Source organism: Oceanobacillus arenosus (assembly GCF_003369575.1).
GTDB classification, from domain to species: domain Bacteria; phylum Bacillota; class Bacilli; order Bacillales; family Amphibacillaceae; genus Oceanobacillus; species Oceanobacillus arenosus.
Genome location: NZ_PIOC01000019.1, coordinates 6,082 through 184,042 on the forward strand (window position 1 = coordinate 6,082; position 177,961 = coordinate 184,042).

Genomic DNA, 177,961 nt, shown 5'->3' on the forward strand with positions numbered 1-177,961 from the left:
ACGTAACTCCTTCAATATAGAGTCCGCCATAATGTTTTCTAAAAAAATTGTACTTAAACTATACTGCCACATTACTTTAATTACATTTATTCACAAACTTCCATATTATCATTTCAAACATATCTATAAATTGACTTTACACTGAACTACTTAATTAGGTTAATAATTTCAAGATATACTTAATGCTTTTTATCCCGAATTAACTGGATGCAAGACCCCCATTTCAAAAAAATGAGGAAAATCAAGAATTTTAAGTGGGGGATCAACAGAAAGTCAAAATCCCGATTCTGTTCAACTTCATTCTTACCGGTATTTATATTTTATTAGTTTTCATTAAAGAAATTCCCTTGTTTTATCTTAGGTTAACTGACGATACCTAAAACTTTTCCAATTTACCTATTGAACCGCACGCAACGTGTTGTTTTATACTTGAGTAAATGAAGAGGTGAAGAAATGAAACATATTGGAAAAACGTTAACGAACACCGGGTTAACAGAAAGAACATTGGATTATTATGATGAAAGTGGTTTGATCCAGTTGTCATCAAAGATGAGCAAAGTCCACCGTTTATACACTACGAATGAAATGATGCGGTTAGAACGTGCCTTTATTGCCAAGTTTGAGGGGGAGCTGAAATGAATAGAAGAAATGTGTACTTATTTATTTTCATTATTATTGCACTTGGAAGCGGCTGGATTGGTGTATTGCTTGATTCTATTCTTAAAGAACAGTCAGAGGGAAATTCTTTAGGAATGGGCTTGTGGCTCGTGCTGCCATTTCTTACAGTGATCGTAATTCGATTGATTAGCCGTGATTGGAAGGACATGGGAATAAGGTTCAATTTTAAGGGTAATATCAAGTGGTATGCTTTATCAGTTGTTATTTATCCCTTCGTTACAGTACTAACTGTTGGGCTTGCATTAGTTATAGGTGAAGCAAGTCTATCCAGTGTTGATGTAGACGCCATGTTTTCTCTTGTAGCTGTATCGGTTGCTGGGAATTTTATTAAAAATATATTTGAAGAGTTTAGCTGGAGGGGATATCTAACACCAAAGCTAATCGAGATAAGAGTCAATGACTGGTTAATTTATTTTATTTCTGGCTTGGTTTGGGCATTGTGGCATGCCCCGTATTATATTGTGTTCCTTCCTGACGTAAATTTTGAAACAATTTCAAGACTAGACATGCTATTGTTAGGCTGCGTGCTGATGGTATGTTGGACTATAATGTATGTGGAACTTTACAGGCTTACAAAGTCTGTATGGCCAGCTGTGTTGATGCATGCTGTTGAGGATGGATTTCCTACAGTTTTGGTAATTATAAGTGGATTTGTTACATTTACAAATAAAGGGAACTTTTGGTTAAATCCTATTAGCGGGGCTGTTGCAACCATTCTATTTACTGCTATTGGTCTTTATTTAAGGACGATTAGAATTAAGAAAGAACGCCTTATAAATGGAATGATTGTCGATAAAGACCTTGGATTTGGATAGATAATAGAATTGTAGATTCTGTATCATTGCCACAGGAGGTCCCTTGATTGGAAACTTTGTTAAATAATTCTACTTCTACATCCTTTGAAATTTTCTATTGTGCTTATTACTTTTCCACCGTAAGATTATTGAAACTAAAGCGGTGTTAGATACGTATTGAAAGCAATATATATTCCAGGGGGTAGACTATGTTTGAGCAAATGAAAATTCGTTATTTTGTATTGTTTGGATTTATTGCTTCTATAGTAACCATAATTGTCTCTAGCCTAATATACGGTAGTGAATTCTTGGAAAACGACACTTTATTTACAAATATTCTTTCCTACACCATCTTGGGTGTATTTCCATTTATTTGGTTTGTGCTGCAATTTAAAAAGCAAAACAAAAGTATTTTCGATGTTATTCACTTTAAAAATATTTCACATATGCTCCCAATCGTTATTTTCCTTACAGCAACATTAATTGTATTTTCATTAGGAGCATTTTGGTTGAGTAGTTATTTATTATCCTTTGTTTTTCCTAGTTACGTTGAGTTTCTTTTACAGGATGATTCCTTATTTGCTGGGACTGGCATTTCATTTGTTCTTACCGCTATTTACGTTAGCTTTCTTGGACCAATTGCTGAAGAATACATATTCAGAGGACTATTGCTCAAACGTCTTGGGGCAAAGATTAATATAGTGGCAAGTATTATCATTACAAATATATTGTTTGGAATTCTTCACGCTGATATAATCGGTGCCTTTATGTTTGGATTCATTTTATCCTTAATTTATCTTAAAACGAATAATTTACTTTTACCTATTATCTTCCATATATTAAACAATTCAATTGCTACGTTATTGGCGATTTTTGACCCGCCAACGCCTGATTTCCTAAACTATGTCACCATTACACAAATATATGAGACAGCCATTCCTAATTTGATCATGTTTGTGATTACGATTCCTATTTTATACGTTTTTATTAAAAGGAATTTCCATGTTATATCCTAGTTTCAAGGGACGAACCTGTCCCCGTGGACTCAATAAGGAATGATTTAATGAAAAAAATCTATTTTATTCTCTTAACTGCAGCAATTATCATGATTTTCTTTGTTTCAAAGAATGTATATGATAAGCAAGATCAAACGATTTACGTAGCTATTGACGGAAATAATCAAAATGCTGGTACAAAATCAAAGCCGTTTCGCACACTAGGAAAAGCCGCGTCTGAAGCAAATGCTGGGACTACTGTCTTCATACGAAAAGGAAACTATAATGAAAAGCTTGTCGTTAAACATAGTGGCACCAAATCTAAACCAATTACTTTTAAAGCCTACAATAATGAAAAGGTTGTACTTAGTGGAAAGGAACTAAAGGACGTTGAAGGGGATACATCCTTAGTTACGATAAATAATAAAAACTATGTAACCATTAGCGGACTAATTATCCAGGATTTATCTACTGATTTAACAGATGAAACAGTAATCGGGATTTATGTAACAGGCGAAAGCAACCATATTACATTAGAAAATAACAATGTGCAGCGGATTGAAACCCATGCAGATGATGGAAATGGCCATGGAATCGCTATATACGGAACTGGCACAATGAAAGATATAAATATTTCGAATAATATATTGGAAGATTTAAAACTTGGTTCAAGTGAATCTCTTGTTCTAAATGGAAATATTGACGGTTTTAAAGTGGAAAATAATATTGTGCGCCGAAGTGATAATATTGGGATTGATTTGATTGGTTATGAAGGTATATCTAATGATAAAAAAGTGGATTATGTGAGAAATGGTATCGTAAAAAATAATCAAGTCTATGAAATATCCTCTTACGGCAATCCAGCCTATGGAGAAGATTATTCTGCTGGCGGAATTTATGTGGATGGTGGAAAGAATATAACTATTGAAAAGAATACTATTTACAAAAGTGATATTGGAATTGAAGCAACCTCTGAGCATGATTATAAATACGCTGATAACATTAAGATTATCAACAATAGTATTTATGACAACTATTACACGGGAATTTCGATTGGTGGGTATGATGAAGATCGGGGAGGTACGATTAATTCTACTATCTCTCAAAATATTCTTTATCGAAATGATACGAAGGGGCTGGGCGGGGGGCAACTTTTATTACAACATGATACAAAGAACAATCTAATAGAAAGAAATATGTTAACCGCTGGACCATCAAGGATATTTATCTCCAACTATTTTACAACCAATCAAGAAAATAAACTACAAAGGAATGTATTTCATAAAGAAAAAGGAGAGAAGGGTATTTGGATATGGAAAGCGGAAGAATATACATCTTTTGCTAAATTCAAAAATGCTTCACAAAGCGATGAGAAATCGGGTTATTTAGATCCAGGATATCAAAATGCAAGCAAATATGATTTTAGTTTGAAAAAGGATTCGCCTGCAAAAGAAATAGTGAACGGATAGTTTGAAATAGCATATAAAGTGTGAAAATAATGATGAAGATAAGTTTAATATTAAAATCTAAAAGCTGCAAATTTTGTTTGCAGCTTTTAGTATATCTTTTATTATAATCTCATAGCTCCGTCAATGATGTTCGCAGTACCAGAAATATAGTTTGAATCATCACTTGCTAAGAATAAAGCAAGTTTAGCAACATCAATAGGTTCTCCGACTCTACCAAGAGGGATCATACCAATAACACCCTGCATTGCTTCATCAGTTGTAATTGTATCAGTTAACATTTTGGTAGCAATCGCACCTGGATGAATAGAATTTACACGAATATTATCAGGTCCAAATTGTACAGCAGCTGAACGAGTTAGTGCTTCTACTGCACCTTTACTTGCAGTATATACATTGAAACCGCCAGAGTTATCTATACTAGCCATAGAGCCAATGTTTACAATTGATCCACCACCAGCTTCTTTGATATATGGTGCAACAGTTTTCGTACCAACAAATTGGCTCCAAGCATTAATATTCATACCAAAATTCCAAAAGTCAATATTTGTTTCTTGATAAGGTTTAGTCGCAAGAATACCAGCATTATTAACTAATATATCAATCTTCCCGAATTTTTTAACCGCTTCTTCTACTACTGTTTTCCATTGTTCTTCAGAAGATACATCATGTTTAAGAGCGATTGCACTACCAGGAATTTCTTCATTAATTTTGTTTACAACATTTTGTACATTTTCAAATGCCACATCAGTAGCAATAACTTTTGCTCCTTCTTGTGCAAATATAGTAGCTTCAGCAGCTCCTTGACCAGCACCAGCTCCAGTAACGATTGCAACTTTTCCTTCTAATCTTTTCATTTAATGACCTCCCCAATTGAATTGCTGAAAACATTTGCATTTTGATTCAGCGTTCGATTACAATTTCAGTATAGTAAAATTGTATAATAATAGCCATGTATAGAATATGATAAAATGTTCACTTTTGGACAAAACATCTCAAAATGTATAAAAAAATTGCGAGGGAAAATGATGGTTGAATTTCAGTTCTTAGATAAAAGAGTAAAACGAACAAAGCGGGATTTTTATAATTCATTATTTGAATTACTAAAAGAAAAAAAGTACGAACAAATTACTGTTAAGGATATTATAGACTTTGCAGGATATAGTAGAGGTACGTTCTATACGCATTATAAGCAGAAAGATGATTTATTAAATGAAATCATTCATTCTCTTTTTAAGGAAGCTAGTAAGGCACAGCGAAGTTCCTATATTAATGAGCGTTTGATCAATGTTCAAACATTAGGGAACGAGCCTATTTTTATTCTTAGACACTTTAAACAATATGGTGAATATTACAAAATCCTTTTGGGAGAAAATATTCAGATAGACTTTCACCATAAATTAACAAATATGTTTGTTAATTTATATTTAGAAGATTTTGATATGGAACACCCACCTGATAGTAATATAGATCAGAATTTATTAAATAAATATTATGCATATGGATTAATTGGACTTATCTTGGATTGGGTTAATGCTGATTTTCCTATAGAACCAGAAGAGTTCTCTAAAGAGTTGATAAAGATATTTAAATTTTCCCTTGGAACAATTCAAATTAATAGGAAAAATTACACTGATAACTAATTATTTTTCTATTAAAAGTATTATCTTTGATTTTTAACCATATACTCTTTCTTCAAGAATTTTAATTTAGGGGTCTGTTCCTTGACCCAATTCATTTTTGGGATACTGTCGGACGATGAACCTGTCCCCGTGGACCTTGCCTTTTTTATTTTTAACGAAAAAATAAAGAAATATAGCGATAGCAGCAGAAATAGAATAGAAAAGGGAGGGGAAAATATGGTCAAAAAAATTTATATTTATCTCGTATTGTTTGCAACATTGATGATGGTTATTGGCGGAAGCATCTCGACTTTTTCAGCAATCGCAAGCATCGTTGCACCAGCAGGATATTATATGAGTTATCCTGAGTATGTGCAGGTTTATCACACGAATTACGGAGAGACAAAAGAAGTAATAAAAACGAAAGAAGAACTTCAAGAGGAATATGACATGTACATTATCAAAGAAAAAGAAACTGAAAAGACACAAAACATTAACCGATTATTACAAAGTCTTGGATGGGTTTTAGTTCCGCTTCCGATTTTTATCTTCACTAGTCGTCATTTAAAGAAAAAAGAGTGAAATCAAAAATCCTTGTCACTGAGAAATATGCGTTGATACTATTGGGTAAAGTTACAATGAACGGAGAGATCCTGCGAAATATGTGCCATTATAATTCCGGATGAAACAATAAATAAGACGGGAGTAAGAGTAAGCACATGGATTTTCTAGGGTTACGTAAGCATGCGGAAGACCAGAAAAATGAATGGTCAGAAATTAAACCGAAATTAAAAGGATTAAAACAATTTTGGAAAGACGCATCAAATAAATCGCCAAGTTTACGTGAAGGCTGGAGACAAACAGCTGCCGAGATTAAAGAGAACTGGCAGAAGGGTCCTACGTTGGAAGAACATCTAACTAAGATAATAAATAGTAGAAATTAGGGTATCCATTATGGGCGCTTCTTTTTTTTGCCTAAAATCCGATGAATAGTGTTGCTAGAGCGACCTACAAGGGAATTACTTTTCGGTTGGGGATAACCTAAGGATAGAAACAGTTCGAGCACATGCCGTGACACTTTATAACATATGGACGAGAGTTAACATGGTCCTATTGTTCCATCCGTAGCCTGCAGCTGAAACAACAGCTAATAAAGTGGAACAAAGTTTACACCTCTTTGTCAATTTATCAAAAACTTCCATTTCCCCACGATTTGCTATTTGGTTTATAATATAAGGATGGCCCATGATTGCATAAAGATTAAGTAGGTGAGTACAATCGATTTGATAGAAACACGGGTGCGCGGCTTTATTGCAGATATTCAACACCCGAAACAAAGAAAGAAGATTAATGTAAATGATTTAGAGCTTCAATTACGGAAGCTATTGGATAATTATTTTGAAATGAATGGGTATCAATTGTTTTATGAAGTGATTGGAAAATTGCAGGAGGAAGGTGTACTTTCTCTGATTGAAAATAAACAATACAATGGCAAGTCACCGACTCTACCTCTGTATTACTGGGTGAATATCAAAGCGGGGGAAATGAAGTGGGATCGGCTGAAGATGATGAGGCTAAGTGACAAGTTTGATTTTTCCTATTATGAGCACCACCCTGAATTTCAAACAGAAGAAGAATGGGAAAGAATCGATAATTTATATACATTTTTGCAAACTGCTGAGGAACGGGAAGTTGTGTCCGTTGAAGAAAGAAGTCTGGAACTCTTCGGACATGAAAAATTCTTGCAAGATAGCGAACTTTATCCAGAAGGAAAAAGCTTTTTAAATCGAATCGGCATTCCAGAAGAGAAATTAAAAATGGTGAAACATGGCGAGCCGTTTGTATTTTGGATGAAACAAGGAAAAGAAATTAAAGATGTTCAGCGCGTTCTGATTGTGGAAAATCTAGCATTCTTCCATACTTCGATTAAGCTATTGGAAGCTGAGGTGCTTGATTATGAGCCAGAACTCATTATTTATGGAGAAGGAACGAAAATCGAACGAAGCTTTTCTTTTTTCTTTCAGATGTTTCCTCCGAAAAACTATCTAATTTATTACGCTGGAGATCTGGATGCGGAAGGTTATGGGATTCTCATTCGGTTAATGGAGAAGTTTCCGGATACAAGTATACAGCCAGCATTAAAAACTTATCGGAAAATGCTTAAGTTTATGGAACAAAGAAATGACCAAAAGCGCGGACAAACACAAAACACGGCATACCGCGATGCTTTCTTCCAGTGGTTTACGGAAGAGGAGCAGCAGTTATTACAACAATTATGGCAAGAAAATAAACGAATACCCCAAGAGGTATTAACAATTGAAACATGGAGGAGCTTAATGTGAACGAATCATGGGAAGGATTTGCAGGGCGGATGCAACGACTCAATCCGCTATTTGAGCTAGGGCGAGGAATGGAAGTGGGCGAGTTAAAACCCTATCTCCAAACCATCCTAATGCAAGTACTCCTGAACATCTTTTACCTGGAGTTAAATGATGATGACCATCGGCGTAAATCCGATATTAAATATATGGTAGAAGATACAATGAAGCAAATGAAGTTACTCGCAGATGAGAAGCAAATTGAACGGATTACGAGCGGGCTATTATATTCAGGAAAAGAAGAATACAGTCAACCATTTGAGGCTAACTATTATGATGAAGTAAGACAATCATGGGAGACGCAAGTGTTCCGTTATGTGACGATGGATGAGCTATATACGAATTTAGAAATTGGTAGTTCCATCGTTTATAAGCTGACGGATGTTGCACAGGAAATGATTTTTATGAGTCGGGAAATGGCAGAGGAGTTTTCTATTACAATTGAACAGCTCTATAGTATCCAGCTAATTAAAAACGGTAATTTTCGCAAAGCGACAAGAAACCTCGATCACCTCATTTCACGGGTAAACCGCTTAATGGCCAATGAATTCTCCTTTCAACAGGAAATGATTAATAATCCCAAAATCCTTTTAATAGAAGCAGAAAGGCAAAGAGCTGATAATCGGGTTGAAATTGAAAAGCAATTTGAAGAAGAAAAGAATCACTTCCGGACGATTACGAGTATGATTGAAAAAACAAAACGGCAAAATGCAGAGGATGATTTCATTCATCGGGAATTAGTTCTGCTACAGGAAAAGATCGGCCATTCTCGTCAATTGCATGATCGATTTGCAAAACTTGTTATTCAAAATATCTCGTACGAAATTAAATTAAAGGCGGAAAATCCCTCCTTGTTTTGGGAAAACAGTTTGGTCTCATTCAGGGAACATATTTATGAGAATTGGTTTTTGAAAGAAGGCGTACAGTCGTTTACTGCAGTAGAAACCATCCTTTCACCGTTATTTTCACCGAAAAATGAGTTTGTTTTGCCACTAGATTGGATTTGGGGCGAGCAGGAATTCAATGAAAAGGAAGAAATTGAAGCGGTTGTTGAAGATGAGGAGAAAGAACGTCTTGTCTATCAGCGCATTACGAACTGGGATTCGGTGGTTAAGGCATGGAGCTATGTATTCCAATATTTACAAACACATCAAGAGTTTTCCTTAAGCCATTTAAAGGAACTGCCACTTGAGGTACAGGATTTATGGTTTGAGGAATCAGAAACGATCGATTTATGGATGATGTTTGATAAAAAGCCGCTGAAGGTGCAAGTGCTTCATCGGAAGGAAGAGACCATTAATGATGAACGGGAGATCCTGCTGTATAAACTGATGCAGGAATATCCACAATTTGGGCAGTTTGAAGGCTTAAAGATTTATACAGAATTTGATCATCGTGCCGAGCCTTTCCTCTGGTATGATATGAAAATCACACCGTTCAAGATTTGTATAGAGGAGGAGATTCGATGAACGCAGAAATTATCAAAAAAGCTTCAGCAGTCTACTTTTCATTATTAAAAGAAAAAGTGATTGACGAAACGAGTGAACATTTTCAGGACTATTTTGAACCTGAAGTAAGACAGACTGTCCTGTTAATGGCGGATGAATCGGGGACCTATATCATTGAAGCCCCGAAACGGATACATATAGTGGTTCAGCCAACGGGTTCTGTATTTGCAACCAATTTTACACATATGCGGGACAAGCATAAGCAGGTTGAAACGAAAAAACACTTTCATTTGATGAGTGTGGTGTTAATGTCATTTTTGGCAAGTATCGATCAGAATCAGGCTGCTAAGGTTCGAGCGAAGCGGGAGGGGATTAGCTACTATTCTCTTGAACGACAAGTGAATGACCTAATGATGAATTGGAATAATATCCTAAAAACGGATCCGAACTTTGGTACCGAAGAACGAATTGATATGAAGGATGTTGTTACAACTTGGAAGTATATGGAGGTCGACAGAGAAGATTTCGGTTTAAAAAAAGCGAATAAACGGACACGAATCGGTCTGATTGCTAGTAGCATGCGACTACTCGAAACGGAAGGTCTTGTTGTCATACTCGACAAGGATGATATTCCTAAGGCGATTCCGAAACAAGAACTGTTTGAGCGGATTGAATACTTATATCACGATTACGATCGTTATGAATTTATGAAGAAACTAGTGACACAAAAGGAGGATGGGCATGCCGAAGATACACAAGATTAGAATTGTTGGCCTGAAATATGATGGCATGCAAAAACAATATAGGGATACGACGTTCAATTTTCACAATGAAGAGACGTCCGTTAACGCGCTGATCTCGATGATGAATGGAGGCGGAAAAGGGGTATTCCTGCAAGCCATCTTCCAAATCGTTAAACCAGGTACATCATGGGGGAAGCAAAACAATCGGTATTATCAGCAGTTCTTCTTTAATCAAAAGGAGCAGTTCATTCCGTATACCTTTCATGTCTTGATTCAATGGGAATTAGATGGTGCGGACCATCATCACCTTATCACAGGTGGAATGTTCTCAGCGGAACAGCGGATTTCAATGAATGAGGAAGCGGGAACTGAAAATAAAACCCTGGAACAAGAAGCCAAGATCATCCCCAATATTACTTTTTACACACGGGAGTTTGGGACAAAAGAAGAAGCAGCCCTCGAGCATATCCCTCTTTATGAAGATGGTGAGGTTGCAGAAAATGAGAGCTTGAAAGATTACTTGAGATGGAATGGTTTTGATGTGTATAAGGATACGAAGAAGCATTATCGTATTCTGGATACATACGCGATTAACCGGAAAGACTGGGATATTTTAAAAGACATTAATAAAGATGAGGGTGGCGTAGGGAAATACTTCGAGGGAGCCGAAGACGATCATTCCCTCTTTCAAAAGCGGATTATTCCTACGATTAGTCAGGTATTACATCGAACGGAACATCAAAAGAATGATTTAGTCGAAATTTTTAAAAGTCAAGCCAGTATCGCAAAAGATTTGCCGGTGTTGCTAAAACGAGAACAAGCCCATAAGGAATTCCTGGAAGATATTGTTCCGTTTGAAGAACATTTGGCTAAAGGAATCGAACATAAAGACATTGTTCAGGGCAGTATGAAGGAAGGCAGACAACTCCTCGGTGCTTTAGAACATTTGAAGGGCCAAGAGGAAGAAATGCTCCTTTCTATGGAGAAAGAGATGGGGGAATCACTCGGTAATTTAGAAGATTTACGTTATCAAAAAGACAATTTAGCTTTTGCATTGGCCCATCGTGAGGTATCAGACTGGGAAAAGAAATTGGCTGAAGAAAAGAAGAAACATTTATTCTTACAAGAGGCCGCGGGGAAAAAGCAGGAATCCAAAGACCAACTGGCGTTTCAACTTATATTAAAAGAGTGGAGTGAAGTTGATCAAACGATACGCTTGCTTTCGGGGGCCATTGCGAAGCTGGAAGAAAACAGTGGGTTAGAAGAAGTCAATCAAAAAATGGCTGAAATTAAGGAAGAAGCTGCGAAACAATGGGCTAAAGATTTTGAAGCTATCCAACAGACTGTTCAGCAGTATTTCGGCTATCAGAAGCATCTGAAAAAGAAAGCAACAGAACTTGCTAAACAGGATAAACAAAAGACTGGAGAAATTGCCAGAATTAGTACAGAAATGGATAACCTATATACCGAAATACATAAGCATGAATCGAAGGAAGCGGCTTTTACGGAAGAGTTCGGTGACAGACTGATGTATGATTTATCAGGATTGATCGATCACTTTTCAAATCAAATCGTAGAGAAACAGGCAAGGTTAGAAGAAATCAAAGAAAAAAATCTTGCCACGAGTGAACGACAAAACCAACTCGCTTCCGGGCAAGGGACATTGACCCAATCGATTCAGTTTTCTGAAGAAAAATGTGAAAAGTTGACCATTTCGAATGAAGTTCAAAGAGAAAAAGAAGTAAGACTTGCGTCTAAGCTTCATGGTTTACTAGATTCAGTGGTAGAGCCATTTACCAATGCGCATTTGTCCAAATATGCCCTCCAGATTGAAGACCTATTGAAGCATACCCTTGAACAAGCGGAAGGTATGAAAAAGAAATTATGGGAGGTTCAGCTGGATTATTCCTTAAATGATGAACCTTTCTGGATTGCCAATAAAGATGTGAAAGAACTTAAGGAATGGATTGATGAGAAGACGGGGATTGATGTCTTTTATGGCAGTCAATTTCTGCAGTCCCTAAGTTCAGAGGAACTGGCGAATCATTTGGTGACCTATCCACTTCTTCCATATGGTTTAGTTGTCAGCGGGCAACAATGGGAAAAGATTAACCAGCAAATGCTTAGGGGTCGTATGTTTAATAGTCCGGTGCCGATTTTCCTACGAGAGGAGATGATGGCGGGTTCCGGTCACGCATCGTTTGTCATTTTGAACGGAACCGAAAAAGAGCTGTTAACAGATAAACACCAATTTACCAAATGGAAAATCCAAATCGCGAAATCGATTGAAGAGAAGAAAAATACGCTAAGCGAATTGGAAAAAACGGAAAAAGCCTATCGTCGCATTTTAAAGGAAATCGATCGCTTTGTTTCGGGTGAGCTTTCGAGTGATATTGAAAAGACATTGAATGCGGAGCGGGATGCCCTGCTTTCAAAGCAAACCCAATTGCAAGAGATTATCACCAAGCAAGTAAATGAAAAGGAAATCCAACTGCAGCTTAAAGAAGATTTGGAAAAAAACCAACAGAAAATTGAAAAGTTGTCTTCTAATATTGATCGATTAGAAGCGTTTGCAGATGAGAAGGAGCTTTATCAAGAAAATAAACGGGTAAAACTAGAGAAAGAGAAACAAAAGGAAGCTAGCCTTAAAGATCAAGAAGAGCTTAGTCAAGCGCATGATGAATCCGTTGAGCTGCAAAGCAAGTGGAATCAAACATATGTAGAATGGAAGCTTTCGGCTGAGCAATCAATAAAGAAGATTGCCTTCTTTATTGAAGAAGCTGCTTTTCCAAATGATAAAACAGGTGAATTATCGGAAGAGGTAGCCTCATTATCGTCACATATTTTAGAAGAAATCATGGGTAGTATCGAGGCGTTAAGAAACTTGCAAAAATCAAAAGAAGAACAAGCACAAGAACTACTCATCAAGCAGACCGAAAAAGCAGGCGAACAGAAGCAACAAAAGAAACTCGAGAAGAAATTGAACTTGCTAAACGAGGAGTGGAAGGACGCTCTCGTTCCGGACGAGCCAATCTCTATTTTAGAGAATATGCTACAGACGGCAAACAAGGATTGGAAGGCAGCAGAAAAAGAAGAACGGGAGCAAGGAACGGCAGTCACTGTCGCAGAAACGTCGGTTCAACACGCGATTGTTCAGCGAGACAAGTCTGAGAAAAAGCTAGCGAAGTATGAAAAACAGCCTGAAGCCTGGGAAAACTTGGACTTGGAAGTGAAAGCTGTTGAAATTAATGACCAAACGAAGAAAACGAAGGCAGATATTAAGAATACGGAGAAACGCCAGAAGGAAGCAGAAGCGAATATAACCGGTTATGAGGGCGATATGTTGACGCTCTCGGTTATTTTGAAGGAAGAAGCGGCTGCCTTCACGGAAGAAGATGTCGAAAAAATTAATAGTCAAGGAAAGTCCTGTATTCTTAACTGGTGTGAGCAGCATCAAGCCTTAGAGGAAGAAGGCCTAGAGAAGCATGCGAAGATTGAACAATCACTAAGAAATGTAAAACTGACGATCGAGGGCAAGGATTGGGAAATTCGTTTTAAAAATGAAGTGTTGACCACATTGGATCATTTGGATACAAGACATTATGACCACATTCAAAGCGTCGTGAAAAATATGAAACGCTTCTCACAAAGTGGGTTGGAACAATTAGAACGGGACAAGGAAAGAGCGGAAAAGGCACAAAATTTCTGGGCTAGTCGTGCTAGCATGAAAGTGATGAGTATTTCCGAATCGGTTCGTTCAATGATTGCGAAAATGAAGTTGAAAAATGAACGAGGCACATTCCCACTTGTCCAGCTTAAAGAGGATATATTACCGAAGAAGGCCGAAGAGATCGAGCCATTGTTAAGACAGCATTTCGTCTCAAGCATCAATCAAATCACGAAGCAGTTTGATTTAATTGACGATAATAATCACGCCCTAGATCAAGAAATCAAACAACTCGTTAGCGATGAGAAAATCTTATTTGTGTCACTCAGAAATCGTTATCCAGAGCTTCTTGTCTATAACATGCGAACGGATAATGCGTTTATGTATGGAAAACCACAACGGGAGCATTATTCTACATGGCAAACAATTAATCAAGGTTCAAAGACGAAATCTGATGGAAGCGGGGGGCAAAAGCTATCTGCTCGCATGGTAATGATGATGATGTTACTATCAGTGAAAAATGAAACAGATCAAAGTTGGGTGCCATTAGTTGTGGACAATCCATTCGGTCAAGCAGCGTCTGCACATGTTCTTGATCCAATCTTCGCTGTTGCAGAAAAACTGAAGTTCCAATTCATCATCGTTACGCCGCCAGAATTGGTCAAAACAGAAATTAGCCAACGATTTGAAGCCTATTATAAACTCGATTTCATTCGAGAAAAAGGGAAAGAAATTATCTCAGACACGATTGTACCAGCATTTCGGATACACCAAGGTTAGAGAGACGGGCCGTGGGGACAGGTTCCTTGACCCAATTAGTTTTTAGGTTAACTGCGGGACGATGGACCTGTTTCCTTGGATCTTTCTGATGTGACCCCAAGTTTTTTGAATGTTTTAGGCATTGTTTTATTAATAACTATATCTATAGTATAATTGTTTAATATAAATATATATTAAATGAGGTTATTATAAGATGACCGCTGATGAGATAGTGAAAGCAATTGAAGAAATGGAAAATGGAGAACGCATAAAGTTACTTAATAGGTTATTTGATAATTATTTTGACAGTAGGCCTCCAAAAGAGCAAATTATTAGAGAAAAGGAAGAAATCTTTTGGGGTAAAGAAGATGATTAAAACAGGTAAGCGCGGAGAGGTATGGACTGTTGAATTAAATGGAAAAAGAAGACCAGTTGTTATTGTAAGCAATAATAATGTAGTTGTAGAATTAGATCACTTAATTGCAACAGAAAGAGACGAGACAGGATTAATAACGCCTGTCTCTTTTTTATGTCATATTTCAACTTCAATCTAAATCTAGGAATGAATGAGTTTATTAATAATATCTTAAATCCATCAAAAATTAATACATTTTTTCTATTGACTAAACGTTCATTCAATAATAAAATAATACTGAAAATTCATTTAAATCAATAAGGATTGCATTTGATTTCTATTTAGAAATCACTGGCAATGGGCATCCTGTTGTTCTTATCCATAGAGGAGGAGCTTATTGTTAACACCACTTTTATCTAAGAATTGTTTCCGTAAGGTTTCAAACATCCATTTTATCGAAATGCAAAATGCTGATCATATGTTTCTGCTTACACATTCTGAAGATTTATATCAAGAAATCATTTCATTTATGGAGGTGTAAAGTTAAATGCCGCGTACCCCCGAAGAGAATGACCGTATTCGCCAAGCATCCAAAGAGAAAATTCGTGCTGCAGCTATGGAGTTATTTATCAAACAAGGATATTATGCTACCTCTATAAGTGATATAGCCAAACAAGCGGGCATTTCGAAAGGGTTACTCTATAGCTATTATAAAGGGAAAGAAATGTTGCTTTCTGAAATGGTCGAGGCCAGAATCAGGGAAGTGGTTGAAGTAATGGCAGAAGCACTCGACTTGGAAACACCTAATGAGCAGCTTAAATATATTGTCAATGGTGCGATTGATAATATTCATAAAAACCCGGAAGTCCATCGATTCTATCTGCACTTGCAAACTCAGCCAGAGGCAGATGGAGAGCTGATAAAATACAGTCATCTCATTATCGAAGAAAACACTAGACAGTTTGAGCTACAATGTAAAATATTTGAGGAAATGGAGGAAAGAAATCCAAGAAAACGATCATTATATTTTTCAACTGTACTACAAGGTATTATGTTGATGATATCTACCTATCCAGGGAAGTTTCCGATAGAAGAACTAAAGCAGCAGATTATTAGGGAATTTTGTAACTAGTCTATCGTGTATGAGGGACATAGCTTGAATGAAGTTTAAACAAGGATCTTCACAATCGGGCGCATTTCAGGAATAAAAATACGCTATTTCTGCATTTAACGGCCATTAAATAAATCGGTCTCAAATAATGTAATCCAACAAAGGAGATGATTGAAGATGGAATCAAAGGTGAAACAAATTGAATTAAATGGACTGACTTTTCAATATCGCGAGAATGGGGAGCCTTCTTCACCACCGATTGTTGCACTTCACGCAATGGGATCAGGTGCAGAAACATGGGACCAAGTTGCTGCTGTATTAGGAGAAAAATACCGTGTTTTGGCTTTAGATCAACGGGGTCATGGTGGAAGCGCGAGAACTAGCACATACACTTTTGAACTGATGTGTGATGACTTACATCATTTTGCAAATGCTATGAAATTAGAAAGGTTTACCCTACTTGGTCATTCAATGGGAGGAACAGTATCCTACCTTTACTCGGAAACATTTCCGTCAAGGATAGAACGGTTGATTGTGGAAGATACTCCTCCGCCTTTTCAAGATAAGCCGATCGAAATTCCTTCCAATCCTTCTAATCCTCTACCGTTTGATTGGGAGGTTGTGCCTTCGATTCTGCGGCAACTTAATGAACCCAATTCCGAATGGTGGGCGCGTCTTACCGACATTACGATGCCAACTCTTATTATAGGTGGTGGGTCCAGTCATATTCCACAAAACAAATTGCAGGAAGTTTCTGAGCTTATTCCTAATTGTGAATTGGTGACGATAGAGACTGCTGGGCATTTTGTGCATAATGATAATTTACCAGCCTTTTTGGCTGCTGTAAAAAATTTTCTTAATTCATGAGTTTCCATTTGCAATTTCCACAATAGGGCGCTTTTCTGTAATAAGAAGGCGCTTTTTGTAATGGGTAAGATTGTAAACAGATTCTTCCTTAATCTTATTCATCAGTTACAAATTAAATAGTTATTCAACACTGGTGCGATTGTTCAATTAGAGCAGACGCATTTTCACTAACGGGCCAGGTTAGCGAGCATTTGTGAGATATAGCAGTTAAACAGAGGGAGCTATAGCAGCTTATAATGAAACAGAGAATAGTGTAGCTAGTTCAGTTGGTCTACAAGATGAAGAAGCGATAAATAAAATGATTGAAGAAGGTAATTTGGTTTTATTATTAAAGATTAGGATTGAGGGTAAATCCACAAATCATGATTAAAGGGCTATATTTTTCAAATTGTAAATAGATGTACTTATACGAATCCGGTGCAGGAGTTCAGTAAGGCGGTCATCAAAAACGATCGCCTTTTTTTATTTGAATATTATGGTAAATAAAAAAGCATTTCATTTTAGAAGAATCTTCCAAAATGAAACGCTCTGTCTTTAATTAAAGGGCAGCAATACGTTCACGATCGTTTGCTGTTAGTTCAAAGTCAAAGATATCTAAACTTTGTGCTTGACGATCTTTATTATGAGACTTAGGAATGACGATAACATCACGTTCAATTTGGTAACGTAATACAACTTGTGCGTATGTCTTTTCGTACGGCTTACCGATTTCTTCTAAAACTCGCTTAGCATTTTCATCGATACCGGCTAATGGAGACCATGCTACAGTTGCGATATCATTGCCTTTATTATAAGCAATTAATTCTTCATTCCATTTTCCAACGTGAGATTCAATCTGGTTAACAGCTGGTTTAATTTTGCCATTTTCAAGAATTAAATCAAGATGTTCTTTTTGAAAGTTCGAAACACCAATTGTTTTAAACACACCGCGGTTATAGTAGTCTTCTAAAATAGTCCAAGCCTCCAAAATTTCCCCATTATTATCCCATGGGGAATGGATTAGGAATAAATCAATATAGTCAGTTTGTAATTTCTCTAAACTTTTTTCAATTTCAGCATGCGCCCAATCTGCACCACCGAAACCTGCAAATGTATTTAGTTTAGTAGTGATAAAGAAATCTTCACGTGGTAGTGAGGATTTTTTTAACCCTTTTCCGAGAACTTCTTCATTGTTATAACCTTGAGCAGAGTCAAAATGACGGTAGCCATTTTCAATTGCCCAGTCGATCTCCCCCGTGTCTCCTCTTAAGGCACCTGAGTATTGGTTTCCCTCTTTACCGTAAGTATTTGTACCACTACCAACGATTGGAATTTCAACATCATTATTTAATTTAATATTTTTCATCCTAATTCCTCCTATGCTGTATTTCTTACCTTACCTTTATTAGAAAAAGGAATCAATCAATACGATTTGTTGTGTAATCCTTTAAAAAATATAATTTGAACTTGGGGACAGGCACCAAACGATGTAGGATAGTTTGATCAGACTAGTGAAGTGTTGGAATCTACTCCAACAAGTGTTATTGCACAATCTGTATTGTTAAACTTCCTTTTCCTCCATACAAAAAGACTCCCACCACATGAAAAAGGAGAATGAATTCATTATGAAATCATCCCCTCAAATTGTTTGAAAATGCTTATACTGATATTACTTATCAATGACTTGCTAAACGTTTTTCAAAATCCGCCTTAAACAACAGAATAGCATCCATATTTACAGCAAAATCGTGGTCACTGATATTAAAATTAGTTATAAACTCGTCAGATCTCTCACGAACCATAATTATCGGAGGGGTATTGTTTCCAATAGTTTCCTTAGTTACAGCACTTCCATAGAAATACCAGTTAGTTTCAGTAGGAGCATTCGCTGTGTTCTTAGATAAGTCATTTTTTATTATTTCGCATAAATTATTCATAAAATCTTCAGTAAGGTTAATGGTTTTTCCGTACTCACCATCAACTGATATATCCGCATCTCCATACCAAATATTCCTGCTTGCTCGTTTTCCGTCATTTGAAGTGTATGTTTCATCAAACAAAATCTTCATTCTCATCACCCTCCGTTAAAATAAAATTACTTCACATAATTATACACCAATTAGTGGTCCGGGGGGACAGGCTTGATGTGACCCAATTAGTTTTTAGGATGACTGTGGGACAACCTGTCCCTGTGGACTTCCGGGGTTTATTCAATCTGAATATCTAAAATATCATGAAAGTCTATCTTTGTCCGCTCAAAATCATTCATTTTTAAAAATTTATCATTGTAATTGACGCTATAAATTTTATCTTTAATGATGAGGTAATCGTGATCACCATAGTACTTAATTTCAACCTCAAGATTTTTGCTAATCACTTCATGAAGTTTAATACCAATTTCCTCTAGTTGTTGTTCGTCTAAAATCGGCTTTATCTTGTTATCCATGCTATCCCAGTAATCATTTATCATTTGAATATGCTCCGGCATCATCATTGCAGTCCACTTAATAGTTCCACGATCATTAACTTTGCTCATAATTATGCAGTCACTCTCTTTCTAATAGGTCCAGCTGAAAGTATGTTTTCATGGCTAAACGTTCGCACTTTCTTACGCAAAAAACAAAAAGCGATAATCGATTCATCGTTAATATCAATTACCTTGATAATCCTTTGAGTAACATTATTATTACTGTCAATGTAGAATATCATTATCTTTTCCTTGTTATCCATCGAACGCATAATCAATCCTTTCATACTGATCCCTCCCATTTTCAGAACAAACGTTCCGAACGTTAGTTTCTATTTTAACACAAATTAAATATTTTATACAAAGGTATTTTTTGTTATAAGTAAAAATGATTGATCAGGAGGTGAGAGTTTCTTGTTGGATATTCATCATTTTTTCTTATTACAATCTAACATCCAACTAAGCCACATATTGAGAAGAAGCGGTAACTTTAAACTAAAGGGGTCCATTTTGAGGTCATATTAATTAAATGACAGACCAACTGGCGTATGAATTGGCATACGTTAGTTTTGTTGCTATTTCAACGATTGATGGTTAAATTAGGTTTTTTGGGCATTCGAATATCTCATTTATTTTTTATAGGACAATAGATATTGTACATAGAAAAACTGGTGTCAATTTAGAGCAAGTAACGTTATATACTTAACACAAAAAGGACCTCTATTAAGAGATCAAAGTATCATGCCCCGGTAGCTCAAGAACTTAAAGTAATAATAACGTAATTTTCTATAAGTGTAGAAAAACAAAAAGATCGTACTGGACGATCTTCTTGTTTAACTATCGTACCAGTTTGTTGATTAAGATTTTTCAATCTTTTCACGCAACAAAAAATAGTATGCATCTTTATCATATCTTTAGTGAGCAAGTACTGAAATAACCATTACCAGTTTAATCCTTTCTTGACTTTGATTTTAACGAAGCATTTCGCATAATAGGATATGATAATAATAATGCTCCAACGCTACATAAGCCTAATAACGTAATCAATGTCATTCCCAAAGCATCTAAATCTAATCCTAAAAACCATTCCATACTATCGCTTAAATAACCACCATAATATAAAACCATGAAAATAGCTGACAACAACATGAGAATCATGATACTTTTTCGAAATCCCAAACGAAAGTTAATACTATATAGTAGAAATGGCACTCCGAATAAAAAGAGTCCAAACATAAGGTCAATCCATAAATAAGCGAAGAAATGATAACCATCTACTAAGAATACTCCAGGATGAAAAATATTGGCTTTAATTTCCCATTGTAGATATACAGTTTTTAAAATATATTGCAATACATTTAGAATTGTAATGCATATAACAACTGCTGAAATACCTACACCATAATAGACTTTGAGCAGTTGTACCCTTGTACTTCCCATGCCAATCGCTACTGGATACAGTGTTTTATATCCATTTATTGCAAATAATGCAATAAAGAAATACGTCGGACCTGATATCGAGGCAAAGACATCCTCTCCAAGTCCAAATATATATCCGATAATTACCCATAATAACGTCACTGGAATAGTAATGTAGAGCAACATTAATTTCCCTAAATAAAATAAGGCATCCTCTGATACTAAACGAAATGTTCCATATAAAGAATTCATCCTTACTCTACCTCCTCGGTCTTATTTAACAAATAATCCTGTAGTTTCACTTTTTCAATTGAAAGTCCATGAGAAGATGCAGTTTCTTTCCATTTTTCATTAAAAGGTACGTCAACCATTACTTTTAATCTAGATCCTAATTTACTTACTTCTAAAACATTTTGACCATCAGTCACTTCTTCAATCTTATCTTTGCCTCCTGCTAACCAGATTCCATACTCTCTCATTTCATCAATTGATCCATGTATGAATGCTCCTTTATCATGAATAACAACAATTGAATCACAAATCGGTTGGATTTCTTCAATATGATGCGTAGATATTAAAAACAATCTTGGATGTTCCTCCTGACTTTCTCGCAAAATTTGATACATTTTCTTACGCATACTAGCGTCTAATCCATTACTAGGTTCATCTAAAATTGTGATTTCTGCATTGCTAGAAATTCCAATGATGAACTGTAAAGCAGATTTCATCCCCTTTGATAACTTTGATATTTTCATCTTGTCATGGAGCTTAAAGATCTTTAAAAGTCGTTTAGCCATATCCATATCCCAATTGGAATAATAATACTGTCCAAACCTTAATGCATCCTTTACATTCCAGATGTTATTAAATGGATGCTCCTCTTGCATATAACATACATATTGAACAACTTCTGCACGATTATAGGGAGCCGTTCCCATGATCTCGACAATTCCTCTGTTTGGCTTTTCATGCCCAGCAAGAAGTTTCATTAGTGTCGTTTTCCCAGCCCCATTTCGTCCCCAAATAGCAGTAATCCCATGTTCCTCTTCATTGAAAGAAATATCCTCAAGTATTGGTTCCTCTCCATAGCTATAGGTAACATTCTCAACTCGAATCATCTCCCTTCCTCCTCTTTTATTAATGTCATCACAGTCTCAACACTCATTCCCAATCGCTTTGCTTCTTCTAGCAGCGGCAATATATATTCATTTCGATACTGTTTTTTCCTTTCGTCTAACAATTTTGTTTTAGCTCCTTCCATAACAAACATCCCAATTCCACGCTTTTTATAAATGATTTCTTCATCAACCAAAGTCTGCAGTCCTTTTCTCACAGTTGCCCTATTGATGTTATAAAAATTTGATAGTTCATTTTCAGATGGAACTTTTTCGCCTTCTTTAATCTGTCCTTCAACAATGTCATTTCTTACGATTTGTGCAATTTGCTGAAAGATGGGCAGTGACTCATCTAATACTGGCTTCAACAAGAACACTCCTTTCTTTTCCTCAGTTTTGCTCATGTTGATTGTATGGTTGTATACTTGTGTAACCAACTATACAATAACTATATAATTTTGTAAATGGGTTTTTGTTCAATACATGGTGGTTTCTTTAAGAATTTCTGCTGAAAAATTGGATCTGTCGATTACACAAAAAAACACTGATCCATCCAATAACTTGAACGAAGTCAGTGCTTTTCTTATTCTGGTGCCTTACTTGAACAGATAAAGAGTATTCCATTTATTTGCAATGGTTTAATAAAGTTAATTGGCCTTTTGTTTACCCATGTCATTATAATATTAAAAGCCGTCTAAATTAAAAAAATTAGACGACTTTTAATTGCCATTTTAACGGTCAATTTTAATGTCATTAGGGGTGTGCTTTTTTTGAAAATGCACCTCAAAGCGGAACCCTTTAACTTTAAACAATACCTGCTTTTATTCGTTTAATTACACTAGATTCGGGAATTAAATGAATAGAAGGAGAGGATATCCATTGAGTCATAAATTTGATGAATTAAAAAATAAGCTTAAGAATGTAGACAAAGAGCAGGCAGGACATTTGGTGGAAGAAGTAAGAGAAGCACGCGAAGATGGTAAAATAGATGAAAATGAAAAGAATAATTTAATAAATTCTACCAGAGATATGGTAAAAGACATGGATTTCAAAGGGATATTTAACAAATAAGTAAAATAAGGTGTACTAAGTAGAAAGTAATATAATAATAAAGACTGAACGGTGCGGTTGCACAGTCTAACCAGTTGTAATAGCCCTTCAATAGGCGACTAACAAATATTAGAGAATAACTACCCTAAAATGCTCGTCAGGGCTCATAGGGTGGTTATTTTTTTGTGAATTTTATTCAGATTACATGTATCCTTAGTAAGTAATTGCTTACTTATTACAATCATATAGCAATAGGTTTAAAATTTTATGACAATTAGCCGATATAACTAAAGGAGGAAATTAATGGATAAGGGGGCGGACTATGTTTTTGCAGCTATTTAAAAAGAAAAAATATAATAAACAAGCTAAAGAACTAAGAGATGAAACAATTCCTAAAACTAAGGTTTCAAATAAAGATATTAACGATCAGATTGCAGTTCGCAAGGGGGAAATTGGTGAATACAAAATTGATATTCAATTAGATCAATTTCCAAAAGAATATAAGCATCTGTCGGATATCATGGTGAGAAACCAGAAATCAAGTTCAGGATTTTCACAAATTGACCATATCCTTATATCTCCGTTTGGAATATTTGTTATTGAGACAAAGAACTATAAAGGAACTATTTATGGAGGAAAGAATCGTAAAGAATGGTCAGTAAACGGAAAGTTTAAAATGATGAATCCTTTTACTCAAAATTATGGTCATATAAAAGTGTTGAAGAGTATGATAGATAGCAAATATCATGATAATTTCATTTCTATTGTATCTTTTACGAAACGTTGTACATTTAAAGTTGATTTAGAAATGAGAAAAATCACATCCAATGAATTAATCGTCTACGATGTTGAACTATCAGAATTTATTAATAGGAAAATTAACGTTCTTAAATTACAAAATAAGAATTCAGTAATTAGTGATGAAGAGATTGAAAGTATTTATAATATGTTGTCTGATGCTAACATTACTGAGACCGAACTTATAGAGAAGCACAAAAGTATCATTGTAAAAAAGAAAGAAGAAAACGATGCAAAGAAGAACAATCAGGGAACACATAAATGTGTTATGTGTAATAAACCGGTATCGGAAAAGGTTGCTGCTTTTTGTCTCTCAAACAAAAAATTTGCAGGAAATATTTATTGTTATCAGCACCAGAAAAAAATATAAAGTTAAAAAATTTTGGGGAAAAGATGGGGAAATTCGAAAGCAATAATGAATACATACCCTTTGGAAGTAAACTTAACAAATTACATAAAGTTTTAAGTCATATAAAGAAGATAGTCTTAGGACTTTTTTCAAAAAAACAGCTAGAGTTTAATGTCATGAAATAAGCTGCTGGAATTCATGGAGAACGTTGCGACATGCATTTTAAAGATGAAAATCAAATGACAGAGCTACTTCACATTTCATTTGTGGACGATGAGCGTGAGGCTGTCCCTGATATAGACAAAGCGGAAATGGATGAAATAAATGGAGCTACTACTGGAACTAAGGGTTTGTCAGAACTCCATTTGCTAAGGAGGGATATTTGGACAAATTTTGTTCAGTAGTGTCGTAAAAACGGACGTGGTGAAGATATTGCTATCCGAAAGCGATCGTACGACGTTTGGTATGATGTAACAGTAAGTAGTCCAAACTATCATTTGTTTTTTCAAAGTTTGAATCGAAGAAAAACTGAGATTGAAAAGGCATGTGGGTTTTCCCTTGAGTGGTATACCAGTCGGAAAAGCAGTGCAGCAAAAAGAATCTTATATTCAGTTGAAGCAGATATATACAACCCAGAATTGTATATTTAGCATTTTGAATGGCTTATTGATCATTTTGATAGACGTAGAAGGCACTTGATAACGAGGAATAATTAGGTATAGGGAATGTTTATAGTATGGGACGATGAAGCCTGTCCCCGTGGACCTTTTAGTCTAGTCTGGATAAAAGTTAAGAGTGAAGCAACAATAAAGCTCCTAGCCAGTGAAGGCTAGGAGCTCTATTATTTCATTCTTATTTAAAAGTTACACTAACTTCAGCATCTTCTTCGTAATCCATATTATCCCAGCTAAACACATGAAGTAGCATTTCAAAATCTTCATCAAGTGAAGGGAGATCGCCGCCCTCATAATCTTGAATGGTCAGAACCGCATCTGCCATCTTTCCGCCTGCAACTTCAGTGCTCATACTAAGTAACGCTTCATCAACCATTTTTCCGTTAATAGATACTTGGCGAGCCTGGAATTCCACTGAGTCATCACGTTTATTTTCTACCTCAAATGTTACTTCGATTTTTTCTTCATCCCAGGCTTCATCATAGATTCTTTCGATATTGATTAAAGTTGCTTTAAAGTTTTCATTATCTGCCATCTCTTGGTTGAATTCATAAAGTTCCTCATTAGATGCTTCCTCATTGGCAGCTTCCTCTTTTTCTTCTCCTGAAGATTGTTCAGTGCTGTTTTCTTCAGCAGGTTGATCAGATGACGTACCTGAATCACTAGCACCACAAGCAGCAAGTAGTCCAACTAATAATATAATAATTCCTAAGAATGATACTTTTTTCATGGGTCTTTTCTCCTTTTTATGTATTATCATAAATATATCATAGATATTTGATGAAATGAAGAAGTTTAAAAATTGGGATGATTAAAATAAGAAAAGGTCAAAAATAGGGGACTGACACCGAAGTTCATAAGCCTGACATAACAGTTTGAGGAGAAAGCTTCTATGAAAGTCCCCCCCAAATAATCCCTTCAAAACCCGAAAAAACCACCCTATTAAAAAAACTTTCACCATTTACACCCCCTATTCCCAACTTCTTTCGATTGTAGAAGTGAAGGGAGGGAAATAGGATGGAAAAACGAACAATGTCAGTTGAAGATGTAGCAATCTATTTAGGACTACATAAAGACACGATTTATGATCTCGTAAAAGAAAAAAAGATTCCCCATATCAAAATTGGCGGAAGAATCTTTTTCTTGGAAGAAGTCCTGGAAAAATGGATGCTGGAAAACATGAGGTGAATAGCTGGATTCGGAAGGTTAACTTTCGAATTGCAATTTGCCTATTTGGATTTGCTTTTAAGACTTTGGTAAGGAAAAACGCGCGTGAAAAAAATAAAAATCTTAAGGAGATATAAACATGACAACATTCAATTTTCATAGGGACAAAAACTTTTTAATGGATTGGTTGATGCTAAATCATCTGACTACGGGAGAAATTGTGCTTTGGCACACGCTGATGAACATTGGAAATAGACTCGGGCAAAGGAGTGTTTTCAATGCGCCTAACTCTACATTGATGAAATTTACCGGTCTATCTAAACAGGGGATCATCAATGCGAGAAAGAAGTTGCTCGAACGAGGCTTTATTCGTTATGAAAAGGGGCACCAAAACAAGGCACCTGTTTATGAAATGATTCCATTACCTCAAGCAATCGGAAATTATTTTTCTACGACTAAAAACCAGGAGTTGACCCGGGACTTGACCCAAGATGTTACCCGAGACTTTACCCTGAAATTGACCTCGGACTTGGGCCAAGAGTTGCCTATACATAAAGATAAAAGTAAAAAAGAGAGAAGAGGAAGAGGAGGAGGAAGCGGGCGTGACATGAATCAACTTTTCAAAATCTATGAAGAAAATATAAACAAGCTAACCCCATTGATTCGAGAAGCGTTGATGGAATGGACCAGCGCAACAGGCATAGAAATCGTCAAAGAAGCAATTGCCATAACTGCGAAAAAAGGTGGCCGAACATATAGTTACACCGAAAAAATATTGAAAGAATGGCAGAATGCTGGATTACAGACAATCGAAGCCGTTCATTCCTATGAACTTGCAAAAGAATTAGAAAAGGATAATAAACTCATTCCATTTCGCAAGCCAGACAATAAAAAACAAGAAGAAGATATATTTGCCGAACTTTTAAAGGAGGAATTTTAAATGTTACAACAAGAAGCGATTGAAGTGTTAAAGACGATTAATGAAATGTATCCAAAGTTTAATCTGACAAAGCGCAAGGCTGCGATGTTACTTCCTAACTTGAAGGAAATGGATTATCCAGGGGTCATGAGAAATCTTTCTCTATTTATTATGCAAAGTCCTTATCCGCCGATGCTTAGTGAAATTGCAGCTTACCCTGAAGTGGCAGATTCGCATATAGAAGAAATGTTGAAATGGCATGAGGAAGCGGAAAAAGTTCCTCCAGAATTGAAGAAGCAACTTCTAGAAGCGTTTGAGAAATTAGTAGAGAAGAAGGCAGGGAAATAGGGATGGATACGTATTATGCGGAAACAAGTATACTAGGATCGATCTTAATCGAGGGCACGCTTTTTAAAGAATTAGAGATTAATGAGATGTACTTTACCCACAATAAACATCGGCAAATTCTCTTAGCGATGAAGCAGGGATATAAAGAACGAGAGGTTGTTGATATTGTCATTGTAACAACGGTTTTAGGAGATAAGATTGAGGAGGTTGGTGGGGTCACGTATCTCACCGAACTCGCTGAATCCGTACCAAGCACCACAACGTTTAAACATTATCAACAGATTCTTATTGACGCATACCAGCTACGAGAGGCCCAACATGCCATCCAGCAGTTCTTGAGTAATCCTTCCAACACTGGACTTGAACGTTTGCTGCAGGATTTACAGGCATGCAGGGATTCAACTCTAGCAAAAGAAGAAAAAAGTACCTATGACAACTTGGTTGAAATAGGGGAGGAACTGATGAAGCCTCGTCCTGAGAACCTAGGCTATCTCACGTCACTCGCATCATTTGACCAAATAACAGGAGGACTAAAGGGAGGGGATTTGATTATCCTTGCTGCAAGGCCATCCGTTGGCAAGACAGCATTCGCTCTTAATCTAGCATCAGGACATTGTAAGAATGGAGGTTCATCCCTCATCTATAGCTTAGAAATGGGGACGAAGCAGCTATTGAAACGAATGATTTCTGCAGAAGGTATGGTAAATGCGAGTAAATGGCATGATATCAGCAAACGTTTTACAACAAATGATTATAAAAACGCGATGCGCGCAATCGGAGAAATGACAACTTGGGAATTAGAAATCTTTGCCACAAAGCACACCATCTCCGAAATTCGTGCGGGAATTCGCAAACAAGTACATGAGAATCCCAAACAAAATCATCTGGTGTTCATCGATTACCTTCAATTGATAAAACCATCCATTTCCCACCGTGATCGCCGGGATTTAGAAATCGGTGAGATGACACGGGAACTTAAATTGCTAGCACTGGAGTTGAACATCCCAATTGTACTGCTTTCCCAGCTGTCACGCAGTGTGGATTCAAGACAGGATAAACGACCACTCATGTCTGACTTGCGTGAGTCGGGAAATATCGAACAGGATGCAGATGTCATTTCTTTCTTGTATCGTGACGATTATTACGATAAACGAAGTAAACAGAAGAATGAGATGGAGGTCATTATAGCGAAACAGCGGAATGGACCTACGGGGACGGTGAGGGTGGAGTTTTTGAGGGAGTTTGGGGTGGTGAGGGAGGAAGTGGGGGTTTTGTGTTGATAGGATGAAAGTAGGGAAAGGGCTGGTTTTCTATTATTCTAATGTATTAGCTTAATAGAGACTAGACCAAGGTTTGGGAGTCAGTCTCCCGCTTTACTTAAGCATTAATGCTTTATTAGACTAGAGATAGCCACTAAAAACCTTAAATTTATTTGTTGATTTATTTATTAGAAAATATTGACAAATACCTAGGGATATTGTACTATATATTTAACGATCTTGGGGAAGGTCGTTAAATCATATCCCATCAAGGTTCATAGGTAAGTTATTATGGTAAGGCATTAAGCCGTGGCGTTGGGGATCGCCTAACTCTGCAAGCTTTGCGGAGTTCCCCACAACAAAAATGATGACTAAATGCATTTAGTCATTTTTTTTATATCTAAAACGGGTTTAAAGAACTAAAAATACATAATTTAGGGTGATTCTAATGAGGTATAGCATTGGACTTGATATTGGAATTTCATCAGTAGGCTGGGCTGTGATAAATCTAGATAAAAATCGAATCGAGGATTTGAATTCTAGAATGTTTGATGCAGCAGAGAATCCTAAAAATGGTTCGTCATTAGCTACCCCAAGAAGAGAAGCAAGGTCAGCTAGACGAAGATTGAGAAGAAGGCGTTACAGGGTTGGACGTGTCCGCCAATTTCTTATTCAACAAGGTCTATTATCTGAAGTAGAGGCTAATCAGTTATATGATTGGAAAGACGGAGATTTGGATATTTGGCTGATTAGAGTAAATGGTATTGAGAGAAAGCTTACAGATCGTGAATTTGCTCGGATTTTAATTCACTATGCAAAAAATAGAGGATTTAAATCTAATCGCAAAAGTGAAACGAAAGAAGACGAGGGCGGCGTTCTATTAAAAGCAGTTAAAGAGAATGCTAGCTTAATGGAAGAAAAAGGATATCGTACTGTTGCAGAGATGTTAGTTCTTGATGATAAATTTAGTGGTAGGAAGCGGAATAAGGGTGGCGATTACTCGCATGTCCTAGCGCGCAGTGAAATTGAAAAGGAAATTCGCGAAGTATTTAGTAATCAACGTGAATTAGGACATAGTTTTGCTACAAAGGAAAACGAAGAGACGTACATAAATATTTGGGGTTGGCAACGCCCTTTTTCAACACAAGAGGATATTGTAAAACGAATTGGAAATTGCACCTTTGAGCCGAATGAAAAACGTGCACCGAAGTTTTCCTATACGTTTGAAAAGTTCCGAGCACTGGATAAAATTAACCGCTTACGGATTATTTCAGACAGTAAACCTCAGCGTCCTTTGACACGTGAAGAAAGGCTACTAACATTAGAAAGTATATTAAATAAAAAAGAGATCAAATATAAAGATCTTCGTAAAACATTGCAATTGCAGGAAGATGAGCGATTTAATGAATTGTTCTACGATCCAGGTGAAACAAACGAGAAAAATGAAAGTAAAAAATTTGTTTCGGTTGATGGATACTATCAACTGAAGAAGATTATTCATGATGTCGAAGGAAAAACACTTGCTGAATCGTATCGTCCAATTGATTATGATACGATTGCCTATGCTGTCACTGTATACAAAGATGATCATGATGCCCGTGATTATTTATTAAACGATTATGTGAATGAAAATGGAAAGCGAATTAATAACCTTGCAAATAGAGTGTATAGCGAAGAGTTAATTGAACAACTATTAAATCTATCTTTCTCGAAATTTGGTCATCTATCGTTAAAAGCTTTAAATAAACTTATACCTTATTTGGAAGAAGGCTTTCAATATCATGAAGCATGTGAAGAGGCAGGCTATCATTTTAATCAAAAAATAGGTACAGAAAAAGCGAAAATCCTTCCAGTCATACCAGCTGATAATATAGCTAACCCAGTGGTCATACGCTCTTTGTCACAGACACGTAAAGTGATTAATGCGATCATTAAAAGATACGGATCACCTACAGAAATTTATATTGAATTGGCTCGAGATATGGGAAGACATTATACCGAACGGAGAGAAATAGAAAAGCAATATAATAAAAACAGATTGGTAAATGAAAAAGCGAAAGATCGCATTCAGGAGCTACATCCTGAATTTAGTGATCCACGTGGACATGATATATTGAAATATAAGTTATGGGAAGAACAAGATGGTCGATGTGCATACTCGCTAAAACCTATCCCGATGGATGATTTATTCAATCCAGGCTATGCGGAAGTAGACCATATCATTCCGTATAGTCGTAGTTTTGATGATAGTAATGCGAATAAGGTATTAGTTTTATCGAAAGAAAATCAAAATAAGAAAAACAGAACGCCATATGAATGGTTTGGTAGAGATGTTGTCAGATGGGATAAATATACATCGTATGTGAACACATTAAAGGTTCGGAAAAAGAAAAAAGACTTGTTACTGAAACAGAACTTTGATGAAGAACAAGCAGAAACCTTTAAATCAAGGCACTTAAATGATACCCGCTATATTACCCGCTTTTTGAAAGGTTTTATTGAAGATAATTTACAGTTTAGGGAAGAAGATGGTCGAAAGCAGTATGTATATACGGTTAACGGTGCCTATACTTCTTTAATGAGAAAAAGATGGGGATTTAATAAAAACAGGGAAGAAAATGATCTGCATCATGCACTAGATGCTGCAATCGTGGCTGTTAGTCTACCATTCAGAAATCGCGTTAGTAATTATTTTAAACATAGTGAATTACATGCTTCCCAATTATTAAAAAGAGAAGGGGAACGATTCCCAGAACCATGGGAAGGATTTACAAGAGAATTAGGAGCAAGAATGCTTCAAAATCCTGAGAAATTAATCCTAGCATTAGAAAGTTTATCACTAGCTAGTTATGATGAAGAATTTATTGAGCAAGTTAAACCCATTTTTGTTTCTAGAATGCCGAAACGATCTGTTAAGGGGCAAATTCATGAGGAAACAATAAGAAGGCATCGAGGGTTTACAGAAAAAGGGTTAAATTTAATGGTAAAGAAATATGCTCTTGCAGATATTAGATTTGATAAAAATGGGGATTTTCCAATGTATGGAAGGGAATCTGATCCAAAAACATATCAAGCAATCAAAAGTAGATACCTAGAAAGTGGAAAAGATCCTGTGAAGGCATTTAGTACAATTTTATATAAACCGTCTAAAGATCCAGAAAATGCCCCAATCATAAGAAGTGTTAAAATAGAAACGACTGCAAATCAGGTATTTCATTTAGATGATAAGACAGTAGCTGACAATGCTAGTATAGCTAGGACAGAAGTATTCCGGCATAAGGAGAGCGGGAAGTTTTATTTGGCCCCTGTTTATGTGAGTGATGTTATGGCGAAGAGAGTGCCGGATAGGTTTATAACACCCCACAAGTCTTACGGAAATTGGATAAGAATAACATCAGATTATGAATTTCAATTTAATTTATTTCCAAATGATTTGATTAAGGTTAGAACGCCGCGACAAAAATTATCGAAAACTAATAGTGGTGAAATTGTTAAATGGAATGAAGGAGTTTTTTATTTTAAAGGAGTTCACTCGTCAACAGCTCAAATTAATTTAACTGACCATATGAATAGTTTCAAAGACACTCTTGGTTCGCAGGGATTAGAGGTATTTGAAAAGTACCAAATTGATCCATTGGGAAATTTAACAATGGTTCATAAGGAAAAACGTTATGGCTTTTAGACATCTTGTTATTCGTAATCCAGCAAAATTGTCAACTGCAAATGAACAACTCGTTATTAAACAAGTAGAATCTATTAATATACCATTAGAAGATATTGTAACGATAACGTTAGAGGATCCGGCAATTACGATTACAAATGCATTATTGAGTAAATGTACAGAGTATCATGTTGAACTTATTATATGTGATAGGAAAAGAATGCCCAGTGGAATAGTGCAACCATTCCACAGGCATTCTAGACAAAAGACAGTATTGGAAATGCAATTGTCTTTAAGTAAACCGTACAAGAAGAGAGTTTGGCAAAAAATAGTTATTCGAAAGTTAGAGAATCAGTCAAGATGTCTTGAATTGATTCATAAAGGCGAAGAAGCGCAAAAATTGTATGCTATTAGTAGAAGTGTGGAATCTGGTGATCGCACAAATCGTGAAGCATATGGTGCTAAAGTCTATTTTGAATCGCTCTTTGGCAAAGGATTTCAACGACGAGAAGATAACGTTTATAATATTTCCTTGAATTATGGATATAGTATTATTCGTTCGCTTGTTGCAAGAGCTTTAATTCGCTATGGATTTACACCAAGTTTTGGTGTGTTTCACGATAGCCAGACAAATGCATTTAACTTGGCGGATGATTTTATGGAAGTATTAAGACCTTTTGTCGATGTATTAATTGCAACTAATGTTTCGGATGAATCGGAATGGTCCCCCGAAATACGGAAAATGTTATTTCAAGTTTTAGACATTGAAGCAATATGGAAAGAAGAGAGATTAAGTGTTACCCATGGAGTCGATAATATGATAAAAAGTTTTGTATCTGCAAGCCGGCAGCAAGATGCAAATATGATAACACTTCCTGAACTTACAAATTTGGCTGTACATAGATATGAGTAGGTATATGCGAATAATTGTATTTTTTGATTTGCCGGTTTTACTTCCAAGAGAAAGGAAAGCATACTCAAGATTCCGCAAATTTCTTTTGCAAGATGGTTACACAATGCTTCAGTATTCTGTTTACTCAAGAATTTGTAATGGGGAAGATGGTGTGAGAAAGCATATGAAGCGATTACGTGAAAACCTTCCACCAGTTAACGGGGCAATACGAGCAATGAAAATTACCGAGAAGCAATTTGAAAATATGGAAATCTTATTAGGAACTACTACTCCAGAAGAGGAATTAGGCGCAAATAAAATAGATTTTTTTTAAAAAAATACTTGCAAAAATTTTTGCAGGTATTTTATTCTGTTTTATTTTATGAAAAAAGTAAAATAAATTATTAATATTAGCTGGTTTAACTTATGCTTTATAAAAATAAGAAACCCTTGAAATGGGGAAGAATCAAGGGTTTCAATGCCATGTATCATATCACATCAAGGTTCACAGGGGAATTATGGCTGTTGCATTTACGCCTTTACGTTTAGCCTGATCATATCACATCAAGGTTCACAGGGGAATTATGGCCTAAGAAACAGTGATGTGGATGCAATTAAATCATATCACATCAAGGTTCACAGGGGAATTATGGCTTATCTTCATTGATAGTTGCTGGTTTTTCTAATCATATCACATCAAGGTTCACAGGGGAATTATGGCTTACCCATTTAAGCAGCACTCCGATGATGGATCATATCACATCAAGGTTCACAGGGGAATTATGGCAAGGCAAAGTGAATAGTAAGAGTGTTTCAATCATATCACATCAAGGTTCACAGGGGAATTATGGCTTACACTATGATACACTAGATTATCTAAAAATCATATCACATCAAGGTTCACAGGGGAATTATGGCCCTTTCCGCCATTAGTTAAAATTTTCATGCATCATATCACATCAAGGTTCACAGGGGAATTATGGCGCCATGAACAACTTGAAACAAGAGAACGTAATCATATCACATCAAGGTTCACAGGGGAATTATGGCAGGACATTAAACATTGATGAAGCATTGGAATCATATCACATCAAGGTTCACAGGGGAATTATGGCCATAGATAAACATTTAGCGTTTTGGTTGAAATCATATCACATCAAGGTTCACAGGGGAATTATGGCTATGGCATTGTATTGTTCGCTGAACGGTTAATCATATCACATCAAGGTTCACAGGGGAATTATGGCTTCTGTATGCAATCTACTTTACTTAAATTGATCATATCACATCAAGGTTCACAGGGGAATTATGGCAGGTCATTAAACGTTGATGAAGCATTAGAAATCATATCACATCAAGGTTCACAGGGGAATTATGGCCTTCACGACAACCATTACCAGAAAAAGATAATCATATCACATCAAGGTTCACAGGGGAATTATGGCGAAGCAGACAGCAACGATGAGCAGATAGAAATCATATCACATCAAGGTTCACAGGGGAATTATGGCCCGAATATTAGTGTCTCCTGCATTTGGGTTATCATATCACATCAAGGTTCACAGGGGAATTATGGCTCAAGATTGGCACGTCTCTTCAATCCTTTTATCATATCACATCAAGGTTCACAGGGGAATTATGGCTGAATGCAAACAAACCAAAGAAAGTTGTTGATCATATCACATCAAGGTTCACAGGGGAATTATGGCATAAAATTGAATTGGAAAATTTGGATCTTTATCATATCACATCAAGGTTCACAGGGGAATTATGGCTCTAAGTTGTTTGGCATTGGTTTTGTAGTGATCATATCACATCAAGGTTCACAGGGGAATTATGGCGTATATGTGGAAGGGTTATGTGTATCATAATCATATCACATCAAGGTTCACAGGGGAATTATGGCCAACTACAATCCCCTCGCTTTCAAATCTTCATCATATCACATCAAGGTTCACAGGGGAATTATGGCTCTATCTTTAGTAATAATAGTCAATCAATAATCATATCACATCAAGGTTCACAGGGGAATTATGGCATGAAATAGGTGATAACGATTATGAAAATAATCATATCACATCAAGGTTCACAGGGGAATTATGGCAAACAGTACGACGCATTTCAATACTATGTTATCATTTTCTGTTCATTTTTTGTCAAAATGAACTAAAATATATAATGATTTTCATTTTATTTTGTCGTGAACCCTTAATATGGTGAAAGTAAACTATACACATTTTCATTCCCATCTATAACATGATAAAATAGTACAAGTATCAATAGAATTTCGGAACAAAGGAATGGTTAATTTGGAAAAAGAATTACAATACCGTTCAACAATAAAATCTAAGCCTTATTTTTATTTAGAGACGAAGCAGCTTTCGGGACTGATCGTACAAGGTCTAAATGAATTAGAGATAAACGAACATGTAATCAATCTAAATATATTTCAGGTCAAATCTGAATCAAGAAAAAAAGAAATTGCATCAACAATCCTCAAACGATTAACAGCACTCGATACATACCTCATCGATAAAATAATCACAAGTGACGTTGAAACAAGTAAATTAATCGTCCTTTATTCCATATTGAAGACGGACAGGCTGTTTTATGAGTTTATGCATGAAATATTTCGTGAAAAAATTGTTTATCGGGATTTGCAACTGACAGATCGTGATTTTCATACTTATTTTGAGGCAAAGCGCCAACAAAGTGAAACTGTTGCAGAATGGAAAGAGTATACCTTTTATAAATTACAGCAAGTATACGTCCGCATTTTATTTGAAGCAGGCTTATTGAAGAACCAAAAAGGGAATCGTGAAATAGAGATTCCAATTATAAATCCAGATGTTCTGGACCATATTAGAAATAGTGATGATGGGCGATATATTAATGTGATAGCAGGAGAAAAATAGAAGGGACAAGGCAGGAACCAAAACCTTTGTCCTCCTTAAAAGTAAGAGGAGAGAGAAAAAATGAAAACAATCCATGAACGGTTGGATGAGATTCTACCCAAAATTACAAATCCATCGTTTAGAGAAAATAAAGGACTCGGCAATGAGGTAGGATACCATATTTTTGATTATGAGCCGGAACATGAAATGATCGTTAGGAATCATGTGGAATTTCTGAAAGATCGTGTGAATAATGATGCTTCTGATCAAAGGATTAATGAGTTTGATCTTTATGAGCTGATGCTAGAGATTTTAGATGGAAAAGGATATTTGCGGAAGAATTTCGAGATGGAGAAGAAAAAAGGGAGTCAGTATGTCTTAAATGCGACGCGGAAGTCATTAAGGCTGACATTGAATAATGATTTAGTCATTCAATATATAGCGGAGCGTGTCGAACCAAATGATATTGTCTTTATTACAGGAATCGGCAAGGTTTTTCCGATTATCCGCTCCCATGTTATCTTAAATAATTTATATAAAGCAGTCGATCAGATTCCAGTTGTCATGTTTTTCCCAGGTCGCTATGATGGTCAGGAACTTAGGCTATTTGGGGAAATTAAGGACGATAATTATTATCGTGCCTTTCAATTGGTAGATTATTAGGGGGAAATTAGTATGCATATAAAAAAAATGTTTAATCGTCAGATCGATCGAGACATTAAAGGTGTCGTTAAAGTTGGACAAGATGAAGATGCAAATATTTATCAAGAATTAGAAGAGTATGTTGTTACAAATGAATTACATAAGCATATTGGTGATTTCTTCGCTGCCTATAGTAAAGGGATTGAAGGTTCAACAGATAAGATTGGCGTTTGGATCTCCGGTTTCTTCGGGTCTGGTAAGTCACATTTTTTGAAAATATTATCCTATTTGATTGAGAACAGACTGATTAATGGTAAACATGCGATTGATTTTTTTGACGATAAAATTCATGATCCAGTGATTTTAGCTAATTTGAAAAAAGCAGGAGACCTGACAACAGATGTTGTGTTATTTGATATTGATGCTAAAAGTGAATCTGATTCAATGGCAGACAAAGATTCGATTGTAAAAGTATTAAATAAAGTATTCAATGAAATGCAAGGCTTTTGCGGTGCGATTCCTTGGGTAGCGGAAATTGAACGTAACATGCAAAAAGATGGGGTATACGATAGATTTAAGTCAATGTTCCAAGACATATCTGGTAACAAATGGGAAGATGCAAGGGAAGACTTTTATTATGAAGAAGATGCGATTATTGAAGCGCTTTCTAAATCAACACAGATGAGTGAAGAAGCAGCAAGAAACTGGTTCGACCGAGCAGAGCAGGATTATTCAATAAGTATTGAACGATTTGTGAAGCGTGTGAAGGAGTACATCGATTCAAAAGGGGAGAATCACCATGTCGCGTTTCTCGTTGATGAAGTCGGGCAATATATTGGCGATAACTCAAATGCGATGCTCAATTTACAAACAATCGTCCATGAACTCGGTCGCCAATGTAAAGGAAAAGCATGGATTGCTGTAACCAGCCAGGAAGATATTGATTCGGTGTTAAGTGTAAAAGGAAATGATTTTTCAAAAATCCAAGGTCGGTTCGACACGAAATTAAGCCTGTCTAGTGCCTATGTTGACGAAGTGATTAAAAAGCGTATCTTAACGAAAAATGAAGCAGGTAGACAAACATTAGAAGAAGTGTATCGCAAAAAAAGCTCTATCTTGCAAAATCTATTAACGTTTACCACCGAAGCAGAAATGAAAAAATATACAAGTGAAGCTGATTTTGTTGATGTGTATCCGTTTGTTCCATATCAATTTAATTTACTGCAAAAAGTATTTACAGGCGTTCGTATTCACGGGGCATCGGGTCGTCATTTGGCGGAAGGGGAACGTTCTTTGCTTAGTGCATTCCAAGAATCCGCCATTCGTTTTGCTGGTCAAACGGAAGGGGCACTTGTACCGTTTTCTACATTTTATGAAACAATTGAAACATTCTTGGATCACAGTATCCGAAGCGTAATTATTCATGCAAGCAATAATACGAAATTAGAATCTTATGATATCGAAGTACTAAAAGTTCTCTTCTTAATAAAATATGTGAAAGAGTTACCAGCCAATTTAGAAAATATCGCAACGTTAATGGTTGATCATATTGATGTGGACAAAATTGAATTGAAGAAAAAAATTGAAAAGTCATTATCACATCTCATTGGTCAAACGCTGATCCAAAAAAATGGTGAGGAATATATTTTCTTGACGAATGATGAACAAGATGTGAATCGTGAAATTAAGAATATGCATGTTGAATCTTCCGAAGTAATTCAGAAAATTGGCGAAGAAATTTTCGATGGCATTTATAAAGATCGTAAATATCGCTATTCGGCAAAATACCATTTTGCTTTTAATGCATTTATTGATGATCGTCCTGTTCGTACCCAGTCAAATGATATTGGTATTCGCGTCATTACTCCATATGCCGATGCAGCGATGGACTATAATGCTTCTGAACTGAAGATGATGTCGATGAGGGAGAATAATGTCATAGTCAAACTTCCGCCGGATACAACTTATCTAGATGAGATGGAAGAAATTTTAAAGATACAGGCCTATTTAAAAGTAAAAAGTGGAACATCCGTGTCACAGGCTGTGGAAGATATCAAAGTCAGAAAAACACGAGAAGTGACAGAACGCAGGGAAAGAATTACGACCTACTTAACTGAGGCATTAAGATCTGCGGAGATTTACGTTAACTCGCAAGTTCTAGAGATTCAGAAGAAAAATCCAGTCGACCGTATCAATGATGCATTTCGCATGTTGATTAAAACGCTATTCAATAAATTAGACCATATAATTGAATTTGTTGATACAACAAAGGACTTACAAGACATCATCACAGCGTCCACACAATTAACCATGGATAATAAAAATGAACCGAATCATCTCGCCATCAATGAAGTGGATAATTATGTGGCCCGGTTAACGACCCGAAATCATCAAATGACAATCAAACATTTGTCGACCTATTTTGCCAAACAGCCGTATGGTTGGCTCGAGTTAGATACGACGGCATTATTATTAAAACTATTTAAAGCTCAAGAAATTAAGTTGCAGCTAAATAGTAGCCAGATTCAGTTAAACGATCCGAACATCATTCAATATGTTACGAAGCGCGATTATGTGGATCGAGTTGTTGTTAAAAAGCGCGAGCGAATTTCTGAGTTACTTCTTAAAAATGCAAGGGATCTATCGAAGGAAATATTCGGTATTTCTGCCTTACCAAAAGATGAAGATGGTTTGAAAGATAAATTTAATGAATTGCTCGGACGGGAAAAAGACAAGCTCAACGATTTATTAGCGAACTACCGAAACATGTACTATCCTGGTGAAGCTGTATTAAAGGATGGCTTGCAGTTAATTGAATCATTACTCGGTATAAGTGATACGGCGACATATTACCAGCAACTCCGAAAAGTTCGCCAAGAATTAAAAGCCTATGCCATGAATGCGAAAGAAGTAAAGGGATTTTTTGAAAACCAGCGGGATATTTTCGATGAAGCCATGAAGCGAATGAAGATTTTTGAAAATAACCGCACCTATATTACGGATAAAACGATGGTCGAAACAGTGGAAAAAATACAAGCAATTGTGACCCGTTCTGAACCATATGACAGGATCCAGGAATTACCAGGACTGTATCAATTGTTTGATGATTATTTTGTTGAAATATTAGAGCGTGAATGTGAGCCAGTGAAAGAGGCTATCGAAGAAGACTTACAGGCTGTTATGACTGAACTTGAGAAAGAGGATGCTTGGAAAGAACAATTCGCAGGTACTTTTCGTGCAAGATTCCAGACGCTTTTGGACCGACTTGATCATGTGAATAACTTATATGAAGCCATTGCTATGGAGGTCGAAAGCGATCGGTTGAAAGTCCGCTGTATCCAGGAAATGATGCAGTATAGGCCAGAAACTGTTACGCCACCAGTTGATCCGGGAACAAGTCCTGCTGTACAGGTAGACAAGCCGGTTATTAGGGAGCGAAAGACGAAAACACTTAGTAAAAATAGGATCATCAAAGGCACAAAAACATTTCAAACGAAACAAGATATCGATAAGTTTGTGGAAGAATTGAGAAGTGAGTTGTTAAGTGAATTGGAAGAGGATACGACGATTAATTTGGTTTAATAAAAGTCATAGGAATAAATTGGAGGTATACACATGAATAAAGGTGCCATCAAGAAGTTTGCCGTCACTGCCAGAAAAAAACTCATGGAAGCAGTGGCGCAAAAAGCGTTTGAATTAGGCATTACGAAAGATGTGATTAAGGAAGCTGAAATCTATCAAGACGGTTTCTTAATCAATCAAAAGTTTTATAAACGATATGAAATCAAGCAACGTGAAAAGCTCATTCGTGAAATCGAGATCAAAGGTTATGACCAGGTAATTGAAGAAGTAGCTTATACATGGTTTAACCGTTTTATTGCACTAAGGTTTATGGAAGTGAATGACTATTTACCAACTGGGGTTCGGATTTTCTCCTCGATTGAAGAAGGGAAAACAGAGCCAGATGCGTTGACAGAAGTGATGATGCTCGTTGATGAATTGGATCTCGATGAGCAAAAAGTGTATGAATTACAAGATGCCAATGATGATGAGGATTTGTTTAAATACATATTGATTAAGCAGTGTAATAAACTTGGTGAGATTATGCCGATGATGTTTGAAGAAATCGAGGATTACACTGAATTACTTCTTCCTAGCGGTTTATTAGCGGAATCATCTGTTATCGATGATATGGTGACGATGATTGAAGAAGCGGACTGGACAGAAGAGGTCGAAATTATCGGTTGGCTCTATCAATATTATATTTCTGAGAAGAAGGATCAGGTTTTTGCTGATTTGAAGAAAAATAAAAAGATTAGTAAGGAAAACATTCCAGCTGCAACCGAGCTATTTACACCAAAATGGATTGTGCAATACATGGTTGATAATTCTCTTGGTCGTTTATGGTTAGAGTCCCATCCCAATCCTACATTACAGGAAAAGCTTCCCTATTATTTGGAAGCTGCTGAACAGCCTGAAAGCGTTGTTGAACAGTTGAATACACTTAAGGATGCAAATTTGAAACCCGAATCGATCACGTTTTTAGATCCGTGCATGGGTTCTGGTCATATTCTTGTCTATGCATTTGAAGTATTCTATGACATGTATAAATCACAGGGGTACCGGGAACAAGATATTCCAAAGTTAATTATTGAAAAAAATCTGTACGGATTAGATATTGACCCACGTGCAGCGCAACTCGCTTATTTTTCGGTGATGATGAAAGCAAGAAGTTATCATTATGGCCTGTTTGATACACAAATAGCTACAAACTTATATTGGATAGAAGAAAGTAAACAAATTACCGAACAAGATGTGGATATATTTGTCGGAGATACGGAGTTAAGAAATGATTTAACCGTATTGCTAGATACATTTAGAGACGGTAAATTATTAGGTTCAATTATTGAAGTACCTGAGATTGATTTGCAGGCTTTAAAAGATCGAGTTTTTTCATTTAATGAAAATGAGATAGATGACATGTTTGCCATCGATTTTAAGGATAATACCTTGCCAATTATCGAACAGTTGATTGGGCAAGCGACTGTTCTTGCGAGAAAATATGATGTTGTTGTGACGAATCCCCCTTATATGGGTAATAGAGGGATGAATGCTGAACTCTCCTCATACGTGAAGAAAAACTATAAAAATTCTAGTGCGGATCTTTATGCTGTTTTCATGGAAGTTGCTAGTCAATCTGTAAAAAAACATGGATTCATTGGGTTAGTAAATCAACATTCATGGATGTTCATATCATCATATGAAAACTTAAGATATTCAATGCTAGAAAAAAATCAAATATTTTCAATGGCACACTTAGGTACTAGAGCATTTTCAGAAATCGGTGGCGAAGTTGTACAGACTACTTCATTTATAATGAGAGAGGGTAATATACCAAATTTTATAGCTACATTTGTACGTTTAACTGAAATTACTGATGCAGAGGAAAAAGCAAATAGATTTGGGGATAAAGAGATATATTATGAAAAATCTCAAGATGAATTTTCTGATATTCCGGGTTCACCAATAGCGTATTGGGCAAGTAATCAGGTGAGAAAGATATTTAAATCTAGTAATAAAATAGGGGAGGTAGCAGAACCAAGACAAGGTTTAGCTACAGCAAATAATGATCGTTTTATAAAATTATGGCATGAAATTGATATTAATAAAATTGGGTTTGGATTTAAAAGTAGAAAGGGGGCCGAAGATTCTAAGTTAAAGTGGTTTCCATATAATAAAGGTGGATCCTATAGAAAATGGTATGGGAATTTTGAATACATTGTGAATTGGGAAGATGATGGTTTTGAAATCAGAAATTTCGTTGATAATAAAGGAAAAGTTAGATCAAGACCCCAAAATACTGATTATTATTTTAAAGAGGGTCTCACTTGGTCATTTGTTAGCTCAACTAATTTAGGAGTTAGATATACTCCTGTTGGCTCTATTTTTGATGTGGGTGGATCAAGTTTATTTCCAAATAAAAATGACCTAGGTATATATTTAAGCTTTTTAGTAAGTAAAATTTCTGCTTATTTATTATCCTTTCTGAATCCTACTTTAAACTTTCAAGTAGGAAATATAGGTAGTTTACCTATACCAATACTAAATAATTGTAAAGGGAAAATTGACAAATTAGCACAAAATAACATTAATATTTCAAGATCCGATTGGGACTCATTCGAAACATCCTGGGATTTCCAAACACACCCATTCATTGAGTTCAAACAAGATTCAACCAAGTTATCCGAAGCCTATACAAACTGGCAAATCGAAGCAGACGGGCGCTTCCGAACATTAAAACTAAACGAAGAAGAATTGAACCGAATCTTTATTGACCTCTACGGCCTGCAAGATGAACTAACGCCAGAAGTGGAAGACAAAGATGTTACAGTTAGGCGCGCAGATCAAGTTCGAGACGTGAAATCTTTCCTCACCTATGCTGTCGGTCTCATGCTCGGTCGCTATTCATTAGATGAAGCCGGACTTGCATTTGCAGGTGGAGAATTCAATTTAAATAAATACAAAACCTTTACCCCTGATGCAGATAATGTGATTCCAATTGCCGATGATGTCTATTTTGAAGATGATATTGTCTATCGATTTATTGACATAATGAAAACAATCTGTGGACAGGATAGTTTAGAAGAAAATTTGGATTTCATTGCTGGTACACTCACCAGAAGAGCAAATGAAACATCGAGACAACGGATCCGCCGTTATTTCTTAAAGGAATTTTATAAAGATCATGTGCAAATGTATCAAAAACGGCCGATTTATTGGTTATTTGATAGCGGCAAACAGGATGGGTTTAAAGCGCTCATTTACTTGCATCGTTATGAACCTGGACTGGTGGCAAGGGTCCGAACGGAATATTTACATGCACAACAAAGAAAATATGAAGAAGAAATGGGACGTCTGGATATTTTATTGGAATCAGATGTCTCTAAGCAAGAGCAAACAAAAGCGAAAAAACAAAAAGAAACATTACAGAAACAATTATTGGAATGCCAAAGCTATGATCAAGTTATTGCCCATGTAGCTAATCAAAAGATTGACTTAGATTTAGATGATGGTGTAAAGGTGAACTATGCGAAATTTCAAAACGTTGAAATCCCATTAGGCGAAGGTAGAAAGCCACTAAAAGCAAACGTTTTGGCAAAAATATAAAAGACTTTAATGGAGGTAGAGAATTTTTTCTACCTCCATTATAAAGGGTGTGAGGGTATGAAATTAGGAGAAGTTCATCGTGTATTAAAAGATATTTTTAATAAAGAACTAACAAATGGTAGAAAGCGCCATATCGTCTTCTGGTATGACGAGGACGGGGAATTTACAGAGGATATTGATGACATACAGCTAGAAAATGTTCGGAAATGGCAAGTAACAGAAAACAATTTATTCGCAACAAAATATGAACTGGAAAAAAACGACCCGACGTCACATTTCCTTATCTATGCAAATAGGTCTAGACCACTTCCACGTGAAGATTGGCTATATGATCAGTTTAAATTAGGCTATGAATTTGCCACTGACAAAACAACCGTCACGATGAGAGAGTTAGGGATTACAGATGATGCGTTAAGGGAAACATTTAAAGGCTATAAAACATTCTTTAATAATAAAGCACGTTTCCAAGCATTTCGTAAGTTCGATATGATGTCTCATTCGGAGGAAGCGATTGATTTAACGGTGTTAGCTGTATTATGTAAAAGTCCTACTAATAATATGGATGACATCGTGAAAACATTATTTCAGAAATTTAAAGAAAATGGCAATACGGTGATGGAAAATATCAGCAAGTATGGAAATGAAGTAACGTTTTGGGAGCTCGTCGAAAAATACTATGGCTATACAGAAACGGATAAATCATTACAATCGCTGTTGACCTTCTTTATTCTTACATATCTCTTTGAACAAAATCAATCCATAACCTTTCCTGAAAACTGGAAGAATTGCGTTAGCAACAGACCTACTAATGTTGTTGTTTTTATGGATCAATGGATGAACCATAGAGAAGACCGGGAACTATACAATGACTTAGCGGATCAAGTTGCGGAAGGCTTACGAGTAAATGACTTTATCGATCATTGGGATGTGAACGATCTAGTGGAAATGGATGCGTTTCGAATCTTTGATAAGAAGATCATTCAATTTTTAGTCGAGCAATTGATGGGTGATTTAAGTCATTTTGATTATTATTCAGAACTTATATTAACTAGAAGAAGGCTGCACTGGTATCCAGAATTTAAACAGGAATATGAGGCAATTTATCAGGCAGTCCAACTGATACGTAAGTTACATGAGATGGATTATTTCATTCCAGAGCAATCAACGAATCAAATGTTTGAAAGCTATGCCAATGATTATTATGTAATAGATACAGCATATCGGAAATTTTACATTGCATATGACCAAATAGAAATAAACAATCGTCTCCATCCACTACGGGAAAAACTGGAGAAACTTTATACAAACCGTTTTGTTGAAGAATTAGCAATCAAATGGTCCCAGAGTTTGGAAAGGTCAAATGATTCTACTTGGCCGATTGCTGGTATTCCGCAGCAGAAAGATTTTTATTTGGATTGGATCAAGGCCTATCAAAATCAAGAGGAACGTGTATTTGTCATTATTTCTGATGCACTACGCTATGAAATTGCGAAAGAATTAATGGACGTTTTAAATAACGAAAGAAAGGCATCCACAACTATTACCGCTATCCAAGGGATCTTGCCCTCCTTTACAGCACTAGGAATGGCATCTCTTTTACCGTATAAACAGATGGAATATACGGATGATGCCAGTGTAGTCATAGATGGAACGAACACAGCGGGCAAAGAGAATCGTCAGCAAATTCTAGCTCAAACGGTTGGTGATTCATTAGCTATTCATTATCAGGATATTGTGGGAATGAACCGAGCAACATTACGGGAAACCGTTCATGGTAAAAGGATTGTCTACATCTATCATAATACGATTGATGCACGTGGCGATAATGCTGCAACTGAGATGGAAGTCTTTGATGCTGCTGAAGATGCAATAAATGATATTCGGCTGTTAGTCAATCGTTTTGTTACGGACATAAGTGCTTCGAACATCTTAATTACGGCAGATCACGGATTTTTGTACCAACGAAACCCATTAGATAACAGTCAAAAACTACCGAATAAAGCAGAGGAATCCGTCATCACGAAACGAAGGTTTTCACTATCAGAGAAACCGCGAAATATGGAAGGGACGTTAACCTACCCAATGGATTATCTTCTTACACAAGACAAGCAGTTATTTGTGACCGTTCCTAAAGGGGTAAATCGCTTTGCCGTTCAAGGAGCAGGTGCTAATTATGTACATGGCGGGGCAATGCTTCAAGAGATTGTTGTACCAGTCATTACATTTAAGAATGACCGGAGTAAATCATCAGCAAATCAGGTGAAAAGGGTGGATTTGAAGTTAACGACACCTACAAGGAAAATTACCAATACAATAACTTACTTGGAATTTTTCCAAACGGAGAAAGTAGAAGATAAGCGCCTTCCTAGACGCTTTACCTTATATTTTGTAGATGAAGATGGTGTTCATGTATCAAATGAGAACATCATCATTGCAGATAACAGATCATCACAGGCAGGAGAACGTACAACGCGTGAAAAATTTGTCTTTAAATCGATGATGTATGATAAGCGGAAAACGTATTATCTCGTTATGAAAGATAATGAGGACGGAGCAGTGTATGAGCGGTATGCGTTCACGATTGATATTGTTTATTTGGATGGATTTGGGGGGGAGAGGTAATTAGAACCTTGTTAGATATTTCTTTGAGGAATTGCCTTGCACTTTGTGAAATCGTATTAAGCTCAATTAGTACTTATGAAATTAAGTCAACTTTCAAATGACAGGTTAGAATGTACTTAATAGATTGCTTAACTTAATATTCGAGGTGATATTTTGTCTAATTACAATGTAAACAATAGTACAGTGAGTATACTACTAGGTTGGATTGAGGAAGATATAGTTGCAATTCCAGAAATTCAACGCCCTTTTGTTTGGAAATCTTCAAAAGTTAGAGATCTTTTGGATTCTCTCTATAAAGAAAGACCGTGGGGACAGGTTTGTGGTGCACCCCAAAAGTTGGAGTATAAATTTAACTTTTGGGGTGTTTATTATGTCTAAAAAATATAGTGATAGTTTAAAACTAAAGGTAGTTAAAGAGTATCAAGAAGGATATTTAGGAATTAGACCTTTAGCTAAGAAGTATGGTATAACATCAAAATCAGTGGTTGGAAGATGGGTAAGATTATATGAGGAGTTTGGTGAGAAAGGATTAATGAAAAAGAGCCATAAGGAAACTTATACTGTTCAATTCAAGCTGGATGTATTAAGCTTTATGGAGAGAACAGGTTCTTCAGAAATGGAAACAGCCCTTCAATTTGGGCTCACAAATCCTCCTATAATTTCTTCGTGGAAGAAAATTTTTCTGGATGGTGGAGCTGAAGCCCTGAGTAAACCGAAAGGACGGCCTCCTATGTCTGATAAAGCTAAGAACAACAGAAAAAAACATACAGATGTTACAGGAATGACGCACGAACAACTGGAAAGAGAAAACGAGCTTCTTCGTTTAGAGGTAGAATACCTAAAAAAGTTGCGAGCTTTTCAGATGGATCCGGAGGGTTATCTCGAAAAGCACAAGCAGCGTTATCATTCGAACTCAAAAAAGAATTCAAATTAAAAGATGTTTTACACATAGTCGGTATCCCTGAATCCTCTTTCTATTATCACATAAAAATGATGAAGAATGAGAATCAAGATCAGGAACTAGAAGAGCTTATCCAATCCATTTTCGATGAAAATAACGGAAATTATGGATACCGTCGTATTCATCTAGAATTGGGAAACCGTGGATATAAAGTGAATCATAAGAAAGTTCAACGTATCATGAAGAAATTAGGACTTAAATCCAATAGGTTCTGGAGAAAAACACGTAAGTATAGTTCGTACAAAGGTACTGTTGGAAAAGTAGCGAAAAACCGCATTAATCGCCGATTTCACACAAATGTACCGCATCAAAAGTTAACAACAGATATCACAGAATTTAAATGTACTGACGGACTAAAATTATATCTAAATCCAATAATGGATATGTTTAACGGTGAAATTCTTTCGTTCGGGATAAGTAAGCGTCCAAATTTAAAACTTGTGATGGAACCTTTAAATGAAGCTCTAGGAATCGTAAAAGGCTCTAAGTATCGAACAACAATTCACTCGGATCAAGGCTGGCATTATCAACACAAAAAATGGGTAAAGACCCTAAAGAAAAACAAAGTTTTCCAAAGTATGTCACGAAAAGGAAACTGTCTAGATAATTCGCCCATGGAGAACTTCTTTGGATTATTAAAGCAAGAGATGTATTATGGAAAAGCACGGTGTTCATATGAAGAATTGAAAGAGAAAATTGAAGCATATATCGATTATTATAATAACAAGCGTATCAAGCAAAAATTGGCAGGTATGAGTCCAGTTCAATACCGCATTCACACCAACCAATTAGCTGCATAATATAAAACTCTAACTTTTGATGTCCCCATTAGTTTTTAGATTAACTACGGGACGATGAACCTGTCCCAGTGGATCCCCGTGGATCTGTTAGTGCAATTCAGGCTTTTATTATTAAAGTGGGGAAAAAAGAAGCAGGAAGGGTTTTTACTAAAACTGTAACAAGTAAAATAAAAGCATGGGGGCACCGAAGTTAGCTTCATATATTGGAGTTGCAGTAGCATTTGCTCTTGAATATGCAGATGTGGGAGGGCAAATTGCAAAACAGATTGATAAACGCGATAAAAGGCCAAATGATGGATGGTTAGATCTTTATTAAATAAGGGTGGTAAAAATGAGAATATTACTTACAGCTATTTGGACCTTCATAGTTCTTTATGCAATGGAATTATTGGAAGTAACTAAGGATATTTATCACTTATCTATTGCTTTACTAATAGCATTTGGAGGAGCAATGTTGATTTTTTATTTGTTTAAGGTTAAAGAACAAAAAAAAGAAATAAAACGATAAAGAACAATTAGTGAAGAATTTACTTATGCGAACTAAGTGAACGTTTTATGTCACCATACGGTAATTCTTACATCATGTATGAAAAAAATATACAGCGAATATACTATGCTTATTTGTTAAATATACTATATATATACCTCTGAAAGCTATTTAAATAATCTGAGAGGTTTTTTTGTTTTATACATTAAATAATGCGTTTTACAAAACAAAAACTGTCACTTTCGCCGGTAAATTGCGTATATTTTAAGAGCTATTTTGCATCTTCAACTTTAAAACCCAGCTATCTTCATGAGAAGATAAGCTGGGTTTCTTAACTATAGTGCAAGTTATCGCGCTTAAAGTAAGTGTAAAATAACTCCTAAAGTTATACAGGTTCCCTGTCCCAATTAGTTTTTGGTTAACTAAGGAACGATAAACCTGTCCCTGTGGACCTGCTTAAACTTTGAGATTCTCAGCTTCCATTGCCAAATATACTTCTCCTCCAAACACTTCACTTGCCTCACGTTTCATTAAATCGAAATCTCCGTCCGATGGAAGATGTGTTAAAACGACTTTGCCTACATTTGCTTTTTTTGCAATGAGGGCAGCTTCTTTTGCGTCCATGTGTCCAGTTCCAACCGTATGGGTACTTCCTTCACAAATGGTAGCTTCACATATAAAAATATCTGCATCCTTTGCAAAATCCACTAATGACTCGATATATTCTGTATCAGCTGAATAAACGAATATTTTATCATTGTAAGTAAACTTCACTGCATAGCAAGGGATCGTATGATTTACATGATGAAATTCGATTTGTACTCCTGCGATTTCTAATGTTTTTTCTTGTTCTATTGGAATATTGATCGATTGTGCACTTTGAATTTGTTCCCACATATTGATCGGTTCAGCAGGGGAGTATATTTTTATCTTGTCAGCTGCTCGTCCTGTTCGTAATGCGCCATTCATCGCATATTGCAAGACACCAATATCCGCCATATGATCGTAATGTAAATGGGACAAAATAACGCCAGATAGTTCCTCGGCTTTTGAAATTAATGATAACTTGCTCATCACGCCACTGCCGCAGTCTAAGAGGATACGTCCTTCATCTGTCGTAATCAAGTAGCCCGCAGTAGCTCCACCCCTTGTTGGGTAGCCGCCCCAATATCCTAAAATATCTATTTCCATCTTTCATTCTCCTCTCAATCTTAGCTTTATAAAAACGGCAAGGCAAGAATACCCATTTCGCCTCTAGTTGTTCGACCAATAAATTCCTGTTCTCTTCGGTAATGAAGAACGTTTGCCAATTCAAGCCATTTTTCCATTGGATCTATGGATTCTATCTCGGCGCCTTGTAACCTGCACCTTTCAAGGCCAATAGCGCCAACAATCAAGCCCCATTTTAGATTAATGCTACGGTATATTGTTATAGCTTCCTGCCATTTTTCTGCTGCTTTTTCGTATTCTCCCTTTTGAAAATACATTTCTGCATAGGACCCATGGATATGGCCAATCCATCCTTTAATTCCAACCCGTTTAATCATTTCCATTCCTTTTTCTAACAGTTCCTCGCTTAGAGGATAATTATTTCCCATACGGTAAAGGTCTGCAAGTGTTACAACTAAAATCGCACCGTATCGCTCATAACCATTTTCTTTTGCAATACGAATTCCTTTTTCGCAAAATTCCTTTGCCCATTTTATATGCCCATTTATCTTTAGAATATCAACATATTTCCTTAGAGCGCGGCAATAATAGTTCATTTGATTGTTCTCTTCCGCATAACGAATTGCCTTTACTAGCCATCTCCTGCTGAAAGTCACTTTCCCAGATAAAACACCTAAGTTTCCGCCAAGCATAAAGATCAACTCATTGTACTCTTTTGGCCAGTTTTTTTTAGCAAGAATAGGCTCTATTTCCAATAGTTCTTGAATAAGCGGATCAACAGGATGTGAAAACATTTGATGATGGATTTTTCGAATGAATAGGTGACAAGCTTGTTGTGATTCTAAAATTTGTTCCGTATCCGATCCTTCAAACAGCTCATCAATCATCGCAATGGCTTGTTCATACTCTCCATTTAAATGCACCATATCAATTAAAATCTGCATAAGAGAGATTCCCAAACCTTTTGCACCTAGCTCTCTATATAATTCGGATAATGTTTCTCTTAGGAAACGTGATTCTCCGCGAAGTTGCAACTTCTTCAATGTTGGAAGCATCTCTCCTGATAACCAATCGATAAATTGCCTTTGCGTTAGATAGGATTTTTGATGATAGATTCGTTCACGTAACGTTTCGATTTCTTTTTCCTGATCCATTTCAAGTTCTTCATATGCAAATTTTCCCGCATAGTAGTCGGCCAATGTTTTATGTACACTTTTTATTAAATCTTTACTCGAGTAATCTAATATTCCTTGACGCATAAGTGCATGAATGAATCGTTTATCAGATTCACTTGTGATAAATGAAAACTTATTAAAATCATCATACTTTGTTACCGCATATCCTGTTGGATGTTCGGTAAGTAAATGTTGAAAAAGGTCTTTATTATAAAATCGAGCGATAGACATGATTTTTAATGTTTCAATCTCTTGATCCGATAAATATTGCAAGAATCGATCAAGAATCTCTCGGTGATTAGAGCCAAATCGGCTCGAGTCTAACTGCTCACCACGATTTTTCATCTCAAAATAAGTATCCACGGATAAATCAAGATGGTATGGATAACCGCCACTTGATGTAATCATTTTATGACGTATCGCTTCTTCTTCGATACCGCAATGTTCGAGAAACTGGGAAGCATGCTTGTCATCAAAATTGTTTATCATCTGATGTTTAATAATCTTCTTCCAGTCGGAATCATATTTTTCCCATTCTAAATACTCACGACCACAAATGACAAACAAAATATTGGGTGAAGATCCAATCAAATCCCGGACCCATTTATCTTTTGTGTGAACCACTGCTTTATTGCTTAATCCTGACCATAATGCTTCAAACGTATCTAAAAATATAACTGTATTAGGAATCTGATGCTTATTGATTGCCTTTTGTAGATCAAAAGCAAAAAATGCAACAAGCTGTTCTTCAATTTCTTGAACAGAAACATTTTCCAATTCCTTTAAATACACTTTTACTTCTTTATCCAAATTCCAGTTTTTCTTTGTTTCATACACCTTTCCAACAATCCCTGAAACGATTCCTGCCATTCCAAGACCATCAAGTTGTCCAATAATGTCTGCCACGATTCCTAATTCCTTTTCAAATGGAAGCTTCTTCTCATTAAAGGATATATCCGGATTTCGCTTGTAAAAATAAATAGAATAAGCAATTTCGAAATGAGGGAATTGGATACGATGCTTATAGCTGACTTCTCTTACAAGCTCGAGAAGTGCCCTAGGTGGTGAATGTAATGCTGTATCTTTAAAATCAACGGTAGAATATAGTGCGTTCGGCTCAAGTTCCAATAGATCCTTTTTTAATTGGTTCTGTAAGCTTGTTTTCCCTATTCCACCAACACCGTAATACATGATGGCATCAAAATCCTCATCAGTTATACCTCTCATTTTGATATCTTTAATTGTATCTGAAAATACTGTTCTTGGTCCTTCACGATTTGTAAATTTCTTTGAGGCAATATATTGCTGGGATTTACGTCCAATCTGGAATTTAGGTTGAATTGCCATATAGAACCTCTCCTTTAATATCATTGTATTAATTATATCGGAAGTTCCTGTGGTTTGGTGAACTCCAACTAATAAATCTACAATTACTTATCAATCCATTCAGTACCATTTGCGAAAGATTATCTTAAGAAAGTAGAATAGTATATAAAGCGGGACACAGGGTTAGGTTCACTTTCCTTATTATAAGCGACTAACTGCATGTCTTTAAGGGAACTAGCCTTTTAATACATAAGTCCAATAGGCTCGGACATAATTGTACACCGTTTGTTGGTACATCCCATCCTACCGGCGATTTCTGCGTATAAACCTTTAATTTAATTTTTATATATAGGGTACATTTTTAGATAGAAGGTAGACCATTTTTGGATTGGAAATTTGATAAAACCAGTAATAAAAAGAAATAGAAGAGATACCTTCTATTTCTTAAATGGAATATTCAACAATTCTGGAACTGTGACAAACTCGTAGCCTTGCTCTTGCAGTGCCGGGATAATTTGGCGAAGCGATTCGATTGTATTGGTTCGATCTCCACCCGATTCTGCCCCATCGTGCATGAGAATAATCGCTTCTTGATGAATATTGTCTAATACATTCGAAGCAATAACTTCCGGCGGGTCTTCCTGCCAATCCAACGAATCAACTGACCAGGCAATTACGTAATAATTCATTTCGCCAAGCTTTTCGACTAATTCATTGTATAAGAAGCCATATGGTGGTCTAAATAATTTTGTCCGGTAACCAATAATGTCGTTAAGGGCATCTTCCGTTCTGGTTACTTCCCGCTCTAAGGTTTTGAGGTCGGATTCTTCGACAAGGTTAGGATGGGAGTACGTATGGTTTCCGATTACATGCCCCTCGTTTTGAACTCGCTTGACAATTTTAGGATTAGCAACGGCTCTTGAACCTAACATGAAGAATGTTGCTTTTACATTGTACTGGTTTAATACATCTAATACATCATTTGTAAAACGTGGGTCAGGACCATCATCAAAAGTTAAAGCAACTCGTTTTTGATCAGTGGGACCTTGTAAGAAAAATATATCTGGATACCGTTGTTGTAAAACTCTCAGGTCAACAGGCTGCTGACGTTCCCGCTCGGGATTTTCAGATCCTCCTTTAAGGTCAGGAATATCTGCTTCTGGATCATCTCGTATGTCCTCTTTCGACAATTGCCGCGATACATTTACCAAGGTTTCTTCATTCGCATAAACAGTCATGACATCTGTTATATGAAAACAAAATAAAAACCCGGCAACCAATAACCACTTGAATATTCGATCTTTCATCCATTCATCTCCTTTTTTTATTAATACCCGTTTAACAGGGACTATTTATTATCAACATTGTTATTTTTGATGAAAGAGGATTATTTATTCAAAAAGAAGGAAAATAGTTTCCATTTTCCTGAATTATTATTGAGTATTGCAATCTAACTGAAATATGAGTAAATTTAAGTCATTTTCCAGTAAACCTAATTAAATCGTGATAGGTTACTTACTCGTTCGAGGCGGTACTCACATTATTGCCTATGCGAAAGTACTCGAAATAGCTACGGGGGTAGAGGTGTGTTAGAGGTTTTTACTTCGCTCCTTCCTTTTTTTCTCTTAAATTACCACGGTGAAGCGTATCAAAGCGTATCACAAGTAAGTTAAGGGGATTTTAGTTAGATAACCGAAATACAACAATGTATCTACTTAGGGGATAGAAATTGAGATACCTCCAAATAATAGGTCGTAATTTTTTGCTAACTTATTTTTGCATTTCATTGAATTTCAAATATTTCTAGCTGATCAAACAAATCTATCGCAATCGAAATAATCGAGAATACTGTATGGAAAAAGGAATCCGTCTTAGCGGACCTGTCCTTGGTCGACCATCAAAAAAAGCCAAATTCTAGGAAGGCAAACGCCGCTATGGGATGGGACTTATTTCGACGTGCCTTCAACAAACAAGTGAAACGGTAATTACCCTACAAAACATCGTAATGAACACGGAGCGCAAATTGCGCCTCCTTTTTTGGAACTTTTTTGACTTGCCATTTATATCACTCACTCATAAAACGAATTCGGGCTGTTTGGTGAATTGTTCAGTGGCCCCTAAATAGATTTAAAAAAAATTATATTGAAAAAGTAATAATTCAATTTCTGCGGTCTTTAATTAAGGATTATCCTATGCCGATATGAGAAAGTTAAATATTGGTTACCGTTTTGCTATACTTAAATATTTCATTTAAAAAAACGTATTTTGGCAAACGCTGATTATTTATACATCTCCAGAGAGGATTGGGAATAAAAGCTTTGAAAGAATTATTAACGTATGCAACTATCACTAATATAATGTTTGATTCATTAGAGAAAAAAGGTATTCCTGTGATACAAGAGATTGCAAAGAATTTTAATAACAGGGACTTATAGAATAAAAAGCATGTAGGGAAGCTTCTCTACATGCTTTTTTGTAATTATAAGCATCAACAAATCATGACACCATAACTAACCGTATTATTTATATGATCAGACCATTTTTTATCAACTTTGAATGCAAAGGATTTTTTATAAATATCATCAAAATATAAATATTCAGAAAATACCTATTGATTTTTCTGGTTGGATGATTTAGTATAATATACATGAAATACCTTTTAGCGATATTAAACACCGTTTAACGGTAGTGGAGGTAAATAAATGAATAAGTTAGAATTACCTATTTTCGATTTTACAGAAGAGCAAAAAGTTTTTCGAAATGAAGTTAGATCGTTTTTACAAGAAGAGAAAGAAAAGGGGACATTTGAGTCAAAGTGTGATTCTTGGTTGAGTGGTTATGATCCAGCTTTTTCTGAGAAATTAGGACAAAAAGGTTGGATTGGGATGACATGGCCGAAAGAATACGGTGGTACTGAAAGAAGTGCTATAGAACGGTATATTGTCATAGAAGAATTGCTAGCGATTGGAGCTCCGGTTGCAGCGCATTGGTTTGCTGATAGACAAACAGGTCCATTGTTTCTTCGTTTTGGAACGGAAAAACAAAAACAAGAATTCCTACCGAAGATTGTAAAAGGAAAATGCTATTTCTCTATTGGACTGAGTGAGCCGAATTCAGGTTCTGATTTAGCTTCTATCAGTACAAGGGCTGAAAAAGTAGAAGGTGGATGGATTTTAAATGGTGCAAAGACATGGACAAGTGGTGCGCATCAATCCCATTACTTGGTTGTGCTATGTAGGACAGAAAAAAAAGATCCGAAAAATCGACATAAAGGGATGAGTCAATTGCTAGTAGATATTTCTAGTCCTGGTGTAACCGTTCGACCAATTAAATTCCTAACAGGCGAAGAACATTTCAATGAAGTATTTTTTGAAAACGTTTACATAACAGAAGGGAATCTAATTGGTACAGAAGGAAATGGATGGGAACAAAGTATGGCTGAATTAGCTTATGAAAGAAGCGGCCCAGAACGAATCCTAAGTACATTTCCATTGCTAGAAGAATTGGTCCGTTTATTAAAAGAAAACAAGGACACGGATCGACTAAAAGAAGCGATGAAATTAGTTACGAGTTTAATTAGTTTACGACTTATGTCATTAGGTGTTGCCAAGTACTTAGAAGAAGGAAAGGACGTTGGAATTAGTGCTGCACTCGTAAAAGATTTAGGTACCAAGTTTGAGAGGAATGTTGCGGAAATTGCAAGATTACTTGTTTCAAGCGTCCCTTCCGTGGAATCAGACATAGAAATTGAAAGGTATTTAGCGCAGTCAATTTTACATGCGCCAGGTTTCACACTAAGAGGAGGAACAAACGAGATATTACGAGGAATCGTAGCGAAGGGAATGGTTGCCGGATGAGTGAAATGCACGAACTAATCATTGATTCTACAACAAAAATCTTAAAGGATAAATGTACAAAAGAACTTGTCGATACTGTTGAAAAAGGTGTTTGGCCAGAAGATTTATGGAATGTACTCGTTGAATCGGGGATTACTACCATTGCTGTACCAGACTCTATTGGTGGTACTGGCGGAGATTATATCGATGCCTTTCATATTTTAAGATTAGCTGGAAAGTTTTCCCTACCTCTCCCATTAGCTGAAACACTCATAACAAACTGGCTGTTAGCAGACCAAGGAGAAAGCCCGCTATTCGAACCTCTAACTTTCTCAATGAAAGACAATACATTGGAAATAGAACAGGTAGAAGAGGCTTATCTAGTAAATGGAACGATAGAAAATGTACCTTGGGGAAGATTTGCAAATAAAATTTTGGTTATTGGTCAAATGAATAACCAAAATACAATGGCTTTATTGCCTTTAGAAAAAGCAGAAATCCAACAAAGTTCTAATTTGGCTGGAGAGCCGATGGATACAGTTATTTTTGACCAGGTAAAGATGGATTTGGATAATACCTATCAAATCGATAAAGATCAGATTATGAAGAAAACAATGTTGCTAGGTGCATTAGCAAAAGCAGTAATGATGAGTGGCGCATTAGAAAAAGCTTTAGACCTAAGCATCCAGTACGCCAAAGAAAGAGAACAGTTTGGTAGACCACTATTTAAACTTCAAGTAATTCAACAGTATATCGCTACAATTGCTGGAGAAACGGTAGCTTCATTAACCATTAGTAATAAAGCAATCAGTGCATTTGAACAAGGATCCTATGAGGAGGAAGTTGCTAATGCAAAATTAAAAGTAAATGAGTCTGCTGGCATTGTCAGTGAGATTGCCCATCAAGTACATGGTGCGATTGGGGTAACACATGAACATCAACTTCACCAATTAACAAGACGACTTTGGTCATGGAGAGAGGACTTTGGAGATGAAAATCATTGGGCGGAGCAATTGGCAAATCGTGTACTAAATAATTGTTCTCAAAGTCTATGGGAATTCATTACGAGAAGTGAGCAAAAGGAACCTGTAAAATAAGGAGGATAAAGGATCAAATGTCTGATTTACTTTTTACTGTTGAAAATAAGGTAGCTAAAATTACTTTAAATCGTCCAGAAAGTTTAAATGCGTTTAGTGGAGAAATGGTTGAAAATTGGATAAAAGCACTGGAGACCATTCGAGATTCTGATGATATTCGGGCTGTGTTGGTTTCAGGGAATGGTAGAGCTTTTTGTTCTGGTGGCGATATAAAGGAAATGATTGCAGGGAATGGATTCTATAAAAGCAAAAACGATATTTCAAGTTCAGGGCTTTCTAGAAAGAATTCCTTGTGGAAGAAAATACAAAGAATTCCATTATTATTAGAGGAAATCGATCAACCGGTCATTGCAAAAGTACATGGGCTTGCATTTGGTGCGGGGCTAGATATGGCTTTAATGTGTGATATCCGTATCGTAGCAGAGGGTACAAAGTTATCCGAAAGTTATGTGAAGGTAGGGCTAGTTCCAGGAGATGGTGCTGCATACTACTTGCCGCGATTAGTCGGAGTAGATAAAGCATTGGATATGCTTTGGACAGGAAAAGTGGTTGAAGCAGAAGAGGCAAAAGGAATGGGATTAGTTACATTTGTTGTGCCGGAAGAAGAGCTTGATTCCTTTACTGATCAATATTTAGAAAAACTAGTTACGGGTCCACAGCAAGCCATTCGATTAACGAAAAGAGCCCTATATCAAAGTAGAAATATGAGTTTACGTTCTTCTTTAGATATGATTTCTTCCTCCATGGGCTTGGTGACAGAGTTAGAGGATTATCAAATTGGAGTACAGGCAGTGAAAGATAAAACAAAGGCAAATTTTCAGTGATTTTAATATGGAAGATGTTTTAGTAGATTGGAGTGATGGTTGTAATGAAACAACCTTTAGATGGTATTAGAGTACTCGATTTATCTCGTGTTTATGCTGCTCCAGCAGGAACAATGCTTTTAGGGGATCTCGGAGCAGATGTCATTCGAGTGGAGCCACCACAAGGATCCGATAGCATGAGGGAGTGGGGGCCTTTTGTAAATGGTGAGAGTACTTATTATTTTTCAGCAAATCGTAATAAGCGCTCTATTACTTTAAATTTAAAGAAAGAAAAGGGAAAAGATACATTTTTAGATTTAGTGAAGCAATCAGATATTATAGTAGAAAATTTTAAAACAGGCACATTGGAACGATTAGGTTTGAGCTATGATTATCTAGCGTCGATTAATAATCGAATCATCATGTGCTCTGTTACAGGGTTTGGACACACTGGTCCATATAAAAGTGACCCTGGATTTGATCCTGTTATTCAAGCTATGAGTGGATTGATGGATGTAACTGGTCCAAAGGATGGAGAGGCAACCAAAGTAGGTGTTCCAATCTCGGATATATTAACGTCAAACTATGTAACCATTTCTATTTTAGCCGCACTTCGAATGAGAGATTTAACAAATAAGGGTCAGCATATCGACCTATCGTTATTAGATATTCAAGTTAGTAGCCTAGCGAATGTTTCAAGTAGTTATTTGAATGCTGGCACGATATCAAAACGATTAGGCAATAGTCATAATAACGTTACGCCGTACCAGGTATTTGAAACGAGGGACTATCCGATTATGTTATGTGCGGGTAGTAATGGGCTTTTCCAAAAGTTATGTGATGTACTTGGTCATCCCGAATGGAAAGCCGATCCAAAATATTGTACAAATGACCGACGGAAAGAGAATGAGGAAGAGTTAGTTAACAAGTTGCAAGCCATCTTGATGATGAAAACCGTGGATGAATGGATAAGTTTATTGCAGAATGCCAAGATTCCAGCTGGTAAGGTGAATTCCGTAGAACAAGCATTTGATGACGCTCAAGTACAAGCAAGAGATGCTGTGGAAGTTCTTAAACATCCATTTGTAGGTGAAGTAAAAGTAACGAAAAATCCAATGAGATTTTCGGATTTGAATATTACAAGTAGATATGCCCCGCCATTACTAGGTGAACATACAGATGAGGTGCTATCAAGTGTACTTGGTTTAAGCGATGCGGAGATTGAAGAATTGAAGAAGACGGGTATCATTGCTTCTTTTAAAGGAGAAATTACTCCGTTCTAAAATAACAGAATTTTTATTTAAAAATAGAAAGGGGTTATGAAATTGACTGTAAAAACAGACTTGAAAACCTACTACAATTTAATTGATGGGAGTTGGATTCCATCAAGCGATGAAAAGGTGAAGGAAATTACAAATCCAGCAGATGCGGTCCAAGTAGTAGGTAGAGTACCGTCTTCTACTATTGAAAATGTAAATCAAGCAGTTCAAGCTGCAAAGAAGGCACTCGTAACTTGGAGAGAAATATCTCCAATGAAGCGTGGAGAATTCTTGAGAAAAGCGGCAGATATTTTAGAAAGTAGAGCAGATGATATTGCTCGTACACTAACACTAGAGATGGGGAAAACCTTAAAGGATGCAAAAGGTGAAACATTAAGAGCGGTAGATGTGCTTCGCTACTTTGCAGCGGAAGGCACGAGAGAGCTAGGGTCCGTTATTCCATCCAGTCAACAAGGGGTAATGCTATATACTAAACGAGTTCCAATCGGTGTAGTTGGGCTAATTACGCCATGGAATTTTCCAATCGCTATTCCAGCTTGGAAAACCGCACCTGCATTAGTATATGGGAATACCGTTGTTTTAAAAGCTGCATCTGAAACGTCGATTACAGCGATTAAATTTGTAGAATGCTTAAAAGATGCTGGAATACCTGCAGGTGTTATCAACATTGTTAATGGTAGTGGGTCTGTAATAGGAAATGCATTGTGTGACCATCCAGACGTGAACGCGATTAGTTTTACTGGTTCTAATGAAGTTGGTAATATAATTTCGGAAAAAACAAATAAACGCGGTGCAAAATGTCAGCTTGAAATGGGAGGAAAAAACCCAGTTATTGTAACAGAAAACGCTGACTTGGATCTAGCTGCGGAATTAACGGTAAATGGTAGCATGAATTCCACAGGGCAAAAATGTACTGCAACAAGTAGGGCAATTGTTGTAAGTTCTGTTTATGATGAATTTAAATACAAAGTACTAGAGAAGGTAAATGCTATTACAGTTGGTAACGGGTTAGAAGATAACTTTATGGGACCAATTGTTTCTGAAAAACAGTTAAATCATGTATTAACAATGATTGAGAAAGGAAAAGAAGAAGGAGCTAGTTTAATAGCTGGTGGTAAAAGAATAAATGATGCAAAACATGAAAATGGATATTTTATTGAGCCGACTGTATTTGAAAAAGTAAATAATCAAATGACAATCGCACAAGAAGAAATCTTTGGACCAGTACTTGCTCTAATTAAAACAGACTCACTAGAGGAAGCAGTGGCTATAGCGAATGATGTGAAATATGGATTGAGCTCTTCCCTATTTACTAAAGACTTAAAAGAGGCATTCCATTTTGTAGACAAAATTGAGGCTGGAATGGTTCGAGTGAATGGGGAAAGTACTGGGGTTGAATATCAGGCTCCATTTGGAGGAATGAAGGCCTCCAGTTCGCATTCGAGAGAACAGGGAAAAGCAGCAATGGAATTTTTCACATCCATTAAAACTATAACAATTAATCCATAAGTAAAGGGTGAAAGGAAATGAATCTAGAACTGGAAGGAAAAACAGCCATTATTACTGGTGGAAGTAAGGGGATTGGTTTTGCAACAGCAATGCGCCTTGCGAGAGAAGGGGCTAATGTGGCCATCTTTGCGAGAAATGAAGATGACCTAAGAAATGCAGCTAATCAAATAAAGGAGGCTACAGGAAAAGATGTTTTCTATCAATCTAGAGATGTTTCTAAGAAAGAAGAATGTACTCGTTTAGTTGAAGAAACTGCTAATCATTTTGGTGGAGTTGATATCTTGGTTAACAACGCTGGCACATCAAGGGCGCTTCCCTTTGAAGAAATTGAAGGAGATTCTTTTGAAGAAGATTTAAATTTGAAGCTATTTGCTGCTATAAATTGTTCTCAAGCAGCTCTACCTTATATGAAGGGAAATGATGGGTCCATCATTAATGTGACTGCTTCCATGGCGAAAACCCCGCCCGAGGCATCCATGCCAACATCTGTTTCGCGTGCAGCGGGGATAGCTTTCACGAAAGCATTAAGCAAAGATTTAGGAAAATATAATATTCGAGTTAACACCGTTTGTATTGGTTTAATACGGAGTGCACAAATTGAAAGAAAGTGGAAAAGGATGCATTCAGAACTTTCTTGGGATGAATTTTCATCTCTTAAAAAACACGGCATTCCTCTTGGAAGAATTGGAGAAGCGGAAGAAGCGGCAAATGTAATCGCATTTTTATCCTCCAATGCAGCTTCCTATATTTCTGGTACTGCTATCAATATTGATGGAGGAAAGGCTCAAGCGCTATAAAACAGAGATAAGTAAGTAGAATACTAATTTTAGTTGACGGAATATTAAAAATTCAAGGAGTGAAATATAATTATGACAAAGAAATTTAAGCGTTTTTTAAGTGTTCTTTTTATAGTAGGTATTGCTCTAGTTATTGCTGCTTGCGGTTCTAGTAGTACATCTTCAGAAGGAGAAAGTGGAAAGAGTAGTGGTGGAAATGGTGAACAAATCTTTGTTAGTATTGGTACTTCAAGTGCTTCAGGTACTTTCCATATAATTGGAGGAGCATTAGCGGATATATGGACTGAAGAACTTGAAAATGTTACAGCAACAGCACGTACCGCTCCTGGATCATCTGCTGAAAACGTACCGATGTTACAGGAACAACAAATTGAAGTAGCTACTTTAACTTCAGAGCAAGCGCACTTTGGTTATCGTGGTGGTGAACTCTATGATGAACGCTTTGAAGGGTTACGGGCAATAAGTGGTGGACATATTGGAGAATTGCAAATTATCGCGAATGCAGATAATGGAATTGAATCAATAGCAGATTTAGAAGGTAAAAGAATTGGTAAAGGGGCACCAGGGAGTACGTCAGAATCGATGGCATATTTAGTAATGGAAGCATATGGAATTGAGGATTGGACACCAGTAGATGGAAGCAATGCGGACGACTTTAATAACCTACGTGATGGAAACGTGGATGCAGTATTTTCACCACTAGGTGCACCAACACCAGGTATTATGGAATTGGATGCTGTAATGAATCTGAATTTCCTTCCAATTGATGATGATAAAGCGGAAGCAATTGTAAAAGATAGACCATACTTCTTTAAAGCGACAGTAGATGCTGGAGCTTATAATTCATTAGAAGAAGATTATAATACCATTGCATATGGTACAGTGATTGCAACAAGTGCAGACATGGATGAAGATTTAATCTATGATTTATCCAAACTTCTTTACGAATCAACTGATCGTCTGGCAGGGATCCATGCACAAGGAAGCTTTTATAGTTTAGAAAATGCAACGACAGGGGTTACGATCCCTTACCATAAGGGGGCAGCTAAATATTTGGAAGAACAAGGGATTGAAGTGGAATCCGAATGAATTCTATAAAACTAACTATGTATGTAAAATATGGATTGAAAGAATAAATAAATGTATAATTCCTTCACTTCGAAATACTCAATAAAATTTGCGGAGGTGGACAAATGAAAAAAATCATATTAATTGTTGCCGTGTTAATGAGTATGTTCCACATGTATACAGCCTTTTTTGGAGTGTTTCCAGGAATGCAACAGTCGGCCATTCACTTATTCTTTGCATTGACACTTTTATACACAATGACCTGGGAAAATAATGTAGGAAAAAAATGGTGGTACCATTCCTACAAAATTGTACTCTTAGTATTAGCGATTTCTTCTGGTTTGTATATCGTTATTGTTGATATGTTTAGAACTGGAAGCATAACCTCTGTTAGCCCAATGGATATGTTTTTTGGATTGATTATGATTCTGATTGTATTAGATGCGACCAGGGTAAAAATGGGCTGGGCACTTCCTATTATTGCTGGTGTGGGTATTATTTATACAATGGTAGGTCCATATCTTGGAGGTATCTTTGCTCATCGTGGATTTTCCCTTGAACAGATGGTCCAACAGTTTTATTTATATACAGAAGGAATATATGGTACTCCATTAATGATTGCAGGAAGCTATGTCATTATATTCCTCATTTTAGGGGCATTTTTAGAAGTCTCTGGTGGAGGGAAATTTTATATTGATCTAGCAAATTCGATCTTCGGAAGATTTAGAGGTGGACCAGCTAAAATTGCAGTTATAGCCAGTGCTTTATTTGGAAGTATTAATGGAACAGCAGTGGCAAACGTTGTGAGTACGGGTAACCTAACAATCCCTCTGATGAAAAAAGTGGGTTATCCTTCACATAAAGCGGGTGCAATTGAATCAGTTGCATCCTCTGGTGGGCAAATTATGCCACCTGTAATGGGCGCCTCTGTGTTTATCATGGCACAGATGATTGGGCGACCTTACGTGGAAATAATGCTTGCTGCAGCTATCCCAGCCATATTGTATTTCTTAGCAGTTTACTTGAATGTAGATATAGAGTCAGTAAAAGAACAAGTCAAGAAAATACCTAGGAGTGAAACACCTAGATTAATGGGGGTTCTAAAAGACGGGTGGATACACTTTATTCCTATCCTAGTACTTCTCTACTTCTTGATGATTCAGCAATCTTCCCCAATGAGATCTGCATTTTGGAGTATTGTTGCTGTTTTTGTAGTTACTGTAATTAGAAAGAAAACAAGAATGAGTCTAAAGCAAATTATAAAAGGTTTAGAGGATGGGGCAAAGAGTTCCGTTGTTGTAGCTTTGGCTACAGCTACTGCAGGTATAATTATTGGAGTGTTTAATTTAACAGGACTTGGTTCCAATCTATCTAGAATCATTGTTCAACTTTCTGATGGAAGCTTACTTGTATTATTATTATTAACTATGGTTTCCTCTATAATTTTAGGAATGGGACTCCCTACAGTTGCAGCTTATTTAATCCTTGCAATAACTGTTGCCCCAGCGCTGATTATGATGGGACTTGAACCAATAGTAGCTCATTTATTTGTATTCTATTTTGGAATTCTTTCTGCATTTACCCCACCAGTAGCAATTGCGGCATACGCGGCTAGTGGTATTGCGAAAGCAGATCCAATTAAAATAGCTATAACGGCTTGTAAATATGGTTTAGCAGGATTTGTCATCCCTTATCTATTTGTATATTCAAATGGATTACTACTTATTGGAAGTGCATGGGATATTATATTTAGTGTTTTTGTTGCTATTTTTGCAATTTTTGGTCTAGTTGTATTTACTCAAGGTTTTTTTGTCAAAAAAGTTGCATGGCTTTTTAGAATCGTTGCTGGTTTGTCGACCGTACTAATGGCTTGGCCACTGGTTCTACTTAAATTAATTGGTTTAGGTCTTCTTGTGGCAGTTTTTCTCATCGAATGGATTTCGAATAAAAAGATGCAACAGGTAGCTTTTGAGAAAGAGAGTATTAGTGGTTAATCTCGAAGTTTTAGTTGAAACGGAACTTCGACAGTATGAGGTTGCTGTTTAAAATACTAAAGGAGGACTTTTATACTGTGAAATTAGAAAATTATAGCATTCATCACGTATCTGTTCCATTCAAACGCCCATTAACTACAGGAATTCACGAATTCTTAGGAATTGAAAATGTACTTGTAGAAATTGAAGCGGAGGGGATTAAAGGGATTGGTTATGCATTTTGCTTTAATCCGAATCAGGCGAAGGCAACTAAGGCAATGGTGGTTGATTTACTAGAGAGTATTAAAGGAAAAGACATATCTAATGTACAAAAGATTTGGAATGACATGTGGTGGAGAATTAATTTTATTGGACAAACTGGACCACCAGTAATGGCAATGTCAGCGATTGATACAGCTTTGTGGGATATTATTGGTAAAAAAGCGAATATGCCACTTTACAAGCTTTGGGGCGGATTCCGAGATGAAGTACCTGTATATGCCACTGGTGGTTGGATTTCCTATAGCATGGGTGAATTAATTGAAGAGGCGACGACCTATAAAGAGCAAGGTCACACGCATTATAAGATCAAAGTAGGACAACAAGATTGGCAAAAAGATGTGGTAAGAGTGAAGCAATTAAGAGAAAATGTTGGGCAAGATTTCGAGATTATGGTAGATGCAAATCAAGCATGGACGGTGAATCAATCGATACTATTTGCGAATGCAATCGAGGAATACAATATTTATTGGTTTGAAGAACCGAATAATATTCATGATATTAGAGGAACTGCTGAAATTAGGAAAAATATCAATATTCCATTAGCAACCGGTGAAACCGTTTATACGAGAGAAGGTTTTAAACCACTTATCACGAACAATGTTGCCGATGTTCTCATGCCAGATTTAATGCGTTGTGGAGGGCCAACCGAGTTTCTTAAAATTGCACAATTAGCAGATACGTATCACCTTCCAGTTTCATCACACACATTTACCGAGATGAGTTTGCACTTAATGGCAGCGGTACCGAATGGAACGATAGCAGAATATATTCCAAATTGGTGGGATGACTTGTTTGAAGGTGGACCAAAAGTCAAGGATGGAAAATTGAAATTGAATAATAATCCGGGACATGGTTATCGTTTCGCAGAAGAGGTAATTAAAGGTTTTAATGTTGTCAATTAACCATAGAAAAAGAATAGGCTAAAGGAAGTGAAAGTATGGAGAAACTAACAGGTGGCCAACTTATCGTTAAGTGGATGGAAGAATCAGATATTAAACATTTTTTTAATGTACCAGGAGAAAGTTTTTTGCATATTTTTGATGCGTTATATGATAGTAATGAGGTCCAGACTCTGTCTTTTCGACATGAGTCTGGGGCATCGTTTGCAGCAGAAGCTCACGCGAAGATAACTGGTAAGCCTATTGTATGTATGGCTACAAGAGGCCCAGGTGCGAGTAATTTATCCATTGGAATACAGACTGCGTACTATGATGGAACGCCAATGATAGCAATGATTGGGCAGGTACCTAGGGATAGATATAAAACTGGTTCTTTTCAAGAGGTTGCTCATGAGGATTTCTTTAAACCGATTTCTAAGGAAGTATTTTATGTATCTTCCGCGGCTCAATTACCAGCCATTTTAAAACAAGCGGAATGGATTGCTATGGAAGGAAAACCAGGTCCTGTAGTTATTTCATTACCTACGGATGTACTAGGAGAACAAACAGATGTAACTGAGTTTCCACATTTACCAAGTCATGTAAGTACAGTATCCTATGCAAATATAACAGAACAAATTGTAGAAAAAATATCACAGTCGAAATCACCTATCATCATTTCAAATATGGAAGCAGTTCGCGGGGAAAAAGCAGAAATATTAGGGAAAGTTGCTAAAAAATTAGGTGTTCCAGTGATTACTGGTTGGAGAAGATTTTCTTCTTTTTCAAATGAACATCCGAATTATATTGGATCGTTAGGATTAGGTGGTCCAAAAGTAACCAGTGATACAGTCGGAGAAGCTGATTTCATTCTTGGCTTTGGAAATATGCTAGAAGATATAAACGTTAACGGAGGAAATAGACTTCCTGAAGAAGCAGACATTTTTCAAATCTGTAGTTACCTTGAAGCGGGAACAACTCGTTTTGTAGGGAATAATCTTTTAAACTATATTCCGTCTAACGAGCTCGAATTTTTACGTTCACTCCTTCATTATTTAGAAGAAAATAATTCGATATTTGATAAGGAAGCAAGGATGAAACGAACAACCAACTTACGTAATAGTTATCTTTCCACGATGGAAAGTACAGTAAAAATGGACGCAAACAGGTCTCGTAAAGATGTTCATTTCAAAGAACTGAATAAATGGATTCCAGATGATGCAATTGTAGCAAGTGATGCAGGAAACTTTGCGCACTGGTTACTACGGTATATTCCTTTCGATAGAAATAGAGTTTATCTAGGACCAGTAAATGGAGCGATGGGATACGCTATTCCAGCTGGATTAGGTGCAGCTACCGCGGGTACGGATAAGCCCGTTTGGTGTATTGCTGGAGATGGCGGTGCTATGATGACGATTGGGGAACTTGAAACTATTGGTCGAACGCAGAGTGATGTAGTTGTTGTTGTGATTAATAATAGTGGGTATGGAACCATTCAAGCTCATCAGGATAAGCTATTCCCTGGAAGAGCAATTGGTACAGCTCTTGGTAATGTTGACTTTTATCAAATCGCAAAGTCGATGAACTGGAATGCATGGAAAGTTGAAAATGAGATAGAAATAGAGAATACGTTAAAAGAGGTTGTAAATTCATCTGGACCAAGATTTATCGAAATTAAGGTCGAACATGATCCACTTTCACTTTAATAAAAGGGGGAATTGCTTTGGGTAGTTTAATACCTGCTAAGGAACTGATTTCATTTGCAGAAAGATCATTGCAAAAAGTCGGTGTGAGTGCTGATGATGCAAGTACGATTGCCAATTGTTTAGTAGAAGCAGATGTACGTGGAGTACATTCGCATGGGATTAATTTACTTCCAAGATATGTGAGAGGAATATTAAAAGGAGACATTAATGCACAGCCGAACGTTTCGATTGAACATGATAGAAATGTTATTGTTCGGGTAAATGCAGATAATGGATTAGGGGGGATTGCAGCTGCTTATGCAGCGGATTTAGCTGTGGAACGCGCGAAAGAATTTGGTTTAGCTTATATTACGGTAACAAATAGTAATCATTTTGGTGCAGCAGCTCCATACTCTATGAAAATTGCAAAAAATAAAATGATCGGAACAACAATTACCAATACACCATCTATCCTTCCAGCATTTGGAGGAATGACACCCGTATTAGGAAATAATCCATTAGCAATTGCTGTGCCAACGAAGGAGGACCCTATCGTTCTTGATATGGCTCTAAGCCCTATTGCGAGAGGGAAACTTAGAGGGATGGCGGAAAAGGGAGAATCTATTCCTCCTGGTTGGGCATTAACAAAGGAAGGGCATCCAACGGAGGATGCAGCAGAGGCGTTCGACGGAATAACCTTACCAATTTCAGGACCAAAGGGTTATGGATTATCTCTTATCAATGAATTGTTATCTGGAGCACTTAGTGGTTCACTTGTTTCTCGGGAAATTTCTAGATCTCTCATTCTAGATAATAAAGGGGAAACATTAGATAGGTTTGGAGTAGGACATTTAATTACTGCCCTTGATATCTCTGCATTTATTGATTATGACGTTTTCCAGGAAAGAACAGAGAGGATCATTACTGAAATTAAAAACAGTACGCCTGCACTAAATACTGAAGAAATCTATCTTCCTGGAGAAATAGAAAATAAATTACAGAAGGATAGATTGGAAAATGGAATACCACTACCTGAAATGATTAAAAGGAAATTAGATGAAATCGCTAATGAAATAGGAATAAATATAATGCACTAAATCGATGGGGGATAGATGGATGAAGAAGGTAGTTATTTTAAATGCAATGTTACACTCTGCTGGGGAAGAGTTTCTAGCAGAAAGAAATATCCAGATTGAGAAAGTACCAATGGATAGTCCTATTCCAAATGCAAATGTTATAGAAAAGGTGAAAGATGCAGACGGATTAATCGTCCGCTTACCGGCAGGTGTAAACAGAGAATTAATCGAAGCTGCTCCACAGCTAAAGGTAATTGCTACGAGCGGTACGGGCTCTGATCATATTGATATCAATGCCTCAAATGAACACAACATACCAGTCGTGAATAATGCTGGTGTTGGAGCCTTACCTGTTGCGGAACATGCTGTGGGATTAATGCTTGCACTTGGGAAACGGATTGTAACGAGTGAACAACAACTCCGGAAAAAAGGGTGGGTCTCACGTGAACAATTTTTAAATGAAAAAATTGGTACAGAACTTTCAGGAAAAACGATTGGTATTATTGGTTTTGGTTTTATTGGCCAAACACTTGCAAAAATATTGAAAAACGGATTTGGAGTAGAATTATTAGTTTATGATCCTGTCATTTCGAATGAAATGATAGAAAGTGCTGGTGCAACGCAATGTGATTCCGTGAAGGAGTTAAGTGAAAAATCGGATTATGTTTCTATCCATGTGCCTCATAATAAACATACGCATCATCTTATTAATAGAGAGATTCTTGATAGTATGAAGCCTTCTGCATTTTTAATTAATTGTGCTAGAGGTGGGGTTATTGATCAAGATGAATTAGTGAAGGCCATTAAAGAGAAAAGAATTGCTGGTGCAGGGATCGATGTGTTTCCTGAAGAACCGCCACAATTGTCGGATGAAATCTTTTCACTTAATGAAGTCATTGTAACCCCACATATTGCTGGGATAACAGAAGAAACAAATCGCAAACTGTCCTTATCTGCGGCAAAACAAGTATTACAGGTTTTGGAAGGGGAAAAGCCAGAATCACTAGTAAATGTGGCAGTTTGGGAAAACAGAAGAGTAGCGATTGAAAGATAAGGGGAGTTGAATAATGGGTGAAATAAGGACAAAAAAAAATACTGCAAATCAACTTGTTGAAGCTTTAGTCGATCAAGACATTAGTCATGTATTTGGAATACCAGGGGTACATAACATCCCACTTTATGAAGCAGCTTCAACACGAGCGGAGCTCACACAGGTTATTTGCCGCCATGAACAAGGTGCTGTGTTTATGGCGGATGGTTTCGCAAGGTCATCTGGAAACCTTGCAGCAGCATTTGTCACGACTGGTCCGGGGCTTACAAATGCTTTAACTGGAATTGCACAAGCATATTCCGATTCCGTACCGATGGCAGTCGTTGCGACTGAAATTGCAACACCATTTATTGGACAAAAGAAAGGGTTTATCCATGAAATGGCTGACCAAATTGGAATGGTGAAAGATATCACAAAAGAATCTAAACAAATTATCGATCCCGATAATTCTTATGCAGATGCTTATACTACTTTACAGAAATCATTGGAGGCACCACAAAAGCCTGTATATCTCGAGTATCCAATTGATGTTCTAGAAAAAGAGTCTACAACGGATAAAAACTTTTTTCAATCGATTAAGTCGGAATTCCCTGTTTCAGTGGAATTAATCAAAGTAGCAGCAGAATTATTAAACAAATCGAAGCGTCCACTTATTTACGTAGGTGGAGGGATTCGTGAAAAAGAGGATACAGAAGCACTTATTACCCTTGCAGAAATAGTGGGAGCACCGATTGTTAGCACAGTAAAAGGGAAAGGCGTGGTGCCGAATGAACATCCCTTATATGCTGGGGTAAGTTGGGCAAGGGAAATGATGGATTCAGATATTATGCAAGCAGCCGACGCAGCACTTGCTATTGGTACACGACTTTCGGCAAGATTAAAACATGGGAATTATGGTAACTTTACATTGCCTGAGAATTTAATTCATATTGACCCAGATTCGAATATCCTAGAAAATAATTTCCAAACAAAGGTTGCTATTCAGGGAGTGGCCTCCAATACGTTAAATAAAATAATCGAACTTCTCATCCCCTTTCCTGAAAGAATAGAGCAAGGTAAGAAGATAGTAAGTGTATTTAAAGAAAAACTAGATGAAGAAATAACATCGAAAGCTCCGGACGTGAAGGTAGCATTTGATAGTATAGCTAAAGGATTTGGAGATGAGGTCATTTATTCCGTTGATAACGCTACTTTTGGTATCTGGATGGCTCGCTATTTTCCAATAAATAGAACAAGATCATTCTTATTTCCAATGGCGTTTGGAACATTAGGTTATGCATTACCAGCAGGAATTGGAGCAAAAATGGCAAATCCTGATCGTCCGGTCGTCGTTGTAGTAGGTGATGGCGGCTTTATGTTTACTTCATCCGAATTAACTGTTGCAGTTCAAAAAAATTTAGAAATCACAGTCATTTTAGTCAATGATAATTGTTATGGATCGGTGAATTATAATCAAAGAAAAAAATATGGTAAAACATTTGCAACGGAACTGACAAATCCAGACTTTAAAAAATACGCTGAATCATTTGGCTGCCTTTACCGTTACGTTGATCATCCAAATGAACTAGAAAATGCGATACAAAAAATCAAAGACCATCAAGGTGTAAAATTTATCGAATTAAATGGGACTTTCATTGATTGGTATTAAAGAACTTGAAGGGGGATTTATATGATTATAAAAGAATCAAATCTAATAAGTCATCTTGAGGTAATAAAGAAGGGGGAAGTGATTGAACTAGGTCACCCTTTCCAACCGGGGATTCCGCATCATCCCTTTCACCCGCCTTTCTTATATTCAATGGGACGTATGCATAATGATTTAAGTTTTGAAGGCGGTGTATCCTCAGCGAATGATTTTATTGCAACTGGGACGCATACGGGAACACATATGGATGCACTTGGCCATATTTCATGTGATGGTCTTCTACATGAGAATATTAGTGTGGATGAAACTCAGGATAAAAATAAGGGCTTAAGTGAACTTAGCATCGATAAAGCTCCACCAGTGATTAAGAGAGCAATTGTATTGGATATCCCGCTTATAAAGAAAAGAGATGTTCTTGATCACGCCTATGGAATTACAAAAGAAGATTTAATTGAAGCTACAAGACGACAATATGTTACAATAAAAGACGGGGACGCTGTATTTATAAGAACGGGGTGGGCTAAATACTATAATGATCCTAAATTATATATTTCTCATGAAAAAGGTGTACCAGGAGTAACATTAGAAGGGGCAAAATGGTTAGTAGCACAAGGAGCTGTATTGACCGGTAGTGACACGGTTGCTTATGAGAAAACACCTTCACCAAAGATGGCAGTACATCGCTATTTACTGGTAGAAAGAGGAATCCATATCATAGAAGCATTGAATTTGGAGGAACTTTCTAAGAATAGTATATATGAATTTTTATTTATAGCATTACCACTGAAAATTAAAGGTGGTACTGGGTCGCCGATTAGTCCAATAGCTGTTATATGATTATATTTGTAGATTAAAACTAATATGTTGGTAAATGTATTGGTGGGTCTAAGTATCCATCGATATACATTTATCTAATAGGGTGATAGAAAAATGAAGGAAAAGAAAAATAATTATTCCATGCAGACAATTCATCGAAGTATTCTTGTATTAAAATGCTTTTCAATAGAAAGAAAAAAACTAACTTTAACTGATTTCCATCAAATGACAGGTATATCAAAATCAAGCTTACAAAGAATTTTAGCTACACTTGTATATGAGGGATTTTTACAAAGAAACGAGCAAAGCAAAGTCTACGAACTTGGAATAGAATTGTATTTTTTGGGTCACTTAGTTGAAAAGGATTCTAGTATATTAGCGGTTTCTTATCCAATAATGGAAAAAATTCAGAAGATAACAGGAGAAAGTGTAACTTTAAATATTCTTCATAATAATAGGAGAAAATGCATTGGCTATGTCGAAAGTTCCTATCAATTAACACATTTAACTTATGTAGGGCATGAATCTCCATTACATGCAGGTGCTTCTGCAAAAGCGCTATTAGCACACTTAGAACCTAATACATTAGAAACTGTCTTAAATTCGCTTGATCTAGAGTCTTATACTGATACTACAATTGTGTCAAAAACTGATCTCATAGAAGAGTTGGAGAAAATAAAACTTAAAGGATTTTCAGAAAGTGTTGGTGAAAGGGTTAAAGGCGCTTATTCCATTAGCGCTCCTGTCTTTAATCGGTTTTCAGAAGTAATTGCAAGTTTGTCTACTGTCATTCCTACTGCCAGAATGGAAGAATATGATAGGGAGGAGCTCATACATTTAATTGTAAGAGGGGCAAGAGAAATTTCGGATAGTTTATCTAATGATATAAAAGAGACAACTATAAAATAATGCTTAAAGATTATTTATAATAGAATTATTATGCTCTAGAAAGCTCTAGAAAGGTATAATAATTCTATCAGAATGAACTTCACTATAAATTACAAATGAAAGCATTTCTCAAGGGGTAAACTATTTTGAAATTCCCATCATTTCATTTAAAAATGTTTTGTTCTAATTTTAAAAAGGATCTTCTTCATCTGAAATTGGACTGATTTTTCTAATTCCAGCAGTCTCTTGCGCACTTTCTTCATCTAATGCAGGCACAAAAAGCATTGTTTTCTCTTATTTGTTTTCAATCACCAATGCCATGAAATCGTATGTGGGGGGCGGAAAGAAATTCAGTGAGATAAAAGACATTGGCAGGGTCCGTAATCATAGCGGTATCTATTTTTTTGTTTTTTAAATACGTTTGCAGTTTTTGTATTCGCTTCATATATTCATTATTCTTAGATTTTCCTCCTCTTTTTAATCCTATTTCAAGTTTAGCTTAAAATTTTCATTGGGCGCAAAATATATACATTCTAAAATAACTCTTCCATTATCTGCAAGAATTAAGGTGTTAAAAATAAATACATATTTCTAATAGGGAGTATCTCAAATGAGGGCATTCGCTAGTTGGGGATTAAGTCTATCCATTGCTACTTATGGTTTATTACACTTTATCACCTATTTTTATACACATTCATATTTACTTTCCATATTATCTATTTCTGGGATTGGAATTATGGCATTTAGCATCATTATTTTATCTGTAAAAAAATTAAAAATGCCATTAAGTCTTCTTATCGTTGGATTTGCAGTATTATATTATTCTGGAACGCCTATTATGGAGGGAATTCACAAAGGCTTTTTAGAAATGCGAAATATGGTAGGTTTATTGATTGTTGTACCATTAATCAGTTGGGTATTAAGAGAAGAACCTTATATAGAAGCAATTGTTGGTTATGGAAACAAACTGCTAATTACGAGTCGCAAATTTTACTTTGGAATCATTTCATTTACACAGGTGGTTGCGTACTTCCTTTTATTTGGCTCGATTCAAATTGTTTATCATTTTGTCGATGAAGTTTTAAAGAAAAAAAAGGGAGAGGCATGGGAAAATTTTAAGGGAACTGCATTGCTTCGGGGATTTGCCCTTTCCACGATGTGGGTAATTAGTATTCCAAGTTTCGTATTTGTTGTGGAAGTCATGGATGCTTCCCTTATCATTTCTATTTTACAAGGTTTTGGGATGTCAATCATAGGTATATTTATCGCACTGATTTTTTCTCATTTTGAGGAAAAGAAATATGGCGTGGATTTGACTGCAGGCTTGGAATCGGAATTTGCTGAAGTCATGCGTTCGAATAAGTATAACGATAAATATATGAAACAAGATTTCATTGAATTTGTTATCCTATTCTTCACGTTATTTGGCTCGATCTTTATTATCCAAGCCTTCGTAGATATTGAACTTTTAGTACTTATTCCTCTTGCTGTTATATCTTGGATTTTCATCTATTATATGTATAAAAAGAGAGTCTATAAATTATGGAAGCAAGTAAAAGAACATGTGAAGGATGATATTATTTATGAATCCTACCAGCTATGTGTCATGTTGGGTGCAGGGATGATGATTTTTTCTTTAATTCAAACAGATTTTGCTTCGATGGTTGTAGATGGAATTTATGGCCTACAAGCGACTATTCCATTTATAAATCTATTATATTTCTTGCCATTTATTGTGATTGTTTTAGGTTTCTTTGGATTAGGTCCACTTACTGTTATGGCGTTAGTCGGAGGGATACTTGGAAGCTTAAACCTTCCATATCCACCAGAGATTATTGTGTTAACAGTTACTTCTGGAAGTGCAATTTCCATTCTTTTATCCCCATTAATTATGTCAGTTATTACATTAAGTGGTGCGAATGGCCTGAATGGATTTAAAAATGGCATTGGATTTAATTGGAAATATGCGATTGCATTGTATGTAGTTGTACAGGTGTATGTACAATTGATGATTGCATAGGGGAATTGTTATTAATAGGCTGTTTACTAAAAAATATTGATCTTAAATTTCCATCTACTTTCAATTTCTAAAGTATTTATGGAGGGGTTAAGGGATAAATTTGGGGAATCAGTCTCATTGAATATTGTTCATCAAAATCAAAGAAAGTGTATAGGATATGTTTCTGGTGAACATGAATTGAGTATTTAAAGAAATATAAATTATTGCAATAATTTACCTGGACATAATCAAATTGAGCAAGTAGATAATTCTATATCGTCATTTATATTAGAAATTGAAAACATTTTAAAGAAATTAAAGATTTCATCAGCACATTTTATTGGAAATTCTATTAGTGGCTGGTATCGTTGGTTTGAACAATTGTATAACCATAAACATGAAGGAATTGGTTTATCCTATCCAATCCCTTTGAAAGACACGTTTCAATTGTATGAAATATGGTGCTATATGATGGTTGTTAAAGTGTTAAGAGAATTGGGTTATGTGAAGAAAACAAATGGTATATTTAAAATGCAAAGAAATAGTATCCTTCTAGATTTAGCTGAGAATAAGGAAAGTAGTATTTATTTAAAGAATAAGAGCACGCTCTATTTTCAGCGGATCTATCAAAAAAATACAAACAAATACTATACATACACACAACGAATGATTCCTGATATTGTGATAGAAGGGGAAGAGGGAATTATAATCTTTGATCCTAAGTATCTGTAGCCGATAATCTTGGTACGGTTTTAGGAGAAATGCATAAATATAGAGATGGGATTATTCATCGCGAGCGACGAGAACGAGCGTTACAACAAGTATTCATTTTAACACCGACTAAGGATGAACAGGCGGAATTGATGAGATACTTTGATGAGGATTTCTATAAGAAGTATCGAATGGGTGCGGTTCAGTTGGTGCCAGGTGAATACTTGGATGGGTTAAAGGAGAAGGTTAGAGAGTGTATCGAACTTCTTAATAATAAATGATGGTTAATGTAATAAATATTATTCTTAAGCATAAAAAAGTTAGTCCCACTACGCTAAACTATTAGCATAGTGGGATAAGCGCCAAGTTCAGCCATCAAACTCAAACAAAATATATAAACCTTTGCCCCACCAAATATAATCATGCTATATTATAGTCAGAACATTCACCCCTAAGAATATCTCTTCCAAAACCTCCAAGGACGTGATGAAATGGCAGCAATAAAGCTACTAATTAAAGAAGATTCCGCAAAATCTACCTACACTGGACATGACCAATTAAGCAAAGAAATCATTAACACATTCTTTAAAGAATTTCTTGAAGCATTTTTTCCGAATGTTCATGACAACATCGATTTTCACGCAATTAAGCCACTGTCTGAAGAAGTGTATACGAATGTGCTGAAAGGCAAGACGCGTCGACTCGATATTGTCATAGAAACAACACTGAAGAATACAGAAGTTGTAGTAATTGTTCATGTGGAGCCACAAAGTTATAAACAGGATGACTTTCATGAGCGCATGTATCATTATTTTAGTATGTTGTATAATAAATATCAAAAACCGATTGTACCGATTGCTGTTTTTACTTATAAAGAAAATTGGGAAAAGAGTCAATACACAATGGAATTGCCCTTTTTCCATGTTCTCACATTTAACTACATGACACTTCATCTGCGTAAAAAGAATTGGCGTGAATATATTCAATCAGATAATCCTGCAGCTGCGGCCTTAATGAGTCAAATGGGTTACACGGAAGAGGATAAGGTGCAGGTTAAGAAGGAATTTCTGCGTATGATTACCAGAATGCAACTGGACCCGGCAAAACAGCGCATTATATATGGCTATTTCGAAACTTACTTAAAACTAACAAAAGAAGAGGAGGAACAGTTAATGGCAGAAGTTGAAAAATTACCAGAGGCAGAGAAGATTATGGAAATCCCGATTTCTTATGAAGAGAAGGGGAAAGAGATTGGGAGAAAAGAAGGAGAAGAAATTGGTGTTAAGAAAGTGGTAATGGAAATGTTAAAAAAAGGTTTGAGTATGGACCTAATAGCAGAGGTTACACATATGGATGTCCAGGAAATCAAAGAATTAAAAACTCAATTATAGTTAATTATCAGAGGGTGCACTGTACTTTGTTGGTATAACATAATCAAAATTTCTCGAATAGCTCTTTGTTGCATGCCACTGGCCAATCAAATCAATATCCAGGTTAATTTCATTGAAATCAGTTTAAGGCAAACAGCTTTTGAAAAAGGACGGTATTGCCTTCATGACCGTGGACGAAGAGGCAGCGTTTGTGTGAGAAGTCATAATAAATATTTCTGAAAGTGTAAAAAAATCTAGAACATATATGGAAAAAGGCAAAAAAATGGCTGAACTCTTTACAAAGTTTCAGCCATTGCTTATTCCTCTTCTATTTTATGTCTTAAATAATCATAATTATCTGTTGGTACTCTTTTTACAACATTACCTTCGTCATCCTTAGTAATATTATATTGACGGTATGACTCCACTCTATATCCATCTAATATTTTGGTTCCCTCTTTTTCATATTCTAAGGATGAATAACTTTCGAATGGATTGCCTTCTTCCACTTCAGCACTTACTTCCTCTGACTCTTCATTCGTTTCATTTGTAAAGCTTGATCTAAATCCAAGATAGCTGTTTTCAGGCGATTCTAAATATGCCGTAAATCCCAATACGACAATAATTCCAATGAAACAAAGTATCTTCTTCATCGTCATCCTTCCTCTTTTACCGTAAAGTAGTAACTTTTGTATGTGCAGATCGCGGTAGACGCAATTTCATATAGCCGACAAATGACAGAACCAGCATTCCTATTAAAAAGGCAATAAAATATGGAGAAATCACCTCACGAATAAGCCCGGTTACAAATGAACCGAAAATCATTCCCAATGAATAGACAGCCGACATCACCCCGAATGCACGTCCATGTCCTTCCCTTGCTATAGCATCTGTTACTGCTGTGGCCATGGCGGGCATTATCACCCCAAAAAAGAACCCCATTAAAAATAACAAAACCGACAAGGCTGCTGTCGACTCATTTATGAGTGCAAACAGAGTCATACACATTCTTAGAAAACTTGGTTGTCACCAAGCCTTTGGGTGACAGCCTTAGTTGCACTTATGTAGTAAGAAATATTTTATACTTTCTTAACTACCAAATAAACCGAAAATCAGCCTCTTCACAGGAGAAAAGTGATTAATAAAAAACAGAGATAAGGAAAAAAATGTTCCAATAGCCATAAAACTGAACATTTTCCCTGTTGTGACGGTAGATAGACCCTTTTCCACCGACAAATAAGGAATTTCATAAATGATCACACCATGAATGTACATCACCGCAAAGCCTGTCAGAAAAACAACATGCAATCCCGGATTTGCCAAAACCTGAATAAGGCCCAATGACTGATTTCTTCTATTCACAGTGACTGCTTGCCTATCTTTTAGAAAAAACATCGTATAAACAGACGTTATAATCAGTGCTGCCCCAATAACAAAATAAGAATTGGCGTATCCAACCATAACACCAAGCTTCCCACCAATCAGTTGGGCAATAATGCTTGCGATTGTACCAAGAATCCCAATCACAGCCATGTTTTTACCTTGCTGCTGGCTATTCGCTGCATATCCTGAAAGTAGTGCCATTGCTGCTGGAATCAAAAAGGCTAATGAAAATCCATTTAATACCGGCAGTAGTAATAATTCTGCAGTGTTAGCCACTAAGCCATGGAAAATAAACAAACTACCCGATACAAGCAATGGAAGCGTAATAAATAATCGCTTCCCAAACCTGTCAACAAGTGGACCTGCAATTAAATTACCTATTAGATTAGCGAGTTGAGCGGCACTAAACATAATTCCAATTAATATACTGGACGCCCCAATCATTGCAGCATAAGGAGTGAAAATCGGTGCTTGAATACTCATGATCAGGCTGATTAATAACATAATGATAAAAATGTGTAATTTGTCTGCCGTTGCTTCTCTCAATTTTTCCACCTCGAAAACATTGTATGCTCTAAATGAAAAAATAGACGAGCATTTTAGGAAAGAACATTACACTTTTTATAAAATGTCTGCATTCCATGTTAATAGTCTACCGGTAAACACTATAATACAAAGAAATAACAAAGCCTTATAAACAAAAAAAGTAAGGACACATGCTTCATGACCTTACTTTTTTGCTTTTTTACTTTTCATTTTTTTAGATTCTTTTACATAATTAATATAGTTTCCTGTTCCTTCGATTGCTGACACAGCAACAATCGCCCATTCCAGCGGGGAAACCTCGTTTAATGATTCTTTACCATAAAACATTGTAAATACGGTGATCATTCCGTAGAGGAAGGCTTTAGCGAAGTATTCCCAAATCGGGGAATAATTATCTATATTCACTCTATCGTATATCTTATTCACAAGTGAAGCTACTCCAAGAAGTATAACCAAGATTATTATAAGTTCCATCGTCACAAAACCTCCAGAACAATTCTACCATAATGCATAGTAGTTCTAACAAATTCTAGGACCAATATTGGGTAACTATTGTACGCTTGCCACTTTATTTTTGTTGACGAAAGAGAGAAATACTTTTTACAAGGATCTTCAGAGGGAGTTCTTGCACAGTTCTAGCAGATTGTTGGGGAAGAGCGGATCCATTAGAAAGGGTGTCACGATTCTTTCTGACACCGGTTCCATTTCATATCTGGATTTCGCTCATTGTAACAAGTTTTGCCTTCACCACATACACTTGATTTAGGATGAGTGCTCCAATCCACTGGATAAACGTTCTTGCAATAACCTGCCCTAAAGTCGCTACCGGAACAGCTTCCCAAGGGATAAATCCTGCACCTAGTGGTCTTAAACCAACAACCCCATATAAAATACACATCATACGATTGTTAATTTTAATCTAGTAAAATTGTCTGTATCTGTCGTTTCAAATGATAAAGGAAAGTGCAGAAGCTGTGCTTTTTAAGAAAAAATACACTGTTTTAAATGGAGTTATGACTAAATTAATCCGATCAGCAAACATCCCATTTGTCTTTTTTGTTGAGGGATAATTTAGAAAATTACGTAAAAGGTGTTTACAAACAGTTGAAATACGGATATAATTGCCAAGTAAATTAAAAAATTCTTAAGGAGGTCGAATGAAATGATGGTATCCGCTAGATTGAATTCACAAGCAGCTACAACTTCAGAAAAATTGAAAATCATGCATTCGACCAGATCGGAATGGATCGCTTAAGTTTTTTTATGTAATTAAGCATACCCATACTGCAGGGAGAAGCGTGTCCCTGTGGTATTTTTGTGCCTTTTTTTTACCGCAGGGGAGGAGTCTCTCTGCGGTTTTTTCTGTTCTTGGGTATTTTAAGGAGGTGTTATGGAATGACGATAAACTTCATCTTTTTCACGATAACTATTTCCAAACGTGTGATATCTCTTAAGGAAGCAATTCATAATGAAAATGTTGAAAAAATCTATGAAAAACATCGAGAAATAGCAGCTAATCATATTCGTCCCTATTAACTTTATTACTTTAAAAAAACATGAAAGGTGGGAATGAAAATGATTTATATGTTACAAGGACGTCATGCAGTTCTATGGGTGGAGAAAGATACAACCTAACCGGCAGCTGAATAATATAGAGTGACAAGAAAGTTAATTTAATAGCCTCTGACTGGGTGTTACTTCAGGAGTCATTTTGCACGAGAAACTTTAAAAACCGAGTTACCTTTACATGAGTAAAGTAGCTTGGTTTTTTAATTATTTATAAAATAATTTGATGCCATATTATCGGCCAATTCAATGTTATTGGAGTGTTTTTAAAATCCCCAAAACAGACTCCTTTACTCTAGGAGAGGTGGCATACAAGCCTTGTAATTTTCATTGATTGCGGTAGGGATTATTTTTGGGGATACATGTAAAAACAAACAACAAATGAAGCACGCATGAAATCTACATGGTAACCGAGCAAATTAAATATAATATCCTATCCCGTTTGCTAGTATGTTTCTTTTACAATGATGTTTCCTTATCAGCTTCTAATGCCGCCGTTTTCTTGCCCCAAATTAGATACAACAACAAAATAATAATCATAAAAGCTGCAGAATAACTAAATGTCCTGCCGTATCCAACAATATTAGCTAAGAATCCAAGGCCTACTGATCCAACTGCAAGTCCAAAATCTATAAAAATAAGTAGCATAGAATTGGCTGTTGCTTTTTTCTCGGGTGGGACAAGCGTTATTGCCCAAGCTTGGATAATTGGATGGATTATGGCAAATGCGATTCCAAATAATACCCCTGAAATCCAAACCATCCACATAGTATTAGAGTAGCCTAATAAAACCAAACCGATAGTCCCTGAAATAGCTCCTGGAATAATAAGGATTCTATGGCCGAATTTATCGAAAATTTTACCGGAGAAAGATCGAACTGCCACCATTGCAATCCCTTGTGCGATAAAAAACTGCGAAATACTTCCGCCAACATTAATCTCTTTTCCAAACGCTCCGATGAAGTTGACAGTCCCTGCAATAGCCATATAATTAAATGCTACGAGAATACAGGGGAGAAGGACACGCTTATCGAACATGTATTTATAGAAAGGTTCATCGTTGTTCGTCTGTGGACTTTCCTTTTCTTTTTCAACTTTCGTATTCTTTGTGAAAAAACTGCACAATAAGGAAAAAGACATAAGCCCCAGTGTTAACACCATCATGGACTGAAATGAGAATTTTGCAAGATAAGAAATCGCGATTAGTGGCCCAAGTGTCGTTCCAACGCTTGTAGACATTGCGAAAAAAACAATGCCCTCACCTAATCGAGATTTAGGAACAATATTACTTGATAGTGTAAACACTAACATCGTAAGCATACTAAAACCAATCCCTTGCAGCGCTCGAATGAATATTAAAAATCCGATTGACTGGTTTACAAACGTAAGCGCGATTGTGCCCAGAAAATAAACGAGGGAAATGATGAGGAGCAATTTCATGTTAACTTTTTGGATAATGACACTTGCAAAGAAACGCGTAATTAGTGATGCCAACATCAAGGTCGTGGTCATGATGCCCGCAATTGCAGGATTGTCACTGATGGTTGATACAAAAAGTGGGAAACCTGCTGTAATCATATAAAATGAAGCGAACATTACTAAAGACAATAATATAATAATTACATATTGGTTTGTCCATAATTTAACTTTTATTCTTCCCAAGATATGTTACCGCCTTTCAGAGATATTTCTAAATATAATGATGATACATGTTAAAGATGCTTTATTATTTACGGCAAGTTTATTCTTTCCTTTTTTCTAAAAAATATTTAGCGTTGTTTCTTAATTGTTCAAGGATTGTTACTGATACAGCAACGAGTAACAATCAGCATTCCATGTGTTGATTAACAGAAGGTGTCCTTGTGTGCATTAAAGAGCGGTACTCACCAACTTATTGGCGATCTGGAAATGTTTAAAGAAGATGATCACAGGGAAAATCAATAAAGAGCACAGGGCGTGGTTAATGCAATCGCGCAAAGTGTTTTAATAGCGATTCGGACCCTTTTGTTTGCAAATAGGAAAGTCTATACTTTCCTCTCTGCCTTAGTTTTCCATTCTTTAAGATTTAAGAATTATACAAGATAGGAGATGATTTTTGATGGGAAGCTCACATCTGACGGACCCACGTAAGAAGTTTCACACGGACAAGTTCCCGGATCAAGAACAGAATACTCCAGCTTTACAGAATGAAATGAGACCTAAACCTGACAGCGGAGAAGAATCGTATAAGGGATACAATCGCCTGGAAGGACGCAATGCCTTGATTACCGGTGGCGATTCCGGAATTGGCCGTGCCGCCGCTATTGCTTATGCGCGCGAAGGTGCCAATGTCGCCATCCAATACTTCCCTGGAGAAGAAGAAGATGCCAACGAAGTCAAAGAATTAATTGAAAAAGCAGGCAGAAAAGCATTGCTGCTGCCGTATGACTTGCGGGAAGACGGTGCAGCGACGGAGATTGTTACAAAAACAGTGGAAGCTTTTGGCGGATTGGACACGCTTGTTTTGAATGCCGCGCAACAAATCGCAAATCCATCTTTAAGTGATTTAACGATGAAGCAAGTGCATGACACCTTTAAAGTAAACATCATCAGCATGTTTGAGACTGTAAAAGCGGCTGAAGAACATCTGGAACCAGGAAGCGCGATTATCACCACGACGTCGGTTCAGTCTTTCGATCCGTCCATACCTTTAATAGATTATGCCGCTACAAAGGGTGCAATCAGCAACTTCACGGTTACCCTGTCTTCGTACTTTGCTTCGAAGGGTGTGCGTGTCAACGGTGTCGCACCAGGACCAATTTGGACGCCGTTGCAGTTGGATAACGGAAAATTGGAAGGACAAATCCCTGAGTTTGGCCAAAACGCTCCTCTCGGCCGTGCAGGACAGCCGGTAGAGCTTGCGCCGGTGTATGTTCTTCTGGCTTCCGATGAAGGAAGTTATATCACCGGTCAGATCTATGGGGTGACAGGCGGAAAGCCGATAGACTTGTAATCTTAAAGGTGTGACAAACAAAAACAAATCCACCGAATTCAGTGATGTTCCACTGAATGCCACTCTTTTAGGGAATGGGCGAGATAGTTTGATTAACAGATTAAAAACGTTCCTTTCTTGAATTGCAGGCGTACTTGTTGGGATTGTGATTGTATGCATTATTCGAAATCGGGAAATATATTGGGATACAATGGGCGCTTTGCTTACTGTAACTTTCTTAATATTGCTTTTTAGATTGGGTCTTAATTTATATCAAAAAGAATAATCCTTATTGAACTAAATGGTGCAAAAGCAAAACCGACCTCCACCCCTTGGACAGGCATGGCGAAGGAATGAGGGGGCATTAGAGCCGTTGAGTCGTGGGAGGAAAAGCCTCCAGGGGGCGGTGTGGAGAATGCGTGCAGTATATTTTTAGAATGTTTGGTTTTTTTAACTCCTCTATTCCCGTATGCCTTCACGTAGTCTTAATTATCATGACTCAATCCATTCATTGCTTTATCTAAATTAAGCTCACTAGGTATACCGAAAGAATTACTAACCGCTATAAATGCAGAATTAAATGTCATCGAAAAAGATGAATCATTTGTGACGATGTAACTTAAATAGGCAGAGGAGAAGTTCACTTTTAAAAAGAGGGTTTCTTTTTTGTTCGTTTCTGTCTAGTGTCGTGCCCGATGATTCAATTAAATAGTGCATTACTTAAATTAGGGAATTCACTCTTGTTCAATTAACTTGGAAGGATAGTTGAATAAAGAAAATTAGTGGTGATTAAGATTAAAAAAATAAATATTGCCTGAATTATTTATACCTTCACTTGGAAGTATGAATAATTCAGGAGCAATGATTGATTTTTGGATTGATAATGATTTTAGTTTTTCATCGAAGTATATGGCCGAGCAGTTAATCTTAGTTGAAAATTATATCTCTAAGAGTAAAAATATTAAATGAACTCATTATACTAACGGGTAGCGTTAAATATAATCAATACAATTCCAGACTGGATTAAGATGGATCCAGTCTTTTTGACTATATAAAATATAGGAAGGGAAAAGATGAAATTGAATTGACGATAATTCTTAATATTTGCCCTTATTTGATGTCAATAAGTGTTTAGTCTTGTCGGAATTTAGGAAATATTGCATGATGCAATGGTTAATATATGTTAATATTAAGTAGTAAAACTATTTGGAGGCGATAGTATGAAAGGTTGGCTATTTTCAGGTACAAATAAACCACTAGAATTGATTGAAAAAGAAGATCCAAAAGCTATTCCCGGTCACGTTGTGATAGATGTGAAAGCTGCTGGCCTATGCCATTCGGACGTTGCAGCATTACAAGATCCGGGTTGGATGCCACTTTTCCCAAATGGTCCTGTTATTATGGGACATGAGTTTGCAGGGGTTGTTATTGAAGTGGGTGAAGGTGTAGAAGATATTAAAGTTGGAGATCGCGTTGGGGTTAACCCAATGGATAGAGCAACAAAAGTAACTGCTGGGTACAACTATGACGGAGGGTATGCAGAAAAAGTGCATGTTCCTGAACATCAATGCGTAATCATTCCTGAAGGCGTTTCCTTTGTAGAAGGGGCAGCCTCAACAGATGCAGGAATCACTGCTTATCGTGCTATTTTCAGTATTGGACAAGCAAAAGAAGGTACAAAACTAGGAATTATCGGTATTGGAGGACTTGGTCAATTTGCTTTGCAAATGGCGTTGATTAAAGGTTGCGAAGTGTACGCTACAGACGTTTCTCCAGAAGCTCGAAAACTTGCTGAAGAACTAGGGGCTAAAAAAGTTTACGACACTATTCTAGATATGAAAGAAGCAGAATGTGACGTCATTGTTGACTTCGCTGGTTTTGGACAAACAACTAGTGATGCATTGGAAGCTGTAAGACTACAAGGAACAGTTGTGATTGTTGGTATGGGTAAATTAGAATCTAATATCAATACTTATTCAATGATTACAAAAGAAATTAAGCTTTTAGGAAGTAATGGTGGGACAGTAGAAGACTTAAAAGGTGTATATGATTGCTTCGCTACCGGAAAAATGAATCCAAATCTTATCACAATCCCATTTGAAGAAGTCGACAAAGGCATAGAAAAACTCAAAAATCACGAAGTAAAAGGCCGCTTAGTAGCAGTATTTGAATAAATGTAAGTTTTCTTTGTAATAAAGGTAGAGGTGGAGACAAAACTCTCCATTGAAATGAAAAAGCCTGTAAAATAAAATTATGACATCTTGTTAGTTAGCGTACAAATAAAAGAATCTTAATGGCAAAAAAAGGGGGAAGTAAGTTTGAGTTCATCCAAATTCGCCGCTCCCTTTATATGAAGCTAGTTCTGTTCCAGCTTTTTTTATTATTAAATACATTTGTGATATTTTTCACTTAAACTAAATGGTGCAATAGTTAAACAAGTAAGATCATCAAATGATGGTCTTTTTCTTTTTGCTAATTTCAGAAATTTACAATTAAAGTGTTACGCATTATGTTATTATCTGTTTATGGATACTGAACTATTGGGTTAGTTGAAGAAGGACATTGATATTATTTATAGAATAAAAATATAAATAACTGTGATTAGGGAAGGGATGAGATTAATAAGACAGAAAATCAATTTATTTTTAGATAATAAAACTGAGAAAAGCATAATCAACAGACTACGGAGTGAGGGGGCTGTCTTCGCTGAAGAAGAAACACTTTTACTTATCTCTGAGGCTAGAAGCATAGAGGAATTAATGAATATGGTAGAAAAACGAGTAAGTGGTTTTCCGCTTGAATACGTGCTTGGGTTTACAAATTTTTGTGGTCTACGAATAGAAGTCGAACGGGGAGTTTTCATACCTCGTCCACGTACGGAGTTTCTGGTTCAGCAAGCAAAAGTCTTAACCCGCCCATATGATATTGTTTTGGATTTATGTTGCGGGTCTGGTGCTGTTGGTGCTGCAATAGCAACCGACATTAAAAAGATTTTATTACACTCCGTTGATATTGATCCCGTTGCTGTACGATGTGCTTCGCGTAACATAACTAAGATTGGTGGTCACGTTTATCAAGGTGACTTATATGATGTATTACCCCATTCATTGAGATGTCAAGTGAACATAATAGTGGCTAACGCACCTTACGTTCCTACTGACTCAGTAAAACTCCTTCCACGAGAAGCACGATTATATGAACCAAAAGTGGCACTTGACGGAGGAAAGGATGGGTTAGATTTCCATCGTATGATGGCGGAAAAGGCCCCCCACTGGCTTGTTTCTGGGGGACATCTATTGATAGAGACGAGCGAAATGCAGGGTACAAAAACTTTTGAAATCTTTATTAATTCTGGACTAATTACCCAAATAGTTAGAGATGAAGAATTGGATGCAACAGTTGTTATTGGAACAAAATCTGGCTAAGACTAACTACAAAATAAATATATTATTCAGCTAACGGGGCAGTATACTTTAATAAGCTTTAAGAAGGATTTATTCCATTAACCCTAGAATAGTAATAATCAGTTGAATCAAAAGGATAAGTAATGTAAATGAATGCGGAGGATAAAAACTAAGAAATTCCCCAGTTATTTGTTTTTAATATCTTGAATCTTTGTAAAAAGGGCGTGTGAGTATTGACTGATCAATATTTAAGTGCTGATTGCGAAAATTGTTTTGGTTTATGTTGTGTAGCTTTATCATTTGCTGCCTCTTCAGATTTTGCTTTTGATAAAGGAGAAGGGATTCCTTGTAGAAATTTACAGACAGATTATCGTTGTGGAATTCATAAAAACCTAAGAATAAATGGCTTTCGAGGATGTACGGTATATGATTGTTTTGGGGCAGGTCAAAAGGTTTCCAAAGTGACATACAATGGAAATGATTGGCGAAAAAGTCCAGAAACAGCGAAGGAAATGTTTTCTGTATATCCAATTATGCAACAGCTTCACGAAATGCTTTATTACTTAAATGAGGCTCTTAGTTTAGAAGATGCCAGATCTATCTATAAGGATTTAGTGCAGGCATTTCAAGAAACCGAACATCTCACTTATTTAAGCCCAGATTCTATCTTAGCCCTCGATGTACCAAGCCATCGAGACAAGGTTAATGGTTTACTTAAAAAAACCAGTGAACTAGTCCTAACAAAAGTAAAGAGTAAGAAAAATCATAGAAATATGGGAAAGAGAAAAATAAATAGGGGTCGAGACCTAATCGGTGCGAATTTAAGAGGTGCAAACCTTAGAGGAGTCAATTTGAGAGGAGCTCTACTTATTGCCTCTGACCTTCGAGATTCAGACTTAAGAGAAACAGACCTTATTGGTGCTGACTTGAGAGACGCTGATTTAAGAGGTGCTAATCTAAAAGGTAGTATCTTTCTTACTCAGGTACAAGTAAACTCGGCTAATGGCGATATTCATACTAAATTGCCGCCATCACTAAGCATACCTAGACATTGGCTGGTTTAACATTTTATAAAAGTAAAACTTAATTCTTTTCGATAAGACCCCATTTTGATCAATCTTTTTTCAAAATGGAGTCTTTATATTTATTGTAGATCCAGGTATGGGAGATGTTTATAATCAAATTTTATTCCAAAGCTGCAGTTGCGGGGATTGCCTCATTTACAAACCAACTATTCAAAAGATTACTGGAATAGTACGCCCAGAACGAATCATGACAGCTAGTGGACAATTTTTTCTACGCTTTAATTTACTTACTGTAATTAAATTGTGTGGTGCGTTAATTCTAGAAGGATTAACGCTATTTTATGTAGAAGTTATTGTACTCCCATGAAAATAAAAAAGCTCAAAATCCAGAAAAAGGCATAACAAAATTGACCCAGTAAAAACGCTTTTAAAAAAAGGCTGAGCCATCTGAGTGTTCGTTATGGAGTTGACAAGTAATCGATAACCTTCCTTCTAAAAATGTATAGTATTGGCTGACGCAACGACCAAAATAAGGATTAATCTCCCATGAGTGCTACCCATATTGGGCGCGACAGTCGGTGGTACACCGTGATCGTTGGAGTCAGACTAAAGGATGGGCTCTCTGGCACCATAGTACATAGACCTTCTTCGTCAGCCGTAGAAACAGTATAGACTGTTGTATCAATTTTCATTCTCTGTGGTGTAGCGTTGGTCCTACGCTACATGAATGACTAAAGGGGCAGCATTCCTGTTGAAGAGTCGTTGTAAATTTTATGAAGAATCAGTTGGTATAATAAAATCTAGAGGAGATTGTGCAGGTTTGTACTTAACTACTGGAGTAGATTAAATTATTTGTATTTTAGAAAATCAAGGTATATAGTTACATGGAAAATTGTTTTCAATAAATGGGTTTTTGAGATGAACTTTATTGAATTTTTTCAGGAAGTCTAGCCAAAACGGTATAAAAATACAACCCAACACAAAAATAATAAAATAGGAGCAAAAAGATGAATAAATCAAAACTATGGACAAAAGATTTTATCATCATGTCCGCATCAACTTTTTTTGTTGGTTTAACCTTTTATTTATTAATAACGACTTTAACCGTGTATGCGGTTGAAGAATTTAATGCTTCACAAAGCATGGCGGGTCTTGCGTCTAGTATATTTGTAGTGGGTGCACTAGTTTCACGTCTTTTTGCTGGGAAATATATTGAGATCATTGGACGTAAAAAGATGCTTTATGGCGGATTATTTTTATTTTTGATTGTGATGTTGTTATATTTTATAGTAGAAAACATGAACGTATTATTGTTTATTCGTTTTGTTCATGGAGCAGCGTTTGGGGTGTTTACCACAGCTATAACCACAGTTGTCATGGATATTATTCCGAATGCACGTCGAGGAGAAGGAATAAGCTATTTTTCATTAAGTATAGCCCTTGCAATGGCAGTTGGACCTTTCTTAGGTCTTTATATCAGCCAACAAGGAAGTTTTACGGTGATATTTGTAGTCTGTACACTTTTCTCTCTCATAAGTACTATTATCTTATTATTTGTGCATATCCCTGAAGGAGACATCACAAAAGAACAGCTTGATGCGATGAAGGGTTTTAAGTTGAAAGACTTTTTCGAAATAAAGGCTATTCCTATCTCCATCATTATTGGCATTATGGGTTTTGCTTACTCAGGTATCCTGTCATTTATTAATTCCTATGCAAAAGAAATTGATTTAATAGATACTGCAGGTTTCTTCTTTATTGTATATGCTGTCTTCATCTTGATTTCAAGACCATTTACAGGACGGTTATTAGATAAAAAAGGAGATAACATTGTTATGTATCCAGCATTGATATTATTTGCGATAGGATTAGTTTCTCTTAGTCAAGCCAACCAAGGGTTCACTCTCCTTTTAGCAGGAGCACTAATTGGCCTTGGATTTGGAACGATGAATTCTTGTTGTCAAGCAATTGCCATAAAGGAATCACCACGGCACCGAGTTGGACTTGCGACCTCAACTTTTTTCATATTTATGGATTCAGGGGTAGGGATTGGTCCTTTTCTATTAGGATTTATTATCCCTATAGTTGGTTTTCGTGGATTGTATCTAACTTTGGCAGTGGTCGTATTTGCGAGTATCTTTTTGTACTATGTACTTCATGGAAAAAAGAAACGTTCAGAAAACAATATCCTACAGGCAAGCTAGTATTTAAGGGAATTTGAGTGCAGTTACTTCTTTTCATAACCTGTTACTAAATGGATTACTTAGAAGCTAAACCAAAATGGTGATTACTTTTTTATTCGATCGTACAAAATATATTGCAACTAAAATATATGATCGTTTCAATTTTCCCGGATTACTTCAATCTATTTTGAAAGTGGTACCATCTAAAAATAAAATAAGCAGTGTAGAACCCAACCTTCATCAAGTAGATGAAGGTAATTTGCATTTGATTACAATTCTAAGGGATAGAAAAATTATTCTATTTAGGATGGGGTTATTGTTGGGATTATTTATAATTGTAAAATACTCTACTTAAACTAAATGGTGCTTTACTTCAAGAAGATAAAACTATAGTTATTGTACTACCGGGAGAGTTGAAGTTCAAAGTTAAAGACATTTCTTTGGAATATCTTCAGATTATACGTTATGGTTATTAAAATAATTTTCCGAAAGGCTATAGAAGAGCCACAAATTAAAAGGAGGTCCATAGGTGAAAGTAATCACTGTTAAACAACCAGGCGGAGCGAAACAATTACAATTTGTAGAACATGGAAAACCAACTCCTAAGGATGGGGAATTACTAATTAAAGTAGAGGCAGCAGCTGTTAATCGAACAGATATCATTAATAGGGAAAGCAGTTCTGGTTACTTGAACAATCCTATATTAGGTGTCGAAGTTGCCGGGGTTGTTGAAGAAGCTGGCCCGGGTGCAAAAACAGCAGTTGGCACACGCGTTATGGGACTTGTGAATGGCGGTGGTTATGCGGAATACGCTGTCATGCCGGATGAAAGAGGGATGGAGATTCCAGAAAATCTTTCATTTGAAGAAGCTGCTGCTATTCCAGAAGTATTTTTGACAGCTTATCAAACGTTATTTTGGATAGGTCAATTACGGCCAAATGAAAGCGTGTTGATTCATGCTGGCGGCAGTGGAGTCGGAACAGCAGCGATTCAGCTTGCCAAACAAATCGGAAAAGCGAATGTAATTACAACAGCAGGATCCAATGAAAAGTTAGATTTTTGTGAGTCTCTAGGTGCAGATGTTTGTATAAATTATAAAGAACAGAGTATTGACGAGGAAGTGCTGAATGCAACCAAAAATCAAGGGGTCGATTTGATTCTTGATTTCATTGGAGCTTCCTATTGGAATAAAAACCTTGCCAGTATAAAAGTAGACGGTCGTTGGGTGTTGATTGGAATTTTAGGTGGCGCGGAAATAGAAAAATTCAATTTAATGGATGTCATCGGAAAACGGGTTCAACTAACCGGAACCTTACTCACTCCAAGAAGTGATGAGTACAAAACAGCACTCACAACAGAATTTTACTCTAAAACTCTGGAACTTTTTGCTAATAACAAGCTTCGACCAATTGTTGATCGTATATTCTCTTTAAATGAAGCCCAACAAGCACACGAACATATGGAGAACAACAAAAATATCGGAAAGATTATTTTAAAGGTAAATTAACAGCTCTTCTGCTACATAAGGTAGGTCAAAGCATCGCTGGTGCGCCCCATTGAACGGCACAATTGTATAATAAGCGTATCTTTCTTACTCAACTAAGCACCATTTAGTTTAATAAGAAAATTGACCAGGGTCTCTTAATAGAGATCCTTTTTGTGTAAAATAAATAACGTTACTTTCTCTAAAATGACAGCGTAAGTGACGTATCAATTGATACCGGTTTTTCTATGTACAATATCTATTATCATCAAAAAAGAAGTGAGATATTCCGGTGCCAGAATCGCCTAATTTAACCATTAAGCATAGATATAATAGAAAAAATGACGTATGCAATTCATACGTCATTTAATATGCGCCACAAAATGGAACCCTTTACCGCTAAAGCTGATGCTTTGCTTTCCTAAAGAAACTAACTATCCAAAGGAACCACACATGGATAGAAGTTCAAATTATGATATCTTATCAATTTCCTTTTTATCAGGACTTTCATAACCATTTTCCCAGAAATCAGCATTCTTAATTCCGTGTTTCGATGAGTTGAATTCTGGATCTTTACCTTGCTTAAGCTGCTCTTCGTAATCCTTTAAGGCGATATTCGCTGGTTTAAATAACAATAGAATTGCAATTAAGTTCAGCCAAACCATAATTCCAAGTCCAATATCCCCTAGTGCCCATGCTGCTGTTGAAGTACTTACAGATCCAAGGAAAATAGAGAATAAAAGGAGTAGTTTTAGTAAAAAGAAAGCAAGATTCCTGAATCTGCCACGTACTAGATAGGCAAGGTTTGTCTCTGCGATATAGTAATAAGCATAAATGGTCGTAAAGGCAAAGAGGAATATAGCAATAGCAATAAATCCTGAACCGAACCCTGGAATGATTGTATCAACTGCTGCTTGAGTGTAACCAGGACCTGGTTGAACTCCGGGAAGGTTTTCGGTAATTGTTTGCTCAGTACTTTCATCAATTACATTGTATGAAGTTGTAAATAAAATCATAAATGCTGTTGCTGTTACAACTAAGAATACATCCAAATAAATAGAAAACGATTGCACAAGCCCTTGTTTAACGGGGTGGGATACTTCCGCCGCTGCTGCTGGGTGAGCACCTGTACCCTGACCGGCTTCATTGGCATATAGACCACGCTTTACCCCCCACATAATTGCTGAACCGATAATACCACCAAATAATTCTTCTGCTCCGAAAGCGCTTTTAAAAATTAACGCAAATACAGCTGGAATATCTACAAAATTACTTCCTACGATTACAAGTGCAAGCAACACATAAGCAGCTGCCATGAAAGGAACGACCAATTCTGCAACTTTAGCAATACGCTTAACACCACCAAAGATAGTAAAACCAACAAGTACGATAAGAATTAGACCAGTGATTGTTGTATCAAGACCAAAAGCGTTATGCACACTATCTCCTATTGCATTTGCCTGTATACCTGGCATTAAGAAAGACATAGCAAGCAGAGTTGCGCCTGCGAAAACGACGGCAAACCATTTCCAGCCAAGTCCTTTTTCAATGTAGAATGCAGGCCCCCCGCGATACTGACCATCTTGCTTTTCCTTATAGATCTGAGCAAGAGTCGACTCTACGAAAGCTGATGCTGCACCGATAAAGGTAATGACCCACATCCAAAATACGGCACCAGGTCCTCCAAAAGCAATGCCTGTTGCGGTTCCAGCGATATTACCTACACCAATTCGACCCGATAAAGATATCGCTAATGCCTGGAATGGAGAAACCCCTGCATCGGAACCCTTCCCGGTAGTTACTAGTTTAACCATTTGCTTAAAATGGCGAATCTGCAAGAATCTAGTGCGAAAACTAAAATACAAACCAGTTACTACAATGAAACCTACCAATACAGGACTCCAAAGCCAGCTGTTAATAGTATCTACAATTTGATTAAACAAAAAATCACCCCTTTTAATATTCAGAATATTATTTGTATTATAGGTTACAATAAATAATAAAACAATCCCTTTTATTAAAATAATAGAAAAATAATATACCGGCTTATCTTAATATTGCTATTCACAGCATGAATTCTATGTTTTACAAAATAATACACCCAAATATTTCCCTTAACGCTTGGTAATATTTTTGAATCTAATATGTCTGCTGCAGTTTTGGACGAAGAAGCTGGTTACACGTAAATTTCTAATTAAGAAGTACAGAATTTTTATAATTGATCTATTGACCCAACGACTAGCAGACTAACTAGGATTGTTACGTTACACATTTGGATTCGGAGGAAATTTTTAATTTACAAGAACAGTTATAAGAGGACTGCTTGGAACAGGTTCACTTTCCGAATTGTGGGGAGTAAACTACGGGACGATGAACCTTTCCCCCTGGACCTTGTACATTAATTATGAATAAGTCTGGTATAATAAATCTTAAGTGGAAGAATAAATCAAGTTAAATATCTTTTAGAAGGAAGCGTTAACCATGAAAGAAATACTACAGGATCAAAAGGAAACTTCTTCCAGAAAGTCACCATCAATTATCAAGCAAGCCCTGCAAGTGAACAGCAAACCTTTTCCATGGGTAAAGGCATTTTGTGCTGGACTCGCAGCAGCCTTGCCAGTAATGATTGGACTTTTGCTGGGAAACTTTCAGTACGGTCTGATTGCGACACTAGGGGGATTCTCCTATCTTTATGTATTTAATACTCCTTATGCACAAAGAGCAAAGAAAATCTTCTTGGTAGTCCTTGGGATGACGCTTGTAACGGTACTGGGGACATTGGCGGCACCATATCCGCTGGCCGTTGCCATTTTAATGGGCCTTATTGGAGCTGCGGCTATTTTCATATTTGGTGCTTTAAAGATAGCGGGTCCTTCTGCCATCTTTTTTGTACTCGTGTTTTTGATGACCTCAGGAATGCCGGTTAACCCTGATGAAGCCTTGCTGAGAGGGGGACTTGTCTTTTTAGGCGGTGCGCTGTCATGGGTGATTGCGATGCTCGGCTGGTTTGCTGATCCTCATGGGCCAGAGACAGGGGTCGTAAAACGGGTATATATGGAACTTGCTTCGCTAATTGATTCTGTTGGCACAGAAGGCTTTCGTGAACACAAACACAAAGTAATGTCTGTATTAAATGAATCAGAAGCAACGCTTACAGCAGGACATATACCTTGGCGGACGACGGATTTCTTTAACCGGTTATATGTCATGAATGATCATGCGAATATGATGTTTCATTTCATTGTTGAAAACTTCTCAGATCAAAAAGAAAAACTTCCGAGGGAGATTGGAAGTTCCGTACGGCTGCTGGCTCAATCTTTGGAGAAGAAGAAACAGCCGCCAAAGATGCCAGATAGAATTTTACAGCCGGAAGAACTGAGTTTGCCTTCTAAACAGCTGCTTGAAAAAATTTATAATGCCGATGCAGTCCTAAATGAACCGACAACGAAAATTAATAAAGTAATCCGTATTTCAAAACCATCACTAAAGATGGTATTTATGGGTGCATTCGATAAGAATTCCATTGTCTTTCTTACAGCGCTTCGTTTTGGGTTGGTAACAATGGCTGCAGCCATTTTTGCTTTTGAACTAGAGTTTGAAAGATCTTATTGGGTGCCATTGTCCTGTGTTGCTGTGATGGCAGGCTCAACCGTGATTGCAACCTATCATCGTTCCATTCAACGTTCCATTGGCACCATAGTAGGAATTCTTATTGCTAGTGTGATTCTTGCTTTTCATCCATCGGGGTTGATGGTTGCTGTGTTTATCTTGTTACTAACGTTTATTACGGAACTATTTATCGTGAAGAATTATGGATTGGCTGCGCTATTCTTTACACCGAATGCGCTGTTGATGGCGGAAAGTACGAGCCAGGAGATCTTCAATTTCACTTATTTTGCCCAAGCCAGACTGATTGATGTTATCATCGGTACCGCGATTGGATTAGTTGGTGTTCTTCTGATTGGAAGAACATCAGCTTCCAGCAGAATCCCACATATGATGGGGAAAACCATTCGAAGTCAAGCGCAGTTTCTCCACGTTTTATTTTCAAATCAAGGAGAGGACTTCGATGCAAGTAATAGCAGGGAACGGTCTAAAATGAAGACCAATTTAAGCAACTTGAAAACGTTGTATAATACAGCTTCGGGTGAGCTGCCAGTCAATCGAAAAGCACTCGAATACTATTGGCCCGTTGTGTTTTCGATGGGAGAGCTCGAATATTTGATGGACGAATGCGCTAAGGATTCTCAGAAGCGACCTGAGCTTTCGGACGACAAACTTGCTCAATTGCTGCTTGCTTTTGAAACCATGGCCAATGCAGCAAATCGAAAACGGGCACCCAAACGAATAGAAATACCGGAAATAAATGAGTATCCAACTATTCGAAATGAAATTATTCACTTGCAGGATGAACTGCATCGTTATGCATAGACAAACAGAGACCGGGGGTCCGAGGGGACAGGTTTCTTGACCCAAAAGCTTCCTGCCCCCCAAGTATAGTAAAGCATGAACCTTTTAGAGAAGTGGGGGACTGATATACTGTAGCCAGTTTTAATGGTGAACCATATCATAGACAGTAGTAATGCAGTTGGAACTGAAATTAGTAGCATAGTGTGACAGATGCCAAATTTAGTCATCCAACGCATACAAAATATTTAAAACCTTTGCCTCACCAAATATAATCATGCTATATTATTGTCAGAACATTCACCCCAAGAATAACTCCTCAAAAACCTCCAAGGATATGATGGAATGGCAGCAATAACCCTACTAATTAAAGAAGATTCCACAAAATCTACCTACACTGGACATGACCAATTAAGCAAAGAACTCATTAACACATTCTTTAAAGAATTTCTTGAAGCATTTTTTCCGAATGTTCATGACAACATCGATTTTCACGCAATTAAGCCACTATCTGAAGAAGTGTATACGAATGTACTGAAAGGTAAGACGCGTCGACTTGATATTGTTATAGAGACAACACTAAAGAATACAGAAGTTGTTGTAATTATTCATGTGGAGCCACAAAGTTATAAACAGGATGACTTTCATGAGCGCATGTATCATTATTTTAGTATGTTGTATAATAAATATCAAAAACCGATTGTACCGATAGCTGTTTTTACATACAGGGAAAATTGGGAAAAGAGTCAATACACAATGGAATTTCCCTTTTTCCATGTCCTTACATTCAACTACATGACACTTCATCTGCGTAAAAAGAATTGGCGCGAATATATTCACTCAGATAATCCCGCAGCAGCAGCTGCCTTTATGAGTCAAATGGGTTACACGGAAGACGAAAAGGTGCAGGTTAAGAAAGAGTTTCTGCGTATGATAACCAGAATGCAACTGGACCCGGCAAAACAGCGCATAATATATGGCTATTTCGAAACTTACTTAAAACTTACAAAAGAAGAGGAGGAACAACTAATGGCAGAAGTTGAAAAATTACCGGAGGCAGAGAAGATTATGGAAATCCCGATTTCGTATGAAGAGAAGGGGAAAGAGATTGGGAGAAAAGAAGTTGCAATAGAAATGTTAAAAAAAGGGTTGAGCATCGATCTTATAGTGGAAGTCACGCATATGGATGTTAAAAAAATCAAGAAATTAAAAGATCAATTGTAGTTGCTAGGAGGGACCGTCCTTCATCGAATAATATAGTCAAAATTTCAGAAATAGCTCTTTGTTGCATACGATGTGCAGCAGAGAGCATTTTTTAGATAAGGTACCAGGTTCCCTTGTATAGTAAAGCAATGTGTTAGACAGAATGTTCACATTAACCAGTTATATACTAATATTTTTAAGTGATACTAGTGACTATTTTTATATTTAATCAAATTCATTCTACCTACTCTTATAAAATTCATTCCAACTACCAAAAATTAAAGTCAAGCAAACACTCCATTCTTCCTTCCGATTATCCCAAACTCCAAACTCCAAACCACAATATCAAAAAATTGAATAAAAACCCAAAAAGTATATACTTACCATAGAAAGGGGAGAGAAGATGGTAAGAAAATGGAAAATTATTTGGTCTTTTATGCTTATTCTATTAATTGGATTAGGAATATATAGCAATGTTTCAGAAGACGAAACAAAAGCTTCAGAAAAACAAGTGATTACCATTGCCGATGGTGGATGGGATAGTATGCAAGTACATAATTATATCGCAGCATTCATTATTGAAAATGGCTATGATTATCCCGTTACCTTTATAAACGGTTCTTCTATTGCGACATTTACAGGACTCAGGACTGGTGAAATTGATGTTTATATGGAACTTTGGTACAACAACATGGAGAAACCGTATTTGGAGGCGGTAGCTGCTGGTGAAGTTGTCCAGCTTTCGACGAATCTTGTAACCGATGATCAAGGGTTTTATGTACCAACATATGTTATTGAGGGTGATCCTGAGAACGGAATCGAACCGATGGCACCTGATTTGGTAACTGTGGATGATTTGAAAAAGTACCCCGAATTATTTCAAGATCCTGAAGACCCATCCAAAGGTGTAATCATTGGCGCGCCAAGTGGAACGGTTATCCATGATGTTTTGGAGAGAAAAGTTAAAACATATGGTCTAAGTGAATCTTATAATTACTTCACACCTGGATCTGCAGGAGCAGTTACTGCATCGATTGCCAGAGCATTTATGAATTATGAGCCATGGGTAGGTTATCAGTGGTCACCAACATGGGCTATGGCCAAGTACGATATGACGCTTCTCGAAGAACCTCCTTTTGATGAAGCGATTTATAATGAAAACTTTGGTACGGAATTCCCTGAAAATCCTGCTTTAATTGCAGCAAATGTATCATTCCCAGAGCGGGCACCAGAAATTGCTGAATTTCTAAGTAACTATGAAACTTCGAGTGTAATAACCGGTGAAGCGCTGCTTTATATGGAGGAAAATGATGCAACTCCAAAGGAAGCTGCTTTATGGTTCCTAGAAAATTATGAAGAAATTTGGACAGAATGGCTTCCAGAAGACATTGCTGAAAAAGTAAAAGCAGCATTGGCTTTATAAGTAAGAAAGAGTGGGGGGAAGGTTTACGGATGTTTGAATTTCCGGAAAAATTAAATTTCCATATCGGAAATTATATTGATATGCTTGTTAACTGGCTAACGGTTCATTGGGCAGGATTTTTTGATGTGATTAAATCGGGGCTTTTATGGGTGTTTGTTAATTTGAATGACTTTCTCATATGGGTTCCTTGGTGGTATTTTATTTTGGTTGTTTTCTTACTCGCTTGCCAATATAAATCCGTTGGCTCGGGCATTATTTATAGTGCCTTTCTATTTTTAATCGGTATGTTTGGATTGTGGGAAGCGACAATGTATACATTAACAATTGTCATTGCAAGTGTGGTTATTACCATCATTATTGGGATTCCCCTTGGGATTATCATGGCTTCTAGTAATCGGTTTGAAACCTTTAGTAAACCGTTGCTTGATGCGATGCAAACAATGCCGTCTTTTGTTTATCTTATTCCAGGAATCTTTTTCTTCGGCTTAGGACTTGTTCCTGGTGTGCTTTCTACGATTATTTATGCGCTGCCACCAATTATGCGTCTGACAAATTTGGCGATTCGTGGGGTACCGAAAGAAGTGGTCGAGGCGGCTTTATCATTTGGTCCGTCGAAATGGCAGTTACTGAGAAAGGTACAGATTCCGCAAGCACTGCCAACAATCATGACTGGTGTGAACCAGACAACGATGATGGCACTCGCAATGGTTGTCGTTGCCTCTATGGTCGGTGTGGAAGGGCTTGGTTTGGAAGTGTTATCAGCTTTAAATCGAATTGATGTTGCGAAGGGATTTGAAGCAGGAATTAGTATCGTATTTATCGCAATTATCATTGACCGGTTAACACTAGCTATTTCTGAAAGTACGCAAAGTAGGACCGGAAAGGGGCATAAATAGGGTGACATCGAAATTAAAAATGAAAAACGTATCTAAAATATTTGGTTCTCATCCGACAAAAAATCTTCACCAACTGGAGACAGGTCTTTCAAAAGAGGAGTTTTTTAAAAAGACAGGCCACACAGTCGGTGTTCGTAATGTTTCCTTCGAGGTGGAAGAGGGCGAATTATTTGTGATTATGGGGCTTTCCGGGAGTGGAAAGTCGACGTTAATTCGCTGTATTAATTTGTTGAATGAGCCAACTGCTGGAAGCATCTTGGTAGATGGTGAGGATATTACGAAATATAATTCGCGTGAGCTACAGGAATTTAGACAAAATAAAATTGCGATGGTATTTCAGAATTTCGGCTTATTCAGTCATCGTACGGTGTCAGAAAATGTTGGCTATGGTTTAGAAATTCGAAAAGTTCCGTCAAAAGAGCAAGAGGAAATTATTCAAAGAAGTATCGAGGCAGTGGGATTAAAGGGCTGGGAGGATAAATATCCAGATGAGCTAAGTGGGGGCATGCAGCAGCGTGTTGGACTAGCAAGGGCGCTTGCGAATGATCCAGATATCTTATTAATGGATGAACCATTTAGTGCACTCGACCCGTTAAATCGCCGCGAAATGCAGCTGGAACTATTAGAATTACAGCGAAAGTTAAAGAAAACAATTATTTTTATCACACATGATGTGAACGAAGCCTTTAAGCTGGGTAATCGTGTTGCCGTAATGAAAGATGGGCAATTCGAGCAAATCAGCACACCCTTAGATATTCTTAAAAATCCCGCAAATACGTATATCCAAGCATTTATAAAAGACATTGATCGTTCAAAAATTATTCAAGCAGGTCATATCATGATGGAGCCCAATGCTAACGTTTATGTGGAAGATAGCATGCGTATCATAATCGATAAATTACAGATAAATGGACTTGCGACAAGCTATGTGATTAATCAAGAAAAAGAAGTACAAGGGATTATTTCACTTGATGATGCATTGGTCGCGCTCGAGACAGGTAAAGAAATGAAACATATCATGAAGGATGACTATGATTCGGTCGCGCCAAATGTGTATATCCAAGACTTGCTTGAACAAACGATCAATAGTCGGTATCCGCTTGCGATTGTATTGAATGATAAGCTTGTTGGTGTTTTGCCTAGGGAGAAGATTTTGGCTAGCTTGGTTTAAGTGAACTCCCCGTGGACCATTCCAATGATAAATGGTGTAACAGGCAAACACCCAATCTAATATAATAGTACAGTAGAAATAACGCTGCATTATTAAAGTAAATGGATATGGGAGTGTTATTATGGGAGCTATTAATGGGACGGATTTTATTAAACGCTTAAATCAGCTGGATACCGAAATTTGGCTGGATGGAAAAAAGATTGAGGGGAAAATCTCTGAGCACCATGCATTCAAAGGAATCCTTCAGACAAAGGCTTCCCTATATAATATGCAGCATGATCCTGAAATTAAAGATGAGATGACTTTCCATTCACCAGAAACGGGGGATCCTGTTGGGCTTTCCTTCTTGCAACCCAAAACGAAGGATGACTTAATAAAAAGACGAAAGGCAAGTGAGCACTGGGCTAGACAAACAGGTGGTTTGATCGGAAGGAGTCCCGATTACCTCAATACCGCTATAATGAGTTTCGCCTCTTCTTCTCCCTTATTAAGAGGAAGAGTTAATTGTTTTCCAGAAAATATCCAATCCTTATATGAATTGGCGATGGAAAAAGACCTTTCATTCACCCATACATTTGTCTCACCCCAAGTTAATCGTTCGGACTCATATTTAGAATCCTCTGAAGAAGAACCTATTGCTGCCCGGGTGATTGATCGAAATGAAGAAGGAATCGTAATTAAAGGCGCACGCCTCTTAGCTACTCAAGGCGGATTAACCGACGAAGTATTAGTTTTTAGTACTCCTAAATTTTTGCTGGATGAAGATGAAGCTTTTGCTTTTTCCATTCCATCAGATACGAAGGGTTTAAAATTTATTTGCAGAGAGTCATTTGTTGGTGGAGATTCTCGTTTTAATCACCCCTTAAGCTCTCGATTCGAGGAAATGGATACGATCCTTGTATTCGACAATGTATTAGTTCCGTGGAATCGAGTATTCTACTATGACAATGCTCTGGCAGCCGCAGATTTCTCATTACAAAGTTCTTTTCACATTTTTACGGCCCATCAAGCCGTGACTAGACAAATTGCCAAAACGGAATTCATTTTAGGTCTGGCTGAGCTTCTTGTACAGACTATTAACGTGAGCGAGTATCAACATATTCAAGAAAAGCTGTCAGAGATCATCATTGGACTTGAAACAATGAAAGCACTACTGGAAAAGTCTGAAAATGATGCAGCATTGGACCAGTGGGGAACAATGCTGCCGGATATAGTTCCGCTTCAGGTTGCCAATAGCCTCTTCCCTAAAATTTATCCTCGCTTTACCGAAATTATTCAATTAATTGGGGCTAGCGGACTGGTTGGTCTGCCTACTGAAAATTCATTTAATTCACCTATTCGAGCCGATCTCGATCAGTATCTTCAAGCAGCAACCAAGAACGCAGAGGATCGAGTGAAAATATTTAGGTTAGCCTGGGATCTGACAATGAGTTCATTTGGAACGAGACAAACCCAATATGAAAGGTACTTTTTTGGAGACCCCATCCGATTGTCTAGCCGTCTATACAAAGCATATCCACTTACTGATTATGTAAAAAAAGTTAGCAATTTTTTAGACTTAGACTTGGAAACGGAAGTATAATGAAAAATCATTTGTAATTTAGGGCAATATTAAAGGCTTTTAGCCAATTAGAAATCGATATTAGTGCTATTATCGAACAGCCTGTCCGAGTAGAAGGCAATTTTAACAATAGAGGCAGGCTTTATTGTTAACTTAGAGATTGAATCATATTAACACTTGGCTATTTTAATTAGGCTCTTTTCTCAAGTATTGTTGCTCTTTGCTTTCGGGCAGTTAGGCAAGCGGATGCTTGCCTTGTCACGCATTAGCGTGACATTTTCAGAAAGGAAAACGCGGATAGGTAAATGAATTTACCAAATTAGCGTTTTCCTTTCTGAAAAAACTGCCCAAAAGCAACAAAATTTACGAAAGCAGCCTTTAATTACTACCTCTTAGCCACATCTTCCAAGGCTCCAGGAACAGAACTGCTTGATTCTGCTTAAACATCAAAATCGCAAAGTATTTATTGAAAGATTTCCCTATGAAACTGGATGGAAAACATATTTGCTCGCATTGCCAAATCTTAAAAATCGGTACTATTTAACAAAAGGAAAAAATAAACCAACCCAAAACATCGCCTTTTACACTTTCATTTCGATTGTTGTTATGAAAGAACAAAAGAGAGGTGTTTTTTTATGAACTATATTAATCTTTTATACTTCATCATTATTTCGCTAAAAATAAGATTTACAAAACATTTACTCTAGATTAATATCCACTTAATATTTGTTTGATAAATTTATTAGTGTAATCAAACATAAAAACCACAAAAAACAAACACGAAACAAAAATAGATATGTTTGATTAAGATAAAACTGAAGTTAATAATTTTCTACCTCGGAGGTGCAAGAAAAATAGTTTGAAATAGTCTCTGTTTAATAAAGAAGAATGAATGTTGTTAGCTATAAAAACAAAAATAACTTTAAGGAGATTTAAAATGAAACTAAATAAAGTTAAAAAAGTGATAGGAATAGGTATTATCTCATTATCTGTAGTATTAGCTGGGTGCGGTAAGGATGCAGCAGAAACATCAACAGCAGATGTAAATGATTCACTAGATACTATTGTTGAAAAAGCAAAAGGAGAAGGTGAGATTGCTAGTGTCGGTATGCCAGACTCATGGGCGAACTGGGTAGGGACCTGGGATGAAATCGAAGCAGAGTATGGTATTACACAAACAGATACAGATATGTCCAGTGCAGAAGAGTTAGCAAAGTTTGAAACAGAGGGAGAAAACGGTACAGCTGATATTGGGGATGTTGGAATTAACTTTGGACCATTAGCAAAAGAAAAAGGGTTGACCTTACCATATAAAACTTCCTATTGGGATGAAATACCTGATTGGGCAAAAGATGATGAAGGTAATTGGTTAATAAGTTACACAGGAACGATTGCTTTTATTACGGACAAGCAAAATGTTGATAAAGCTCCAACTTCTTGGGATGAACTTGCAAATGGAGATTATTCTGTTTCCACAGGGGATGTAATGAAAGCAACGCAAGCACAATTTGGTGTATTAGCTGCTGCAATGGCAAATGGTGGTAATGAAACAAATATCCAACCTGGTATTGATTATTTTAAAGAGATTGCAAAAAATGGACGTTTGACTTCGGCTGATGCAAGCATTGCAAATCTAGAAAAAGGCGAAATTGATGTAGCTATTGTTTGGGATTTTAACGGATTGAATTATCGTGACCAGATAGACACCGAACGTTTTGAAGTTACCATTCCTGCTGATGGATCCGTAATGAGTGGATATACAACCGTTATTAATAAAAATGCTCCACATCCAAATGCTGCTAAGTTAGCAAGAGAATATATTTTATCTGATGAAGGTCAAATTAATTTAGCAGAAGGATATGCACGTCCAATTAGAGATGTAGAATTGCCAGAAGAAGTAAAAGCAAAATTGTTACCAGATGAAGCTTATCAAAATGTCAAACAAGTTGAAGACCATGCTGCATGGGATGAAACTGCAATCGAATTACCACAATTATGGCAACAAGAGGTGTTAGTAAATGCCCAATAAAAAAGTAATTATGATTACGTTGGATGGCTGTCGTTATGACATTGCCATCCAGCAATTAGGATTTTTAAATCATTTCGTTGAGAAGAAATTAGCAAGTAGATTTAAAGTTTTATCGGAAACACCAAGTAATTCACGACCTTTGTATGAGGTGCTGCTTACAGGTGTTCCAACATATGAGAATGGAATATTTACGAATTATTCCGTACAACGATCAAAAGAACAAAGCATTTTTTCTTTAGCAAAAGAAGCTGGAAAGACAACTGCTGCGGCAGCCTATCACTGGGTAAGTGAACTATATAACCGTGCACCATTTTCAATGCTTGAAGATCGAATCCAGCATGATGAAACAAAAAATATTCAACATGGTATTTTTTATTCGGATGATACCTATCCAGATTCTCACTTATTTCAAGATGCACATCATTTAATCGCAACGTATCAACCGGATTTTATGTATGTACATTCTATGAATATCGATGATCAAGGCCATAAATATACAGGAAATTCCATTGAATATCGTCGTGCTGTAAATCGGATTGATACAATTTTAGGTGTTTATATCCCAATGTGGTTACAGATGGGGTATCAAGTAGTTGTCACTTCTGATCATGGTATGGATGACTTTGGAAATCATGGTGGTACGCTTCCTGAACATCGAGAAGTTCCATTGTTTATCTTCTCAGATCAACTAGAACCTCATATTGGATCAAAAGAAGTGGCACAACTACAACTAGCACCACTTGTTTGCTATCTGCTTGGAATTGAGAAAGGTGAGAAAATGCAAGAAATAGATTGGCAATATTTGAAAAACGAAGGGGAATCGTATGAAACGCAAACAATGGAATAAAAGCATCCTTTTACTAATTCCCTTTTTCCTACTATCTGCTATGTTTCTAATAGTTCCGATGATCTTGATGATAACATCTAGTTTTACAAGTGAAACGACCGGTGCTTTTACTTTAGAAAACTATCAAGAAGTTTTAACGAATCCATTTTATTATCAAGCATTTTTAAATAGCGGAATGATATCAATTATTTCAAGTGTTGTCGGGCTAGTCTTGGCAATTATCGTATCCTATGCAATGACGAATTTACCTGAGAAAATTCAAGATAAATTAACGGTTTATATTAATGTTGCAGCAAACTTTGCAGGGGTTCCATTAGCATTTGCATTTATTATTTTGCTTGGAAATTCAGGAGTATTCCGTATTTTCTTTGAAAATTTAGACCTTCCACTGCTTAGCAATTTCAATCTATACTCTTGGCAAGGTTTAGCGATCACATACTTGTATTTTCAAATACCTCTTGGAATTCTCTTTATTTATCCTTCTCTGAAAAAAATAAGAAAAGAATGGAAAGAAGCTGCCTTCATGTTAGGTGCTTCGAACTGGAGATATTGGAGAAAAGTTGGGTTACCAAGCATTATGCCGAGTATTGCAGGAACGTTTGTCATTATGTTTGCAAATGGTATGGGTACTTATGAAACAGCATACGCATTAACTGGTAGTAATATTAATCTAGTGACTATTCGTATTGCGGCTTTAGTATCTGGTGATATTTACGCACGTCCGATAATTGGTAGTACGTTAGCGGTTATTTTTGCGATCATTATGATTTTGATTCTAATAGTATCACAAATGCTGCTTAAGCGTGTTAGGAGAGACCTAGTATGAAAACAAAAAAGAAAAATTATAGTTCCTACGCAATTCTCACCATCTTTTCCTTATATATGATTTTCCCGTTTGTATCAACAACGCTGTATGCAATGTCAACCGACTGGTCCAAAACTATTTTACCTACTGATTTTACCTTTCAATGGTTTGTTGAACTAATACAAGATCCAAATTTTAATTCGGCTGTACTGAGGTCGATTACACTGACACTAACTACATTGGCCGTAGTTTTAGTAGTAATGGTTCCAACGGTATTTCTAGTGTACATGTACTTTCCTAAGGTAGATTCTTTTATGAAAGGTCTTGTACTAATGCCATATGCCATTCCAGGAGTTATTTTAGCAACTGGATTGTTAAGAATGTATTCCGGCTCATCCATCCCAATGTATGCAGTGCTCGTTGGAGGATTATTTATCGGCTCCCTTCCTTTTATGTACCAAGGTGTTCGAAACAGCTTAGAAAGTATCCAAACCAAAAGTTTGATAGAAGCTGCAGAAATTCTCGGCGCTAATAAACTAACGGCATTTATTAGAATTATTTTGCCAAACATTAAATTGGGCTTATTAATCACTACTTTATTAATCTTCTCTAGCTTTTTCGGAGAGTTCGTTCTAACGAATTTATTAATTGGTGGAAGATATGAGACGATTCGAATTTATATGCTTCGAAGAATGAATGAGAATGGCCATTTAGCAAGTGCAGTTATGGTATCATACTTTATTCTACTAATCTTAATTAGTTTAATTATTACGTATTTAACCTCTTCCAAAAGAAAAGAAAAAATGAAACGTAAGGCCAAAAAAGTTACATTAAAAAACAAAGAAGATATGACAATAACTCCACAATAGAATCCGAGTACAACAATAATGTGGAAACTACTAATAAAGAGAGGCTGAGTAAATGAGCTATATTGCTATTGATAACTTATCCCTTAGTTTTGGTGACAATAAAGTATTAAAAGATATATCTTTAACAATTGAAAAAGGCGAACTAGTGACATTATTAGGGCCTAGTGGATGTGGCAAATCCACATTACTTCGTGTATTTGCTGGGTTAGAAGTATTTCAAGAAGGTCAAGTGTTTCTAGACGGTGAAGAAATTAGTAATGTTCCATCTAAAAATCGTAATGTTGGTATGGTTTTTCAATCTTATGCATTATTTCCGAATATGACTGTCTATGAGAATATCGCTTTTGGCTTAACGATTAAAAAGTTTTCGAAATCAGAGATCAAGCAAAAAGTAATCGCAGCATTACAATTAGTGAACTTAGAAGATAAGGCAGATTTTTATCCAGACCAGCTATCAGGTGGACAACAGCAGCGCGTCTCCTTAGCTCGGTCCCTTGTGACGGAGCCAAAGGTTTTATTATTAGATGAGCCATTAAGTGCATTGGATGCCAAAATTAGAAAACAACTGCAAATAGATATTCGAGATTTACAGAAAAAGTTAGGAATCACGATGATTTTTGTCACTCATGATCAGGAAGAAGCAATGATTTTATCTGATAGGGTGTTTGTAATGAGTGAAGGTAATATTGTGCAACAGGCTAGTCCAGCGGAACTCTATGCTCAACCCAAAAATAATTTTGTTGCAAGCTTTATTGGAAATTACAATATTATCTTAGCAGATGAGTTAAAACAATTAGATCGAACCTTCTCTCCAAAAAGTGGAAGCAATAAATATGCTATACGTTCGGAAACAATCCATTTAGAGCCAATCAAAGGGGAAAATGTCCTGCATTTTCAAGGAATACTGAAAGAATATACAGTTTTAGGAAGTACGATTCGTTGCTATTTTAATGCAGGTGCAATAAACCTGACAGTCGATCTGCTCAATAGCGAAATAAATATAGGGGAACTTGAAGGAACTTCTGAATTATATATTAACAAAGAAAATATTATTGCAATTGATGAGTAGGTGAAGTTAGGGGAATGTGTGCAATGAATAAAGAGGAACGGCATGTGTTTATATTAGACGAATTAGCAGTCTGTAGAAAAGTATTGGTAACAGATCTAGCGAAACAGCTAATCGTTACACCGGAAACAATTCGAAGAGATTTAGCTGAACTGGAAATGAGTGAGGACTTAACAAGGATCCATGGTGGCGCAGTTTCATTTATCCCAACACATCGGGAAATGGTATTTGAAAAGAAGATGTCGTTAAATCTGGAGGAGAAAAAAAGAATTGCAAGAAGAGCGGCAGCACTCATTCAGCATGGTGATACGATTGCAGTCGATATTGGCTCAACAACAGTACATCTGGCAGATATGATTGAAGATGTGCAGTCTTTAACGGTCGTAACAAATTCGTTAAGTGCGGCAAATCGCTTCAACCTGGCAATGGAGGAGCAGCGGATCACAGGTCAAATCATCATGCTTCCAGGTGTGACCAATCCTTACCAAGCATCCATTAAAGGAACATATACCATTGAATTTTTAAAGAGATTTCATTTTAACCGTGCATTTATTTCTTGTGGTGGTGTAACGGAGCAATCAGTGTATGACTTTGATATGGAGGAATCACTTGTATCGGAGACGATGATTGCCTGTTGTCAGGAAGCGATTTTACTGACGGATTCCGCTAAATTAAATAAAAAATCACTTTTTGAGGTTGCACCAATGTCTAAGATTTCAACGGTCATCTGTGATCAAGATAAACCAATTGATTGGCATGAATTTGGCTATCATTGGATAACAGCAAATGAATTTTAAGAATGAAAGGTCGGAAAAAATGAAAGTAGATTACCATATACATCTAGAAGAAGGACCATATTCACTTTCTTTTATAGAAAAAAGCTTGAAAGCGATGGAGCATTTTGATGCAATCGATAGTCCGAAACATACAAAAGAATGGTTGGAAAAATCGATTGACCGAATGAAGGAACGTTTGGATGAAACGGAATACTCTAAATGGTGGCTGGACTTATATCTACAAGAAGCAATAAATAAAGGGATTAAAGTAGTTGGAATCGTGGATCACTTATATCGGTTTAAGGAAACAAAAGCATATTTCACAAAATATATGGATGTTACTTCAGATGAAATTGGTGTGAAGCAAGCAAGCTGGCTTGATAAGGTAATGGTGAGAAGCTTAGACGAATTTGTTAGCTTTATTAATTCGCAAAAGGAAATATGGGCATCAAAGGGTGTACAGTTGCGGCTTGGGATTGAAGCAGATTACTTTGTCGGTGGGGAAGAAGAATTAGCGGCGCTACTAAGTAAATATGACTTTGACTATGTGATTGGCTCCGTTCATTTCAACCATGGCTGGGGATTTGATAACCCTGAACTACAACATAAATTTGCAGACTATGGTCTGGAAGAACTCTATCGCGATCATTTTGACACAGTAAAGAAAGCAGCGGAAAGTAAATTATTCGATTTTGTTGCCCATCTTGATAACTTGAAAGTATTTAACGATCGACCGGATGAGAATCTTTTGTTAGAAATGTACCGAGACGTTGCACAAACATTAGTGGCAAGCGATGTTGCTACAGAAATCAATCCGGGGCTCTATTATCGCTATCCTGTTAAGGAAATGTGCCCAAGTCCTGCATTCCTTAATGTTCTAGTAGCAGAGGGCGTGAAGTTTACGATGTCATCAGATTCACATTATCCAAATGATCTTGGAATTTTTTCTGATGATATACGGAGAATGCTATTAGACAGCGGTGTGAATGAGGTTGCTACGTTTCTAAAGAGACAGCGTATTATGGAGCCGTTGCAAGAAGAGTATAGCTATGATTTGGCAAAATGAGAAAAAGGCATTGATATCTTAGGTATTAATGCCTTTTTTGCTGTCCATTAATATTTAACAAAATTACTCGAAAATCTGCTATTATAATATTTAGTATATTAATGAAAGTAGGTTGATTAAACTGTTTAGTTCCCTTCGTTGGTCCGTTTTCTTTATCGGACTTCTTATTTTTAGCTTTGGTATAACGATGACAATTAATGTGCAGTATCTTGGGCTTTCTCCATGGGATGTGCTCAATGTTGCATTTTTTGAGAGGGTTGGTCTCTCCATTGGATCTTGGAATATTATTATCTCCATTATGCTTATCATCGTTTCCTGGGTTCTTGATAAAAGCTATATCAAGATAGGAACCTTCTTTAATGCCGTTCTAGTCGGAGCATTTGTCGATTTCTATATGTGGCTGGATTTCTTACCAGTACCAAGTAATACATGGGTCAATGTTGTTTTAATGATTATTGGGATTGTGATCATGGGCTTTGGTGGCGGTATGTATAATGCTGCTAAGGTTGGTTCTGGTCCGAGGGATGGATTTATGCTTTCGATATCGGATAAGCTAGGTGCACCAATCGGTAGAGTTAGAATCATCGCAGAGAGTTTAGTATTGGTAATCGGTTTATTTTTAGGTGGTCCTGTGTTTGTATTTACGTTTATTTTTACCTTTATTCAAAGTCCTATTTTCCAGTATTTCTATTTGAAAATAAGCAGACGAATTGATCTGGTGGAACAGCATCGCTTGAACAAGAAATTGCCTAGCAATAGTGCTTCCTAATCGTTATAAAATGATGATATCGGGGAAAGATATCATCAAGTAGGAGGCGTTATATGAGCATACTAGAAAAACTTAAAAAAGGAAATACATCGTCAGGGATTGCTGCAATAGGGAATATCTTTATTGCTGCAATTAAAGGGATAGCGGCAAGCTTAAGTGGAAATGGAACGATGTTTGCTTCGGCAATGCATTCTTTAGCGGATGCAATAAACCAGGGCTTTGTATATTTTGGTAGCGTACTAGCTGAATTTCCAGCATCCAAGCGTTTTCCAACTGGCTTTGGTAGGGTTATTAATATCTTTTGTATGGTCGCTGTATTAGTCGTAACGATTATGGCATATGAAACAATTAAGGAAGGTTGGCATCTATTTCGGCATCCAGTAGAAACTTCAGGATTCATACTTAATATCATTATTTTAATAGCATCGTTCTTAGTAGATGGTTTTATTCTGTTTAAGGCAATGAAGGAAATCGCTCATGAGACAGGTGGTGCCACTGGCGGGATATTTAGTACCGCATTTAATAATGTAGGCAAAGCATCGCCAGCAACCCGTCTCGTTTTTTATGAGGATATGGTTGCGACATCTGGTGCTGTTTTAGCGATTATTGGGATTGTTCTTGCACAATCATTTGGTATTCTGCAAGCGGATGGAATTGCCTCGATTATTATTGGATTGCTAATGTTATTCGTTGCCTTTAGGGTTGGCTATGATAATATGATTGGATTAATTGGAGTAGCTGCTCCGAAAGATGTCGAGGATAAGATTACAGGTTTATTGCTTGCAGATGAAATGGTCGTTGACATTTACGGAATTAGAATCCTTCAAGAGGGTCGTTTATATCATATTGAAGGGACCGTTAAATTGAAGAAGGGATTAACCCTTGCAGATGCGGATGATATTAAATTTAAACTGAAGGATATGCTATTAAGGGAACCTGAAGTAGCGGATGTCGTTCTTGGAATTATTGAAGATGATGATAACCAGAATTGGCAATCTTGAAAATAGACAATTGAACATTGTCTATTTTTTTGTCTAAAATATTAAATTGCCGCGATTAACCTTTATGATAATTCAATTTTTGCCTAGGAGAAAATTGAATTATGGTGACTTGAAGTCCTCCCAATATGCTATTTTAGCTTCTGCAAACCTTATTAATCCATGCTAAAATGATGGAAATTAGGGGGGGGAGAAAGGCATGAAAACAAAAGTGACGAACATTGTTTATTTTCCAGATAAGGTGCAGGAGGATCTGTTTGAGATTTTAGATGATGTTTTTTATTATTCGATAAGCTATTTTCGGGAAAAAATGAACACGATTATTGAAAAGGTTCTGACAGGTATGAAGATTTCTAATGAGCAAGAAGAAGAGATTTTCCCACAATTGGTTTATTGGGCGACATACTGCCTACCAATCGGGACGGAGGAGAAAACGATTTATCAGCATTATTTAGAGGAGAATCAGGAAGTCATTTGGGGCAGAAGTTTAAAAGTTCAAGAAGTATTGGCGAGCTGGCTTCAGCTCAGTCCTAGTTTTTATTATGTTGAAAAAGATGATAGTTTAAGTGGCAGGGTATTTGTTTTACGTGAGATATTCAGTGAGCAATCAGAAATCGTTTGTATTTATAATCGAATGTTTCAAGCACCTAAGCGTGGAGAATTAATATCCGGTATGTTGATGCCAATGGGAGATGATACGTATACAACGATTGGTGGACTTATTCATTTATCTGGAAACAATTTGGAACAAACCGTTAATGAAATCATTGCTTATGCGATAAAACATCGTGCAGGCACAAAGCTGGTGAATAGGAGATTGCTTTATCCGATATTACTGCTGATTGCGTTGAAGCGGATCGCAGGTGATAAATAAGATGGTCACGAAGTTAGTTGCGGAAGAAAAGAAAATGGCAGAATTAATTGATTTATTAACCGTACGAAAAATAAGAATTATTTTTGTGGAGGAGCTTGATAATGGTCGGCTGTTGTTACTAAAGAATTCATTTGAGCAAAGATAAATAGGAAAAATGATTAGCATGAGCATTTAAGAATAAAAGGCAGATCGTTGTGATAAAGTGCACAGCAATCTGCCTTTTTTTATTGTGGATTCGACACTATTAGACAAAACTCGGGGAGTGCCAGGCACCTGAACGAGCGACGCTAAGGCAGAATCGAGCGGGATCCGGGAAGAATCGAGCGGCGCCTGTGCCAGATCGAGCGAGTCCCGCGGCAAATCGAGCGAAGCCTGTGCCAGATCGAGCGAGCCCGGCACTAAATCGAGCGACGCCTGGCACCGAAAAAATAAGACTTAAGTATTAGTTCATGTTAGCCTGAGGTGCAATGTTTATTATAATCAGACAATTTATACTGATAAAGGATGGAGGGAGGCGTTTGGGAGCTTAAATAGGATGGTGCAAAATAGAATAGTAATTTCATGTGGATAGGGGTATGAGAAACAATGCTCATAAAAATGTTGAAGAAGGACTATAACAGGAAGAAAAGTATCACAATAACGTTATTTTTCTTTATTATGTTGTCAGCTTTACTCGTTGCAAGTGGTTCCAATATGATTGTTGAATTATCGAATTCCTTACAGACTCTTTTTACCAAATCAAATACACCGCACTTCGTCCAAATGCATGCTGGCGAAATCAATCAATCTGAAATTGATGCTTTCACATCAGAGAATCGTCATGTAAAAAGTCAGCAAACCGTAGAAATGATCAATGTTGGCGGTTCTAATCTATATTTAGGAGACAGTTCGACACCAGAGGTTAGCAGTGTTATGGATCATTATTTTGTAAGGAAAAATGATTCGTTTGACTTCCTCCTTGATTTAGAAAGCGAAGTAATCGAAGTCGATAGTGGAGAAATTGCTGTTCCAATCTATAATATGCAGCAAAATAATCTAGAAATTGGCGACAATGTAAGAGTTGCTGGCGAGGATTTCGAGATGAAATTCACGGTAGTCGATTTTGTACGGGATGCACAAATGAATCCATCGATCATTAACTCCAAACGATTCGTAGTAAATGAAGAAGATTTTGCAATGCTACAACGTAATTTCGGAGAATCGGAGTATTTGATTGAATTTTTACTGACGGATTTAGATCAGTTAACTGATTTTAGAAATGCTTATCAATCATCGAATCTGCCAATGGCCGGACCTAGTGTTGACTTTCCTTTATTTCAAACATTAAATGGGCTAACAGATGGTATTGTTGCGGTTGTTGTTATTTTAGTAAGTCTTTTACTTATTCTGCTCGCCATTCTATGTATACGATTTACGTTGCTTGCTGCGATGGAAGAAGATTATCGCGAAATCGGCATCATGAAAGCGATTGGAATTGAACAGAACGCAATTAAAAAATTATACCTATGGAAATATGTAATCATAGCGGCAATCGCCTCCATTACTGGCTATCTTCTATCGCTATTTATCAATCCATTATTCACAGGGAATATCATGTTGTATCTAGGTACGGCCGAGAAAAGTATGCTACTATCCGTCATTCCAATACTTGCCGTTTCCTTGGTATTTTTAATCGTTGTGTCCTACTGCATGCTCGTCCTTAGAAGATTTAACAAGATAACGGTTGTCAAAGCATTACGTTCGGGAAATATTGGCGATGTACAAACACGGGTTACCTTTTTAGCGCTTTCTAAGAATCGATTGGGTAACATTAATATTTTCCTTGGAGTAAAGGATGTCTTTCAGCGTTTTAAAATCTATCTCTTATTATTTTTTGTTTTTCTAGTTTGTGCGTTTATCATGATTGTTCCCATAAACTTGCTTCGTACGATTCAGTCACCCAGTTTTTCAACCTATATGGGAATAGAACAAAGTGATATCCGAATTGATTTACAACTTTCAGATGATATCAATCAAGATTTTAACAATATGCTTGATTACATTGAGAATGATAGGGATGTTGAACAATTTTCGCCAATGGTAACAAGTTTGTACGAGTTTATCAATAGCGATAGAAATCTGGAAAAGATGGCGATTGAAACAGGCGATTATTCGATATTTTCCTTGAAGTATTTAGAAGGGAGTCCTCCTTTAAATGAAAATGAAATTGCGCTTTCCTATTTAAATAGCAGCGAGCTTTCGAAAGGGATTGGCGATAATCTGATGCTAATTCTAGATGGAGATACAAGAGAAATGGTCGTTAGTGGTATTTTTCAAGATGTAACGAATGGTGGCCGTACAGCAAAAGCAATGTTACCGATTAATGAAGAAGCGGCACTCTGGTATGAAGTAAGTTTAAATCTAAAGCCTGGTGTTTCCATTAATGAAAAAATGGTGGAATATTCCAATGCCTTTTATCCCGCGAAAGTGACGGATTTAGAAGGGTATCTAACGGATACATTTGGCAACACAATCGATCAGTTAAGATTAGTGACCATATTGGCTATAATGATTGCACTATTCATCGCTGTTCTAATTACAGCGTTGTTCACGAGGATGTTAATTGCCAAAGACAGCCAACAAATCGCTGTTATGAAGAGTATTGGCTTTACGTTAAATGATATTCGCTTGCAATATGCAACACGAACAATGTCTGTACTTATTATTGGAATTATCCTAGGTACGATAATTGCGAATACTATCGGGGAACAACTCGTTAGCGTATTTATGTCCTTAATGGGGGCATCAAAAATTGAGTTTGTAATCGACCCCATGCTTGCGTATTTCCTTTTTCCACTTTTATTAATGATTACTGTAACTATTACAACATTACGAAGTACTGCTTCAATTAAAAATACGAGTATAGCAGAAATGAGGGCATAGGATGGAAACGATTTTAGAAGCAAAGGATGTAAGCAAGACATTTGTTATTGGCGATAACAATCAACAGACCATATTGAAAAGTATCAACATGCAGATGAAAAAAGGAGAAATGGTTGCAGTTATGGGGCCGTCTGGTTCTGGCAAATCGACGTTACTCTATAATATTAGCGGCATGGATCGGGTCACATCTGGAAGTGTTCGATTTAACAATCGGGAAATTTCATCCCTCTCCGAAAAGAATTTATCTAACATTCGCTTAAATAGAATGGGGTTTATTTTCCAAGATATTTACTTATTAAAAAACCTGTCAATCTTTGATAACATTGTCCTATCCGCATATTTGGCGAAGAATGAATCACGTGACAAGATTAATCAGAGGGCGCTGGAATTAATGAAGAAAATGGGAATTGCTGAACTTGCGAACCATGATATTACGCAAGCCTCAGGTGGGCAATTACAAAGGGTCGCCATTTGCAGGGCGCTAATTAATCAACCGGATATTGTCTTTGGCGATGAACCTACTGGAGCATTAAACTCTAAAGCTGCTGCCGATATTATGAAGATATTAGCAGAGATAAACGAAGCAGGAACGACAATAATGCTTGTCACACATGATGTCAAAATCGCTGCGAAAACAGAACGCGTTTTTTACATGCTGGATGGAAATATTGTCGGTGAAAATCAGCTTGGTAAATACAAAGAGAGTAATAATGATAGTCAAATCAGGGAGGAAATACTTTCTAATTGGTTAAGGAAAATGGATTTTTAACTAAATCTACTAGGAAATAAAACTGGTGATAAATATAGTAAATCGATGAAATGCTGATTAATCACTCAATGTGTTCGCTTTCCCGCTGTTTTGCCTAATCCATTCAAGTGTGATAAAATTCTCTAGATATTATCGATTCAAGCAGTAAGACTGTTTGAAAACACTATACAATTGAAGGAGAAAAAACACTTGAGAATAGAACGATTGAAGCAGGAATGGTTTGGAAATGTGAAGGGCGATGTTTTGGCTGGAATTGTAGTGGCCTTAGCTTTAATTCCGGAAGCAATCGCCTTTTCAATTATTGCTGGTGTAGATCCAATGATTGGACTCTATGCCTCATTTTGTATTGCAATTGTAATTGCCTTTGTTGGCGGACGTCCTGGTATGATTTCGGCAGCTACTGGTGCAATGGCGATGCTAATGGTCAATTTAGTAGCATTGCATGGACTGGAGTATTTACTCGCAGCAACCATTCTAACCGGATTGATTCAAATTATTATAGGTATTTTTAAATTAGCGGAATTAATGAAATTTGTTCCACGCTCTGTTATGATTGGCTTTGTAAATGCATTGGCGATCGTTATCTTTACAGCGCAATTGCAGCATTTCGTCGGAGAATCTTGGATAATGTATGCACTTGTAGGATTGACATTAGCAATTATTTATCTTTTTCCAAAAATTACAAAGGCTGTTCCAGCAACATTAGTTGCGATTATCGTGATAACAGCTATCGTGATGATAGGAGATATAGGCGTTCGCAATGTTGGTGACATGGGAAATCTGTCGAAGCAGCTACCAGTGTTTCTATTCCCGCAGGTACCATTTTCATTTGAAACCTTTATGATTATTTTCCCGTATTCCTTATCATTAGCGATTGTTGGTTTAATTGAGACTTTATTAACGTCTAATTTACTTGATGATATGACAAATACAGATAGTAATAAAAATAGGGAAGCCCGTGGTCAAGGAATCGCCAACATCGTTGCAGGTCTATTTGGCGGTATGGCGGGATGCGCCATGATTGGACAATCGGTAATCAATGTAAAATCTGGTGGCCGAGGCAGATTATCTACCTTCGTTGCAGGCGCATTTTTAATGTTCTTGATCGTCGTGTTAGGTGATTTCGTTGTCCAAATTCCTATGGCTGCACTTGTAGGTGTAATGATTATGGTTTCTATTAGTACGTTTGATTGGGCGGCGATGAAAAATATCCGAAACGTACCGCGAACAGATGCAGTTGTTATGATCATCACTGTTGGTATCGTTCTAGCCACTAATAATCTATCATTAGGAGTTCTAGCGGGAGTCTTATTGAGCGCTATTTTCTTCGCAGTGAAAATCTCGAAAGTAAGGGTGCAAGATACACTTGATGTACAGGCAGGAAAACGAGTCTATTATGTAAAAGGTCAGCTATTCTTCGCATCTGTCAGTGATTTTGTTGATAAATTCAATTTTATAGACGAGGTTAAACAGGTAGAGATAGATTTAACCCATGCACAATTATGGGATAGTTCTGCTACCGGTGCCCTTGATAAAATTGAACTGAAGTTTAGCCAAAACAATATCACGGTTCGATTCATTGGTCTGAATAAGGAAAGTCAGCAATTGAAAAATCGGATTAGTGGCGCTACAAGAAGTTCTAATTAATGGATGGAATAGCCTCGAATGCAGCATTCGAGGCTATTCCTTCTCAATCGACGCCCGAGTTGAATCGAGCGAGGCGCGTGCAGAATCGAGCGAGGCGCGTGCAGAATCGAGCGACGCCCGTGCAGATTCGAGCGACCCCCGCCCAAAATCGAGCGACAGCCCAGCCCTCTAATCAGGCGCAAACACCAAATAGGTATTACCCGGACTCAAGAACCCCCGGGTAATACCTATTCTATTTGATTGCCCCAGCAACAATATAATCAGCTAAATCAATTTCTAATTCATTGCCAAGTGCAAGGTTTGCCAATTGCTTGCCAATAAATGGTCCCATCGTTAATCCAGATGATCCGAGTCCATTGGCAAGATATAATCCATCATAACCTGGCAGTGCACCGATGACGGGAAGAAAACCTGGTGTAAATGGGCGAAATCCGACTCTTGTCTCTAGAATAGTAGCATTGCTCAACCCCGGAGCAATTTCCATGGCATGGCCGATAATTTCATGTGCAGCCCCAACGGTTACACGGGTATCGAAGCCAGTGTCATTCTCGTGTGTCGTGCCAATGACAATTCTATCGTCAAACGCGAGCATGTACTGGCTGGATGGCGGCATGACAACAGGCCAATTGGATGTATCTACATTAGGAAGCTGTACATGCATTATTTGTGCTTTTTGTGGCGTAACGTCAAATGATATATCTAGTGGCTCAAAAAGTTCGTTCATCCAAGCGCCAGCAGCTGCGATAACAGTATCCGCCACTATTGTTGTATCATTAACGGAAACACCAATAATCTTGTTGCCAACACCCACCAAACTGGCATCACCAATAATTGTACTTGCACCATGCTTTGCTGCAGCACGAAGTAATGAATCTCTTAATTTCCTGCCATCGACACGTGCAGCCCCACTAATATGTACAGAACGATATGCATCTGAAAGAATAGGGAACAGGCTTCTAGTTTGTTCCACATCAAGAAGCGTCACTTCTCCAATTTCAGGGGCATCTTCCAGGCGTTTCAATGCACGATCCCTTATGGCGATTAATTTATTCTCATCCGTATGTAAACTAATGGCGCCAACCCGCGAGTAACCAGTATCCGCTTCGCCATCTTTTGCCAACTGATCAATTAAATCAGGGTATAGTCCTGCCCCATTCTTGGCTAAACGATACCATGCTTTATTGCGACGTTGTGAAATCCATGGGCATACAATGCCAGCAGCAGCGTCCGTTGCTTGCCCTTTTTGCTTTCTATCAATGATAACGACCTCGGCCCCTTGCTTTGCTAAAAAATATGCAGTACTCGCACCAAGAATCCCACTACCAATGATAATTATCTTCTTACGCATCTTATTTTGCTTCCACCACTTGTCTCATCGCTTTTATTTTTCCAAGATGTTCCGCTTCATGATGACCGATCATGATTAACAGATCTTCATAGGATTCAATATGACCGAATGGGACTTTAAACGGTACATTAGTTTTCCAAAATAATTCATCAAACTGATTGACACGCTCTTGCTGGTCCACTAAATATGTCGTTAGTTCTTCTAATGTCGGAGCTGTCATAGTCCAATCAGCTGGTTTTGTTCCTGAACTAAATAATTCCGCGTACTCCTTAGGAAAATGCTCAGATTTCTTAGGATATATAAAAAGAAATTTCTCAGTAAAAACGAGCACATGGCCAAGATGCCAGCGAATTGTATTATTAAAATATTTTGCCTGAATATCAGCTGTATTTTCATCCAAATCCTGGATAAACGTAAGTAATGACGTTCTAGTTAAATTAAATTGTTTTTTTGACATAATAATTCCTCCTTGGTATATCAATGTAAAGTATAGATTATTTTGTAAGACATTGAAAGTAATTGCATTATTATGGAGGAAAATGGTGTATCCATACAGAATTAATATAGGACAGGAGGAAGGACCAGATGAAACAGAAAAACATAATCGGCAGGATATTGTTTTATTTAGGAATAGTAGTAATTATTATTGGCATTATTCATTCGATCGTTAATTCATTTCAAATTAACTATATGGATCCGTACGGGCAAGAGGATTATAAATTTTATTGGAGCTCGTTTTTATATTTATTTCCCACAGCACTTCTTTATGGATCGATATCGATTGGAATATCAGAGGTCATTCGTCTACTAGATTCAATCAATCGGAAGGAACTTCCATCGATTTTGACGGTAGGAGAAAAAGTAAGAAGTAATGAAAGCATTCCGATGATTAGCGCTGAAAAACAAGAGTTTTGGGAAATAAGTGATATCGAGGAAGAAAAGATTTACGAGTTGTTTGCGGATAAGGCAATATTAGAAATCACTCCATATATCGTAAAAGGTTATTGTGTCGTGAAATTACAAGATTATAATGGACCACTAAAACCTTTCGTTAGAGTACTTGATCTGAACGGCGGAAATCCAATAGAAGTACAAAATACTGACAGAAGAAAACAAATAATCGAATGGTATAATAAATAGTGCATATACACTAAAAAAGTTATGTGTAATAGTACTCTTTTTTGTCAAAAGTATGATAATCTTATATAGTGAAACGCTATACATAGAAGGAGATATGGATATGTCAAAAACATTAATCTTCGGGCATAAGAGCCCTGATACAGATACAATCTGTTCTGCACTTGCATATGCTGATTTGAAAAATAAACTTGGTGAAACGGCAGAGCCTGCAAGACTTGGTGCTGTGAATAAAGAAACACAATTTGCACTAGATTATTTTGGTGTGGAAGCACCAAAATTCATTGAAAAAGTGGGTTCGGAAGTGGATGCCGTAATTCTAGTCGATCATAATGAATTTCAACAAAGCGTTGATAATATCAAAGATGTTCGAATTGCTGAGGTAATCGATCATCATCGCATTGCTAATTTCGAAACAAAAGACCCAATCTATTTTCGCGCAGAACCTGTTGGCTGTACAGCGACAATTTTAAATAAAATGTATAAAGAAAATGGCATTGTAGTTACGAAAGAAGTTGCTGGACTTTTAGTTTCTGCAATCATTTCTGATTCATTATTACTAAAATCACCAACATGCACAAAAGAGGATGTCGATGCAGCTCATGAATTAGCGGCAATCGCAGGAATTGAGCTTGGGACTTATGGGTTAGACATGCTACAAGCTGGTGCTGATTTAAGTGACAAGACAGCTGCAGATATTATCTCATTGGATTCCAAAGTGTTCGTAATGGGTGATGCAAAAGTTGAAATTGCGCAAGTAAATGCTGTAGATATTGCGAAGGTTTATGAAAATCAGGCAGATTTAGAAGCAGAAATCGCAAAAGTAATCGAGGAAAAAGATCTTGATTTATTCTTGTTAGCAGTAACAGATATTATCAATAATGATTCTGAAGCATTAGCATTAGGAAAAGGTCAAGAAAAAGTGGAGCAGGCATTCCATGTAACGCTTGATAATAATCGCGCACTGCTTAAAGGCGTTGTATCACGTAAAAAACAAATTGTAACAGTATTGACGACTGAATTTACGAAATAAGTGAGGAAGGCCGAGGAGAGATTAATTCTTTCCTCGGCCTTTTTTGTTCTAGTTGAAAATATAAATACTATTTTACGAATAAGTGCAACCAAGCTTTTCTAATATAGGCATAGGAAACTATTTCATGCAAAATAAAAAGGACTTCCCATTAGAGAAGTCCTTTTCTATTAAAGAGCTTACGCTTTGTTAACGTTAGCTGCTTGTGGTCCACGGTTACCTTCTTCGATATCGAAAGTTACTTCTTGACCTTCGTCTAAAGATTTGAAACCTTCACCTTGGATTGCAGAGAAATGTACGAATACGTCATCTCCACCTTCAACTTCGATGAAACCGAAACCTTTATCTGCGTTAAACCATTTTACTGTACCTTTGCTCATTAAAAAAACCTCCATGTGCTGTTTGCACGTTTATTACTATTTTTGTTCTAGATAATAATCAAGAATAATCACTTAAAAGTCAAAACTTATATCTTGTATCGTTCACGAACAACAATAATTATTCTTAGTATAGCACCAAAGTTTAAAAATGTATACCTTTTTGATAAAAAATATTTTTTTGGTAGAATCTCTGATGATACGTCAGCATTTGAATGCTTCTTTTCGATTTGGCGAGAGCAAATTTGCATAATTAATGGCTAGCGATGAAAACTAAACCAATAAAGGAAGGGAGGAATGGAATATGGCAGGGAAACCAAAAGGTCCGAAACAGCAAAATCGAGTCAATTTACCACAAAGTCCGGAGCAACCATATGGCGAACCATTAAGCGGATCGAAAAAGGTGAAAAATGCAAATCACTCTAGACAAAATACGAATAAAAGTCATGGGCTGTAAATAAATTCGCTATAAATCGTTCTAATCAGGAGCATAATCGAAACGATATTGCTCCTTTTATATTTTGTTTATTTAAATCCCCTCATCTTTGCTAGGTTTATCGTATAATTAAATTATTCGGGTAGTATATTTAGAAAGAGGGATGATAGAGCGTGTGGCAAGAGTTTAAAGAATTTGCGTTTAAAGGAAATGTAATCGACCTTGCAGTTGGGGTAGTAATTGGTGCTGCCTTCGGTGGAATCGTCACATCATTTGTTGAAAACATTATCACACCACTGATTGGAATGCTGATGGGTGGCATCGATTTTACAGGACTTAAAGTTACAATTGGTGATGCAGAGGTATTATATGGTAATTTCATCCAGTCGTTTGTAGATTTCCTTATCATTGCATTTGCAATTTTCCTAGCTATTCGGTTTATAAGCAAATTTAAACATAAAGAAGTGGAAGTTGAAGAGGAAGAGGAAATCAACGCACAGGAACTACTCCTCACTGAAATTAGAGACCTATTAAAGGAACAAAATAAAAACAATGTATGACCACATAAAAAAACACTTCCAGTAATAAGATTGGAAGTGTTTTTTATTGAATGACGAAGTGCAAATCTTACATCATCGAGCAAAGCCCCATATTATTTTGCTTGATTCGGTGCATACATTTTTTGTGCAATTAGTGTTTGGACAATCATGAAGATTCCACCAACAGCCCAGTATAATGGCAATGCGGCAGGCGCATTAAGTGAGATGAAGCCGATCATGATCGGTGAAAGTAATCCCATAATCGCCATTTGCTTGCGCATTTGTGGCTCCATGGTCTTTTGCGAAACCTTAAATTGTAGATAATAGACGACCACAGCAATGATGGTTATGATAATATCCGTTTGTCCTAAATCGAACCATAAGAAAGAATGGGTTGCGATTTCAGGAGTTCTGCGAATCGCGTAATAAAATGCGATTAGAATTGGAAACTGAATGAGCATTGGTAAACACCCACTAAGTGACGCCAGTGGATTCATATCATGCTTTTGATAGATTTGCATCATTTCTTGCTGTTTCTTCGTTTGTGATGCAGTATCTTTTTTATTCTCATATTTCTTTTGCAGTGCATCCAATTCTGGTTTGATGACACTCATTTTGTCACGCATTTGCATGCTGCTCTTTGTTTGTTTTAATAAAAATGGCATTAATACGAGACGAATAATTAATGTAATAATGATGATCGATAAACCATAATTATCGCTAAATAACCCGGCGATGCCTTTAATTAATCGTGAAAATGAATAGACAAAGTAATGATCGAACCAACCAGTTGTGTTTGCATCGATTGGTTCATTTACTGCACCTTGACATCCTGCCAGTAATGTAACTAAAAGAAGCAAGAAGATAAGCTTATATTTTTTAAAGAACGTGAATACAGATGTTTTTTCCATTGTTGACCTCCTCGATTTTTATCCAGTGTAGAAGTCGAGTTGGAATGTGGATCATTATCGTCGTCAGGAATTTCGATTCGTTTCGTTTTATTCGTAAGCCAATTGTGGATTTTAATCACTCCCGTAATCGGTTGCTGTTTTGGTAGTGATTGTATCTTTAGTGCATGGCTTTTTCGAATAAAAGCATGGTTCTTATACACGGTACAGCGCAAATCTAGCTGAATATAATCGAAATAAACGACCGATAGTAAAAAGCTTAAATAAAGATAGATTGGCGAGAAATCACTCAGTAATTCATTTAGCAATTCTAATAACATCTATATTCACCTCCTTTAAAATCACAAGTAAGTCCCGTTCTGTTCATACGTTTTCCGGTTCGAAAGGTTTCATGATTATTACTAGAACATTATAACGCGAATGATTCATACTTCCAACCGAGAATGCTGATATAAGAATAATCTGTTTATTTTCCGGAATTTTCGCTATAATCTAAATGGAAGGTGGAGATAAAATATGGCAATCATTCAAGATTCTTGGTTTACTGTTACAAAAATAGATAAATCAACATTCGCAATTAGTGAGTATGGGCATTGGGAAAAGGTACATTCTTTTCTACTGATAGGAACAAATAAAGCTGCTTTGATTGATACTGGACTTGGAATCGATAATATAAAGCGAATAACCGATCAATTAACGGATTTGCCAATCATTGTAATCACTACTCATGTCCATACAGATCATATTGGTAGCCACAAGCAATTCTCTGAGTTTTATGTGCACGAGGCGGAATCGGATTGGCTAATCAATGGAATCGAAGGATTATCGCTGGAGCAAATTAGAATAAATATTGGGCGGGATATTACCAAAGCAACACCAACATCATTTAGCCCTGTTACTTATACACCTTTTCAAGGAGAGCCAACAGGTCTATTAGTTGATGGAGACAAGATTGATATTGGTAATCGACTGTTAGAAATTATACATACACCAGGTCATTCCCCAGGACACTGCTGCATATATGAAGAAGCGAGAGGCTACTTGTTCACCGGAGATTTGCTTTATATGGAGACACCGATTTATGCCTTTTACCCTACGACAGATCCTGAACAATTAGTAAATTCATTAGAGAGAATTGCAAAAATAGAGAATGTAAAAGTGGTTTATGGTTCACATAATCAGCTTGGAATTGATGTTGTGATTTTGGATGAAGTATTGGAAGCGGTGAGAGAACTTCGATATAGGGATGTGGTTAGGCATGGAACAGGAATCCATAAATTTAAGGGATTCAGTGTTCAATTTTAGTGAAGCTTCGGTCAGCCTCTAGACTGAGATGTTTTCGTTCTGTGGATTGTAGTAGGGAATTCTGTTCCAATGTAAGATTGGAAGTAGATTAGGACAGAAAGGAATGGGATGGATGGAAACAATTATTGAAGTTCAGAATCTTAAGAAGTCTTATCGGAAACGGAAATCGAAGGAATATATTCATGCGGTTACAGATGTATCTTTCAAAGTGAATCGAGGAGAAATCGTCGGTCTTCTTGGACCAAACGGCGCAGGGAAAACAACGACAATCAAGATGATATGTGGACTGCTGATTCCTGATTCTGGGACGATTACGATTAATGGAATTAATAATCAGGAGAAGCGTTTGAAGGCACTACGCCATATTAGTGCAGTACTTGAAGGAAATCGAAATTTATATTGGCGTCTTACCGTTAGAGAGAATCTTGAATATTTTGCTGGAAATCGTGGAGCTTCAAAGAAGGAGGTCACACGTCAGGTAGATGAATTATTGGAAAAGTTTCGTTTGCAGGAGAAAGCCTCAGAACTTGTTAATCGGCTTTCACGAGGAATGCAACAAAAACTCGCAATCGCAGTCGCAATGCTAGCAGATAGTGATGTGATTTTACTTGATGAACCGACACTGGGGCTCGATGTAGAAACCAGTTATGAGGTTCGGGATTTACTCCGGAGTATTGCAACTGACTATAACCGAACGATTATTATTAGCTCCCATGATATGGATGTAATCCAAGATATTTGTGAACGAACTGTGATTATTAATGGGGGAAAGATTGTCACAGATGATAGGGTGGAAAATTTGTTGCGATTATTTGAAGTTCGAGCTTATACGATCACACTTGGAGAACAATTAAGTGATAAACAGCAGAAATTGCTGAATCTTATGTTTCCAGAGGCTGAATATAAGGCAGATACCATTCAGTCCACAGTCGAAGTGGATCTTGAAAAAAGTGAAGCAATCTATGATTTATTTGATATTTTTAAACAAGAGGAGACACCAGTCGAATCGATTGATCGTAAGTCGATAAACTTTGAACAAATCTTTATGAAAATTGTAAAGGGGGAAATGGATGATGCAAGGGTTCAATCTTCTTAAAGCAAACATTCGCAAAGAATATATTGAATATAAGCGGTATTTACCGAATACGATTGCGATGTTACTTACTTTTTATATTATTTTTATTGGCATGTTCGCTGGAATCCAATTAATTGGCGACCCGACGATGCAGGAAACGAATATTCAATTTGTGATTGTAAACTATATTTTCTGGTACTTAGCGATGATTGTCGTAAATAATATTGGCTGGCAAATCACGAATGAAGCGACCCAAGGAACACTTGAACAACTGAGCATGTCACCGATGGGGATTTGGCGAATCATGCTTGCTCGCTTGATATCCTCCACAATTGTGAGCTTCTTGATTATTGTTGTTTTGCTATATTTATCGATGCTGACAACAGGGCAGTGGCTAAATATCGACATCCTCACGATTTTACCAATTTTAATTTTGACCTTGATTAGTATGTTTGGTCTCGGATTTATTATTGCCGGGTTGTCGATCGTCTTGAAACAAATTCAAGCATTCCTACAAATATTACAGTTTATCCTAGCAGGATTAACCTTTGTCCCACTGACAGCTGCACCGTTTCTAGCATACTTTCCTTTTGTAAAAGGGGTGGATTTGGTACGGGCTGTAATGATCGATGGTGTCACCTGGAGCCAAATTCGAATGGAAGATTTTATGATATTAGGATTTAATGCCGTTTTCTATTTTGTTATCGGTCTCGGATTCTTCTTTCTTTGTGAACGGGTGGCGATGAAGAAAGGGTTGTTGGCGCATTATTAAAAATGGTGGCTTGGGCAATGTGGAAGCCTTCATTCTTCTTAATAAAAGTGTGCTGTTATTTGTAATATAAATCTGGAATTTATGGAGGAGTTTTATTTGGGCTTCTTGTCAGGGAAACTAGATTTTGTCATCGATGAAAACGGATTAAGCAATGTAGACAGAGTAATGATTGGCGACATTAATCAAACGATTCTTATTCAAGCAGAGGATGTTACGAAGCCTATCCTCTTGTTTCTTCATGGTGGACCTTCCATGCCGATACCAGGTGTATCAAGCAAGGGAAGAGATTATACGATTGCGACAAACACAAAGGAGCTTGTGAAAAATTTCATGCTCGTATTTTGGGATCAACGAGGTACTGGTAAATCATACAATAATCATATCGCAGAAGAAACAATGAATGTGTCACAATTTGTCGCTGACACAATTGAACTAACAGATTATTTAAGAAAAAGATTCGTGAAAAAGAAGATTTTTCTTGTTGGTCATTCTTGGGGAACGGTGATTGGTTTAAAAGCAGCAAGTGCGTTCCCAGAGAAATACTATTCTTATGTAGGAATTTCGCAAATTGTGAATTGGGTAGAAAATGATCGGTTAGGACTTATTTGGACAAAGGAAGAAGCAACTAGACGTAAAAATATGAAGGCGTTAAAGGAATTAATCGCGGTGGGTGAACCTCCTTGGACAGAAAGTGTGGAGCAATGGGGGGTTTTAAGAAAGTGGCAGCGTAATTTCAATACTTTCACATATAAAACGGAAGATAATCGGTATCCAAAGCTATTAATGTTTTTCTGGCAGATGATGCAATCTAAGGAATATAACTTAAAAGATATGGCTGATACATTTGCAAAAGGATTTAAATTGGTTTATAGCGATAATTTTATTCATGAATTATCACAGATTGATTTTGCAAAATCAACGCCAAAAATTGCTATTCCAGCTACATTTTTCCATGGACGAAAAGATGTGCATGTCTATGGTAAGCCCGTCGAAGATTACGTTGAAGCGCTGGTGGCTGATAGCGGTAAACAGTTTGTTTGGTTTGAAAAATCAGCACATGCATTCCATCCCGATGACACGAAAGAGATTGAAATGCGTTTGATTGATGAACTGAAATATGCGGAGAGAATTTAATTGAATATAGGTAACTGCACATGCATCCCCATGGTAACTGTCATAGGTTAGTAGTGAACGTATAACAAGAAAGGGGATAATCAAATGAGTTTTCGTCATGGAAGACATTGTAGATGTCATACTTGTTGTCAAAAGACAATTGTCCATCCTACAAAGTTTAATTGTGTCAATCAATTCTCTGAAAGTGTAGTCAATCAAGTGCATCCTTCTCATACTACAGTTATGAATCACCACTTAGTAAAGAATATCCACACATTTCCGCATTCTACATCTGTGCAAAATACTGCAAACAGTGTGGATCAATATGGAGGATCATTCCAAGTACCTGCACCGAATCAAGTAGCAGGAGCAATGTCACCAGGCTTCGGTCCAGGATATGGCCCAGGAGGTCAAGTGGCAGGTGCGATGATGCCAGGCTATGGTCCGGGAAGTCAAGTAGCAGGAGCAATGATGCCTGGATATGGCCCAGGAGGTCAAGTGGCAGGAGCAATGATGCCTGGATATGGTCAAGGACCACATAAAGGATGCAAGTGTGGCTGTGGTGGTAATCCATCTCATCATAGATGGTAAAATAGATCGATTTTATTCGTAATATTATCGAGAAAGCTGACAAGTGAATTGTCGGCTTTTTTCTATAAATAGGAATGTATAAAAGTTTCCTCTTTCAACTCCAGTGACAATTGAGGCCACGTCCAGATCCAGCACCGTGCTCCTAGCGAGACTTCCCTCACCTCCGTACACAGCTCAAATGGGCGCTTGCGCTTTTGTTCATTTGATACAATAACGAAAGGGTATATACTAGTATTGAATGAATTATTTTTGAAACGGTGATGACAAATGAAAATTTTAACGGTGACAGGATACAAAGCAACGGAATTAGGTATTTTTAAAGAAGATGATCCGAAAGTAGCGATTATCAAGAGAGCAATTGAAAAACGGCTAATCGGATTTATTGAGGAAGGGCTTGAGTGGGTTCTCGTTTCCGGACAAATGGGCATCGAGCTATGGACGGCAGAGGTCGTTCTTGATTTGAAGGAAACATATGATATCAATCTAGGCATCTTCCCTCCATTTGAGAATCAGGATAATCGCTGGCCAGAGCCATTGAAATATAAATATGAGGAGCTGACCATGACTGCCGACTTTTATCAACCGATTTATAATGGCGATTATAAAGCGCCCTATCAGTTTAGAGCGAAGAACATGTGGCTAGTAGATAAGAGTGATGGTTGTGTGATCCTAATGGATGACGAGTTTCCAGGAAGTACGAAATATTTTTATGACATTGCGAAGCAGGCAAAAGAAAACTATCCAATTTTCTTAATCACGCCGATGGATTTGGAAGATATTGCGGAGGAAATACGAATGGCGGACCCTGATTATTGGAGCTGATTTGTTTTGCATCCGAGCCTGTATGGACATGTAGCTTCCGAGCAAGCGGAAGAGTGCGGAAATACAGGAGAGCGCAGAGATACCGATATATTTGAAAATACGCTGATATTATCAAGAAACACACAGATATATATAGCAAAGGCGCTGATATCTGCTCCCGTCACGCTGATATTCGACAAAATAAGCGCCGATAATTGCGATCACCTCATGCTACCGCCATATTGCCGCTTGATTTGCATTAATTATTTCACCGTACAGCGCATATCTTTAAAAGAACGTAACTGCGCAATTTTGAAAGGTGGAATCATGATGTCTTATCCTTATCAATATGTACCAAATTCGAATCACAGGCAAGACCAACCTAATCAAACGAATCACCGCCGAATAATCGTTACCGGAAATGGACAGATTTTAGTGGAACCGAATATCGTGACGATACAGTTAGAGGTTGTGACGGAAGATAGTTCACTCAGGCAGGCGCAACAAGAAAATGCGAATACGATGAATCAAGTAATTCAGACTCTTCTCAATCTGGGCATACCGAGGGAGAATATTCATACAGCTGCGTTCAACATTTTTCCTAGATATGATTTTGTTGATGGAAAGCAGGTTTTTCGAGGGTATGAGGTTACCAATGAAATTACGCTCCAGATAAACGCGATTGATCAAACGGGTGCTATCATTGATGAAGCAGTAAAAAATGGGGTGAATCGCGTTTCGAATATCCAGTTTACGGTTCGTGATAAGGATATGTATTATCAGCAGGCGTTAAGTGCCGCACTTGGAAATGCGAACCAGAAAGCGGAAACCATTGCGAGGACGTTGCAGTTAAATCTTAATCAACCACCAATAAAGATTGTCGAGCAATCAACTGGGACACCAGCGACAGCATTTAAGGTGATGGCAGCAACATCGGAAAGCTTTACAACCCCAATTGAGCCAGGACAAATCGTAGTAAGTGCCGTTGTAGAGATACAATACCAATATTAGTAGAAAGCAAGTGATAGCAATTCATCACTTGTTTTTTTTCGATGGTAGTAAAGAAAATATTTCTTTCTACATGGCTGTTTGATTAAACTTTGTTGCTTTTGGGCAGTTTTTTCAGAAAGGAAAACGCCAATTTGGTAAATTCATTTACCCATCAGCGTTTTCCTTTCTGAAAATGTCACGCGTATGCGTGACAAGGCAAGCATTCGCTTGCCTAACTGCCCAAAAGCAAAGAGCAACAATCTTTGAGAGAAGAGCCTTCTACATAGATGCAACCACTTTATATAAGATAATTAGTAGAAGATAGAAGGGGATATTGGCTAAAGTGGTTACGCTAATGTAATTAAATGTTATAATGTTAGAAATATTGTATTTAAGTACAATTTGAGGTGATTATTTGATTCGGAAGATGAAGAAAAAGGATATCCCGCAAGTTCAGCATATTGCTAAAACAAGCTGGAATGCAACATATGAAGGAATTATTCCATATAACATTCAAGAGAACTTTTTAAATTCAGCATATAGCGATAAAAATATGAAAAGTAGATTAAAACATTCGTTTATCTTCGTTGCTGAAGTTGATAAGAGAATTGTTGGTTTTGCTAACTATTCACCCATTACAAAGGATGGAAAAACGGAACTGGTTGCGATTTATTTGTATCCGGAATATCAAGGGAAAGGGATTGGCACCGCATTTTTACGACATGGGATCGAGCAATTAGGAGATGTGGAGGAAATCCATCTAAATGTAGAGAAGAATAATGAAATTGGCATGAATTTCTACACTGCAAAAGGATTTGAAGTTGTGTCAGAGTTCGAGGATGACTTCGGTGGACATATTTTACATACGGTCAGGATGGTATTAAGAGTTAGAGAATCTTTTCAAAAATAGGGATGTGTATATGAGTAAGCTAGATGATGTATCAGAAAAAACGAGTGTAAGAGAAAAGTTAGGAGTAATCACAGTAATAACCGTCATACTCACGATTGCGATCGGTTTCGTAATGGGCATCTATTTCTTTGGTTTTGCGGGATTATTTAATCTTTTTGGTGTGAAGTATGATTCGTTATTTACTCTTCTAACCTTTATATTATTTGTGTTAATCATTTGTATCTTTACGGACATCTTTGCGAAAATTCCACGCATAATATTTTCCCACTTTATATCGGGCAAATATTCTTCAATCATCGGTACGATTATGATTGAGACATGCTTTGCTTGGATTGCTATATTTACTGCGGATGAACTTCTTACGGATATTAATGTGCCACTTTCTGTCGAGTTATTTGCAGCATTGGTAATTTGTATTGCTGAATATTTGCTGGAGAAAGACAATGAAAAACAAAAACAATCGAATGATAGTGAATAAAATTCATATAATTACAGGGGAAATCAATATTATGATCATCGAAAAACTAACATCATTAGAAGAGGCACCAATAGAATTGCTTCTTTTAGCTGATCCTTCACGGAAACTTGTGAAGAAATATGTAACTGCTGGAGAATGTTTCCTAGCAAAGAAGAACAACGAGATAATTGCCGTTTATGTTTTACTGCAAACAAAGCCAAACACGATTGAAATAATGAATATTGCTGTAGCTGAAAAAGAGCAGAGAAAAGGGATTGGCAAGGAAATAATTGGGCATGCCGTTGAATATGCTAGAAAGCAAGGGTATCTTGCTATCGAAGTAGGTACAGGAAATTCCAGTATCGGGCAGCTTGCACTTTATCAGAAATGCGGATTTCGTATCGTTGGAATTAACCATGATTTTTTCGTAAGAAATTACGAAGAAGAAATTATTGAGAATGGAATTATTTGTCGAGACATGATTCGATTGGAGCGGAAGTTAACGTGAATGAATTGAATTGGAGTTAATCAATGAATCGGAGGCGACATTAAATGGAAAACGAGGAAAAGTATTTAAGAGCGAAGAAACGTGTTGAAGACTTAAAAGGATTTTATCAGCATTTACTTTCCTATATTTTAGTGAATATCATGCTATTTATCATTAATATGGTTACGGATCCAAGTTATTGGTGGTTTATTTATCCGCTCATGGGTTGGGGAATTGGATTAATCGCACACGCCTTCTCTGTCTACTTTGATGGATTCATGGGTGCAGACTGGGAAGAAAAGAAAATAAAGGAATATATGGAGAAGGATAAGCGGGACGGTTAGGGTTAAAGGATAATCGTCCTCGTTTTTTGGAGGAAGTCAATTGAATTTTTATTGGTTTTCAACGTTCACTATCTAAAATCAATGAGGAGCTGGTGTAATGCCAAATAGTCATTCCTTATGTGGACAGTTTGCGGCCATATTAAATGGAAAAGGGACAATGAATAATGGGGTTTGCTCTGTATCTCTAACGCGTAATTTCCATGCAACTGTTCAAGGAAAAACAAGTACAACTGTTGTTCCAGCTGATGTTCTATTTGAATCTCTTGATAGCAAAGGTAATGCACTAAACCTTGCTGAAATCGCTATTCTCCAAGAAGAAATCCCGACATTTATGCATGCGGTAGTTCAACAAGGAATTATCGTAAGTGCACTACACAACCATTGGTTATTTATGGAGCCGTTGATTCTGTATATCCACCTCCAATCTGTTGAACCTCCATTAAATTTTGCGAAAAAGCTTGCATATGCTTTTACTTTTTTGAAAAGCCATCCTATTGTTGGAGATTGAAATAGAACAAAAGCGGAAGCGCCCGTTTAGCAACGTACGGAGGTGAGGGAAGTCTCGTTACAGCTTAAGCGCTGGAGCTGGACGTGGCTATTCTCAGTAATTAAGTTTTCCACAGCGTCCAATTTTATAGTTTCCTATGCAATAAATAAGGCGTTACCGAGTATCTTCACTTAAGTAACGCCTCTATTTTGATTCTTTAATTTAACGAATTCCCTACACCAACCAGCGCATCTTTAATTTTATCTTTGCCACCTAGTTCATTGACGAGATCATTTTTTACATCTGCTTCAATCATATAATAGTAGGTTCCATCGAATACGAATAGTCGTAAATTTGGCTCGTTGTAATGCGCTTCCAATGAATTCTCTAATTCTACTGGAATGGTTTCTTCATCCTCATAATAAGTAGGCTCGCTTTTAGCTGCTTCATAATTTATTTTTAACTCATCCTGCTCCCCACGGTAATCAACATCAAAAACATAATTGTCTGTACCATGTTTTGACACATGGATACTTGATATCTTTGCGTGTTTATTTGGCAGCTCACCTGCGAATTTCACATCATCAAGTGGGAGTTCGGCTGGGCGCTTACCTTGTGTTTCCATTGAATCAGCAATGTCGAACATTTCTTGCTGTGTAAAGCCTTCACCTTCTATTGAATAACACCAATCATCTTTAACGAATGCCAGCTCTACTTCTTCATTGCTAAAAAGATAGAAATAATAATCAATGCCATCGATTGTTTCGGTTAATTCGAGGTCATCATTGATACAATAGTTTTTTCTATCATCATCAGGATAACTGTTAGCTGAGAAATTAATTTCATTTCGCTTCGTTATTTCTGCTGCATTAAGTTGAATTGTTTGCCCGAAGCTATCCGAATGAATATGATCACTTATGCTCGCTACTTCTTCAGGAAAGCTGCTTGGAAAAGGAATTGTCGCGCTTTGATTCCATTTCTCCTCAAACATTTTTCGAACATCTTCTTCAATTGGATTAACTGCAATCCCGGCACCGTTCTTCTTGTCATTCGTATTTAATTCGCCTAATAGCTCCTTTGTATTTTCTTCTGTTGCATTAAACGCTATAGCTTCATACGAATCTAATTCGTTAATCGGTAAATGAAATAATTCATATGCAGGCGTTTCTTCTGAATCCCTAATTCTATCTGCATACAATAAATGTTTACCATCGCCTGATATGGTTAAGTATTCTGTATAGACGCCAACAGCTACATTTGGTATGTGATAGTTTGTTTTATTGTCAAAATTATATAAATAAACTTGCTCACTATCGGAAAGAATCATATTGCCGTTGTCGTCAATTGTACCGAAACGTTGATAATCATAATCTGTAAAACTAGTGATCTCACCTGTTTCCATATTAACGAAATTGATACTTTGATAAATCTCATCCTTTGATGTTGTATCGTCTAGACGGAAAAAGGCATAGTTACCGTTTGGAGAAACCTTCAATGAGTCAATAATTATTCCTTCTGTCTGATCTTTAAATCTTTCTTGATACGGCTCGACATTCATAATCTCTTCAAGCTTTCCTGTTTCTGTATCGAGTACAGAAAGACGGAGAAAGTTATGCATGAATACTTTTTTTCCGTTATCTGCTGGAATAAGGTCCGTATACGCGTCATCCTCAATACCAGATAGTTCAGGTATTACAAACTCCTTCATACCTTTTGTTTCCAAGTTATAAATCGCTATTATATTGCCATCATTATTTTCTAACAGAATTTCCATATCGTTTGTTATTCCAAAAATATCTAAGCTAATGTCATCTAATTCTTGTTCATGATGGACAATTTTCTGCTCCTCTGTGTCATAGATAACAAACCAACGTTCATCCATCGAACAACTAAACGTTAGATATTTTCCATCAGGGGAAACGAAAGTTCGTGAACAACTTCTATCCTCCAACTCCTCAGCGCTTGCTTCTGAAATTTCTTTTACATTCACTGCTTCCTTATTATCAAAAATGACATATTTTGACCTTTCTTCTTCTCGTTTTATTTCCTCTTTTGTTGAAAATAAAACCGTGCTTGCATCGATTGAACTGTCTATCCCAGTAAATTCAAACCGATCATCTTCACTGAATTCATATGTAAATAAACTTTCAGGCTGAGGTGCTTCCACACTTGTTATTTCGTTTGAGGTATCGGTACCCTCAGATGAATCGTCCGAAGAGCAAGCAGCCAATAACAATACGAATAATAATATAGATAATGCAATTTTTCTCATAGTAACCCTCCTTATATAATAAGAATACATAAAAATAACTATACTTACTATGAGGCTTACCTCTTAATCTAGTATTTGTGAAAGGGAAAATTGACTATAAAAATAATGGTAAATGGGTCTTAATGCACAAAATTCTGCTTTATATATAAAAACGATATATATTGGTAATCCCACCTATTAACATATGATAAAATGATGTAAAGGAGTAGGGATCGTTTATATTTATCAAAGCAAGTCCAGACAGGAGGAAGAACAATGTTGAAATATACCATTTGCTTCATAAAAAGAGGAAATGAAATTTTACTATTGAATCGAGAGAAATCGAGCTGGATGGGAAGATGGAATGGAGTTGGGGGCAAGCTTGAAGCAGAAGAGACACCGATGGAATGCATTTTACGCGAGATAAAGGAAGAAACAGGGATTGAAGTAGCAAAGGTTGCGTATAAAGGTACGGTTACATGGGGTGATGTGAATGCATCTTCTGGTGGAATGTACGCATTTGTTGCAGAAATACCTGAAAACTATTCGTATCATACACCGCTGAAAACAGATGAGGGGATATTAGATTGGAAGAAAATAGACTGGATTTTGCATCCTGAAAATGAGGGAATTGCAAATTTGAAATATTATCTAGATACAATGTTAGAGGATAGTCGTACATATGAACATCATTTTGTTTATGAAGGAGGAAGGGTTCTCGAGTTTACGAGAATTCCTCAAGCAGAAAAGGCAACAGTTGGCAATTAAGGAGGTGGGGGTTCATGATGTTAACAGATAAACAACTAATAGAAATTGGAGCGCTCCAAACTTTATGTGAGACAGGAAGTAATTTTGAACTAAAGCTGAATTGGGATATGCTAAAGAATAGGGAGGATTCTGAGTCAAATGATTTCTTCCATTATGATAATGGCGTACTTGTCGGATTTTTAGGTCTCTATGGTTTCGGTAACAAAGTAGAAATATGTGGAATGGTGCACCCACAATTCCGGAGAAAAGGAATCTTTACGAAGCTATTATCAAAGGCGATTGAAGTATGTATTGAACGACAATATGATGAAATATTATTGAATGCACCTGCGAATTCAGAAACGGCTAAGAAGCTTCTCCAATTAATAACATGCAATTATGCATTTACGGAATACCAAATGAAATGGCATGAAACCGAAATAATAGAAGATAAAGATGTTGGTATAAGGCCCTCGATATCTGCAGCTGATCTTCAGCTGGAAATTCAATTAGATGTGAGTTGTTTTGGGTTTTCAGAAGAAGAGGCAATCGATTATAACAATCGAATTAGAAGTGAAGGTGACCAACAATTTAATATCATTGAGTTTGCTGGGGAAGCTGTAGGAAAAATACGAATTTCCCACGAGGAGAATAATACATGGATTTACGGTTTTGCAATTCTACCAGAGTATCAAGGGAACGGAATTGGTAGAAAAGCATTGAAAAAAATTGTACTGGAAGAACATAAAAAGGGAAATAATATTTTCCTTGAAGTTGAGGCGACAAACGATCTTGCGTTAAGGCTCTATGAGTCATGTGGTTTTCAATCGTTTCATGCACAGGATTATTATCGATATACTAAAATTCAACAATAGTAGTGTTTTATAGAATGTTCGAAAGGAGACCCTTAATGCCAAATTGTCAAAAATGCGGTCGACGCTGGAGCTGGTCGCAAACATTGAAAGTGAATTTTAAATTTGATGGAATGGAATGTCCAAATTGCGGTAAAAAGCAATATGTCGCGGCTAAATCTAAGAAAAGTTTAAAGTGGATATCCTATTTGCCAGTTATTTTGATCTTATTATTATTATTTGATTTCACGCTACAAATCACTATTGGACTTATTATCGTTGCATCCATCTTAATGATCGGATTATATCCATTTCTAATAAAGCTAACTAGTGAAGACGAGGGAGTGTATTAATATCAAGTAAGGGGGGAGAAGATGAACGGAAAAGACATATTAAATCATTTTGGTTTTACAACAGATGTAGAGCCAATAAGTATCTATCCTTTTTCATCGGTCTATAAAGTTAAGGATGGAGATCACTATTTCATAGTTAAACGAACACAGAACCAGGTTCGTAAAGTGATGGAGTATATTACGATGCTCAAAGAAAATGGAGCAGAGGTGGTAACACCTGTACCACTAAAAACTGCCAATCCACAAATGATTGGCAATGAAACATATGTTACATATCCTTTCATCGAGGGGACTACATATACCGGGGAAAATAAAGAAATCGTCGAGGCTGGAAGGCTTCTAGGGAAAATCCATTCCCTTTCGCCGTCGCAAAATAGTTATAACCTTGCTGTGTATGATGTATTTGATTTCACTGTGGAAGAAGTAGTGGAAAGTGTTCAGAAAATCAAAAAAATATGGCAGGCTTTCATGTTAATATCGACATATTGCAACTAGAAGCAAAATTAATGCAGGCCGTTACGACACAGGAAGCATTGAAAAATAGCGGGTTGCCACTTGTAGCGACGCCACATGATTATAAAGCAAATAACTTAATCTATACGCCTGAACCATATTTAGTTGATCCAGACAATGCAACATGGATACCAAGAACATTTGACTTAGCGCTTGCTTTACTATTATTTCATAATGAGATATTTACTGGACCAGATAGAGTATTTACTACTAGGGAATGGCAGACATTTTTATCGGGATATAAGGAATATGTCACCATTTCAGATTTAGAACGTACGAACTGGCAGAGGGCAGTCGACCATGTATTTTTAGATGAAGTAATGTGGCTAATGGCTGAAGTGGAAGAAGACTGGTCTAATCCAACGCAGCGAAGCCTTTTTGCTAGCTTGGTTAAGTTAATATTAGATCCCTCTAGCTATGAGCTTGATTAATAGATCATTCTGAGTGTCCTCGTTAACCTCCCAGTGGCCTTTTATTGTGTTTCTTTGTCGAACAGAATTCGTGCAATTACATGGAAAGTAAGAAGGTTAATTTAAAAATTATATTTACTGTTTTTAAGGGAAATTTTGATGTATAAACAGAATAAACTGATATACTTATGATACGTGCTGTGCGAAATGCTTCACAATCAATAAGAAGCATAAGCCTACGAATGAATGATAGCGACATCCCTAAAAAAATGGGCGCTAATCGATAATATTAACTTTTTTGGAGGAAAAAAATGAGCTTAACAGATATAGAAATTGCGCAACAAACAATAATGAACCCAATCGGAGAAATTGCAGCAAAGGCTGGAATTGCTCAAGAGGATCTTGAACTTTATGGGAATTATAAAGCAAAAATTAATTATAATGTAATGGACAAGCTAAAAGATAAGAAGAATGGGAAATTAATTCTGGTTACTGCGATTTCCCCCACGCCTGCAGGGGAAGGAAAGACAACAACCGTTGTTGGATTAGGGGACGCATTGCGAAGGATTGGCAAGAAGGCATTTATTGCACTTAGAGAGCCATCACTTGGTCCGGTATTTGGTATAAAAGGTGGAGCAGCTGGTGGCGGGTATGCACAGGTTGTGCCGATGGAAGATATTAATTTACATTTTACTGGAGATTTCCATGCAATCGGCGCGGCAAATAATCTACTTGCAGCAATGATTGATAATCATATCCATCAAGGTAATGAATTACATATCGATACACGGAAAATAACATGGAAACGGGTTGTTGATATGAATGATCGACAATTACGTTATATTGTAGATGGATTAAACGGGAAGATTAATGGTGTTCCACGTGAGGATGGTTTTGATATTACCGTTGCATCGGAAATCATGGCGGTCCTCTGCTTATCGAATGATATCGTAGAAATGAAGGAAAAGCTCAAAAATATTATCATTGGTTACACAACGGAGGATAAGCCTGTTACTGCAGGACAATTACATGCACATGGCGCAATGGCAGCATTATTAAAGGATGCACTAAAGCCGAATCTCGTGCAAACACTTGAACACACTCCTGCTCTAATACATGGTGGACCTTTTGCGAATATTGCTCATGGTTGCAACAGTATAATGGCGACAAAATTAGCTTTAAAATTCGCAGATTATGTTGTAACGGAAGCTGGATTTGGTGCAGACCTTGGTGCGGAGAAATTTATGGATATTAAATGTCGTTTAGCAGATTTAGAGCCAGATGCAGTCGTTGTTGTTGCAACAGTTCGTGCATTAAAGATGCATGGTGGCGTAGCAAAAACAGAGTTAAATCATGAAAATTTATCCGCACTTGAAACAGGCCTTCCGAACTTACTGAAGCATTTAGAGAATGTGCAAGAAGTCTTTGGTATGCCAGCAGTTGTTGCTATAAATAAATTTCCAACAGATACGGATGCAGAATTAAACGTAGTGAAGGAAAAATGTGAGGCGCTAGGTGTAAAAGTGGTGCTTTCTGATGTGTGGGCAAATGGTGGAGCTGGTGGAGAAGACTTAGCAAGAGAGGTTGTCCGCTTAGCGAATACAGAAAATAATTTTAGATTTGCTTATGACTTAGAAGATTCAATCACAGAAAAAATGGAGAAAATCGTTCGAAAAGTTTATGGTGGAGATGGGATTGAATTAACGAAGGCAGCCCATAAGGAAATCAACCGACTGGAATCACTTGGATTCGGTCATTTGCCTATTTGTATGGCGAAAACGCAGTATTCTTTATCTGACGACCCGACATTATTAGGACGTCCAAAAGGGTTTAAGGTAACAATAAAGGATATTAAGGTTTCTGCTGGTGCTGGATTTATTGTCGCATTAACAGGCACAATCATGACGATGCCAGGTTTACCGAAGAAACCAGCGGCTGAAAATATTGATGTAGATGAAAATGGACAAATTCAAGGATTATTCTAAGAATATAAGTGCAATGAAGGAGCAATGCTTTTCATGAATTATGAGGAATCACTTGCCTTTATCCACGGCAGCCAGTACAAAGGAATGAAACTAGGCCTGGATAATATTACGAAGCTAATGGATCTACTAGGAAATCCGCAAGATAAATTGAAGATTATTCATATTGCTGGTACAAATGGAAAAGGATCAACAGCCTCGTTTATCGCCCAAATCTTAATCGAAGCTGGCTATAAGACGGGTTTATTTACATCACCATTCTTACAGCGATTTAATGAACGAATAAAAATTAATAATCAAGATATTGCAGACAAGCAATTAGGTGATATTACAACGATAGTAAAAGAAAAAATGGATGAAATGGAAGACAAGCCAACGGAATTTGAGATTGTAACTGCAATCGCGTTTCAATATTTTTACCAGCTGCAATGTGATGTGGTCGTGTTAGAGGTTGGACTAGGAGGAAGATTTGATTCCACGAATGTGATTAAAAATCCGCTTCTATCGGTGATTACATCCATCGGGCTCGACCATCAAGCGTATTTAGGAAATACTTTACCTGAAATAGCCTTTGAAAAGGCAGGGATCATTAAGGAGAACAGCCAGGTTATGCTATACCCACAATCGAGTGAAGTAGAAGCTGTGATTGAACGTGTTGCAAAAGAAAGAAATAGTATTGTAAATAAGGCTGATTTTTCCAAGCTAAGACGAATTGCAAATAGTATTGAGGGACAGCTCTTTAATTATAAAGAATACAAGGAGCTACGGATTTCTTTACTTGGTGAGCATCAATTGAAGAATGCTGCAATTGCAATTGAATCAATTAATAGCTTAAGAAATGCAGGCTTTAAGATTCGTGAGGAGCATTTACGCATTGGCTTAGCTGGAACGAGATGGCCAGGGCGGTTTGAAGTCATCAACAGAGAGCCGCTTGTTGTGATTGATGGCGCACATAACATAGACGGGATACGGGCGCTTGTAACAAATATTACACAGCTTTTTCCTGGTAGGAAGATCATCGCGATTTTGGGAATTCTGCGAGATAAGGATTATCAGCAGATGATTGATGAAGTAAGTCCGGTAATTGATCATTTTATTACGGTAACACCTGATAATCCAAGGGCGATACCTGCAGAGGAGCTTGCTGCATATTTAGTGAAAGAACAACTTCCTGCTATTGCTGCCGAAAGCTTTGAAGCAGCAGTTGAACTCGCATATCAAGAAATGGAAGAAAATGATGTCATTTGTGCGTTTGGTTCACTCTATTATATTGGAGAAATAAAACGAGTAGTTCAACAAATTAATCAATAAACAGTAGGAGAAGAGCAATAATGGATAAGCAAAAAATAGAAGAAGCAGTAAGGATGATATTAGAAGCAATCGGCGAAGATCCAGACCGACAAGGATTACTTGATACGCCAAAACGAGTGGCAAAAATGTATGAAGAAGTATTCTCAGGGTTAAAGAAGGATCCAGCGGAACATTGTAAAACGGTGTTTGAAGAGGAGCATGATGAAGTTGTGCTCGTCAAAGATATTCAATTCTCATCCATGTGTGAGCATCATTTAGTGCCATTTTTCGGTGTTGCACATATCGCATATATTCCCAAACATGGACGTGTGATTGGACTTAGCAAGTTAGCTCGAATTATCGATGACTTTAGCAAACGACCACAGCTGCAAGAAAGAATCACAACCTCCGTTGCAGAATTATTAATGGAGGAGCTAGACCCAATTGGTGTAATGGTTGTACTTGAAGCAGAGCATATGTGTATGACGATTCGTGGCGTGAAAAAGCAAGGGGCGAAAACAGTCACAAGTGCGGTGCGCGGAGAATTCAGAACGAATAGTAAATCTCGGAATGAAGTTTTATCATTGATTAAGTTTTAAAGAGGAGTCCATTTTCAAATCAAGAGAAATACAGTGGGGTGGATGCGTTGCAAAAATCAGAACTTCGTAAAGAGATGATTTCCAAGCTGAAAAATATGACTGCAGAGATGAAGCAAGAAATTGAAGGACAACTTGCAGCCAATCTCTATCAATCGGAAGTATGGCAGTGTGCAAAATCAATCGGCATCACGATTTCCCAAGGGATGGAATGGAATACCAAACCAATCATTGAAAAGGCGTGGGACGAGGGGAAAATCGTTTATGTCCCAAAATGCTTGCCAAAACAAAAGCAACTCATTTTTTACCGATTCGAGAGTTATGATCAGTTAGAAGTTGTCTATTATAATCTGCAGGAACCAAAAGCTGATGAAACATTGAGGGTAGAAAAGGATGTAATTGAGCTTTTGCTCGTTCCGGGACTTGTCTTTGACGAGCGCGGATATCGCATTGGTTTCGGTGGTGGATATTATGATCGCTTTCTAATAGATTTTCCGAATCAGACGATTTCTCTTGTTGCAACATTTCAACTTATTGATCAGGTCCCAACGGAGGCTTTTGATATTCCTGTTGAACAAATCATTACAGAAAAAACCTGTCAGTGAGGCATGCTTTACTGACAGGTTTTATTTTTAGCCGTTTTCGTACAGATTGGCTGTTTATATATCAACTTTGGACTAAGTTTGGGGCAAAGTTGATTTTCGCTGCGGACAGTCAACGGCCTTGAATGAGGATAATGCCATCTTATCTTATTTAGAGAAAAATAAAAAACAACATAACCTCAAAATCCCAGCGGAAGAAATACACGGAGACTCCTACGGGAAGGCTCACCAGCTCCCCGTGCAAAGCGTTGTGTATTTCTGGAGCGACTGGCCGAAGAGCCCTTAGCGCATTAAACTAGTTCGCACTTTATATCAACTGCTCATCACTAAGAAACAGCAATCTTTAAGAAAATAGCCTTATTTTTTTATGACTTTCCCATCTGTGCCAACCCTACGCACGAAGAAGGCTAGAATCAGCGCAAGTGCTGCAATCAATGTCGAAACAAAGAAGGAGAAGTTAATTCCATTTAACATTGCTTCGTTCAATAGCAGTGTTTGTGATGCTGCATCAGGACTAGCTGATGCTGAAATTTCCGCAAGACTTGATTCTGTGCGATTGTTCATTACTGTAATCAGTAAAGCAGCACCAATTGCACCCGATACTTGCTGTAACGTGTTATTCATCGCGGTACCATGCGGATTATCCTTCATTGGCAATTGGTTAAGACCATTTGTCATAATTGGCATCATTACCATCGACATTCCTAAGTTACGTATTGTGAACAGAATAATCATATTCAAATATGAAATTTCCATATCAAGGCGACTGAAGAAAAACGTAGTGACAACGACAATAATTAAACCAGAAATCGCTAATAATCTTGGTCCATATTTATCAAAAAGTTTTCCAGTGATTGGTGACATAATTCCCATAACGACTGCACCAGGAAGCATTAACAGTCCAGCATCCATTGGGGAATATCCACGAATTGTTTGGATGTAAATCGGCATTAGAATCATACCTGAGAATAATGCAATTGATAAAACGACAGAAATAAGTGATGATAGGGTAAACATTGGAAATTTGAAAATCCGGAATTCCAACATTGGGTCATCTGAACGTAATTGACGGACAGTAAACCAAATGAGTGCAATTACACCGACAATAATCGTTCCATATACAAGCGGCGCTCCCCAGCCTTTATCTCCAGCAGAGCTGAAACCATATAAAAGGCCACCAAAACCAATACTTGATAAAATAATTGAAAATACGTCCAGCTTGATTGCACGCTGTGGCGTAATATTTTTTAATTTAAAAATAGAATAGATCAATGTTATGATTGCAAATGGCAAGACAATATCGAACAGCATTCTCCAGCTGTAATGTTCAACAATCCAACCGGAAAGTGTTGGTCCAAGTGCTGGAGCAACGAACATAACCATTCCGAAAATCCCCATCGCAGTTCCGCGTTTTTCGATTGGGAAAGCGGTCAGCATAATATTCATTAATAATGGCATCATCATTGCAGAGCCAGCCGCTTGAATCATTCTTGCAGTTAGCAGGATGCCAAAGGTTGGTGATAAACTGGCGAGAAGTGTACCTGCAGTAAATAATCCCATTGCCGTAATAAATAGGCTTCTATTTGAAAACCGTTGTACAAAAAATGCACTGGCTGGTATTAAAATACCGTTGATTAGCATATAACCTGTTGATAACCACTGCACTGCAGTTGGTTTCACAGAAAACTCAGCCATAATAGCAGGTAATGCAATATTTAACAGCGTTTCATTTAATATCGATACAAATGCACCAATAAAAAGAATAGCAATCATGCCATAGGGTGGTTTTTCTTGAAGTGAAGCCGTATGATTCATATTTATAAAAATCCCTACTTTCGATTAGAAAATTTGGTTGTCACCAAGCTTTTCGGTGACAGCCTTAGTTGCACTTATACTTTCTTACCTACTAAAATATCGTGCGTTTTTTAGCATCTAAACATTCTATCCTGTTAGGGTTAATTATGCAATAGAAGGAAAACGCTTTCATTAAAAATATTTTGTAAAGATTTGTAAAAAAAAGAGTGGTTTATAACTGAAAGCTAAAGTAAAGAAAGCCCCAACCTGGATTCAGATGGGGCTTTCACTTATTTTACAACAGTATTTAGTTGTGCAGTTGCTCCCTTTTTTTGTGGGATTTTGGTTTCATTTTCATTTGGCTTCACTCGGCGGATAAACAGTGCTAAGGCAAGTGCAAGCAGTGCAATCAACGTTGAAACAAAGAAAGAGAAGTTAATCCCGTTTAAGGTTGCTTCATTCATAATTTGTGCTTGCATTGTTGCAATGGCTTGCACTGACACTACAGCATTTTCATCCATATTTGCTATCGCGGCAGATGTGAGTTCAGCTGCCTTTGACTCTGCTCTGGTGTTCATAACGGTAATTAATAAGGCAGAACCGATTGCACCGGAAACCTGTTGTAACGTATTATTCATCGCCGTACCATGCGGTGTATCCTTCATTGGCAATTGATTTAATCCGTTGGTCATAACTGGCATATTGACCATCGACATCCCAAAGCTGCGAATCGTAAATAAAATCATCAGGCTAGTATAGGAGATTTCCATATCTAATCGACTAAAGAAGAAGGTCGTGATCACGGTAATGGATAGCCCGATAATTGCTAATGTACGTGCACCATATTTATCGAATAGCCGCCCTGTAATTGGCGACATGATCCCCATTACGATTGCACCTGGAAGCATCAGCAACCCTGATTCCATTGGCGTATAGCCACGTAATGTTTGGATATAAATCGGTATTAAGATCATTGCCGAGAACATTGCGATGGATAAGACGATGGAAATGGCAGATGATAGGGCAAACATCGGGTACTTAAATATGCGAAACTCCAACATTGGATCGTCCATTCGGAGCTGTCTTAATATTAATGCAATGATGGAGATAACTCCAATAATTATTGTTCCATAGACAAATGGATCGTTCCAGCCTCTTGACCCAGCGGAACTGAATCCATACAATAAGCCACCGAAACCAAAGCTAGATAATATAATTGAAAATATGTCAAGTTTAATATTACGCTGTGGTGTAATATTTTTCAATTTGAATACTGCGAGTACGACAGTCAAGATGGCGACTGGTAGCACGATGTCAAATAGCATTCTCCAGCTATAATGCTCGACAATCCAGCCGGAAAGTGTTGGTCCAAGTGCTGGAGCAACAATCATTACGAGACCGAAAGTACCCATTGCGGTTCCTCTTTTTTCAATTGGAAAGGCGGTGAGCATGACATTCATTAAAAGTGGCATCATGATTGCGGAACCAGCCGCTTGAATCATTCTTGCGGATAGTAGGATTCCGAATGTAGGTGATATGCTTGCGAGAAGGGTTCCGACGGTAAATAAACTCATAGCGGTTAAAAATAGACGCCGATTTGTAAAGCGTTGAATAAAAAATGCGCTCGCAGGAATCAAAATCCCATTAATGAGCATATAACCCGTAGATAACCATTGAACCGTTGTTGCATCGACACTGAATTCCGTCATAATAGATGGAAGGGCGACGTTCAACAAGGTTTCATTTAAAATAGATACAAAAGCCCCAACAAAAAGAATAGCAATCATCATATATGGGGGCTTATTTTGCTTGATATTCATTTCTGACATTTACTTTTATCCCCACTTTCTTTATTAACAATCGTATACTGTATTATTTTATACTGGTAGTATAAAACTTTCAACGTTTAAGTTCGTGTTATTTAGTAACGTTGATAATAAAGGATTTAATCTGTTATATTAAAATAGACTATGAGTACAAAAGAGGGAAAACATGAACCGGAAAAAGGAAAAAATTATTGATGCAGCACATAAATTATTTATTGGAAAGGGCTTCTCAGCCACGTCAATCCAAGATATTTTAGACGAAGCGCAAATAGCAAAAGGAACCTTTTATAATTACTTTACATCGAAGAATGAATGTCTTATGGCGATTTTGGAATATGTCCAGGAGGAGTGGAGCCAAAGGAGAAAAGAGCTGGAACAAGGCAAGGAGAGTAATGATGAGGAGGTATTTATTGCCCAAGTTGCTGCAAGGATGAATGTAGACCGCAAGCATCATTTATTGGCATTATTTTCTTCCATAACGTTTTCCGAGGATGAAGAACTGCGATCCTTCCTTGAAAAGCAGCATCTGATTGAGCTTCAATGGATAAGAAAAAGGATGATTGAACTAAATGGTGAAAAAACGGAACATTATGCATGGGATCATGCCACGATATTTGAGGCAATCGTCCATCATTTTATTAATGTAGGGAAGTTCATGGGGCATAAAGACATGGCACCCGAGGATATTATTCGATATACATTAAATCGTATGAAGCCATTAATTAAGGAGCAGCAGCAGTCAAAGGAAGTGCTACTGCCACTTAGTCTGCATTCATTTATTTCGGAGGATGCTGAATTAAATATTCGCGATATTGAAAAGCAAACGATTCAACTATTAGAAGAATTGGTGGAGACATTAGATAATGAGGAAAATGGAAACGCAAATAAAGTGGATTATCCCCGATTTCTGTTAGAAGAATTGAAAGCAGAAGTGCCACGTCTTTTTCTATTGGAGAGCGTGCTAATTTCTATGGTAAGGGTGTTCGAAGGTTCGAATTATGAGCGGAAAGTGACCGAGATATCGCAAATGACTTGGGTATATATTGAACAAACAAAACGTGCAAATTAGGACGAGTATATGTAGATGGAAGTTTATTTTTTCCTAATAAAGGAATGCTATAGAAGACAAGTGATTCCTGGTTTTAGGAGGTTTAACATGGGACGATGGGTGAAAAGATTAATACGATATGGACCTTTAATCTATCCGATTGTGAAGAAGCTATTAGATAATCGGAAGCGGAAAAAGGATTTTTACTAAATTGTTAAATACCGGAGCAGCATGTAAAGCGTGCTTCGGTATTTTGATTATATGAACATAAGCATAAGCATAGTCCCATACAATTCCTATGAAGTGATAGGAACAGCTATTATGATAGTTACCGATTATTGCAGAAACGGAGTTTAGCACAGTAGGAGGAAAAGGTCTATAATAGAGTTAGAATAGTAATAGTTAAAATTTGAAACGGGGAATATCAATGAAGCTATCGATTCAAAAGATGACGGAAAAATATGCAGTAGAAATTCTTTGTTGGAAGTATGAAAAACCATACGACTTTTATAATCATGTACTAACAAGTGATGCAATCTTGGAATTAGTAACGAATAAATATTTTGTTGTACTTGATGAATATAATCAATTGGTGGGCTATTTTTGTATTGGCAAGTCTGCGCAAGTTCCTGCAGGCGTGCAATATGGGGCATACAAAGAAGATTTTATCGATGTTGGAATTGGCATGAAACCGGAATTTACTGGGAAGGGTATGGGATCTGAATTCTTCGCTCAAATACTGGAATTTATCGAAGCCCAAAATAAAAATGGCGCGATTCGGCTGACTGTTGCAACGTTTAATGAGCGTGCAATCAATCTGTATGAAAAACTAGGCTTTGTGAAGAAAATGACATTCGAACGAAGGAAGATGGATTTCATTACGATGGTAAGAGGGATTGAATCGTAGCTAATTAACTATTTATCGTTTATTATGGCGGAGAAGGTGGGATTCTATACATATATACTTTTAGTACCGCCACATCAACATTCTTGAGACTGTGGTAACATTTGTGGTAACACTTTTGAATTATTTCGCTTTAAATTCAATAATTTCTGCAGTCATAAAGTCGTTTTCCATATCTTTGACGGCTTCGCTTTCTGTCGACGGATATAAATGTGAATACGTGTTTAAAGTTGTAGCAACATTCGTATGCCCCAATCTTTTTGAAATAACAGATATGATTACACCTTTATTTATTAAATAGCTGGCATGTGAATGACGGAAATCGTGTATACGTATCGTTTTAACGCCAGATGCTTTTATATACTTCGCTAACCTTCTATCGATGGTGGAAGTTGGCAAAGGTTTATGGAATTCACCAAACACATTATATGTCAATTTTGGTTCTGTTTCACATTGTGCATTTAATTGCGAAAGTAGCCGCATTACGAATTTAGGCATTTCAATTTTACGCACTACTTCATTTTTCGTACTAGTAACTTTTAAATTGTAGTTTGTCTTGTCCACATTTATGTTATTGTTATCAAAATCAACATCACCCCAAGTTAAGGCTAACGCTTCGCCTTTCCGCATCCCGGAATAATACAAAGTCATGAAAAAAACATAGTAGATAAACTCATCCACCTCATTGATAAACTTTTTAAACTCATCCAAGATCCAGTAATCCATATGCTTTTTAGGCTTCCCTTCCACATTACCGACTATCCTGGCAGGGTTTTTAGTTGTGTATTCCTGTTTAATCGCATAGTTAAATATAGCAGACAGCACCACATGGATAATCTTCATACTGGCAACAGCTTTTTTGTCGTCAATTAACTTATCATGAAACTTTGTTATATCTCTGTTTTTAATATTGTTTAATTTCTTCTTACCAAAAAACGGAATTAAATGGTTATTAGTGATTCCACTTATCTTATTATAAGAAGATTCTTTGCGACGCTTTTTGTACCAATCTAAATATTCATTTGCCATAAACTCAAACGTTGGATCCTCCAGATCAAGTTCATCTGCATCTAATATTGCTTGTGCTTCCGCTCTTTTAGCTTCTCCACTTGATTTAAACCCTCTACGCTTTATTTGCTTCCCATTTACTCTTGTTATGAAGTAATAAGTTCCTCTTTCTTTGTCTTTGTATACAGGCATATTTTATGCACTCCTTAAATATTTAAAAATAATTATAGAACATTTGTTCTCTTTATGATATACTCTATTTATAGAATAATCAAGCAAGGGCGTACTTAACTTCCAAATTTTTACATTTTACTTTTCGGAAAACTTACGCAATAATTAAACTAAGCTATTTGGCTTTGTTTAGTCGGTGAGTAGATTATTTTCTACTCATTTTCGCCTACTATGACCCATTCATAAAGATCGTCGGTGTGACAGTTTAGAATGACCGCAATATTTTTTGCTACTTGTAAAGACATTCCTTGGCGATTGTTTACATATTTGTTGATTTGTTGCTCTGTTACACCAAGTTTGTTAGCTAATTGCAATTGTGTCATCCCGGCATCTTTAAGCTTTTGTCGAAGTAGGCATCTTCCGACTTTGTAAGCCAAATAGACACCTCATTTATTAAATTTTAATATTCTTAAAAGGCGGCGATGTTATGACAGATGAAGAATTGAAAAAATTTACAATACTTGTAAGAATGATTAAAAACGGTTATTTAGACAACTATGAAATGGATAGATCAATCCTTGTTTTTCTTGATGACGTCAGCTGCAATACTAATGGACTCAAGTAGTCTTTTTCTTTCATTGCCCTCCATAGTGAGGGCTTTGTTTAAAATTTGATTTAACAAATTAATATCGCTACTTGTTAAATCTTTTCCTCCGTCTAATTCTAAAGCTCTTTGTAATTCCGTCTTTTCTGTAGTTGGTGGGAAAAAATCATTTATTTTAATATCAAATAAACTAGCTAACTTATGTAAGTTTTCATAACTAACTTCCCATTCACCATTTTCATAACCAGAAATTGTATTTTGGTTAACCCCAAGTTTTTTTCCTAATTCAGTTTGATTCATTTTTATCTTCTTTCTATATTCCTTTATTTTACTACCCACATATTTGTTCATGTCCATTTTTTGCTTCCTCCATTACTTTTATTATAATTATATTCATTTCTGCGTTTTATATTTTATCTACAATATATGTCTAAAAATAGTATATATCAGTATTATGTACTTTTCAATAAAAATTATTCGTATTTCTGATTTTTTTGTTGACTTATCAGAATATCTGATATAAATTATACATATACTTAATAGATTGCGGAGGTGATATGGATAATTAAGTGCAGCAGGAGAGGGGGTGAAAACATGCATCGAGAATTAATTATATTACGCAAACAACACAAATTAACTAAAAAGGACATGGCTCATGTTTTAAAAATCAACCCAAAAACATATTCCATGAAAGAAGATGGTTTATCTGATTTTAAGTATAAAGAAATTTTCCTCATCGCTAAAATGTTTAATAGGAATATAGATGAAATTTTTTTACCTCCTAATATCAGAAAAACTGATAAAAATGTAAATTAAATCAGTTTTGCGGATATGAAATACGGTTAGGAGGATTGAAATACAGCCATGACTAAAAATATAAAACTTTATGTTGCCAGACGTGAAAAAGGATATTACCAAAAGGATGTAGCGAAAAAAATAGGTCTACATCCACAGACTTACCACGAAAAAGAAGCTGGTAAGAAAGAATTTACAATCCGTGAAGCAAAGATGCTTTGTAAAGTATTTAGCTGCACTTTAAATGATTTATTCCAAGAGGAGGTAAATTAATGATCCGCAAACGATGGAATGACGGCAAGTATGCAGTTAATGTTCGTAAGTTTGAAGATGGTCAAATTTCAGTTGGATTCTGGAAAGTAGACAAAAACGGTAAATTGCATGATATCCGTTATAAGGATTTACCGAAGTATGTTGTAGCTAAAATTGAAGAATTCGAGAAGGAGGTAGGGAAATAAATGAATCAATTACAAGTTATTTCAGTTGACGGCCAATTAGTTACAGAAAGTCGTGAAGTTGCAAAGATGGTGGATCGTGAACATAACGGATTAATGAAAAGCATTCGCGGTTATATCGGATATTTAGCCGAGGGCGAAATCGACCACAGCAAATTTTTCATAGAAAGTTCTTACAAGGACAACAACAATCAATCAAGACCTTGCTTCTTATTAACTAAAAAAGGCTGCAACATGGTAGCAAATAAAATGACTGGTGAAAAAGGTGTGCTTTTTACAGCCGAATATGTAACTAGATTTGAAGAAATGGAACAAGAGTTACAAAAGCCAAAAGCATTAACGGAAAAAGAACAACGCATTGAAATGCTTAAATTATCACTCGAACTAGAAGAAAAGACACAAGAACATGATGAACGAATTTCCAACTTAGAAGAAAACATGCGCATCGATGGCGTCCAAGAAAGAAAACTTCAAAACAAAGGTAATCGAGTTGTCATTGAATCGCTCGGCGGGAAACATTCCCCAGCTTATAAAAGTGTATCACGCAAAGCATTTTCGGAAATGTGGAGAGATTTCAAAAATTACTTTATGATTCCTAGATTTTCCGAATTACCTAAGGTTCAATTTGATGAAGGACTTCGCTTTATTGGTATGTGGCAACCTTCGACAAGTTTAAAAATTGAGATCGATAACGTAAATATGCAGCAAGTCGCATATGAGGTGGAATAGATGAACCGCCTTATAGAATCAGATTGGTTTTATAACGTAATCGCTATAGTGGTTGTAATGGGGTTGTGGGTGTTAGTGGTTAATTATTGAGGGGGAAATGTAAAAATGACAAATAAAATAAAGATGGAATTACATCACGATCATTTTCAGAATTTTAAAAGGTACAACATTCCAAGGGCACAGCTTGTTATAGCGGATATTCCTTACAATCTAGGAAACAATGCTTATGCTTCTAGCAACCAATGGTATGTAGATGGTGATAATAAAAACGGTGAGAGCAAACTAGCAAATAAATCATTCTTTAAAACAGATGAAAATTTCAACCTTGTTGAGTATATGCACTTTTGTAGCAAGCTATTAAAAAAAGAACCGAAAGAGAAAAACCAAGCGCCTGCTATGATCGTATTTTGTTCCTATCAACAAATGCCAATGATTGAACAATATGGGAAAAAATACGGGTTTAAAAACTCATACCCATTGTTTTTTATAAAGAATACTAGTTCGCAAGTTTTAAAGGCTAATATGAAAATAGTTGGCGCTACAGAACATGCTGTTGTGTTATATCGTGACAAGTTGCCCAAGTTTAGAAATGGCAAAACAGAAACAACTAAAGGCAGAATGATTAAAAATTGGTTTGAATGGAAGCGAGATAACAAAAAAGAGTACCCGAAAATTCATCCAACACAAAAACCTGTGAATACATTGAAAGAATTGATTAAAATTTTTACAGACGAGGGTGATGTGGTGGTTGATCCGTGTGCCGGAAGTGGTTCTACTTTAAGGGCTGCATATGAATTAAATCGTAACAGTTTTGGCTTTGAAATCGAAAAAGATTTTTACAACGAAGCGAAAGAAAAAATGTTGAATGTTGAAATCATAAACAAAGTTGAACAGTTGAGCATCGATAATGTGTAAAAAAACCGTGCTACCAACACGGCTCATTAAAAAAATATCAATTACGAGGATTATAACACAAAAAGGGAGAGTTGAATAATGAATTTAAATGATTTTATCCAAATCGGGATTAATGTACGCAGTGCAAGAGAAGAAGGAGCACTTGGTTTTTCAACTGATTTTCTAAGTAAAAAAATAGAAATACAGTTAGGTGAGGAAGCATTTAAAAATTTTGCTGAAGGGAGAAAAATTAACAAAGAGGAATTTAATGATGAATTTCCTATTCGTCTCTCATTCGAGTATAACAATTGCTTATTTGAAACAATTATGACTGATGAGACGTACAACGCTGAATTTAAAGAGTTGTATGAGTCTCAATTCATAGAAGAGGTTTCATCTGATCCTATTCGCCCACGTGGTGTCTCCTGGAATGAAATAGCAATGAAAGAAGCTGGACATAAGGAGAGTGACTTTAGATGAACGAATTACAAGTCAAAACAATCAAGCTAACGCCAGCAGTTGTTGAATTTAATTATAAAGAATTAGAAGCAATCCTGGACGAAAGTCTTAAAAAATATGATGGTCTTACCTTTACAGAAGATGATGCAGCCGAATGTAAATCGACAATTACCGAACTGAACAAAGGTAAGAAATCGCTTGATACCTACCGTAAGGAAACTAAGAAACAGCTTACTGCATCTGTTACGGAATTTGAGAATAAGTGTAAACAATTGGATAAGAAGTTTAATGCGGTACTTATTCCTTTGAAAGATCAGTATGAACAATTTGAAGAAAATCGCCGTGAGGAGAAACGTCAAAAGGTCCAGGAGATCATTGCACAATTAATTGAGGAATATGACTTGATAGAAAAATATGCGATTAAAATCACCGTGCTTGATAGTCATTTGACGAAAAGCAAAACATTGAAATCCATCAAAGAAGAATTAACAACCAATGTAAGCATGCTGAAGGTACAGCAGGATAAAGAAGAGTCGGACAAGCGAGTGATCGTTAATCAAGTAAAACTAGTGAATGCTGAAAATGAATTGAATATGTCTGACATCGGATATTTAAGATTACTAGAATTTAAAGATGTAAATGAAATATCAAATCAAATTAATAAAGATGTCCAACATGAAATTGATAAGAAATTACTAGCAGAACAACGAAAACGAGAAGAACTAGAACGTGAAGAAAAGCGGAAACAGGCTATTGCAGAACGTGAAAAACAAAAAGAGACAGCTAAGGAACAGGAAGAATCAAAACCTGTCGAACCGCCTGTAATCGAAGAAATTAAAGACCCGTTTTCTTCTGCGGATGATGCAATGGATGAAGGATTTATGGCTGATCCGTTTGCAAATATTGAATCTACCCATATAAAAAACTATCAAGTAATTGGAACGGAACAACAATTATCTGAACTGGTAGATTACATGAATAAAAATGGTATTTCATGGGCGGTGATTGAATGAAAACATCTGAATCAATAACAAAAATTTCTGCAGCTTTAGCGAAAGCGTGGGGAGATATAAATAATCCCAAGCACAATAAAAATGTAAAAGTAAAGACTAAGAATGGCGGACAATACACCTTTGATTACACTGATTTGGGGGGGATCTTTGATGAAGTTAAACCAGCTTTTAAAGAGAACGGAATAACCATCATACAGGGTGCTTATACAGAAGATGTGAACGGAAAAACCATCTTGTATGTAGATACAATGTTTCTCCATAGTTCGGGTGAATGGATTAAATCTAATCCTTTAAAAATGACTGCTAGTCAAAGCATCCAAGATATGGGTGGTCAGATAACATATCTAAAAAGATATTCCTTGTCAGCAATGTTAGGTGTAGCAACTGAAAAAGACGATGATGCAAATGGCTCATTGGGAAATGATTTTCAAGAAAACGGACCACCTCCAGAAGGAGCTATCACGCCGCAACAAGTTGGAATGATTAAGTCTAAATCACATCAATATGCAAAAGCAAGAAATCAAACGTTGGATAAGGTCTATGAAGTATTAAATATAACGGATATAACCCAATTAACAGAAGAACAAGCTCAAACAATAATAAAACAATTGGAAATGTGGCTAGATGGGATTAAAAAAGAGCAAGGGGCGGTCTAATGGCAGCTATTCCAAAACCTAATCACAAACGTCGAGTACCTAAGCGTGTAAATAGAGGCAAATTCAACAAAGAAACCAGGGAAAAAGTAAATGATCGGGATCGTGGATTGTGCCAACAATGTGGACAAGTAGGAACGGAAGTGCATCATGTCATGTTTAAAAGCAGAGGTGGAAGGGGCGTTTTTACCAACGCTCTTACCCTTTGCAACGGTTGCCATATACAAGTGCATAAGGACAATGAATTAGCAGATTACTGGATTGATGTTTATACGGATAGATATGGTCCTAACTTTTACAAGGATGAGTGGGATTTGAGGTGACAAAATGAATGATGTCAAGTGGATAAAGCTTAGTGTGGGTATGCCAGACAACAGAAAAATAAAGCGTATAAGAAGGCTACCAGATGGAAATAACATCATTCTAATATGGGTTTTCCTTTTACTAAAAGCAGCGGAATCGAATAACAAAGGCGGATTATTCTTTTTGGAAGATATGCCTTATACGGTTGAAGATTTGGCGGATGAGTTTGAATTTAGTATTGATTTAATACAGTTTGCACTTAAAACTCTCGAAAAGCTAAGCATGATAGAAATTTATGATGAAGTGATCTATATAAAAAACTGGGAGAAATATCAAAGTGTTGATAAATTAGAAAAAATTCGTGAACAAACAAGAAAAAGAGTTGCTAAACACAGGGAGAAAAACGCATTAGAACAACCGAATGAAGATGTAACGTTACATGTAACGCAAAGTAACGCAACAGAACTAGAACTAGAACTAGATATAGAACTAGATAAAGAGAAAGAAGTAATACCTTATGTCGAGATAATAAATTATCTCAACGACGTGGCTAATAAAAATTATAGATCATCAACTCCTAAAACCAAGAACTTAATCAAAGCACGCTGGAATGAAGGATTTAGGATGGACGATTTTAAATCAGTAATTGATACAAAATATCGTGAATGGAAAAACGACGATAAAATGAGCAAATTCCTTAGACCAGAAACATTATTTAGCCCTAAATTTGAAGGCTATCTAAACCAAGGGTCAAAACAAACGGATGATTACGACAATCTTTTCTAGGAAGGGAGGACAACCATGAAAAGCATAAAAGAAATGGATATATTGAAAAGCACTGGTATTGAACATATAGGCGATCGCATTTGTCCAGAATGCGAATCAGAGGTACCCATTTATAAAAGAAACGGCCAAGAGTACAGTCTTTGCCTAAAATGTGAAAATAAAAAGATATCGCAAAAAGAAACAGATGGTTATGAGCCGCCTAAGCGACGGGAGATAACAAATAAAGTAAAAACGATTCAATATATCCCTTCTGAATTAGAATATGTGACATTTGATGATTATATTCCAAAAACCGAATCTCAAAAACTAGCAATGAAACTAACATATGAATTTATCGAAGGGGAACATAATTCGATTTTATTCCAAGGTGATCCTGGTACTGGAAAATCCCATTTGTTCAGATGTGCTGCAAGGGAATTGGAAAAGCAAAAAATACCATGGAAAGAAACCAATTGGGAAGGTAAAGAAATAACTTACAAAGTTAATAAAACAGTGTTGTTCGCCAAAGTACCAGAATTGATGAAACTAATCCAAAGCACGTACAACCGCCACAGTGAATTAACAGAAGATGAAATCTTACAAACTATCAATGATGTAGATGTCCTGGTGCTTGATGAAATAGCGGGCGAACGTTCTAAATCAGATGGTGGTTTTGAAACATGGAGCGGTGATATTTTATATCAAATTTTGGACCACAGACAAGGTAAGGCGAATCTTTACAATCTGAATTATCCAAGTTCTGAAGTAAAACAAAAGTATGGAGAAACTCATGGAAAACGGATATTAAGCAGGATGTCATCAAAGGCAAAGATATTAAAAATTGATGGACCAGATCATCGAATGAAAGGACTGGATTAAATGAAGGTAATTGAGGGGGATGCGGTGTGAGGGAGATAAAATTCAGAGCATGGGATAACGTCGCAGATGAAATGCTTTATTGCGGTGAAGATATTGACGTTATATTTGCCTTGGGTAGTCCAGGAATCGAATGTACAGACATTAGAAACGTTTCGCCAGATGGTCACGATGTATATAAAGAACACCTTAAATACATGCAATACACAGGATTAACCGACAAGAACGGCAAGGAGATTTATGAAGGTGATGTATTACAATACGATTCTCCTTCCCTAAACCATCAGTACAAACATCAAGTAATTTTTGTAGATGGTCGATACAGGTTTTCGGGAATGAATGACTTTGTTTTTAACCAAATGAATTTGAATTATAAACGCGGATATAAGGTAATCGGCAACATATACGAAAATCCAGAACTGTTAGAAGGTGAATCCAATGTGTAAAACATGCAACGGAACAGGCGGAATAAACATAGAACACAGCTGGGGCATAAGCTTTCATCCTTGCCCCGATAGAGATTGTGATTTTGATAGGGATGCAGCAGTTTCGGAGTTATTTGCAACCATAGACAGGAAATTGGCTGAAATGAAGGTGAGTGCGTGAAAACAGACACATACACAATTCCATATTTACCAGAAACGGGTGGATATACGTATTGCCTGGAAGAATTGGAACTGGCATTTCCAAATGAACAATTGGAAGAAATAACAGAACGTTATAACAATGGCGCTCATGTAGCACAAATCGCTCACGAAATAAAACGAGATCCAGACGAAGTATTTCTTGCCCTTTTTCATCAAGGCCGACACGGAAAAATAAATAAAATGGCTAAATCAACTTTGATGGTTCCAGGGAAGAAACTTGGTGGTAAATCGTGACAAAAGAAGAACGTGAATCCATCATAGAACAACTTTGTTTGGTAACAGGATATAGCAGAAGGGTGTACGAGAAATTGACCGACAAGCAACTAGAAATGGAGCTGAAAACATTATATGAGTGAATTTACCATACCAGGCGAATTACCATCGATGAATGAAATTATTGCAGCATCTAAAAAGCATCATATGGTGTATGCAAATATGAAAAAGGATTACACAGCGCTAGTACAAATAAGCGCTGGTAATCTACCAAAGTTTAATAAAGCAGATTTTGAGGTTACCTGGTATTGCAAAGATAAAAGAAAAGATCCCGATAACATTGCGGGCGGTGGAACGAAATTTATCTTAGATGGTTTAGTAAAAGCAGGAAAGTTAAAAAATGATGGCTGGAATGAGATTGGCGAGATAAGAAACTATTTCGAAGTGGACAAGTCAAATCCTCGTGTTGTTGTAAAAATGAAGGAAGTTGGTTAAATGAACGAACAACAAATCGACGATCATTTGAATGACATTCTCCATTATCAAAAGTTAATTAATCAATTGGGCGACGACATGAAAATACAACGGATTGAATTACTGTCAAAGCAATTAGTCTTTATCGGTAAGTTAGCTGCAACATTTAGCGAGAATTATAAAAGAGTATATGCTACCAGAAAAAGAGTACATGCAGAAGCTTATATATCCGCAACGAAGAATAAAACAGCAGTCGCCGAACTAGCTATCGTGGATTTGCGGGAGGAAGAAGCCGAAGCGTACGGAAATATGAAACGTTGGAATAATGCTTTCGAAAGTACCAAGGAAGAAATCAATGCAATCAAGTATAAAGTGAAAATCGATGTAGCTGACGGAAGTTCACAACAAGGCGGGGTGACATCATGAATATAAAATTCACCCTTCACATACGCAGAAAACAAGCATTTGACAATAAATTCAATCCAAAACTATCGAAATATTGGGCGGATCAGTATTACGGAACATTTAAAAAATGGTAGGAGGGACAGGGATGAAGAAGGTAAAGGTTAGGGCATCGCAAGCACAAATGATTGAGAATCATAGGAATGCTTTTGAAACCCTTATGTTAAAGAGAATGGATGAGAATTGTGGAACTGTACTAGACGACGTTCGAGTTTATGACGTAGCAAGGGCTTTCTTTATCGGCTATGAAGTAGAACCAGAGTTTAAAGTTGGTGATTGGGTTGTTTATGAACAAGGTAATGTCGGTCAGTATGGTGACAAACCAATTGTGTTAAAAAATCCGGTTGTTCGCCACGCCACACCAGAAGAAATTGCACAAGAAAAAGAGCGTAGATGGTGGAAATTGCATGGCAGGGAAGTTTGGGAGTTGAAACAAGGAGATATCTTACGAAGACCAGAGGATGAACACACGATGGTGGTAACTAGCGTGGGTCGTGCTGAGGACATGACAGTCGTTAATTACGAAGGTGATGACTATGTTTACTTTTGTGACGTGAAAAAAGAATATAAGGTTTCTTCATTTGCAGAAAACCGATTGGATGTGAACCCAAATGAATAAAGAATGCCCAGCGTGTAAAGGAACGGGTTATGACCATTCGGGTTCAATTGTTGACCACATGACACCTTGCATTGAATGCAATGGCAGTGGAGAAAGGATGAGTGACGATGCCTAACCTACAAAGTTATAAACTATCCGCCATAGCACGAGGGGATAAAGAGCTGGTGGGGATTATTGAGCAAGCTGAACGTGTAGATGAATTGGAAGAAAGAAATGCATTTCTAGAAAAAGCGCACAGAATAAATGTAAATATAGCAGAGAATGTCCTGGAAGAAAGAAATCGCTTCAAACAGGCAATTGAAAAAGCATCAGACGAATTAGGAAGTCCAGACTTAGAAAATGGAGTTTTAAGAGCAGATAGAGTCCTGGTTAAAGCCTTGAAAGGAGAATGGGGAAATGAAAAGTAAAAAAGTAATTATAGCACTATTGGGGTTAATCATAATGTTATCGGCTTGTACAGCTGCTGATACAGTGTCGTACAACATTAGTAAAGATTCAGATGAATTCAGAGTAATAAGAAGAGTTGTATTTTATAACTCACTAACAGACACATACATCATGGAAATGGTTGGCAACATTAGTGTGAATATTGACAGAGAAAACGTAATCGAAGTCATTGCTAAAATTGGCCCAGATGAGTATCAGAAACATTATCTTGGTTTAAGTGACAATGTAACTTATACGGTTGAACAACTAAGTACGTCAGATGTATCGGAATATGATTACAAGATGATTTTTAAACCAGAAAAAATTGTCCCGATTGAAATTGAGTATAAAAGCGGTGAGGAACCATTGAAAGTATTGGAGGAATCAGAATGAGCGAGCGGTTGGAAAGTGTAAGGAACAGTTTAAAAGCACTTGAATTAAATGAAATTCTGAAATTCGTTAATGAACAAGCAGAACGTGTGGAAGAATTGGAAAAGCACCTAGAGACTACTGAAAGGCATTTAAAAGACTTTAGAAATTTCGAGTTTGAAGAAAGAACTTTAAAAGAAAAGGCGCAAGAACAAAACATTCGATACAAACAGGCTTTGGAAGAAATAAAACAAATAGCTGTTTATTACAACAATAAAGGGTGGGCATTAAATCCCGATAAAATCGGTGAAATCGTAGTAAAAGCCCTGAAAGGAGAAGCCGAATGAAATTAGCCGATTCCCACGCAGATTTAATGAGAAATCACGTAATCAAGCAACTAGAATCTTTAGGCAGCTATGATAACGACAATTATTCATATAGGGAATAAAAACGGAAATTAGCAGTAGCAAGGGCGTTGGAAGTAAAAGCAGAGTCGCCTAATAATCAATGGTTCTAAGTTAAATCCAAGCCTATGAGAGCATTTTAATAGAATCGCAGACAAATACATACAACGGTTTAAAATGCTCTCTATCAATCTATTTTTAACGAATAGGAGGGAGTATAGAAATGGAAACAACAAGGGAGTATTGGCGAAAAATAGCTTTAGAGAATGGGATACACGCTTCCCAATTTGACGGCAGGTTTTACTCCAGAAAAATGTCAGCGCAGGAAGCTGCAACCAGACCTATACGTAAACGGAAAAACAGAAATCAAGTCGAATATGCAGTTTATCGCGGTGAGGAAATGGTGGCGATGGGGACGGCGATAGAATGTGCAGAAGAATTAGGAGTGACAGATAAGTATATAACCTGGATGAGTACTCCTAGTGGGCAAAAACGAGCAAAGAAATGGAAGAATCCTACCACGGTAGTCAAATTCGATGAAGAGGATGATGACGATGAGTAAACGATATGTAATTGAATCAGTTGAGAAGTCTGTGGATGGGGAGAAATTGCAGGTTGTACAGGTGCTGGATAGTAAACCGAGGAAAGTGGATTTTATTGTGTTGGTGAAATAATGGTAAACAGACATCGGACACATTGGAGCAATATGAGTGACGGAAAGTATGAACGCAATCCTAATCAATTAGACGAAGATTTAAAAGCAAATATGGAGCGACTAGAGCGTAAGAAAGACCATATCGAGCAATTAGTATTAGGTACGTTTAAAAGTGATCCAGTTCGGCAGGATGAAACGTTTAGTATCTTTGTTGAAGTGTTGAGGGATTGGAAATTGCGGAAGTGAGCCGCAATTGAGCCGTAACGTGAGCCGAAAGATAGTGGGGATTTGAAATAAAATGCTAATTAAAGGAAATATGCAATAGGAGGAATAAAAGATGAATGCTATGGATTTTTTAAAAATATCGCCATTTTTAAATGATTGCCCTAATTGTGGTTACGACAATGTAGGCACTAATGACAAGACTGGTGAATACCACGGTACTTTAGATGTTGATGATAATTTATACAATAGAAAGTGTCGTTGTGGATTCGCAGTAACGATTGATGCTAACGAAGGAACTTCTAAAAAGATTATTAAATCAAAGATTGATATCGCATTAGAAGACTTTAGAAAACAAACTACCGCAAAGTCCGAACAAACTTCTGACTAAAGGAGCGAAAACCAATGGAGCCAAAAAACTATGACGCAGGTAAAAAATATTGGATTGAAAAAGATGGGAAATATATCGCGGTGAAAGCCAATGAATAAAGAAAAATTATTAGAGAGACAAGCCTTTGAAAACAACATCCAAAGTACAATCAATAAATACAAAGACAAAGATAAGAAGCTGTTTAAACCTGAATTAAAAACAGATTTATATTTAATGATTGATGCTTACAAACGTATGCGCCAAGCAAGGGATGAACTTAGAGTAGATTATCGCATGGCAAAAGTACAAAGAGATGATCTTCTGATTGAAAATAATGAATTAAAAGGCGGTAAAGGAAATATCGAAGTCGATATACATCAACGTAATAATTGCAGGGAATGTGGAAAAAAACTATTTAATTATTTTAACGCTGATGATGAGTTAATTCTTAGGTGTCCACAGTGTCAGAGAGCATATTGGTAAAGGGGAGAGTAATGATGAGTCTAAATAAACTATTCGAAACACAAGCTGGATTAGATAATCACATCGTAAAAGAAAAAGGTCTGGAAGGACAGGACTTGCTTCCACAGAAAATACTTGCATTACAGGTTGAACTTGGTGAATGTGCTAATGAATGGCGTGGATTCAAGTTTTGGAAGGTTAATCCAGAACCGAGAACAAAGGCTTTAAGATTCCCGACAATGAGCGAGGAAGATAAGGAGTATTATAATCCGTTGCTTGAAGAGTATGTGGATTGTCTGCATTTTATATTGAGTATTGGATTGGATTTGGAGCTAGAAGATAGACACAATTCTTTAATCTATGAGATTGAAGAAGAACCAGAAAACTTAACATTGATGTTTGCAGAAGTGATGTCTCACACATGTGATTTATTTTGGAGTTGCTACCATGACGATGATTATGAAGCTCAAGAGTATTCGTATAAGGCTACTTTTAGCAACTTCTTGAAATTAGGCGAATTATTAGGTTTTACAGAGGAACAAATCGAACAAGCCTATCTGGATAAAAACAAGATCAATCACGAAAGGCAGTTGAACGGATACTAATGGGACTACTTAACGACAAAGTAACTGAACGCAGGAAATATCTTATTGCCCAGTTAAGAAAAAGAGGAATTTATATTATTGATTCGGTCAACGGCTTTGGAAATTACAGTTTGAAAGAATTAGAGGATATGCACATCAAAGTGATTAACGATGATTTAAGAGCTTATAGTAAGTAAGGAGGGCATCTTATGACATACTACACAACCAAGAAAGTAATGGAAATCATCAAGTATTATCATATCGACACACAGAATTTACGATGGATGCAAGAAGATAAGAAGAGCGTTGGTATAGCACAGTATGGCATTGAAGCTACTTTACCAAAAGGAAACGGATTCTCTAGTGTTGTGGAAAATGAATCCATTCGACAAATAGAAAATACAAAGTTCTGGGCTGAAAAGATAACAGATATGAAATACCTTCAAGATAGATGGTATCGAATTACAGATGAGAAAGAAGCTACTGTGTTGCAGTTAAGGTTAAACGGGTATTCTATCAGTCATATAGCCGAGTTAATGAAGATGGAAAGAACAGGGGTATATCGAATGATTGAGAGAATAGCTTGCCAGATTAAAAGTTATCCACAGGTAAGCGCAACAGATTCAACAAATTATGTAAGTGTTGGAAAATAATAGTATAATATACATGTATATGAAATAGTCACAGATATAGTATTTTGCCAGTCCACCGTGGAAAGTGTGCTGGCATTTTTTATGAAATCGTAAAATCAGAAACGTTGATATATCAACCTTAAATGAGGTTCGTCCACAGGCGGGATACAAATAAAAAGGAGAGATAATCATGGCAGACAATAAGTCGTGCGAAGGTAAACTAACTACACTTGAATGCATGAAGTGTGGTTATAGAGAAGTATTTACAGAACAACAATTTAGATTTACGGATGGACTTTCTTGTGATGTTTGTAATGGTCCAACTCAACCTGCATTAACTAGACCTGAAGACAAGATTAGAAACAGACGAATGAAATCGCAAAGCACCAAAACAAACTTATCAATGAATATGGATTTCTCTGAATCAATCAAAGGACTCAAAGCAATCCAGCGAGAAGCAAAGAAAGCTACTGCTGCATTGAAAGAGTTGGAGGAACAGAAGAAAGAAAAGTATCTGGTTATTGAATTAGATGAATTAGGAGATGTTCCTAAAGTTCTTTACAAAGGTAAGGAAATTAATAAAAAAGAATTCGTTAACTTTCAATGGACTACTAAGTCTGATGTTCCTGGCAATACGGATATCATTATAGATTACTATGGTGATAACAATTGGTTACTAGAAAGAAAGTCCATTCGAGAAGGTATATCATCATGACCCAACCACTAACAGCCATATGCGATCAATGCGGTAAGATAACAGATGTAGTCTTTAAACAAAGGCACCATCCGAATAAAGTACAGGAGACATTCTTCAAGTGTGAACATTGCCATTATCACTACACATCATTCGTGACGGATAGCAAGGTAAGGAAGATGCAACGTAACAAGGATAAGCTACCAGTGTATGAGGTAGACAAACGTATGGAACTTCAAACTCAAATCAATAACAGAATGGGAACTCTTAAATATAATCTAATACAATTCGGTCGTGCTGATCTATGAGTGCCTTTCACAAATCTAGGCAGTGGATAAATAAAAGACCGATCATATTTAAAAGAGATGGTTATATTTGCAAGGAGTGTTCAAGGTACGGTAAGACTACGGTAGCTACTATGGTACATCACATATACCCAATCGATACTCATCCTCAATTTAGATTAACAAATGATAATCTAATCAGCTTATGCAACAGATGTCATGAGGTAATGCATGATCGAGTCACCAATGAGATTACTTCGAGAGGAATAGAATTGCAGAACAGAGTTAGGCACAAGTTGTTCCAATCGAATTGAATTGTGTTGGATTGAGAAACAATTTAGGAGAAAAAAATAAAAAAAGGTATCCCCCCTACCTAAGTGGCTAGAATTTTCAGACTTATGGAGCGAAGAGGGGAAGTTTTTCCAATAGGATGACCTTCAGAAAACTTTTTTTGGTGGAAATATGGTATAATAGATATAGGAAAACCTCGCGATGCTGATACATCCGAGGAGTGACCAACAACTATTAAGGAGTTGCTGATAAATGAATAATACCACAAATGAAGCTGAAAAGAAAGCATGCACAAAGTGCGGAATTGAAAAGCCATTCACAAATGAATACTATGCTAAAGACAACAGAAAGAAATCCGGATTGAGGTCTGCTTGTAAGGAATGTGGTAATGAGTATCGAAGGAACAACAGAGGTAAAGTAAATCAGTATTTAAAAGAATATCACGTGAAGAACAAAGAAAAAATATCGAACAATAAAAAGAAATATTACCAAGAAAACAAAGAAGAAAAACAAGCTTATGCCCTCAAATATAGAAAAGAAAACATTGAAAGTATTCGTGCTTACAAAAAGAAACATAAGAGGGAAAACAGGGACTTTTACAACTATCACAAACAAAAGCGTAGAGCAATAATAAATAAATTACCACATTCATTAGATGTAGAACAATGGAATGAAATAAAAATCCGCTTTAATCACAAGTGCGCCTATTGTGGAATGAAATTAGAGTTACAACAAGAACACTTTATCCCGGTATCTAAAGGCGGAGAGTATACAAGGAATAACATTATTCCCGCTTGTATTCATTGTAATAGTTCGAAAAATGATAAAAACTTTTTTGATTGGTATCCGACATATAAATATTATTCAGAACAACGTGAAAGTGAAATACTTAAATTCTTAAACTATGAATCTAATAAAACACAACAATTAAGCATCCTTTAAACAGGATGCTTTTTCATTTTTTAATTAGGAGGTGAAAACATGGCACGTAAAAAACAAGCAGAAATCGTTGAATATGAATCGTTGACTATCAAAGAAAAAGTAATTCGAGATATGAAGGGGTTGGGGACATATAAACCAGAATATGATGCAGTCATCACTATTTATTCTGATTTACTTGCACAATATGACCGAGCGCAACAAGAATTTATTCAAAGTGGTTATCAATATGAGACTTCGACGGCTGCTGGTGGAACTAAGAAATCAGCTATTGTTGCCACCTTAGAAAATTTAAGAAAAGATATACTGGCATACTCCGATAGATTAAGCTTAAATCCGAAATCGCTTGAAACAGTAACAACAGAAGTTACTAAAAAATCAAAGCTTGCTAGCGTGTTGAGTGGACTTGACTAAAAAATTCAAACACTACGATCTTGTAATGGAGTATGCAAATAGTATTGTTGAAGGTCGCAAGATAGCAAATAAAGAAACAATTCAAATGTGCCAACGGTTTTTAGATGATCTAGAAAATCCAGAATATGAATTTAAACCTAAAGATGCAGAATTCGTTATTGGCATTATACAAAAAACATTTGTGCATGATAAGGGTGAAAAGCTAGATGGTACTCCATTAAGAGGTTTGCCGTTTATATTAGAACCATGGCAAATGTTCATAATTTATAACCTGTTAGGATTCTTTATTAAAGGTACGATTATTAGGCGCTATAAAGAAGCGTTTATTTATTTGCCACGAAAAAATGGTAAGACAAGATTTGTCGCTGCTCTCTCGTGGGCTTTAGCATTGCTGGAAAGACGAAGTGGTTCGACAATTTATATTGTTGGTGCTGCACTTAGACAAGCTAAACAGGCATTTGATTTTATTAATTTTAATCTAAATCAAATGGGTGAAGCTGATAATTTCAGAGTGCTAGCAAATAACCAAGAATCATCTATCAGTGGTGACTTAGGTGATGGAAGTTTACACATAGAAGCATTAGCAGCTAATCCAGATAAACAAGACTCCTTAAACTGTAATATTGCGATAGCGGATGAATTGCATGCTTATAAAAAGGCTACTCAATACAACGTTATCAAAGAAGCTATGAAGGCATACACGAATAAATTAATGATTGGTATTACCACAGCTGGGGATAATCAGAATAGTTTTTGTTACAATCGCTTAGTTTATTGCCAAAAAATCCTATCTAGATCGGTAAAAGACGAAGCCTATTTTGTTTTTATTGCAAAGGCTGATGAAGATGCAGAAGGCAATGTAGATTACACAAATCCGATAGAACATGAAAAAGCTAATCCTAACTACGGTATTACTATTCGTCCCGAAGATATTATGAACGATGCCATGCAAGCGCAAAATGACCCACAACAAAGAAAAGATTTTCTTGCTAAATCGATGAATAAATATACAAGTGCTATGCAGGCTTGGTTCAACGCGGATGAATTCATTAGATCGAACAGTAATTATACTTGGACAATTGAAGAATTAGCCAAGTTACCTATTGAGTGGTTTGGTGGAGCTGACTTATCGAAACGGCATGACCTTACAGCCACTTCATTATATGGGACTTACAAAGATGTGGACATAGCAATTACACATGCATTCTTCCCGATTGTTGCTGCCCATGAAAAAGCAGATGTGGACAATATCCCTCTCTTTGGTTGGCAGGACGATGGATGGCTCACAATGTCGAATAATCCAATTGTCGACTATCAAGAAGTTATTCGTTGGTTTATCGATATGAAGAAAAAGGGATTCAAAATAAAACAAGTTGGATTCGATAAAAAGTTCGGAAGAGAATTTTTCTTAGGTATGAAAAAAGCAGGGTTCCGCATTGAAGATACACCACAATACTTCCACTTGAAATCGGAAGGATTTAGAAGAATTGAAACTAAGGCTAAGGACGGGAAGTTTTATTATCTCGGTTCTGAAGCCTTTTTATATTGTCTGGAAAACGTTCGAGCGATTGAACAGACAGATGATGCCATCAAGTACGAAAAAGTGCTAGATACACAAAGAATTGACGTATTTGATGCAGCGGTATTTTCAGCCATGCAGATGCTTAAAAACTTAGAAAAAGCAGGTACAGCAACACAATGGCTAAACAGTTAGGTGGTGAAAAGTTGAAGTTATTTAATCGGTTTAAAAAAAGGTCAAAAAGTGTATTGGAAATTCCGTTTGCTTTTGGTGATATAAGTACACCAGGATATACGAGATTATCCGATAACCCGGATGTGCGAATTGCGGTTGATAAGATTGCAGATCTTGTTTCCAATATGACCATTCACTTGATGGAAAATACAGACGAAGGTGATAAACGGGTCCGTAATGGATTATCTCGGAAGATAGACATTGAGCCACATCGTAATATGACTCGAAAAGCATGGGTTTATAAAATCGTTTCTGACATGCTAATGCATGGTGACGGCAATTCGGTGGTCCATATTGGTGTTGATTCCGAAACAGGATGGATTGATGATTTAACACCATTTCAAATGGCTGCCGTTAATTATGAGGAAGTAGGTAACGATTATTTTATAAATTATAACGGGAACACATACAAACCCGATGAAGTGGTTCATTTCGTTATAAATCCCGACCCTAATCGACCTTACAAAGGGACTGGATATCGTGTTCTTTTGAGGGATATCATTAAAAATTTATCTCAAGCAGATAAAACAAAAAACAGTTTTATGAGTGGTAAATACATGCCGTCGATTATTCTCTCTGTGGATGCGATGACAGAAGAATTGGCTAGTAAAGAAGGTAGAGAAGAAATACTTAACAAGTATGTCACTGAAACAGAAGGTGGAGTAAAACCTTGGGTATTGCCTGCTGATTTAATAAAAGTTGAACAGGTAAAACCATTGTCACTTAAAGACATCGCAATTATTGAGGGTGTTGAACTTGATAAGAAAACTGTCGCTGGGCTCATAGGAGTGCCGGCTTTCTTTTTGGGTGTGGGTGAGTTCAAAAAAGAAGAATACAACAATTTTATTAATACTCGTATTTATTCAATTGGTCAGATTATTTCACAGACATTAACCCGTGATTTGCTATTTGATCCTAATTGGTTCTTCCGTTTAAATCCGCGTAGTCTATTTAGCTATGATTTAACGGAAATGGTTGGCGCTGGAACTCAAATGGTAGACAGAAACGCAATGCGAAGAAATGAATTGCGTGATTGGGTAGGGTTAGATCCCGATAGTGAAATGCAAGAACTCATTATCTTAGAAAACTATATTCCGGCTGGAATGCTTGGTAGTCAAAACAAGCTAAAAGGGGGTGAGGACAATAAATAAACGGCACATGCAATTCACATCCAATTTAAAAACTCGTGATAGTGAAAATGAAAATGAAGCAATCATTGAAGGTTATTTTGTTGTATATGACCAAGTAACAGAATTGTGGCCCGGGGCATTTGAAGAAGTAGCACCTGGAGCATTTGAAGAAAGTTTGCGAAGTGCTGATATTTTTGCGTTGGATAACCATGATTCACGAATTGTACTTGGAAGTTTAGGAAGTAACACACTTGAATTAAAATCTGATTCTAACGGTTTGTGGGGGAAGGTAGTAATTGATTTGGAGGACCCTAATGCCAAATCGGCTTATCGTAAAGTGCAAACTGGTAAGGTGCGGGGCTGTTCATTCGGTTTTTATCCAACTAAGGAAGAACGCATTGAAAATGACGATGGCACAACAAAGTGGAGAATAACTGAAGCTGAATTACTGGAAGTTTCTATTACTGGTTTCCCCGCATATCCACAGACAGATATTGCAGCACGTCAAAAAGATGTTGAATCAATAAAAAAACAAAAATTAGAACAGCATAAAAAAGCGCTAAAGGAGAAGATGAAAAATGCCTAATCCAGTATTAATTGGAGCGAAACTTAATTTAAAACGTAGCTCTCTCAAAACAGTAGAGGAAAGAATCGCAGAACTACTAATCAAACGTACAGAATTAGAAGAATCTATTGATGGTGTTGAATCAGAAGAAGATTTAACAGCTATCGAAGCATCCGTAAAAGAAAATGACGATGCTATTGAAGAAACAGAAAATGAAAAGACTTCACTTGAAGAAGAAATCACCGAATTAGAAGGTGAATTAGAAGAATCAAATCGTAAGAAACCAAAAGCAGGAGGTAAACGAAATATGCCAAATCAAACAGAAACGCGTGAAGCAATCAATACATTTGTACGTTCGAAGGGTGCCATTCAAGAACGTGGAGATTTTACAACAGTAGAGGGTGGCGCGTTAATTCCAGAAGACTTAATAGCACCTAAAAAAGAACTTGTGGACGTGTTGGACTTATCACAGTATGTACGTAACCTTCCAGTAACTCGTGGTTCTGGTAAATATCCAATTATTAAAAGATCAAACGGGAAATTCACTTCCGTTGCAGAGTTAGCTAAAAACCCGAAACTCGCAACACCAACATTTGATGAAGTTACTTATGACATTGAAACTTATCGTGGGTATGTTCCAATGTCGCAGGAAGCCATTGACGATGCGGATTACGATATTGCAGGAATGATTGCAGAAGATATTAAAGATCAAGAACGCAATACAAAAAACGAACAAATTGCAGCTATCTTTAAAACAGCACCAGCCAAGGCAGTTACTGGATTAGATGGCATTGTGACTATGTTTAATAAAGATTTCAAGAAGGTTTACAATACGAAGGCATTTGTTTCAGCATCTTTATTTAACGAGCTGGATTTGTTAAAAGATAAAAGCGGTCGTTATTTGCTAGAGGATGATATCACGGTCGCATCTGGTAAGAAAATCAAAGGAAAAGAAGTTATTGTTCTGGATGATGATGTAATCGGCACTACTGATGGAAACTTAGTCGGCTTCTTTGGTGATGCATACGAATTTATTACACTATTCAACCGTAAACAAGCTTCAGTTAAATGGGTTGACAATGATATTTACGGTCAACTTTTAGCTGGATTCGTTCGTTTTGATGTTAAATCAGTTGATGATGCAGCAGGTTATTACGTGACATACACACGCGAAGCGCCAGAAGTTTAAGAGAGGATGATATAAATGAAATATGAAGTTATTGCTAGATTCATAGATAAAAACACAAAGGTATTACATGAAGTTGGTCATTTTTACGAAACAGACAATGAAAATCGTGCCAATTTGTTAAGAGAAAAAGGATTCATAAAAGTCATTGATGAAGTAGACGGAGACAATATCTTGGATGGGAATATTGAAGATATAAAGAAATCTCTTGATGGTGTTGATGAAGAAACTCTTAAAGAGTTATTGAATGAAGAAAAAGCAAATAAAGATCGTAAAGGTGTAATTGAATATATCAAGGGGCTTATCGAAGTAGGCGATGAATAATGGACATTACTACTATTCTTTTGCTTGTTAAAGAAAGAATTGGTATTCGTTCTACTACAAGAGATACCTATCTAGAAGCAATCATAAAAGGTGTTGTTCGAGAATTGGAAGATGAGCAAGGGTTAGTGCTAGACGAGACTAACCCACATCATCTTATGTTCATGGTTGATTATTCTACATGGCGTTATCAAAGTGTCACAGGCACTCAAACAACATCTACAAGCAGACCATTATCCATGCCGAGACATTTGCAATGGCGATTACACAATCTGGTGATTAGTGGTGTTAAACATGAAGACGTTTGATGATGAAATAAGATTAATTAGCTTGGTTGAAGGTGTAGATTATGAAGGGTTTCCGGTTATTGAAGAAGGGCCACAATCTCCAATTCTTGCTAACCGATTAAGTATCCGTTCGAATGAGTTTTGGAGTGCAAAACAAGGCGGTGTGACATTAACGTATATGTTTGAAGTTCATTCCTTTGAATATAGTGGGGAAGAAAAACTTTTATACCGGAAATCCGAAGCCGATCCTTGGTTAGAACATAAAATTGAACGCTCATATGTCAAAGATGATAATCTCACCGAATTAGTTTGCAGTCGAAAGGCTGATGACCATGCAACTTGATTTTGATGGACTGGATGAACTTATTGCTGAAATTGATCGTATTGAAGGTTTGACGGATGAATTAAAAGACCAGGCGCTAATAAAAGGCGGCGATCTTTTAAAAGACAGAATCGCTTCTGAAGTGTACTCCCATGGACTTACTAAACGAAGCGGAGAAGCGCAGGAAGCTATTACTAGAACTGATCCAGAAAATAATGAGTTGTTTGTAGGAACAAAAGGTGGAGCAAAGCAACCTGGATACTACCTATATATGCACGAATTTGGCTTTTACAACGTACGTGCAGGACGTTTCATCGCTCCGTTACCTTTGGTGTCAATTGTCTATGAAAACAACAAAAACAATATCTTAAATGAGTATGTGGATGTATTTAGAAAGGGGATGGGTATGTAATGTTGCTAGCTGAATCTCCATCCCTAAATAAAATTATTATGGACACACTCAAACCACTTAATGTCCCTGTTGCATCGATGCGGTATAACCAAACGGCTGATACGTACATCGTGTTTTTAATTTACAATGAAGCACCAGAACTGAATGCAGACGATGTGGAAATTATCACTAAGTATTTTATTCAGATGGATGTTTTTTCAAGTGGTAATTTTACGAAACTAGTAAAAGATGTGGTGCGATTAATGAAAAATGCAGGATTCGGTCGTATGTTTGCAAGTGAAACGTATGACGAGGATATGAAAAAGTTTAGAAAGATTATGAGATTTAACTATGAAACTAAAATCGAGGAGGAAGTATAAATGGCTATTAAAGGATTAAAAGATTTAGTATATGCGAAAATCACGAAGGAAGATAGAACAGCAACAACTTACGATGAGGTTAAGCCACTCGGTCCAGCAATGGCCTTAAACTTAGCACCATCCGTAAACCGTGGAAATTTACGTGCAGATGACCAGGTACTATTTTCTGATGCAGCAAAGGGACCTATTGCCGTTACGTTAAACACTGCTTATTTAGAAGAAGAAGTGGAATCCGATATCTTAGGAAAAGAGTTGGATGAAAATGGCGGTTTAACAGATGCAGCAAATGACGATCCTCCATACATTGCTATCGGTGGTCGTGCTGAAAGTGCACGTGGAGGATATGAGTATTTTTGGATTTATCGAGTTAAATTGGCACCTGCTGAAGAGAACAAGGAAACAAAGCAGGAAACACCAACTTATCAAACTCCTAACTTGTCTGGTGAAGCATTACCACGTCTGCATGATGGACTTGAGAAATACAAGATGTGGGATCAGAGCACAAAAGTTACTGATAAGACTATTTTTGATAAATGGCTTACCGAAGTAATCGATAAAAATTGGACACCAACTGTTTAAAGGGGAATAAGTCATGCAAATAAAAATTGAAATAAATGATGAAGAACAAACTTTTTATACTCCCAAAGTGCCTGTAAGTGCTAAACGTAAATATCTTGAAGTTATGGCTAAATCAGAAGAAAAAGCGAAAGATAATGAAAATTACGTGTCGACATATCAAGACCAACTTGATGAAGAATTTGAGCTAGCTGGTGTATTGGCTGATGTTGTTTTTAAAGGACAGTTTACGGTTGAACAATTATTTGATGGTGTAGAAAGTGATTATCTTTATGAGAAATTAGCTGAAGCGGTATTTGGGAAGAAAAAAGAAGGTAATGAGGGAAACAATCAGGGGAAGTGACGTGGAAGGAAGCGTACACTTCCCTTTTGAATTTGTATAAAAAATTAATGTTTCCTCCTCCAAGCTTTATATATGGGGAACCAATCGGCAGAACAGGATGGACGATGTCTCAAATTGATGATATGGATGTCCATTTTTTTAATGATCTAATGATGGCCGAGGAAAATGAACAGACACAAGAAAAAGAGGTCTATCTGTCTGATGTTTGGAGTTAGGAGGGATCTACTTATCTCGGTTTAGCCACGTCCGTTATCGTGGCTTTTTCCTTTTATAAAGGTAGGTGAGAAAATGGCTCAAAAAGATATTGGAACGTTGAGAACTAGATTGTCTTGGGAAGATGATGGGGCGAATAAATCGCTTGAAGGATTCAGACGTGATCTAAAAGGATTACGCTCTGAAATGACACTAGCTAAGTCCGGTGGTAAGGAATATACAAATAGTTTAAAAGGGATGCAACAACAGTCTGATATACTATCACGTCGCTTTAAAACACAGGAAGAACGTGTTAAAGAATTAAAGAAACGTTACGACGAATCGGTAAAAGTTAAAGGTGCAGATGCTAATGCAACAAGAGATCTGCAAGCTCAATTAAATAATGCAAATGCTGAAATGAATCGTACTGAAGGGCAACTTCAACGATTAAACGAAGAAATAAGACGTATGGAAAGCCCTTGGACTAAGCTGGGAGATGGAATGACCAAGACTGGCGATGCTCTACAAACTGTTGGCGGGCATATGACTGATTTTGGTAAATCGTACAGTATGAGGGTAACTGCTCCGATTGTTGCAGGTGGCGTTGCAGTATTTAAAGCAGCTAGTGATTTTGAAAGTGCGTTCGCTGGGGTTGCTAAGACGTTTAGTGGAACCGATGAACAGCTTGCAGATTTACGTGTAGGTATTCGTGAAATGGCTAAGGAAATTCCTGCATCCACAACCGAGATTGCAGCAGTAGCAGAAGCAGCAGGACAGCTTGGTATTAAAGCGGAAAACATTGAAGATTTCACCCGCGTAATGATTGACTTGGGTAATTCCACAAACATGACAGCAGAAGTTGCAGCTACCGAGTTTGCAAGGTTTGCGAATATTGTCGGTATGAGTCAAGATGATTTTGACAAAATGGGATCTAGTATTGTTGCTCTAGGAAACTCTATGGCGACTACTGAAGCTGAAATTTCTAGCATGGCTATGCGATTAGCTGCACAGGGTAGTCAAGTGGGTATGTCTGAAGCGCAGATATTAGCGCTTGCTGCAACAATGTCTTCACTAGGTATTGAAGCAGAAGCCGGTGGTACAGCCATGACAATGGTCCTCAAAAAGATTGATAAAGCTGTCGGTGAAGGTGGAAAATCTGTCGCAGGATTTGCCGAAGCGGCAGGAGTTAGTTCTAAGGAGTTTTCCGATGCATGGACAAATGATCCTATTGTTGCACTTGATATGTTTGTCAAGGGTCTAGCTGGATCAAGTGAAGAAGGTAAGAACTTAACTAGTATCCTAAGTGATTTGGGTATCAAAGGTATAAGAGAATCAGACACTATCTTACGTATGGCTGGTGCTAGTGATTTATTATCTGATGCAGTCAATACTTCCACAACAGCTTGGAAAGAAAATACAGCATTAACTGATGAAGCAGCACAACGTTATGCCACTACCGAATCCCAATTGAAGATACTGTGGAACAGAGTCAAAGACATGGCTATTACGCTAGGTGAAGCATTAATACCTGCCGTCATGGATGCTCTCGACGCAGCAGAACCACTGATTAAAAAAATAGAAGAAGGCGTACAAGCGTTTAGTGATATGACCGAAGAAGAACAGCAGACCATATTAAAAACAATCGCATTAGTTGCAGCTGTCGGTCCTGCGAGTATCGTTTTAGGGAATATGACAACTGCAATCGGTGGAGTTTTAAAAGTCGGCGGTAGTTTTGCTTCTATGCTTGGAAAAGCAGGTGGTACAGGCTTATTAGGTCGTATTGGTTTAATGGGAATGGGTGGGCCTGTTGGTTTGGCTGTTGGTGGTGTTGCCCTTTTGGCAGGTGGAATTTACGCATTAAACCAAGCAAGCCAGGAAAATCTTGAAGAAACTACTAAATCTATTGAAAAGCGTAAAGAAGAACTAGACTCACTAGATGCTACTATTGGTCGTTATGAGGAGTTACAAAGAAAAAACAGTCTGACTACTGATGAAGTATTACGTTATATGGACATCATGGACGAATTAAAAGAAGCTAAATCAGAGGAAGCGATTCAAAAGCTATCAGATGAACAAGCTACTTTGCTTGAAAAATCTGGTTTAACCAATGCTGAAATGGAAGAATTTCTTGGGTTAAATGATCAGATTGTGGAAAAATCCCCATCAACTGTTCAAGCGATATCAGATCAAGGAAATGCTTATGCAGAAGCTACTGACAAAGTTAAAGAATTAAGTCGTGTGGAAAGAGAAAGATTAACACAAGACACTTATATGGCTATAACTGATGAGATGGACAACCAGAAAAGAAATCTTGAGGAACAAAAAGCATTACAAGAAGAAATCAAAGGTCTTGAAAGTGAACGTGAAGTAGAAAACCAAAAAATAATAAGTCATGGAAACGAAATACAAATAATTGACCAAAACATAGCTAAATTAAAACAAAGTATGGTCGGAGCAACTCAAGATGAACGCACAGAAATTGCTCAAAAGATACTTCAAGAGGAATCGGCTAGATCAATCCTTGAAGGTCAACTTGAAATGCACGACGGTGCGATTAGTAAAATTGATAAACAAATCGGTAAGAAACAAGAATCGCTTGAAAAAACTAATAAAGAGCTAGATTTATTTGATAGTTTATTGGACGATTACGCACAAATGATTCTACAAGAATCTGGTATCGTGTCAGAAAAAGGAAAAGCGGTTGAAACTTTACAAAAAGAACAACAAGAAATAGACACTGCTCGAGCAAAACTTAAAGAATTATTTAGCACGCAACAAATTTCATCTGCTGAATATCAAGATCAAAACAAAAAACTGAACGAACAACAAAGTAAAATCGATGTCGCTAAGGGCAAGTTGGAAGAAATGAACACAGTAGCAGGGCGCACTGTTTATAAAGATGTCAATGTTAAAACGAACGTGGATAAAACCTATGAAACACTAAGTGAAACGATTGGTAAGCATGTTCGTGTTTACACATCTACAGATGGGCAATATGCACGAATTGGGGACTCTGTTACTAAACAAGTTAATATTCGAACAGCAGGCGGACGAGTATTGGAACAATATGCATCTGGTACATCTAATCATCCTGGTGGTGCATTTATAGCGGGTGAAGAAGGTTATGAGATAGGCCGTTTAGGCAATCGTTGGGAAATGCTTAACTTAGGATTATATGATCGTCCTGCTGGTTACCAAGTATTTCCCCATGACGAATCTAAGAGGATATTGGGTGCTTTAAACAGCATTCCTGGATATGCTGCAGGCGCTAGACCTAACGGTGAAACTAATAGGGTTGTTAATCAGTTGAATGGTCAGCAATCTGGGCAACCGATACAAGTTAATGTTCATCCGGCTCCAGTTATTATTGATGGGTATGAATTAACGGAAATTATTTTTGATTATATTGACACAAAATTTCAATCATCATTTGGCAATCAATTGACACAAAGTGGGGTGAAGTGATGATAAAAGTTTTTGATACGAACTGGAATGAGATAGATTACCGGTCTAGTGGACTTACGTGTCTTAGTTTTATTCCAGAATCTCTTTCACCTTTATTTGAAACAGACACTCCAGACGGAGAAGATGGACAAATTATTTACGGAACAAATATTACTCCGAGAAACTTATACGCAAGATTTTATTTAAAAGCAGTAGATCATTATGATTATCAACTATTACGTGATGAAATTTATAGCTTATTCGACCCTAGAAGAGATTTATATCTTGTGGATACAAGGCAACCAGGCAAACGATGGAAAGCAAGATATTCGGGGGCATTTAGTCCAGAATATATTAATCAAATTACAGGACAATTCGAATTAACCTTTATCGCATCAAAACCATTTTCTGAATCAATTGGAACATCTTTAAATCCACAAACGTTTGATTCTGAATTATGGCAGATAGGTCAAGGGTTGATTACCGATGAAACAAAATACATTCATAATACAACAAAATTTAGAATCTATAATGCTGGTACCGAAATAATTAACCCTAAAAAACACCCTTTGATTATAAAATATAAAGGCGCATCCACAAATTTACAAATTAATAATAACACCACACTTGAAACGTGGTCACACACAGGAACAACAACAGTTAATGACACTCTTGAATTAAATCGATTAAGGTCACTGAAAAATAGTGTTGTTAACATATTTCAAAATACTAATAGACGTTCAATCTCGTTGGCTCCTGGTTGGAATGAAATTGAATTGATTGGTACAAGTGGAAGCTTCGAAGTAACGTTCGACTTTCGCTTTTACTATATTTAGAAGGAGGTACAACAGTGGCAAGATTCCCAGAATTAAACACAGGACTTACAAGAGATTTTAGAAACTCATATAATGAAGGAATTAAGAAAATAGACACAGACTTGAATAAAAGCTCAAGTGACGCTTCAAATGCATTAGCCAAATCGACTAAGGCTGAAGTAAATGCAAGCGAAGCTAAAGCGGCAGCAGATAGAACTTCCACTGAATTAGGACAAGCCATCTTAAAAGGTGATTCCAGTCCTTTAGCCGGGCAACTTTCTGTGGGTGCAGACGGAACTGTTTATCCTGGTGGTCCGCAAGAAAGATTAGTAAAAGAACTGAATTCAGTTAATAAGGACTTGGCACAAATGGCATCATTATCTTATGTCGATGCTATTTTAGCTAGTTTAGGAAATGGAGCGCCCAAAGAGGCGTTTTTTTCTTTACCT

General features: G+C 36.8%; 185 protein-coding genes, 1 pseudogene and 1 CRISPR repeat array. Of the genes and pseudogenes, 155 read left to right on the forward strand and 31 right to left on the reverse strand.

The annotated features are described in order from the left end of the window. Positions 1–453: 453 nt before the first annotated feature. The 4 genes from CWR48_RS13215 (at position 454) to CWR48_RS13230 (ending at position 3,936) form a co-directional block, all read left to right on the forward strand. Entirely contained in the window at positions 454–639 is a 186-nt protein-coding gene (locus CWR48_RS13215) for a MerR family transcriptional regulator (RefSeq protein WP_115773720.1), read from the forward strand. Next, complete coding sequence (locus CWR48_RS13220) at positions 636–1,493, forward strand: CPBP family glutamic-type intramembrane protease (RefSeq protein WP_115773721.1); 858 nt, start codon at positions 636–638, stop codon at positions 1,491–1,493. Before CWR48_RS13215 ends, CWR48_RS13220 begins: the two co-directional genes overlap by 4 nt. A 188-nt stretch (positions 1,494–1,681) precedes the next feature. Continuing rightward, positions 1,682–2,488, forward strand: coding sequence for a CPBP family intramembrane glutamic endopeptidase (locus CWR48_RS13225; protein WP_115773722.1), 807 nt, complete (start codon positions 1,682–1,684; stop codon positions 2,486–2,488). Positions 2,489–2,535: 47 nt separating this feature from the next. Beyond that, the gene (locus tag CWR48_RS13230) at positions 2,536–3,936 is read left to right on the forward strand and encodes a right-handed parallel beta-helix repeat-containing protein (protein WP_115773723.1); all 1,401 of its coding nucleotides are present in this window, start codon (positions 2,536–2,538) and stop codon (positions 3,934–3,936) included. A 101-nt stretch (positions 3,937–4,037) separates the two neighbouring features. Here CWR48_RS13230 and CWR48_RS13235 read toward each other — a convergent pair whose 3' ends face one another. Next, the gene (locus CWR48_RS13235; protein ID WP_115773724.1) at positions 4,038–4,790 is read right to left on the reverse strand and encodes an SDR family NAD(P)-dependent oxidoreductase; all 753 of its coding nucleotides are present in this window, start codon (positions 4,788–4,790) and stop codon (positions 4,038–4,040) included. Between the two features lie 168 nt (positions 4,791–4,958). Between CWR48_RS13235 and CWR48_RS13240 the strand changes: the two genes are divergently transcribed. The 12 genes from CWR48_RS13240 (at position 4,959) to CWR48_RS13285 (ending at position 16,883) form a co-directional block, all read left to right on the forward strand. After that, the gene (locus CWR48_RS13240) at positions 4,959–5,576 is read left to right on the forward strand and encodes a TetR/AcrR family transcriptional regulator (protein ID WP_211316745.1); all 618 of its coding nucleotides are present in this window, start codon (positions 4,959–4,961) and stop codon (positions 5,574–5,576) included. A 216-nt stretch (positions 5,577–5,792) separates the two neighbouring features. Then, the gene (locus CWR48_RS13245) at positions 5,793–6,137 is read left to right on the forward strand and encodes a hypothetical protein (RefSeq protein ID WP_115773726.1); all 345 of its coding nucleotides are present in this window, start codon (positions 5,793–5,795) and stop codon (positions 6,135–6,137) included. A gap of 137 nt (positions 6,138–6,274) precedes the next feature. Then, complete coding sequence (locus CWR48_RS13250) at positions 6,275–6,499, forward strand: hypothetical protein (protein ID WP_115773727.1); 225 nt, start codon at positions 6,275–6,277, stop codon at positions 6,497–6,499. Positions 6,500–6,823: 324 nt separating this feature from the next. Further along, complete coding sequence (locus tag CWR48_RS13255) at positions 6,824–7,897, forward strand: Wadjet anti-phage system protein JetD domain-containing protein (protein WP_115773728.1); 1,074 nt, start codon at positions 6,824–6,826, stop codon at positions 7,895–7,897. After that, positions 7,894–9,402, forward strand: a complete 1,509-nt coding sequence (locus CWR48_RS13260) for a hypothetical protein (protein ID WP_115773729.1) — start codon at positions 7,894–7,896, stop codon at positions 9,400–9,402. Before CWR48_RS13255 ends, CWR48_RS13260 begins: the two co-directional genes overlap by 4 nt. Next, positions 9,399–10,145: a DUF6063 family protein gene (locus CWR48_RS13265; protein ID WP_115773730.1), complete on the forward strand. Its 747-nt coding sequence runs from the start codon at positions 9,399–9,401 to the stop codon at positions 10,143–10,145. Before CWR48_RS13260 ends, CWR48_RS13265 begins: the two co-directional genes overlap by 4 nt. After that, positions 10,123–14,571 carry a coiled-coil domain-containing protein gene (locus tag CWR48_RS13270; protein ID WP_115773731.1) on the forward strand — a complete coding sequence of 1,483 codons (4,449 nt, stop codon included), beginning with the start codon at positions 10,123–10,125 and terminating at the stop codon, positions 14,569–14,571. The genes CWR48_RS13265 and CWR48_RS13270 overlap by 23 nt, the downstream gene beginning before the upstream one ends. A gap of 193 nt (positions 14,572–14,764) precedes the next feature. Further along, on the forward strand, positions 14,765–14,926 hold the full coding sequence (locus tag CWR48_RS20450; protein WP_170140764.1) for a hypothetical protein: 162 nt from the start codon (positions 14,765–14,767) through the stop codon (positions 14,924–14,926). Continuing rightward, positions 14,919–15,104, forward strand: coding sequence for a hypothetical protein (locus CWR48_RS20605; protein WP_211316746.1), 186 nt, complete (start codon positions 14,919–14,921; stop codon positions 15,102–15,104). The genes CWR48_RS20450 and CWR48_RS20605 overlap by 8 nt, the downstream gene beginning before the upstream one ends. A gap of 198 nt (positions 15,105–15,302) precedes the next feature. Beyond that, positions 15,303–15,446 (forward strand): hypothetical protein, encoded by a 144-nt coding sequence (locus CWR48_RS20455; protein ID WP_170140765.1) that lies wholly within the window; start codon positions 15,303–15,305, stop codon positions 15,444–15,446. Between the two features lie 6 nt (positions 15,447–15,452). Then, complete coding sequence (locus tag CWR48_RS13280; RefSeq protein WP_115773732.1) at positions 15,453–16,037, forward strand: TetR/AcrR family transcriptional regulator; 585 nt, start codon at positions 15,453–15,455, stop codon at positions 16,035–16,037. A 156-nt stretch (positions 16,038–16,193) separates the two neighbouring features. Continuing rightward, positions 16,194–16,883, forward strand: a complete 690-nt coding sequence (locus CWR48_RS13285) for an alpha/beta fold hydrolase (protein WP_115773733.1) — start codon at positions 16,194–16,196, stop codon at positions 16,881–16,883. 538 nt (positions 16,884–17,421) lie between these two features. Here CWR48_RS13285 and CWR48_RS13290 read toward each other — a convergent pair. The 7 genes from CWR48_RS13290 to CWR48_RS13320 all read right to left on the reverse strand — a co-directional run bounded on the left by CWR48_RS13290 (position 17,422) and on the right by CWR48_RS13320 (position 22,231). Beyond that, positions 17,422–18,228, reverse strand: coding sequence for an aldo/keto reductase family protein (locus tag CWR48_RS13290; protein ID WP_115773734.1), 807 nt, complete (start codon positions 18,226–18,228; stop codon positions 17,422–17,424). A 310-nt stretch (positions 18,229–18,538) separates the two neighbouring features. Further along, entirely contained in the window at positions 18,539–18,931 is a 393-nt protein-coding gene (locus tag CWR48_RS13295) for a beta/alpha barrel domain-containing protein (protein ID WP_115773735.1), read from the reverse strand. A gap of 137 nt (positions 18,932–19,068) precedes the next feature. After that, positions 19,069–19,356, reverse strand: a complete 288-nt coding sequence (locus tag CWR48_RS13300; RefSeq protein ID WP_170140766.1) for a YolD-like family protein — start codon at positions 19,354–19,356, stop codon at positions 19,069–19,071. Between the two features lie 44 nt (positions 19,357–19,400). Further along, complete coding sequence (locus tag CWR48_RS13305) at positions 19,401–19,616, reverse strand: hypothetical protein (protein ID WP_115773737.1); 216 nt, start codon at positions 19,614–19,616, stop codon at positions 19,401–19,403. 661 nt (positions 19,617–20,277) lie between these two features. Then, entirely contained in the window at positions 20,278–21,000 is a 723-nt protein-coding gene (locus CWR48_RS13310; protein ID WP_115773738.1) for a hypothetical protein, read from the reverse strand. 2 nt (positions 21,001–21,002) lie between these two features. Next, entirely contained in the window at positions 21,003–21,866 is an 864-nt protein-coding gene (locus CWR48_RS13315) for an ATP-binding cassette domain-containing protein (RefSeq protein WP_115773739.1), read from the reverse strand. Then, a complete protein-coding gene (locus CWR48_RS13320; RefSeq protein ID WP_115773740.1) occupies positions 21,863–22,231 on the reverse strand; it encodes a GntR family transcriptional regulator in 369 nt (122 codons plus the stop codon). The genes CWR48_RS13315 and CWR48_RS13320 overlap by 4 nt, the downstream gene beginning before the upstream one ends. Before the next feature lie 511 nt (positions 22,232–22,742). Here CWR48_RS13320 and CWR48_RS13325 point away from each other — a divergent pair. From CWR48_RS13325 to CWR48_RS13340, 3 genes are all read left to right on the forward strand, one after another. After that, entirely contained in the window at positions 22,743–22,934 is a 192-nt protein-coding gene (locus CWR48_RS13325; protein ID WP_211316747.1) for a hypothetical protein, read from the forward strand. Positions 22,935–23,235: 301 nt separating this feature from the next. After that, the gene (locus CWR48_RS13330; RefSeq protein ID WP_115773742.1) at positions 23,236–24,081 is read left to right on the forward strand and encodes a nuclease-related domain-containing protein; all 846 of its coding nucleotides are present in this window, start codon (positions 23,236–23,238) and stop codon (positions 24,079–24,081) included. 194 nt (positions 24,082–24,275) lie between these two features. Then, positions 24,276–24,464, forward strand: a complete 189-nt coding sequence (locus CWR48_RS13340; protein ID WP_115773744.1) for a hypothetical protein — start codon at positions 24,276–24,278, stop codon at positions 24,462–24,464. Between the two features lie 448 nt (positions 24,465–24,912). Here CWR48_RS13340 and CWR48_RS13345 read toward each other — a convergent pair whose 3' ends face one another. Continuing rightward, positions 24,913–25,464: a hypothetical protein gene (locus CWR48_RS13345; protein ID WP_115773745.1), complete on the reverse strand. Its 552-nt coding sequence runs from the start codon at positions 25,462–25,464 to the stop codon at positions 24,913–24,915. A gap of 287 nt (positions 25,465–25,751) precedes the next feature. Here CWR48_RS13345 and CWR48_RS13350 point away from each other — a divergent pair, with 287 nt between their 5' ends. The 17 genes from CWR48_RS13350 (at position 25,752) to CWR48_RS20465 (ending at position 48,574) form a co-directional block, all read left to right on the forward strand. Further along, positions 25,752–25,922 (forward strand): helix-turn-helix domain-containing protein, encoded by a 171-nt coding sequence (locus CWR48_RS13350; RefSeq protein ID WP_115773746.1) that lies wholly within the window; start codon positions 25,752–25,754, stop codon positions 25,920–25,922. Positions 25,923–26,040: 118 nt separating this feature from the next. Further along, positions 26,041–26,841, forward strand: a complete 801-nt coding sequence (locus tag CWR48_RS13355) for a DnaD domain protein (RefSeq protein WP_115773747.1) — start codon at positions 26,041–26,043, stop codon at positions 26,839–26,841. Further along, the gene (locus tag CWR48_RS13360) at positions 26,842–27,168 is read left to right on the forward strand and encodes a hypothetical protein (protein ID WP_115773748.1); all 327 of its coding nucleotides are present in this window, start codon (positions 26,842–26,844) and stop codon (positions 27,166–27,168) included. Positions 27,169–27,170: 2 nt separating this feature from the next. Next, a complete protein-coding gene (locus CWR48_RS13365) occupies positions 27,171–28,448 on the forward strand; it encodes a replicative DNA helicase (protein ID WP_115773749.1) in 1,278 nt (425 codons plus the stop codon). Between the two features lie 427 nt (positions 28,449–28,875). Continuing rightward, positions 28,876–32,109, forward strand: a complete 3,234-nt coding sequence (gene cas9 / locus CWR48_RS13370) for a type II CRISPR RNA-guided endonuclease Cas9 (protein ID WP_115773750.1) — start codon at positions 28,876–28,878, stop codon at positions 32,107–32,109. Next, positions 32,099–33,001 (forward strand): type II CRISPR-associated endonuclease Cas1, encoded by a 903-nt coding sequence (gene cas1, locus CWR48_RS13375; protein WP_115773751.1) that lies wholly within the window; start codon positions 32,099–32,101, stop codon positions 32,999–33,001. Before cas9 ends, cas1 begins: the two co-directional genes overlap by 11 nt. 4 nt (positions 33,002–33,005) lie before the next feature. Continuing rightward, entirely contained in the window at positions 33,006–33,314 is a 309-nt protein-coding gene (cas2, locus tag CWR48_RS13380; protein ID WP_115773752.1) for a CRISPR-associated endonuclease Cas2, read from the forward strand. Positions 33,315–33,467: 153 nt separating this feature from the next. Next, positions 33,468–35,084: direct repeats of the CRISPR family, unit length 36 nt; unit sequence ATCATATCACATCAAGGTTCACAGGGGAATTATGGC. Positions 35,085–35,289: 205 nt separating this feature from the next. Continuing rightward, complete coding sequence (locus CWR48_RS13385; RefSeq protein WP_211316748.1) at positions 35,290–35,895, forward strand: DUF1819 family protein; 606 nt, start codon at positions 35,290–35,292, stop codon at positions 35,893–35,895. Positions 35,896–35,955: 60 nt separating this feature from the next. After that, positions 35,956–36,537 (forward strand): DUF1788 domain-containing protein, encoded by a 582-nt coding sequence (locus CWR48_RS13390; RefSeq protein WP_115773754.1) that lies wholly within the window; start codon positions 35,956–35,958, stop codon positions 36,535–36,537. 12 nt (positions 36,538–36,549) lie between these two features. Next, positions 36,550–40,098, forward strand: coding sequence for a BREX system P-loop protein BrxC (gene brxC, locus CWR48_RS13395; protein WP_115773755.1), 3,549 nt, complete (start codon positions 36,550–36,552; stop codon positions 40,096–40,098). A 33-nt stretch (positions 40,099–40,131) separates the two neighbouring features. Further along, entirely contained in the window at positions 40,132–43,683 is a 3,552-nt protein-coding gene (gene pglX / locus CWR48_RS13400; RefSeq protein ID WP_115773756.1) for a BREX-1 system adenine-specific DNA-methyltransferase PglX, read from the forward strand. A 57-nt stretch (positions 43,684–43,740) separates the two neighbouring features. Further along, the gene (pglZ, locus tag CWR48_RS13405; protein ID WP_115773757.1) at positions 43,741–46,305 is read left to right on the forward strand and encodes a BREX-1 system phosphatase PglZ type A; all 2,565 of its coding nucleotides are present in this window, start codon (positions 43,741–43,743) and stop codon (positions 46,303–46,305) included. Between the two features lie 183 nt (positions 46,306–46,488). Continuing rightward, the gene (locus CWR48_RS21215; protein ID WP_425453898.1) at positions 46,489–46,683 is read left to right on the forward strand and encodes a DUF262 domain-containing protein; all 195 of its coding nucleotides are present in this window, start codon (positions 46,489–46,491) and stop codon (positions 46,681–46,683) included. Beyond that, positions 46,676–47,239 carry a helix-turn-helix domain-containing protein gene (locus CWR48_RS13415; protein ID WP_115773759.1) on the forward strand — a complete coding sequence of 188 codons (564 nt, stop codon included), beginning with the start codon at positions 46,676–46,678 and terminating at the stop codon, positions 47,237–47,239. Before CWR48_RS21215 ends, CWR48_RS13415 begins: the two co-directional genes overlap by 8 nt. Next, complete coding sequence (locus CWR48_RS13420) at positions 47,140–48,066, forward strand: IS3 family transposase (RefSeq protein WP_115773760.1); 927 nt, start codon at positions 47,140–47,142, stop codon at positions 48,064–48,066. The genes CWR48_RS13415 and CWR48_RS13420 overlap by 100 nt, the downstream gene beginning before the upstream one ends. Before the next feature lie 175 nt (positions 48,067–48,241). Further along, on the forward strand, positions 48,242–48,382 hold the full coding sequence (locus tag CWR48_RS20460; protein ID WP_170140767.1) for a hypothetical protein: 141 nt from the start codon (positions 48,242–48,244) through the stop codon (positions 48,380–48,382). Between the two features lie 15 nt (positions 48,383–48,397). Further along, positions 48,398–48,574, forward strand: coding sequence for a hypothetical protein (locus CWR48_RS20465; RefSeq protein WP_170140768.1), 177 nt, complete (start codon positions 48,398–48,400; stop codon positions 48,572–48,574). Between the two features lie 435 nt (positions 48,575–49,009). Here CWR48_RS20465 and CWR48_RS13425 read toward each other — a convergent pair whose 3' ends face one another. The 3 genes from CWR48_RS13425 to CWR48_RS13435 form a co-directional block, all read right to left on the reverse strand. Beyond that, on the reverse strand, positions 49,010–49,744 hold the full coding sequence (locus tag CWR48_RS13425; RefSeq protein ID WP_115773761.1) for an MBL fold metallo-hydrolase: 735 nt from the start codon (positions 49,742–49,744) through the stop codon (positions 49,010–49,012). A gap of 26 nt (positions 49,745–49,770) precedes the next feature. After that, positions 49,771–52,245 (reverse strand): tetratricopeptide repeat protein, encoded by a 2,475-nt coding sequence (locus CWR48_RS13430; RefSeq protein ID WP_115773762.1) that lies wholly within the window; start codon positions 52,243–52,245, stop codon positions 49,771–49,773. Between the two features lie 416 nt (positions 52,246–52,661). Next, complete coding sequence (locus CWR48_RS13435; protein ID WP_115773763.1) at positions 52,662–53,531, reverse strand: polysaccharide deacetylase family protein; 870 nt, start codon at positions 53,529–53,531, stop codon at positions 52,662–52,664. 500 nt (positions 53,532–54,031) lie between these two features. Between CWR48_RS13435 and CWR48_RS20845 the strand changes: the two are divergent. From CWR48_RS20845 to CWR48_RS13515, 16 genes and pseudogenes are all read left to right on the forward strand, one after another. After that, positions 54,032–54,349, forward strand: a pseudogene (locus CWR48_RS20845) (transposase); the annotation flags it as partial. A gap of 577 nt (positions 54,350–54,926) precedes the next feature. Beyond that, on the forward strand, positions 54,927–56,081 hold the full coding sequence (locus CWR48_RS13445) for an acyl-CoA dehydrogenase family protein (protein WP_115773764.1): 1,155 nt from the start codon (positions 54,927–54,929) through the stop codon (positions 56,079–56,081). Continuing rightward, complete coding sequence (locus CWR48_RS13450; protein WP_115773765.1) at positions 56,078–57,157, forward strand: acyl-CoA dehydrogenase family protein; 1,080 nt, start codon at positions 56,078–56,080, stop codon at positions 57,155–57,157. Before CWR48_RS13445 ends, CWR48_RS13450 begins: the two co-directional genes overlap by 4 nt. A gap of 17 nt (positions 57,158–57,174) precedes the next feature. Then, on the forward strand, positions 57,175–57,981 hold the full coding sequence (locus tag CWR48_RS13455) for an enoyl-CoA hydratase/isomerase family protein (RefSeq protein ID WP_115773766.1): 807 nt from the start codon (positions 57,175–57,177) through the stop codon (positions 57,979–57,981). Between the two features lie 44 nt (positions 57,982–58,025). After that, a complete protein-coding gene (locus CWR48_RS13460) occupies positions 58,026–59,243 on the forward strand; it encodes a CaiB/BaiF CoA transferase family protein (RefSeq protein ID WP_115773767.1) in 1,218 nt (405 codons plus the stop codon). A gap of 42 nt (positions 59,244–59,285) precedes the next feature. Then, complete coding sequence (gene gucD, locus CWR48_RS13465; RefSeq protein ID WP_115773768.1) at positions 59,286–60,749, forward strand: alpha-ketoglutaric semialdehyde dehydrogenase GucD; 1,464 nt, start codon at positions 59,286–59,288, stop codon at positions 60,747–60,749. A gap of 17 nt (positions 60,750–60,766) precedes the next feature. Next, positions 60,767–61,546 (forward strand): SDR family NAD(P)-dependent oxidoreductase, encoded by a 780-nt coding sequence (locus CWR48_RS13470; RefSeq protein ID WP_115773769.1) that lies wholly within the window; start codon positions 60,767–60,769, stop codon positions 61,544–61,546. Between the two features lie 72 nt (positions 61,547–61,618). After that, positions 61,619–62,635 (forward strand): TAXI family TRAP transporter solute-binding subunit, encoded by a 1,017-nt coding sequence (locus CWR48_RS13475; RefSeq protein WP_115773770.1) that lies wholly within the window; start codon positions 61,619–61,621, stop codon positions 62,633–62,635. Positions 62,636–62,739: 104 nt separating this feature from the next. Continuing rightward, entirely contained in the window at positions 62,740–64,608 is a 1,869-nt protein-coding gene (locus CWR48_RS13480) for a TRAP transporter permease (protein WP_115773771.1), read from the forward strand. Positions 64,609–64,685: 77 nt separating this feature from the next. After that, positions 64,686–65,771 (forward strand): mandelate racemase/muconate lactonizing enzyme family protein, encoded by a 1,086-nt coding sequence (locus CWR48_RS13485; RefSeq protein ID WP_170140769.1) that lies wholly within the window; start codon positions 64,686–64,688, stop codon positions 65,769–65,771. A gap of 35 nt (positions 65,772–65,806) precedes the next feature. Then, complete coding sequence (locus CWR48_RS13490) at positions 65,807–67,453, forward strand: thiamine pyrophosphate-binding protein (RefSeq protein ID WP_115773773.1); 1,647 nt, start codon at positions 65,807–65,809, stop codon at positions 67,451–67,453. A 17-nt stretch (positions 67,454–67,470) separates the two neighbouring features. After that, positions 67,471–68,529, forward strand: a complete 1,059-nt coding sequence (locus CWR48_RS13495; RefSeq protein WP_170140770.1) for an Ldh family oxidoreductase — start codon at positions 67,471–67,473, stop codon at positions 68,527–68,529. Between the two features lie 19 nt (positions 68,530–68,548). Beyond that, a complete protein-coding gene (locus CWR48_RS13500; RefSeq protein WP_170140771.1) occupies positions 68,549–69,562 on the forward strand; it encodes an NAD(P)-dependent oxidoreductase in 1,014 nt (337 codons plus the stop codon). A gap of 13 nt (positions 69,563–69,575) precedes the next feature. Continuing rightward, positions 69,576–71,207 (forward strand): thiamine pyrophosphate-binding protein, encoded by a 1,632-nt coding sequence (locus CWR48_RS13505; protein WP_115773776.1) that lies wholly within the window; start codon positions 69,576–69,578, stop codon positions 71,205–71,207. 21 nt (positions 71,208–71,228) lie between these two features. After that, entirely contained in the window at positions 71,229–72,041 is an 813-nt protein-coding gene (locus CWR48_RS13510) for a cyclase family protein (protein WP_115773777.1), read from the forward strand. 93 nt (positions 72,042–72,134) lie between these two features. Beyond that, positions 72,135–72,929, forward strand: coding sequence for an IclR family transcriptional regulator (locus CWR48_RS13515; RefSeq protein ID WP_115773778.1), 795 nt, complete (start codon positions 72,135–72,137; stop codon positions 72,927–72,929). 283 nt (positions 72,930–73,212) lie between these two features. Here CWR48_RS13515 and CWR48_RS21220 read toward each other — a convergent pair whose 3' ends face one another. Continuing rightward, positions 73,213–73,353, reverse strand: a complete 141-nt coding sequence (locus CWR48_RS21220) for an aminopeptidase P family N-terminal domain-containing protein (protein WP_115773779.1) — start codon at positions 73,351–73,353, stop codon at positions 73,213–73,215. A gap of 165 nt (positions 73,354–73,518) precedes the next feature. Here CWR48_RS21220 and CWR48_RS13525 point away from each other — a divergent pair, with 165 nt between their 5' ends. From CWR48_RS13525 to CWR48_RS13545, 4 genes are all read left to right on the forward strand, one after another. Further along, positions 73,519–74,928 carry a hypothetical protein gene (locus tag CWR48_RS13525; protein WP_115773780.1) on the forward strand — a complete coding sequence of 470 codons (1,410 nt, stop codon included), beginning with the start codon at positions 73,519–73,521 and terminating at the stop codon, positions 74,926–74,928. Positions 74,929–75,288: 360 nt separating this feature from the next. After that, positions 75,289–75,639, forward strand: coding sequence for a nuclease domain-containing protein (locus CWR48_RS13535; protein ID WP_115773781.1), 351 nt, complete (start codon positions 75,289–75,291; stop codon positions 75,637–75,639). Between the two features lie 29 nt (positions 75,640–75,668). Then, positions 75,669–75,899: a hypothetical protein gene (locus CWR48_RS13540; protein WP_115773782.1), complete on the forward strand. Its 231-nt coding sequence runs from the start codon at positions 75,669–75,671 to the stop codon at positions 75,897–75,899. A gap of 210 nt (positions 75,900–76,109) precedes the next feature. Further along, complete coding sequence (locus CWR48_RS13545; protein ID WP_115773783.1) at positions 76,110–77,009, forward strand: RpnC/YadD family protein; 900 nt, start codon at positions 76,110–76,112, stop codon at positions 77,007–77,009. 296 nt (positions 77,010–77,305) lie between these two features. Here the strand turns inward: CWR48_RS13545 and CWR48_RS13550 are convergent, their stop codons facing one another. The 5 genes from CWR48_RS13550 to CWR48_RS13565 form a co-directional block, all read right to left on the reverse strand. Further along, on the reverse strand, positions 77,306–77,641 hold the full coding sequence (locus CWR48_RS13550) for a hypothetical protein (protein WP_115773784.1): 336 nt from the start codon (positions 77,639–77,641) through the stop codon (positions 77,306–77,308). A 16-nt stretch (positions 77,642–77,657) separates the two neighbouring features. Further along, entirely contained in the window at positions 77,658–77,996 is a 339-nt protein-coding gene (locus CWR48_RS20850) for an MFS transporter (protein ID WP_342772462.1), read from the reverse strand. Between the two features lie 81 nt (positions 77,997–78,077). Next, positions 78,078–78,917, reverse strand: a complete 840-nt coding sequence (locus CWR48_RS13555; protein ID WP_245976807.1) for an MFS transporter — start codon at positions 78,915–78,917, stop codon at positions 78,078–78,080. A 183-nt stretch (positions 78,918–79,100) separates the two neighbouring features. Further along, positions 79,101–79,391 carry a hypothetical protein gene (locus tag CWR48_RS13560; protein ID WP_115773785.1) on the reverse strand — a complete coding sequence of 97 codons (291 nt, stop codon included), beginning with the start codon at positions 79,389–79,391 and terminating at the stop codon, positions 79,101–79,103. Positions 79,392–79,623: 232 nt separating this feature from the next. Next, entirely contained in the window at positions 79,624–79,818 is a 195-nt protein-coding gene (locus tag CWR48_RS13565) for a hypothetical protein (protein ID WP_115773786.1), read from the reverse strand. A gap of 494 nt (positions 79,819–80,312) precedes the next feature. On the opposite strand from CWR48_RS13565, the gene CWR48_RS13570 reads away from it, so the two are divergent. Beyond that, the gene (locus CWR48_RS13570) at positions 80,313–80,453 is read left to right on the forward strand and encodes a YrzI family small protein (RefSeq protein WP_115773787.1); all 141 of its coding nucleotides are present in this window, start codon (positions 80,313–80,315) and stop codon (positions 80,451–80,453) included. 489 nt (positions 80,454–80,942) lie between these two features. Here the strand turns inward: CWR48_RS13570 and CWR48_RS13575 are convergent, their stop codons facing one another. Beyond that, on the reverse strand, positions 80,943–82,145 hold the full coding sequence (locus tag CWR48_RS13575) for an MFS transporter (RefSeq protein ID WP_115773788.1): 1,203 nt from the start codon (positions 82,143–82,145) through the stop codon (positions 80,943–80,945). Between the two features lie 436 nt (positions 82,146–82,581). Between CWR48_RS13575 and CWR48_RS13580 the strand changes: the two genes are divergently transcribed. The 6 genes from CWR48_RS13580 to CWR48_RS13610 all read left to right on the forward strand — a co-directional run bounded on the left by CWR48_RS13580 (position 82,582) and on the right by CWR48_RS13610 (position 91,573). After that, complete coding sequence (locus CWR48_RS13580) at positions 82,582–83,475, forward strand: SDR family oxidoreductase (RefSeq protein WP_115773789.1); 894 nt, start codon at positions 82,582–82,584, stop codon at positions 83,473–83,475. A 1,199-nt stretch (positions 83,476–84,674) separates the two neighbouring features. Continuing rightward, on the forward strand, positions 84,675–85,628 hold the full coding sequence (locus CWR48_RS13585) for a zinc-binding dehydrogenase (RefSeq protein WP_115773790.1): 954 nt from the start codon (positions 84,675–84,677) through the stop codon (positions 85,626–85,628). Positions 85,629–86,066: 438 nt separating this feature from the next. Next, on the forward strand, positions 86,067–86,879 hold the full coding sequence (locus tag CWR48_RS13590) for a putative protein N(5)-glutamine methyltransferase (protein ID WP_115773791.1): 813 nt from the start codon (positions 86,067–86,069) through the stop codon (positions 86,877–86,879). Between the two features lie 212 nt (positions 86,880–87,091). After that, positions 87,092–87,922, forward strand: a complete 831-nt coding sequence (locus CWR48_RS13595; RefSeq protein ID WP_115773792.1) for a pentapeptide repeat-containing protein — start codon at positions 87,092–87,094, stop codon at positions 87,920–87,922. Positions 87,923–88,890: 968 nt separating this feature from the next. After that, positions 88,891–90,087: an MFS transporter gene (locus CWR48_RS13600; protein WP_115773793.1), complete on the forward strand. Its 1,197-nt coding sequence runs from the start codon at positions 88,891–88,893 to the stop codon at positions 90,085–90,087. Positions 90,088–90,595: 508 nt separating this feature from the next. Then, positions 90,596–91,573, forward strand: a complete 978-nt coding sequence (locus CWR48_RS13610; protein WP_115773795.1) for an NAD(P)H-quinone oxidoreductase — start codon at positions 90,596–90,598, stop codon at positions 91,571–91,573. Positions 91,574–92,019: 446 nt separating this feature from the next. Here the strand turns inward: CWR48_RS13610 and CWR48_RS13615 are convergent, their stop codons facing one another. Beyond that, on the reverse strand, positions 92,020–93,492 hold the full coding sequence (locus CWR48_RS13615; protein ID WP_115773796.1) for an alanine/glycine:cation symporter family protein: 1,473 nt from the start codon (positions 93,490–93,492) through the stop codon (positions 92,020–92,022). 538 nt (positions 93,493–94,030) lie between these two features. Here CWR48_RS13615 and CWR48_RS13620 point away from each other — a divergent pair. The 20 genes from CWR48_RS13620 to CWR48_RS13715 all read left to right on the forward strand — a co-directional run bounded on the left by CWR48_RS13620 (position 94,031) and on the right by CWR48_RS13715 (position 117,647). Then, positions 94,031–95,980: an FUSC family protein gene (locus CWR48_RS13620; RefSeq protein ID WP_115773797.1), complete on the forward strand. Its 1,950-nt coding sequence runs from the start codon at positions 94,031–94,033 to the stop codon at positions 95,978–95,980. A 321-nt stretch (positions 95,981–96,301) separates the two neighbouring features. Beyond that, positions 96,302–97,180: an RpnC/YadD family protein gene (locus CWR48_RS13625; protein ID WP_115773798.1), complete on the forward strand. Its 879-nt coding sequence runs from the start codon at positions 96,302–96,304 to the stop codon at positions 97,178–97,180. Between the two features lie 382 nt (positions 97,181–97,562). Beyond that, complete coding sequence (locus CWR48_RS13630) at positions 97,563–98,582, forward strand: ABC transporter substrate-binding protein (RefSeq protein ID WP_115773799.1); 1,020 nt, start codon at positions 97,563–97,565, stop codon at positions 98,580–98,582. A gap of 29 nt (positions 98,583–98,611) precedes the next feature. Beyond that, positions 98,612–99,478, forward strand: a complete 867-nt coding sequence (locus tag CWR48_RS13635) for an ABC transporter permease (protein ID WP_115773800.1) — start codon at positions 98,612–98,614, stop codon at positions 99,476–99,478. 1 nt (position 99,479) lies between these two features. Beyond that, positions 99,480–100,649 (forward strand): quaternary amine ABC transporter ATP-binding protein, encoded by a 1,170-nt coding sequence (locus CWR48_RS13640; RefSeq protein ID WP_115773801.1) that lies wholly within the window; start codon positions 99,480–99,482, stop codon positions 100,647–100,649. A gap of 121 nt (positions 100,650–100,770) precedes the next feature. After that, complete coding sequence (gene hpaB, locus CWR48_RS13645) at positions 100,771–102,231, forward strand: 4-hydroxyphenylacetate 3-monooxygenase, oxygenase component (protein ID WP_115773802.1); 1,461 nt, start codon at positions 100,771–100,773, stop codon at positions 102,229–102,231. 916 nt (positions 102,232–103,147) lie between these two features. Continuing rightward, positions 103,148–104,239, forward strand: coding sequence for an ABC transporter substrate-binding protein (locus CWR48_RS13655; protein ID WP_115773804.1), 1,092 nt, complete (start codon positions 103,148–103,150; stop codon positions 104,237–104,239). Beyond that, positions 104,229–105,086, forward strand: a complete 858-nt coding sequence (locus tag CWR48_RS13660; protein WP_115773805.1) for an alkaline phosphatase family protein — start codon at positions 104,229–104,231, stop codon at positions 105,084–105,086. The genes CWR48_RS13655 and CWR48_RS13660 overlap by 11 nt, the downstream gene beginning before the upstream one ends. Further along, positions 105,064–105,912 carry an ABC transporter permease gene (locus CWR48_RS13665; protein ID WP_115773806.1) on the forward strand — a complete coding sequence of 283 codons (849 nt, stop codon included), beginning with the start codon at positions 105,064–105,066 and terminating at the stop codon, positions 105,910–105,912. The genes CWR48_RS13660 and CWR48_RS13665 overlap by 23 nt, the downstream gene beginning before the upstream one ends. Then, positions 105,909–106,760, forward strand: a complete 852-nt coding sequence (locus CWR48_RS13670; protein WP_115773807.1) for an ABC transporter permease — start codon at positions 105,909–105,911, stop codon at positions 106,758–106,760. The genes CWR48_RS13665 and CWR48_RS13670 overlap by 4 nt, the downstream gene beginning before the upstream one ends. Before the next feature lie 52 nt (positions 106,761–106,812). Beyond that, a complete protein-coding gene (locus CWR48_RS13675) occupies positions 106,813–107,829 on the forward strand; it encodes an ABC transporter ATP-binding protein (protein ID WP_115773808.1) in 1,017 nt (338 codons plus the stop codon). A gap of 23 nt (positions 107,830–107,852) precedes the next feature. Further along, a complete protein-coding gene (locus CWR48_RS13680; RefSeq protein ID WP_170140772.1) occupies positions 107,853–108,623 on the forward strand; it encodes a DeoR/GlpR family DNA-binding transcription regulator in 771 nt (256 codons plus the stop codon). Between the two features lie 19 nt (positions 108,624–108,642). Next, positions 108,643–109,668, forward strand: coding sequence for a histidinol phosphate phosphatase domain-containing protein (locus CWR48_RS13685; protein WP_115773891.1), 1,026 nt, complete (start codon positions 108,643–108,645; stop codon positions 109,666–109,668). A gap of 121 nt (positions 109,669–109,789) precedes the next feature. Continuing rightward, positions 109,790–110,437 carry a YczE/YyaS/YitT family protein gene (locus CWR48_RS13690; protein WP_115773892.1) on the forward strand — a complete coding sequence of 216 codons (648 nt, stop codon included), beginning with the start codon at positions 109,790–109,792 and terminating at the stop codon, positions 110,435–110,437. 53 nt (positions 110,438–110,490) lie between these two features. Continuing rightward, the gene (locus CWR48_RS13695) at positions 110,491–111,438 is read left to right on the forward strand and encodes a cation diffusion facilitator family transporter (RefSeq protein WP_115773810.1); all 948 of its coding nucleotides are present in this window, start codon (positions 110,491–110,493) and stop codon (positions 111,436–111,438) included. Between the two features lie 196 nt (positions 111,439–111,634). After that, positions 111,635–112,309, forward strand: a complete 675-nt coding sequence (locus tag CWR48_RS13700) for a hypothetical protein (protein WP_115773811.1) — start codon at positions 111,635–111,637, stop codon at positions 112,307–112,309. 1 nt (position 112,310) lies between these two features. Beyond that, positions 112,311–112,454: a hypothetical protein gene (locus CWR48_RS20470; RefSeq protein WP_170140773.1), complete on the forward strand. Its 144-nt coding sequence runs from the start codon at positions 112,311–112,313 to the stop codon at positions 112,452–112,454. Between the two features lie 440 nt (positions 112,455–112,894). Further along, positions 112,895–115,231: an ABC transporter permease gene (locus CWR48_RS13705; protein ID WP_115773812.1), complete on the forward strand. Its 2,337-nt coding sequence runs from the start codon at positions 112,895–112,897 to the stop codon at positions 115,229–115,231. Position 115,232: 1 nt separating this feature from the next. Beyond that, positions 115,233–116,000 carry an ABC transporter ATP-binding protein gene (locus CWR48_RS13710; protein ID WP_115773813.1) on the forward strand — a complete coding sequence of 256 codons (768 nt, stop codon included), beginning with the start codon at positions 115,233–115,235 and terminating at the stop codon, positions 115,998–116,000. A 189-nt stretch (positions 116,001–116,189) separates the two neighbouring features. Continuing rightward, a complete protein-coding gene (locus tag CWR48_RS13715; protein WP_115773814.1) occupies positions 116,190–117,647 on the forward strand; it encodes a SulP family inorganic anion transporter in 1,458 nt (485 codons plus the stop codon). Positions 117,648–117,879: 232 nt separating this feature from the next. On the opposite strand, the gene CWR48_RS13725 is transcribed toward CWR48_RS13715, so the two are convergent. Together CWR48_RS13725 and CWR48_RS13730 are read right to left on the reverse strand one after the other, a co-directional pair. Further along, complete coding sequence (locus CWR48_RS13725; protein ID WP_115773816.1) at positions 117,880–118,995, reverse strand: NAD(P)/FAD-dependent oxidoreductase; 1,116 nt, start codon at positions 118,993–118,995, stop codon at positions 117,880–117,882. A gap of 1 nt (position 118,996) precedes the next feature. Beyond that, a complete protein-coding gene (locus CWR48_RS13730) occupies positions 118,997–119,452 on the reverse strand; it encodes a DinB family protein (protein WP_115773817.1) in 456 nt (151 codons plus the stop codon). 128 nt (positions 119,453–119,580) lie between these two features. Between CWR48_RS13730 and CWR48_RS13735 the strand changes: the two genes are divergently transcribed. Both CWR48_RS13735 and CWR48_RS13740 read left to right on the forward strand, forming a co-directional pair. Next, a complete protein-coding gene (locus CWR48_RS13735) occupies positions 119,581–120,135 on the forward strand; it encodes a hypothetical protein (protein WP_115773818.1) in 555 nt (184 codons plus the stop codon). 100 nt (positions 120,136–120,235) lie between these two features. Next, positions 120,236–121,165 (forward strand): manganese-dependent inorganic pyrophosphatase, encoded by a 930-nt coding sequence (locus CWR48_RS13740; protein ID WP_115773819.1) that lies wholly within the window; start codon positions 120,236–120,238, stop codon positions 121,163–121,165. Between the two features lie 176 nt (positions 121,166–121,341). On the opposite strand, the gene CWR48_RS13745 is transcribed toward CWR48_RS13740, so the two are convergent. Beyond that, on the reverse strand, positions 121,342–121,542 hold the full coding sequence (locus CWR48_RS13745; protein ID WP_115773820.1) for a cold-shock protein: 201 nt from the start codon (positions 121,540–121,542) through the stop codon (positions 121,342–121,344). A 301-nt stretch (positions 121,543–121,843) separates the two neighbouring features. Between CWR48_RS13745 and CWR48_RS13750 the strand changes: the two genes are divergently transcribed. Continuing rightward, complete coding sequence (locus CWR48_RS13750) at positions 121,844–121,996, forward strand: small acid-soluble spore protein P (protein WP_115773821.1); 153 nt, start codon at positions 121,844–121,846, stop codon at positions 121,994–121,996. A 152-nt stretch (positions 121,997–122,148) separates the two neighbouring features. Further along, a complete protein-coding gene (gene mscL, locus CWR48_RS13755; protein WP_115773822.1) occupies positions 122,149–122,535 on the forward strand; it encodes a large conductance mechanosensitive channel protein MscL in 387 nt (128 codons plus the stop codon). 92 nt (positions 122,536–122,627) lie between these two features. On the opposite strand, the gene yidC is transcribed toward mscL, so the two are convergent. Further along, positions 122,628–123,425 (reverse strand): membrane protein insertase YidC, encoded by a 798-nt coding sequence (gene yidC / locus CWR48_RS13760; protein ID WP_115773823.1) that lies wholly within the window; start codon positions 123,423–123,425, stop codon positions 122,628–122,630. Further along, positions 123,362–123,742 carry a hypothetical protein gene (locus CWR48_RS13765; protein WP_115773824.1) on the reverse strand — a complete coding sequence of 127 codons (381 nt, stop codon included), beginning with the start codon at positions 123,740–123,742 and terminating at the stop codon, positions 123,362–123,364. The genes yidC and CWR48_RS13765 overlap by 64 nt, the downstream gene beginning before the upstream one ends. A gap of 196 nt (positions 123,743–123,938) precedes the next feature. On the opposite strand from CWR48_RS13765, the gene CWR48_RS13770 reads away from it, so the two are divergent. From CWR48_RS13770 to CWR48_RS13825, 12 genes are all read left to right on the forward strand, one after another. Beyond that, complete coding sequence (locus tag CWR48_RS13770; protein ID WP_115773825.1) at positions 123,939–124,727, forward strand: MBL fold metallo-hydrolase; 789 nt, start codon at positions 123,939–123,941, stop codon at positions 124,725–124,727. 112 nt (positions 124,728–124,839) lie between these two features. Then, entirely contained in the window at positions 124,840–125,823 is a 984-nt protein-coding gene (locus tag CWR48_RS13775; protein WP_115773826.1) for an ABC transporter ATP-binding protein, read from the forward strand. Continuing rightward, positions 125,798–126,574: an ABC transporter permease gene (locus CWR48_RS13780; protein ID WP_342772464.1), complete on the forward strand. Its 777-nt coding sequence runs from the start codon at positions 125,798–125,800 to the stop codon at positions 126,572–126,574. Before CWR48_RS13775 ends, CWR48_RS13780 begins: the two co-directional genes overlap by 26 nt. Positions 126,575–126,670: 96 nt before the next feature. Further along, positions 126,671–127,708 (forward strand): alpha/beta fold hydrolase, encoded by a 1,038-nt coding sequence (locus CWR48_RS13785; protein ID WP_245976808.1) that lies wholly within the window; start codon positions 126,671–126,673, stop codon positions 127,706–127,708. An 84-nt stretch (positions 127,709–127,792) separates the two neighbouring features. Continuing rightward, positions 127,793–128,278 carry a spore coat protein gene (locus CWR48_RS13790; RefSeq protein ID WP_115773828.1) on the forward strand — a complete coding sequence of 162 codons (486 nt, stop codon included), beginning with the start codon at positions 127,793–127,795 and terminating at the stop codon, positions 128,276–128,278. A 267-nt stretch (positions 128,279–128,545) separates the two neighbouring features. Continuing rightward, positions 128,546–129,100, forward strand: a complete 555-nt coding sequence (locus tag CWR48_RS13795; protein WP_115773829.1) for an SLOG family protein — start codon at positions 128,546–128,548, stop codon at positions 129,098–129,100. 306 nt (positions 129,101–129,406) lie between these two features. Continuing rightward, the gene (locus CWR48_RS13800; RefSeq protein ID WP_245976809.1) at positions 129,407–130,090 is read left to right on the forward strand and encodes an SIMPL domain-containing protein; all 684 of its coding nucleotides are present in this window, start codon (positions 129,407–129,409) and stop codon (positions 130,088–130,090) included. Positions 130,091–130,496: 406 nt separating this feature from the next. Continuing rightward, positions 130,497–130,979 (forward strand): GNAT family N-acetyltransferase, encoded by a 483-nt coding sequence (locus tag CWR48_RS13805; protein WP_115773894.1) that lies wholly within the window; start codon positions 130,497–130,499, stop codon positions 130,977–130,979. 10 nt (positions 130,980–130,989) lie between these two features. Beyond that, a complete protein-coding gene (locus CWR48_RS13810; protein ID WP_115773831.1) occupies positions 130,990–131,457 on the forward strand; it encodes a YrvL family regulatory protein in 468 nt (155 codons plus the stop codon). A gap of 31 nt (positions 131,458–131,488) precedes the next feature. After that, positions 131,489–131,944, forward strand: a complete 456-nt coding sequence (locus CWR48_RS13815) for a GNAT family N-acetyltransferase (protein ID WP_115773895.1) — start codon at positions 131,489–131,491, stop codon at positions 131,942–131,944. Between the two features lie 44 nt (positions 131,945–131,988). Continuing rightward, complete coding sequence (locus CWR48_RS13820) at positions 131,989–132,267, forward strand: 2TM domain-containing protein (RefSeq protein ID WP_115773832.1); 279 nt, start codon at positions 131,989–131,991, stop codon at positions 132,265–132,267. A 97-nt stretch (positions 132,268–132,364) separates the two neighbouring features. Then, positions 132,365–132,775: a DUF1259 domain-containing protein gene (locus tag CWR48_RS13825; RefSeq protein WP_115773833.1), complete on the forward strand. Its 411-nt coding sequence runs from the start codon at positions 132,365–132,367 to the stop codon at positions 132,773–132,775. Positions 132,776–132,971: 196 nt separating this feature from the next. Here the strand turns inward: CWR48_RS13825 and CWR48_RS13830 are convergent, their stop codons facing one another. Then, the gene (locus tag CWR48_RS13830; protein WP_115773834.1) at positions 132,972–135,026 is read right to left on the reverse strand and encodes a YncE family protein; all 2,055 of its coding nucleotides are present in this window, start codon (positions 135,024–135,026) and stop codon (positions 132,972–132,974) included. A 255-nt stretch (positions 135,027–135,281) separates the two neighbouring features. Here CWR48_RS13830 and CWR48_RS13835 point away from each other — a divergent pair, with 255 nt between their 5' ends. The 9 genes from CWR48_RS13835 to CWR48_RS13870 all read left to right on the forward strand — a co-directional run bounded on the left by CWR48_RS13835 (position 135,282) and on the right by CWR48_RS13870 (position 142,352). After that, on the forward strand, positions 135,282–135,773 hold the full coding sequence (locus tag CWR48_RS13835; RefSeq protein ID WP_115773835.1) for an NUDIX hydrolase: 492 nt from the start codon (positions 135,282–135,284) through the stop codon (positions 135,771–135,773). 14 nt (positions 135,774–135,787) lie between these two features. Next, positions 135,788–136,627: a GNAT family N-acetyltransferase gene (locus tag CWR48_RS13840; protein ID WP_342772465.1), complete on the forward strand. Its 840-nt coding sequence runs from the start codon at positions 135,788–135,790 to the stop codon at positions 136,625–136,627. 35 nt (positions 136,628–136,662) lie between these two features. Then, positions 136,663–136,956: a TIGR04104 family putative zinc finger protein gene (locus CWR48_RS13845; protein ID WP_170140774.1), complete on the forward strand. Its 294-nt coding sequence runs from the start codon at positions 136,663–136,665 to the stop codon at positions 136,954–136,956. Between the two features lie 21 nt (positions 136,957–136,977). Beyond that, positions 136,978–137,451, forward strand: a complete 474-nt coding sequence (locus tag CWR48_RS20855) for an aminoglycoside phosphotransferase/kinase family protein (protein WP_245976810.1) — start codon at positions 136,978–136,980, stop codon at positions 137,449–137,451. Next, positions 137,412–137,900 carry a phosphotransferase gene (locus tag CWR48_RS20860; protein WP_245976811.1) on the forward strand — a complete coding sequence of 163 codons (489 nt, stop codon included), beginning with the start codon at positions 137,412–137,414 and terminating at the stop codon, positions 137,898–137,900. Before CWR48_RS20855 ends, CWR48_RS20860 begins: the two co-directional genes overlap by 40 nt. A gap of 290 nt (positions 137,901–138,190) precedes the next feature. After that, positions 138,191–139,864: a formate--tetrahydrofolate ligase gene (locus tag CWR48_RS13855; RefSeq protein ID WP_115773837.1), complete on the forward strand. Its 1,674-nt coding sequence runs from the start codon at positions 138,191–138,193 to the stop codon at positions 139,862–139,864. 33 nt (positions 139,865–139,897) lie between these two features. Further along, positions 139,898–141,172: a bifunctional folylpolyglutamate synthase/dihydrofolate synthase gene (locus CWR48_RS13860; protein WP_115773838.1), complete on the forward strand. Its 1,275-nt coding sequence runs from the start codon at positions 139,898–139,900 to the stop codon at positions 141,170–141,172. Positions 141,173–141,192: 20 nt separating this feature from the next. Beyond that, complete coding sequence (gene folE, locus CWR48_RS13865) at positions 141,193–141,750, forward strand: GTP cyclohydrolase I FolE (protein WP_115773839.1); 558 nt, start codon at positions 141,193–141,195, stop codon at positions 141,748–141,750. A 38-nt stretch (positions 141,751–141,788) separates the two neighbouring features. Next, complete coding sequence (locus CWR48_RS13870) at positions 141,789–142,352, forward strand: 5-formyltetrahydrofolate cyclo-ligase (protein WP_342772466.1); 564 nt, start codon at positions 141,789–141,791, stop codon at positions 142,350–142,352. Positions 142,353–142,706: 354 nt separating this feature from the next. Here CWR48_RS13870 and CWR48_RS13875 read toward each other — a convergent pair whose 3' ends face one another. Together CWR48_RS13875 and CWR48_RS13880 are read right to left on the reverse strand one after the other, a co-directional pair. Further along, the gene (locus tag CWR48_RS13875; RefSeq protein ID WP_115773840.1) at positions 142,707–144,164 is read right to left on the reverse strand and encodes a DHA2 family efflux MFS transporter permease subunit; all 1,458 of its coding nucleotides are present in this window, start codon (positions 144,162–144,164) and stop codon (positions 142,707–142,709) included. Between the two features lie 269 nt (positions 144,165–144,433). Then, positions 144,434–145,972, reverse strand: coding sequence for a DHA2 family efflux MFS transporter permease subunit (locus CWR48_RS13880; protein ID WP_115773841.1), 1,539 nt, complete (start codon positions 145,970–145,972; stop codon positions 144,434–144,436). Positions 145,973–146,135: 163 nt separating this feature from the next. On the opposite strand from CWR48_RS13880, the gene CWR48_RS13885 reads away from it, so the two are divergent. After that, entirely contained in the window at positions 146,136–147,038 is a 903-nt protein-coding gene (locus tag CWR48_RS13885; protein WP_115773842.1) for a TetR/AcrR family transcriptional regulator, read from the forward strand. 406 nt (positions 147,039–147,444) lie between these two features. Further along, a complete protein-coding gene (locus CWR48_RS13890) occupies positions 147,445–147,924 on the forward strand; it encodes a GNAT family N-acetyltransferase (protein WP_115773843.1) in 480 nt (159 codons plus the stop codon). 120 nt (positions 147,925–148,044) lie between these two features. Here the strand turns inward: CWR48_RS13890 and CWR48_RS13895 are convergent, their stop codons facing one another. The 3 genes from CWR48_RS13895 to CWR48_RS13905 form a co-directional block, all read right to left on the reverse strand. Then, positions 148,045–149,121, reverse strand: coding sequence for a site-specific integrase (locus CWR48_RS13895; RefSeq protein WP_115773844.1), 1,077 nt, complete (start codon positions 149,119–149,121; stop codon positions 148,045–148,047). Between the two features lie 191 nt (positions 149,122–149,312). After that, the gene (locus CWR48_RS13900; RefSeq protein WP_115773845.1) at positions 149,313–149,537 is read right to left on the reverse strand and encodes a helix-turn-helix transcriptional regulator; all 225 of its coding nucleotides are present in this window, start codon (positions 149,535–149,537) and stop codon (positions 149,313–149,315) included. Positions 149,538–149,671: 134 nt separating this feature from the next. After that, complete coding sequence (locus tag CWR48_RS13905) at positions 149,672–150,061, reverse strand: helix-turn-helix transcriptional regulator (RefSeq protein WP_115773846.1); 390 nt, start codon at positions 150,059–150,061, stop codon at positions 149,672–149,674. Between the two features lie 237 nt (positions 150,062–150,298). On the opposite strand from CWR48_RS13905, the gene CWR48_RS13910 reads away from it, so the two are divergent. The 45 genes from CWR48_RS13910 to CWR48_RS14135 form a co-directional block, all read left to right on the forward strand. Beyond that, entirely contained in the window at positions 150,299–150,520 is a 222-nt protein-coding gene (locus CWR48_RS13910) for a helix-turn-helix transcriptional regulator (RefSeq protein ID WP_115773847.1), read from the forward strand. Positions 150,521–150,568: 48 nt separating this feature from the next. Further along, a complete protein-coding gene (locus CWR48_RS13915) occupies positions 150,569–150,772 on the forward strand; it encodes a helix-turn-helix transcriptional regulator (RefSeq protein ID WP_115773848.1) in 204 nt (67 codons plus the stop codon). Further along, a complete protein-coding gene (locus CWR48_RS13920) occupies positions 150,772–150,957 on the forward strand; it encodes a hypothetical protein (RefSeq protein ID WP_115773849.1) in 186 nt (61 codons plus the stop codon). The genes CWR48_RS13915 and CWR48_RS13920 overlap by 1 nt, the downstream gene beginning before the upstream one ends. Next, positions 150,958–151,683: a Rha family transcriptional regulator gene (locus tag CWR48_RS13925; RefSeq protein ID WP_115773850.1), complete on the forward strand. Its 726-nt coding sequence runs from the start codon at positions 150,958–150,960 to the stop codon at positions 151,681–151,683. Between the two features lie 105 nt (positions 151,684–151,788). Next, entirely contained in the window at positions 151,789–152,598 is an 810-nt protein-coding gene (locus tag CWR48_RS13930) for a DNA-methyltransferase (RefSeq protein ID WP_115773851.1), read from the forward strand. A 78-nt stretch (positions 152,599–152,676) separates the two neighbouring features. Continuing rightward, positions 152,677–153,057: a hypothetical protein gene (locus tag CWR48_RS13935; protein WP_115773852.1), complete on the forward strand. Its 381-nt coding sequence runs from the start codon at positions 152,677–152,679 to the stop codon at positions 153,055–153,057. Further along, positions 153,054–154,049, forward strand: a complete 996-nt coding sequence (locus CWR48_RS13940) for a DUF1351 domain-containing protein (RefSeq protein WP_115773853.1) — start codon at positions 153,054–153,056, stop codon at positions 154,047–154,049. Before CWR48_RS13935 ends, CWR48_RS13940 begins: the two co-directional genes overlap by 4 nt. Beyond that, positions 154,046–154,705: an ERF family protein gene (locus tag CWR48_RS13945; protein WP_115773854.1), complete on the forward strand. Its 660-nt coding sequence runs from the start codon at positions 154,046–154,048 to the stop codon at positions 154,703–154,705. The genes CWR48_RS13940 and CWR48_RS13945 overlap by 4 nt, the downstream gene beginning before the upstream one ends. Next, positions 154,705–155,025 (forward strand): HNH endonuclease, encoded by a 321-nt coding sequence (locus tag CWR48_RS13950; protein WP_115773855.1) that lies wholly within the window; start codon positions 154,705–154,707, stop codon positions 155,023–155,025. Before CWR48_RS13945 ends, CWR48_RS13950 begins: the two co-directional genes overlap by 1 nt. A gap of 4 nt (positions 155,026–155,029) precedes the next feature. Continuing rightward, positions 155,030–155,791 carry a phage replisome organizer N-terminal domain-containing protein gene (locus CWR48_RS13955; protein ID WP_115773856.1) on the forward strand — a complete coding sequence of 254 codons (762 nt, stop codon included), beginning with the start codon at positions 155,030–155,032 and terminating at the stop codon, positions 155,789–155,791. Positions 155,792–155,806: 15 nt separating this feature from the next. Further along, positions 155,807–156,649: a P-loop NTPase family protein gene (locus CWR48_RS13960; RefSeq protein ID WP_115773857.1), complete on the forward strand. Its 843-nt coding sequence runs from the start codon at positions 155,807–155,809 to the stop codon at positions 156,647–156,649. Positions 156,650–156,675: 26 nt separating this feature from the next. After that, positions 156,676–157,092 (forward strand): YopX family protein, encoded by a 417-nt coding sequence (locus tag CWR48_RS13965; protein WP_211316750.1) that lies wholly within the window; start codon positions 156,676–156,678, stop codon positions 157,090–157,092. A 156-nt stretch (positions 157,093–157,248) separates the two neighbouring features. Continuing rightward, the gene (locus CWR48_RS13970; protein WP_115773858.1) at positions 157,249–157,527 is read left to right on the forward strand and encodes a hypothetical protein; all 279 of its coding nucleotides are present in this window, start codon (positions 157,249–157,251) and stop codon (positions 157,525–157,527) included. Then, positions 157,524–157,649: a hypothetical protein gene (locus CWR48_RS21015; protein ID WP_281270287.1), complete on the forward strand. Its 126-nt coding sequence runs from the start codon at positions 157,524–157,526 to the stop codon at positions 157,647–157,649. Before CWR48_RS13970 ends, CWR48_RS21015 begins: the two co-directional genes overlap by 4 nt. Then, a complete protein-coding gene (locus tag CWR48_RS13975) occupies positions 157,642–158,001 on the forward strand; it encodes a RusA family crossover junction endodeoxyribonuclease (RefSeq protein WP_115773859.1) in 360 nt (119 codons plus the stop codon). The genes CWR48_RS21015 and CWR48_RS13975 overlap by 8 nt, the downstream gene beginning before the upstream one ends. Beyond that, the gene (locus tag CWR48_RS13980) at positions 158,002–158,406 is read left to right on the forward strand and encodes a hypothetical protein (RefSeq protein WP_115773860.1); all 405 of its coding nucleotides are present in this window, start codon (positions 158,002–158,004) and stop codon (positions 158,404–158,406) included. 124 nt (positions 158,407–158,530) lie between these two features. Then, positions 158,531–159,061, forward strand: a complete 531-nt coding sequence (locus tag CWR48_RS13985; protein WP_115773861.1) for a hypothetical protein — start codon at positions 158,531–158,533, stop codon at positions 159,059–159,061. Between the two features lie 107 nt (positions 159,062–159,168). Beyond that, on the forward strand, positions 159,169–159,468 hold the full coding sequence (locus CWR48_RS13995; protein WP_115773863.1) for a hypothetical protein: 300 nt from the start codon (positions 159,169–159,171) through the stop codon (positions 159,466–159,468). Beyond that, positions 159,458–159,880, forward strand: a complete 423-nt coding sequence (locus CWR48_RS14000; RefSeq protein WP_115773864.1) for a beta-sandwich lipoprotein — start codon at positions 159,458–159,460, stop codon at positions 159,878–159,880. Before CWR48_RS13995 ends, CWR48_RS14000 begins: the two co-directional genes overlap by 11 nt. Further along, positions 159,877–160,203, forward strand: coding sequence for a hypothetical protein (locus CWR48_RS14005; RefSeq protein ID WP_115773865.1), 327 nt, complete (start codon positions 159,877–159,879; stop codon positions 160,201–160,203). Before CWR48_RS14000 ends, CWR48_RS14005 begins: the two co-directional genes overlap by 4 nt. Positions 160,204–160,483: 280 nt before the next feature. Beyond that, positions 160,484–160,822: a hypothetical protein gene (locus CWR48_RS14010; protein ID WP_211316751.1), complete on the forward strand. Its 339-nt coding sequence runs from the start codon at positions 160,484–160,486 to the stop codon at positions 160,820–160,822. Between the two features lie 144 nt (positions 160,823–160,966). Further along, on the forward strand, positions 160,967–161,161 hold the full coding sequence (locus tag CWR48_RS14015) for a hypothetical protein (protein ID WP_147294889.1): 195 nt from the start codon (positions 160,967–160,969) through the stop codon (positions 161,159–161,161). A gap of 91 nt (positions 161,162–161,252) precedes the next feature. Further along, complete coding sequence (locus CWR48_RS14020) at positions 161,253–161,528, forward strand: DUF3797 domain-containing protein (RefSeq protein WP_115773867.1); 276 nt, start codon at positions 161,253–161,255, stop codon at positions 161,526–161,528. Positions 161,529–161,618: 90 nt separating this feature from the next. Then, positions 161,619–161,990: a hypothetical protein gene (locus CWR48_RS14025; protein WP_115773868.1), complete on the forward strand. Its 372-nt coding sequence runs from the start codon at positions 161,619–161,621 to the stop codon at positions 161,988–161,990. Positions 161,991–162,004: 14 nt separating this feature from the next. Then, positions 162,005–162,574: a dUTP diphosphatase gene (locus tag CWR48_RS14030; RefSeq protein ID WP_115773869.1), complete on the forward strand. Its 570-nt coding sequence runs from the start codon at positions 162,005–162,007 to the stop codon at positions 162,572–162,574. A 188-nt stretch (positions 162,575–162,762) separates the two neighbouring features. After that, the gene (locus CWR48_RS14035) at positions 162,763–163,206 is read left to right on the forward strand and encodes a hypothetical protein (RefSeq protein ID WP_115773870.1); all 444 of its coding nucleotides are present in this window, start codon (positions 162,763–162,765) and stop codon (positions 163,204–163,206) included. 169 nt (positions 163,207–163,375) lie between these two features. After that, a complete protein-coding gene (locus CWR48_RS14040) occupies positions 163,376–163,900 on the forward strand; it encodes a hypothetical protein (protein ID WP_115773871.1) in 525 nt (174 codons plus the stop codon). Further along, entirely contained in the window at positions 163,897–164,187 is a 291-nt protein-coding gene (locus CWR48_RS14045; RefSeq protein ID WP_115773872.1) for a hypothetical protein, read from the forward strand. The genes CWR48_RS14040 and CWR48_RS14045 overlap by 4 nt, the downstream gene beginning before the upstream one ends. After that, positions 164,184–164,477 (forward strand): HNH endonuclease, encoded by a 294-nt coding sequence (locus CWR48_RS21020; RefSeq protein WP_115773873.1) that lies wholly within the window; start codon positions 164,184–164,186, stop codon positions 164,475–164,477. Before CWR48_RS14045 ends, CWR48_RS21020 begins: the two co-directional genes overlap by 4 nt. A gap of 229 nt (positions 164,478–164,706) precedes the next feature. Then, positions 164,707–165,396, forward strand: a complete 690-nt coding sequence (locus CWR48_RS14055; protein WP_115773874.1) for an HNH endonuclease — start codon at positions 164,707–164,709, stop codon at positions 165,394–165,396. A 39-nt stretch (positions 165,397–165,435) separates the two neighbouring features. After that, positions 165,436–165,807 (forward strand): P27 family phage terminase small subunit, encoded by a 372-nt coding sequence (locus CWR48_RS14060; protein WP_115773875.1) that lies wholly within the window; start codon positions 165,436–165,438, stop codon positions 165,805–165,807. 25 nt (positions 165,808–165,832) lie between these two features. Next, the gene (locus tag CWR48_RS14065; protein ID WP_115773900.1) at positions 165,833–167,521 is read left to right on the forward strand and encodes a terminase large subunit; all 1,689 of its coding nucleotides are present in this window, start codon (positions 165,833–165,835) and stop codon (positions 167,519–167,521) included. Next, complete coding sequence (locus CWR48_RS14070) at positions 167,506–168,711, forward strand: phage portal protein (RefSeq protein WP_115773876.1); 1,206 nt, start codon at positions 167,506–167,508, stop codon at positions 168,709–168,711. Before CWR48_RS14065 ends, CWR48_RS14070 begins: the two co-directional genes overlap by 16 nt. Then, on the forward strand, positions 168,695–169,276 hold the full coding sequence (locus CWR48_RS14075) for an HK97 family phage prohead protease (RefSeq protein ID WP_245976813.1): 582 nt from the start codon (positions 168,695–168,697) through the stop codon (positions 169,274–169,276). Before CWR48_RS14070 ends, CWR48_RS14075 begins: the two co-directional genes overlap by 17 nt. Then, positions 169,269–170,444, forward strand: coding sequence for a phage major capsid protein (locus tag CWR48_RS14080; RefSeq protein ID WP_115773877.1), 1,176 nt, complete (start codon positions 169,269–169,271; stop codon positions 170,442–170,444). The genes CWR48_RS14075 and CWR48_RS14080 overlap by 8 nt, the downstream gene beginning before the upstream one ends. 15 nt (positions 170,445–170,459) lie before the next feature. Beyond that, positions 170,460–170,765, forward strand: coding sequence for a hypothetical protein (locus tag CWR48_RS14085; RefSeq protein WP_115773878.1), 306 nt, complete (start codon positions 170,460–170,462; stop codon positions 170,763–170,765). Further along, positions 170,765–171,070: a hypothetical protein gene (locus CWR48_RS14090; protein ID WP_115773879.1), complete on the forward strand. Its 306-nt coding sequence runs from the start codon at positions 170,765–170,767 to the stop codon at positions 171,068–171,070. The genes CWR48_RS14085 and CWR48_RS14090 overlap by 1 nt, the downstream gene beginning before the upstream one ends. Further along, the gene (locus CWR48_RS14095) at positions 171,057–171,392 is read left to right on the forward strand and encodes a hypothetical protein (protein WP_115773880.1); all 336 of its coding nucleotides are present in this window, start codon (positions 171,057–171,059) and stop codon (positions 171,390–171,392) included. The genes CWR48_RS14090 and CWR48_RS14095 overlap by 14 nt, the downstream gene beginning before the upstream one ends. Next, positions 171,382–171,783, forward strand: coding sequence for an HK97-gp10 family putative phage morphogenesis protein (locus CWR48_RS14100; protein ID WP_115773881.1), 402 nt, complete (start codon positions 171,382–171,384; stop codon positions 171,781–171,783). The genes CWR48_RS14095 and CWR48_RS14100 overlap by 11 nt, the downstream gene beginning before the upstream one ends. Beyond that, a complete protein-coding gene (locus tag CWR48_RS14105) occupies positions 171,783–172,142 on the forward strand; it encodes a hypothetical protein (RefSeq protein ID WP_115773882.1) in 360 nt (119 codons plus the stop codon). Before CWR48_RS14100 ends, CWR48_RS14105 begins: the two co-directional genes overlap by 1 nt. Continuing rightward, positions 172,143–172,721, forward strand: a complete 579-nt coding sequence (locus CWR48_RS14110; protein WP_115773883.1) for a major tail protein — start codon at positions 172,143–172,145, stop codon at positions 172,719–172,721. 13 nt (positions 172,722–172,734) lie between these two features. Beyond that, a complete protein-coding gene (gpG, locus tag CWR48_RS14115) occupies positions 172,735–173,061 on the forward strand; it encodes a phage tail assembly chaperone G (RefSeq protein WP_115773884.1) in 327 nt (108 codons plus the stop codon). Positions 173,062–173,349: 288 nt separating this feature from the next. Then, positions 173,350–176,718, forward strand: a complete 3,369-nt coding sequence (locus tag CWR48_RS14125) for a phage tail tape measure protein (protein ID WP_115773886.1) — start codon at positions 173,350–173,352, stop codon at positions 176,716–176,718. Then, complete coding sequence (locus tag CWR48_RS14130; protein WP_115773887.1) at positions 176,718–177,533, forward strand: distal tail protein Dit; 816 nt, start codon at positions 176,718–176,720, stop codon at positions 177,531–177,533. Before CWR48_RS14125 ends, CWR48_RS14130 begins: the two co-directional genes overlap by 1 nt. A gap of 14 nt (positions 177,534–177,547) precedes the next feature. Further along, positions 177,548–177,961 (forward strand): hypothetical protein (locus tag CWR48_RS14135; protein ID WP_147294891.1); only part of this gene is annotated, 414 nt, incomplete at its 3' end.

What these genes read in the sequence shown, in the direction of transcription:
- CWR48_RS13215 (WP_115773720.1), top strand. Translation starts at nt 454, where the DNA reads ATGAAACATATTGGAAAAACGTTAACGAACACCGGGTTAACAGAAAGA.
- CWR48_RS13220 (WP_115773721.1), top strand. Translation starts at nt 636, where the DNA reads ATGAATAGAAGAAATGTGTACTTATTTATTTTCATTATTATTGCACTT.
- CWR48_RS13225 (WP_115773722.1), top strand. Translation starts at nt 1,682, where the DNA reads ATGTTTGAGCAAATGAAAATTCGTTATTTTGTATTGTTTGGATTTATT.
- CWR48_RS13230 (WP_115773723.1), top strand. Translation starts at nt 2,536, where the DNA reads ATGAAAAAAATCTATTTTATTCTCTTAACTGCAGCAATTATCATGATT.
- CWR48_RS13235 (WP_115773724.1), bottom strand. Translation starts at nt 4,790, where the DNA reads ATGAAAAGATTAGAAGGAAAAGTTGCAATCGTTACTGGAGCTGGTGCT.
- CWR48_RS13240 (WP_211316745.1), top strand. Translation starts at nt 4,959, where the DNA reads ATGATGGTTGAATTTCAGTTCTTAGATAAAAGAGTAAAACGAACAAAG.
- CWR48_RS13245 (WP_115773726.1), top strand. Translation starts at nt 5,793, where the DNA reads ATGGTCAAAAAAATTTATATTTATCTCGTATTGTTTGCAACATTGATG.
- CWR48_RS13250 (WP_115773727.1), top strand. Translation starts at nt 6,275, where the DNA reads ATGGATTTTCTAGGGTTACGTAAGCATGCGGAAGACCAGAAAAATGAA.
- CWR48_RS13265 (WP_115773730.1), top strand. Translation starts at nt 9,399, where the DNA reads ATGAACGCAGAAATTATCAAAAAAGCTTCAGCAGTCTACTTTTCATTA.
- CWR48_RS13270 (WP_115773731.1), top strand. Translation starts at nt 10,123, where the DNA reads ATGCCGAAGATACACAAGATTAGAATTGTTGGCCTGAAATATGATGGC.
- CWR48_RS20450 (WP_170140764.1), top strand. Translation starts at nt 14,765, where the DNA reads ATGACCGCTGATGAGATAGTGAAAGCAATTGAAGAAATGGAAAATGGA.
- CWR48_RS20605 (WP_211316746.1), top strand. Translation starts at nt 14,919, where the DNA reads ATGATTAAAACAGGTAAGCGCGGAGAGGTATGGACTGTTGAATTAAAT.
- CWR48_RS13280 (WP_115773732.1), top strand. Translation starts at nt 15,453, where the DNA reads ATGCCGCGTACCCCCGAAGAGAATGACCGTATTCGCCAAGCATCCAAA.
- CWR48_RS13285 (WP_115773733.1), top strand. Translation starts at nt 16,194, where the DNA reads ATGGAATCAAAGGTGAAACAAATTGAATTAAATGGACTGACTTTTCAA.
- CWR48_RS13290 (WP_115773734.1), bottom strand. Translation starts at nt 18,228, where the DNA reads ATGAAAAATATTAAATTAAATAATGATGTTGAAATTCCAATCGTTGGT.
- CWR48_RS13295 (WP_115773735.1), bottom strand. Translation starts at nt 18,931, where the DNA reads ATGAAGATTTTGTTTGATGAAACATACACTTCAAATGACGGAAAACGA.
- CWR48_RS13300 (WP_170140766.1), bottom strand. Translation starts at nt 19,356, where the DNA reads ATGATGATGCCGGAGCATATTCAAATGATAAATGATTACTGGGATAGC.
- CWR48_RS13305 (WP_115773737.1), bottom strand. Translation starts at nt 19,616, where the DNA reads ATGAAAGGATTGATTATGCGTTCGATGGATAACAAGGAAAAGATAATG.
- CWR48_RS13310 (WP_115773738.1), bottom strand. Translation starts at nt 21,000, where the DNA reads ATGAATTCTTTATATGGAACATTTCGTTTAGTATCAGAGGATGCCTTA.
- CWR48_RS13315 (WP_115773739.1), bottom strand. Translation starts at nt 21,866, where the DNA reads ATGATTCGAGTTGAGAATGTTACCTATAGCTATGGAGAGGAACCAATA.
- CWR48_RS13330 (WP_115773742.1), top strand. Translation starts at nt 23,236, where the DNA reads ATGTTTTTGCAGCTATTTAAAAAGAAAAAATATAATAAACAAGCTAAA.
- CWR48_RS13340 (WP_115773744.1), top strand. Translation starts at nt 24,276, where the DNA reads ATGCATTTTAAAGATGAAAATCAAATGACAGAGCTACTTCACATTTCA.
- CWR48_RS13345 (WP_115773745.1), bottom strand. Translation starts at nt 25,464, where the DNA reads ATGAAAAAAGTATCATTCTTAGGAATTATTATATTATTAGTTGGACTA.
- CWR48_RS13350 (WP_115773746.1), top strand. Translation starts at nt 25,752, where the DNA reads ATGGAAAAACGAACAATGTCAGTTGAAGATGTAGCAATCTATTTAGGA.
- CWR48_RS13355 (WP_115773747.1), top strand. Translation starts at nt 26,041, where the DNA reads ATGACAACATTCAATTTTCATAGGGACAAAAACTTTTTAATGGATTGG.
- CWR48_RS13360 (WP_115773748.1), top strand. Translation starts at nt 26,842, where the DNA reads ATGTTACAACAAGAAGCGATTGAAGTGTTAAAGACGATTAATGAAATG.
- CWR48_RS13365 (WP_115773749.1), top strand. Translation starts at nt 27,171, where the DNA reads ATGGATACGTATTATGCGGAAACAAGTATACTAGGATCGATCTTAATC.
- cas9 (WP_115773750.1), top strand. Translation starts at nt 28,876, where the DNA reads ATGAGGTATAGCATTGGACTTGATATTGGAATTTCATCAGTAGGCTGG.
- cas1 (WP_115773751.1), top strand. Translation starts at nt 32,099, where the DNA reads ATGGCTTTTAGACATCTTGTTATTCGTAATCCAGCAAAATTGTCAACT.
- cas2 (WP_115773752.1), top strand. Translation starts at nt 33,006, where the DNA reads ATGCGAATAATTGTATTTTTTGATTTGCCGGTTTTACTTCCAAGAGAA.
- CWR48_RS13390 (WP_115773754.1), top strand. Translation starts at nt 35,956, where the DNA reads ATGAAAACAATCCATGAACGGTTGGATGAGATTCTACCCAAAATTACA.
- brxC (WP_115773755.1), top strand. Translation starts at nt 36,550, where the DNA reads ATGCATATAAAAAAAATGTTTAATCGTCAGATCGATCGAGACATTAAA.
- pglX (WP_115773756.1), top strand. Translation starts at nt 40,132, where the DNA reads ATGAATAAAGGTGCCATCAAGAAGTTTGCCGTCACTGCCAGAAAAAAA.
- pglZ (WP_115773757.1), top strand. Translation starts at nt 43,741, where the DNA reads ATGAAATTAGGAGAAGTTCATCGTGTATTAAAAGATATTTTTAATAAA.
- CWR48_RS13415 (WP_115773759.1), top strand. Translation starts at nt 46,676, where the DNA reads ATGTCTAAAAAATATAGTGATAGTTTAAAACTAAAGGTAGTTAAAGAG.
- CWR48_RS20460 (WP_170140767.1), top strand. Translation starts at nt 48,242, where the DNA reads ATGGGGGCACCGAAGTTAGCTTCATATATTGGAGTTGCAGTAGCATTT.
- CWR48_RS20465 (WP_170140768.1), top strand. Translation starts at nt 48,398, where the DNA reads ATGAGAATATTACTTACAGCTATTTGGACCTTCATAGTTCTTTATGCA.
- CWR48_RS13425 (WP_115773761.1), bottom strand. Translation starts at nt 49,744, where the DNA reads ATGGAAATAGATATTTTAGGATATTGGGGCGGCTACCCAACAAGGGGT.
- CWR48_RS13430 (WP_115773762.1), bottom strand. Translation starts at nt 52,245, where the DNA reads ATGGCAATTCAACCTAAATTCCAGATTGGACGTAAATCCCAGCAATAT.
- CWR48_RS13435 (WP_115773763.1), bottom strand. Translation starts at nt 53,531, where the DNA reads ATGAAAGATCGAATATTCAAGTGGTTATTGGTTGCCGGGTTTTTATTT.
- CWR48_RS13445 (WP_115773764.1), top strand. Translation starts at nt 54,927, where the DNA reads ATGAATAAGTTAGAATTACCTATTTTCGATTTTACAGAAGAGCAAAAA.
- CWR48_RS13450 (WP_115773765.1), top strand. Translation starts at nt 56,078, where the DNA reads ATGAGTGAAATGCACGAACTAATCATTGATTCTACAACAAAAATCTTA.
- CWR48_RS13455 (WP_115773766.1), top strand. Translation starts at nt 57,175, where the DNA reads ATGTCTGATTTACTTTTTACTGTTGAAAATAAGGTAGCTAAAATTACT.
- CWR48_RS13460 (WP_115773767.1), top strand. Translation starts at nt 58,026, where the DNA reads ATGAAACAACCTTTAGATGGTATTAGAGTACTCGATTTATCTCGTGTT.
- CWR48_RS13470 (WP_115773769.1), top strand. Translation starts at nt 60,767, where the DNA reads ATGAATCTAGAACTGGAAGGAAAAACAGCCATTATTACTGGTGGAAGT.
- CWR48_RS13475 (WP_115773770.1), top strand. Translation starts at nt 61,619, where the DNA reads ATGACAAAGAAATTTAAGCGTTTTTTAAGTGTTCTTTTTATAGTAGGT.
- CWR48_RS13480 (WP_115773771.1), top strand. Translation starts at nt 62,740, where the DNA reads ATGAAAAAAATCATATTAATTGTTGCCGTGTTAATGAGTATGTTCCAC.
- CWR48_RS13490 (WP_115773773.1), top strand. Translation starts at nt 65,807, where the DNA reads ATGGAGAAACTAACAGGTGGCCAACTTATCGTTAAGTGGATGGAAGAA.
- CWR48_RS13500 (WP_170140771.1), top strand. Translation starts at nt 68,549, where the DNA reads ATGAAGAAGGTAGTTATTTTAAATGCAATGTTACACTCTGCTGGGGAA.
- CWR48_RS13505 (WP_115773776.1), top strand. Translation starts at nt 69,576, where the DNA reads ATGGGTGAAATAAGGACAAAAAAAAATACTGCAAATCAACTTGTTGAA.
- CWR48_RS13510 (WP_115773777.1), top strand. Translation starts at nt 71,229, where the DNA reads ATGATTATAAAAGAATCAAATCTAATAAGTCATCTTGAGGTAATAAAG.
- CWR48_RS13515 (WP_115773778.1), top strand. Translation starts at nt 72,135, where the DNA reads ATGAAGGAAAAGAAAAATAATTATTCCATGCAGACAATTCATCGAAGT.
- CWR48_RS21220 (WP_115773779.1), bottom strand. Translation starts at nt 73,353, where the DNA reads ATGAAGCGAATACAAAAACTGCAAACGTATTTAAAAAACAAAAAAATA.
- CWR48_RS13525 (WP_115773780.1), top strand. Translation starts at nt 73,519, where the DNA reads ATGAGGGCATTCGCTAGTTGGGGATTAAGTCTATCCATTGCTACTTAT.
- CWR48_RS13540 (WP_115773782.1), top strand. Translation starts at nt 75,669, where the DNA reads ATGCATAAATATAGAGATGGGATTATTCATCGCGAGCGACGAGAACGA.
- CWR48_RS13545 (WP_115773783.1), top strand. Translation starts at nt 76,110, where the DNA reads ATGGCAGCAATAAAGCTACTAATTAAAGAAGATTCCGCAAAATCTACC.
- CWR48_RS13550 (WP_115773784.1), bottom strand. Translation starts at nt 77,641, where the DNA reads ATGAAGAAGATACTTTGTTTCATTGGAATTATTGTCGTATTGGGATTT.
- CWR48_RS20850 (WP_342772462.1), bottom strand. Translation starts at nt 77,996, where the DNA reads ATGTGTATGACTCTGTTTGCACTCATAAATGAGTCGACAGCAGCCTTG.
- CWR48_RS13560 (WP_115773785.1), bottom strand. Translation starts at nt 79,391, where the DNA reads ATGGAACTTATAATAATCTTGGTTATACTTCTTGGAGTAGCTTCACTT.
- CWR48_RS13565 (WP_115773786.1), bottom strand. Translation starts at nt 79,818, where the DNA reads ATGATGTGTATTTTATATGGGGTTGTTGGTTTAAGACCACTAGGTGCA.
- CWR48_RS13570 (WP_115773787.1), top strand. Translation starts at nt 80,313, where the DNA reads ATGACGATAAACTTCATCTTTTTCACGATAACTATTTCCAAACGTGTG.
- CWR48_RS13580 (WP_115773789.1), top strand. Translation starts at nt 82,582, where the DNA reads ATGGGAAGCTCACATCTGACGGACCCACGTAAGAAGTTTCACACGGAC.
- CWR48_RS13585 (WP_115773790.1), top strand. Translation starts at nt 84,675, where the DNA reads ATGAAAGGTTGGCTATTTTCAGGTACAAATAAACCACTAGAATTGATT.
- CWR48_RS13590 (WP_115773791.1), top strand. Translation starts at nt 86,067, where the DNA reads ATGAGATTAATAAGACAGAAAATCAATTTATTTTTAGATAATAAAACT.
- CWR48_RS13600 (WP_115773793.1), top strand. Translation starts at nt 88,891, where the DNA reads ATGAATAAATCAAAACTATGGACAAAAGATTTTATCATCATGTCCGCA.
- CWR48_RS13620 (WP_115773797.1), top strand. Translation starts at nt 94,031, where the DNA reads ATGAAAGAAATACTACAGGATCAAAAGGAAACTTCTTCCAGAAAGTCA.
- CWR48_RS13625 (WP_115773798.1), top strand. Translation starts at nt 96,302, where the DNA reads ATGGCAGCAATAACCCTACTAATTAAAGAAGATTCCACAAAATCTACC.
- CWR48_RS13630 (WP_115773799.1), top strand. Translation starts at nt 97,563, where the DNA reads ATGGTAAGAAAATGGAAAATTATTTGGTCTTTTATGCTTATTCTATTA.
- CWR48_RS13635 (WP_115773800.1), top strand. Translation starts at nt 98,612, where the DNA reads ATGTTTGAATTTCCGGAAAAATTAAATTTCCATATCGGAAATTATATT.
- hpaB (WP_115773802.1), top strand. Translation starts at nt 100,771, where the DNA reads ATGGGAGCTATTAATGGGACGGATTTTATTAAACGCTTAAATCAGCTG.
- CWR48_RS13655 (WP_115773804.1), top strand. Translation starts at nt 103,148, where the DNA reads ATGAAACTAAATAAAGTTAAAAAAGTGATAGGAATAGGTATTATCTCA.
- CWR48_RS13660 (WP_115773805.1), top strand. Translation starts at nt 104,229, where the DNA reads ATGCCCAATAAAAAAGTAATTATGATTACGTTGGATGGCTGTCGTTAT.
- CWR48_RS13665 (WP_115773806.1), top strand. Translation starts at nt 105,064, where the DNA reads ATGAAACGCAAACAATGGAATAAAAGCATCCTTTTACTAATTCCCTTT.
- CWR48_RS13670 (WP_115773807.1), top strand. Translation starts at nt 105,909, where the DNA reads ATGAAAACAAAAAAGAAAAATTATAGTTCCTACGCAATTCTCACCATC.
- CWR48_RS13675 (WP_115773808.1), top strand. Translation starts at nt 106,813, where the DNA reads ATGAGCTATATTGCTATTGATAACTTATCCCTTAGTTTTGGTGACAAT.
- CWR48_RS13680 (WP_170140772.1), top strand. Translation starts at nt 107,853, where the DNA reads ATGAATAAAGAGGAACGGCATGTGTTTATATTAGACGAATTAGCAGTC.
- CWR48_RS13685 (WP_115773891.1), top strand. Translation starts at nt 108,643, where the DNA reads ATGAAAGTAGATTACCATATACATCTAGAAGAAGGACCATATTCACTT.
- CWR48_RS13695 (WP_115773810.1), top strand. Translation starts at nt 110,491, where the DNA reads ATGAGCATACTAGAAAAACTTAAAAAAGGAAATACATCGTCAGGGATT.
- CWR48_RS13700 (WP_115773811.1), top strand. Translation starts at nt 111,635, where the DNA reads ATGAAAACAAAAGTGACGAACATTGTTTATTTTCCAGATAAGGTGCAG.
- CWR48_RS20470 (WP_170140773.1), top strand. Translation starts at nt 112,311, where the DNA reads ATGGTCACGAAGTTAGTTGCGGAAGAAAAGAAAATGGCAGAATTAATT.
- CWR48_RS13705 (WP_115773812.1), top strand. Translation starts at nt 112,895, where the DNA reads ATGCTCATAAAAATGTTGAAGAAGGACTATAACAGGAAGAAAAGTATC.
- CWR48_RS13710 (WP_115773813.1), top strand. Translation starts at nt 115,233, where the DNA reads ATGGAAACGATTTTAGAAGCAAAGGATGTAAGCAAGACATTTGTTATT.
- CWR48_RS13725 (WP_115773816.1), bottom strand. Translation starts at nt 118,995, where the DNA reads ATGCGTAAGAAGATAATTATCATTGGTAGTGGGATTCTTGGTGCGAGT.
- CWR48_RS13730 (WP_115773817.1), bottom strand. Translation starts at nt 119,452, where the DNA reads ATGTCAAAAAAACAATTTAATTTAACTAGAACGTCATTACTTACGTTT.
- CWR48_RS13735 (WP_115773818.1), top strand. Translation starts at nt 119,581, where the DNA reads ATGAAACAGAAAAACATAATCGGCAGGATATTGTTTTATTTAGGAATA.
- CWR48_RS13740 (WP_115773819.1), top strand. Translation starts at nt 120,236, where the DNA reads ATGTCAAAAACATTAATCTTCGGGCATAAGAGCCCTGATACAGATACA.
- CWR48_RS13745 (WP_115773820.1), bottom strand. Translation starts at nt 121,542, where the DNA reads ATGAGCAAAGGTACAGTAAAATGGTTTAACGCAGATAAAGGTTTCGGT.
- CWR48_RS13750 (WP_115773821.1), top strand. Translation starts at nt 121,844, where the DNA reads ATGGCAGGGAAACCAAAAGGTCCGAAACAGCAAAATCGAGTCAATTTA.
- yidC (WP_115773823.1), bottom strand. Translation starts at nt 123,425, where the DNA reads ATGGAAAAAACATCTGTATTCACGTTCTTTAAAAAATATAAGCTTATC.
- CWR48_RS13765 (WP_115773824.1), bottom strand. Translation starts at nt 123,742, where the DNA reads ATGTTATTAGAATTGCTAAATGAATTACTGAGTGATTTCTCGCCAATC.
- CWR48_RS13770 (WP_115773825.1), top strand. Translation starts at nt 123,939, where the DNA reads ATGGCAATCATTCAAGATTCTTGGTTTACTGTTACAAAAATAGATAAA.
- CWR48_RS13775 (WP_115773826.1), top strand. Translation starts at nt 124,840, where the DNA reads ATGGAAACAATTATTGAAGTTCAGAATCTTAAGAAGTCTTATCGGAAA.
- CWR48_RS13780 (WP_342772464.1), top strand. Translation starts at nt 125,798, where the DNA reads ATGATGCAAGGGTTCAATCTTCTTAAAGCAAACATTCGCAAAGAATAT.
- CWR48_RS13790 (WP_115773828.1), top strand. Translation starts at nt 127,793, where the DNA reads ATGAGTTTTCGTCATGGAAGACATTGTAGATGTCATACTTGTTGTCAA.
- CWR48_RS13795 (WP_115773829.1), top strand. Translation starts at nt 128,546, where the DNA reads ATGAAAATTTTAACGGTGACAGGATACAAAGCAACGGAATTAGGTATT.
- CWR48_RS13800 (WP_245976809.1), top strand. Translation starts at nt 129,407, where the DNA reads ATGATGTCTTATCCTTATCAATATGTACCAAATTCGAATCACAGGCAA.
- CWR48_RS13805 (WP_115773894.1), top strand. Translation starts at nt 130,497, where the DNA reads ATGAAGAAAAAGGATATCCCGCAAGTTCAGCATATTGCTAAAACAAGC.
- CWR48_RS13810 (WP_115773831.1), top strand. Translation starts at nt 130,990, where the DNA reads ATGAGTAAGCTAGATGATGTATCAGAAAAAACGAGTGTAAGAGAAAAG.
- CWR48_RS13815 (WP_115773895.1), top strand. Translation starts at nt 131,489, where the DNA reads ATGATCATCGAAAAACTAACATCATTAGAAGAGGCACCAATAGAATTG.
- CWR48_RS13820 (WP_115773832.1), top strand. Translation starts at nt 131,989, where the DNA reads ATGGAAAACGAGGAAAAGTATTTAAGAGCGAAGAAACGTGTTGAAGAC.
- CWR48_RS13825 (WP_115773833.1), top strand. Translation starts at nt 132,365, where the DNA reads ATGCCAAATAGTCATTCCTTATGTGGACAGTTTGCGGCCATATTAAAT.
- CWR48_RS13830 (WP_115773834.1), bottom strand. Translation starts at nt 135,026, where the DNA reads ATGAGAAAAATTGCATTATCTATATTATTATTCGTATTGTTATTGGCT.
- CWR48_RS13835 (WP_115773835.1), top strand. Translation starts at nt 135,282, where the DNA reads ATGTTGAAATATACCATTTGCTTCATAAAAAGAGGAAATGAAATTTTA.
- CWR48_RS13840 (WP_342772465.1), top strand. Translation starts at nt 135,788, where the DNA reads ATGATGTTAACAGATAAACAACTAATAGAAATTGGAGCGCTCCAAACT.
- CWR48_RS13845 (WP_170140774.1), top strand. Translation starts at nt 136,663, where the DNA reads ATGCCAAATTGTCAAAAATGCGGTCGACGCTGGAGCTGGTCGCAAACA.
- CWR48_RS20855 (WP_245976810.1), top strand. Translation starts at nt 136,978, where the DNA reads ATGAACGGAAAAGACATATTAAATCATTTTGGTTTTACAACAGATGTA.
- CWR48_RS20860 (WP_245976811.1), top strand. Translation starts at nt 137,412, where the DNA reads ATGGCAGGCTTTCATGTTAATATCGACATATTGCAACTAGAAGCAAAA.
- CWR48_RS13855 (WP_115773837.1), top strand. Translation starts at nt 138,191, where the DNA reads ATGAGCTTAACAGATATAGAAATTGCGCAACAAACAATAATGAACCCA.
- CWR48_RS13860 (WP_115773838.1), top strand. Translation starts at nt 139,898, where the DNA reads ATGAATTATGAGGAATCACTTGCCTTTATCCACGGCAGCCAGTACAAA.
- folE (WP_115773839.1), top strand. Translation starts at nt 141,193, where the DNA reads ATGGATAAGCAAAAAATAGAAGAAGCAGTAAGGATGATATTAGAAGCA.
- CWR48_RS13875 (WP_115773840.1), bottom strand. Translation starts at nt 144,164, where the DNA reads ATGAATCATACGGCTTCACTTCAAGAAAAACCACCCTATGGCATGATT.
- CWR48_RS13880 (WP_115773841.1), bottom strand. Translation starts at nt 145,972, where the DNA reads ATGTCAGAAATGAATATCAAGCAAAATAAGCCCCCATATATGATGATT.
- CWR48_RS13885 (WP_115773842.1), top strand. Translation starts at nt 146,136, where the DNA reads ATGAACCGGAAAAAGGAAAAAATTATTGATGCAGCACATAAATTATTT.
- CWR48_RS13890 (WP_115773843.1), top strand. Translation starts at nt 147,445, where the DNA reads ATGAAGCTATCGATTCAAAAGATGACGGAAAAATATGCAGTAGAAATT.
- CWR48_RS13895 (WP_115773844.1), bottom strand. Translation starts at nt 149,121, where the DNA reads ATGCCTGTATACAAAGACAAAGAAAGAGGAACTTATTACTTCATAACA.
- CWR48_RS13905 (WP_115773846.1), bottom strand. Translation starts at nt 150,061, where the DNA reads ATGGACATGAACAAATATGTGGGTAGTAAAATAAAGGAATATAGAAAG.
- CWR48_RS13910 (WP_115773847.1), top strand. Translation starts at nt 150,299, where the DNA reads ATGCATCGAGAATTAATTATATTACGCAAACAACACAAATTAACTAAA.
- CWR48_RS13915 (WP_115773848.1), top strand. Translation starts at nt 150,569, where the DNA reads ATGACTAAAAATATAAAACTTTATGTTGCCAGACGTGAAAAAGGATAT.
- CWR48_RS13920 (WP_115773849.1), top strand. Translation starts at nt 150,772, where the DNA reads ATGATCCGCAAACGATGGAATGACGGCAAGTATGCAGTTAATGTTCGT.
- CWR48_RS13925 (WP_115773850.1), top strand. Translation starts at nt 150,958, where the DNA reads ATGAATCAATTACAAGTTATTTCAGTTGACGGCCAATTAGTTACAGAA.
- CWR48_RS13930 (WP_115773851.1), top strand. Translation starts at nt 151,789, where the DNA reads ATGACAAATAAAATAAAGATGGAATTACATCACGATCATTTTCAGAAT.
- CWR48_RS13935 (WP_115773852.1), top strand. Translation starts at nt 152,677, where the DNA reads ATGAATTTAAATGATTTTATCCAAATCGGGATTAATGTACGCAGTGCA.
- CWR48_RS13940 (WP_115773853.1), top strand. Translation starts at nt 153,054, where the DNA reads ATGAACGAATTACAAGTCAAAACAATCAAGCTAACGCCAGCAGTTGTT.
- CWR48_RS13945 (WP_115773854.1), top strand. Translation starts at nt 154,046, where the DNA reads ATGAAAACATCTGAATCAATAACAAAAATTTCTGCAGCTTTAGCGAAA.
- CWR48_RS13950 (WP_115773855.1), top strand. Translation starts at nt 154,705, where the DNA reads ATGGCAGCTATTCCAAAACCTAATCACAAACGTCGAGTACCTAAGCGT.
- CWR48_RS13955 (WP_115773856.1), top strand. Translation starts at nt 155,030, where the DNA reads ATGAATGATGTCAAGTGGATAAAGCTTAGTGTGGGTATGCCAGACAAC.
- CWR48_RS13960 (WP_115773857.1), top strand. Translation starts at nt 155,807, where the DNA reads ATGAAAAGCATAAAAGAAATGGATATATTGAAAAGCACTGGTATTGAA.
- CWR48_RS13975 (WP_115773859.1), top strand. Translation starts at nt 157,642, where the DNA reads ATGAGTGAATTTACCATACCAGGCGAATTACCATCGATGAATGAAATT.
- CWR48_RS13980 (WP_115773860.1), top strand. Translation starts at nt 158,002, where the DNA reads ATGAACGAACAACAAATCGACGATCATTTGAATGACATTCTCCATTAT.
- CWR48_RS13985 (WP_115773861.1), top strand. Translation starts at nt 158,531, where the DNA reads ATGAAGAAGGTAAAGGTTAGGGCATCGCAAGCACAAATGATTGAGAAT.
- CWR48_RS13995 (WP_115773863.1), top strand. Translation starts at nt 159,169, where the DNA reads ATGCCTAACCTACAAAGTTATAAACTATCCGCCATAGCACGAGGGGAT.
- CWR48_RS14000 (WP_115773864.1), top strand. Translation starts at nt 159,458, where the DNA reads ATGAAAAGTAAAAAAGTAATTATAGCACTATTGGGGTTAATCATAATG.
- CWR48_RS14005 (WP_115773865.1), top strand. Translation starts at nt 159,877, where the DNA reads ATGAGCGAGCGGTTGGAAAGTGTAAGGAACAGTTTAAAAGCACTTGAA.
- CWR48_RS14010 (WP_211316751.1), top strand. Translation starts at nt 160,484, where the DNA reads ATGGAAACAACAAGGGAGTATTGGCGAAAAATAGCTTTAGAGAATGGG.
- CWR48_RS14015 (WP_147294889.1), top strand. Translation starts at nt 160,967, where the DNA reads ATGAGTGACGGAAAGTATGAACGCAATCCTAATCAATTAGACGAAGAT.
- CWR48_RS14020 (WP_115773867.1), top strand. Translation starts at nt 161,253, where the DNA reads ATGAATGCTATGGATTTTTTAAAAATATCGCCATTTTTAAATGATTGC.
- CWR48_RS14025 (WP_115773868.1), top strand. Translation starts at nt 161,619, where the DNA reads ATGAATAAAGAAAAATTATTAGAGAGACAAGCCTTTGAAAACAACATC.
- CWR48_RS14030 (WP_115773869.1), top strand. Translation starts at nt 162,005, where the DNA reads ATGAGTCTAAATAAACTATTCGAAACACAAGCTGGATTAGATAATCAC.
- CWR48_RS14035 (WP_115773870.1), top strand. Translation starts at nt 162,763, where the DNA reads ATGACATACTACACAACCAAGAAAGTAATGGAAATCATCAAGTATTAT.
- CWR48_RS14040 (WP_115773871.1), top strand. Translation starts at nt 163,376, where the DNA reads ATGGCAGACAATAAGTCGTGCGAAGGTAAACTAACTACACTTGAATGC.
- CWR48_RS14045 (WP_115773872.1), top strand. Translation starts at nt 163,897, where the DNA reads ATGACCCAACCACTAACAGCCATATGCGATCAATGCGGTAAGATAACA.
- CWR48_RS21020 (WP_115773873.1), top strand. Translation starts at nt 164,184, where the DNA reads ATGAGTGCCTTTCACAAATCTAGGCAGTGGATAAATAAAAGACCGATC.
- CWR48_RS14055 (WP_115773874.1), top strand. Translation starts at nt 164,707, where the DNA reads ATGAATAATACCACAAATGAAGCTGAAAAGAAAGCATGCACAAAGTGC.
- CWR48_RS14060 (WP_115773875.1), top strand. Translation starts at nt 165,436, where the DNA reads ATGGCACGTAAAAAACAAGCAGAAATCGTTGAATATGAATCGTTGACT.
- CWR48_RS14065 (WP_115773900.1), top strand. Translation starts at nt 165,833, where the DNA reads ATGGAGTATGCAAATAGTATTGTTGAAGGTCGCAAGATAGCAAATAAA.
- CWR48_RS14070 (WP_115773876.1), top strand. Translation starts at nt 167,506, where the DNA reads ATGGCTAAACAGTTAGGTGGTGAAAAGTTGAAGTTATTTAATCGGTTT.
- CWR48_RS14080 (WP_115773877.1), top strand. Translation starts at nt 169,269, where the DNA reads ATGCCTAATCCAGTATTAATTGGAGCGAAACTTAATTTAAAACGTAGC.
- CWR48_RS14085 (WP_115773878.1), top strand. Translation starts at nt 170,460, where the DNA reads ATGAAATATGAAGTTATTGCTAGATTCATAGATAAAAACACAAAGGTA.
- CWR48_RS14090 (WP_115773879.1), top strand. Translation starts at nt 170,765, where the DNA reads ATGGACATTACTACTATTCTTTTGCTTGTTAAAGAAAGAATTGGTATT.
- CWR48_RS14095 (WP_115773880.1), top strand. Translation starts at nt 171,057, where the DNA reads ATGAAGACGTTTGATGATGAAATAAGATTAATTAGCTTGGTTGAAGGT.
- CWR48_RS14100 (WP_115773881.1), top strand. Translation starts at nt 171,382, where the DNA reads ATGCAACTTGATTTTGATGGACTGGATGAACTTATTGCTGAAATTGAT.
- CWR48_RS14105 (WP_115773882.1), top strand. Translation starts at nt 171,783, where the DNA reads ATGTTGCTAGCTGAATCTCCATCCCTAAATAAAATTATTATGGACACA.
- CWR48_RS14110 (WP_115773883.1), top strand. Translation starts at nt 172,143, where the DNA reads ATGGCTATTAAAGGATTAAAAGATTTAGTATATGCGAAAATCACGAAG.
- gpG (WP_115773884.1), top strand. Translation starts at nt 172,735, where the DNA reads ATGCAAATAAAAATTGAAATAAATGATGAAGAACAAACTTTTTATACT.
- CWR48_RS14125 (WP_115773886.1), top strand. Translation starts at nt 173,350, where the DNA reads ATGGCTCAAAAAGATATTGGAACGTTGAGAACTAGATTGTCTTGGGAA.
- CWR48_RS14130 (WP_115773887.1), top strand. Translation starts at nt 176,718, where the DNA reads ATGATAAAAGTTTTTGATACGAACTGGAATGAGATAGATTACCGGTCT.